This window comes from Streptomyces griseus subsp. griseus (assembly GCF_003610995.1).
GTDB lineage: Bacteria > Actinomycetota > Actinomycetes > Streptomycetales > Streptomycetaceae > Streptomyces.
In genome coordinates this window covers 6472260-6702205 of the sequence record NZ_CP032543.1, presented here as the reverse complement: position 1 = coordinate 6702205, position 229946 = coordinate 6472260, and the positions used below count along the sequence as shown (strand labels likewise).

Below are 229946 nucleotides of genomic sequence, written 5' to 3'. Positions count from 1 at the left end.
TGGAGCAGGCCGCCTGGGACGAGCAGCGGCTGCGGCTCTACGCGGTGGGCCGGGACCATCTGCTGGCGCACGGCTACGAGCAGGTGTCGATGCGGATGTTCCGCCGCGCCGACGCCCCTTTGGAGGCGCAGGACGGCCCCGAGGACTACGCGTGCCAGACCGACGGCATGATCGGGCTCGGCTGCGGGGCCCGTTCCTACACGGCGGCGCTGCACTACTCCTTCGACTACGCCGTCGACATGCGGGAGATCCGCTCCATCATCGACCGCTTCACCACCGCCGAGGACTTCTCCCGGGCCGAGGTCGGCAGACACGTCGACGTGGCCGAGGCCCGCAGGCGCCACCTCCTCCAGTCCCTGCTCCAGACGGCCGGTCTGCCCGTGGCCGACTACCGCGCCCGCTTCGGCACGGACCCGCGCGAGGATTTCCCCGCCGAGCTGGAGCGGTTCGCGGACCGGGGCTGGCTGGACACCCGGGCACCGGAGGGTCTCCTGCGGCTCTCCCCGCTGGGGCTGGCCCACTCGGACGCGCTGGGTCCGGCGCTGTTCTCCCCCGGGGTACGGGCCGCGATGGCCGCGTACGAGCGGAAGTGAGCGGGGCATGGACCTGACCATCCTCTACCGGGGCCCGCTGGCCTCGTGCGACTACGACTGTCCGTACTGCCCGTTCGCCAAACGGCGGGACAGCCGGGCGCAGTTGACCTCCGACCGGGAGGCGCTGGAGCGGTTCACGGCGTGGGCGGCGGCGCAGACCGGTGACCGGCTCTCCGTGCTGTTCACGCCGTGGGGCGAGGGCCTGGTGCGCTCCTGGTACCGGCGCGCGCTGACCGAGCTCTCCCAGTTGCCGCACATCGGCCGGGTCGCCATCCAGACGAACCTCAGCGGCCGCACCGCGTGGCTCGCGGACGCCGATCCGGAGCGGGTCGCGCTCTGGTGCACGTACCACCCGGGGCAGACACCGTACGAGCGGTTCCTCGGCCGCTGCCGGGAGCTGTCCGAGCGCGGGATCCGGTTCAGCGTGGGCGTGGTGGGGTTCGACGAGCACCTCGACGAGGCGCGGCGGCTGCGCGCCGCACTGCCCGCCGAGGTCTACCTCTGGGTGAACGCCGCCGAGGGGCATACGTACACCGACGCGGAGGCCGAGCGGTGGACGGAGCTGGACCCGCTCTTCCCGTACAGCAGGCATCCGCACCGCTCGGCGGGGCTGCCCTGCCGGACGGGCGAATCGGTGATCTCGGTGGACGGTGAGGGCACGGTGCGCCGCTGCCACTTCGTCAAGGCGGAGCTGGGCAACCTCTACGACGGCAGCTACCGCGCGGCGCTGCGCCCCCGGGCCTGTCCGCTCGCCGTGTGCGACTGTCACATCGGCTATGTGCACCTGGAGACACTGCCGCTGTACGACGTGTTCGCGGGCGGCGTCCTGGAGCGGATACCCGCCGGGGCCGGCGCGGGCAAGCCGCCGACCGGGCCCCTCCCCACGGGCCCGCTCCGGCGTGCGCTTCCCCTGCTGGAGCCCTGACCGCTACAGCGGCAGCAGGTCCGGCCGCTTCGCCTCGACATGGTCGCCGGACGATTCGCCGCGAAGCCGCCGGCCGATCCACGGCACCAGGTACTCCCGGGCCCACTGGATGTTGTCGCGCCGCTCGTCGAAGGGGCGGCGCTGGGCCTGCGGCGGCCAGGGCTGGTCCGGGTCTGCGGGCACCTCGTGGCCGAGGACCTGGGCGGCGCGCAGCGCGACACGGGTGTGGCCCTCGGGCGAGAGATGGAGCCGGTCGGCGTCCCAGGCGCGCCGGTCCTGGACCGAGCGCAGCGACCACAGGTCGAGTACGGGGCACTGGTAGCGGTCGGCGATGGCCCTCAGGTGGACGTTGTACGTGGCGATCTTGCCGCGCATATGGCGCAGGACCGGGACGCCCCGGGTGTCGAAGCCGGTGGTGACCATGACGGTGCCGACCGCGTTCGTGAGGTCCGCGACGGCCCGCTCGAAACGCTCGGCGAGGTCGTCGGGGTCGGTGCCGGGCCGGATGATGTCGTTGCCGCCCGCACAGAAGCTGACCAGGTCGGGGGCCAGCTCCTTGGCGCGCGGGATCTGCTCCTCGACGATCTGGTCGAGGAGGCGTCCGCGTACGGCGAGATTGGCGTAACGGAAATTCCCGTGCCGGGTCTCGTCCGGGTTCGTCGCCGCGTCGGTCGCCGGGAGCCGGTCGGCGAGCAGAACCGCGAACCGGTCCGCCCAGCCGACGAAGGTGCCGTCGGGGCCGGGGTCTCCGACGCCTTCGGTGAAACTGTCCCCGATCGCCGCGTACGACCCGATGATGTTCTGCTGCTGGGTTCTCGAATCGTCTGCCACAAGCACATATCCTGCACCGTTCAATGTGACCTACGCGACCGTAATATAGGGTTGACGGGTGGTGAGATAGACCACCCGGTCAGTTTTTGGTAAACCCGGAATAAGCGGAGGGGCGGTGCGCCGCAGCGCACCGCCCCTCGATCACTCCTTGGCGCCCTCGGGTCAGAGGGACACGCCGTGCTGCCGCAGGTAGGCGACCGGGTCGACGTCCGAGCCGTAGCCCGGGCCGGTGCGGACCTCGAAGTGGAGGTGCGGTCCGGTGGAGTTGCCGGTGGAGCCGGAGAGGCCGATCTGCTGGCCGCCGGTGACGGTCTGGCCGGCGGAGACGCTCAGCGAGGACTGGTGGGCGTACTGGGAGTACATGCCGTCCTCGTGCTTGATGACGACCTCGTTGCCGTACGAGCCACTCCAGCCGGCCGAGACGACGGTGCCCGGGCCGATGGCCTTGACGGGGGTGCCGGAGGCGGCCTGGAAGTCAGAGCCGGTGTGGTAGCCGCTGGACCAGCTGGAGCCGGAAGCGCGGTACTGGGTGGTGACGTTGGCGTTGGCCAGCGGGGCGGTCCAGCCGGAGCCGGTGGACTGCGAGGAGCCGGTCCGGGCGGAGGTGCCGGACCGGGCTGCGGCGTCGGACTCGTCGGCCGAGATGGTGTCACCCTTGGGGGCCGGCTCGGCCTTCTTCGGGGCGGCCTTCGGGGCTGCCTTCGGGGCTGCCTTGGGCGCCGGGGCGGCCTTCTCGGCCTGCGAAGGCGCGGCGGAGCCGGGCGCCTTGGCGCCGAGGGTCAGCTTCATGCCCGGGAAGATCAGGCTGGGGTTCCCGCCGACGGTGGAGCGGTTGTCCTGGTAGAGCTTCTGCCAGCCGCCCTTGACCTGGTGCTCTGCCGCGATCTTGGCGAGGTAGTCGCCGGAGACGACGGAGTACGTCTTCGGGGCGGCCTTCTTCGCCGTGGTGGGCGCGGACTGCGGTGCGGCCTGCTGGGCGCTCTGCACGGCGGCGGGCTTGACTGCGGGGGCCGCCTTCTCCGCGGCGTGGGCGCCGGTGGCGCCGATCAGCGGGAGGGCGAGTACGGCGCCGCCGGTGCCCGCGGCGAGGACGCCGCGGTGGATCGGGCCGGACTTGGGACGACGGTGCTTACCCTTTGCGGGCATGGGGAATTTCCTCTCCGGCGCCTGCGAGGTGAGCTGTCGGGTTCGGGCTGGAGATGCCCGGTCGCCGGGTGGCGACTTCACCCCGAGCCGGTCCGGATCGCTCCGGGCCGGCGGCTTACCTGGTTCCCCCGCTCCTGCCACACGTGAGTGGGTGGGTGCGAATTCCGGTCGGCGGCAGGATTAGGCGGTCCGTCCGGATTGACGGTGACCGTAAACGAGTCAGGACGACAGGAACAAGCCGTCGGTTGCACGCCGGAAACATCGATTCCATTTCGCTTCGGATTTCCCGTCACACTCCGTGGATTACGGATCTTGGCTTTCCGTACGGATCCCGGAAAAACGCCCGGGCACCGCAGCCACGGTCCGTCACGGATATGATCCCGCTCACCTGCGAAATCTCATCTCCCCCATTATCGGGGCATGTTCTACGAAATACATCAATACGGACATGGGGTGGGCGCCAAACCTGACGCACCGTCAGCAGTTCGCCGATTTCACCGTGCACCGATGTCGTATCGTCGCAGGAGCGCCCTCGCCGGAGAGCCGCGCCGACGCCAGAGATTCCAGGAGCCACCGTGACGCAGCAGGTGCCGCAGGTCCCGCCGACCGAGACCGCACTGACCGGAGTCCGCAACTTCCGCGACGTGGGCGGGCTCCCCACCACGGACGGGCGGCGCACGGCCTTCGGCAGGCTCTACCGCAGCGGCCACCTGGCGCACGCCACCGCCGAGGACGCGCTCTTCCTCGGCGGGCTCGGGCTGCACACCGTCTTCGACTTCCGCAACTCCGCCGACCACCGACTCGACGGATACGACATCGAGCTGGCCGGTGTCCGCAATGTCAGCATTCCCCTCTCCGACCCGGCCGACGGAGCCGAGTTCTGGCGGCTCGTGCGCGACGGAAACATCGAGCAGCTGCGCTCCATCCTCGCCGACGGCAAGGGCACCGAGCGCATGATCACCATGTACCGGTCGACCATCGTGGACCGCACCGCCGAGCACAGCCGGGTGCTGCACGCCCTGGCCGAGGACAGCGTGCCCGCCCTGATGCACTGCGCGGCGGGCAAGGACCGGGCCGGTCTGTCCATCGCGGTCTCGCTGCTCGCCGTCGGCGTGGAGCGCGAGGCGATCGAGGCGGACTACCTCAAGTCCAACGACCCCCACCGCCGGTACAAGGTGAAGCGCACGGACATGTCCGAGGTAGGGATGTCCGCCGAGGTGATGGAGCTGCTCAACCCGCTCTTCGGGGCGCAGTCCTCCTACCTCGCGGCGGCGTACGCCGCCATCGACGAGACCTGGGGCACGACCGACCGCTATCTGACGGAGGGGCTGGGCCTCTCGCCCCAGACCCGGGAACGGCTGCGCGAACGCCTCCTCGACCAGGGCTGACGGTCTACTTGGCGCCCGCCACCGCGAAGAGCAGGTAGAGGAAGGCCGCGATCACGTGGCCGACCACCAGGTAGGCGAAGAGCCGGATCACCAGACCGCGCGGCATCCGGCGCTCCTGCGTGTCCTTCGCCGCCTTCGGGCGCCTCGGGGTGAGCGGGTCGTAGTGCTCGGAATCGGACATGACGGTCCTCTCTGCCGGCCTCGCGGCCGGTGGGACGAAGGGGTCAGCGCGCGTGGAGTGCGTTGCCGAGACAGAGCTCGGCCGCGGGGCTCTGCAGCAGGGAGTGGACGAAGAGCAGCTCCGCCCCGCCCCGGTCCAGGGCCGCGATGCGGTGCGGGGTGAGCGAGTCGAAGTGGGCGCTGTCGCCCGGGTCCAGATCGTGCACGGTCTCCCCCAGCGCGACCCGCAGCCGCCCGCCCAGGAGGTACAGCCACTCCTCGCCGGGGTGCACGCGGACCAGATCACCCTGGGCGCCGTACGGGACCCGGACCCGCAGCGCCTGCATGGCGCGGCCGGAGCCGCCCGCCCGGCGGTACATCCAGCCGTCGGCCTCGGCGCCCTCGAAGGCGCCGCCCCGGATGACCGCCTCCCGCTCGGGCGGCTTCTCGCCGAGCAGCTCGGAGACCGTCGTACCGTAGACGCGGGCCAGGCCCAGCAGCATCGGCAGCGAGGGCTGTCTGCGGCCGGTCTCCAGCCGGGAGAGGTGGGCCGGGGAGAGTCCGGCCCGCTGGGCGGCGGTCTCCAGGGTGAAGCCGCGGCCTCGGCGCAGGTCGCGCAGTCGGGGTGCGACGCCGGGGAGCTCCTCGGCCGCCCCTTCGTCCGGTGGTTTCATGGTTCCATTGGGCCAGGAACTTTCCTCCCAGGCAAATGGATTGCCTCAGAGGCAATACTCAGCGGTTGGCCATGGCCTGCTTGACCAGGGTCCGGCCGAAGTCCCACATCAGGCCGCCACCGCTGTGCGCGTCGTCCATGACCTCGGTGAAGGCCGCTACGAAGCGCTCCACCTCCGCCTCCCCGATGGTCAGCGGCGGGATCAGCTTGATCACTTCCAGGTGGTCGCCGGAGACCTGGGTGAGGATGCGGTGCTTCCGGAGCAGCGGCACCACGACCATCTGGGCGAAGAGTCCCTTGCGGGCCGCCTGGAGCATGGTCCAGCGGCCGCGGAGCTTCAGCGAGGTGGGGCGGCCGAACTCGATGCCGATCATCAGCCCGCGCCCGCGCACCTCGTGCAGCAGCTCGTAGCGGTCCACCAGGGCGGCGAGCCGCTCCCGCAGCAGATCACCGGTGCGCCGGGCGCCCGCGACGATCTCCTCGTCCTCCATCACCGTGAGCACCGCGAGCCCCGCCGCCATGGCCTGGGCGTTGGAGCCGAAGCTGGCGGAGTGGACGAGGACCCGGTCCATCGAGGAGTAGACCTTGCGGAAGATCCACTCCTTGCCGAGCGTCGCGCCGACCGGCACATAGCCGCCGGAGAGCGCCTTGGCCACACAGACCAGGTCGGGTTCGACACCGTCCTCGTGCTGGTACGCGTAGAAGTCACCGGTCCTGCCGAGCCCCGTCTGCACCTCGTCGGCGATCAGGAGCGCCTTGTGCCGGTGCAGCAGCTCCTGCGCCTCCCGCAGGAAGCCGGGCGGCGCGGCGTGCACGCCTTTGCCCTGGATCGGCTCCACGACCAGGGCAGCCACGTCCCCGCGCTTCAGCTCCCGGCGCAGCGCGTCCAGGTCACCGAGCGCGATCGGGGTGTCGGGCAGCAGCGGGGCGAAGCCGTCCCGGAAGCCGCTCTCTCCGTTGACGGAGAGCGAGCCGGTGGTCAGCCCGTGGAAGGCGTGGTCGCAGTAGAGGACGCGCGGTTTCCCGGTGGCGTACCGGGCGAACTTCAGTGCCGTCTCGACCGCCTCCGTACCGCTGTTCCCGAAGAAGACGCGGTCCAGGTGCGGGCTGTGGCCGAGCAGCTTCTCGGCGAGCAGCCCGGGCAGCGGCTGGCAGTCGAAGCGGGTGAGGTCGGCGAGCTGGGCGTCGAGGACGTCGTGCAGGGCCTGGCGGACGACCGGGTGGTGCCGGCCGATGCCCATCACACCGAACCCGGCCAGCATGTCGAGGTAGTCGTTGCCCTCCGCGTCCCAGAAGTACGCGCCCTCGGCCCGCTCGTAGACCTTGTCGAAGCCGATGGTGTGCAGCATGCGCGGCAGCTGGTGGTTGAGATGGCGCGCGTGCAGCTCGTACCGCTCGGCCCCGCGCTCCGCCAGGAGCCGTCCCAGGTCGAAGCCCTGGGGCCCGCCGTCCGTCATCGCCCGCTCTCCTCCGTGCGTTCCGTGGGTCGGTACGTGCGGTGAGGGGGCCGGTCGCCCGGCCCCCTCACCGTCACGACGTCACCGGTTGCTGCTGATGGTCTCCCGCGCCGCGCGCAGGGACTCCTTCAGCGACCCCATGGTGGCGAGGACGGCCGTGGGTTCGTAGCCGCAGTGCGCCATGCAGTTGGCACAGCGCGGGTCCTTGCCCCGGCCGTACTTCTCCCAGTCGGTCTCCTCGATGAGCTGACGGTACGTCGGTACGTAGCCGTCGCTCATCAGGTAGCAGGGACGCTGCCAGCCGAAGAGCGAGTAGTTGGGGATCGCCCAAGCGGTGCACGGGAAGTCGGCCTTGCCCTCCAGGAAGTCCAGGAAGAGCGGCGAGTGGTTGAGCCGCCAGCGGGCCCGGTTGCCGCCCGCGAAGGCCTTCTTGAAGAGTTCACGGGTCTGGTCGACACCGAGGAAGTGCTCCTGGTCGGGCGCCTTCTCGTACGCGTAGGCGGGCGAGATCATCATCTCGTCGACCTTGAGGTCGTCGTTGAGGTAGTTGAGGACCTCGATGATGGTCTGCGGGGTGTCGGTGTTGAAGAAGGTGGAGTTGGTGGTGACGCGGAAGCCGCGCGCCTTGGCCTCCTTCATCGCGGCGACGGCCTCGTCGAAGACGCCTTCCTTGGCGACCGACTCGTCGTGCCGCTGGCGCAGTCCGTCGATGTGCACGGCGAAGGCGAAGTAGGGCGAGGGGGTGAACTTGTCCAGCTTCTTGCGCATGAGCATCGCGTTGGTGCAGAGGAAGACGTACTTCTTCTTCGCGACGAGCTGGCGCACGATCTCGTCGATCTGCGGATGCATCAGCGGCTCGCCGCCGGCGATGGAGACCATGGGGGCACCGGATTCGAGCACCGCGCCCACGGCCTGCGCGACCGGCATGCGCTGCTTCAGGACACCGGCCGGGTGCTGGATCTTCCCGCACCCCTCGCAGGCGAGGTTGCAGGCGAACAACGGCTCCAGTTCGACGATCAGCGGGAACTTCTCACGCTTGCGGAGCTTCTGTTCGAAGAGATACGTCGCGACCTTGATGGACTGACGGAGCGGCATGGCCATCTGGCTCACCTCCTGGGGAGCAGTAAAGATCGGTGCCATTCGTAAAAAGCGGGAAGGACGGCACGGAGAACACGGAAGGCCGATATTCCACCGCGTACCGTGCCGATACGGACGAGCTCATGCTCTGGAGCGTCCACGACCACCCGGACGGCCGCAACCGGGCGCGGTCCGTGGCACAGGGCGGTACGCAGTGTCGCGGCGGACTCCATGTCCACCGCGATGGCCCCGGTGGCCCGCAGCGCGGCCCGTTCGGGGCCGCGTACGACGTGGTCGGAGCCGGTGAGGGGGCCGGTGTGGACGGTGGAGCCGGGGACCGCCCGGGCCAGGGCGGCGACCAGCAGCCCGGTGCCGGTGCAGGGGGTGGCCCCGTCCGCGTCCCGGGTCTCCTCGGCGACGACCAGGTCCCCGGGGTGCATCCCGGGGGCGAGGCCGGCGCAGAAGCCGGAGGCGATGACGGCGGCATCCGGTACGCCACCCGGGGCGAGGGCCGCCGCCACGGCCGCCTCCGCCGCCCGGGGGCCCATCCCGGTCCGCAGGACCCGCACCGGGCCCCCGGCCCGCTTGCCGCTGCGCAGGGCGAGCTGCTCGATGCCCAGTGCGCAGGCGACCAGCAGCGGGGCGCGGGGCGCCGTGGACTCCGGCGCGCCGGCCATCAGGCCCCCTTGGCGACGCCCGTACGGTCGGCGAACGGGTCGCCGTACACGTAGCGCCCGAGTGCCGTGAGGGGGAAGACCTGCCGGTAGAGGTGGTAGTTGATGGAGAAGTCCCAGGGGAAGCCGGTGCCGGTGAAATACGGCTCGTCCCAGGAGCCGTCGGCCTGCTGGGCCTCGGTCAGCCAGGTGACCCCGCGGGCGACGGCCCGGCTGTCGCGGCGGCCCGCGGCGAGCAGGGCGAGCAGCGCCCAGGCGGTCTGGGAGGCGGTGGACTCACCGTGCCCGATCCACTTCTCCTCCTGATACGAGCGCAGGTCCTCGCCCCAGCCGCCGTCGTCGTTCTGCACGGACTCCAGCCAGGTCACCGCCCGGCGGACCGAGGGGTGTCCGGCGGGCAGTCCGGCGGCGACCAGTGCGGGCACCACCGATCCCGTCCCGTAGACGTAGTTGACGCCCCAGCGGCCGAACCAGGCGCCGCACGCCTCCTGTTCGGCGAGCAGCCATTCGATGCCCCGCCGGGTACGGGGGTGGCTGCCGAGCCCTTCGACGGCGAGCATCTCCACCACATGGCCGGTGACATCGGCCGAGGGCGGGTCGATGACCTCGCCGAAGTCGCAGAAGGGCAGGCGGTTGGGGAAGGGGCTAGTGTTATCTGCGTCGAACGCGCCCCAGGCACCGTTGCGGGACTGCATCCCGAGGTTCCAGCGCACCCCGCGTTCGATGGCGGCTTCCAGCCGGGCGGGGTCGGGGTGGCGCACCCGGCGCAGCGCCAGGACGACTTCGGCGGTGTCGTCGATGTCCGGGTAGTTGTCGTTGTGGAACTCGAACGCCCAGCCGCCTGGGGCCAGTTCGGGTCTACGTACGGACCAGTCGCCGGGCCGGGTGATCTCCTCGGCCAGCATCCAGTCGGCGGCCTTCACCAGCGCCGGGTGGTCGGGTCTGAGTCCGCCGTCGACCAGGGCGATGGTGGCCAGGCAGGTGTCCCAGACTGGCGACTGGCAGGCCTCGACCATCCGGGCGCCGTCCTCGCGGTGGACGGCGAACCGGTCCAGCGAGGCCAGGCCCGCCTTCATCACCGGGTGGTCGAGGTCGTAGCCGAGCAGGTGCAGGGCGATGACGGAGTAGACGGCCGGGGGCTGGATACCGCCCCAGCAGCCGTCGTTCTCCTGGCGTTCGACGATCCACCGGGCGGCCACGTTCATCGCGATCCGGCGCAGCAGGCGGGGGGCGACCTTGTGATAGAGGTGCAGCCCCTTGTCCAGGCGCTGGAAGAGGCCGTCCCAACTGGCCGCCGGGGCCATCTTCCTGGGCGGGTTGGGCTCGGCGGGGTCGGTGTGCAGCTCGTCCAGGGCGAAGGGCGCGGGCCGCACGGGGCGCTTCGCGGAGACGATGGTCAGGGGAACGATGGTCTGGCGGGCCCAGCAGCCGAAGTCGTAGATGTTGAGCGGGACCCACTTGGGGAAGAACATCAGCTCGGGCGGGAGTTCGGGGAGGTCGTCCCACTTCCACCAGCCGAACAGGGCCAGCCAGATCCGGGTGAAGACGCGGGCGGCCGCGATGCCGCCCTGCTCCCTGACCCAGGCGGAGGCGCGCGCCATGTGCGGTTCGTCGGGGCGGTCCCCGGCCAGCCGCAGGGCCACATAGGCCTCGATGGTGGCGGAGAGGTCGCTCGGCCCCTCGTAGAAGGTGTTCCAGGTGCCGTCGCCGAGCTGTTCGCCCCGGATGAAGAGGGCGGCGGCCCGGGTGGTCTCCGGGTCCTGGATCCCGAGGAACTGGCGCAGGAGCAGGTCCTCGGCGTCCATCGTGACGTTGGTGGCCAGGTCGCCCTTCCACCAGCCCTGCTCGTCCTGTCTGCCCAGGAGGTGGGCCACGGAGCGTTCCGCGGCCTGCCGCGCGGCGGCGAGTACGTCGTCCGCGGCGGTGGTCGTGTCGGCCGGATGCCCTGCCGGGGTCGCGGAGAGGTTCGCGGCCCCGGTGGATCCGTCGGTCGTCGCTGTCATGAGCTTCCCCTTACGTGCAGTGGTCTTCTCTGCTGTGCTGGGGTCTCCGTCGGCCGGCGCCCCTGTCAGGGCGCCGGCCGGCGACTGCGAGTCATATGCGGGTGCTGATCACCGCTTCCGCACCACCACGAAGTCCGCGAGCGCGGTGAGCTGCGCCCGTACCTGGTGCGGCATGTCGACACCGTGCAGCGCCTCGATGGCGACCGCGTGCTGACGACGTGCTTCCTGCGCGGTCCACTCGCGGCCGCCCGCCTCCTCGATGAGCGCCGCGCGGGCGGCGAACTCCTCTTCGGAGAAGCTGTCGAAGTCGCTGCTCTTGGCGTCGGCGGCGAGCAGTTCGCCGAGCCGCTCGGAGGCCGGGCCGCCCGCGGCGAGCGCGGCGACGACCGGGAGGGACTTCTTGCGCTGGCGCAGGTCGCTCCAGGTCTGCTTGCCGGTGGACTCGGGGTCGCCCCAGATGCCGAGCAGGTCGTCGACGGCCTGGAAGGCGAGGCCCAGGTGGTAGCCGTACGCCTCCAGGGTGTCGGCGGTGCGGTCGTCCGCGCCGCCGAGCACCGCGCCGATGGAGACGGCGCAGGCCAGCAGGGCACCGGTCTTGTTGCCCTCCATCTCCAGGCACTCCTCGACGGTGACCCGCTCGCGGTGCTCGTAGGAGATGTCCTGGGCCTGTCCGTCGATGAGCTTGCGGGTGGCGGAGGTCAGCCGGCGGGCCGCGCGGCCCGCCTCGACCGTGCCGAGCTCCAGCAGGACGTCGTAGGCGAGGGCGAAGAGCGCGTCGCCCACCAGGATGGCCTGGGCGGGGCCGTGCACCTTCCATACGGTGTCGCGGTGGCGGCGCTGCTCGTCGCCGTCCATGAGGTCGTCGTGCAGCAGCGAGAAGTTGTGCACGAGCTCGACGGCCACGGCGCCGGGGACACCCGCCTCGGCGGGGGCACCCGCCGCTTCGGCCGACAGCAGGGCGAGGGCGGGGCGCACGGCCTTGCCGCCGTCGCCGTCCGAGGGCCGTCCTTCGGCGTCGATCCAGCCGAAGTGGTAGGCCGCGACGGTGTCCATGGGCGGCGCCAGCCGGTCCACGGCAGCCCGCAGCACCGGCGCTGACAGGGCTCGTCCGCGCTCCAGAAGCGCGGTGACGTCCGTGGTCTGGTCCACGGTGTCGGAAGCCGGATTCGCCGGGGTCACTGACTCTCCTCTTGTTCCGGTGGTACTGCTCATGCCGCCTCCTGCAGCGGATGTCCATGGGGACGGCCGAGGTCGTGGAGGGCCGCGTCGGCGGCCTGGGAGCCGCTGCGCACGGCACCCTCCATCGTCGCGGGCCAGCCGGTGGCGGTCCAGGCACCCGAGAGGTGCAGTCCGGGCGCCCGGGTACGGGGGCCGGGGCGCAGGGCGCCGACGCCCGGGCGGGCGCGAAGGTGGCGGTGCGCTCCCGGGTGACGAAGAAGTCCCGGATGCCGGCGCCACGCGCGGCGGGCAGGAGCCGCTCCAGCTCGGGGAGGTAGCGCTCGCGCAGCTCGGCGACGGGGAGGTCGATCTCGTCCTGGGCGGCGGACTGGGAGACCGCCAGATACTGCCCGGGGCCCTTGAGCCCCGAGGAGTGCGTACGGTCGAAGACCCACTGGACCGGGGAGCCGATCGCGGCGAAGAACGGGCGGCGCAGCACCTTGCGGTCGTAGACGACGTGCACGTTGAGGATGGGCGCGTTGTCGATGTCGAGGAGCAGGTCCGGCTCGTCCAGCGCGCCCGCGGGCAGCAGGTCGTGGGTCTCGTGCTGGGGTACGGCGAGGACGACGGTGTCGGCGGTGAGGCGCTCCCCCGCCGTCGTGACGCTCCAGCGGCCGTCCTCGGTGCGGGTCAGGGACCCCACCTTGGCGCGCAGCTCGGTGCGGACGCCCGCCGTGTCGAGGGCCTTGCGGGCGAGGGTGTCGTGCAGTTCGCCGAGCGGGACGGTGGCCCAGCCGATGTCGGCGGCGCCCGGCTCGGAGAGCAGGCCGGTCCTGAAGACCTTGGCGGCCAGGGCCATGGAGGCGTTCGGCGCGGTGGCGTTGAGGGTGGCGACGCCGACGAGGTCCCAGAGGGCCTCGATGGTGCGCTCGGACTGGCCGTGCCGCTTCAGCCAGGTGGCGAAGTCGATACGGTCCAGGGCCGGGTCGGCGGGGTCGAGGCGGCCGAGCGCGAGGGCGGCGCGGCCGACGTTCGCCTTCTCGGCGAGGGAGAGGTGCGGGTAGGCCGCGAGGCCGCCGGCGAGGTGCAGCGGTACGGGCAGGGCGGTGCGGCGCAGCCGTCCCAGGCGCGGTCCGGCGGCGCGGCCGACGTCCAGGACGGGGACGTCCAGCCGGTCCTGGAGGGGGGCGAGGTGGGCGGCCTCGACGCGGTCGAGGAACCAGCGGTAGCCGGTGCAGCAGCGCAGGTAGACGTGCTGGCCGTTGTCGACGGTGAGGTCGCCGCGCTGGAAGGAGAAGGCGAGGCCGCCGAGGCGGGGCCGCCCTTCCAGCAGGGTCACGTCGACCCCGGCGTCGGCGAGGCGGAGGGCGGCAGTGATGCCGGCGAGGCCGCCGCCGACGACGACCGCGACGGGGGGCCGGGTCTCGTCGCTCATACCTGCCCCTCTCGCCGGGCCGTCACCGTTCGCCGGGTCGCCCCGGAGAGAATCGTCGCAGTCGTGGACGCGTCGGGCCACCGGAGGGTTGCCCAGGCCCCGGGCCTGCCGGAACGCATCAGGCCCGCCCCCTGGAGGTCAGCCGGGAGACATGGCGGGCGTCCAGTCCGGAGAGGCCGCGCACCGCGACGTACGCCTTCTCGTGGCCGGGGAGCGAGACGCGGCCGCGCAGCACGGCCTCCGGGTCGCGTTCGATCCGGTCCAGGAGGCGGCGGTAGATCCCGGCCATGGCGGCGACGCAGGCGCCGCTGCGGCGGTCCAGCATCGGCAGCAGGCGGTACCCCTCGGCGAACAGGGCGCGGGCCCGGCGCACCTCGAAGTGGACGAGGCCCGCGAAGTCGGAGCCGGGGGGCGGGGTGGACCGGTGGAAGCCGTCGGAGCAGCCGAACTTGGCCAGGTCCTCGGCGGGGAGGTAGGTGCGCCCGTTGCCGGCGTCCTCGCGGACGTCGCGCAGGATGTTGGTGAGCTGGAGGGCGAGGCCGAGGGTGTCGGCGTACTCCGGGGCCCTCTCGGCGCCGGGCGCGCCCGGTTCCGTGCCGAAGACGCCGAGGCTGAGGCGGCCGATGGCGCCGGCGACGCAGCGGCAGTACGTCTTCAGGTCGTCCCAGGTCTCGTACGTGGCGCCGCGGACGTCCATCAGGACGCCGTCGATCAGCTCGTCGAGGCCTTCCAGCGGCAGCGGGAACCGGCGCGCGGCGTCCGCGAGGGCGACGGCCACCGGGTCGGTGTCGTCGTCCTCGACCTTGCCGTGCCGGATCCGGTCCAGCAGCTCACGGGTGCTCTCCAGGCGGGTCCGCTTGGTCCCCGGGTCCAGCTCGCCGTCGCCGATGTCGTCGACCCGGCGGGAGAAGGCGTACAGCGCCGACATGGCCTGCCGCTTCTCGTACGGCAGCAGCCTGATGCCGTAGGCGAAGTTCCGGGCCTGCTGTCCGGTGACGGCCTCGCAGTAACTGTATGCGGCCTGTACCGGCGGCGACATGGACGTCGTCTGTCCCTCCACGGTCGGGCTCACCCCTCTCTACGCGCTCTTCGCAGGACGACTGCGACTTCGCGCAGCATGCTCGGCTTGGTGGGCTTGGGCGGTCCGGGCAGTACGTCGAACCCCGCGGCCGAGATCGCCGCGAGGGCCGAGCGCCCGCCGCCGACGAATCCGGCGAGGAGGAGCCTGAGTCTGCCGTTGACGCTACCCACGAGGGGGGTGCCTTCATTCAGCAGCTCGCTCGCGCGTTCGGCTTCGTACGCGATCAGGGCTCGGACCGAGGCTCCGGCGGACGGCACGGCCAGGTCGGCCTCGGTGACCCGGAAGCGGTCCAGGTCCTCGGCGGGCAGATAGATCCGGTCGCGGGCCAGGTCCTCGGCCACGTCCTGGAGGTGTTCGACGATCTGGAGCGCGGTGCAGACCGCGTCGGAGTTGCGTACGCGCTCCGGGCTCGTGGTGCCGGTCAGGGCGAGGACCAGGCGGCCGACCGGGTTGGCGGAGAGCTCGCAGTAGGCGGCGAGCTCCGCGTAGGTGGCGTAACGGCGGACCTTCTGGTCCTGCCGGTTGGCCTCGATCAGGCCGAGGAAGGGTTCGGGGGTGAGCGCGCGGCGCCGCACGGTGGGGCGCAGGGCGCGCAGCAGGGGGTGGAGCGGCTCCTGGCCGGTGGTGGCGAAGACCCGGTACAGGTCGGCCTCGAACGCGTCCAGCATGGCGAGCCGGTCGTCGCTCTGCTCCGGCTCCAGGCCCAGGTGGCGGGCGTCGGCGCCGCCGGGGGCGAGGTCGCCGTCGCCGATGTCGTCGACGAGCCGGGCGTAGCCGTAGACCGCCATCAGGTCGTCGCGCCAGGCGCGGGGCAGGAAGAAGGGGGCCACGGGGAAGTTCTCGTCCGCGGCCTTGCCGAGCGTGGCGTCACCGGTGCGCGCCTGCGGGGTGGAGGTCACTGCGGACCGCCCGGGGCGGGGACGGCGGAACCACGCCGGAGCTGGAGATTTTCCGTCATTGCCGTCACATCTCCCGTTCTACACTGCTGACCCAAAACAACCCTTTTCGGACACGCCGCTCGTTCTTCCGAGTGCACTGCGGCACCGCGGGCGGAGCGCCGGGGGCGTATCGCCCCACTTGCCATGAATCAGCACCGCTACAGCCTACGTTGTGCAGCTCACAGGGGTGCGGCGGGGTGGAGCGCCTCCCGGGGGCGGAGGGCGTACCTCCTGTCAACCTTCCTCGTACGCCGGTGGATTGACGTCATCCGCCGGGAGGAGATCACCCCCTGAGGCGTACTGCGGGTGGCCCGCACCGCCTCGGCCACCGCGCCCGCACACCGCCGTGGCCTCCGCCGGAACCGCTCCGGCGGAGGCCACGGGTGGCTGGGAAGCTACTTGCCCGTCTCGCGTTCGTAGGCCTTGAGGACTTCCTCGGTGGGGCCGTCCATCAGGAGTTCGCCCTTCTCCAGCCAGAGCGCCCGGTCGCAGGTGTCCCGGATCGACTTGTTGTTGTGGCTGACCAGGAAGACGGTGCCCGCCTCCTTGCGGAGCTCGCGGATCCGCTCCTCGGAGCGGACCCGGAACTTGCGGTCACCGGTGGCCAGCGCCTCGTCGATCATGAGGACGTCGTGGTTCTTGGCGGCGGCGATGGAGAAGCGCAGGCGTGCCGCCATGCCGGAGGAGTACGTCCGCATCGGCAGGGTGATGAAGTCGCCCTTCTCGTTGATGCCGGAGAAGTCCACGATCTCGCGGTAGCGCTCGCGGACCTCGTCCCGGGTCATCCCCATGGCCAGGCCGCCCAGGACCACGTTGCGCTCGCCGGTGAGGTCGCTCATCAGCGCCGCGTTGACGCCGAGCAGCGAGGGCTGGCCGTCGGTGTAGACATGGCCGGACTCGGTCGGCAGCAGGCCGGCGATGGCCCGCAGCAGCGTCGACTTGCCGGAGCCGTTGGTGCCGATGAGGCCGATGGCCTCGCCGCGGTAGGCGGTGAAGGAGACGCCGCGCACGGCGTGCACTTTCCTGACCCCGCGCGGCTCGCCCTTGCCGCGGCGCAGCATGCGGCTCAGCGCCGCGGTGGCGCTGCCCCGGCCGCCGCCGGTGCCGTTGACCCGGTAGACGATGTGGACATCGTCGGCGATCACCGTGGGGATGCGTCCCTGTGCGTTGTCCTCAGCCACGGCCGTACCGGTCCTCTGCCTTCCAGAAGTACACGAATCCCACGACTCCCAGCAGCAGGGCCCAGGCGAGGCCGACGGCCCAGACGTGGTCCGGCAGGTTCTCGGAGCCGTACCCGTCGATCAGGGCGAAGCGGACCAGGTCCATGTAGATGGCCGCCGGGTTGTACTGGAGCACGTCGGCGATCCACGCGGGCTTGTCCTTGAGCATCACGGGGATGGAGAACATGACGCCCGAGGCGTACATCCAGGTCCGCATGACGAACGGCATCAGCTGCGCGAGGTCGGGGGTCTTGGAGCCGAGCCGCGCCATGACGAGGGCCAGGCCGGTGTTGAAGACGAACTGGAGGAGCAGCGCCGGGACGACCAGCAGCCACGACAGCGACGGATAGCTGCCGAAGATGACGGTGACGGCGACCAGCACGATCATCGAGAACATCAGCTGCTGGAGCTGCTGGAGCGAGAAGGAGATGGGCAGCGAGGCCCGGGGGAAGTGGAGGGCCCGGACCAGTCCGAGGTTGCCGGAGATCGACTTGACGCCCGCCATCACGGAGCTCTGCGTGAAGGTGAAGACGAAGACGCCGGTGACCAGGAACGGCACGAAGACGTCGTCCGGAATGCCCCTCCTGGTCCCCAGGATCAGTCCGAAGATCAGGTAATAGACAGCGGCGTTCAGGAGAGGGGTGACCACCTGCCACAGCTGGCCCAGCTTGGCCTGGCTGTACTGAGCGGTCAGCTTCGCCCGGGAGAAGGCCAGGATGAAGTGGCGCCGTCCCCAGAGCTGTCTCATGTATGCGAACAGCCCCGGCCGGGCGCCGCTCACGGTCAGGCCGTACTTGGCGGCCAGCTGGGCCGCGCCGAGGCCCTCGTCGGCGGACGGCGGGGTCCCGAGGGCTACCCCGCCGTCATGGGTCGTGTCACTCACAAGTTGAAACTCTCGTCTTCACGCGCAGCCAGTCGCGGGCGCGGCTCAGGCGGACAGGTTCCGGAAAGAAAATACGCCTCATGCTCTCAGAGGAAAGCCTCTCAGATGACCGGAGGTCGGCCCAGCCTCGTCAGGCGCCACACCGTACGCCACTTCATCGGGCGCCGGGGTCCGCAGGGTGTCGACCAGCCTTCCCGGAAACCGCCGAACCATGCCTTCAGCGCGGGCGGCGACGGGCGTCTGACCAGCGTCAGCAGCAGCCAGACCCCCACATAGAGGGGGACCAGCGGGGCGGGCAGGTTGCGGCGGGCCAGCCAGACCCGGTTGCGGGCCACCATGCGGTGGTAGACCGCGTGCCGGGAGGGGGCGGTGGTGGGGTGGTTCAGCACCATGTCCGCGCGGTAGTCGATCATCCAGCCCGCGTCCAGCGCCCGCCAGGCCAGGTCCGTCTCCTCGTGGGCGTAGAAGAACTCCTGCGGCAGCCCGCCGACCTCGGCGAGGACCGTCGTCCGTACGGCGTTGGCGCCGCCGAGGAAGGTCGTCACGCGTGAGGAGCGCATCGGGTCGGCCGCCCGGAGCCGGGGCACATGGCGGCGCTGGGTGGCACCCGTGTCCGGGTCGGCGATCCGGAAGGTGACGATGCCGAGCTTCGGGTCGGCCTCGAACGCCTGCCGGCACAGCTCGGCGGTGTCCCGGTTGGGGAGCATCCCGTCGTCGTCGAGGAAGAGCAGGGCGTCCACGTCGGCGCCGGACGGGCCGAACGCCTCGATGCCGACGTTGCGGCCGCCGGGGATGCCCAGGTTCTCGGGCAGCTCCACGGTCCGCACCCCGGCCGGGACGTCCGGGACCGGGGCCCCGTTGCCGACCACCACGACCTCGATCCGGTCGCCGTCCTGCGCGGCGACCGAGTCGAGGAGGGTGCGGAGCTCGTCGGGGCGGTCGCCCATGGTGATGACCACCGCGCCCAGTTTCATGGCAGGGGTCACTTCAGCCTGCTGGACGCCAGGACGGACACCAGGTGCAGCAGGGTCTGCAGCAGCGCGATGCCGGCCAGGACGGCGGTGGCGAGGCGGGTGTAGAAGAGGTCGCCACCGATGGTGTCCAGGATCGCCACCAGGAGGATCAGCAGCGAGGCCTCGATCCCGAGGATCAGCCGGTGGAACTTGAGCGCGCCGGCCGCCCGGCGGGCCAGCGCCATACCGGAGGAGCGCGGCTCGGACGCCGCCTCCTTGACCGGCGGCAGCCCGCCCTGGTGACGGGCCACGCCGACCAGGTCCGTCTCGGCCTTGATCAGGATCGCGCCGAGCGCGGCGAGCGTCCCGAGGAACGCCCAGAGCCAGTCGGTCCGGCCCTCGCCCCAGATGTCGGCGGCGCGCAGGCCGAGGCCGACGAGCACCGCCGCGTCGCACAGGTAGGCGGCGACCCGGTCCAGGTAGACGCCGCTGAGCGAGTACTGCTTCTTCCAGCGGGCCAGCTCGCCGTCCACGCAGTCGAACAGCAGGTAGAGCTGGACCATCACCACGCCGAGCACCGCGCCCCAGATGCCCGGCACCAGCAGCGCCGGGGCGGCCAGGGCGCCGGCCAGCGTCATCACGTACGTGACCTGGTTCGGGGTGACCCGGGTGTTCACCAGGTAGCGGTCCACGCGCAGGGAGACCTCACGCATGTACATGCGGCCGGCCCAGTGCTCGCCGCTGCGCCGGTCCTTCACCCCCGGGGGGTGCACGACCGGGCGGAGTTCAGCTACTGATGGTCGAGGCATAGTCGGCGTACGCGTCCCTGATCTGGTCGGTGGACAGGTTGAGGTGCTCCAGGACCGTGAAGCGTCCCGGACGCGTCTGCGGCGCGTAGTCGACGGCCTTCACGAACTCGTCGACGCTGAACCCGATCTCCTGCGGCAGGACCGGCAGACCGTGGCGGCGCAGTATCGATGCCATCAGGAGGGACTCCTGGCGGGCGCCGCGCAGATGCATGGCGAAGCAGGCGCCGAGGCCGACCTGCTCGCCGTGGCTGGCCGCGCGGTGCGGGTAGAGCAGGTCGAAGGCGTGGTTGATCTCGTGGCAGGCGCCGGAGGCCGGACGGGAGTCGCCCGCGACCGACATCGAGATGCCGGTCAGCACCAGCCCCTCGGCCAGCACCTTGAGGAAGGCGTCGTCGCCGACCCCGCCGGGGTGGCGCAGCACGGCCTCCCCGGCCTGGCGGGCCATCGCGGCCGCGAGGCCGTCGATCTCCTCGCCGTTGACCTCGTGGGCCAGCTCCCAGTCGGCGACGCAGGAGATGTTCGAGATCGCGTCGCCGATGCCCGAGCGGACGTAGCGGGCGGGCGCCTCACGGATCACGTCGAGGTCGATGACCACGGCGATCGGGGTGGGGACCCCGTAGGAGCCGCGCCCGTTGTCGTTGTCCAGGGTGGCGACAGGCGAGCAGAGGCCGTCGTGCGAGAGGTTCGTCGCGACGGCGACCATGGGCAGCCCGACCCGCGCCGCGGCGTACTTCGCCACGTCGATGATCTTGCCGCCGCCGAGGCCCACCACGGCGTCGTACCGGTTGCCCTTGATGCCGTCGGCGAGCTTCACCGCGGAGTCGATCGTGCCGTCGGCGACGGCGTACCAGTCGGCACCCGGGAGGTCCGGGGCGAGCCTCTCCCGCAGGGCGCGCCCGGACCCGTCGCTGATCGCGATGGCCAGCTTGCCCGAGGAGGAGATCCGCTGATCGGCCAGGAGACCCGCCAGATCGTCCATGGCGCCGCGCCGGATGTCGACGACGACCGGGGACGGAATGAGCCGGGTCAGTACTGGCACGCGATCTCACGGCCCTTCTCGAGGTCGGCGTGGTTGTCGATCTCGACCCAGGTCACGGTGCCGATGGGGGCGACGTCGACGGTGAAGCCGCGGTTGACGAGCTCCTGGTAGCCGTCCTCGTAGTAGAGGTCGGGGTCGCGCTCGAAGGTGGTCTTCAGGGCGTCGGCGAGCTCCTCGGCGGCCTCGGCCTCGATGAGGGTGACGCCGATGTACTCACCGGTGGCGGCGGCCGGGTCCATCAGCTTGGTGATGCGCTGGACGCCCTTGCCCTCCTCGGTGATGACCTTCATCTCCTCGTCGGCGAGGCTCTTCTCGGTGTCCAGCGCGAGGATGATCCTCTGGCCCTTGCCGCGGGCGTCCAGCAGGGTCTTCTCGACGGAGACCGGGTGCACGGTGTCGCCGTTGGCGAGGATCACGCCGCGCTTGATGACGTCACGGGCGCACCACAGGGAGTAGGCGTTGTTCCACTCCTCGGCCTTGTCGTTGTCGATGAGCGTGAGCGTGAGGCCGTACGTCGCCTCCAGCTCGGCCTTGCGCGCGTAGACGGCCTCCTTGCGGTAGCCGACGACGATCGCGACCTCGGTGAGTCCGACCTCCGCGAAGTTGGCCAGCGTGAGGTCGAGGACCGTCTTGTCGCCGTCGACAGGGACGAGCGCCTTGGGGAGCGTGTCCGTGTAGGGGCGCAGACGTCGTCCTGCACCGGCTGCCAGTACGAGGCCGATCATGCGAGTTCTCCTTCGTCGTGTACGGCGGGGGCCGAGGAGGACACCCAGAAGCGGATGGACTCCACGAGCACCACCAGAGCCACGGCCACCGCGAGGGCGGTGAGGGCCGTGGTGAAACCTGAGGCGTGGGTGAGTACGGCGGCGAGGACGGCCACCAGCGCGGTACGGCCCTCGTGTCCACCGATCGTGCGCACCAGCCACCGGGGCGGCGCGCCGGTGCCTCCGCGGATGCGGTACACCGTGTCGTAGTGATGGTAGGCGACGGCCGAAACCAGTCCGAAAGCCGCCGGAACGGCGTGCGGTACGTCGCTGCGGGCGGCCAGCACGAGGATCGTGACGTACTCCGCGGCCCGGAAGAACGGCGGCACCAGCCAGTCCAGGGCGCCCTTGAGCGGGCGGGCCACGGCCAGGCCGGAGAGCACCACGTACACCGCCGCGGCCGCGACGGTGAGCCGGCTCCCGTACGGGAGGAAGAGCGCGGCGCCGACCATGACCAGGGTGCCGAGCAGGGCGACGGCCGGGGCGGTGAACGCGCCCCGCGGTCCGGGGGCGACCGCCGCGACGCCCTGGGCGAGGGGGCCGGAGTCGGCGAGGTCCGCCAGGGCCTGGGCGGCGCGGTCGGTGCGCCCGGCCTTGCGGGTCAGCGAGCGCAGGAGGCGGCCGGCGGTGGTGTAGCAGGCGGCCAGGGAGCAGCCGACGAGCAGGGCGTAGAAGACGATGCGGGGAGTGGTGAACGCGGTGAGCACCGCGATCATGGCCCAGCGCTCGCCGATCGGCAGCACGATCATCCGGCGCGCCCAGACCGTCCAGCCGACGCTGTCCAGCTTGTCGGAGAGGGCGGCGGTGGGGCTGGTGTTGGCGACCGCGTCGTGGTTGGCCTCGTTGAACGAGAAGTCCACGACATGGCGGCAGGCCTGGAGGACCATCGCCCCGAGCGCCAGCACCCAGACGTCGTCGCCGCCGCGTACGGCGCCGATGGCGAGGCCCGCGTAGTACGCGTACTCCTTGGCCCGGTCGAAGGTGGCGTCCAGCCAGGCGCCCATCGTCGAGTACCGCAGCGAGTAGCGGGCGAGCTGCCCGTCGGTGCAGTCCAGCACGAAGGAGACCAGGAGCAGGATCCCGGCGGCGATGTAGCCGCCCCGGGTACCGGTGGCCGCGCTGCCCGCCGCGATGAGCGCGGTGATCAGGGACGCGGTGGTGACCTGGTTCGGGGTGAGGTTCCGGCGGGCGCACCAGCGGGCGATGTAGCGGGAGTACGGGCTGATGGCGAAGGTCGTGAAGAAGCCGTCGTGGGCCTTGACCGCGCTGCGCAGCCGTACCGCCTCGTCGTCGATCTCGTCGCGGGCGGTCTCGGCGGTCGCCCGCGCTCCGGCGTCGGTGGGGACGGTGGCGGTGAGCGATCCCAGCTCGGGGCGCTTGACGGCGGTGCCTTCGGCCTCCAGCGCGACGGCGATACGGCCGGGGACGGTGCGGTCCTCGGGTGCCGGGTCGGTGTGCTGGGCGACGACGGGGGCGCCCGCGCCGACGGCGGCGGTGGTGCGGTGCAGCGCGCGCAGCAGGGCCCCGCGGGCCTCGGGCTGGGCGGTGAGCGCACCGGGGACGGCGGCGGCGGCGAAGCGCGGGTCGGTCAGGCCGAGCCGCAGCGCGTGGACGTGGCCCACGAAGCGCGGGTCGACGAGCGCGACCCGGCGGCCGGCCGGGACGGCGGCGAGGAGCGCTGCGGCGTCACCGGCGTCGACGGCGGTGAGCACGTCGAAGCCGAGGGACCGCAGATCGTCCGCGAGCGACGACCCGGGTACCGGCGTACCGGTGAGAATGGCGGTCGACAGACGAACTCACTCCTTGGCACTGACGAGGACGACACACGGCAGCACGGCCACAGGGCGGGCCGGCGGCGTGTCGGCTGAGGCTATCGGATGAACGGAAGGCCGAGTTCACCACCTGTTTGTGCGCCGTTCGGGTGGACCTGCTCGAGCCGGTTCCGTTCGCGATCATCATCATCGATCGGTGCCCCGGCCCACAAACCGCCGGTCGGACCGGGTGGGCCCGACGCTTAGGCTGGCCGTCATGACATGGCTGATCACAGGCGGGGCGGGATACATCGGGGCACACGTGGCGCGGGCCATGGTCGCGGCGGGTGAGCGGGTCGTCGTGGTCGACGACGGCTCCACGGGCGTCGCGGACCGGCTGCCGGAGGCCGTCACGCTGGTGGAGGGCTCGGCCTCGGACCGGGCTCTGCTGGACCGGGTGCTCGCCGGTCACGCGGTGAGCGGTGTGGTGCATCTCGCGGCGAAGAAGCAGGTCGGCGAGTCCGTGGAGAAGCCCCTGCTGTACTACCGGGAGAACATCGCCGGGCTGGGCGTGCTGCTGGAGGCCGTGGTCGCGGCGGGTGTGCGGCGGTTCGTCTTCTCGTCGTCGGCGGCCGTCTACGGCGTACCGGATGTGGAGCTCATCACCGAGGAGACGCCCTGCCTGCCGATCAACCCGTACGGCGAGACCAAGCTCGCCGGGGAGTGGCTGGTGCGGGCGACGGGCAGGGCGCACGGGATCTCCACCGCCTGTCTGCGGTACTTCAACGTGGCGGGGGCGGGCGAGCCCGAGCTGGCGGACAGCGGGATCTTCAACATCGTCCCGATGGTCTTCGACCGGCTGACGCGGGGTGAGGCGCCCCGGATCTTCGGTGACGACTACCCGACGCCCGACGGCACCTGTGTCCGCGACTACATCCATGTCGCGGACCTGGCCGAGGCCCACCTCGCCGCCGCCCGGAAGCTGGCCGAGGCGGAGGGCGGCGATCTGACGCTGAACGTCGGCCGGGGCGAGGGCGTCTCGGTGCGGGAGCTGATCGACATGATCCTCGATGTCACCGGGTACGCGGTGGAGCCGGTGGTGGAGACCCGCCGTCCGGGTGACGCGGCGAGGGCGGTGGCGTCGGACGCGCTGATGGCCGAGGCGCTGGGATGGACGGCCCGCCGGGATGTGCGGTCGATGGTGGAGTCGGCCTGGGAGGGCTGGTGCCTGCGCCACCCGGAGGCCCGTACCTGATCATGTCAGCGCTCTGACCTGCGGAACGTTTCCGCAGGTCAGAGCATATGACAACGGTGTTCAGTGCCGTGTTGCCCGATACCCCCCACCCGTAGTTCACTGGCGTGGTCGGGCGGTTTCGCCGGGCGTTGTCGCACGGAGCTGGAGGCGTTTCGCATGGGGGCTGGCCACGATCACGGGCATACGCACGGCGGGCCTCCTCCGACCGGCACGGCGGCCGCCGCGTACCGGGGCAGGCTCCGGGTCGCCCTGGGCATCACGCTGAGCGTGATGGTCATGGAGATCGTCGGCGGGGTGCTCTCCGACTCGCTTGCCCTGATCGCGGACGCCGCCCATATGGCCACCGACGCCCTGGGGCTCGGGATGGCGCTGCTGGCCATCCACTTCGCCAACCGCCCGGCCGGACCCAACCGGACCTTCGGCTTCGCCCGCGCCGAGATCCTGGCGGCGCTGGCCAACTGTCTGCTGCTGCTCGGTGTCGGCGGTTTCCTGATCTTCGAGGCGGTCGACCGGTTCATCACCCCGGCGGAGACGAAGGGCGGCCTCGCCATCGCGTTCGCCGCGGTCGGCCTGGTGGCCAATATCGTCTCCCTCTCTCTGCTGATGCGTGGTCAGAAGGAGAGCCTGAATGTGCGCGGCGCCTATCTGGAGGTGCTCGCGGACACCCTGGGCTCGGTCGCGGTGATCGTCTCGGCGGCCATCATCATGGGGACCGGCTGGCAGGCCGCCGACCCGATCGCCTCGCTGGTGATCGGCCTGATGATCGTCCCCCGGACCGTGAAGCTGCTGCGGGAGACGCTGAACGTGCTGCTGGAGGCGGCCCCCAAGGGGGTGGACATGGCGGAGGTACGGGCCCACATCACGGCGCTGCCCGGTGTCCTGGGCGTCCACGACCTGCACGCCTGGACGATCACCTCGGGGATGCCGGTGCTCTCCGCGCATGTGGTGGTGCGCCAGGAGATGCTGGACTCGATAGGGCACGAGAAGGTGCTGCACGAGTTGCAGGGCTGCCTCGGTGACCACTTCGACGTGGAGCACTGCACCTTCCAGCTGGAGCCGAGCGGCCATGCGGAGCACGAGGCGCGTCTGTGCCACTGAGCCGGAAGCGGCGGCGGTGCTAGGGTTCGTCCCGCCGAGACGTTCGAGTCCCGCGGTGGACGGCCCCGGTGGACCGGGACCCCTTTCGAGAGGAGCTGAGGTTGATGACGGTCGCGACGACGCCTTCTGGGCGCAGCAATCGTTCCCCCTCATCTCCCGGGTCTCCGGCTAGGTCCACCTCTGTCCGGATCAGGTCGGAGCCCTCGCACCCAAGGGTTCCCCCGTTGACCGACCACACCGACGACGCCTCGCGCACCGAGGCGTTCTTCGCCCTGCACCACCCTCTCCCCCGGCAGAGCCCCGGCTCCGACGCCACCACGCGCCGGCTGCTCGCTCTGGCCGGGCCTCTCCCCGACCGTCCGCGCGTCCTCGACCTGGGCTGCGGCCCGGGCCGGGCCTCGCTGCTGCTCGCCGCCGAGGCGGGCGCCCGGGTGACCGCCGTCGACCTGCATCAGCCGTTCCTGGACGAGCTGGACGAGGCGGCGGAGGCGCGCGGCCTGGGCGACCGTATCCGTACGGTCCGGGCCGACATGGGCGCCCTCACCGGCCCCGATGTCCCGGCGGGCTCCTTCGACCTGGTCCTGGCCGGGGGAGTGTCCTGTCGGCCGGACCGGCTCAGGGAGCGGTGCCGGCACCCGCGCGCCCGGCTTGACCGGCAAGGCACCCCCGAGGGGGCGGCGTACCGCACCGGCTTCGCCACCGCCGTACGGGACTGGCAGCGGCTGCTCGCTCCGGGCGGCGCGCTGATGGTCTCCGAGTACGTCCGGACCACCGGCGCGCCATCGGCCGGGGCGCGCGCCCTCCGGGAGCGCGACGGCTCCCCGCGCACCCTGCCGGAGACCACCGCGGCGGCCGTCGCCGCGGGCTGTACGGTCTGGGCGGTCCTGCTCCACCCCGACAGCGACGGGGACACCCACCACGTCCCGCTCGACGAACGGATGGAGAGCGCCGACCGGGCGGTTCCCGGCATGGAGTGCGCGCCGGCGGCCACCCGCGAGGAGCCGGCCGTACGGCGGAAGCACGGCGCGGAGTACGGCTACGCCGCGTACCTGCTGCGCCCGGCCGATCCCCGCTGGACCACCCGGCCGGAGACGGCGGCGGACCGGGAGGCCGTGTACGCGGTCAACGCCGCTGCCTTCCCGACCCGGGAGGAGGCCGGCCTCGTGGACGCGCTGCGGGCCGATCCCGAGGCCTGGCTGCCGGAGCTCTCGTACGTAGCCGAGGCGCCGGACGGGTCCCCGGCGGCGTACGCGCTGCTGACCCGGTGCCGGGTCGGCGACGCCCCGGCGCTGGCCCTGGCCCCGGTGGCCACCTCGCCCGCGCACCAGGGGCAGGGGGCCGGGCAGGCCGTGGTGCGGGCGGTCCTCGATGGCGCACGGGTGCGTGGGGAGGCGCTCGTGGTGGTGCTCGGGCACCCCGGCTACTACGCGCGCTTCGGCTTCGTACCGGCGTCCCGCTACGGGATCCGGGCCGGTTTCGAGGTGCCGGACGAGGCGATGATGGCGCTGGTGCTGGACGATTCCGCTCCGGTTCCGGTGGGCATGATCCGCTATCCGGCGGCCTTCGGGGTCTGACGACCCGTCCGCCCCGGCGTGCGCGAGGAGCGCGGCGGGGCGGACATGCCCGGACCCGAAGTGCGGACAAGCGGCTTTTGTACGGCAGACTTGACCGGACTCGAGGGGTCCGGCGCACGAGGCCGGGGACCACAGACAAGGATGGGTATGCCGACCACACCAGCCACCGCGACGCACAGCTCGTCGAACGGCACCGCAGAAGCGATCATGCTCGAACTGGTCGACGAGAACGGCACCACCATCGGCACCGCGGAGAAGCTGGCGGCCCACCAGGCCCCCGGGCAGCTGCACCGCGCGTTCTCCGTCTTCCTCTTCGACGAGCAGGGCCGGCTGCTGCTCCAGCGCAGGGCGCTCGGCAAGTACCACTCCCCCGGTGTCTGGTCGAACACCTGCTGCGGCCACCCCTACCCGGGTGAGGCCCCCTTCGCGGCAGCCGCGCGACGTACGTACGAGGAGCTGGGGATCGCGCCCTCGCTGCTCGCCGAGGCGGGCACGGTCCGCTACAACCACCCGGACCCGGCCTCGGGCCTGGTGGAGCAGGAGTTCAACCATCTGTTCGTGGGGATGGCCCAGGAGGCGCTGAAGCCGGACCCGGAGGAGGTCGGCGAGACGGCCTTCGTGACGGCGGCGGAGCTGGCGGAGCGGCATGCGCGGGCGCCGTTCTCGGCGTGGTTCATGACGGTGCTGGACGCGGCGCGTCCGGCGATCCGTGAGCTGACGGGTCCGTCCGCGGGCTGGTGACCCTCGCACGGATCGCGTACGGGGCGGTCAGAGCTGCGTCTTCAACGGCAGCGCCGCCCAGATGATCTTGCCGCCGCTCGCAGTGTGCTCCACGTCGCAGGTCCCGCCCGCCTCGGCGGTGATCTCCTTGACCAGCAGGAGCCCGCGGCCGCCTGTCTGCGCGTAGTCCGTCTCCAGCGCGGTGGGCCGGTAGGGGTGGCTGTCCTCGACGGAGACCCTGACCCAGTCGGCACCGATGGCCACCTCGACCGCCAGTTCCGGCGAGAGCAGCGCCGCGTGCTTGACCGCGTTGGTGACCAGTTCCGAGAGGATCAGCAGCAGGCCCTGGAGGATGTCGTCCTCGATCGGCACGCCCTGGCGGCCGAGGAGGTCGCGTACGGCGTGCCGGGCCTGGGGCACGGACACGTCGACGGCGGGGGCGGTGAAGCGCCACACCCCCTCGTACGACACGGGTTCGGCAGGGGCACTCCCGAGGCTCTCCATCGTCCGGCACCAGCTCTCACTCGCACTGCACTGACCGTCGAGTAAAGAGTGTTGGGAATGGCTTGGTCCGTACCGTGCCACTGATCGGAAATAGCTGTGTATCGGCGCTATTTGACCGAAGGTGCGCGATGGCGCCAGGTGGTGGACTACTTCCGCCCATCTCCCGGGGCCTGGGGCGGACTGTCCGTAGCCGGGCCGGGTTCTTCGAGCCGGTCCGAGACCATGCTGACGATGCGCCGGCCGCCGACCCCGATGGCGATGAGGCCGAGGCCGTCGAAGAGCAGGGCCAGCGAGAAGAAGACGCCGAGAACGTACAGGCTGCTGTGCGGCCAGTCGAACAGCACCAGCAGGCCCAGCAGCAGCCCGAAGGCGCCCTGGAGGAGCGTCCACCCCATCTGCGGCCCCCGGACGACGACGCTGCCGACCAGCCGGAACACCCCGCCCGTCAGGAAGAGCAGCGCGGCGAACATGGTCAGCGCCTCGGCGGTGCCCTCGGGGTGGCGGATCACCACGACACCGGCGGCGAGGTTCAGGGCGGCGACCACGACGCCCAGCCAGAAGTAGTTGGTGCCGCGCGACTGGATCGCCTGTGCCAGAGCGACGATGCCGCCGATCAGCAGCAGCCAGCCGAACAGCAGCATGGAGGTGAGGGTGGCGACGCCGGTGTAGACCAGGCCGACGATGCCCGCGATCACCAGCAGCGTGCCGAGGAGGGCGAGCCAGCTGAAACCGCGGCTGAGCTTTCTGCCTTCGGTGGTAGGTCCGCGCTTTCCGCGCCTGGTGCCGGGGCCGTGGTTGCTGCTCTCGGCGGTGGGTCCGTTCATCGACAGCTCCTTCACGGTGCGTGTCCGCTTCGCGACCCCTTCTTGATCATAGGTTCGAACCCTGCGGATAGCATCCGGCGCATGGACCGTACGGAACCCCAGCTGCTCTGCTCCGTCGACGGCGGGATCGCCACCGTCGTGATCAGCCACCCCGCCAAGCGCAACGCCATGACCGCCGCGATGTGGCGGAGCCTGCCGGAACTGCTGGAGCGGCTGGCCGCCGACCCGGCGGTCCGGGTGCTGGTGCTGACGGGTGCAGGCGACACCTTCTGCGCCGGGGCGGACATCTCCACGCTGCGGGAGAGCGCCGGGGACGCGCAGGCCCTGGCGGTGGCGGCCGAGGAGGCGCTCGCCGCCTTCCCCCGGCCGACGCTCGCCGCCGTGCGCGGTTACTGCGTGGGCGGCGGCAGCCAGCTGGCGGCAGCCTGCGATCTGCGGTTCGCGCGGGAGGGCGCGCTGTTCGGCGTCACCCCGGCCAAGCTCGGCATCGTCTACCCCTCCTCCTCCACCCGGCGGCTGGTCGCGCTGGTCGGCCCGGCCACGGCGAAGCACCTGCTCTTCTCGGGGGAGCTGATCGATACGGAGAGGGCCCTGCGCACCGGCCTGGTGGACGAGGTGCTGCCCGCCGGCGGACTGGACGAGCGGGTGGCGGCGTACGCCGGGGTGCTGGCCTCGCGCTCCCAGCTGACGCAGGCGGCGGCGAAGGAGTTCGCGGCGGGACGGCAGGACCGGGACGTGTACTGGACCGGTCAGGCGCAGGCCAGCGGCGACACCGCGGAGGGGGTCGCCGCCTTCCTGGAGCGGCGCGCGCCGCGCTTCACCTACCCGACGGGCCCTACCGGGTGAGGTGGCGGCTCCTGGCCCGCCACTCCTCGACCAGGGCAGCCGGGGCCTTCTCGGGGGACCCGCAGTCGTAGGGCGGCTGCGGGTCGTACTCCGTGAGCAGCTGAACCGAGCGCGCGGTGTCGTCGCCCGCGATCCGGCCGAGCAGGGTGAGCCCCATGTCGATGCCGGAGGAGACCCCGGCGGCGGTGACGTACTTGCCGTCGAACACCACCCGCTCCCCCGTCGGCTCGGCGCCGAACTCCTTCAGGGCCTCCAGCGCCAGCCAGTGGGAGGTGGCCCGCCGGCCTTCCAGCAGTCCGGCCGCCGCGAGCAGCAGGGAGCCGGTGCAGACGGAGGTCGTCCAGGTGGTGGTGGCGTCGGCCGTGCGCAGCCAGCCGAGCAGCGTCCCGTTCTCCATCTGGTCGCTCTGCCCCGGACCGCCCGGCACGATCACCAGGTCGGGGGCCGGCACCTCGGCGAGGGTCTGGTGGGCGACGAGTTCGAGGCTGCCGGTGTCGTTGGCCACGGGGCCGGTCCGTTCGGCGACGAAGACGACCTCGGCTCCCGGGGCGCGGCTGAGGATCTCGTAGGGTCCCACCGCGTCCAGGGCGGTGAAGCGGTCGAAGAGGGTGATGGCGATCTGCACGGGCTGCCTTTCGGTGGGCGGGTCGGGTCAGGTGGCGGACATCGGCGTACGGAAGCGGCGGCGGTACTCGGCCGGTGCCGTGGCGAGGGCCTTCACGAAGGCGCGGCGCATGGCTTCGGGCGTGCCGTAGCCGCTGGCGCGGGCGATCCGTTCGACGGGTTCGGAGGTGTCCTCCAGGAGCCTGCGGGCGTGCTCCAGGCGTACGCGGTCGACGTACCGCCCCGGTGTCGTACCGGTCTCCGCCCGGAACGCGCGGGCGAAGTGCCGGGGCGAGAGCCGGGCGCGGGCCGCGAGGGCTTCCACGGCGAGGTCCGCGTCCGGGTGCTGGGTGATCCAGTGCTGGACCTCGCGCAGGGGTTCGCGCTGTGCGGTCTGGGCGCTGAGCTGCGCGCTGAACTGGGCCTGGTTGCCGGGGCGGCGCAGGAAGACCACGAGGTGGCGGGCGACGGTCAGCGCCAGGTCCCGGCCGTGGTCCTCCTCCACCAGCGCGAGCGCCAGGTCGATGCCCGCGGTGACGCCCGCCGAGGTGGCCAGCCGCCCGTCCCGTACGAAGATCGGGTCGGGGTCCACCCGGACGTCGGGGAAGTCCCGGGCGAGCTGCTCGCAGAAGGCCCAGTGGGTGGTCACCCGGTGCCCGTCCAGCAGGCCGGCGCGGGCCAGGAGCAGGGCCCCGGTGCAGACGGAGACCAGCCGCTCGGCCCGTGGCGCGTGGGCCCGCAGCCAGTCGGTCAGCTCCGGGTGGGCGGCGCGGCTGCCGTGCCCGCCGGGGACCAGCAGGGTGTGCGGTACGGGTGCCTCCGCCAGGCTGCTGTCGGGCATCAGGGTCAGCCCGCTGGAGGCGCAGACGGGGCCGCCGTCGCATGAGGCGGTCCGCAGGTCGTAGGAGACGCCCGGCGCCCGGGAGGCCCCGGCGAAGACCTCCATCGGGCCGGTCGCGTCGAGACTCTGGACGCCGTCGAAGAGGACGACGAGCACGGTTCGCTGGATCACACCTGCCATCCTGGGCGGCGGGCGGCGGTGGCCGCAACGACGAGTACCCCACCTTCTCTGCCATCGGGCCGTTCTCCGCGCCGGGGCCCTCCCCAGGGTTCCCGCCGTACCGACCAGTCGGTAACGTGCGGGTATGAGTTCTCTTCCGGTCCGCGCGGAACGCCGCTGCCACAACGCCGTCAACCCGCTGCACTCCTGCCTCTTCTTCTCCCCCGACCTGGGCGCCGAGCTGGGCAAGCTCGGCATCGAGGACCCGAGCGCCGCCTACTTCGCCACCCGCGCCGCAGCGTTCGGGGCCGTGGGGGCGGGCACCGTCACCGCGACCTTCTACAACTTCAACCCCGCCCTGGTGGCCGAGCACGTGCCCGCCGTCTGGTCCGTGGCCTCGCCCGAGCAGGTGCTCGGGGCACGGCTGCGGGCGGCGGACGCGACGCTGCGGCGGCTGCTCGGTGAGGAGATCATCGCCTCGGACGAGATGGCGGAGGCGGCCCGGCTCGCGCTGCGCGCCACCGAGGCCTGCACCCCGCACGCCCGCCCGCTCTACGCCGCGCACGCGGAGCTGCCGGTGCCCGACGAGCCGCACCTGGCGTTCTGGCACGCCGCGACCCTGCTGCGCGAACACCGCGGCGACGCGCACCTCGCGGCGCTGCTCGCCGCCGGTCTGGACCCGGTGGAGTCGCTCGTCAGCCACACCGCCACGGGCAAGGGCATGGCGATCCGCTGGCTCCTCTCCTCCCGGGGCTGGCGCCGCACCGACTGGGAGGCGGCCTCCGCCCGGCTGCGGGAGCGCGGGCTGCTGGCGGCGGGCGAGGAGCCGGCGCTGACCGACGCGGGGACGGCGCTGCGCGCGGAGGTGGAGGAGGCGACGGACCGGATGGACCGGGCCCCGTACGAACACCTGGGCGCGGACGGTGTGGAGCGGCTCACCGAGCTGGGGCGCGGCTTCCTGTTCACGGCGGCCGCCGCGGGCGCCTTCCCGGCCGAGGCGACCGGCCAGGGCTGAACCCTGCCGCGCCCGGAGCCCTCGCACACGGTGGCGGGGGCTCCGGGCGTGTTCCCCGAGGTCGCGCGACATCGGCCCCGGCCACCCGGCAGAATGCAGGCCTGGGGAAGCCCAGGGAAGAACGTGCTCATCGCACCGCGAGCACGGCCAGCACAGCCAGTACGAGAAGGCGAGTCGGGAAAACCGTGACGACGTCCATCGAAGGCAGGATCGCCGAGGAGCTCGGCGTACGTGAGCGACAGGTCAGGGCGGCCGTCGAGCTGCTCGACGGCGGGTCCACCGTGCCGTTCATCGCGCGCTACCGCAAGGAGGCGACCGAATCGCTCGACGACGCGCAGCTGCGCACGCTGGAGGAGCGGCTGCGGTATCTGCGGGAGCTGGAGGAGCGGCGCACGTCGATCCTCGACTCCGTCCGCGAACAGGGCAAGCTCGACGCCGCGCTGGAGGCCGCGATCCGGGGCGCCGAGACCAAGGCGCGCCTGGAGGACATCTACCTGCCGTTCAAGCCGAAGCGGCGGACGAAGGCGCAGATCGCCCGGGAGGCGGGGCTCGAACCGCTGGCGGACGGGCTGCTCGCCGACCCGTCGGTCGATCCGCTCGCCGCCGCCGCCGCGTTCGTGGACGGCGACAAGGGCGTGGCGGACGCGGCTGCGGCCCTGGAGGGCGCGCGCTCCATCCTCACCGAGCGGTTCTCCGAGGACGCCGACCTGACCGGTGAGCTGCGCGAGCGCATGTGGACCCGCGGCCGGCTGGCGGCGAAGGTGCGTGAGGGCCAGGAGGAGGCGGGCGCCAAGTTCGCCGACTACTTCGACTTCGCGGAGCCGTTCACCGCGCTGCCCTCGCACCGGGTGCTCGCGATGCTCCGGGGCGAGAAGGAGAACGTCCTCGACCTGGTCCTGGAGCCGGAGGAGCCGGAGGTGGCCGAACGACCGGGCCCCTCGACGTACGAGAACATGATCGCCCGCCGTTTCGAGATCGCCGACCGGGGCCGGCCGGGCGACAAGTGGCTGGCGGACACGGTGCGTTGGGCGTGGCGGACCCGGATCCAGGTGCACCTGGGCATCGATCTGCGGCTGCGGCTGCGCACGGCGGCGGAGGACGAGGCCGTACGGGTCTTCGCCTCCAACCTGCGCGACCTGCTGCTCGCCGCCCCGGCCGGGACGCGGGCCACGCTGGGCCTGGACCCCGGTTTCCGTACGGGGGTGAAGGTCGCGGTCGTCGACGCGACCGGCAAGGTGGTGGCCACCGAGGTGATCCACCCGCATGTGCCCGCCAACAAGTGGGACCAGGCGCTGGCCAAGCTCGCGCACCTGGCGAAGGAGCACGCGGTCGACCTGATCGCGATCGGCAACGGCACGGCGTCCCGTGAGACGGACAAGCTCGCCGGTGAACTGATCGACAAGCACCCGGAGTTGAAGCTCACCAAGGTGATGGTCTCGGAGGCGGGCGCCTCGGTGTACTCCGCCTCGGCCTTCGCCTCGCAGGAACTGCCCGACATGGACGTGTCGTTGCGCGGCGCGGTCTCGATCGCGCGGCGGCTCCAGGACCCGCTGGCCGAGCTGGTGAAGATCGACCCGAAGTCGATCGGCGTCGGCCAGTACCAGCACGACCTGTCCGAGGTGAAGCTGTCGCGTTCGCTGGACGCGGTGGTGGAGGACTGTGTGAACGGTGTCGGCGTGGACGTCAACACCGCCTCGGCGCCGCTCCTTTCGCGGGTCTCGGGGATCAGCTCGGGACTCGCCGAGAACATCGTGACGCACCGCGACACCAACGGCCCCTTCCGCTCCCGCAAGGCGCTCAAGGACGTGGCTCGGCTGGGTCCGAAGGCGTACGAGCAGTGCGCGGGCTTCCTGCGTATCCGGGGCGGCGACGACCCGCTGGACGGCTCCAGCGTGCACCCGGAGGCCTACCCGGTGGTGCGGCGGATGAGTGGAACGGCGGGCGGCGAGGTCGCCTCGCTGATCGGCAACACGGAGGCGCTGCGGTCGCTGCGCGCGGCGGACTTCGTGGACGACATGTTCGGTCTGCCGACCGTGACGGACATCCTGAAGGAGCTGGAGAAGCCGGGGCGCGACCCGCGGCCCGCGTTCCGCACGGCGACCTTCAAGGAGGGCGTCGAAAAGCTCGGCGACCTGGAGCCCGGCATGGTGCTGGAGGGCGTCGTGACGAATGTGGCGGCGTTCGGGGCGTTCGTCGACATCGGCGTCCACCAGGACGGCCTGGTGCATGTGTCGGCGCTGTCGAAGACGTTCGTGAAGGACCCGCGCGATGTCGTGAAGCCCGGGGACATCGTGAAGGTCAAGGTCATGGACGTCGACGTGCCGCGCAAGCGGATCTCGCTGACGCTGCGGCTGGACGACGAGCCGGGCGCGGGCGGCGGGCAGGGCCGTGGTGAGCGGGGCGGCGCCCGTCCGCCGAAGCAGCGACAGGGCCAGGGCGGCGGCCAGGGGTCCGGCGGCGGGCAGGGCCGTCAGGGCGGCGGCCGGGACCGGCGCGGCGGTGGCGGTGGCTCGCGGCAGGGGCAGGGTGCTCCGGCTCCGGCGAACAGCGCGATGGCCGATGCGCTGCGGCGGGCCGGGCTGACCGATCCGCAGCAGGGCGGCCGGGGGCGCTGAGCCCGGAGACGGGTGGGGGCGGGCCGCCACGTGCGGCCCGCCCCCACCCCCGTAACTCCGCTCAGACTTCCTTGATCTGGCCGTCCGCCACTTCGATACGGCGGGTGGTGCGGACCGCCTCCAGCATCCGCCGGTCGTGGGTGACCAGCAGCAGGGTGCCCGTGTAGCTCTCCAGGGCCGCTTCCAGCTGTTCGATGGCGGGCAGGTCCAGGTGGTTCGTCGGCTCGTCGAGTACCAGGAGGTTGACTCCCCGGCCCTGGAGCAGGGCGAGGGCAGCGCGGGTGCGTTCGCCCGGGGAGAGGCTGGTGGCCGGGCGCATCACATGGTCGGCGCGCAGGCCGAACTTGGCCAGCAGTGTGCGGACTTCGGCCGGTTCCGTGTCGGGGACCGCGGCGCAGAACGCCGCCAGCAGCGACTGGGAGCCGAGGAAGAGCCGACGGGCCTGGTCGACCTCGCCGACCACGACGCCCGAACCGAGCGTGGCCTGGCCGGAGTCCAGCGGGAGCCGCTCCAACAGGGCCGCGAGCAGGGTGGACTTGCCCGCGCCGTTGGCGCCGGTGATGGCGACCCGGTCGGCCCAGTCGATCTGGAGCGAGGCGGGCCCGAACGAGAACTCACCGCGCACCACCTGGGCCTCGCGCAGGGTCGCGACGACCGATCCGGAGCGCGGGGCGGTGGCGATCTCCATCCGCAGCTCCCACTCCTTGCGCGGCTCCTCGACGGTGTCGAGGCGTTCGATCATGCGCTGGGTCTGGCGGGCCTTCGCCGCCTGCTTCTCACTGGCCTCGCTGCGGGCGTTGCGGCCGAGCTTGTCGCCGTCGGTGGCCTTGCGGCGGGCGTTCCTGACGCCCTTGTCCATCCAGGAGCGCTGCATATGGCCGCGCGCTTCGAGGGCGGCCTTCTTGTCGGCGTACTCCTCGTACCCCTCGCGGGCGTGCCGGCGGGCGGTCTCGCGCTCCTCCAGATAGGCCGCGTAGCCACCGCCGTAGAGGTTGATCTGCTGCTGGGCCAGGTCGAGTTCGAGCACCTTGGTGACCGTGCGCATCAGGAACTCGCGGTCGTGGCTGATGACGACGGTCCCGGCCCGCAGCCCCGAGACGAAGCGCTCCAGGCGCTCCAGGCCGTCGAGGTCGAGGTCGTTGGTCGGCTCGTCCAGCAGGAAGACGTCGTAGCGGGAGAGGAGGAGGGAGGCGAGTCCGGCGCGCGCCGCCTGGCCTCCGGAGAGGGCCGTCATGGGCAGGTCCAGGCTGACCGTGAGGCCCAGCTCGGCGGCTACCTGCGCGGCCCGCTCCTCCAGGTCCGCGCCGCCGAGGGCGAGCCACCGCTCCAGGGTTTCCGAGTACGCGTCGTCCGCGCCCGGGGCCCCGGAGACCAGGCCCTCCGTCGCCTCGTCCATGGCGCGCTGGGCGTCGGCGACGCCGGTGCGGCGGGCCAGGAACGCGGCCACGGTCTCGCCCTCGCGCCGCTCCGGCTCCTGCGGGAGGTGGCCGACGGTGGCGGTGGGCGGGGAGAGCCGCAGCTCGCCCTCCTCCGGGCGGTCGAGTCCGGCGAGCAGGCGGAGCAGGGACGATTTTCCGGCGCCGTTGACTCCGACGAGACCGATCACGTCTCCGGGGGCGACGACGAGGTCGAGTCCGGCGAAGAGCGTGCGGTCGCCGTGTCCGGCGGCGAGGTCCTTGGCGACGAGGGTGGCAGTCATCAGGGTGCCGATCCTAGTCGCCGGTGACGGGTGCCCTCCGCTGCCCTCTGCCCCCGACGTGGGGTTTCCGTTAGCGTCCGGGCAGCGACAGGTGCGTACGGACGGGACAGGAGTGACCATGACGACGGATGTGGCGGATGTGATCGTGGTGGGCGGCGGGGTCATCGGCCTGACCACCGCCGTGACCCTGGCGGAGCGCGGGCTGCGGGTGCGGGTCTGGTCGCGCGATCCGGCCGGGGTGACGACGTCGGCGGTGGCGGGGGCGCTGTGGTGGCCGTACCGGATCGAACCGGCGGAGCGGGTCGGCGCCTGGTCGCTGGAGACACTCGCGGTGTACGAGGAGCTGGCGGCCGGGGCCGGTGGGAGCGGCGTGCGGGTGGTGGCGGGGGTGCACGGCGGTGAGCGGTTCGCGGCGCTGGGGCCCTGGGCGGCGGAGCTGAAGGGTGCCGTGGAGGTGGCCGAGGGGCTGCAGGTGGTGCTGCCGCTGCTGGACATGCCGGTCCACCTGGCGTGGCTGGAGGGGCGGCTGACGGCGGCGGGGGGTGCGGTGGAGCGGCGGGCGGTGGCCGGGTTCGAGGAGGCGGCGGCGTCCGCCCCGGTGGTGGTGAACTGCACGGGGCTGGGCGCGCGCGAACTGGTGCCGGACGCGGGGGTGCGGGCGGTGCGGGGGCAGCTGGTCGTGGTGGAGAACCCGGGGATCGAGGAGTGGTTCACCGAGGCGGACCAGGCGTCGGCCGCGACGACGTACTTCTTCCCGCAGCCGGCCGGTCTGGTGCTGGGGGGCACCGCCGAGGCGGACGACGAGCGACGGGAGCCCGATGCGGGGACGGCCCGGGAGATCTTGGCACGGTGTGCGCGGGTCCGGCCGGAGATCGCGGGCGCCCGGGTGCTGGGGCACCGGGTGGGACTGCGGCCGGCGCGGGAGGCCGGGGTGCGGATCGAGGCGGAGCCCCTGCCCGGCGGCGGTCTGCTGGTGCACAACTACGGGCACGGGGGTGCGGGCGTGACCGTGGCGTGGGGCTGCGCACGGGCGGCGGCCGCCCTGGTGGGCTGAGCCGCCGCCGTACGTGCGAAGGGGTCCCCGGGACTCAGCCCTGGGGGCCCTTCTCGATCGGGGTGTCCTTGTGGCGCTCGTCCGTGGTGACCGTGGTGCCGGGGCCGATACGGATCTCGAAGTCGCCGTCGTACTTGGCGTGCCCCTCGATCACCGCGGACTCGACCGCCTCCACGCCGAACTCCTCGCGGACGATCTGCGGGTCCCTGCGCAGGTCCCGCATCAGGGCCACGCACATGCCGACCATGACGACGACGAAGGGCGCGGCGACCAGGATGGTGAGGTTCTGGAGCCCCTCCAGCGCGTTCTCCTGGCCGTCCCCGATGAGCAGCATGATCGCGGCCACGGCCCCGGTCACGACACCCCAGAAGATGACGACCCACTTGCTGGGCTCCAGGATGCCCTTCTGCGAGAGCGTGCCCATGACGATCGAGGCGGCGTCGGCGCCGGAGACGAAAAAGATGCCGACGAGGATCATCACCAGGATGCTCGTGACGGTGGCGATCGGGTACTCCTGGAGGACGCCGAAGAGCTGGGCCTCGGGGGTGTCCGCGCCGGTGAGCTTGCCCGCCTCGTCCAGCTTCATGGCCGTGCCGCCGAAGACGGCGAACCAGATCAGGCTGACCGTGCTGGGCACCAGGATGACGCCGCCGACGAACTGGCGGATCGTGCGGCCCCGGCTGATACGGGCGATGAACATGCCGACGAAGGGCGTCCAGGAGATCCACCAGGCCCAGTAGAAGACCGTCCAGCCGCCGAGCCAGTCGGCGACTTCACCGCCGCCGGTGGCCTCGGTGCGGCCGGCGAGCTGTCCGAGGTCACTGATGTAGGCGCCCAGCGAGGTGGGGATCAGGTCGAGGACGAAGATCGTGGGGCCGACGATGAAGACGAACACGACCAGGAGCAGGGCCAGCACCATGTTGATGTTGGAGAGCCACTGGATGCCCTTCTCCACACCGGAGACCGCGGAGGCGACGAAGCCGACCGTCAGCACGGCGATGATGGCGACGAGGAGGCCGGTGCCGGCCTTCTCCAGCCAGTCCAGCTCCTGGATACCGCTGCCGATCTGGAGGGCGCCGAGGCCCAGCGAGGCCGCCGAGCCGAAGAGCGTGGCGAAGATGGCCAGGATGTCGATGACGCGCCCGACGCCTCCGCGCGCGTGGCGCTCGCCGATCAGCGGCTCGAAGACCGCGCTGATCGTCTGCCTCCTGCGCATCCGGTAGGCGCTGTAGGCGATGGCGAGGCCGACCACCGCGTAGATCGCCCAGGGGTGCAGCGTCCAGTGGAAGAGGGTGGTGGCCATCGCCGTCTGCATGGCCTCGGCCGAGTCGGCGGGGTCGGTGCCGGGCGGCGGGGTGCGGAAGTGGGCCAAGGGCTCACTGACGCCCCAGAACATCAGCCCGATGCCCATACCGGCGCTGAACATCATCGCGACCCAGGAGATGGTCCGGAACTCCGGCGGCTCCCCTTCCTGGCCGAGGCAGATCTTCCCGTAGCGGCTGATGGCCAGCCAGAGGGCGAAGATGACGAAGCCCGACGCGGCGAGCATGAAGGCCCAGCCGCCGTTGTGGATGAGCCCCTTGAGCAGCTTGCCGGACGCCGTCTCCAGCGATGAGGTGGCGATCGCGCCCCAGACGACGAAGGCGACGGTGAGGACCGCCGTGACGCCGAACACCACCCGGTCGGTGGTCGGGGCCCGGGTGTTGAGCGGTTCGGGGGGAAGGTCGGCCGTGACCGACAGTTCCTCCCGGCTCCCGGCTGACTGGTCGTCCTGGGACACAAATGGCACCTTTCACCGAGTCCGAAAAACACTCTTCGTAGGCAGTACCACACCTGCCTACGATCCCGAAGAATCAACAAGCCGTAACAGCTTGACCAGATGTGATGGAATATGACGCCCGTTGGTCGAGGAGGAGCGGAATCAGGCTCCTGGCCGACTGCCGCAGGGGCACATATGCGCCAGCTCCGTCCCGGTGGGACCGGACACCGTGCAGGGCGAGCCGCTCCTTCACCCCGGCGTACTGGGCCGCGTCCAGCCGGTAGCCGCACGGCGGGTCGGTGAGGACCTCGCCGGGCCCGGCCGGATCGTTGTCGGCGCCGCCCAGGTGGACGGGGCCGCGGTCGGCGTAGCCGCTCAGACGCGAGAGCGCGGTGGCGGCGCGGATGCGGGCGCGCTGCTCCTGGGTGAAGTCGAAGAGGCCGCCCAGCGCGGTCCGCTGGGAGTGGACCCGGCGCCGGTGGTTGAGGGCCGGGTCGTCCTTCTCCGCCTCGCTCAGGGCGTCGATGCGTGACTCGACGAGGAGGCCGACGGCGTGCTTGAGGCCGGAGGCGTTACGCAGGATGCGTTCCTGGCCGTCACCGGCGGTCTGCTTGATGGGGTCGCCGGTGACGGGGTCGGTCCAGATGCCGTAGTGGCCGCTGCTGTAGCCGGCCTCGGTCGCGGCGGGCCGCACATACCGCTCGGAGAGCGTGCGCGAGAGGCCGTGGACACGGCTGTCGACGTTCAGGTTGCGGGGCCACAGGACGAAGAGGTCCTTGTCGTAATACGGCTGCGTGGCACCGTACTCGTGCAAGTCGTAGATGACATCGGGCCGTTCGTCGCGGACGACGGCCGCGATCGCCCGGCCCTCCGCGGTCTCCAGGGCGATGTGGTCCCGGTTGACGTCGACGCCGTCGGCGTTGCCCCGGGTGTCGGCGGCGCGCCCGTCCGGGTTGGCGGTGGGCACCACCAGCACCGTCGTACGGGAGAGGAAGGCGCGGGTGGCACGGTCCTCGGCGAAGGCCAGGTCGCGCAGGGTGGTCAGACAGGCCTCACGCCCGGCGGGCTCGTCACCGTGCTGACTGCAGATCAGCAGGATCGTGGTGGCGGCGGGGAACTGCTTCCCGATGCGCACGAGTTGGAGGGGGCGGCCCTGCCCGGTCGTCCCGATCCGTTCGACGGCGGCCCGGTCGCTCCCCCGGTCCACCGCCCCCAGGAAGGCCTGCTCCTCCCGCGGCCCGGTCCAGCGCGCCCCGTCGCTCGCCTCGAACCCGGTGCGCGGCGGATGCGGCGCGGCCTCGGCGGGTGCGATGGCGAACGGAACCGCCAGCGCGCCCAAGACCGCCGCCACCACCGCACTCCGGCGCCGGACCGCCGGGCCCCCGCGCCGCGCACCGGACGGCGGGCGGCCGGGATGGGCGACCGGTCCGAGCCAGGGCTGCGGGCTGAGCATGCGGAGCGCGCGGATGGTGCGAGGGGTCATCAGCGGCAGTCTCCCGGGGTACGGACGGAGTACGGGCGGGCGCGGGCGGCGGACACCGAGGTGCCCGCCCGGTCGGTCGGTGCCGCGGACGTTACCTGGGTGAACTCCCGTGCAACAGGGGGCGATCACTGCCGGTCGTGACGAGGGCATGGCGATCATGTGACAGAGATGCCCGGAATCGACCGGCCTGCCCGGCGGGCTGCTTAGCCTCTTTCCTGACCGGTCGGAACCCATCCACCGCCCGGTTCCACGACCGGCCGGCGACACCCTCCGGCCGGTCGACCGTCCCGACGACTTGGAGTATGCGTGCACCGCAGATTCATCGTCCCCAGCGCACTGGCGGCCACCCTCCTGCTGGCGATCCCGGCATCGGCCGCCACCGGCACCGTGGGTGCCCCGGGTATCGGCGACCCTTACTACCCGGTCGCCGGAAACGGCGGCTACGACGTCTCCCACTACGACCTGCGGCTGAAGTACCAGCCGACGACCGACCTGTTGGAGGGCACGGCGACGATCATCGCCACCACCACGCAGGAGCTGACCCGGTTCGACCTCGACTTCGGGCTCGCCGTCTCCGAGGTGCGGGTCAACGGCAGAAAGGCCGGCTTCGCGAAGAGCGGCGAGCAGGAGCTGGAGATCACTCCGGCGGACCGCCTGGCGAAGGACAGGGACATCTCGGTGGTCGTCCGGTACGCGGGCAAGCCCTCCGAGGTGAAGGTCAACGGCTGGACCGCCTGGGCCCGGACCCCGGACGGCGGCGTCGCCGCGCAGGAGCCGGAGTCGGCGGTCTGGTGGTACCCGAGCAACGACCACCCCCTCGACAAGGCCACGTACGACATCTCGGTCTCCGTGCCGGACGGCACGCAGGCGATCAGCAACGGCGTGCTCGTGTCGCAGAGTTCGAAGCTCGGCTGGACGCGCTTCAACTGGCGTTCCGACCGACCGCAGGCCTCGTACCTCTCGACGCTCGCGGTCGGCAAGTTCGACATCACGACGGACAGGACGGCCGACGGCCTGCCGGTGCTGAACGCGTACAGCAAGGACCTCGGCGCCAACGCGGGTGCCGCCCGGGCCAGCATCGAGAGGACCGCCGAGGTCGCGGAGTGGCTGAGCGAGGTCTTCGGCCCGTACCCGTTCAACGCGCTCGGCGGCTATGTGCCCAATGTGACGAGCGGCTTCGCGCTGGAGACCCAGACGCGGCCCTTCTACAGCCCGCGGCAGTTCGCGAACGGGGCCAACGTCTCGGTCGTCGTCCACGAGATCGCGCACCAGTGGTACGGCAACAGCGTCTCGGTCGCCGGCTGGAAGGACATCTGGATCAACGAGGGCTTCGCCCGCTACAGCCAGTGGCTCTGGTCGGAGAAGGAGGGCGAGGGCACCGCGCAGGAGCTGGCGGACTACGTCTACGCCCAGCATCCGGCGAACGACCCGTTCTGGAAGGTGAGGCCGGGCGACCCGGGTCCGGACAAGCAGTTCGACATCGCCGTCTACGACCGGGGCGCGCTGGCGCTCCAGGCGCTGCGCAACGAGGTGGGCGATGACACCTTCTTCGCCCTGCTGAAGGGGTGGCCGACCGAGAAGGCGCACTCCAACGCGACGGTGGGCGACTTCCTGCGGTACGCGGAGCGGGTCTCGGGCAAGCCGCTGGCGACGCTCTTCGACACCTGGCTCTACCAGCCGAAGCGGCCGGCGCTGCCTGCGGCGTCCTCGACGGGGGCCGCCAAGGGCGCGGTGTCGTCCCGTGCGGCGGGGCGGCCGGAGCGGCCCGCGTCGTGGAAGAAGATCGCGGCGACAAACACGGTCCATGACCATGGGGACCACGGGGCCGACGGGGACCATGGGGCCCACGGCGGTCACAGTCACCGCTGATCACTGCGCGCCGGTGGGACCGGGGGTCGTCGGAACGGTGAAGTTCAGCCGTTCCTGCGGCCCCCGGTGGCGTGCGCGGCGCGGGCCGCCCGGGCCATCGGCAGATACCGCAGCCGCTCCGGCAGAGCGGGCACGACCACCCGCAGCACGGCACAGATCCGCCGCAGCCGCTTCTCCTGCGCCGCCGTCCACGGCAGGCCGATCGCCGCGCGGGCGTCCGGCGGCATGAGCCCGATGGTGACGAACCGCCGGCCGCGGGACAGCGGCGGCAGGAGCACCGGCCACAAGGCCCGCAGGACCGTCCGCACCGGCCACGGGCCACAGTCCGGCGGCGGCACGGGCTGGTCCACGTCGACCAGTTCGCGCACCACGGTCGTCGCCTCGATCTCCCCGGCGAGCATCTTCTCCCAGTACGGCCAGAACTCCTCGATGGTCCGGGGCATGTCCCGGTCGTGGATGCCGAGGATCCGGCCGACCTGGAGCCACTCCGCGTACAGGGCACGTTCCTGGGCGGGGCTCATCGGCCGGATGAGATAGCGCGCCGCGTGCCGGTGGACGGGAAAGCCGGTGGCGTGCACCCAGGCGTAGTGGGCGGGCGTCAGCGCGTGGTACGCACGGCCCCGGGTGTCGGTGCCCTGGATCGTCCGGTGCAGCCGCCGCAGCCTGCGCCCCTCCTCGGCGGCCTCCGCTCCCCCGTACACCCAGAGCTGGAGCGACCGCAGGGAGCGTTCGCCGCGCCCCCAGGGGTCGGTACGGAAGACGGAGTGCTCATCGACGCCCGCGCCGACGGCGGGGTGGGCGACCTGGAGGGTGAGGGCGGCGGGCAGCATGAGCAGAGCCCGGATGTCCCCGGACAGGCTCCACAGGACCCCGCCGGGCGGCGGTGGCAGGGGCTCCTCGACGTCCTTCGCGCTGCTCATCCGGTGCTCCCGCACTCCCGGCGGACCTGCGGTGCGCTGCCCGTCCCTTCCCTCCATGGTCCCTCGCGGGCGGGTGGTCGTCAGGGCGGGGCCGGGGCCGTCCCGGTCATGGCTTCACCGTACGGTCCGGCACCGACAGCGGCCGGGGTGGACGGCGGGCCCCCGGTGCCGGAGACTTTCGCAGTAGTGGTGAGACAGCGGCACTGTCCGATACGACGGTTCGACGGCGGGGAGCAGAGATGGCGACGGGGACCGACGAGCCCACGCTCACGGTGGACGAGCTGGCGGCGCGGGCCGGAGTCACCGTACGTACCGTGCGGTTCTACAGCACCCGGGGTCTGCTGCCGCCCCCGGTCATCGGGCCGCGCCGGGTCGGGCACTACGGGGCCGATCACCTCTCCCGGCTCGCGCTGATCGAGGAGCTTCAGCACCAGGGCATGACGCTCGCCGCCATCGAACGGTATCTGGAGCAGCTGCCGCCCGACCTGAGCGCCCATGATCTCGCGATCCACCGCGCGCTGGTCGCTTCCTGGGCGCCGGACACGGCGGAGGACATGACGGGGGCCGAGCTGGAGAAGCGGGCGGGGCGGGCACTGGCCGCGCCGGACGTGGAGCGGCTGGCGGCGATGGGGGTGCTGGTGCGGACCGAGGAGGACGTCCAGGCGTACCGGGTGGATCTCGGGCTGCTGCGGCTCGGGGTGGAGCTGCTGGACGTGCCGATCGCGCACGAGACGATCCTGGCGGCCCGGACCGTCCTGCTGGAGCACACGCGGTCCGCCGCGCAGGAGATGACCCGGCTCTTCCGGGACGAGGTGTGGAATCCCTACCGGGAGCGCGAGGGCGATCCTGAGCACGTGGCCGCGATGAAGTCGCTGTCGGCCCATATGCAACCGATCGTCGTGCAGGCCTTGGTGACGGCCTTTCAGCGCTCGCTCAAGGAGGAGCTGCGGGCCGCGTTCACCACCGAGTGACGGTGAACGCGGCCCGGTGCAGGGTCAGTCGTGGAAGGTCTCGCCCTTCTCCGCCTTCTCCACGAGCAGCGCGGGCGGCAGGAAGCGGTCGCCGTAGCGCTCGGCCAACTCCCGGGCGCGGACGACGAAGCCGGGCAGGCCGCCCTCGTACCCGTTGATGTACTGGAGCACGCCGCCGGTCCACGGCGGGAAGCCGATGCCCATGATGGAGCCGATGTTGGCGTCGGCGACGGAGATGAGGACGTTCTCCTCCAGGCAGCGGACGCTGTCCAGGGCCTCGGAGAAGAGCATCCGCTCCTTCATGTCCTCGAAGGGCACGTCCGCTTCGGACTTGGTGGTGAAGTGCTCGCGCAGGCCCGGCCAGAGGCCCGTGCGCCTGCCCTCCTCGTCGTAGTCGTAGAAGCCCGCTCCCCCGCTGCGGCCGGGGCGGCCGAACTCGTCGACCATGCGGTCGACGACCGCGTCCGAGGGGTGGCCGGGCCAGGTGCCACCGGCCTCCTCCACCGCGCGCTTGGTCTCGTTGCGGATCTTGCGCGGCAGGGTCAGGGTCAGGTCGTCCATCAGGGAGAGCACCTTGGCCGGATAGCCGGACTGGGCGGCCGCCTGTTCGACCGAGGCGGGCTCCACGCCCTCGCCGACCATGGCGACGCCCTCGCTGATGAACTGGCCGATGACGCGCGAGGTGAAGAAGCCGCGCGAGTCGTTGACGACGATCGGCGTCTTCTTGATGCGCCGTACGAGGTCGAAGGCGCGGGCCAGCGCCTCGTCGCCGGTCCGCTCGCCCTTGATGATCTCGACCAGCGGCATCTTGTCGACCGGTGAGAAGAAGTGCAGGCCGATGAAGTCGGCCGGGCGGGAGACGCCTTCGGCCAGGACCGTGATGGGGAGGGTGGAGGTGTTGGAGCAGAGCAGCGCGTCGGGCTCGATGACGTCCTGGATCTCCTGGAACACCTTGTGCTTGAGCCCGGTGTCCTCGAAGACGGCCTCGATCACCGCGTCGCAGCCCGCGAGATCGGCCGCGTCGCCGGTCGGGGTGATGCGGGCCAGCAGTTCGTCGCGCTTCGCCTCCGTCGTACGGCCCCGGGAGAGCGCCTTGGCGAGCAGCTTCTCGCTGTACGCCTTGCCCTTGGCGGCCGCCTCGGTGGAGACGTCCTTGAGGACGACCTCGATCCCGGCCTTGGCGCAGGAGTAGGCGATGCCCGCGCCCATCATCCCGGCGCCGAGCACGGCGACCTTGCGCACGGGGCGCTCGGGGATGTCCTTGGGGCGGTTGGCACCGGAGTTGACGGCCTGGAGGTCGAAGAAGAACGCCTGGATCATGTTCTTGGCGACCTGGCCGGTGACCAGCTCGGTGAAGTACCGGGCCTCGATGGTCAGGGCGGTCTCGAAGTCGACCTGCGAGCCCTCGACGGCCGCCGCCAGGATGTTGCGCGGCGCGGGCATGGGCGCGCCCGCGATCTGCTTCTTCAAGTTGGCCGGGAACGCGGGGAGGTTGGCGGCGAACTTGGGGTGGGAGGGGGTGCCGCCGGGGATGCGGTAGCCCTTGACGTCCCAGGGCTGCTGGGACTCGGGGTTGGCGTCGATGAAGGCGCGGGCCTTCTCGATCATCTCCTCGCGGGTGGCGGCGACTTCGTGGACGAGGCCGTTCTCCAGAGCGCGCCGCGGGGTGTACTGGGTGCCCTGGAGGAGCACCTTGAGCAGCGCGTCGGCGATGCCCATGAGCCGTACGGTACGGGTGAGGCCGCCGCCCGCCGGGAGCAGGCCGAGGGTGACCTCGGGCAGGCCGATACGGGAGCCGGGGGCGTCGAGGGCGACGCGGTGGTGGGAGGCGAGCGCGATCTCGTAACCGCCGCCGAGGGCGGCTCCGTTGATGGCGGCGACGATCGGTTTGCCGAGGGTCTCGATGCGGCGGAGCGAGCGCTTGATCTCGGTGCCGGTGTCGAAGGCGGCCTGGGCGTTCTCGGGGCCGGCCTTGATCATGTCCTTGAGGTCGCCGCCCGCGAAGAAGGTCTTCTTGGCGGAGGTGTAGATGATGCCGCGGATGGAGTCCTTCTCCGCCTCGGCGCGGTCGGCGATGGCCGCGATGGAGTCCTTGAAGGCCTGGTTCATCGTGTTGGCCGACTGGTTCGGATCGTCGAGGACGAGGGTGACGACGCCGGTCTCGTCCTGTTCCCAGCGGATGGTGGTGCTCTCGGTCATGTCGGTGTCTTCTCCGTAAGCAGGGGTGGCCGGGGGCAGGACGGGTCAGATGCGTTCGACGATGGTCGCGACGCCCATGCCGCCGCCGACGCAGAGGGTGACCAGGCCGAACCGCTGGTCGCGGCGCTCCAGTTCGTCGATGACGGTGCCGAGGATCATCGCGCCGGTCGCGCCGAGCGGGTGGCCGAGCGCGATGGCGCCGCCGTTGACGTTGACCTTGTCCAGGCTCAGGCCCATGTCCTTGACGAAGCGCAGGACGACGCCCGCGAAGGCCTCGTTGATCTCGACCAGGTCGATGTCGTCGATGGTGAGCCCGGCCTTGGCGAGCGCCTTGCGGGTGGCGGGGGCGGGGCCGGTGAGCATGATGGTGGGCTCGGAGCCGGAGACGGCCGCGGAGACGATGCGGGCGCGCGGGGTGAGGCCGTAGCGCTCGCCGGCCTCCTTCGAGCCGATGGCGACGAGGGCGGCGCCGTCGACGATGCCGGAGGAGTTGCCCGCGTGGTGGACGTGGTCGATCTTCTCGACCCAGTGGTACTTCTGGAGGGCCACCGCGTCGAAGCCGCCCATGTCACCGATGGCGGCGAAGGAGGGCTTGAGGCCGGCGAGGGAGTCGGCGGTGGTGCCGGGGCGCAGGTGCTCGTCGTGGTCCAGGACCAGCAGGCCGTTGCGGTCCTTGACCGGGACGACGGAGCGGGCGAAGCGGCCGTCCTTCCAGGCCGCTGCCGCGCGCTCCTGGGAGAGGGCGGCGTACTCGTCGACGTCGCGGCGGCTGAACCCCTCGATGGTGGCGATGAGGTCGGCGCCGATGCCCTGCGGGGCGAAGCCGGTCTCGAAGCTGGTCATCGGGTCCATCGCCCAGGCCCCGCCGTCGGAGCCCATCGGCACCCGGGACATCGACTCGACGCCCCCGGCGAGGACGAGGTCCTCCCAGCCCGAACGGACCTTGGCAGCGGCCAGGTTGACGGCTTCCAGGCCCGAGGCACAGAAGCGGTTCTCCTGGACCCCGGCGACGGAGTCGGGGAGCCCGGCGGCGATGGCGGCGATGCGGGCGATGTCGGAGCCCTGGTCGCCGAGCGGGCTGACGACCCGAGGACGATGTCGTCGATGGCGGCCGGGTCGAGGTCCGGGAAGCGGCCCTGGATCTCGTGGATGAGGCCGACGACCAGGTCGATCGGCTTGGTGCCGTGCAGGGCGCCGTTGGCCTTGCCTCGGCCGCGCGGGGTGCGGATCGCGTCGTAGACGAATGCTTCGGTACTCAAGACAGCTGCCTTTCGGGGGTGGTGGCGAGGGGCGGAGAAGTTGTCAGGCGAGCAGCGAGCGGCCGATGATCTCCTTCATGATCTCGGTGGTGCCGCCGTAGATGGTCTGGATACGGCCGTCGGTGAACGCCTTGGCGACCCTGTACTCGCTCATGTAGCCGTAGCCGCCGTGCAGTTGGAGGCAGCGGTCGGCGACGCGCTTCTGCAGTTCGGTGGCCCACCACTTGGCCATGGAGGCGTGGACGGCGTCGAGGGCCCCGTCGGAGTGGTCGACGATGCACCGGTCCAGGAAGGTCCGGGTGACGGCGCACTCGGTGGCCATCTCCGCGATCTCGAACCGGATGTGCTGGAGCTTGGAGAGCGGCCGCCCGAAGGCCTCGCGCTCCTTGACGTACTGCGTGGTGATCTCCAGCAGGTGTTCGGCGGCGGCGATCCCGGCGACCGCGATACCCATGCGCTCCTGGGCCAGGTTGGTCATCAGGTGGATGAAGGCGCCGTCCAGCTCGCCGAGCAGGTTCTCCTTGGGGACGCGGACGTCGTTGAAGAACAACTCGGCGGTGTCCTGCGACTTCTGGCCGATCTTGTCGAGGTTGCGGCCGCGCTCGAACCCTTCGGCCCCGCGCTCCACGACGATCAGCGAGAGCCCCTTGGCACCGCCGTCGGGGGTGGTCTTGGCGACGACGATCACCAGGTCGGCGAGGATGCCGTTGGAGATGAAGGTCTTCGAGCCGTTGAGCAGCCAGTGGTCGCCCTTGTCCTCGGCGGTGGTGCGGATCGCCTGGAGGTCGGAGCCGGCGCCCGGCTCGGTCATGGCGATGGCGGTGATGGTCTCGCCGGAGCAGAAGCCGGGGAGCCAGCGTCGCCTCTGCTCGTCGGTGGCGAGGCCGGTGAGGTAGGGGCCGACGATGTCGTTGTGCAGGCCGACCGCGAGGCCGGGCGCCCCGGCCCGGGTGAACTCCTCGGCGAGGACGGCGCTGTAGCGGAAGTCGCTGGAGCCGCCGCCTCCGTACTCCTCCGGGACGGCGAGGCCGAGCAGCCCGGCGCGTCCGGCGGCGAGCCAGGCGTCGCGCGAGACGATGCCGTCCCGCTCCCACTGCTCGTAGTGCGGGAGCACCTCCTTGGCCAGGAAGGCCCGGACGGTCTCGCGGAACGCGTCGTGCTCCTCGGTGAAGATCTGGCGTTGCACGGGGTCTCCTAGTCGTGAGGGTGGGGCCGGAGCCCCGGTACGTCCCAGTCGGCGGCGACCGCGTCCGTGTCGGCGCCCGGCTGTGCGGGCCCGCTGCGGACGGAGACGGGAGTGGCGGAGAAGCGCGGGGCGGGGGCGGGCTGGGTGATGCCGCTGTGGTCGACGTAGGTGGAGCGGGCGGCGAGGTGCGGGTGGTGGGACGCCTCGCGGAGGGAGAGCACGGGGGCCACGCAGGCGTCGGTGCCGTCGAACACCTCGGTCCACTCCGCCCGCGTACGGGTGAGAAAGCGCTCGGTGACGGCGGCGCGCAGCTCGTCCCAGCGGGCCAGCTCCCACCGGTCGGGGAAGGCGTCCGCCAGGCCGAGGAGCCGATGAACCGGGCGTAGAACTGCCCCTCCAGCGGCCCGACCGCCATGTGACCGCCGTCGGAGGTGGCGTAGGTGCCGTAGAAGGGGCAGCCGCCGTCCAGCAGGTTGGTGCCGCGCCGGTCCTGCCAGCTCCCGGCGGCCAGCATGCCGTGGATCATCGAGGCGAGGTGGGCGGCGCCGTCGACGATCGCCGCGTCCACCACCTGGCCGGAGCCACCGGGTGTACGCGCGTGCTGGAGGGCGGCGAGGACGCCGACGACGAGGTAGAGCGAGCCGCCCGCGTAGTCGCCGACCAGGTTGGCGGGGACCACCGGCGGCTCGTCCGGCTTGCCGATCATGGAGAGAGTGCCGCTCAGGGCGAGGTAGGCGATGTCGTGCCCGGCCCGCTGCGCCAGCGGCCCGTCCTGGCCCCAGCCGGTCATCCGCCCGTAGACCAGCTTCGGGTTGCGGGCGAGGCAGGCGTCGGGCCCGACGCCGAGCCGCTCGGCGACGCCGGGGCGGTACCCCTCGACGAGGATGTCGGCGCGTTCGACCAGGTCCAGGACCCGGTCGGCGCCGCCCTCGGCCTTGAGGTCGACGAGGACGGAGCGCTTGTTGCGGTTGGTGATGTCGTACGCCGGGTCGATGCCGAGCGCCGGGCCGCCGGGCCGGTCGACGCGCACGACATCGGCTCCGAGGTCCGCCAGGAGCATGGCCGCGAACGGCCCGGGGCCGATCCCCGCCAACTCGACGGCACGGACTCCGGTCAGCGGGCCGTGCCCGGTCCTTGCCATCCTTGAGCCCCAGGGGTGTGACACAACCGATGTAACATCAATGATGCTAAGAACACGCCCCGCTCTCCACAACCCCCCGGGCCGAGCAAGCGCTTAGTTCTTCCTCCACGATCCTCTCGCATCCCTCCCGGACGATCCATGTCCGCGCCCCGCCCGGCCGCACACCCGTCGGCCCCCTCCGCTAGCCTGCCTGCCACGTCTTCCCCGTCCCGCCCTCCGGAGGCCCTCGTGAACAGGCAGAACGGGGCAGCACGCCCCCTGGATGTCGTCCTTTTCGGTGCCACCGGCTTCGTCGGGGTGCTCACCGCCGAGTACCTGGCGGCGCACGCCCCCGAAGGGCTGCGCTGGGGACTGGCCGGCCGCAGCCGCACCAAGCTGGCGCACCTGCGCGAACGGCTCACCGCGATCGAGCCGCGCTGCGCCGGGCTGCCGCTGCTGGAGACCGACGCCGACGACGAGGAGGCCCTGCGCGAACTCGCCGCCTCCGCACGGGTGGTGGCCACCACCGTGGGCCCGTACATCCTGTACGGCGAGAAGCTCGTCGCCGCCTGCGCCGAGGCCGGGACGGACTACCTGGACCTCACCGGCGAGGCGGAGTTCATCGACCGGACCTACGTGCGCCACGACGCGCGGGCCCGGGAGACGGGCGCCCGCATCGTGCACGCCTGCGGCTTCGACTCCGTACCCCATGACCTGGGTGCTTACTTCACGGTCAAGCAGCTGCCGGAGGGGGTGCCGCTGGCCGTCGACGGCTTCGTCCGCAGCAACGCCGTCTTCTCCGGCGGTACGTTCGCCTCGGCGCTCACCGCGATGGGCCGCGGCCCGCAGATGCTGCTCGCCGCCCGGGAGCGCCGCCTGTACGAGCCCCGCCAGGTCGGCCGCCGGGTCCGCACCCCCGCGGGCTCCCCGCACTTCAGCGGGGCCACCGGCACCTGGGCGCTGCCGCTGCCGACCGTCGACCCGGCGGTCGTGGGCCGCTCCGCGCGGGCGCTGGAACGGTACGGCCCCGACTTCCGCTACCGCCACTTCGCCTCGGTCAAGACGCTGCCGATGGCCCTCGGCGGTCCGGCGGCCGTAGGCGCCCTGGTAGCCGCCGCGCAGGTGGGGCTCGTGCGCGACTGGCTGATGGGGCGGTACCAGGCGGGGCAGGGACCGGACGCGGAGCGCCGGAGGCGGAGCTGGTTCACCGTCCGCTTCGTCGGGGAGGGCGGCGGGCGGCGGGTCTTCACCGAGGTGTCGGGCGGCGATCCGGGCTACGACGAGACGGCCAAGATCCTCGCCGAGTCGGCCCTCTGCCTGGCGCTGGACAAGCTTCCGGAGACCTCCGGCCAGGTCACCACTGCGGCGGCGATGGGCGATGCCCTGCTGGAGCGCCTGACGGCGGCGGGGCTGCGCTTCCGGGTGGCGGCTGTGCGGTGAAGAGGGGCTGTCAGAAGATCCAGCTGACCAGCGTGTAGAGCATCGCGCCCAGCCAGACGAGGCCGACGACCCCGCCGAGTGCCATACCGAGCGCCATACGGCGCTGGGCGGGGTCGAGGGGCATGGGACGGACGGCCGTACGAGAGGTGTTCATACGTTCAGCCTGCCCAGCAAGATCGCTTTACGCCATCCGTACGGATACTCAGTCGAATCCGACGGCGAGCGGCGGACCTCAGGCGGTCGCTTCCCGCAGGGTCTGCCGGCACAGGGCGTCCGCCCGGCGGGTGCTCTCCGGCTGGCGGAAGCGGCGGGCCAGGCGCAGGGTGTGGGCGCAGGCGTTGTCGAGGCTGATCCGGTGGCCGACGGAGACGAAGACCGGGTTGGTGTTCTCCTGGGTGCGCAGCGCCCGGCCCACCACCTCGTCGCCGTCCACCAGCGGGGAGGAGTCGCCGCGCCGGGGGCCGGGGGCTTCGTACGTGAAGGTGAAGGGGTTCTTGCCGACGCCGATCACGGGCAGCCCGGTGAGCACGCCCAGATGGCTGGCGAGCCCGAAGCGGCGCGGGTGGGCGAGGCCGTACCCGTCGCAGATGACGACGCCGGGGTCGGCGGTCAGCGACTCCAGGGCCTCCAGCACGGCGGGGATCTCGCGGAAGGCCAGCAGCCCGGGGACGTACGGGAAGGTGATCCTGCCGACCGCCGTGGCCTCGTCCACGGTCTCCAGCGTCTCGGCGTCCAGCACGACGGCCGCCGCGACGACGACGTCCTTCTCCTCGTCGTACGCCACGTCGACACCGGTCACCAGGCCGGTGCCGGGCGCCGGGCCCGGCTCGTCCAGCACCACCAGGCCGCGCAGGCGGTCCTGGATCGTCCGGCCCTCGGCTTCGTCTGCGGGGGTCTCATGGGCGGGAGGGGGCTGTTCCGTCATGACCAGCAGCTTAGGCGGTTCCCGGGTGCCCCCGGTCCCGTAGCCTGGCGATCATGTTCGTACTGGAATTGACCTACACGGCCCCGGTCGAGCGCGCGGACGCGCTGATGCGGGAGCACATCGCCTGGCTGGACGAGCAGTACACGGCCGGCGTCTTCATCGCCTCGGGCCGCAAGAACCCCCGGGACGGCGGGGTGATCCTCGCCGTCGGGGACGACCGGGAGCGGATCGAGGCGATCGCCGCGGCCGACCCCTTCGCCGAACACGGCGTCTGCGCCTATCGGATCACCGAATTTCTCGTGACCAGGACGGCACCGGAACTCAGCGCTTACAAGCAGGAGTTGCGCGGCCAGTAGGTTGGACGGGCCACGCTCCCTCCCACCGGGAACGCGCGCCCTCCAGGGTGCGCCGCCGAGAACCGGGCAGGAGGCCAGGGGTGCAGGAGAGCGCGGAGGAGGGCGGGGCGTGGGCGGTGACGCAGCTCACGCCGCCCGCCGGTGCACGGATCGATGAGTTCCGTCGTCTACTCCAATGCCGGGAACCGTTCGCCCAGCCGCGAGAGGGAGCAGGTCTTGTCCAGCGTTATCGAGCAGTCCGTGCAGGCCCGCATGGTCGCGTCCGCCCCGCGGATGGAAACCCTGCCGGCCACACTGAGTTACGACCGCAAGGACCCCTTCGCCGTGCGGATGGCGTTCCCGGCCCCGGCGACCCTGGAGGGGACCGAGGTGTCCTGGGAGTTCTCCCGCGAGCTGCTGACGGCAGGGGTCGACACCCCGGCCGGGGAGGGCGACGTCCGGGTCAGGCCGTTCGGGTACGAGCGGACGGTGCTGGAGTTCCACGCGGCCGAGGGCATCGCCATGGTCCACGTGCGCACGGCTGAGCTGCGCCATTTCCTGGAGCGGGCGCAGGAGCTGGTGCCGGCGGGCGACGAGTACCGCTATCTGGAGCTGGACCGGGATCTGACCGATCTGCTGGGCGGCGCCTGCTGACCGGCGGGCCACCGCTCAGCTGAACGGAACGGCCGCACGGGCTCCCGGCCGAAAACCCGTTGCCGGGCCGTGCGCCCCGGTTCTACCTTGGTGATGTTCCTGTTGTCGTCGGATCGGAGAGGGACGTTGCTGATCTGAGATCCCCGCACCGCGCAGCGCCGCCACGGCTCGTCCGTGGCCTCAGGCGCCCGTGTGCGATCTCAGCTCGTCAGCCGTCCCGCGCTCATTCCCCGACGTACACGGGAGATCCGTATGTCTGCGTCCGACACCCACATCAGCTGTACCTCCCTCTCCTTCTCCTGGCCCGACGGCACCGAGGTCTTCGCCGGATTCGACCTCGCCGCGGGCCCCGGCCGCACCGGGCTCATCGGGCTCAACGGATGCGGCAAATCCACCCTGTTGCGGCTGATCGCCGGTGAACTCGCCCCACTGGAGGGCAGGATCAGGATCCGTGGCGGCCTCGGGTATCTGCCGCAGACGGTGACCCTGGACACCGCGCTCCGGGTCGATCAGGTGCTGGGCATCGCGGACCGGCGGGCGGCGATCGACGCCGTCGCGGCCGGTGACGTACGCGAGGAGCTCTTCACCCTGATCGGCGAGGACTGGGACGTGGAGCAGCGCGCCCGCGCCACCCTTGACGGGCTCGGCCTCGGCCATATCGGCCTGGACCGCACGGTCGGGGAGATGTCCGGCGGCGAGTGCGTGCTGCTGCGCCTCGCCGCCCTGCTGCTGGCCCGCCCCGGGGTGCTGCTGCTGGACGAGCCGACGAACAACCTGGACGCGGTGGCCCGCAAGCGGCTGTACGACGCGGTCGACTCCTGGAGCGGGGCGCTGCTCATGGTGAGCCACGACCGGGAGCTGCTGGAGCGCGTCGACCGGATCGCGGATCTGCGGGACGGCTCGGTCACCTGGTACGGCGGAAACGTCTCGGCGTACGAGGAGGCGCTCGCGGTCGAACAGGAGGCGGCGCAGCGGATGGTGCGGGCCGCCGAGTCGGATGTCCAGCGGCAGAAGCGCGAACTGGCAGAGGCACATATGAAGTTGGCCCGGCGCAGGCGGTACGGGCAGAAGATGTGGGACACCAGGCGGGAGCCCAAGGTGGTGATGGGCCAGCGCAAACGGTCCGCCCAGGAGTCGGCCGGCAAGCACCGCACCCTGCACACCGAGCGACTGGCCCAGGCCCGGGAGCGTCTCGACGAGGCGGAGTCGGCGGTGCGCGAGGACGCGGAGATCCGCATCGAGTTGCCGAGGACGCGGGTGCATCCGGGGAGCGATGTGCTCCTCCTGCGCGACCCGGTGCCGCCCTACGGGCCGCCGCTGGGCGGGGAGTTGACGGTCCGGGGGCCCGAGCGGATCGCGTTGACCGGGCGCAACGGAGCGGGCAAGACGGCGCTGCTGCGGACGATCGCGGGCGAGCTCGCCCCGGTCTCCGGCGAGGTTTCGACGCCGCTGCCGCTGGGCTTCCTCCGGCAGCGGCTGGACACGCTGGACGACGCGCTGTCGGTGGCGGAGAACGTGAAGTGGTCGGCCCCCGGCCTCACCGACAACGAAGTCCGGGCCCGGCTGGCGCGCTTCCTCTTCACGGGGGGCGCCGCCGACCACCCGGCCGGGACGCTGTCGGGCGGGGAGCGGTTCCGGGCGACGCTGGCGATGCTGCTGCTCGCGGACCCGGCGCCCCGGCTGCTGTTGCTGGACGAGCCGACGAACAGCCTCGACCTGGCGAGCGTACGGCGGCTGACCGAGGCCCTCGACGCGTACGAGGGGGCGCTGATCGTGGCGAGCCACGACGTGCCGTTCCTGGAGTCGATCGGGATCACCCGGTGGCTGCGGCTGGACGGGGAGCTGCGGGACACCTCGGCGGAGGAGGTGCGGGCCGGGCGGTGAGCCGTCGCGGAGGATCTCGGGAAAAGGCGACAGAAGCTGTCGGGTATCCCGCCTACCGTCGCCGGTATGGATCACAGCACCGCCACGAACCACCACCAGCCGACCGTGCGCCCCATCGCCATCACCGGGGCGCACGAGAACAATCTGCGCGATGTCTCCCTCACCCTGCCGAAGGGCCGGATCACCGTCTTCACGGGGGTCTCCGGTTCGGGGAAGTCGTCGGTCGTCTTCGACACGATCGCCGTGGAGTCCCAGCGGCAGCTGAACGAGACCTTCACCTCGTTCCTGCGGAACCGGCTGCCCAAGTACGAGCGGCCACGGGCCGAGTCCATGGAGGACCTGTCCGTGGCCGTCGTCATCGACCAGCGGCCGCTCGGCGGCAACGTCCGGTCGACCGTGGGCACGGCGACGGACATCTGGTCGGTGCTCCGGGTGCTGTTCTCCCGGTACGGCGCCCCGAGCGCCGGCGGGGCGAGCGCGTACTCCTTCAACGACCCGGCGGGGATGTGCCCGGAGTGCGACGGGGTGGGGCGGACGGTCCGCCTCGATCTGGACCGGGCGGTGGACTGGTCGAAGTCGCTGAACGAGGGGGCGCTGCTGCTGCCCGGGCTCTCGGTGGGCAGCTGGGAGTGGAGCCTGTACGGCGGGTCGGGGCGGTTCGACAACGATCTGCCGCTCTCCGATTACGGCGAGGAGGAGCGCCGACTCCTGCTGTACGGATCCGGGTTCACCGTCCGCCTCGACCTGCGCACGGGCTCGGCGGACATGCGGTTCGAGGGGGTGGTGACCCGGTTCGAGCGGCTCTACCTCAAGCGCGACACGGCGTCGCTGTCGGACAAGCGGCGTGCGGCGGCCGACCGGTTCACCGTCGAGAGGGTCTGCGGCTCCTGCGGCGGCGCGCGGCTGAACGCGGCGGCGCTCGCCACCCGCGTCGACGGGCTCTCGCCCGCCGACTACGGGCGGATGGAGGTCGCCGATCTCGTCGGCGTACTGGCGCGGATCGACGACCCGGTGGGCGGCCCGATCGCGGCGGCGGCCCGTGAGCGGCTGGAGCGGCTCGTGGGGATCGGGCTGGGATACCTCAGCCTGGACCGGGAGACGACCACGCTCTCGGGCGGCGAGGGGCAGCGGCTCAAGATGGTGCGCCATCTGGGGAGCTCCCTGACCGGGCTGACCTTCGTCTTCGACGAGCCGAGCATCGGGCTGCACCCCAGGGACGTCGGGCGGCTCGGCGATCTGCTGGTACGGCTGCGCGACAAGGGCAACACGGTGCTGGTGGTGGAGCACGACCCGGATGTGATGGCGGTCGCCGACCACATCGTCGACATGGGGCCGCGCGCCGGTTCGGAGGGCGGCCATGTCGTCTTCGAGGGGCCGTTCGACCGGCTGCGTGCGGCGGACACGCTCACCGGCCGCTGTCTGCGTCAACGCACCCCCGTCAAGAGCGAGTTCCGCTCCCCCACCGGGCATCTCCCGGTCCGGGGCGCCGAGCTGCACAACCTCAAGGGGCTGGACGTGTCGTTCCCCACCGGAGTGCTGACCGTGGTGACGGGGGTGGCGGGTTCGGGCAAGTCGACGCTCGTCTCGGAGGTGTTCACGGCGGCCCACCCGCAGGCGGTGGTCATCGACCAGAGCGCGATCACCGCCTCCTCCCGCTCCACCCCGGCCTCGTACATCGGTGCGCTGGACGCCATCCGCAAGGTCTTCGCGCGGGAGAACGGTGTCGACGCGGGGCTGTTCAGCTTCAACTCGACCGGCGCCTGCCCGGGCTGCTCGGGCCGTGGGGTGATCTCCACCGACCTGGCGTTCATGGACCCGGTGACCACGACCTGCCAGGAGTGCGAGGGCCGCCGGTTCCACGACGACGTCCTGAAACACCGGGTCGGCGGCCGGTCCATCGTGGACGTGCTGGAGATGACGGCGGCACAGGCGGTCGGACTCTTCGAGGATCGGGCGCTACTGCGGAAGCTGCGCACCCTGGACGAGGTCGGCCTCACCTATCTGACGCTCGGGCAGCCCCTCAGCACCCTCTCCGGCGGTGAGCGCCAGCGGATCAAGCTCGCCACCCAGCTGCACCGGACCTCCAGCGTCTACGTCCTGGACGAGCCGACGACCGGGCTGCACCTGGCCGACACCGGGGCGCTGGTAGACCTGCTCGACCGGCTGGTCGACGCGGGGAACACGGTGATCTGTGTGGAGCACAACCTGGAGGTGGTGAAGCGGGCGGACCGGGTCGTCGACCTCGGTCCGGACGGCGGGAAGAAGGGCGGCGAGCTGGTCTTCGAGGGGACCCCGCAGGAGCTGCTGGCGGACCCCGTCTCGGTTACCGCCCGGTATCTGCGCCGGGACCTCGGCCTGCCCGAGGAGCCCCGCTGACCTGCGAAGACCCCTGGACGTACGGCGAAGTCCGGCATGAGCTGCACGCATCACGATACGTGACCGGGTGCCCTCGGGGACGGGCTTGGCTTTGCCCTTACCGTCGCCTTAACCTACGGTCACGTAACCTACGAAGCCGTAGGTAATTCTCCCGTCCCCAGGAGCTCCCCGTGACGATCACCTCTCCCCACCTCGGCAGTTCGAAGGCGTGGACCGACGCCCAACTGCTGTACGCGCTCGAAGAGGTGGTGGAGAAGGAGCTCAACCGCCATCTCAAGGTCGCCAAGGACTGGATGCCCCACGAGTACGTCCCCTTCTCCGACGGCCGCAACTTCCCCGGCGTCTTCGAGGACGGCGAGGCATGGGCGGCGGACCAGTCCAAGGTCACCGACATCGGCAAGATCGCGCTCGTGGTGAACCTCCTCACCGAGGACAACCTCCCCAGCTACCACCACGAGATCGCCTCACTCTTCGGCCGCGACGGCGCCTGGGGCACCTGGGTGCACCGCTGGACCGCCGAGGAGGGCCGCCACGGCATCGTGATGCGCGACTACCTGCTCACCTCGCGCGCCGTGGACCCGGACAAGCTGGAGCAGTTCCGCATGGCGCACATGGCGGAGGGCTTCGAGTCGGACAACCGGCACTCGATGCTGCACTCCGTCGCGTACGTCGCCTTCCAGGAGCTGGCCACCCGCGTCTCGCACCGCAACACCGGCCACCAGTCCGGCGACCCGGTCTGCGACCGGATGCTGGCCCGGATCGCGACCGACGAGAACCTGCACATGGTCTTCTACCGCAACCTCCTGGGCGCCGCCTTCGAACTGGCCCCGGACCTGACCATGCAGGCCGTGCGCGATGTCGTCGTCAACTTCCGGATGCCCGGCCACGGCATGCCCGGCTTCGAGCGGGCCGCCGCGCAGATGGCGATCGGCGAGATCTACAACATGCGCATCCACCACGACGATGTGATCCAGCCGGTGCTGCGCTATCTGAAGGTCATGGACATCGACGGGCTCGGCCCGGAGGGCGTGAAGGCGCAGGAGGAACTCGGCCTGTACATGGGCGGGCTGGACAGCGAGGCGTCGAAGTTCGACGAGAAGCTCGCCGCACGCAAGGCGCGGATGGTCGCGCGCGGCCGCGCCTGACCCCCGTCGCCCCTCACTCCACCGCCGTGACCTCCGCGTACGCCACGTCGTGTACGTCGCCGCGGGGGTGCCGGCGCAGCATCCGCCGCTGGGTGCGCCTCGGCCCGGTCCACGCGGTGCGCCGGGCGCAGGCCACCGTCAGTTCGGCGGCGAACAGGCCCTCGGCCGCGTCCCCGCTCCCGGCCGGCCGCGCGACGACCAGCAGGGTGTCCGTGACACCGGTGCCCGCTCCTCAGGCGTCCTCGACGCGCCGTCCGACGGTGCCCGCGGTCCGGGCGGCGAGGGCGGGGCGGTTCAGCCCCGGTTGCGCTCTTCCCGGCGCAGTCGTTCGCGCTCCTTCTCGGAGAGCCCGCCCCAGACGCCGAACCGCTCGTCGTTGGCGAGTGCGTACTCCAGGCAGGCCACGCGCCCCTCGCAGGCTCCGCAGAGCTGCTTGGCCTCGCGCGTCGAACTGCCCGGGGCCGGGAAGAAGAACTCAGGTCCGGCCTGCGCGCACAACGCGGTCTCCTGCCAGTCGAGCGCGTCCTCGGTCACCGTGTTGATCAGCATGGGAGATACGGTGCCCGGCCGCGATAAACGACTGATCAACGATTCATCAATCGCCGGGCGCGGCGGTCGGAGGACGGCCTGGAGCGGTCGGCGTACGGCCTGGATCTGCCCTGATTCCGCCCTGTGTATGCCGTCACTGCCTCGGCTGGGGCTTCATCACCGCGAACACCGCGCCGAAGGGGTCGGTGACGTTGGCCATGGTGCCGACGCCGGGCACCTCCATGGCGGGCAGCGCCTCCGCACCGCCGAGCGTCCTGGCGGCGGCCACCGTGGCCTCCACGTCCTCGACCGCGAAGTACGGCATCCAGTGCGGGCCGCGCGCGGCCTCGGCCGGGACGTCGCCCATGGTCACCAGGCCGCCGAACGACAGCTCAGATCCGGTGCCCGCCGGGTGGACCGTGGTGTAGACGTAGTCGGTGCCCTCCACCTTCAGCGCGTCGGTCTTCCAGCCGAAGACCTCGCCGAAGAACCGGGCCGCCGCCGGGACGTCCGGGGTGTACAGCTCGGCCCACAGGAGCGAGCCCGGCTGCTGGATGACGCCGAGGCCGGGGTTCTGCCGGGGCTGCCAGACGCCGAAATAGGCTCCGGCCGGGTCCAGGAAGCCGCCCATCCGGCCGTGGTCGAGGACGTCCATCGGCTCGAAGGCGGAGCGGCCGCCCGCCCGGGCCACCAGCTCGACGGTGTCGTCGGCGTCGGTCGTCCGGAAATAGAGGGACCAGGCGCTGGCGGACTGCTCCTCGGGGACCGTCATGACCCCGCCGACGGTGTTGCCGTCCAGGGTGAACATCCCGTATCCCCCGACCTCGGGGCCGCCGGGGACCAGCTCCCAGCCGAAGAGGCCGCCGTAGAAGGCGGTGGCCCCGTCGAGGTCGGGCGTGCCGAGATCGACCCAGTTGGGCGATCCGTCGGGGAAGGTGGGGTTGAGCATGACGTGCTCCTTCGGCGGATCCCGTGGCCCCGCACCCGCACACGGTGGCGCGAGGGTTTCTCCCTGTCCCGTCGAGTCTCGCACCGGCCGCCGACCACCGCAGTCCGCGCGGGGCCGACCGGGGCCGTGCCCCCGCCTCCACGCGGGTCAGCGGCGTATGCCCAGGGCCGGGAGGACCGTCTCGGCGACGCGGTAGGCCTCCTCCAGGAGCGGGTTGCCGGAGAGGATGAAGGTGTCGACGCCCAGCTCCTCGTACTCCTTCAGCCGCTCGGTCACCTGGGCCGTCGAGCCGACGACGGCGGTGCCGGGGCCCGGACGGAAGAGGCTCATGCCGGGCCACAGATTGGGGTGGGTCTCCAGCTCGCGGGCGCGGGCCGGCACCCTGCCGCCGTGCTGGCGGAACTGGCGCTGCCAGCCGACGCCGTCCTCCCCCGCCCGGTCCCCGAGCTGCCGGGCGTACGTCGCCTCGCTGGTGACGTCCAGCAGCCGGTCGGCCGCCGCCCATGCCTCGTCCTCGGTGTCGCGGACGATGAGGTGGAGGCGGAGCCCGATGCGCAGGGTGCGTCCGTGGGCGGCGGCCCGGGCGCGGACCTGTTCCAGCTTCTCCTTGAGCAGGTGCGGGGGCTCGCCCCAGGTGAGGAAGACGTCGACGTGCTGGGCGGCCATCTCGATGCCGGGGGCGGAGGAGCCGCCGAACCAGAGCGGGATGTGCGGGTCCTGGACGGGGTTGAGCTCGCGGAACGAGGCACCCGCGTTCTTCAGGTCGTAGAACCGGCCCTGGTGGTCGAAGACCTCGCCCGCGGTGAGCCGTTTGACGAGGGACCAGTATTCGGCGCTCAGCGCGTACCGCTCGTCATGCTCCACATGGAGCCCGTACTCCTGGAGGGACTTGGTGGAGCCGTTGACGACGTTGAAGCGCAGCCGTCCGCCGAAGAGGTTGTCGAAGGTGAGCGCCATCTTCGCCAGCAGGGTCGGCGAGATCAGTCCGGGGTGGACGGCGAGCAGCGGCTTGAAGCGGGTGCTGGTGGCGGCGGACAGCGCGCTGCCCAGCGGCCAGACGTCGTGCAGGTCGGTGGCGAGCAACGCCCCGCTGTAGCCGAGCTGTTCGACCGTTCCGGCGAGCCGGGTGAGGTAGCCGAGGCCGGTGGGGCGGCGACCGGCCGGCTCCCACGGGTAGGCGCCCTCGCGCGGGATGATGTACCAGAGGACTTCGGTGGCCATGGCTGCTCAGACCGCCTTCGCGGCGGCCGGGGCGGTCGCGGAGGTGCGGGCCACGGCCCGGGCCACGGTGACCGGGTGCTCGATGAAGCCGGTGCGGTGGAAGATGCCGGCCGCCTCCTGCTGCTCGGCGAGGAACTCCTCGCTCACCGCCTCGATCCGCCAGGGCAGGGCGGTGAGGGCGGCCTCCCAGTCACCCACCTCGCCGCCGAGGTCGGCGGCGGCGAGGTGGGCGGCCTCGCGGGGGTGGGCGGCGGCCCAGTCGTCGGCGCGGCGCAGGGCACGGGTCAGCGCCTCGACGATCTCGGGCCGCCGCTCGGCGAGTTCCCGGCGGGTGAAGAACACCGACCGGTCGCTGATGACGTCGCCGGTGGGGATCAGGGTGCGTACTCCGCCGGTGCGGCGGGCGGCGGCGAGCTGGGGTCCCTGGGCGACCCAGGCGGCGACGGCCCCGGTGCGCAGGAGCTGCTCGCTCTCGTCGGTGGAGCGTACGGCGGTGATGTCGTCGGCGTAGGAGAGGCCCGCGTCGTCGAGGGCCTTGGCGACGAGGTGGGTCTGCCAGGAGCCGATCGCCAGGTGGACGGTGGCGCCCTTGAGGTCGGCGACGGTACGGACCGGGCTGTCCTCGGGGACGAGCAGGGCGCCGTGCTCGGGGCGCGGGGCGGAGACGGCGGTGTAGACGAGGTCGTGGCCTGCGGACTGGGCGGTGACGGGCGGGGTGGAGCCGGTGCCGCCGAAGTCGATGACGCCCTGGGTGAGGAGTTCGCCGGTGCGGACGCCGTCGCTGTACGGGTGGAAGGCGACGGTCTCGCCGAGGGGTTCCAGCTCCTGCTGGGCGAGGCCGAGCCGGGTCAGGTGGTAGAGGTGGAAGAGGGACGGGTTGCTGGCGTGGACACCGATGGTGATGGTCATTCAGATCACTCCGAAACGGTCGAGTTCGGGGGTTCTCACGGGGTGGGACGCGGCCGGGACGCCTAGGTCGTCGAGGAGGCGGCGGCGCAGGGCGGCGAAGGCGGGATCGCCGGGGTCGCGGGGGCGGGCGATGCTGACCTTCTCGTCGGTGACGAGCCGCCCGTCGCGCAGGACGGCGACCCGGTCGGCGAGACGTACGGCCTCCTCGACGTCATGGGTCACCAGCAGGACGGCGGGCCGGTGCTTGCGGCAAAGCTCGTCCACCAGGTCCTGCATCTTCAGCCGGGTCAGGGCGTCCAGGGCGGCGAACGGTTCGTCCAGCAGCAGGAGTTCGGGCTCCCGTACGAGCGCCCGGGCGAGGGCCACCCGCTGGGCCTCGCCGCCGGAGAGGGTGGCGGGCCAGGCGTCGGCGTGCCGTTCCAGCCCCACCTCGGCGAGCGCCCGCAGCCCGTCGTCGCGCCGGCCGCGCGGCAGGGCGACGGTGACGTTGGCGAGCACCTTCTTGGACGGTACGAGGCGGGGTTCCTGGAAGACGACGGTGCGGGCCTCGGGGACGAGCACCTCTCCCCCGTCGGCGCCGTCGAGAGCCCCGAGGATCCGCAGCAGGGTCGTCTTGCCGCTGCCGCTCGCACCGAGCAGGGCGACGAACTCACCGCGCGCGATGTCCAGTTCGAGGTCGTCGAGGACGGCCCGGGAGCCGAAGACCCGGCGCAGGCCCCGTACCCGTACGGCTGCCTGACGGTGGGCGTTCCCGGTCATCGGCGGGCTCCCTGCGGGGTGCGCCACGGCATCAGGAAGCGCTCCAGGAGCCGTACGAGGACGTCGGCGGTGAGGCCGAGGAGCCCGTAGACGAGGATGCAGACGGCGAGGATGTCGGTACGGGCGTAGCTCTGGGCCTGGGACATCAAGTAGCCGATGCCCGCCGTGGCGTTGATCTCCTCGGCGGCGATCAGGGCGATGACGCTGAGGGTCATCGAGAGCCGCAGTCCGGCGAGGAGCGAGGGCAGCGCGCCGGGCAGGACGACCTCGCGGACGATGGCGGGACGGCTCATGCCGAAGGAGCGCATGGCCTCGACGAGCTTGGGGTCGGTGTTGCGGACGCCGCTGGAGGCGGAGACGTACATGGGGAAGGTGGTGGCGACCGCGATGAGGAGGATCTTCGCCGTCTCGTTGATGCCGAACCAGACCATGAACAGCGGGACCAGGGAGAGGAACGGGATGGTGCGCAGGGTCTGGAGGGAGGAGTCCAGCAGCTCGTCGCCGAGCCGGGTGAACCCGGTGGTGATGCCGAGGGTCAGTCCGGCGCCGAGGCCGATGAGCAGCCCGAGCCCGGAGCGGGTCAGGGAGGTGGTGAGCGCGTCGGGCAGCTGCCCGTTCTCCCACAACTCCGCGACTGCCCTGAGGACTTCTGCGGGAGAGGCGAGGACGTCCGGGGTGAGCAGGCCGGTGGCGGACGCGGCCCACCACAGGCCGAGCAGGACGAACGGGCCCAGGGCGCGGACGGTCAGGGCGTAGGCGCGGCTGCGGGGTTTCCGGAGCTGGGGGCGCGGGGTGACGAGTCCCGGGGGTGGCGGGGAGTCGACGGCCTTCACACGGGTGTCGCTCATGTCAGCTTCTCGACGTCGAGGAGGTGCGCGGCGATGTCCACCTTCTCCTTGGTGACCTGCTGCTCGGCGTAGAAGGCCGCGACGGACTCGAAGCGGGCGATGTCCTCGGGGCCGATCGGGTCCACGGTGCCGGACTCCGCGGTGATCTCGGTCTGGACCTCCTTGGCCTTGCCGGTGACGGCGGTCGGGCCGACGTCGGTGAAGACGTTCAGATAGGCGGCCGGGTCCTTCTTCTCCTTGGCGCTGGCCGTGTGGAGGTAGTCGTAGAGGGCCTTGACGACGGCCGGGTGCTGTTCGGCGAAGCCCGTGCGGACGGCGTTGAGGCTGTAGTTGTCCGAGCCGATGGCCTCTCCGTCGGCGAGGAAGTGGGCCTTGCCGCTGCCGATCTCCGCGACCGCGTAGGTGGCCCAGACCGCCCAGGCGTCGACCTGCCCGGCGTTGAAGACGGCGGCGGTCTGGTCGGGGCGCAGATGGACCCGCTCCACCTTGTCCGCCGGGATCTTCTCCTTGGCCAGCGCCTTGAGCAGCAGGTACTCCCCGGTGCCGCCCTGGTTGACGGCGACCTTCCTCCCCACCAGGTCGGCGACGGATTCGATGCCGGAGCCGTCGCGGACGAGGATGCCCTCGCCCTTCGCGTCGGGGTCGACGGCGGTGAAGAACTTGAAGCCGGGTCGCTGGGAGAGCGAGGTGATGCCGGAGGTGATGGAGCCGGTGGCGATGTCGAGTTGGCCGGCGTTCATCGCCTGGGCGGCCGGGGCGAACGGGCCCGCGCTGCCGGTCCACCTCACCCTGGCACCGACCTTGCCGAGCGCCTTGTCGAGGCTGCCGTCCTTCTTGCCGAGGGCGAGGATGCCGGAGTTGCCGGGGTCGGGGATACGGACGTCGACGGTCTCTCCCGAACTGCCCGCGGGGCGCTGCCGTCGGTGTCGTGGGAGGTGGAGCAGGCGGACAGGACGAGGAGGGCGGCGGCCGCGAGGAGGGCGGTCGGGACGGTGGTACGGAGACGTGGTCGGGTGGAGTTCACGGTGGTCCTCGGGCTCAAGGGGCGGTGGGCAGGGGCGATGCCGGACGGGCGGCGTTCAGGGCGGCGGCGCGGCGCAGCGGTTCGGGGTCGGCCCACGCGGGGACGGGGACGGGCTCGGGCAGGAAGCCGTGGGCACGCAGGGCGCTCTCCTGCTCGGCGAGCAGGCCGAGGCGCTCCGGTGAGAGGTCGGGGTGGAGGGTGAGGTGGGTGCCGGGGCGGTAGGCACCCGCGACCCCTTCGGCCCCGGCCCCGGTCTCGGCACCGAGGATCCGGTCGACCTCCGCCGGGCTCTCCGCCGCCCAGTCGGCGGCCCGGAGCAGCACGGCGAGGAAGCGGTCGACGAGCGCGGGGTGTTCGTCCAGGAGGTCCTGGTGGACGGTGATCGGGCGGGGGTTCCGTTGTTGATCCGGAAGCGGCGGTCCGGCAGGTCGTCGAGTTCCACCGCGACCTCGGCCCCGGACCTGCGGGCCGCTTCGACCGCGAGGGCCCCCTTGACGTACACCGCGTCGACGTCACCCCGGCGCAGGGCGGCCAGTTCGGCGGCCCACTGCCCCGTGCGCCCGTCCGCCGGTACGTCGACCGGGTCGGCGTCCGCCAGGGAGAGACCCGCCGATGCGAGGGCGCCCTCGAAGCCGCGCACCGCCATGGCCCGCCAGAAGTCGATGTCGATGGGGTGCACCGGCAGGGCGATCCGCCGCCCTCGCAGGTCACCGGCGGACCGGATGCCGGACCCGGGGGCGACCAGGACGACCTGGCGCTCCTCGATCCAGGTCAGGCCGATCAGCCGGGTCCGCTCACCGCGCGAACGGGCCCACAGGGCAGGCACGTTGCCGCCTTCCCGGAAGAGCCCGGGCAGGGCGTGGGTGAAGTGGGCCTCCCGGTCCGCGTCCGGTTCGGCGTCCTGGAGGGAGCGGACCGTGATCCCGTCCGGGGCGAACTCGTCGGTGAGCCACTGCCGGTCGGCGGCGATCCCGGTGGCGGTGGGCACGGGACAGCGGGTGAACCAGAGCGTCGCGGGCAGGGCGGGGCCAGACGTCATGGGGGTGTGTCTCCACAGGGGTCGGTGGGGCGCGAGGGATGCGGGGTGCGCGGGGTGGCCCGGAGACCCCTGGCACGCACGGCGGCACACGGGGAACAGGGCGCGGTGCGGCGGGTCCACGGCGGCGCGAGGGGCGGCCGGAAGGTGCGGGAGGGGGTGCCGCGAGGGGTCAGCGACAGGCTGCGCTGGAGACGCGCGCCAGGTCGATGTGGCGGCGCACGGTGAGGGTGAGTGGCACGGGGGCGCCCGGGGCGGAGAGCGCGTGCACGGCGGTACGTCGGGCCATGGCTCGCTGCTCCTTCCCGCTCGTCGGTGGTGGTGGCCGCAGCTTGCCACGGCGATACGAGGCGCGACAACTCTCTTCCCATGATGTGGGATCACGTGTGAACAGAGTGTTTCCCAGCAGGGTGGAGCCCTTGTTCAACTCCCGTAATGTGGCAACCGAACACACCTGTGTGCCCCTTCGACGAGCGGAGAGTGAAGCGACATGGCCGAGGCCGTGACAGCACGCGCACCGGGTGGCGCCCAGGCCGTCCGGCGCGCGCTGGAGGTCCTGCACTGCTTCCACGACAACGGGCCCGACCTCAGCGCCTCCGACCTCGCCCGGCGGCTGGAACTCCCGGTGTCCACGGCGCACCGGCTGGCGCGCACGCTGCTCGGCGCGGGGTTCCTGGAGCAGGATCCGCGTACCGCCCGCTACCGCCTGGGCCCCGCCGTCACCGAGCTGGGCCGGCTCTCCTACCACCAGCGCGGGCTGCACCTGGCCGCGCCGGAGCTGGCGGACCTGGCCGAGCGGACGGGCGCGACGGCGGACCTGGCGCTGCGCAGCGGGCCGCACGCGGTGATCGTGGCGGGCGGTTCGGTGACGCCGAGGACGGGGCTGCGCCGGCCGCTGCACTCGACCGCGCTGGGCAAGGTGCTCCTCGCCTGGGCCCGTCCCGACGAGGGCGGCCCCGGGTCGCTGCCGCCGCTGCTCGCGTTCACCGACCGGACGATCGTCGAACCGGCTGCACTGGAGGCGGAGTTGGTGAAGGTACGGGCCGAGGCCTACGCACTCAACGACGGTGAGTCGGCGCACGGGGTGCGGACCCTGGCCGTGCCGGTCCTGGACGGTGCGGGGTACGCGCGCTTCGCCCTCGCCGTACGGGCGACCCCGTCCCTGATCACCGCCGAGCGCACCGAGTGGCTGCTCACCGAGGCCCGGTCCTGCGCACGGGCCCTGGAGGTGCTGCTGCTCTCCCCAGCGGAACGGCGACCGCCCGCGCGGTAGCGGGGCCGGGGGCTGCCGGTGCGCGGAGGGCTGTCGGTGGGCCGAGGCTGTCGGTGGGCCAGGTGCAGCCGGCGGGCCGAGGGCTGTCGGTGGGCCGTGGGACGATGGCTGCCCATAGCGAAGGGACCGCCACCTGCCGGTCGCGGCGCACGGCGGAGAGAGTGACGATGACCGACACCGGGGCCAGGACCGCCCGCCCGGCGACCACGGGCCGCGCCGCCCGGGAGCTGCTGGCCGGGGCGGAGGCCCTGCTGGGCCGGGCCCGTGCCGTGCGGGAGGACCATGCCCGCGCCGTCGACGCCGTACGGGCCGTCCTCGACCCGCTCCTGGGCTCCCTGGTCGACCGGGAGCTGGCCGCCATCCCGGTGGGCCGGCTGAAGGACGTCACCGAGGGCCGGCTGCGTCTCGTCGCTCTCGAACAGGCCGGGTTCACGAGCGTCGGGCAGGTCCACGGCACCGCCCGCTACGAGCTGCGGCTGATCCCCGGTGTCGGCGCGCACACCGCCGATCAGGCGCTGGCGGCGGCCGGGCAGATCGCCGACGCGGTGCGCGAGACCGTCTCCGTACGGATCGACATGGACGCCCCGGACGAGGCGGTGACCGCGCTGGTCGTCGCCCTGCACCGGCTGGTCGAGGCCGGGCCGGACGCGCGGCGGGCGGTGGAGGCGGCGCAGCGGCTGGCCGAGCGGCTCGGCCCCCTGGTGACCGCCGCCGCACCGGCCGGGAGCCGGCTGCGGATGCTGTTCAGCGGCAAGGGGGCGCGGGGACGGGTGCTGGACGCCGTGACCGGCCTGCGTACGGCGCTCGCGGAGGCGGACGACCAGGGGCTGCCGATGCTCTTCGGGCAGGTCTCGGTCGATCTGCTGCGGGCGCCCGAGTCGGCGCCCGGGGCGTGGGTGGACTTCGAGCTGCGGTCCGCCGAGTTCTACAGCCTGCTCGCCGAGCTGTCCGGCAGCGGACCGGACCGGGACGCCGCCGAGGGGTTCCTGCCCGCCGGGATCGCGGACCGGGTGCGGGCGCTGCGACTCGACGACTCGCGGCTGCGGGTCTCGCTGCGCGGCTACCAGTCGTTCGGGGCACGGTTCGCCCTGGCGCAGAAGCGGGTCGTCATCGGGGACGAGATGGGGCTCGGCAAGACCGTGCAGGCCATCGCCGCCCTCGCCCATCTCGCGGCGCGGGGCGAGAGCCACTTCCTGGTGGTGTGCCCGGCGAGCGTGCTGATCAACTGGAGCCGGGAGCTCCGGGCCCGCTCCACGCTGCGCGCGCTGCCGCTGCACGGGGCGGAGCGGCTGGAGGCGTACGCGGAGTGGGTGGCGGGCGGCGGGGTCGCCCTCACCACGTTCGACGCGCTGCGCACCCTTCCCGGGGAGAGCCTTTCCCTGTCGATGCTGATCGTGGACGAGGCGCACTTCGTGAAGAACCCCGCCACCCGGCGGGCGCAGGCCGTCGCCGTGTGGGCGGAGCGCGCGGAGCACGTCCTGTTCCTCACCGGGACGCCGATGGAGAACCGGGTGGAGGAGTTCCGGAGTCTTGTCCGTCAACTCCGCCCCAATCTCGCCGATGTGGTGTCGTCCACGCATGGCGCCGCCGGTTCGCAGGCCTTCCGGCGGGCTGTGGCCCCCGCCTATCTGCGCCGCAACCAGGTGGACGTGCTCGCCGAACTGCCGGCGCTGGTCCATGTGGACGAGTGGGAGGAGTTCGGCGCCGAGGACCTGGTGGTCTACCGGGAGGCGGTGGCGTCGGGGCAGTTCATGCGGATGCGCCGGGCCGCGTACGCCGTGCCCGCGACCTCCGCCAAGCTGGAGCGGCTGCGCGAACTGGTGGACGAGGCACGGGACAACGGGCTGAAGGTCGTCGTCTTCTCCTACTTCCGCGAGGTGCTGGCCACGGTCGGCGAGGCGTTGGGGCCCGACGCGTTCGGGCCGATCTCCGGGAGCCTGCCCGCCGCCCGCCGGCAGGAGCTGGTCGACGCCTTCTCCGCCGCCGACGGGCACGCGGTGCTGCTCAGCCAGATCCAGGCCGGGGGCACCGGACTCAACATGCAGGCCGCGTCCGTGGTCATCCTGTGCGAGCCGCAGATCAAGCCGACGCTGGAGCACCAGGCCGTCGCCCGGGCCCACCGGATGGGGCAGGTGCGCACGGTCCAGGTGCACCGGCTGCTCGCGGCGGACAGCGTCGACCAGCGGATGGTGGAGCTGCTGGCCCGCAAGGACCGGCTCTTCGACGCGTACGCCCGGCGCAGCGACCTCGCGGAGGCCGCGCCGGACGCCGTCGACGTGTCCGACGGTGAGCTGGCCCGGCGGATCGTGGAGGAGGAGCAGCAGCGGCTGGCCCGCCCGGAGTGACCGGACGCCGGGCCGGGCGCCCGGTCAGTGCTGGTGCTCCGCCGCTCCCCCGCCCTCGCTCTTGTCCGCGGTGGCCTTCTTCCCGGCCCCGCTCGCCACATGGTGCGGTTCGTACCCCGGGATCGTGCCGTCCGGCTTCTTGATCAGCAGCAGCCCGGCCATTCCCATGTCCGAGTGGCTCTGCACATGGCAGTGGTACATCCACGCCCCGGCGCCCACGCGTTCGCCCGCGATGATCTGGAGGCCGAAGGAGTCGGCGGGGCCGCAGATCTTGTTGTCGATGACCCGGCTGGGGTCGTCGGGACCGGTGAGGATGCCGGTCCGGTTGTCCGCCCACCGGTGACCGTGGATGTGGAAGGTGTGGTAGAACTCGCCGTGCGTGATCATCACGAATTCGAGCCGGTCCCCCACCGTGGCCTCGAAGTTGACGCTGTTGTGAGCCGTCTTGTTGTTGATCATCATGTCGTTGAAGACGACCGTGCACGTCTGGTCGGGCAGCAGGTCGCCCTTCCTGCGCACCACGAGCGGACCGTACAGCCCCTTGCGGATGCCGCCGGTTCCGTGGTCCGTACCGACGACGTGGTCGTGGTAGTGCCAGTAGCCCGCACTGCCCGGCTCGTACGTTCCGTCCTTCCGGCGGCCCGGCTTGTGGGTGCGCCAGGTGTACGTACGGCTGCCGCCGGGCTCCACGTGGCTCTTGTTCATCCGGGTGCCGTCGTTGGCGATGTCGTAGTCGACGCCGTGCACATGGAGGCTGGCGTCCACGTCGGTGAGGTTCTCGAAGTCGATGTGCAGCGTGTCGCCCTCGTTCAGCTCGATGAGCGGACCGGGGATCGACGCCTTGCCCTTCTCGAAGCCGTAGCCCAGCTCGCCGTTCGGCAGCTTCTCGGCGTACATCTTGATCCGGCGCACCGCTCCGCCGTCCGGGGCCGTACGCGGCGGGTTCTCGGCGGAGGTTGCCTCCACCGCGCCGAGCGACAACGATGTCACACCGGCGGTCGCCGCAGCCGCGCCGCCGATCAGCATCCGCCGGCTGAAGGTCCTTCGGTCCATGTCGAACTCCCCACTGGGATAAACAAACTGGCGGAGACGGGCGGGTCCCGGAGCAACCGGAACGGGCCACACCGTAGCCGGGGGCCGAGCGTTTATCCACACTCAGGACAAAGTTTGTGCGATTGCTGCCATAGCTATTGGCGGACCGCGAAAAGAGGTCTAGCTTCGGGCGCTGTCGCAGTCAACGCTGTAGTGACCACAGAAGGGTTGGGTGACCCACATGCAAGGCGCACCGCATCACCGGTCCAGATCACGACGCCGACGCGGCCTCGCGGCGACCGTGGCGGCCGGCGCACTGACCGTGTCCTTGCTGGGCGCGGGCGGTCCGGCCAACGCGGACACGTCGCCGGACCGGGATCTGGTCGAGAAGATGGCGACAACGTTGTCCTTGCCGACCCCGCCGGGCGCGAAGAACCAGGTGAAGGTGCTGGTCTTCCACGCGTCGGCGGGCGACGAGGCGCCGTACGCGGACGCCGGGATCGCGGCCATCGAGAAGATCGGGCAGACCGGCCCGGAGGCCGGGCGGTTCACCACCGTGGCCACCGCCAACCCGAACGTCTTCACCAACGGCAAGCGGCTCGGCTCCTTCCACGCGGTCGTCTTCCTGACCGGCGGCGGTGACGTCCTGGACCCGGCGCAGGAGGCGGGCCTGGAGGCGTACATGGAGGCGGGCGGCGGCTTCCTCGGCATCCATGACGCGGCGCGGACCGAGCCGTACTCGGACTGGTTCACCGGCCTCATCGGCGCCCGCCCGGCGGCGAACAGCCCGACCGGCGTCCAGCGGGCCACCGTCGAGATCGGCGACCGGGTCCACCCGGCGACCAAGAGCCTGCCGCTGGAGTGGAAGCGCCCCGACAAGTGGCTGAACTGGACGAAGAACCCGTCCGGTGAGGTCCACACGGTGGCGCGCGTGAGGGAGTTGACGTACAAGCCGGGTGCGAGCGCCAACGGCTGGGACCACCCGGTCTCCTGGTGCCGTGACTACGACGGCGGGCGCTCCTTCTACACGGCGATGGGCGGTACGGCGGACAGCTTCGCCGAGACCGACTTCCGCGACCATCTGCGCGGCGCCCTCGCCTGGACGAACCGCACCTCGCAGGCCGACTGCAAGGCGACGATCACCGCCAACTACACCGCCGAGCGCCTGACCCAGCCCAACCAGCCGGGCCAGAACGACCAGATCGGCGAGCCGCACGGCCTGGTGACCGCCCCGGACGGCAAGGTCTTCTACATCGGGCGCGGCGGCGCCGACAGCAGCGTCCCGGTCGTCACGGACTGGAACAACCCGAACATCGGCAAGGGCAAGGGCGAGATCCACGTCTACGACCCGAAGACGAAGAAGGTCACCCTCGCCGGTGCGCTGGACGTCTTCGGCAACAAGGGCGGCGGCGACGAGCTGGTGAAGGTCGAGGAGGGGCTGCTCGGCATCGAGCTGGACCCCGACTTCGCCTCCAACGGCTGGGTCTATCTGCACTACACCCCGCACGCGAAGATCGACCGCGACAAGCGCATGGCGGTCCGCCAGGTCTCCCGGTTCACCTACGACCAGGCCGCCGGCAGGCTGGACCTGGCCTCGGAGAAGGTGCTGCTCGGCTGGCCGGTGCAGATCAACAGCTGCTGCCACTCGGGCGGCGGCATGGCGTGGGACTCGAAGGGCAACCTGTACATCGCGACCGGGGACAACAACTCCTCCGGATTCACCGGTGGTTACTCCGGCAACAACCCCGAGCCCAATTACAAGGGCATGGCCTTCGCCGACGCCCGGCGCACCTCGGGCAACACCAACAACCTCAACGGCAAGATCCTGCGGATCCACCCCGAGGACGACGGCACCTACACCCTGCCCTCCGGCAACCTCTTCACCGGCAAGGAGCCTGACGAGGGCGGCGGCAAGACCCGGGGCGAGATCTACGTGATGGGCGTGCGCAACCCGGCCCGGATCTCCGTCGACCCCTCGACGGACACGCTGTACGCCGGCTGGGTCGGCCCCGACGCGGGCTCGGCCTCCACCACCTGGGGCCCGGCGAAGTACGACACGTTCGCCGCGATCACCAAGGCGGGCAACCACGGCTGGCCGTTCTGCATGGGCAACAACCAGCCCTACCGGGACCGCAATCTGCCCGACCCGTCGAAGCCGCTGGGCTGGTACGACTGCAACGCCCCGAAGAACGAGTCGCCGCACAACAACGGCCTGGTCAAACTGCCGCCGGTGACCCCGAACAACATCTGGTACTCCCCGCAGGGCGGCGGGGTGGACTACCCGCGCGACGCCAACGGCGTCCCCAGCTACAAGGCCGAGGAGCAGAAGGAACTGCTGCCCTGGCTCAAGGGCGGTGGCCAGGCGACCATGAACGGCCCGGTCTACCGCTACGACGCGCAGAGCGACTCGACGGCGAAGTGGCCGGCGTACTGGGACGGCAAGTGGTTCGTCGGTGACTTCTACGACGACACCCAGCCGCGCCACGCGGTGACCATGGACCCGAAGACGGCCGGCAAGGGCGGACTGCCCACGCACGCGGAGTCGTTGAAGAAGATCATCCCGGTCGGCAACGACGGCATCCGCAATCTGATGGACTGGAAGTTCGCCCCGGACGGTTCGCTGTACGTCCTGGACTACGGGCGCGGCTTCTTCACCTCCGACTCCAAGTCCGCGCTGTGGCGCGTGACCTACAAGGGCGGCGCGGCGACTCCGGCCGTCAAGGACCTGGTTGGAAAGGCGGCAGCGCAGTGAGACACCCCACGTACCTCGCTAGGCGGCGGCATCGGCCGCCGAGCTTCTGGGTGGCCCTGCTGGCCTCCCTGGTCATGGTCCTCGGCCTGACCTCGACGGCCGCGTACGGCAAGGGCGACGACGCCCCCGCGGCGAAGGCCGCCGATCAGGTGCTGACCTGGACGGCGGGCGACCCGATCGACCACTACCTCTCCGCGCCGGAGACGGCGGTGGCCGGCAAGGCGACCATCGTCTTCGAGAACAGCACGGCGACCGGCAACACGACGGGCATGCCGCACACGCTGACGTTCAGCACGTCGGACCCGGAGCACAACAACGACGTCCAGGTGAACATCCTGGCCAACCCGACCGACTCCGAGGGCGGCAAGCACAGCGTCGAGGTCACGCTCACCCCGGGCACGTACCTCTACTCCTGCACGATCCCCGGCCACGGTCAGATGAAGGGCATCCTGACCGTCACCGAGGGCGGCGGCGAGGAGGACACCGAGGCCCCGGCCACCTCGGCGAAGGTCGACGGCGACAAGAACGCCGACGGCGCCTACATCGGCCAGGCCACCGTCACCGTCGAGGCGACCGACGCGGGCTCCGGCGTCGACACCGTGGAGTACGCGCTCGGTGCCGACGGCGAGTGGCAGCCGTACACCGCGCCCGTCGTGGTGAACGAGGTCGGCGACCACACGGTCCGCTACCGGGCCACCGACAAGGCGGGCAACACGGCGGAGGAGAAGTCCGTCGAGTTCGCGGTCGCCGCACCGCCGACGGACGACGAGACCCCGCCGGAGACCTCGGCGACCGTCTCGGGTGAACAGGACGGCGACGGAGCCTACCTGGGCATGGCGACGGTCACCGTGACCGCGTCCGACACCGGGTCCGGCGTCAACACCATCGAGTACGCGCTCGGCGCCGACGGCGAGTGGCAGCCGTACACCGCACCGGTGATGGTCCACGAGGTGGGCGAGCACACCGTCCGCTACCGGGCCACCGACCGGTCGGGGAACGTCGCGGCCGAGAAGACCGTCACGTTCACCGTCATCGAGCCGCCGTCGCAGGACAAGACGGCCCCGGAGACCTCGGTGAAGCTGGAGGGGAGCAAGAACTCCGACGGCGCGTTCATCACCAGCGCCAAGGCCACGATCACCGCGACCGACGACGACTCGGGCGTGGACAAGGTGGAGTACAGCCTGGACGGCGGTCCCTACCTCGCGTACACCACCCCCGTGATCGTCGACCGGGTCGGCCACCACACGGTCGCCCACCGGGCCACGGACAAGGCGGGCAACACCTCCGAGGCGAAGAAGGTGTCGTTCACCGTCGCCCAGGGCGGCGGGGTCCCGGCGCCGAACTGCCCCGAGTTCGACGAGCGGCACACCGTCTTCGTCGGCACGATCGACTCGGGCGTACCGAACCGGATCACCCGCAACCGCTGCACGATCAACGAGCTGATCGAGGACGAGAAGGACTGGTCCTCCAACGCGCTGTTCCTCAAGCACGTGACGGCGGTCCTCGACAAGCTCAAGGGCGACGGCGTCATCGACCAGCGCGAGCGCAAGGCGATCAACCAGGCCGCCAAGCAGTCGGGCATCGGGAAGCCGGGCCAGTCCGAGGGCTACACCAAGCTCTTCGACGGTACGGCGGCCTCGCTCGCCAAGTGGCAGCACGTGGGCGGCGGCAAGTTCGAGCTGAACGAGGAGGAGGGCTCGATCACCAGCTCCACCAAGGTCGACGGGATGGGCATGCTGTGGCTGCCGAACCGGGCCTACGGTGACTTCTCGCTGAAGCTCCAGTGGCGGGACGACGCCCCGGGCTCGGGCAACGCCAACGGCGGGGTCTTCGTCCGCTTCCCGAAGGTGCACGACCACCCGGAGGAGTCCCGTCCGGAGTGGGTCGCCATCAAGTACGGCCATGAGATCCAGGTCTACGACCGGCCGGACGGCGACATGTACAAGACCGGGTCGGTCTACGGATTCGACCGGGTCGGTCTCGGCGGCGCCGGGGTCACGCCCAAGGGCACCTGGAACGACTACGAGATCAAGGTGGTCGACCAGCACTACGAGATCTACCGCAACGGTGTCCTGATCAACGAGTTCGACAACACCCGCGGCCAGCTCTTCGAGCCGCCGCGCGGTGACGACCCGGGCACCGACGGCCGGCGGTTCGCCTCCGGCTACATCGGGCTCCAGGTCCACGGCGCCACGGACGTCATCTCCTACCGCGACGTCCGGATCAAGGAGCTGTAACCCCCGCAGGGAAGGGTCTCAGGAGGCCGTGGCCGCATGCTCAGGCGTGCGGGCGCGGCCTCCCGGGTGCCGGTGGCGCCACACCCAGAAGACAGCGCAGGAGACCAGCGCCCAGGCGGCCAGCACCAGATAGGGGAAGACGAACTGGTGGCCCTGGTAGTAGACGGCGGTGTGCTGGGCGTTGACGGAGGCGCCCGGCGGAAGCCAGCGGCCGATGTGCCCGAGGGCGGACGGCAGCAGCGGCCAGGAGACCGCGCCGCCGGACGACGGGTTGCCGAGCAGCACCATGACGCCCCAGGTCGGGATCATCGCCCAGCGGCCCATCAGGGTGTTGAACATGGTGAAGACCATGCCCGAGGTGAACATCGTGAAGGCCAGGATCAGCCACGACTGGACGAACGGCAGGTTCACCGCCCCGAGCCACCAGTCCACCGCCGCCGCGATGGCGAACCCGCCGAGCAGGGCGTACGCGGCGGTGAACGCGATGCGTTCCGCCGGGTTGAGGCCATGGGCGTGGACGCTCAGCTGGATCGCGCCGAGGAAGCCCATGATGACGGCGGCCAGCGAGATGTAGAACAGGGCGAGCCCGCGCGGGTCGCCCCTCTGGAGCGGCTTGACGTCCCGGACGGTGACCTCTGCGCCGGTCGCGTCGCCCACTTCCAGCCCCGCCTTGCCGAGCAGCTCGGCCACGGACGCCCCCGAGGCCCCGGCCACATCCAGCGCCACCCCGTCGCCGGAGGCGCGGACGATCGCGAAGACCTTCTGCTCGTCCAGGGCCCGCCGGGCGTCGGCCACATCCGGGTAGTCGCGCAGTTCGAGCGAGGCGTCGAGGGCCTTCTCCATCCCGGCGACGAACGCCGCCCCGCGCTCCACCTTTGGCTGGGTGACCAGCGCGGCCGGGATGCGGTGCGGGGTGGGGTTGGCCATCGCGTAGGTGTAGGAGCCGGCGAAGAGGCCGGCCGCCGCCGCCACGATGAGGACGAGGACGGTCGCGGGGAGGAACGGGGAGTTCTTGTACGCCTCCCAGCGCTCGCGGAGGGTGAGCGGGCGGCCGTGCGCGCCATGGCTCCGGCTGCTCCCGCCCTCGCCGCTCCCGCTCACGCCGTCTCGCCGTCGTCGTGCCGGGCGCGGCTGGGCTGGACCCGCTTCGGTTCGCCGGGCATCTTCGGGTACTCCGGCGGGTAGGGCATGTCACCGAGTCCGCGCTCCTTCTCGTCCCGGTCCGCCAGCTCCAGCAGCCCGTCCAGCCGGAACGCCTCCTGGTCCATGTCGGCGTGCACGTCGCCGAGTTCGGCGTACCGCACCGGCAGCGTACGGATGTCGAAGTCGCGGGGTTCGGCGTCGTCGATCTCCTCCCAGCGCAGCGGCGCGGAGACCGGGGCGTGCGGGAAGGGGCGTACGGAGTAGGCGGAGGCGATCGTGCGGTCGCGCGCGGTCTGGTTGAAGTCGACGAAGATCCGCTCGCCGCGCTCCTCCTTCCACCAGGCCGTCGTCACCCGCTCCGGCATCCGCCGCTCCAGCTCGCGCCCGGCGGCGATGGCGGCCCGCCGCACCTCGGTGAAGGTCCAGGCCGGTTCGATGGGCACGAACACGTGCATCCCGCGCCCGCCGGAGGTCTTGGGCCACCCGCGTACGCCGTGGTCCTCCAGGACCGAGCGCAGCTCATGGGCGGCGGCGACCGCGTCCGCGTAGCCGGTGCCGGGCTGCGGGTCCAGGTCGATGCGCAGCTCGTCGGGGTGGTCGGTGTCCCCGGCCCGGACCGGCCAGGGGTGGAAGGTGAGGGTGCCGAGGTTGGCGGCCCAGATCACGGCGGCGAGCTCGGTCGGGCAGAGCTCGTCGGCGGGGCGGCCGCTGGGGAAGGCGATACGGGCGGTGGGGATCCACTCGGGAAGGTTCTTCGGGGCCCTCTTCTGGTAGAAGAAGTCGCCCTCCACCCCGTCGACGAAGCGCTGGAGCGTGGTCGGCCGGTGGTTCAGCGCACGGGTGATCCCGGGCCCCACGGCCAGGAAGTACTCCGCCACATCCCTCTTGGTGTAACCCTTCTCCGGGAAGTACACCTTGTCCGGGTTGGAGAGCCTCACCACTCGTCCGCCCGCGTCCAGCTCCACCGCAGCTCCCATGACGGCCACCGTAGGCCGGTCGCACATATGCCGCACATCGGGAGACATGGGCGGTGAGCCGGTCCAGAATCGGGCCATGGACCTGCCGGTGATGCCGCCCGTGAAGCCGATGCTCGCCAAGTCGGTGGCCAAGATCCCGCCGGGCATGAGCTACGAGGCGAAGTGGGACGGGTTCCGGGCGATCGTCTACCGGGACGGCGACGAGGTGGAGCTCGGCAGCCGCACCGGCAAGTCGCTGACCCGCTACTTCCCCGACCTGGTCGACGCCGTACGGGAGAACCTTCCGCCGCGCTGTGTGATCGACGGGGAGATCGTCATCGCCCACGAGGGACGCCTCGACTTCGACCGGCTCAGCGAGCGCATTCATCCGGCGGACTCCCGGGTGCGGATGCTGGCCGAGCGGACCCCGGCGAGCCTGGTCGCCTTCGACGTCCTCGCGGTCGACGACACCTCGCTGCTCACCACCCCGCAGGTGGACCGGCGGGCGGTGCTGACGGCCGCCCTCTCCGGCGCTTCCGCGCCCGTACTCCTCGCTCCCTCCACCACCGACATCGAACTGGCGCGGGAGTGGTTCGACCGCTACGAGGGCGCGGGGCTCGACGGGATCGTGGCCAAGCCGCCGGATCTGCCCTACCGGCCCGACACCCGGGTGATGTACAAGATCAAGCACGAGCGGACCGCCGACGTCGTGGTGGCGGGGTACCGCGAGCACAAGAGCGGCCCGGTCGTCGGCTCGCTCCTGCTCGGCCTCTACGACACCGGGGGCGTGCTCCAGCACGTCGGGGTCTGCGCGGCCTTCCCCATGAAGCGGCGCGCCGAACTGGCCGAGGAACTCGCCCCGCTGCGCACCGGGTTCGCGGACCATCCGTGGGGGGCGTGGGCGGAGGCGGCGGCGCACGAGGCCTCGCGGCTGCCGGGTACGCAGAACCGCTGGTCCGGGAAGAAGGACCAGTCGTGGGTGCCGCTGCGGCCGGAGCGGGTCTGCGAGGTGGCGTACGACCATATGGAGGGCGACCGGTTCCGCCACACCACCCAGTTCCGGCGATGGCGCCCGGACCGCACGCCTGCCGGTTGCACCTACGCGCAGCTGGAGGAGGTCGTCTCCTACGACCTGGCCGAGGTGCTCGCGGGCGGCTGACCCGGCGCGGCCACTCACCTCGACCGGGCTGCTCGTTCTTCCTCTCGCACATTCCCCCTTCGGTGCGGGCGGGTGAAGCGCGGGAGTCGCTTCATGTGTGGACACGGCGACAGAGGGAATGCGGTGGTTTCGACGGAAACAGAAATCACCGACGGCACGGAAGGAGGTACGGGCGTGTACAGCACTCCTCCCGTACGTCATGCGGACGGTACGTCCGCGGAAATGCCGCGGACCGCAGGTGAGGCGCGCGATGTCGTGACACGGCTGCTGGCCGCGGAGTTCAGCGAGCTGTCGGACGAGATCCTCTCGAACGTGGTCGTGGCGGACGCCCTGCTGGTGACCTCGGAGATCGTGACCAACGCCCTGCGCCACGGCGGGGGCCTCACCGGCTTCTCGGCCCGGATCACCGACGCCGGGCTCCGCCTCGTCGTCGATGACGCCGACCCCCGGCACCCCGTCCGGCAGGACCCGCCCCCGGGATCGGTCGGCGAGGGCGGCTACGGCTGGTCGCTGGTCCACCGGCTCACCAGGCAGCTCTCCGTCACCCCGCACGAGGGCGGCAAGCGCATCGTCGCCGTGGTCTCCCTGGTCTGATACGACCCGGTGACGGCGGCTCAGGGCGAGGGTGACGGGCGGTGCTCGGTGGGCGGCGCCGCCTCGCCGGTGCCCCGGGCGGGCCGCCGGTCCTCCCGGAGGGCGAAGAGTTGGTGGATTCCGGTGATCTGCATGATCCGGTCCAGGAAGGGCGGCGCGTCCTCCACCCGCAGGGTCACGCCCTGGGCCACCGCGTCCCGGTGGATCTGGAGCAGCGCGGAGACGCCCATGGAGTCGCAGAGGCTCAGCTCCGCACAGCCCAGCCGGAGGTCACGCAGATCCGGCCGGACGGCCAGCCAGTCCCCCGCCCGCCCCACCAGCTCGTGGCTGGTGTCGTAGTCCAGGTCGCCGGTGAGGCGCAGCCTGACCCAGCCCCGGCCCTCCTCGGCGGTGACGGTCAGAAGCGGACTGGGCAGCGCGGTCATGCGGAGACTCCGGGTTGCTGGTCGTCGGTGGGCACGGCCTCGTCCAGGTGAAGGCGGGCACGGCCGAGCATGCGGGTGGCCCGCGGGAAATCCTTGAGCTCGGCTTCCAGGGCGTCCAGCGCGGGGTGCAGGGACGCGGCGGGGACCTTGCGGGCCGTCAGCACGGCGGCGGTCCACCGGATGAAGTCGGTGAAGAGATCGTCGCTGTCGGTGTAGAGGGCGACGCCGAGGAACTCCACGATGTGGGCGATGTCCTCGGCCGTGCGCTCGCGCTGCGGGGCGGAGTAGGTGGCCATCGCCGGAAAGTTCCGCTCCAGGTCCGCCAGCACCACCCGGACGAGCCGGGCCCTGGCCCGTACGACGAGGGTGTACTCCTGGTCGGTGAGGTGCGCCAGCCCTTCCTCGACCGGCCGGCCCACCGCCAGGTCCGGGGACGGGATGCCGTCGGCCAGCCGCCGGGCGGCGGCGCGCGCGTCAGGGGCCCAGGCGTCGGCGCCGAGCAGCCGGGCGTAGCGGCCGTCCCGGCCGAACGCGGAGCCGCCCGCCAGCACGGGCACGCCCACGGCCTGGCACGCGGTGATCGCGGTGTGGGCGGTGGGCAGCCGGGTGGCGATGGACGAGGAGAGGGCCACCGCGTCGGCCCCGGTGTTGTGCAGATGGGTCACGAGGTGCGGGGTGGGCACCTGCGCGCCGAGGAAGTCGACCCGCCAGCCCCGCAGGGTGAGGACCTCGGCGAGCAGCCGGGCCGGCAGGGCGTGCCACTCCTGGTCCACGCAGGCGACGGTGATCCGGCCGCCGTAAGGAGCCGGCCGGTGCGCGGGGTGGTGGGCGAGCGCGGCGATCACCCGCTCGGCGATCGCGGTCGCGGCGTGCTCCTGGGCGACGGTCAGCCGGCCGGCCTGCCAGGCGCGGCCGACCCGGGCCTGGACGGGGGCGATCACGTCGAGGAGGACGGACTCGGCGGGTGTCCCGGCGTCCAGGGCCCCCAGCACGATGCCCGCGGCCCGGTACTCGTCCCGGCCGGTCACCGCGGCCCACAGGTCGCTGCGCAGTGCGTCGGTACCAAGAGCGTCGACAGTGGTGGTCATCCGGTGTACCTGCCCCGTGTGTGCCCGTCCACCGCACTCAGATGGGTGGTCCGCGGTGCGGTGATGGCGACCACCGCGAGATCGTCGTGCTCGCCGTCGGCCAGCCACTGCGAGGTGAGCATCCGGATGTGCTCCACCACCGCGTCGCCGGGCATGCCCCCGCACTCGGCCAGGGCCCGTTTCAGCCGTTCGTCGCCGAAGAGTTCACCGCCGACCGGGCCGCCGCGCGCCTCGGTGACCCCGTCGGTGTAGAGCACGCACGTGTCGCCGGGGAGCAGGACGGTCTCGACGGTCCGGGCCGACACGTGGTCCAGGGCCCCCACCAGAGTGCCGTGGGTGGGGATCTCCTCCACCCGGCCGTCGTCGCGCACCACGAGGGGCGCCGGGTGGCCGGCCGAGGTGAGCCGGAGGTGCACCTGGTTCTCCATGCGCAGGACGGACGCCAGGACCAGGGTGGCGAACCGCGTGTTGTCGGCGGTCAGCAGGGCCCCGTTGAGCAGTTGCAGCACCCGCTCGTGGTCGTCGGCCATCGGCATCAGCGCCTGGAGCGTGTTGCGGATCTTGCCGGTGAGGACCGCGGCCTCCAGCCCCTTGCCGCAGACGTCCCCGAGCACCACCAGGGACGGGTCGCGTGGCGTGGGGCCGGGGTGGACGTCGTAGAAGTCGCCACCGACCCGCTCGTGGGAGCTGGAGGGCCGGTAGCCGCCGGCGAACTCCACCCCGTGCACCCGGTGGAGCCGGGGCGGCAGCAGATCGCGCATCAGGGTCCGGGTGATGCCGTGCTGCTCCGCGTACAGGCGGGCCGCGGACAGGGCGGCTCCGGCGCGCGCCGCGAAGAGCCGGGCGAAGGTCTCCTCGGTCTCGCTGAACCCGCTGCGGGTCTCCGCCCGGAGCAGGATCAGCGCCCCGGCCGGGACGCCGTGCCCGGGCAGCGGGGTGACGACGACCGAACCGACCGGCGTACCGAGGCCGTCGGGTACCAGCCACTCCGGCAGCGACGTCGGGTCGATCCACCGGGACGGCACGGGCGGGAAGCCCCTCAGCGCCTCGGCGAGACCCGGTACGTCGGAGGGGTCGGCCGGGATCATGTCCTGGGTGACGCCCTGGCCCTGTACGGCACGGGTCACGGGCAGCCGGCGGCCCGGCGCCGGGGCCACCACGACGGCCGCGTCGGCCAGGAACCCGGCGGCCAGCCGGGCGGTGGCATCCATGCACCGGTCGGGGTTCAGCGAGGAGAGCAGGACGTTGGACGCCTCGGCGAGGAACCTGGTGCGCTCGCGCTCGGCGGTCAGGGCCTCCTCGGCGGCGTGCCGGGCCGTCTGGTCGACCAGCCACCACACCACCTCGCCGTCGGCTCGGCGGGTCGGATGGGCCGCGAAGTGCCGCCCCTCGAAGGCCCCCTCGACGGCGGGCCGCGGCGAGCCGCCCTGGTGGACGGCGTCGTCGGCCAACGCGGCGGTGGCCTCGGCCAGCCAGGAGAGGCCGTCCGGCAGCGGAAGTTCCCGCTCCACGCCGGGGAGCAGGCTCGTCTCCCCCTCCGTGCGTACGGTCGTTCCGGCCCGGTCGACGACGATCACTGCGTACGGCGGCCGGCCCCAGTCGGCCGGATCGAACCGTTCCTTCGTGGCCGTGCCGGTCTGTGCCTTGGGTGAAGCCATGAGCGGGGACCCGCCTGTGGCGAGTCGCACCACCTTCCGGTCGGACGAACTGTTTCCCTCGGGCAAAGATCTCGAAGGGCGCCCGAAATATCAACCCGGGCCCGGGGGCGTCCACCGTGCGGGCCCCCTGTGACACAGAACGGCCACGTCACTCTTTCGAGGTCTTCACATCGCGGGCTCAGACGGCGGACCCCGCGTGGGGTGCGCACGGATCGCCGCCTTCTTCCCTTCCTGAGCGGTTTGCGGCGTCAGTGGAGGGCTCGGGGGGTGGGGTGGGGCGCCGGTCGGGCAGCCTGGATCGGTGGGGTCCGGCTCCGCGGGGCCGGGGTTCGGGTCGGTGGGGGCGGGCGTGGGGGTCGGGCCTGGGTCCGTGGGGCCTGGGTCGGTCGGACCGGGGTCGGTGGGGCTGGGGTCGGTGGGGCTGGGGCCGGGGTCGGTGGGTCCCGGGTCCGTGGGGCCTGGGCCGGTCGGGGTGGGGCTCGGGGAGCCGGGGTCGGAGGGGCTCGGGCTCGGGGTGCCGGGCTTCGTGGGGCCGGGGGTGGGCTTGGGGCCGGGTGGGCGTGTGGGCTGCGGGCCGATGACGATGCCGCCGCCTCCCTGGCCCGGCCCGCCGGGGGTGCCGGAGCCGACCGGCGCCTTGGGCCGGTCGGCCCCGCCGGGACCGGGGCTGGTGGGGAGGACGCCCTGGCCGTCGGCGACCGGGTGGGTGCCCTTGCGGTAGAACTCCAGCCAGGACAGCACCGTACGGAGATAGACGTCGGACCGGTTGTAGCTGAGGACCGCCCGGTCCAGGTCGGCCCGGACGCCCAGGTCACGGCCGCCCGCACAGAGGTAGTGCCCGGCCGCGAGGGCGGCGTCGTAGATGTTGTTCGGGTCCTTGCGGCCGTCGCCGTTGCCGTCCTTGGCCCAGTTCACCCAGGTGGACGGGATGAACTGCATCGGCCCGACGGCGCGGTCGTACGTACGGTCGCCGTCGTACACCCCGTTGTCGGTGTCCCGGATCAGCGCGAAGCCCACGCCGTCGAGGGCAGGTCCCAGGATCGGGGTGAGTGTGGTCCCCCGCGCGTCGACCCGGCCGCCGGCGGCCTGCCCCGACTCCACCTTGCCGATCGCCGCGAGCAGCTGCCACGGCAGCCGGCAGCCGGGGTCGCTGCGGCGTACGGACCCCTCAGCGCTCCGGTACGCGGCGAGCACGGTCGCCGGGATGCCGGCCTCGGACCGGGCGCGGGCGAGCAGCGGAACCGGCGGTGCCGTTCCGGCCTCGGGCGGCTTCAGCGGTGCGGGCGGCTCCGGGCTCTCCAGCGGTGGCAGCTCGGTGTGGTACGAGTCGTCGCCCTCCACCTCGCTCCACACCACGTCATCCGGGCCCGAGGCGGCCCGCCCCTCGTGCGACGCCGCCACGGCCTCCCCGAATCCGGGCGCCTGGGACGCGGTGAGCGCGGCCATCGCGGCGACCGCCGTGACCGTGCCGGTGAACTGGCGGCGTACCGTGCCGTTGAACCTCATAGCTGCTCCCCTCTCCCCGGCTGCCCGGGTCCACGGTTCAGCGGGTGAACGTGTCGATGGCGGCGATCCGCCAGGTGTCCCCGCGGCGGACGGCGTCCACGGCGAACATGGCCGCCGCGTAGGTGGTCTCCTCGTCCTTGCCGGTACGGGTGTTGCTCTGGTCGGCGAAGATCAGCAGCCGGGCGCGGTCGCCGTCCAGGTACTCCACCCCGCTCCCGGTGACGGTGGTGGTGAGGACGAGCTTCTGCCGCGGCCCCTGCTCCCGCACGTCCGCGAGCATGTCCTGGTGCTGCTGCACCGCCCTGCCCGTCAGATGGGTCTTCGCCGCGCGGTCCGAGCGGGCGGGCGAGGCGTAGTCGTACGAGAACACGGCGCCGACCGCCTCGGTGATCCGGCCCTTCACCTCGCTGGTGCGGGCGATGTCGGTGAGCGCGGTGTTCTGCCGTGCGGGCTCGTCCCGCAGGCTCGCCGCCGAGGTGAACGCCCAGGCCGCGAAGGCCCCGAGGAGGACGGTGAGGGCGCAGAGGAGGGCGGGGAGGCGGGGACGGATGCGCCGGCGTGGGGACGCGGCTACGGCGTCGGGCCCGGGTTCGGGTTGTGGGTCGGATTCCGCGACGGCCTCGGGCTCGTGTTCCGGCTCGGATTCCGTTACGCCCCCGGGCTCGTGCAGCGGCTCGGACTCCGTCACTGCCCCGGATTCCCGGTCCGGCTCTCGCGGGCCTGGTGGTTCCGTGGTCCTCTCCGTGGCCTCCTCGTCCGAGGCCGGGGCCACCGCCGCACGTGACGGTGACGTGGCGAGCCTGCGGCGGCGGTTGACCAGGTGGCGGGTCGTCGACATGGGGGAGGTCCTCTCGGGTACGGAGTCGGGGCGGCGTGGGCCGGAGCGGGTACGGGTTCAGCCGGCCGTGGAGCCGACGGGGGCCTGGCCGAGTGCGCTGAGCTTCCACCCCTCCGAGGTCCGGGTGAGGGTGCCGAGCATCCGGCTCTCCTTCACCGCCGGGTCGCCCTTGGGCGCGGTGACGGTGACCCGCAGCGCCACCATCACCCCCGCCCGGCCCGCCCGTTCGTCGAGTTCGGTCACCGCGCCGGAGAGGACCTTCGCCGTGCTGACCGTCTTCGCCGCCACGATCTGCTCGGCGAACGCGTCGCGCCCTTCGACGAGTTGGCGGTGCAGATCGCCGGTGGTGGACTCCTCCCAGCTGTCGAGGCCCTTCTCCAGCGTGCGGTGGTCCAGGGTGTTCATGTTCTGGACCGCCTGCTCCCCCGCCGCCAGGGCGTCGTCCCGCGCCTGCGCGTAGGAGGCCGCGTCGTCGTGGGCGGCTTCGTACCACAGCCGGCCGCCCCAGCCCGCCGCCCCGGCCGCGACGACCGCGAGCGCCGTCGCCGCGATCACCAGGGGGTTCCTCGTCGTCGCCCGTGCCATGTGGTGTCTCTCCCCTGCCTTCATACGGAGCTGATCTCGACGATCCGCCACTGTTCGTCCCGCAGTTCGGCGGTGACGGAGAGCTGGGCGGATGCGGTGGTGGCGGGCCGGCCACGGCGTTCGTAGACCTGATCGAGGAAGACCAGGAGGTGGGCGCCGGTAGCGGTCAGCCGGGTGACTCCGGCCCGTACGACATGGGTGGTGAGCGTCAGCTTCTGGTCGGCGGCCTGCTTCTCGACCTGGCCGAACAGCGCGGCGTACTGCTGGAGGGCCTTGCCCGCGAGGACCTCTTGTGCCGCGTCCTTGGTGAGGGCGGTGGCGTCGGGGCCGTAGGAGAAGATCCTGCCGAGCGCGTTGCTGACGTCGCCGGTGACCCGGGTGGTGGCCTCGGCGTCCGTGAGGGCGAGGTTGCCGGTGGCCGGGGTGTCGCGCAGCTCGCGTCCTTCGGCGAAGAGGAGCCCGCCGGTCGCGAGCAGGACGACGGCCAGGAGGGCGCCGAGGATGCGGGGCCACCAGGGGCGGCCACCGGGCTCGTCGGTGGGGTCCGATTCGGCGTCGTCGATGGGCTCCTCGTCCCCGACCGCCTTGTCCATCAACACTGTTGGCTCGCTCATCCGCCGTCTCCCGCCGCCATCGCCGTGAGCGCCTTGACCTTCCAGCCGTCACCCGTGCGGGCGAGCGTGGCGGTGAAGCGTTTGCGCTGGGTGCCGGGGCTGCCCGTGCGCGGGGTGACCTCGACGTCCACGGTGGCGATCAGCTCCGCCGTGCCGGTCCGGTCGTCCAGGGCGGTGAGCGCCGCCGAGGTCACCTTGCCGTCGGCGGTGTCGCCCGCCGTCGTGAGCGTCCTCGCGTCGGCCGCCGAGGTCCGCTTCAGCTGGTCGTGGAGCGGCCCGGTGGAGGAGTCGCGCCAGGCCCGCAGCCCGGTGGAGACGCTGGTGGCGTCCTTGCCGTCCAGGCTGTTCAGCGTGGCGAGGTGGCGTCTGCCCTCGGCCAGGGCCGTGTCGCGGGCCTTGGCGTAGGCCAGGGTGCGGTCGCCGCGTGCCTGGGCGTACGACCAGGCGCCGAATCCGCAGACGAGGGCGGCGGCCAGCAGAACGGCCCAGCCGCCGAGGTGCCGGGTGCGGAGCGTCATGAGCCACCGCCTCCCAACCCCAGGAGTCCGGCCATGCCGGGGGCGGGAGGACCGGTACGGGGCGTGGTGCCGAGCGCGCCGGGCAGGCGGTCCTTCACGTCGGCGCCGGCACCCTCTTCCAGCAGCATCGATCCGGGCTTGGCGGGCGACGGGACCGGGCCGCCCTTCGGCGCGTTGGCGCTGCCTCGCACGTTGATCCCCGTACCGGGTGAAGAGGCGCACCGCGCAGCGGAGTTGAGGGCGGGCGCGGGCGAGGTGTCGAGTCCGTTGCGGTACCTCGTGGCGCCGTACCCGGCGGTGCAGGGCAGCGGCTCGAAGAAGGTGACCGACATACCGAACCGGGCACCGTCCTCGTCGACCGCGCTCGCTCCGGCCGCGACCACCGCCGGCAGCTTCACCAGCAGCTCCTCCAGGCCTCGTTGGCGGGTGACGGCGACCTCCGATGTGGTGAGCAGGTTGGCGACGACGACACCGAAGGCGGGGTCGAGGTCGCGCAGCAGCCCGCTGATCTGTACGGCGGCGTCGGGCGTGGTGGCGATCAGCCGCCGCAGGTCGCCGTCGGAGCCCTTGAGTTCGGCCGCCAGTTCCTTGGCTCCGGAGGCGAACCCCTTGAGTGCCGCGCCCTGTTCGGCCTGGGTCCGCAGGACGGTCTCGCCGTCGGCCATCAGCCGGGTGGTCGCCGGAAGGGCCCGGTCGGCCGCGGTGATGAACTCGCTTCCGCTGTCCAGCAGCACCTGGAGGTCGTCACCGCGCCCTTCGAAGGCGGTGCCGAACTCCTCGACGACCGTGCGCAGATGCTCCAGGTCGACGGAGCTCGCGAAGTCGTTGACGCTGGTGAGGACTTCGGTGGGCGGCGCCGGGAGTGTGGTGTCGGCCGCGTCGATCACCGAACCGTTGCCCAGATAGGGGCCGTCGGAGCGGGTCGGGCGCAGGTCGACGTACTGCTCGCCGACGGCCGAGAGGTTGGCGACGACGGCTTTCAGGCTGTCCGGGATGGGCGGGGCGTCCTTCTCGATCCGCAGCTCGGCCTCCACCCCGTCGTCGGTCAGCCGGATGGGGCCGACCCGGCCCACCGAGACGCCCCGGTAGCTGACGTTGGAGTGGGTGTAGAGGCCTCCCGTCTGCGGGAGCTGGACCATGACCGTGTAGTAGCTGCGCAGTCCGACGTAGTGGCCGAGGCCGGCGTACCGCACGCCGAGGTAGCCCAGGACGAGCGCGGCGATGACGAGGAAGGCGATGTTCTTGAGCCGGATGGCGGGAGTGATCACGGGGTGCCGCCCTTCTCCGCTGCCTCGGGACCCGGCGTACCGGAGACGGCCGGCAGGGGGAGCGGGAGCGCGTTGCGGGCCGCCGCCGCGCCCTCCGCGCCGGGCTCGCGCGGCGGCGGGGGCACGGTCGGGTCGTCCGGGGTGAGCGCCGGGATGATCCGGGTGCCGGGCGCGGCCGTGACGTCCAGGTAGACGTTCAGGTAGTCGCCCTTCACCCCGCGCAGCACCTCGTCCGTGAAGGGGTAGGTCAGCGAGGCCTGGAGCGCGTCGGGGAGGTCCTTGCCGGAGTCGGCGAGCGCCTTCAGGGTCGGGGCGAGCGCCTTCAGGTCGGCGATCATGTCGGCCTTGCTCCTGTTGATCGTGTCGACGGCCACCGTGGAGAGCGTGTCGAGGGTGCGCAGCATGGTCAGCAGCGAGCCGCGCTGTTTCTCCAGGACCTTCAGTCCGGGGCTGAGCCCGGTGAGGACCGTTCCGACGTCCTGTCTGCGGGTGGCGAGCGTTGCGGCGAGCCGGTTGACGCCGTCGAGGGCCCGGGTGATGTCGCCCTTGTTGCTGTCCAGGTTGGTGACGAGGGTGTCGACCCGGTTCAGCATGGAGCGGATCTGCGGCTCCTGGCCGGTGAGCGCCTTGTTCAGCTCGGTGGTGATGGTCTTGAGCTGGTTGATCCCTCCTCCGTTGAGGAGCAGGGAGAGGGCGCCGAAGACCTCTTCGACCTCGGGGTTACGGTTCGTCCGGGTGAGCGGGATGCGGCCGGTCTCCGCCAGGGAGCCGCGAGCGGTGCCTTCGGCGGGCGGGGTGAGCTGGATGAACTTCTCGCCGAGGAGGCTGGACTGTTCGAGGCGGGCGAGGGCGTTGGCGGGGAGGTCGATGTCCCCGTTGACCCGCATGGTGACCCGGGCGCTCCAGCCGTCGGCGGCGAGGTCGATCCTGGTGACGCGCCCGACGGACACGTCGTTGACCTTGACAGACGACTGCGGGGCCAGGCTGAGGACGTCGCCGAACTCTGCGGTGATCTCGTACGGGCTGTCGCCGAGGTCCGCGCCGCCGGGCAGCGGTATCTGTTCGATGCCCGTGAAGACCGGGCCGTCGGCGCGGACGGCGACCAGGGCGATCAGCGCTCCGGTGGCCAGCAGGGCGACGGCGCCGACGGCCAGCCGGGCGCCGGTGCGGGCGCGGGCGCCGTTGGCCTGCGGGGGCTCGGCCGGCGCGTCCGGGGAGCCGCTCGTGGTGTGCGGGGAACCGCTCATCGGTCCGCTCCCTTCTGCTCGCCCGGCTTCCGCTTCACCGGCTGCTTCTCCGGCGTGCCGAAGACCGTCCCGACCTCCGGCAGCGGCAGGACGGGCAGCGCCTTCCGGCGGTTCGCGTCGACGGGTGCGAGGCCGGGCGGCGGGCCGGCGGCCGCGTCCGGGTCGACGAGGGGGCCGCCCATGGACAGTTCGTTGAGGTTGGCCCGGCCGTTGAGGGTCCGGTTGGCGGGGTCGTACGCGTTCAGGACGTTGCCCGCCGCCAGCGGCAGTGTGTCCATCGCCTCGGCCAGCGAGGCACGTTGGTCGACCAGGGCCTGGGTGATGGGGACCAGGGCGTCGACGTTCTTCTTCAGCGCGCCCCGGTTCTTGGCGATGAACGTCTTCACCTGGCCGAGTGCGGTGCCCAGCTCCTTGAGTGCCGCACTGAGGTTCTTCTTGTCGTCCGCGAGGAACGAGGTGACCGAGTTGAGCTGCTGCTCGGCGGTGCGGACCTCGCTGTCGTTCTCCTTCAGCATGGTGGTGAAGGACTGGAGGTAGGCCAGGGTGTCGAAGAGGTCGCCGCTGCTCCTGTCCAGCGTCTTGGCGGCCTTGCCGAACTGTTCGACGGAGTCGCCGATGGCCTTGCCGTTGCCGTCCAGATTCTTCGCCCCGGTCTCCAGGAGCCGGGCCAGCGCCCCGTCGGCGTTGGCCCCGTTCGGGCCGAGCGCCGTGGTGATCTCGGTGATGGAGGCGTACAGCTGGTCGACCTCCACGGGGGTGGCGTTGCGGGCGGCGGGCAGTTCGGCGCCGTCCGTGAGGAGCGGTCCGCCGTCGTAGGCCGGGGCGAGCTGGATGTACCGGTCGGCGACGAGGCTGGGGGCGACGACGACCGCGTGGGCGTCCTCGGGCACCTTGATGTCCTCGTCCAGGCGGAGGACGACCTTGACCTCCTTGCCCTCGGGGGTGACGGACTCGACCGTGCCGACCCGGACGCCGAGGATGCGCAGGTCGGACCCGGCGTAGACGCCCGTCGCCTGTTCGAAGTAGGCGGTGACGGTGGTCCTGGAGTCCTCCTGGAGGGCGCTCACCCCGGTGGTGGCGGCCACGGCGACGACCGCGAGTCCGGCGCCGATGCCGATGATGCGTGTACGTCTCATGTCAGCGGCCGCCTTGCTTCGGTGGCATGCATCCGGCCGCCGGGGGTGTGCCGGCGGGGAGGTAGTTCCGGGGGACGACTCCGCAGGCGTACGTGTCGAACCACCGCCCGTTGCCCAGGGTGTTGCCGACGAGCCGGCTGTACGAGCCGGTCATGGCGAGCACCTTGTCCAGGCTCTTGCGGTTCTTCGCGAGGACGGCGGTGACCCGGCCGAGGGAGGCCAGGGTCGGCCCGAGCTGCTTGTCGTTCTCCTCGACGAGTCCGGTGAGCTGGACGCCGAGGCTGCGGGTGCCGGTGAGCAGCAGGTGGATGGCGTCGCGGCGGGCCTGGACCTCGCCGAGCAGCAGGTTCCCGTCCTCCAGGAGGGTTTCGAAGCTGCTGTTCTTGCCGGCGAGGGTCTTCGTGAGGCGTTTGCTGCTCCTGAGCAGGGTTGCCAGCTGGGCGTCGCGCTGGGAGACCGTACGCGAGAGGGCCGAGAGCCCTTCCGCCGCGCTGCGGACATGAGGCGGGGAGTCCTTGAAGGTGGCGGAGATCGTCTCGAAGCTCTTGGCGAGCTGGTCGGTGTCGATCTCCTCGATGGTCTCGCCGAGCCCGTTGAACGCCTGGGTGACGTCGTACGGGGAGGTCGTGCGGCTCGCGGTGATGCGGGAGCCGGGGTCCTGCGGGGCGTTGCCGAGCGGGTCGACGGCGAGGTACTTCTCGCCGAGGAGGGTCTTGACGGCGATGCCCACGGTGGAGGCGTTGCCGATCCAGGCGTCCTCGACCTTGAAGTCGACCTTGACGCGGGGCCCGTCGAGGGAGACCCCGGTGACCTTGCCGACCTTCACTCCGGCGATCCGCACCTCGTCGCCCTCGGAGAGCCCGGCCGATTCGGTGAAGTCGGCGCTGTACGTCGTACCGCCGCCGGCGAAGGGCAGGGAGTCGGCGCGCCAGGCGGCGAGGGCCAGGAGCGTGAGGACGAGGAGTCCGACGAGGGCGACGGCGACCGGGTCGCGTTCCCGGACGGGGGTGAGGGTCATGCCAGGCACCTCGGCTGGGTGATGGCGATGCCGGTGGGGGGCGTGGAGCCGTCGTCGGTGGCCACCCCGCCGACCTTGGCCTCGCAGAGGTAGAGGTTGAGCCAGGAGCCGTAGGAGGTGAGGCGGCTGATCGCCTCCATCTTGGCCGGGGTCCTGTCGAGGAAGTTCTCGATCTGGGGTGTCCCCTTGTCCAACTGGTTACTGAGGCGGCCCAGTTGACGGATGTCGTCCTTGAGGGGCTTCCGGCCGTCCTGGAAGAGGTCGGCGGTGACCGTGGTCAGGGCGCCCATCGCGGTGACGGCCTCGCCGAGCGGCTTGCGGTCGCCGGAGAAGCCGGAGACGAGCTTCTCCAGGGTGACGACGAGGTCGTCGAAGCCGGCCTCCCGGTCGTTGACGGTCTTGAGGACCGTGTTGAGGTTCTTGATCACCTCGCCGATCACCCGGTCCTTGGCGGCGACGGTGGTGGTGAGCGAGCCGACGTGGCGCAGGATGGAGTCGACGGTGCCGCCCTCGCCCTGGAGCACCTGGACGATGGAGCCGGCGAGCTGGTTGACGTCCGGCGGGGACAGCCCCTCGAACAGGGGCTGGAAACCGTTGAAGAGCTGGGTGAGGTCGAGGGCCGGGGTGGTCCGGGAGAGCGGGATGGTGGCCCCGGCCGCGAAGGTCCGGCCGACCGGTCCGGCGCCCCGGTCCAGGTCGACATAGCGCTGGCCGACCATGTTGAGGTACTTGATGGCCGCCGTCACCGAGGCGGGGAGCGTACGCCCTCTGCGTACGCCGAAGGTGACCTCGGCGACCCTGCGGTCGGCGACCCGGACGGACTCGACCTGACCGACCTTCACCCCCGCGATGCGGACACTGTCGCCGGGGATGAGCCCGGTGGCGTCGGTGAACCGCGCCTTGTACGTCGTGGTGTCGCCGACGCCCGTGTTGGCGATGGAGAGCCCGAGGACGGTGGTGGCGAGGACGGTCACCACGACGAAGACGAGGGACTTGGTGAGCGGTCCCGTGAGGGAGCGGCGTTTCACTTGAGCTTCACCTCCGCACCGCGGAAGGCCGGACCGATGAGCACGCTGCTCCAGTCGGGCAGGGTCTGCGGCTGGACTTTCAGTGAGGGGGCCACCAGCTCGTTGACGAGCTGGGACTCCTGGGGCGAGTTGGGCAGGCCGAGGGCGGTGTCCTTGGAGGCGGGCGGCGGTGCGGTGACGTCGGCCGCGCGGCGCGTGTCGGCGGTGGGGGCCCCGCCCTTGCCGACGTACGGCACCGAGTAGCAGCGTGGGCCGCCGGTGGCGTTGTAGACCGGGGTGTCCTTGCCGGGGACGTACTTCCCTTGCGAGGGAACGGACTTGACCGTCACGTGCAGTCCCGGCCGGTCCGTTCCCTTGCCGAGCGCCTTGTCCATGGCGGGCACGAAGCCGGCGACCGTGCGCAGCGTGCAGGGGAACGAGTCGGCGTACTTGGCGAGGAGTTCGAGCGTGGGGCGGCCGGAGGTGGAGAGCCGGATGAGGTTCTCCTTGTTCTCCCGCAGGAAGGAGGTGACATCGCGCGCGGAGGCGGTGGTGGTGCCGTACAACGCGGCGAGCCGGGCCTCCTGTTCGGCGATGGTCCCGCTCGTGGTGGTGGCGTCGGTGAGGGCGTCGAGGATGTCCGGGGCCGTGTCCGCGTAGAGCGTGCTGACCTTGACGAGCTGCTTGATGTCCTCGTTGAGCGTGGGGAGTTGGGGGTTGAACTTCTTCAGGTGGGCGTCCAGCGTGGTCAGCGTCTCGCCGAGCTTCTCGCCACGCCCTTCGAGGGCCTGGGAGACGGCGCTCAGGGTGGCGGAGAGCTTCTCCGGCTGCACGGCGGTCAGCAGCGGCAGGACGTTGTCCAGCACCTCTTCGAGTTCGATGGCGTTGCTGGAGCGGTCCTGCGGGATCACCGCCCCGGCGCTCAGGGTGCGGGTGGACGGGGTGCGGGGCGGGACCAGGGCGACGAACCGCTGGCCGAAGAGGGTGGTGGGCAGCATCTGCGCGGTGACGTCGGCGGGGATGCGGTCCAGCTTGTCCGGGTCGATGGCCAGGGTGAGGCGGGCGCCCTCCCCGTCGGTGGCGATGGACCTGACCTGCCCGATGACGACGCCGCGCAGCTTCACATCGGCGTTGTCGTGCATCTCGTTGCCGACCGGGCCGGTCCGTACGGTGACGGTGGCGTCGTCGGTGAACTCCTTCTGGTAGACGGCGACCGAGACCCACACCAGGATGGCGGGGACCAGCAGGAAGGCGACTCCGGCGGCTCTGCGCCGGACGGTCCTGGCTCCACGTGGGCTCATCAGCCGGCCACCTTCACCGTCGTCGTGGCGCCCCAGATGGCGAGCGAGAGGAAGAAGTCGGTGACGCTGATGAGCACGATCGCGTTGCGCACCGACCGGCCCACGGCCACCCCCACTCCGGCGGGTCCGCCGGTGGCGTGGAAGCCGTAGTAGCAGTGGGCGAGGATCACCAGCACGCTGAAGATCAGCACCTTGAGCACCGACAGCAGCACGTCGTCCGGGGAGAGGAAGAGATTGAAGTAGTGGTCGTAGGTGCCCGCCGACTGCCCGTTGAAGAGGATGGTGATGTAGCGGGAGGCGAGGTACGAGGAGAGCAGCCCGATCGCGTACAGCGGGATGATCGCGACCACCCCGGCGATGATCCGGGTCGTGACGAGGTACGGCATCGACCGCACGCCCATCGCTTCGAGCGCGTCGACCTCCTCGTTGATCCGCATCGCGCCGAGCTGGGCGGTGAAGCCCGCGCCGACGGTGGCGGAGAGGGCGAGCCCGGCGACCAGGGGCGCGATCTCGCGGGTGTTGAAGTAGGCGGAGATGAACCCGGTGAACGCGGAGGTCCCGATCTGGTCGAGGGCCGCGTACCCCTGGAGGCCGACGACCGTGCCGGTGAAGAGGGTCATCGCGACCATGACGCCGATGGTGCCGCCGATGACACCGAGTCCGCCGCTGCCGAAGGCCACCTCGGCGAGCAGCCGCTGCACCTCCTTGAGGTAGCGGCGCAGGGTGCGCGGGATCCAGACCAGGGCCTTGACGTAGAAGGTGAGTTGGTCGCCGGAGCGGTCCAGCCAGCTGAGCATCGCCATCCGCCTCAGCCGCCCTTCGCGGGGACGATCTGGAGGTAGATCGCCGTGATGACCATGTTCACGAAGAACAGCAGCATGAAGGTGATGACGACGGACTGGTTGACCGCGTCACCGACCCCCTTGGGGCCGCCGCGCGGGTTCAAGCCCCGGTGGGCGGCGACGATGCCCGCGAGGAAGCCGAAGATGAGGGCCTTGAACTCGCTGACGTACAGGTCGGGCAGTTGGGCGAGGGCGGAGAAGCTGGCGAGATAGGCGCCCGGGGTGCCGTCCTGCATGATCACGTTGAAGAAGTAGCCGCCGAGCGTGCCGACCACCGAGATCAGGCCGTTGAGCAGGACGGCGACGAGCATGGTGGCCAGGACGCGGGGGACGACGAGGCGCTGGATGGGCGAGACGCCCATGACCTCCATCGCGTCGAGTTCCTCGCGGATCTTGCGGGAGCCGAGGTCGGCGCAGATCGCGGAGCCGGCGGCGCCGGAGATGAGCAGCGCCACGATGATGGGGCTGGCCTGCTGGATGACCGCGAGGACGCTGGCGCCGCCGGTGAAGGACTGCGCGCCGAGCTGCTGGGTGAGCGAGCCGACCTGGAGGGCGATGACCGCGCCGAACGGGATGGAGACGAGGGCGGCGGGCAGGATCGTGACGCTCGCGACGAACCAGAACTGCTCGATGAACTCGCGTAACTGGAAGGGTCTGCGGAAGATGGCACGCCCCACGGCGATGCCGAGCGCGAAGAGCTTCCCGGTCTCCCGGAGCGGGGCGAGCAGTCGGCTGGGGCGCCGCTGTTCGGGGGCCTCGGAGAGGACCGGTGGGGGCTTCTCGGGCGGCTCGGGCGGCCGCACCGGCAGCGGGACGGTCACGCTCTCGCACCCCCCGCGGCCGGGGCGTAGCTGTTGAGGATGGCCGTACGGGCGGCCTCCGGCAGCTGGCCCATCATCGCCATGACCCGCTCACGGCGGCGCAGCGCCCCTTGGCGTACGGGCATCCCGGGCGAGGGTTCCAGCTGCGGGACGACGGTCCGGGGGGCGGCGATCGTGGCTGTGGTGCCGAGAGAGTCGCTACGTTGCTGCTCGGCGGCGAGCGTGGCGGCGTCCTTCTCCTCGGACATCCCGATGGGGCCCTCACGGCGTCCGGCGAGGAACTGGGCGACGACCGGGGTGTCGCTGGTGAGGAGCACCTCGCGCGGCCCGAAGGTGACGAGGTTGCGGCAGAACAGCATCCCCATGTTGTCCGGGACGGTCGCCGCGATGTCGAGGTTGTGGGTGACGATCAGCATCGTCGCGTCGATCTGCGCGTTGAGGTCGATGAGGAGCTGCGAGAGGTACGCGGTGCGGACCGGGTCGAGTCCGGAGTCGGGTTCGTCGCAGAGGATGATCTGCGGGTCCAGGACGAGGGCGCGGGCGAGGCCGGCGCGTTTGCGCATGCCGCCGGATATCTCGCCCGGGAGCTTCCCCTCGGCGCCGAGCAGCCCGACGATGTCGATCCGCTCCATCACGATGCGGCGGATCTCGGATTCCTTCTTGCGGGTGTGCTCGCGCAAGGGGAAGGCGATGTTGTCGAAGAGGGACATGGAGCCGAAGAGGGCCCCGTCCTGGAACATGAGGCCGAACAGCTTCCGCGTCTCCATGATGTCGCGCTCGGAGCTGTTCACCATGTCGACGCCGTTGATGAGGACGCGTCCCTGTTCGGGCTTGAGCAGTCCGATGATCGATTTCAGGAACACGGTCTTCCCGGTGCCGGAAGGGCCGAGCATGACACTCACTTCACCGGCGGGCAGCGTGAGGCTGACGTCCTGCCAGATGTTCTGCTTGCCGAAGGACTTGGTCAGGCCCTCGACGACTACTTCGATTCCCATCGGCCCTCCTTCGAAGTGGTGGTGACCCAAGTCATCTGTCGGCGCTCCGGCTGTCGGAAGGAGAAGTAGGTGAGAGGAGGTGTTCGCGTGTGCCGGCCGTCCGGGGCCGGACGCGGTCACCGCTCGGGCTTCGGCACCTTCGGCGGGCAGTCCGGCCCGTCCGGGTTGGTCGCCACGCAGAGCGGGGCCTGCGTCATCTTGGTGTAGTTGTCGGCCTTCTTGCCGACGCTGGAGATGGCGGAGGTGAAGAGTGGGTCGAGGTCCTCGCCGACCCCGCACCCCTTGAACGGCGGGATATGCGCGTAGCCGGTCAGACTTCCGCCGTACGCCACGAGATAGCCGGCCGGTGGGTAGCTCTGGCCGTATCCCTTCAGGACCTGCTCGAAGGGCCGTTCGGTGCGGCAGTCCGGGCCCACGTCCAGCGGAACGCCGTTCACCTTGACGTCGTACAGGCGCATGGAGAGCTGGGCGGTGACCGTGGACTCCTCGGGGTAGGTCGGGGTGTTGGTGACCGTGTGGGTCTGGACGAGGGCCGGCGGTCCCACCTGTTCCAGCACCATCGTGGCGGTGGTCGGCATGAACCCGTAGCTGAGGAAGGTGGCCTTCGTCGGCGGGAGCTGCCGTTTGCCCTCGTAGGCGAACTCCACCTCGGAGGTGACGTCGACGGTCGAGGCGCAGGAGTCGTTGATGTAGCGCTTGTTGAGGACCACCTTCATGAACGCGGGCCCCAGCGCTGCCGCTCCGTCCAGCTTCACGGCGTTGGCGTATCCGGCGGCGTACGTCTCCGCGGTGGTCATCACCCACTCGGGCGGGATCTCGATCGGGCAGCTTCCGGGGTCCTCGTCGTCGAGGGCTTCGAGCCGCGCCTCGGTGAGGTCCTCGATCTTGCGGTGGGCGTCCGGGTCGAGTCCGGGGGCCGGGCGGGACGGCTCCCCCGGCTTCTCGGCCGGGTCCTCTCCGGGTGCCGGACCGTCCGGGCCGGGTGCGGGGACCGTCGGGCCGGCGCTGTCGCGGACGGTGATGCGGGCGAGCGGGCGCTGCTCGTCGTCGGCGGGCTCGCAGGCGACGGTGAGCTGCGGGGGCGAGGTCGCGGTGCCGTCCTGGGTGAAGGAGGCGAAGGTGAGGCTCAGCGCGGCCGGTGCGATGGTGGCGCGGCCGGGGGTGCCGAACGCGACGGTGGGTACGTCGCCGGTGGCGGCGAGCACCACGCCGTCCTCGCCCTCGCCTTCCGGCGGCAGGGTGACCGCCGGGGCTTCGAGCTGCTGCCACGAGGCGTCGGCGGTGTGTGCGCCGACGGTGTTGCGTACGGTCAGCTCGGCGACGGCCGACAGGGTGGCCGCCTCCAGCGCCGTGAACTGCGTGAGCGCCGACCGTTCCAGCGCCACCTCGACGGAGACGTCACCGGGGCGGATCTCCTCCCCCGTCCGGGCCGAGACGGGCAGCACCGCCTTGACCGCGACGTCCGCCTTCTCCGTGCCGGAGGGGAACTGGCACGTATAGGGGAGGGTGACCTCGGACGTCTGATCGGCCGCCACCGATTCGGCGCTCGGGATGAGCGCGGTGGCGACGACGAGTGCCCCGCCCACGGCCAGGTGGAGCGGTCGCCTCACCGCGGCGCGTGCATCGACGGTCATATGGATGGTGTCCTTCCGGCGCGCTCGGGCCCATCGGTTCGATGGCTGCGAAATGGGTCCACTTCTCGGCAACGGCCTTTCGGGCGGGCTCGGAATGATCCTCCTACCGACCGGTACGCTACGCACACCATCGGGCGCCTGGGAAGAGCCGGGAATTCCGCCGTTTCAGAGGATCGAGTTCTTTAGCAGCCGATGACAATTCCGCCCCTGCGGAGTTGTCGGCTGGTGAGTGAAAAGGAGCACAGGTGCCCGGCCGCCGAGGGCGCACGGCCGGGCACCACGCTCAGGTCCTGAGCATCGGGGGCGGTGGAGATCAGCCGCTGATGACCGGGGACTTGCCGGAGGCCGAGTTCACGATGGTGTAGAGGCCCTGGAAGCTGGCGGTGGTGCCGACGATGCCGCAGCCGCCGCCGACCTTGTTGGCGATGGTCAGCGTGAGCCCGCCGCCCGCCGTGTTCAGCGTGCCGTTGCTCCCGCCACTGCTCGGGTTGTTGTACTTGGCCGCCACCTTGCCGGTGACGTCGAAGGTGCACGGGCCCAGCACGCTGCTCCCGCTCACCTTCGCCTTGATGGCTCTGATCTCACCGGTCACCTGGCCGGTGGAGTTGGTGCCCGCGCCCGCCGCGTAGTCCAGGCCCCAGATCTGCCACGGAGGCGTGGTGGTCACGGTCCACGTGGAGCTGAACGGTCCGGTGCAGGGCGAGTTGAACGAGATCGCCGAGATGGACGCGAGCTGCGCCGGGGAGCCGGCCACCGGGGACGTGGGGGCCGAGCCCGACGCCGCCGAGGTCGTGCACTGGATCTTGTTGCCGTTGTTGTCGGTCAGGACGGTCACCCCGGCGCTGCCGGTGAAGGCGCCGGTCGGCGTGATGGTCCAGCTGGTCGGCGCGGCGACGGCCGACGGAACGGCCAGGGCGACGGATGCCACGGCGGCACCGATCGCGGTCAGTACACCGGATCGCTTGATCATGGAATTACTCCCTTTTCTTGTCCCGTTGGGGATACGAGTGGACGTGCTCCCGGGAATTCCGGGCGGCACGCTTCGAACTGGACCGGAGAAGGCACGGAAATCTTTCCGGTGCGCCTTCCGTCAGGAGCGGTCGGGCGGCTGTCGCACCACCTCCTTTGTCGGGTTCCGCACTGCCCTCGGTATAAGGGAGGGCGTCGGCCGCTACCGCTTGGCGGAGTGCCAGAATTCCGACAGCTTCCGGCCCTCGTCCGGCGCCAGGCCGGCCGGGTCGTAGGGGCTGCCGAAGTAGGTCGAGGTGTCGTTGAGCTTCACGCTGTTCTTCCCGGCGGCCGACGGCAGCCCGGTCTTGAGGTTCACCGCCCAGTCCAGGAGCCCGGCTCCGCAGCCGCTCGCGCCCGGAACGGCGAACGTGGCATCGCCCTGGTCGGCGCCGGCGAAGGTGTAGCGGCCCATCTCGCCCTCGTCGTCGCGGGTTCCGTCGGCCGCGAACCGCTGGAGCGAGAGGCTCGGCGCGTTCAGGTTCTGCGGCTTGAGCAGCACGGGGTTGGCGGTGGTGCCGATGTAGCACTTGTCGCCGAGGAACGGGTTCCTGAGGTGGATACGGACCGGGATGGTGAGGATGGGCTCACCGGCGGAGAAGGCCGCCACCATGTTGAAGTCCCGTGGAGCGCCGGCGGGTTCGATGGTGGCCGTGATCCGGTTGAGGCTGTTGTCCGTCAGCTGGCGGCAGATCGCGGAGACGAAGGGGACGGCGCTGGGGCACATCAGCCCGAGCAGCCCGCCGGGTACCTCGGCCTGATCGGCGGTGAGCGCCCCCTCCGGCGGCGCCACGAGGGTGGCGGTGCCGTTGCTGTGCTGGATGACACCGAGCTGGAGATCGCTGTTGCCGGTGGGGACCTTGCTCTTGCCGAGAGTGATGGAGCCGGTGACCGAACTCGACGAGATACAGGTGGCGATATTCGTGATGCCGTCCGCCGCGAGCATGGCGGGCGCGTCCACCGGACAGCGGTCGAACGGCGCCCAGTCGCCGTTGAGTTCGGCCGCCGCCGAGGCCGATCCGGTGGAGAGCACGGCGCTGAACGCGGTGAATGCCGCGAGCAGCCCTATGCGGGTGCGGTTGGAAACGGATCTCATGTCGTCCCCTCTTTCGGCCGCCGGGTTGCGGCCTCGTACGCGAAGTTGACCGGTTCTCCGGCGCGCCCGCACCACGACGCATTCGTCGGTGGTGACAGAGCCGCGGGGTGGACCCGGGGGAGGAAGAACTGAGCGTCAAATTTCGGGCAGATTTCATGTCCGAATTGAACGAAGCGTGATGTTACTCGCGGGAAACACAGCGACACAATCCGTCCGCCCAAGAATTTTTGTGCGGCCCTGTTTTTGATCCGTAAATGAGTAACCGGGGGTCACGCCCTTATCAAGGAATGCGCAACGGAGGCGCCGGAATACGGTCCGGCCGCCGGGGCCCGGCCTCCCGCGCCCACCAGGAACGGCCCTCGGCCGAAGCGGCAGCCCCCCCCCCCCCCCCCCCCCCCTGACGACCCATGTCAGGGCGCATGTCACGGCCCCTGCCGCAGCCGTTCTCACGGGACTCGTCACGGGACTTGTCACCGCCGGAGCATGCGGCCGAAATTCATTGTCCGAAAGCGCGCAGTACCGCCCGACCTGCGCGGAAGTCCCACCGCGCGGACACGATGCGTGCCCCCTGCACCCCGATCTTGTCCAAGTGGTGTGCAGTGCCTGTCCCTTGGTCTATCTTCGTCGCGGACTTGGTACGCACCTGTCGGTTCGTGGGAGCGCTTTCCCCCACCGTCTCACCCCACCACCGGGCGCCGAGAGCAGAGGGGACATGGCATGGCACACCTCATACAGCCGTTGGACACCGATGACCCCCTGGGGCCACTCCCCCAGGAATTCGCCGCGATCATGCGGCCCGAACTCCCCAGTCTCATCAAGGAAATCGGTGTGGAGGTGACCCGCGCCTATCCGGAATACGCCCGGCTGCTGGAGGGCCCCAACGGCCAGGCGATCCGGGTGGGCGTGGAGCAGAGCCTCGCCTCGTTCGTCGACCTGGTGGCCGAGCCCACCTCCCCCACCACGCTGCGGGACGACATGTGCCGGCGCTTCGGACGGTTCGAGGCCTACGAGGGCCGGACGATGGACACGCTCCAGGGCGCCTACCGGCTCGGCGCCCGGGTGGCGCTGCGGCGGGCCAAGAAGGTGGGGCAGAGCTACCACCTCTCCCCCACCCTGATGCTCAGCTTCGCCGACGCCCTCTTCGCCTACGTCGACGAGCTGGAGTCGCTCTCCCGCGAGGGCTTCCTGGAGGTCCAGTCGCAGTCCGGCGAGCAGAGCGAGGCGCTGCGCCGCCGCCTGCTCCACCTCATCCTCGCCGGGCGCCCCGCACCGCGCAGCGCCATCGCCGACCTGTGCGAGCAGACCGGCTGGATGCTGCCCGACGAGGTGACCCTGGTCGCCCTCCGCGCCCCGGCCGCGCTGGACCGGCTCAGCGCCGACCGGGACCTCCTCCTCGATCTCAGCGACCCGCAGCCGCACCTGCTCATCCCCGGCCCCTTGACCGACCCGCGAAGATCCATGCTGGAGCAGGCCCTGCCCGCCGGCCACGCGGCGATCGGGCTGACCGTGCCGACCGCCCTGGCCTGCGACTCGATCCGCTGGGCCCGCCGGGTGCTGGAGCTCGTCGACTCCGGCGTGATCGACGACGCCCCGCTGATCCGCTGCGAGGACCACCTCATCACCCTGTGGCTGCTCTCCGACCCCGCTCTGCTGGACCAGCTCGCCCACCGGGAGCTGGCCGCCGTGGCGGGGATCAGCACCACCCGCCGGGAGCGGCTGGTCGAGACGCTCCGGATCTGGCTGGACACCCGGGGCACGGCGGCCCAGATGGGCGAACTCCTCGATGTGCACCCGCAGACCGTGCGCTACCGCATGCGGAGCCTGGAGACCATCTTCGGTGATCAACTCGTCGACCCGGAAAGCCGTTTCGCGACGGAGGCCGTGCTGCGCGCGTTACGGCTGCGCACCCGCTCGGCCGGCACATCCCCCTGATCCGGATCAGGTCCGGCGCGAAAGGTCAACTTACCCGCGCGTAAGGCGAAATAGACGGTCAGTCCCAAACGGTTGCGACACGGAGACGTATCCGACGAGAAACGCGGAACCGCGTCCCGTAGACAGGGAGGAGCCTGCCGCTCATCCGGCGGCAGCACTCACACGTACCGCCTCCTGGCCAACCATCCGAGAGGGAACACCCCATGACCGCCTCGCACCTCCTCGTCCCCGTGCCGATCCCGGACCGGGTCGCCGCGCTGATCGGCTCGTGCATCCCGCCGCACATCCTGGAGACGGAGTTCGAGGCCGACTGCGCGGCCCGTGAGGTCCGCCGGTTCCGGGGCCCTCACCTGGGCATCGAGGACCAGGCCGACCGCGAGCAGGCCCTCGCCGAACTGGCCCGCGCCAACAAGGTCCTGGCCGCCCACCATCCCCGGCTGACGGTGGGCCCGGGGTCGTTCGCGTGACCCGGCGGCACCCGGGGCGAGCGCGCTCGTCGGCGCTCGGGGACGAGCCCGGGCGCAGGGCCCCCGATCTCGGTACCACCCCCGCGCTCCCTTACGGCTGAAAGGCGTTCTGGTGGGCTCGCGGCCCCGCCCCTAGCATCGGTGCCGTCGGGGTGCACGGGGGACGATGGAGGAGAGTATGGCCGGCGGACCGGAGAGGCCGGGGCGCCTGGAGAGGCTGCTCAACTGGATCGCGCAGAACTTCGAGTTGCTCCTGGCGGTGCTCGGCGCGGTCACCGTCGGCGTCATGGACCTGTTCGGTGACGCCCTGGGGGACGACGCGACGGCGGCGGCCACCGTTCTCGTGCTCGGCGCCATCGCGGCCGGCTCGCTCCGCCAGCGGGCCCGCGCCGATCACCTCGCCCACGCGGTCGAGGGCATCCAGCGGGCCTTCGAGGGCATGGAGATGGTCCGCACCCTCACGGGGAGCGAGATCGGCGCCGAGCTGCGCACGGCGCGGGAGCGCGGCGGCTCCTGGGAGTTCAAGGGCGGTACCGGCACCTACCTGCGGGCCGTGACACTGCCCGAATGCGTGGACCGGGCCCGCCGCAACCGCTCGAATTTCACGTTCTCGATCGAGGTCGTCGACCCGGCCGACGCCCGCGCCTGCGCCGCCTACGCGAGTTTCCGCCGCTTGTACGCGCGGCAACAGAATTCCTCCGCCCCGGAGACGTGGACCCCGGAGCGGACGAGCAACGAGTCGTACGCGACCGTCCTGGCGGCGGGCTGGCACCTCCAGCGCTTCCCCGGCATGACCGTGCACCTCTACCTGTCCTCGACGGCGCCGACGCTGCGCTTCGACGTCTCGCCATCCCGCCTGATCATCACCCAGGACGATCCCGCGCAACCCGGACTCCTGGTCACCGAGAACCATCCGCTGTACCGCTACTACGGCGTCGAGCTCCGGCAGAGCCGCAGCCAGGCCCGCGAGATCGAACTGAGCCAGGCCCGGGCCCTCGACAACGATCCGACCGCCGACCAGGCACGGGCCTTCTTCGAGAGCGTCGGCCTGGCGCTGCCCACGAGCTACTCCGACGGAGCGGTGCGGGAGATCGTGGACAAGGCCCTGCGCGCGGAGAATCCGTACCCGATCTGACTCGTCGCCGGCCACCGGCCGCACCGATCCGAGAGGCCAGGACGCGCCACGCCATGGAAGCCCCCCACGGTCCGGACATCGACTACGACGCTCTGCGGAGGCTGCTCGCCCCGGACCCCGGCCCAGGCCCATCGCCCGGCGCCGGGCCGTCACCGGCGGACCGTACCACCGCGGGCGACCTCGCCGTCTCCGTCCTGCGGGCGGTCGCCGAAGGACGCCGGAGCCTGTCCGCGGTCCGCCACCCCCTCGGCTTCCTGTGCCTGCCGGTCCTGAGGGACGGGGCCAGAGGGGTGTGCGTACATCTCTTCGGCGCCGGAAGCGAAGGGGGCGAGGGCGATGCGCCGCTCGTCCACGCCCACAGCTGGTCGCTCGTCAGCCTCGTCCTGTTCGGCCATGTGACGAACCACTCCGTGCGGGTCGTCGACGATCCCGTGGCGCCGACCCACCGCGTGTACGAGGTGCGCAGCGGCCCGGACGGCACGGACGAGGTGCGCGGTACCGCACGGTTCGTCCGCGGAGTACCGGACGGTTTCGGACACAGCACGGCCGGTGACGTCTATGTCGTCAGGCCCGGTGAGTTCCATGCGACGGTGGTGGCCGGCGGGCGTCCGGCGGCCACACTCGTGCTCGGCGAGACACAGCCCGGGAGCAAGGACATGTCCCTTGGACTCCTGTCCGGAGAAGACCACCGTTCGGTACGGGAGATCTGCGGCCGGGAGGAGACCGCCGTGGCGGTGCGGGCCGCTCTGAGGAGGATCGATGAAGCGGACGGCTGACGGGCACAGCGGGTACGCGGCCGAGCTGGCGGTCGCCTTGGCCGCGGCCGAGGAGGCGGGGAGGATGCTGCGCGACCGTTTCGGCGACGTGTGGCGGATCGGCGTCAAGGGCGAGGACGGCGACGTCGTCACCGAACTCGATCTGGCGGCGGAGCGGATCGTGCTCGACCGTCTCCGCGAGGGGTTCCCCGAGGACCGCGTCTGGTCGGAGGAGGCGGGGATCCTCGCGGGCACGGCGGACCGGACCTGGCTCGTCGACCCGCTCGACGGGAGCAACAACGTCGCTGTCGGGCTGCCCGTGTACGCGGTGGGGATCGGGCTGTGCGTGGAGGGTGCGCCCGTCCTCGGCGTGGTCCACGAGCCGCATACCGACGTGACCTGGCACGCGGTGCGGGGCGGCGGGGCGCACCGGCGTGGCGGAGGGCCCGACGGGGGTGCCGAGCGGCCGGCTCCGGCGGCCGGGGCGGTGACCGTCGCCGGGGCGCTCCTTCCCGACACCCCGGTGCCCGCCTCCGCACCGCGCCTCGTCGTGGCGTGGACGCAGGGGCACTCGGTGCGCAAGGACGACCCGGTCGCCTCGGCGCTGAGGATCGCGCTGGAACGGCGTACGCGGCGCGTCCTCGCTCTGTGGGCACCGCTGATCGGGTGGTCGATGCTGGCGCGCGGGACGATCGACGGCTTCGTGGGGTACTGCGCGGAAGCCGTGGACTTCCCGCCCGGCGCGCTGCTCGCGCGGGAGGCGGGGTGCGAGTTCCGTACGTTGGAGGGCGGCCCGTTCCGGATCGGCTTCACCGGCCCCGACACGACGCGCTGCTTCGTGGCGGGGCGCCCCGACGTCATCGACCGGCTGGTGGCGCTCACGCGGGAGGCGACGGGAGCCTCGTTGGTGTGAGGCCCTGGTGCCGCCGTGATCAGCTGGTCAGGGCGAGGGCGCCGGTTGCCGCCGCCGTGCCGGTGACCGCCAGGACGAGCCCGGTGCCCATGAAGCGGGCCAGGGGAATCCCGACCCCGGCGGTGCGGCAGCGTTCGAACCACAGCAGGGTGGCCAGTGAGGCCCAGGGAGTCACCAGGGCACCGACGTTGGTACCGATGAGGAGGGCGAGCAGCTGGTCCCGGTTGCCCTCCGGCACCGCGGACTCGCCCGCGAGGTAGACCGGCAGGTTGTTGAGCACGTTGGAGAGCCCGGCGCCGACCGCGGCGGAGCGGAAGAGGCCGGCCGCGTGCTCGCCCGCCCCCATCGCGTGCGTCAGCAGGCTGTGCAGGCCGTGGACGTTGACGGTCTCCACGACGAGGAACATGCCGGGCACCATGACCAGCAGACGCCAGGGTACGAGCGAGAGCCGCAGTTCGCCCGGTCGGCGGAGTGCGAAGGCGACGACCACGACGAGCGCGGCGGCGAGGGAGTTCACCCACAGCGGTACGGGAGCCACCAGGATGGCGACGAGGAAGCCCACGCAGGCCAGGGCACAGACGCGGAAGAGGACCGGATCCGACGGGCGTAACGCGGCGGTGGGCACGTAGCGGTCGGCACCGCGCCGTCCTCTCCTCCAGTACATCGCCCACAGGCACACCGCCGTCGCGGCGATGGCCGCCACCTGCGGTGCCCACATACGGGCCGCGAAGCCGCCGGCGGAGAGGCCGACGCGGTCGGCCGCGAGGAGGTTGGTCAGGTTGGAGACGGGCAGCAGCAGGCTGGCGGTGTTGGCAAGCCACACGGTCGTCATCGCGAGCGGCAGGGGCGCGATGCCCACGCGGGCGGCCATCGCCAGCATGACGGGGGTGAGCAGGACCGCCGTCGTGTCGAGGTTGAGAACGAGCGTGGTCGCCGAGGCGAGGAGCACACAGAGGCCGAACAGGCGTACGTAGCTGCCCCTGCCGATGCGCGAGATCCCCCGGCCAGCACGTCGAAGACCTGCGCGCGGCCCATGAGTTCGGCCATGACGATGACGGTGGCGAGGAAGACGAGCAGGGGTGCCGTCCGGCGGGCCACGTCGCCGGCCGCTTGAGCGGGCAGTGCGCCGGTCGCCAGCAGGATCAGGCCACACGCAAGCAGCGAACAGGCCAGCAGGTCCAGGGGGTGCAAGCGTCTGCGCGAGGATTCGAGTGTCGGCACCGCGCAAGGTTCGCACACCGGTACGGGTGTGAAGCAAGATTGCCCACGAGGCGCGCGGGGTGTGGCGGGCGGAAGGAGCCGGAACCGGCCGACGGGCTCAGCTTCGGCTCGCACATCCGCGCGAGAGGTGATCCCCGCAGTGCGCAGTCTCCCGCACCGTCCCGCCACTTCGCGTCAACTCCGCGCCATGGACGGGAATTTGGCCGGTTGTCCAGCGGCAGGGTCTCATCCGGGGTTCCTAGGATGGGCGGATGATGACGGGCAGCACGGGCACGCCGCAGCGGCAGGGCACTTTCTTCATCAGCTACTCCCCGGCCGACGAGGCATGGGCCTCCTGGATCGCCTGGACGCTGGAGGAGGCCGGCTTCCGCACGGTGATCCAGGCCTGGGACTTCGTCGCGGGCAGCAACTTCATCGACTACATGGACCGTGGCGTCAGCGAGTCCGTCGCGGTCATCGCCGTCCTCTCACGGCACTACCAGGGCTCGCGGTACGGGCGGATGGAGTGGCAGGCGGCGTTGCGGTCCGAGCCGGACCAGCCCGACCGCAGACTGCTGACCGTGCGCGTGGACGAGGCGCCCATCGAGGGGCTGCTCGCGACGATCACCTACGTCGATCTCGTCGGCGTGCCCGACGCGCGCACCGCACGCGGGCTGCTCCTCACCAGGGTGGAGCAGGCCCTGGACGGCCACGCGCGCCCCGTCGACAGCCCCTCGTATCCGGGCGGGGGGCGCACCGTGTCCGCCGCCGTGCCCGCGCAGTCCTGGCGGCAACCGCTGACCGGGGGCGCCGAAAGGGGCGGACGCCGGCGGCCGGACGCGGCCCCGCACTACCCTCCGGCGGTGCCGGGCGGCACGCACCAGGAAGCCGTGAACATCCTGCACCTCGCGGGACCCGAGTTCGGGCGCGGCCGTGAACCCGAGGAACTGCTCCGCGACGTCCAGAGCGGGCTGATCGAGCTACGGGACGGCGGCGCCCCCTCACCGGACCTGGTCCTCGTCTCCGGCGACGTGACCGCATCGGGCTCGCCCCGCAACTGCATGCAGGCGCGCGACTTCCTGACCGGGCTGCGCGCGCAACTCCGGCTCGCCCCGCACCGCGTACTCGTCGTGCCGGGCAACCAGGACGTCAGCGACGCCGCCTGCCAGGCGTACTTCCACAGCTGCGAGGCCGACGAGATCCGTCCGCAGCCGCCCTACTGGCAGAAGTGGCGGCACTTCGGGCGGCTGTTCGACGAGCTGTACCAGGGACTCGACACGGTCTTCGGCTCGGACCAGCCGTGGACGCTCTTCCCCGTACCGGAACTGCGCACGGTCGTCGCCGGCTTCAACTCCTCGATCGCCCGGACACACCGCTTGGAGGACCGGTACGGAATGGTCGGGCGGGCGCAGGCCGCGTGGTTCGCGGAGGCGCTCCGCCAGTACGAGGAGGAGGGCTGGCTCCGGGTCGGGCTCGTCCGGCACCCGCTCCTCCCTCCCTCCCACGGCGGCAGGGGCCCCGGTCCGGGCGGCGCCACCGGGGAGGTGACCGGACCGCTCCGCGACACCGATGTCTTCCAACGGCTCCTCGCGCCCCGCCTCCACCTCCTTCTGCACGGCCCCGCCGGGGACGGCAGGGACCAGAACGCCACGCCGGTCCACGCCGAACTGCCCTCCGCCACCGGCGCCCTGCCCCTTCTCGGGGCCGCGGGACCAGGGCGGTTCAGCCTCCTGCGGATCGACGGGCAAGGGGTCGAGCGGTGGACGCCCCACGAGGAGGGCTCCACCGCCGAGCCGGTCGTCCACCCGGTCGAGTGGCGCTCCGCGCCCCGCTTCACCGACGACACCGGTGACGAGGAGATCCCCGCGCACGGATCGGCGCACTCCGACAACCGCACCGTCAACGACCCGGGCGCCCAGCTCGCCGAACGGGTCAAGGACGTCCTGCGCGCCCGGCGCCCGGACGTGCGCCTGCGTGACGTGCGCCCCGTCGAGCCCGAGGACCTGCCCCAGATCGCCGCCGCCTGGGACGAGGACGGCGTCGTGCGGCTGCTGCGCCTCGCGGTGCAGCCCGGCACCCCCACCGACGATGATCTCGACCGCCTGCTCGCCCTGGCCCACGCCGACGACTCGGGCACCGATGCCGAGCTGGTGTACGCGGGAGAGCGGCCCGGGGCCGGGCTGCGCGAGCGCGCGGCGCGCCGGGGCGTACGGGTGCGCAGCTTCCTGGAGCTGCAAGGCCTCATCGACCTGCGGGGCTACGTCGCCGCGCAGACGGCGGAGCTCTCCGCCGCCGGGCCCTACGCCCCCGAGCTGTACCTCCCCAGCGCTACCGCGACGAGGTGCACCCGGGCGACGAGGAGGGCGAGGATCTCGTCGAGGAGATGCTCCGCCTCCTGGAGACCGACCAGGGGCGCGTGCTCCTCCTCCTCGGCAGCTTCGGCCACGGCAAGACCTTCGCACTGCGAGAGCTGGCCCGTCGCATCCCCGAACGCCTTCCGCACCTGGCCCCGCTGCTCATCCCCCTCCGCTCGCTGGACCGCTCGCACAGCCTCGAAGGTCTCGTCGCCGCCCATCTCGCCAACCGCGGCGTCGACGTCATCGACCTGCGCGCCCTGCGCTACATGCTGCGCCAGGGCCGCGTCGTCCTCCTCTTCGACGGCTTCGACGAACTGGTCAACCGGGTCAGCTACGAACGCGCGGCCGAGCACCTGCACACCCTCCTCAAGGCCGCGGTCGACCACGCCAAGATCGTCGTCAGCGGCCGTACCCAGCACTTCCGCTCCCGTGACCAGGTCCTGACCCCGCTCGGCGAGCAGGTCGGGCTCCTCCCGCAGCGACGGCTCCTCTCCGTCGAGGGCTTCGCGCCCCACCAGATCCGGCGCTACCTCACCAACCACTACGGCGACGACGCCGCGGCCGCGCGCCGGTACGAGCTTCTCCTCGGCATCCCCCGACTGCTCGACCTGTGCGGCAACCCCCGGCTGCTCAGCTTCGTGGCCGCGCTCGACGAGCAGCAGATCCGGGCCGTCGCACGCTCGGAGGGGACGCTCAGCGCGGCCCGGCTGTACGAGGACATCTTCAGCACCTGGCTCCGCTTCGAGGAACGGCGCGGGCAGGGTGGCCCCGGCGCCGCGCCGGGGCTGGAGCTGGACCAGCTGTGGCGGTCCGTCACCGCGCTGGCCCTGCGCCTGTGGGAGAGCGGGCGCAGCAGTCTCCGCCTCGACGAGCTGACCCAGATCGTCACCGAGACGTTCGGGCAACGCGGCGACGGGACGTTCTTCGCACAGGAGGCACAGGCGGTCGGCGCGGGCACCCTCCTCGTCCGGGTCGACGACGGCATCTTCCACTTCATCCACGAGTCGGTCATCGAGTGGCTGGTGGCGAGAGAGACCGCGCGGCGTCTCGGCCAGGGCGACGACACGCTCCTCACGAAGTGGGAACTCTCCCCGCTCGCCGTGGAGTTCTTCTGCGACCTCGCGGAGTCGGAGCGGATCAAGGACTGGGTGCGGCGCACCCTGGAAAGCCCCGGGCAGAGCACGGGAGAGGGGACCGGAGGGACCGCCGGCACCGGGCGAGCGGGCACGGCCCCGGACTCCGCCGCGGCCTCCACCGAAGCCGCCCGTACCAACGCCTACCGCATCAACCGCCGGCTCCGGGTGCCGGCCGACATCGACCTGCGCGGCGTGCACTTCCCCGGCGAGGACCTCTCCGGCCGCGATCTGTCCAGGCTCGACCTCACCGGAGCCAACCTCACGGACGCCCAGCTCACCGGGGCCAACCTCTCCGGCGCCACCCTGCGGGGCGCCCGCCTCGCCGGGGCCCGGCTCGACGGCACCGACCTGAGCGGGGCCGACCTCCGCCACGCCGACCTGCGCCGCTCACGGCTCATCGGCTCGGACCTGCGCGGAGCGCGGCTCACCGGGAGCCGCTGGCGGCGCGCCGTCCTCATCCGCACCGAACTCGACGACGAGGCGGCCCGGTCACAGGAGCTGGCCACCGCGACCATCGCCCCGGGGGTGCCTCTGGAGACGGTGCTGCGCCCCGCCTCCGTCAGCGTCCCCTACGGCTTCAGCCGGCAGCAGGGGCGGCTGCCCGAGCCCGTCGCGTACAGCCCGGACGGGGAACTCCTCGCGGCGGGCAGCCAGGACGGCAGCGTCCTGATCTGCGCACCCGAGAACGGCGAGGCGCTGCGCGTCCTGCACGGCCACACCGACCGGGTCTACGCCGTCCGGTTCCGGGACTCCGTCCTCGCGACGGGCAGCGCGGACGGCACCGTACGCCTGTGGGACCCGGTGTCGGGCCGCTGCCGTGCCACGCTCCTCGTCCACCCGGACGGCGTCTGGCCGATCACGCTGAACCCGGCGGGAACCGTGCTCGCCACGGGTGACGGCGACGGCGTCGTGCGGCTGTGGGACACCGCGACCGGCGAACGGCTGCACACGTTCCCCGGGCACACCGTCCTCGTCTACACGACCGTCTTCAGCCCCGACGGGCGCACCCTCGCCACCGGCGACAGGAGCGGCACCGTGCGGCTGTGGGACACGGTGACGGGAGAGCTCCTCGCCAGCCTTCCGGAACACGACGGCTCCGTGTTCCGCGTCCGGTTCAGTCCGGACGGCAGCCTCCTCGCCACCGCCGACGAAGGTGTCGGCGACCGCGGGACCGTACGGATCTGGCGCGCCGGTGACCAGCGGCTCCTGCATGAGCTGCGGGGCCACTCGGGCCGCGTCTACACCCTCGACTTCCATCCCGGGGGCGACCTCCTCGCGAGCGGCGACACGGACGGCGGGGTCCGGCTCTGGAACCCGCGCACCGGGCTGCCGGGGCCGCCCCTCGAACAGGGCTCGGGCGGGGTCTACCAGACCGTCTTCGCCACCGACGGCCGCCTCCTGGCGGCCTGCCACTCGACCGGTGCCGTCCGCCTGTGGCAGCTCTCGGAGAACCACGGGGGGTACGAGGCCGTATCCGAGCGCCTTCAGCCGACCCCGCACCAGGGCTCGGCCTGGTCGTGCCGGTTCCGGCCCGAGGACACCCAGCTCGTGACAGCCGGGGACGACGGCGTGGTGCAGATCTGGGACGCGGCGACGGGCCAGGGCAAGCCGATCCTGCGCGGGCACGGCCGACGGGTCAACGCGGTCTCCTTCGACGCGTCGGGCAGCCGCCTCGCGAGTGCGGGAAGCGACGGGATCGTACGCCTGTGGGACGTGCGCACGGGGCGCCGTCTGCACGAACTCGTCGGCCGGGGCGACCGGTTGACCTCGGCCGTGTTCAGTCCCGTGGGCACCGTCCTGGCCACGGCGGGCAGCACGGGGCACGTCTACCTGTGGGATGCCGAGGGCGGCACGTTTCTGCGCGAGCTGGACGTCGAGACCGACCGCACCTGGGCCGAGGCGTTCAGTGCGGACGGCGAGCAGATCGCCACGGCCAACGACGACGACTCGGTCAGCCTGTGGCGGCGCGCGACCGGCTCGCACGACCTCCATCTCGACGGCCACGAGGGCCGGGTGCGGTCCGTCGCCTTCGCCGAGGACGGTGCCTCCGTCGCGACAGGCTGCGACGACGGCCGGGTGCGTATCTGGCACACCCACGACGGCGCACTCGCCCAGACCCTGCGCGGCCATGGCGACCGTGTCTACGCCGTGGCCTTCGGCCCCGGCCTCTCCTGGCTCGCGAGCGCCTCGTGGGACGGCACGGCGGTGATCTGGCGCGACGGTGTCGCCCGGCACGTGCTGCGCCATCGCACGGGCAAGCTCTGGACGGCGGCCGCGCACCCCTCACTTCCGCTGCTCGCGACGGCCGGCGACGACCGGGTCATCCGGCTCTGGGACCCGGAGACGGGGGCGGAGGCGGGTCTCCTGCCGGGGCACAGCGGGCGGATCTACTCGCTCTCCTTCAGCCCGGACGGGCTCCACCTCGCGAGCGCGGGTGACGACGGGACGGTCCGGCTGTGGCGGGTGGGCGCGGACCCGGGCCCGGCCGGTGCGGAGGCCGTGACACCGAAGGCCACACTCGTCGGCGTGCCCGGAGGCTGGGCGGCCTTCACACCGGACGGGGGTTACAAGGCCGAGGGCGAGGTGGCGGGTGAGTTCTGGCATGTGGTGGGCATGACGAGGTTCACCGCGGGGGAACTCGACCGGCACCTGCCGGGGGCACGGAGGCTGGCCCAGGGTGAGGAGCTGTGACGCCGGGGCCCGGCCGGGTCGGAGACGGGTGCCGACGAGCGCCCGGCACGCCGCGATGGTCGGGGGCGGGCGGAACCAGCTCAGGAGGCTGAGGACGGCATCACCGCGGAAGGGTGTGCGGCGGCCCTGCCACGTGGCCGGAATTCGGCAGGCGGGCTCTCCGTGCGGCATCCTGCGCGGGGGCGGAGTCACCGTCGCCCCTTCCGTCCCCACCCCGGAGAACCCATGACCGCCGCCACCGGCCCCCGCCGCCCCGCCCTCCTGCTCGTCACCGACCTCGCCTACGAGGCGCGCGGGCGGCGCTACTGCGACGAGGACATCTTCCTGGCGTCCCGGCTGCGCGAGGCGTTCGACGTCGCGCTCTGCCACCCCCGGGACGCGGCCGCGCTGCTGGGCCGCTTCGACCTCGCCCTCGTACGCAACAGCGGGCCCGTCCTGCACTACCAGGAGGCGTACGACGCGTTCCGGGCACGGGCGCTGGAACTGGGCGTGCCCGTGTACAACCCGTTGGACGGGCGCGGGGACATGGCGGGCAAGGAGTATCTGGTGGAGCTGAGCCGGGGCGGGTTTCCGGTGATACCGACGGTGGACCGGGTGGCGGATCTGGGGCTGCTGCCCGAGGCGGGGGCGTACGCGGTGAAGCCGAAGCTGGGGGCGGACTCGGTGGGGCTGCGGTTCGTCGGCCCGGCGGAGGTCGCGGGCGAGCTGGAGCGGGAGGGCGAGGGGGTGCTGCTCGTGCAGCCCCGGGTGGACTTCCGCTACGAGGTGTCCTTCTACTTCGTCGACCACGACTTCCAGTACGCGCTGTACGCGCCGGACCCGGAGCGGCGGTGGGTGCTGGAGCCGTACGCGGCCGACGCGGCGGACCTGGCGTTCGCCCGGCGCTTCGTCGAATGGAACGCGCTCGACCACGGCATCCAGCGGGTCGACGCCTGCCGCACGGAGGAGGGCGGCCTGCTCCTGGTGGAGTTGGAGGACCTCAACCCCTACCTCTCGCTGGACCGGGTGGACGAGGAGGCCCGGGAGGCGTTCGTCGCGCGGTTGAAGGCTTCGATCGCCCCACTGATCGGCTGACGCCCGTCCGGACTGCCCCCGCATGCGGGCGGCGGGGGCCGGTGTGAGGGTGCAGAGGTGACCACTGCCAGCGAGCAAGCCCCCGCCGCGCAGAGTGCCGCCGCGCCGCCGCCCGTCCTCGACCGGCGGCGGCGCAACATCGTCTTCGCCACGATCGTGCTCGGCATGCTGCTGGCGGCGCTGGACCAGACGATCGTGGGCACGGCCCTGCCGACGATCGTCTCGGACCTGGGCGGCGCCGCGCACATGTCGTGGGTGGTCACCGCGTATCTGCTCGCCGAGACGGTCGCCACCGTGCTGGTCGGCAAGTTCGGTGACCTGTTCGGGCGGAAGCTGGTCTTCCAGGTCTCGGCGATCATCTTCATCACCGGCTCGTTCCTCTGCGGCCTCGCCTCCGACATGCTGCTGCTGATCATCTGGCGCGGGATGCAGGGCATCGGCGCCGGCGGCCTCATGGTCACGTCGATGGCGCTGATCGCCGATGTGATCCCGCTGCGCGAGCGGGGCAAGTACCAGGGCGCGATCGGGGCGGTCTTCGGTATCTCGACGGTGATCGGGCCGCTGCTCGGCGGGCTCTTCACCGACCATCTGACCTGGCGCTGGGCGTTCTACGTCAATGTGCCGATCGCGATCGTCGTGGTGATCGCCGCCGCCCGGAACATCCCGTCCGTGAGGGCGGCGGGGCGGCCGGTCATCGACTACGCCGGTATCGCGTTCGTCGCGGTCGGCGCGAGCGCGCTGATCCTCGCGACGAGCTGGGGCGGGAACGAGTACGCCTGGGGTTCGCCCATGATCATCGGGCTGTTCGTCGGCGGGATCATCGCCCTGACGCTGTTCTGCCTGATCGAGACGCGGGCGAAGGAACCGATGCTGCCGATGCGGCTGTTCCGGAACCCGGTCTTCACCGTCTGCTCCGTCCTCAGCTTCATCGTGGGCTTCGCGATGCTCGGGTCGATGATCTTCCTGCCGACCTACCTCCAGTACGTCGACGGGGACTCGGCGACCCTCTCGGGCGTCCGGACCCTGCCCCTGGTCGCCGCCCTGCTGGTCGCCTCGATCTTCAGCGGCACCGTGGTCAGCAAGACCGGCCGCTACCGCCTCTTCCCCATCGCCGGAACGCTGATCATGGCGGCCGGGCTGTTCCTGCTCTCCCGGATGGGGCCCGACAGCGGGGTGTGGGTGGAGTCGCTCTACATGGTGGTCCTGGGGCTCGGGATCGGACTCGCCATGCAGGTGCTGACGATCGCCGTGCAGAACACGGTCGACTACGCGGACCTGGGCACGGCGACCTCGGGCGTGACGTTCTTCCGCACGCTCGGCAGCGCCTTCGGCACGGCCGTGTTCGGGACGATCTACGCCAACGCGCTCAAGCCCAACCTCACCGACGGGGTGGCCCAGGCGGTGGCGGCGGGCGGCGACCCGGCGTCCTTGGCCCGGGCATCGGAGAGCCCGCAGGCCCTGCACGCGCTGCCCGCGGCCCAGGTGGAGCCGCTGGCACAGGCATACGCGCAGACGCTGCACACCGTGTTCCTCTGGACCGTTCCGGTGGCGCTCATCGGCTTCGTCGTCGCGCTGTTCCTCAAGGAGGTGAAGCTGCGGGACTCGGCCCGGCTCGCCTCGACGGACATGGGGGACGGCTTCGCCCAGCCCGGCAGCGGCGACTCGGAGAAGCTCCTGGAGATCGCGGTGGCCTCGATCCTGCACGGCGCCGGTCCGGAGACGGCCCGGCGCATCACGGCCGGGTCCGACACCCGGCTGGACATGGCGGGGGCCTGGGCGGTGATGCAGGTGGACCTCTTCACCCGGCTGGTCGGCCACGCGGGGCTGCGGCTGATCGCGACCCGGCACCGGCTGCCCCCGGAGGTGCTGGTCCCCGTCTTCGACCGGATGATCGAGGAAGGCTACCTCACCGGGGACGGCCGGATCTTCTCCCATACGGCGGCGGGCCGGCGCGAGGCGAACGTGATCTCCGACGCCTGGGGCCGCTGGCTCAACGAACGCCTCGCCGAGGACGGAGCCCGGCCCGACGACGCCCAGCTCCGCATCGCCGTGGACATGATCGCGAAACGGCTGCTGGCGGAGGACCTGGCCCAGGAGCTGTCCCCGGCACCCCACCCGGGCGGCTCCACGCGGGTCGGGGCGCCGGCCTGAACCGCCGGGTCAGACGTGGTCCCAGGAGCGGGGGCGGGTCTGCGCCTCCCACTCCGTACGGAGCAGGCCTAGGAGCGCGGTGTCGTGGCGCCGGCCCCGGTGCAGGCAGGAGGAACGGCGTACGCCCTCCTGCGTGAAGCCGGCCTTCTTCAAGGTGGCGAGGGAGGCCGCGTTGTCGGTGTGGGTGACGGCTTCCACGCGGTGCAGGGGCAGTTCGCCGAAGGCCAGGTCGGTCAGGGCGGCCAGCGCGTCGGCGCCGTGGCCCTTGCCCCGGTGCTCGGGGGCGAGCAGCAGGTAGGCCTCGGCCGTGCCGTCGACGAAGTCCTCGTCGGTGAGGGCTGTGTGGCCGATGGGGGTGTCGTCCGGGAGCAGGATGAGGAAGTCGTCGCGGGTGCGGTCCTCGATGTACGAGACGAGCCGTTCACGGAGGTCGTGGAGAGGGCCCGGCCAGAGCCCGATCTCCTGGGCGGCGACCGGGTCGGCGCGCCAGCGCTGGATCAGCTCGGCGTCGTCCGGCTCCACGGGGGTGAAGGCCAGGTGCTCGCCGCGCCAGATTCGTTCCCGTGCGGCGTACGGCGCTGCCTCTTCGTCCTCGTCCATGCGCGGATCGTACAGACGCTCCCGCCCTGGCCGGAAAGGGATTTCGGGCCCGGGCCCGGCGCGCGCAACGGGGCTGAGTCCCGGTCCCGGTCTCAGTCGACGAAGACCGCCGTCGCGTAGACCCAGGCGCCCTCGTGGCGGGCGAAGCGGCTCTGCTCGTGGAGGGAGTCGGGGCGCCCGTCGTCGGTGTAGTGGGCGCGGAAGGTGACGGTCCCCGTGGAGTGGAACGCGCTGCCCTCGGTGGTGTCCAGGATCTCCAGCCCCGTCCAGCGCATCGCGGGGTCGAAGTCGACGCCCGGCGGCCGGGTCGCCGGGTGCCAGGTGCGCAGCAGGTACGCCGCGTCCTGGACGGCGAAGGCCGCGTACCGGGAGCGCATCAGGGCCTCGCAGGTCGGAGCGGCCGCGCTGCCGGAGTGGCAGCGGCCGCAGCACTCCCCGTACGTCGCGGTCAGGCCGCAGGGGCAGGGCGAGGCGGGGGTGATGCGCGGGGCGGCGGGCTGCCGGGGGCGGGAGGTGCGTCGTGACATGGGTCCATTGTCACCCGGGCCCCGCCGCGAACCGGCGGCGGTACTCCGTGGGCGTCAGCCCCGTACGGCGGCGCAGTTGCGTCCGCAGGTTGGTCGCCGTGCCCAGGCCGCTCGTGCGGGCGATCACGTCCAGGCGGTCCTCGCCGCGTTCCATCAGGCGGCAGGCCAGGGTGGTCCGCTGCTCGGTCAGCCAGGCCAGCGGGGTGGTGCCGAGCTGGGCCCGGAAGCGGCGGTGGAGGGTGGCGGGGCTCACGGCCGAGCGGGCGGCGAGCGCGGAGACGTCCAGGCCCTCGGTCAGGTGCTCGGCGGCCCAGTCCAGGAGCGGGGCGAGCGAGGCGTCGGCGACCTCGGGCAGCGGGTGATCGATGAACTGGCGCTGGCCGCCGTCCCGGTGCGCCGGGTGGACCAGCCTCCGGCTGACGGCCGCCGCGATCTCGGCCCCGTGGTCGGCGCGGATGAGGTGGAGGCCGGTGTCCAGGGCGGCGGCGCTGCCCGCCGCGGTGATCACCTGCCCTTCGTCGACGAAGAGGACGTCGGGCCGGAGGTCGACCCGCGGGTACCGGGCGGTGAAGGCCGACGCCCAGCGCCAGTGCGTGGTGGCGCGCCTGCCGTCCAGGACTCCCGCGGCGGCGAGCGTGAACGTGCCCGTGCAGAAGCTGACCAGCCGGGCACCGCGCTCGGCGGCCCGCCGGATCGCGGCCAGGACCTCCGGGGCGGGGTCCTCCAGCGGGTCGGGCCGGTTGGGGACGATGACGGTGTCGGCACGGTCCACGGCGTCGAGTCCACAGACGCCGGAGAGCTGGAAGAAGCCCGCGTGCATCCGGACCGTGGGCGTGGGCGAGCAGAGCGTGAAGTCGTACCAGCCGACCGGCAGCTCGGGGCGGCGCAGGCCGAAGAGTTCGGTCGCCACACCCATCTCGAAGGGGTTGGAGCCGGCCGAGACGATCATGACGACCCGGTGCGAGGATTCTTTCGCCATATGCGATTCGTAGCACTCACAGGCGCGGCGGTCCACCGCCGACCATGGGTGCATGACCACGGAGACGGCACGACCCGGTACCGAACCGATCCTGCTCCGCGATGCGCTGGGCTCCTTCGACGCGCTGTGGAGCCCGCGCATCATGACCCGCGTCAACGACTACGACGTACGCGTCGCCAGAGCCCTCGGCGAGCACGTCTGGCATGTACACGAGAACACGGACGAGTTCTTCCTGGTGGTGGAGGGCACGCTGGAGATCGACCTGCGCGAGGGGGACGGGCAGGAGGAGCGGACCGTGACGCTCCCCCCGGGCGCGGTCTTCGTCGTGCCGCGCTCCACCTGGCACCGCCCGCACTCGGCGGACGGCGCCTCGCTGCTGCTCTTCGAACCTTCCGGTACGTCGACGGTGGGCGACGCCCACGATCCCGTACCGGACCACGTGGACGCGACGACGGGCCACGCGCTCACCCGGGAGGAGGGGCGGCCGGATCAGGGCTTGCGCGCGACGCCCGCGTAGCCCGGGATCGGCTCGTCGCCCGCTACGTCGATGACCTCGCCGAGCTCCGGACGCCAGTCGGCGGAGAGCGAGACACCCGGCTCCACCAGCTCCAGGCCGTCGAAGAAGGCGGCGAGCTCGGCCCGCGAGCGGGGACGCAGGGTCATCCCGCGCTCCCTGTACATGGCGCGTGCCTGCGCGGCACCTTCCGGGTCGAAGTCGCCGGTGGTGTGTGAGAGCACCAGATAACTGCCGGACGGGAGCTGCTCCACCAGCTTGTCGACCAGGTCGGCCGCGCCGTCCTCGTCGTCGATGAAGTGCAGCAGGGCCAGCAGCGAGAGCGCGATCGGCTGGTCGAAGTCCAGGACCTTTCCGGCCGAGGCGAGGATCGTCTCCGGCTTGCGGGCGTCGGCCTGGATGTACTCGGTGGCGCCCTCGGGGGTGGAGCGCAGCAGGGCCGCCGCGTGGGCGAGGACGATCGGGTCGTTGTCGCAGTAGACGATCCGCGCGTCGGGGGCGGCCCGCTGGGCGATCTGGTGGAGGTTCGGCTCGGTGGGTATGCCGGTGCCGATGTCCAGGAACTGGCGTACGCCCTTCTCGGCGAGCCAGCGGGTGGCCCGGTGCATGAACGCCCGGTTGACCCGGGCCATGTCCCGGCCCCGGGCGTCCAGCTCGAGCAGCTGCCGCGCCATCTGTTCGTCGACCGGGTAGTTGTCCTTGCCGCCGAGGAACCAGTCGTACATCCGGGCGGGATGCGGCCTGCTCGTGTCGATCTCGATGGCTCGGGGGTCTGGCCCGGTCATGGCGCACTCCGTGGATCGGGGTCGGACAGGATATGTGGTGGTGCGTCAGGTGAGGAGGAAATCCGCCTGACCCGACTTGGCGCCCTGGATGAACGCGGCGATCTCGCCGTTGGAGTAGATGAGCGCGGGGCCGTCCGGATCGGCGGACTGGCGCACCGCAACCCGGCCGTCCGCGAGCTTCATGGCCTCGATGCAGTTGCCCCCGTTGCCACCGCTCCAGGGCTTGTACCAGCCTTCGGAGCCCAGGTCGGCGGCCGGCATGCCGTTGTATATATGGTTCATCACAGCTCCTTGCGGAAGTCCCGGAGGATTTCCTTCGTGCGTTGTGCAGTTGCGGCCTGAGCCGCCATGCGGTCCATGACTTCGAGGTACGAGGCCACCTCGGGGCGGGCGTCGAAATAGACCGCACCGGTGAGGTACTCGCTGAAGACCATGTCCGGGAGTTCGGGTACGGCGAAGCGGAAGAGGACGAACGGCCCGTAGGTGCCCGGGTGGTGGCCGCTCGCGAACTCCGCCATCTGCAGGGTGACATGGGGCAGCTCGGTGGATTCGAGCAGCTTGTCGATCTGGGCGCGCATCACCTGTGGGCTGCCCACCGGCCGCCGCAGGACGGTCTCGTCCATGATCACCCACAGCCGGGGCGCGTCGTCCTTGACGAGCAGGGACTGGCGCTCCATCCGCAGGGCGACGTGGCGTTCGATGTCCTCGGGCCGGGTCTGGCCGACGGCCCCGGTACGCATCACGGAGCGCGCGTAGTCCTCGGTCTGGAGCAGCCCGGGGACGAAGTGCGGCTCGTACATACGCAGCAGGCCGGCGGCGCCCTCCAGACTGACGTACATGCTGAACCAGTCGGGCAGGACGTCATGGAACCGCTGCCACCAGCCGGGCTTGTTGGCCTCCTCGGCCAGTTCGACGAAGGCCTCGGCCTCGTCGTCGGCGACGCCGTAGGCCTTCAGCAGCAGCTGGACATAGGGGATCTTGAGGCCGACCTCGGCCGTCTCCATCCTGCGTATCGTCGCGGGAGCGACCCTGAGCACCTTCGCCGCCTGGTCACGGGTCAGGCCGACGCGCTCCCGCAGATCCTGCAGGCGCTTGCCGAGCACGACCTGGCCCACGGTCGGGGCGGACCGCGGTTCGCTCACTTCAGACCTCCCCATGCGCTGTTTTGCGAGCAGTGTGCCACGCGTGCGCCCCCGACGACACAGCCACTCTGAAAATTTCAGAGTGCCCCTTGCCAAGTGTCCTCGACAGGGGGAGAGTTGGCTGTCGAACCAGTTCGCTCAGTCATGACCGCTCCTCTCACGCCGGGGAACGACGCGTGACGCAGCCCCCACTGTGAGGAATCGGTCGTGGCACCTGGCAGTGCGCTCATCCCCCGGCTCATGGACCTCAGCCCCGGGACGGAAGCGCTCCGTTACTGCTTCGCGCTGCCCGCGCACCCCGAGTCGGTGGCCGGTGCCCGGCAGCTGACCCGGGCCCGGCTGGAGAGCTGGAAGCTGGGCGCCGATGTGTACGACGCGGCCGTTCTCATCGTGTCCGAGCTGGTCACCAACGCGGTCGTGCACACCGCCAGCACCCGCGTGGTGTGCGAGCTGCGGTGCCTCGGCAGACGTCTGCGGATAGCCGTCCAGGACCAGGGTCACCAGCCCGGCGGCCCGCGGCTGCGCCGCTGTTCCGACGACGAGCACGGGCGCGGCCTGCTGCTGGTCGACACGATGAGCAGCTCCTGGGGCTCCCATGACGCGGGCGACCACTCCGGCCGCATCGTGTGGGCGGAGCTGCAGCACGGCGTGGAGCAGCCATGCTGAGGAACGCGCTGTCCCGGCTGCGCGGTGCGCCGCGCCCGAGGACGGACGAGGAGGCCCGGGGCGTCCGGGTGCAGTTGTCGCTGCCGCCCTCGATGTCGGCCAGCCTGGGGTGCGACGCGGTCGGTGTGCCCGCGCGGCACGGCTTCCGGCTGATGTCCACCTCCCGCGCACCGGCTGTGTGTTCGCCGACGCGGACCGCTGGTGGTGGATCGTGCCGGCCGGCTCCGACCTGGATCTGGACTGGCCCGAGCAGGTGATGTACGCCAGGGGCGCCGACGTCCCCGCCGTGCGCCCCCGTCTGATCCACTCGCCGGACGGCCTCACCCCGTACACCCCGCCCATCCCGCTCTTCTTGATGGTCTGCCAGGTGGCGGGAGTTGCGCCGACCTGGGCCAGGAGCGTCGTCCCCGCCCCCTGAGCAGGGCCCCTGCCTCTAGGGTTTGTCGAGGTAGGAGAGTTGCGGGTGGGCCTCGACGTATCCGTCCACCAACTGCCGCGCCACCGCGACGGAGTCGACCAGCGGGTGCAGCGCGAACGCCCGTACGGCCGCCGCCCGCGACCCGCTGCCCGCCGCCTCCAGCACCGCGCGCTCCACGGCCTTCACCGCGGTGACGAGACCGACGGCGTGGTACGGGAGCGGCGAAACGGCCACCGGGTGCGCTCCGTTGGCGTCGACCAGGCACGGCACCTCCACCACCGCGTCCGCGTCCAGCGCCGAAAGGGCCGTGCCGTTGCGGACGTTGAGGATCAGCGAGGTGCGTTCGTTGCGGGCGACGGCCCGCATCAGCGCGAGGGCGACCTGTTCGTAGCCGCCGGACTCCAGGTCGCTCTCCTCGCGCTCCCCCGCCCCGGCGACGTCCCGGTTCTCCGCCATGTACGTGGCCTCGCGCTCGGCGCGGGTGCGGTCCCAGGTGGCCAGGGCCGGGGTGCCGGGCTCCCGCATCCGGGCGTAGAACCCCTCCTGCTGGTCGCGGAGGAAGGCGCCCCGGGTCTGCTCGGCCTCCTGGTAGGAGCGGACGGCCTCACGGTTGAAGTAGTAGTAGTGCAGATACTCGTTGGGGATCGCCCCCAGCGACCGGAGCAGCTCCGCCCCGAAGAGCCGACCCTCCTCGAAGGAGTCCAGCAGCGCCGGATCCGCGAGCAGCCGGGGCAGTTCGTCCCGCCCGTCGACGTACAGGCCCCGCACCCAGCCGAGGTGGTTGAGCCCGGCGTAGTCGATCCAGGCCCGGCCGGGGTCGGCGCCCAGGACCCGGGCGATGCGGCGGCCGAGCCCGACCGGTGAGTCGCAGATGCCGATGACCCGGTCGCCGAGGTGGCGGGACATCGCCTCGGTGACCAGTCCGGCGGGGTTGGTGAAGTTGATGGTCCAGGCCTGGGGGGCGAGCCGGGCGATACGCCGGGCCAGGTCGACGGCGACGGGGACGGTGCGCAGTCCGTACGCGATGCCTCCGGCACCGACCGTCTCCTGGCCGAGCACACCCAGGTCCAGGGCGACCCGCTCGTCGGCGGCCCGCCCGGCCAGTCCGCCGACCCGGATCGCGGAGAAGACGAAGTCGGCACCGCGCAGCGCCTCGTCCAACTCGGTGGTGGCGACGACGGCGGGCGCGTCCGCGATGCCGCGGGCCTGTTCCTCCAGGACGCGGGCGACGGCGGTGAGCCGGTGGGCGTCGGTGTCGTACAGGGTGACCCGGGAGACGCGGCCCTCGGCATGATCGCCGAGCAGGGCCCCGTACACGAGAGGCACCCGGAATCCGCCACCGCCAAGAATTGTCAGCTTCACGCTGGTCGATGGTACGGGGGTGCGCCCCGCGTACGTCGGCGGCGGCACCGGACCCCGCGTACGGGTCAGGTGCCGCCGCCGGAGCGGGTCAGTAGCCGCTCCACCAGCGGGAGACCGCCTGCCAGAGCCGGGCGGGCGCGGCCGGGCGGCGCCGGCCCGGGATCACGGCCGCACCGGGCGCCGGCTCACCGGCCGCCGGCGCGTCCGCAGGGGCCGGGCGGGGCTGCGGGGCCGCGCCCGGGGCGTGGGCGGGTTGCGTCCCCGCGAGGGAGTGCACCGGCTCGGGGACCGGGCGGGCCGGTGAGGAGATCTCCCAGTCGCCGCTCGGGCGGGCGGCGCGGGCCATCACCGAGAGCGGGTCGGAGTCCAGCTTCTGCTGCGGGCTCGGCGCGAACTTCACCGGCAGCTCCACCAGATGGCGGGACATGATGTTGCCCACCCAGCGCAGCTCGCTCTCCTCGACGCCCAGCTCCAGGTCGGGCAGGCGCATCAGGAGCGCGTCGACGCCCACGTCCGCGATCGCTCGGCCGATGTCCTGGCCGGGGCACTCGTGCGGGCCGCCGCTGAACGCGAGGTGGGCGCGGTTGCCCTCCATGTTGGCGGTGAGGTCGGGGCGGACCGCGGGGTCGGTGTTGGCCGGGGCGATGCCGACGAGCAGGGCGTCGCCCGCCTTGATCCGCTGGCCGCCCAGCTCGGTGTCGCCGACCGCCCACCGGCCGAAGACGGCGGTGAAGGGCGGCTCGTCCCAGAGGGTCTGCTCCACCGCCTCGGGCACGGTCATATGGCCGCCGCTGAGCCGGGCGCGGAAGCGCGGGTCGGTGAGGACCATGCGCAGCACGTTGGCGATGAGGTTGGCGGTGGACTCGTACGCCGCGATCAGGATGAGGCGCAGGTGCTCCACGACCTCGATGTCGGTCATCGTGGCGGGATGTTCGACGAGCCAGGAGGCGAAGTCGGGGGCCGGTTCGGCGCGGCGGCGCTCCACCAGCCGGGTCAGCACCCCGACGATGTAGGCGTTGCTGGCCACGGCGGTCTCGGTGCCGCGGGTCATGTCGCGGGCCGCCTGGACGAGCCGCTCGTCGTACTCCTCGGGCATGCCGAAGATCGCGCACATCACCATCATCGGCAGATGGTCCGCGAACTGGCTGACCAGGTCGGCGCTGCCCTTCTCGGAGAACTCGTTGACCAGGCGGTTACTGAAGCGGTTGATGTGGCGGCGCACGCCCCGGGTGTCGATGCGCTCCATGCTGTCGGTGACCGCGCCGCGCTGCCGCTCGTGCTTGGCGCCGTCGGCGAAGACGCAGACGGGCTGCCAGGTGAAGATCGGGGCGAGCGGGTGGTCCGGGGCGACGCTGCCGTCCTGGAGGGCCCGCCAGCGCCGGGAGTCCCGGGAGAACTGCGACGGGGTCCGGGTCAGGTGGAGGTTCTCGCTGTGGCCGAGGACCAGCCAGGCGGGTACGTCGCCGTGGAGCAGGACCGGGGCGACCGTGCCGTGTTCGGCGCGGAGCTTGGCGTAGAGGCCGGCGGGGTCGTTCTCCGCCTCGGGGCCGTAGAACCGGCGCAGGCCACCGGGGCCGATGCCGAGGTTGTGGGCCGGGCACTGGGGCGGCGGGGCGGCGCCGGGCTCGTGGTGGAAGGGGGTTGTCACTGTGGCTCCAGGGATCAGGACGGCCAAGGGGCGAGCGCAGGTGGGCAGGGCGTACGAGGGTGGCGCGCGCCGGGGGAACGGCGCGCGCCCCAGGCGCCGGGACGGCCGGGAACCGTCCCGGGGCCGACGGGACGTCGGGCTGCGGGAGCGGCCGGAACCGCTGCCACGGGACGGGGCGGGGCGAGCGGCCGGAACCGCTCCCACGGCCCGTCAGGCGAGCGGGACGGCCAGGCTGTGCAGATAGCGCATAAGGGTCATCAGCACATCCCGGCTGGAGGCCCGCAGCCGGGCGTCGCAGTCGATCATCGGGACCTCGTCCGGCAGGTCGAGGGCTCTGCGCAGGGCCTCGACCGGGTGGTGCGGTGCGTCGGGGAAGGTGTTGACGGCCACCACGAACGGCACGCCGCGCTCCTCCAGGCGGCCGATGACGTCGAAGCTGACCTCCAGCCGCCGGGTGTCGATGAGGACGACGGCGCCGAGGGCCCCTTCGAAGAGGCCGTTCCACAGGAACCAGAAGCGTTCCTGGCCGGGGGTGCCGAACAGGTAGAGGATCAGCTCCTCGCTGAGGCTGATCCGGCCGAAGTCCATGGCGACCGTGGTGGCGGTCTTCGTCTCCACCCCGGCGTTGTCGTCCACGCCGACGCCGGCCTGGGTCATGGTCTCTTCGGTCGTCAGAGGCCGGATCTCGCTGACGGAGCCGACCATGGTCGTCTTGCCGACCCCGAACCCGCCCACGATCACGACCTTCACCGCGGCGGTGGCCGTGGTCGGGAGGACGTCCTCGCTGCGGGGTCCGGTGATCGTGTCAGAGCTTCTGAAGTCCATGCATCACCGCTTCGAGAAGGGACCTGTCGGGGAGTGTGGCGCGGACGACCGGCGCACGCGACTCGATGAGTTCGGTCGCGAGGAGATCGCTCAGGAGCGAGGTGACCACGCTGAACGGCAGGCTGAGGTAGGCGGAGATCTCGGCGACCGATAAGGGCGCCTGACAGAGCCGCAGGATCGCGGCCTGCTCCGGCTGGAACGTCGGCGAGGGCTCGGCCTGCGCGACGACCATCGTGACCAGGTCGAGTGCGGCCCGCTCACTGTCGTCGAGATCACCGGTGATCACGTACAGCCGTTCCGGATCGCTGAGCGCCGGATCGGTCGTGCGGCGTTCTCGTCGGGGTCCGCTCATCCGGACTGCCCGCCGTGGCGGGGCGGGCTGGTCAGGTGGGCACCGATCCGCACGACCATGTCCCGCATCCTGGCGCCGACCAGACCGGCGTCCACGGTCTCGCCCGCGAGCACGGCCAGATAGGCGCCGGTCCCGGCCGCCATCAGGTAGAAGAAGCCGCCGGTGACCTCGATGACGACGAGCTTCATCAGACCGTCGCTGTGCGGGATCTCGGTGGCCACGGCGGCGGCCAGGCTCTGCAGCCCGGCGCAGGCCGCCGCCAGCCGGTCGGCGACATCCGGGTCGCCGCCGTGCATGGCGATGCGCAGCCCGTCCGAGGAGAGCACCACGATCTGGTGGATGCTCGGCACGTCGTCGGCCAGCTCCTTGAGCATCCAGTCCATGTTTCCCCGCTGCTGGATCACTTCAGGTCTCCCTTGTCCCACGCGTCATCGGAGTCTTCGCCGTGCTTCGGTTCCTGCGGTACGCCGTTGACGGCCTTGGTGAATGCCTCCAGCCAGAGGCCGGGCGGCTTCTCGCCACCGGAACCACCGGGTCCGCCGGATCCGCCGTCCGGGTGCCCGCCCCGGCTGGGCAGCCCCCCGTTGACGGGGGCGGGTGCGGGCGGGGGCTGCTGCGGCAGGTTGTGCGAGCCGAGCGGGGCGCGGCCCCGGCTGCGGCGCTGCGGCAGTCCGTTCTCGGTCCACTCGGTGACCACCGGGACGTCGTCCTCCACGGCCGGTGCGGGCGCGACCGGTCGGGCGGCTGCCGGGGCGCCGGCGGGAGCCGGTGCGACCGCGGAGGGCACCGGGCCGGTGGCGGCGGGCTTGGGCTTGCGCTTTCCGGGCGGCGGCACCACGTGCTGGAGCTGCGACATGTCCAGCGAGCTGGTGGGCCGCGAGGTGGCGCCGATGCCGTGGGCGATGCCCGGGGCGGGTCCGGTGGTGATCATGTCGCGCGGCACGATGAGGACCGCGCGGACGCCGCCGTACGCCGACTGGCGCAGCGACACCTGGAGCTGGTACATCCGGGAGAGGCGTCCGACGACGGCCATGCCGAGCCGCGGGGACTCCCCGAGGTCGTTCATGTTGATGCCGGCCTGGGCCTGGGCGAGCATGTTCTCGGCCCGGGCGCGGGCCTCCTCGCTGAGGCTGACGCCGCCGTCCTCGATCTCGATGGCGATACCGGTCTGCACCTCGACCGCGGTGACGTGCACCCGGGTCTGCGGAGGTGAGTAGCGGGTCGCGTTGTCGAGGAGTTCGGCGCAGGCGTGGATGAGCGGCTCCACCGAGGTGCCGACGATGGCGACCTTGGCGATCGAGTGCAGATCGACGCGCTGGTACTCCAGGATGCGGGACATCGCACCGCGCAACACGCTGAACAGCGGTACGGGTTTGGGCCACTGGCGGCTGGGCCTGGCCCCGCCGAGAACGGCGATGGAGTCGGCGAGCCGGCCGATCAGCGCGGTGCCGTGGTCGATGCGCAGCAGGTCGTCGAAGACCTCGGGGTTACGCCCGTAGTGGTCCTCCATCTCCCGCAGCTCACTGGCCTGTCGGTGCACGATCGCCTGGACGCGGCGGGCGACGCTGACGAAGGCGCGCTGGGCGGAGTCACGCCGGGCCTCCTCGTTGTCGATGACTTCGAGGACCTGGTAGATCTGCTCGCGCAGCGCCTTGGGCAGATGCCGGTTGGCCACGTCCGCGTCGACGATGTCGCGCATGACCTCCTCGGGCGAATTGCCCACCCGCAGCCGCCGGATGGCGGCGGGCATGACCTCCTTGGTCAGCCGCACGGTCTCGGAGTCATGGCTGAGGATGCGGTGTTCCAGGTAGGCGACGCGCTGTTCGTACTCCGCGCGCTGGGCGGCCATGGCGTGGCTGCGGCGGTGCAGCGCCACGGTGAGCACGGCGACCACGAGCGTGGTGATCGCGCCGCACACGGCGACTGGTATCCGCGCGGCCGGGACCACCAGGGCCGCCCCGGCGGCGGTGGCGCCGGCCAGCAGGACCACGGGCGGCAGGACTACGCGGACGACGGGGACTTCTCTGTCGGTCGGCGGTGATTCAACACGGACCATCTAAAACCCTCTGGCGGTTGATTCCGGGATGTATACGCACGTGAGCGGAGACTCATGAACAAGTGCTCGAATTCGCATCAACTCGACTTCACTGCGCGTGAGCTTAGCCAGATCAGAACAGGGGATCGGCATATTCACCCAACCCCCTGCGGGAGCCCGTGAAGAGGAATACACTCGCCAGTTTTCGCACGCACCGCTGTGGAGCGTGTGCATGGAGTGACGGAGGCCGAAAATCGACCACGTACCCACTCCCCCGTACCGACCAGCGGGACAACGGGGAGCCCGTACGAGGTGATAACCGGTCAATACATCCTCCCCGGAACCGACTTCGTACCGCATAACAGGACAGAGGCACAGGCGATCGAACCGGATCGAAAGGAGCAGATTCCTGAACACGCGGAGGGTGAACCGGAAAATCGCCGCGCTGACGCGTATACAGCCACGGTCCTCCCGCACCCGCCGAGCACTCCGCGCGTACGGTGCCGCAGCGGGGATCATGGCGGTCGACACCGCCGCGCGACGGCGTCGGCGGGCACCCGGAGTGACGAGAGGGAGCGGGCGGAACCATGACGGCGACAGGTGACTACACGATCGCTTCGCTGGATACGGGGCTCCGCGCCATGCGGCTCTTCCTCACCCATGACACCCTCACCGTCACCGAGGCCGCCGAGCGCCTCGGTGTCGGACGGTCCACCGCACACCGGGTGCTGACCACCCTGGAGAGCCGGGGGTTCGCGATCCGGGACACCTCGGGGCGCGGCTACGCGGCGGGCCCGGAGCTGGTGCGGCTCGGCCGGCCGGCCGGTTTCGGCCGCGCGGCCCGCGACCGGCTGGGGCCGGTGCTGGCGGACGCGGCCCGGCGGACCGGTGAGACGGTGTGGAGTGCGGCGCTCATCGGGGACCAGGTCATCGTCACCGACGGCCGTGAGTCGCCCCATCCGGTGCGCGTGGCACTGGAGTTGGGGCGCACCGGTCCGGCCCACGCGGGGTCGGGCGGGCTGCTGCTGCTCTCCCGGATGACGGCGGATCAGGTGTGCGCGCTGTACCCGTGCGAGGAGCTGGAGCCGGTCACTTCGGCGACGCTCACCTCGCGGACGGCTCTGCTGCACGAGCTGGTGCTGGTCCGTGAGGCCGGCCACGCGGTCAGCCGGGGCGCGTCCGTCCCGGGCATGACCACGGTCGCCGTCTCCCTGGCCGGGTCCAGCTGGCGGGACCGGCTCGCCCTGGTGGCCGCGGCCCCGGCGGACCGTTCGGACGATGTGACGCTGGCCGAACGGGCGGAGCGTCTAAGGGAGTCGGCGGCGCTGCTGGCACCGGCGCCTCCGGACTGACCCCGTACGAGCGGGTCGCTCAGCGCCGTGCGGCTGGGCGTGTCCGTGCAGCTTGCTCAGCGGCGCGCTCCGCCGATCCGCCCCTCCAGCTGCACCAGCAACTCGCTGAGCCGGGAGCCCAGTTCATCCCGGCTCCGCTCGTCGAGACCCGAGAGCACCACGCGCTCGTAAGCGAGTTGCTCGGGGAGCAGCCGGTCCACCAGCGTACGGCCCTCGCCGGTGAGGCGGACGTGGGCCACCCGGCGGTCGCGTTCGTCGCCGCGCCGGTCCACCAGGCCGCGTTCCTGGAGGGCCCGCAGCCGCTTGGTGACGGCGGCGCCGGAGGAGAAGGTCTCCCGGGCGAGCTCGCCCGGGGTGAGTTCCCGGTCGGTACGGCGTACGGCGCCGAGGAGGTCGAACTCGGCGCGGGTCAGTCCGGCTGAGCGCAGCGGGGCGTCCTCCGCCTGCTGGAGCAGGGCGGCGCAGCGGTTGATCCGGCCGATGATCTCCATCGGTCCGGTGTCGAGATCAGGGTTGACGGTCTGCCACTGCCGCACCACCGAGGCCACGATGTCGTCGGTCACTCCGCTCCGTTCTCCAGGGCCAGGGCCGCTGCGTCGCGCCGCGTCTCCGGGGCACGGACCGCCGGGCCCAGCCGTTGTGCTGTCGCGGCGAGCGTACGGTGTCCGGCCTGCTCAGCCGCGAGAAGCTCCTGCTCGGGCAGGGCGCGTTGCCACCACTCCCCCGCCGCGGTGTCGGCGGCTTCGCGGAGTTCGACGAGGCTCGCGGTCAGCGCGCGGCGCGCCCGCGCCCGCTCGGCGTGGGGGCGCCCAAGGGCCCGTTCCGCTTCCGTACGGGCCTGCGCCGTGGCTTCGAGGGCCCGGTCGACGCGGCCCGCCGCCCGCCGGTTGGTGACGAGCGTGGCCGCGAGGAATCCGGCGAGCGCCCCGAGGACGGTGTCCAGGACCCGGTCCCCGATCAGCTCCCCGGGCGGGTGGGTGGAGCCGAACTCCAGGACCAGGAGGGCCATGGGGGTGACGGCGACGGAGCCGAGCCAGTAGTTCCGGGTGATCAGGGCCTCGGCGGCGAAGCTGAGGAAGAGGCAGCACAGGACGAGGGCGAGCGGGCCGGTGCGGGAGAGCGGCAGGACGGCGGCGAAGACCAGGACACCCAGGAGGTTGCCGAGGGTGCGCTGGAGGGTCCGGTTCCAGGTCAGGGTGACGTTGGCCTGGTAGAGGGAGGCGGCGGTGACGATCGCCCAGTAGGGGCGGCCGACGCCGAGGGCGGCGCAGAGATATCCGGCGAGCGCGCAGCCGATCAGCGTGCGGGCGGCGACGGGGAGCAGGTGCGAGCCGGGGCCGAGGCTTCGGAGGAGGGCGCGGCGGGCGGCGCGGCGGCCACCGGAAGCACGGCGGGCGGCGCGCTCGGCGTCGATGCCGTACAGCTCGTCGGCCGTGCCGGGTGCGGGTGGCGGTTCGGGGACGGGTCCCCGCGCGCGGGTCAGGGCGGCCCAGGCGCGCAGCCGTTCCGGGTCCGGCAGCGCAGTGGTCAGGGCCGTCTCGGCGTGCACCACCAGCCGTGCCAGGGAGCGGCGTACGGGGGTGGGCCGGCCGGAGGCGAGGAGGCACTGCCAGGCGGCGTGCACGGCCGCGGCCGCTGCGTGCCGGGTGCGGGGGCCGGGTGCGGCAGCGCAGTCGGCGGCCGCTTCGAGGGCGCGGGCGACGGCCCGGCGCTCGGGCCCCTCACGGCGGATCAGGGCGGGCCCCGTACAGACGATCCAGGCGACCGCGCCCGCCGCCAGGGTCAGGGCCAGGTGGGCCGGGACCTGGCCGAGGCGCTGCGGGGCGAAGAGGGCGGCGGAGCTGACGAAGGTGAGGATCACGTGGCCGGGCGGGCCGATCCTGGTCGCGTCGCACCCCGCCTTCTGGACGGCGGCGAGGAGGGCGCCGACCGCGATGAGTACGGCGGTGGAGTGCGTGAGCGAGGCGGTGACCAGCGCGGCGGCGAGCCCGGCGGTCATGGAGAGCACGACGCCCGCCACGGTCCTGGCTCGCCGGGCGTACGGCAGGCCGTGGCCGTACAGCGCGCAGAAGGAACCGGCCATCGTGTAGATGACGAGGTCGAGGCGGCCGATGGCCAGGAGCGTCAGATGCGGTACGGCGGAGGCGACGACCACGCTCAGGGCGGGCTTGAACCAGGTCTCCGAGGGGCGGCCGAGCCGGAGCGGGGCGGCGAGCGGAAGGCTGCGGACGGGGGACTGCCGGGGCCGGGTGGATGTATCACTCACCCATATACGTTAACAGGTATTACACCCGTAAAATACATGGACCTCGGCACAGCCCGGCGCCGGGTGAGTCCGTGGCCGCGGGCACGTCAGCCGAGGCCGCGGGCGTCCTGCTGAGCGCGGTGTCCACCGTCAGAGCCGTGGCCACGGCGAGGCTGAGCAGCGGCCCGGGCAGCCGCTGGTGGATCTGGAGCACATGGTTGCCGGCCGTCGTGAACATGGTCTTCGGTCGTGAACATGGTCTTCGCGAGGCCTTCCCAGGTCTTGGTGATCCGGGCGATCTCGGTGCCGTGCCGGTCGACGACGGCGAAGTTCCGGGCGCGCCAGTTCTCCGGCTCGGTCGCGCCGACCTGCACACCCCCGGCCGCCATCGCGACAGTGGTCCTGCCGATCCCGGCTGGTCGAAGAGCGGGCCGCCGGAGACGGCCGGCTGCTGCTGGGCGGGGATCGCCGCGGCGGCGACCGGGGCCTGCTGCCCGCCGGACGGGTGCGCGTGCTCGGTCCACCGGCTGCCGTCCCAGTAGCGCAGCGGCCGGGGCGCGCCATGAGGATCCGGGAACCAGCCCGCGGCTGTGTTCGACTGCGTGGTCGCTGGGGCACACTATCCCCCGGAATCGGTGACCCATATTCTTTGAATCTTCATACAGCTACTACGATGACGGGCCATGACCAGGGTGAGCGCTCGGACCGACCGGCAGCGGTGCCGCTCACGCGTGCCCGCCTCGCCGCTCTGGCTGCTCGCCCTGCTGTCGCTGCTCTTCTGCTGCTCGGTCGCCCCCTCGGCCGCGGCCACCGTGCCGGTGACCGCCGAGGCTCCGGGCCCGGCCCCCGTACGGACGCTGACACCGGTGGCCGGTCTGGCCGCAGAGCCGGTGGTCATGGCCGTCCCCGCCGAACGGGGGCTCGGGACCTCGTGCCACGGCGGGTCGACCCACTCGGCGGCCGTCGTGCTGCCGGTGCCGTCCGCCCCCGTGGCGCTCCCCTCCTCCGTGGCCGTCGTGCCCGTCGCCCCGCTGACCGGGTCGGCCGCGATCCGGGGGCCCTCCCATGACGGTGTCCACTCCGTCGATCAGCTGCGTCTCCAGGTTCAACGGATCTAGAGCCGGGTCCGCTCCCCCGTCGCCGTGCCTCGCGCCGGAACCGGGAGCGGCTGCCCGCATGCCCTGTTTCCCTCTGCTCTCCTGCACGACCGTCTGCCCTCCCCGCATCCGCTGAACGACGAGGACCTTCCATGGCTTCCGCCAAGAACCAGAACTCCCCCGCCAACGCCCGCCGCGCCAAGCTGGAGGAGGCCCGCCGCAAGGAGCGCGCCCGTGAGCGCCGGGGCCGCCTCATCACCATCGGGGCGTCGGTCGCCGTGGTCGTCGCGCTGGTCGCCGGAGGCGGCTATCTCGTGTACCAGGCGAACGAGAAGGACGAGAAGGAGGAGCAGGCCAAGAACTCCCCCGTCTCCGGTGAGCGCACGTGGAAGGACCTGACCCAGAACCACGTGGAGAAGAAGGTCGACTACCCGATGAACCCGCCCGTCGGCGGTGACCACAGCCAGGTCTGGATGAACTGCAACGCGGACGTCTACACCGAGGAGATACCGAAGGAGAACGCCGTGCACTCGCTGGAGCACGGCGCGGTCTGGGTCACCTACAGCGAGAAGGCCTCGGACGCGGACGTCAAGGCGCTCACGGAGAAGGTGAAGGCCACCCCGTACTCCCTGATGAGCCCGGTCAAGGACCAGAAGGACCCGCTGATGCTCAGTGCGTGGGGCAAGCAGGTCACGGTGGACAGCGCCTCCGACTCCCGGGTCGGCCAGTTCTTCAGCAAGTACGTCCAGGGCCCGCAGACGCCTGAGCCGGGCGCCGCCTGCACCGGTGGGCTCGACAAGTGACCTCCGCGAGGAGCCCGTTCTCCGCCACCCGCCGGATGGTGCTCGCGGGCGCCGCCGTGCTGCTGCTCGCGGTGGGGCTGGTGGCGCTGATGGTCGTACGGCCGTCGGCGGCGTCCCCGTCCGCGAAGGCGGCGCTCTCCGCTCCGGCAGAGGGGTCGGCGGACGCGGGGTTCGCCCGGGACATGGCGATCCACCATCAGCAGGCGGTGGAGATGTCGTTCATCGTGCGTGACCGCACCGATGACGAGGACGTACGGCGGCTGGCGTACGACATCATCAACACCCAGGCCAACCAGCGCGGGATGATGCTCGGCTGGCTGGACCAGTGGGGCCTGCCCAAGAGTTCGGCGAAGCCCCCGATGGCGTGGATGGGTCACACCGTCAAGCCGACCGGTGACGGTTCGCTGATGCCGGGCATGGCCACCGACGCCGAGCTGGCGGCCCTGAAGGCGGCCGACGGCAAGGCGGCCGAGGTGCTGTTCCTGCGGCTGATGACCGTGCACCACCGCGCCGGTGTGGACATGGCGCGGGCGGGCGCGGAGGCGGCCGGGACGGACGTCATCCGGAATCTGGCGGAGGGTATGGTCCGCGGCCAGCAGTCCGAGATCGGGCTGATGGCGGACCTGCTGAAGGCCCGGGGCGCGAAGCCCTGAGGCACCGGGCGGCCCCTCCCGGAGTTCGCGGAGGGGGCCGCCCGGTTCCGTGCTGCCCGGCGTGCCCGCCATCGCATAGGCTCGGCGACGATATGAAGAGCATCCTCACTCCGCTGGGGCCCAAGGCCGACAAGGACACCGTGCGACGGCACAATCTGAGCCTGGTACTGCGAGCCGTGCGGGACGAGGGCGAGAGCGGTGAGGCGACCCGCGCCGGAGTGGCCGCGCGGGTCGGGCTGACCCGGGCCGCGGTCTCCTCGCTCGTGGAGCAGCTGATGGACAGCGGCTTCCTCACCGAGTCGGGCAAGACGTTCAGCGGGCAGGCCGGGCGCCCCGGCACCGCGCTCAAGGTGGCTCGCACCGGCCCGGCCGGGCTCGGTGTGGAGATCAACATCGATTACGTCTCGGTCTGCGTCGTCGACCTCGCGGGCACCGGCCGGGTCCGGCAGACCGAACACCTCGACAACCGGGGCGCGCCCGCCGACGAGGTCCTCGCCCGGGCGGCCGCGATCGCCGCGCGGACCCTCGACTCGGCGCGCGAGCAGGAGCTGCGCCCGGTGGGCGTCGCGCTGGCGCTGCCCGGTCTGGTCTCCGGCGGAGCGGTGCGGCAGGCCCCCAACCTCGGCTGGAACGAGGTCCCGGCGCAGGATCTGTTCGGCGACGCGCTCACCGCACTGCGTCCCGGGCATGCGGTGCTGCCGGTCGCCTCGGAGAACGAGGCCAATCTCGCGGCCCTGGCCGAGCTGTGGTTCGGCGGCCTCGGTGACGTGCGCAGCTTCCTGTATCTGACCGGTGAGATCGGGGTCGGCGGCGCGCTGGTGCTCAACGGTGAACTGCTGCGGGGGGCGCATGGGTTCGCCGGGGAGATCGGGCATGTGGTGGTGGACCCGGACGGGCCGGAGTGCCGGTGCGGTTCGCGGGGCTGCCTGGAGCAGTACGCCGGTCAGCGCGCGCTCCTGCGGGCGGCCGGGGTCGACGGGCCCGGGGCCGGCGGCGGCTCCGGCGTGCTGGAGCTGGAGCGGCGCGCGCGGGCCGGGGACGAGCGGGCGGTGGCGGCGGTCGCCGAGGCGGGGCGGATGCTGGGCCGGGTGGTGTCGGGGGCGGTGAACCTGGTCGACCCGGACGCGGTGGTGCTCGGCGGGATCTACCGGGGGCTGATGCCGTGGCTGGCGCCCCCGGCCGACGAGGAGCTGACCGGCCGGGTGGTGTCGGGGCTCTGGTCCCCGGGCAGCGGCCGGCTCCGCGCGTCGTCGGTGGCGGGGGACGCGGCGCGGGGAGCGGCGGCGCTGGTGGTGCAGGACGTACTGGACGACCCGGTGGCGTACGCGGGGGCGGCGGGGGTCTGAGGCGAGGGCCCCGGGGAGCCTGGCGCGGGCCGGCCGAGGGGCGCCCGGGCCCAGGAGGGCCGCCGGGCGCCCGGGTGGCTTCGAGGCGGTCGGGCCCCACGGATCAACCGCTGGGCCCGGCGAGCCTCAAGCCCGACGGGCCCAGAAGGGCCGCCGGGCGCCCCCGTACCGTCAGCGCACCGCGAGCAGGTGGTCCATGGCCAGCTGGTCCAGTGCCTCGAAGGCCATGCCGCGCTCGGCGGCGGCGTCCACGTCGAACTCCTCGTACGCCGTGCGGTCGGCGAGCAGCCCCGCGAGGCCGTCCGTCACCGTCGGGCGCGCCAGCTCGTCCAGACGGGAGGCCCGGAGCGCCTCCCGCACCGCGGGGTCGGCACGGAAGGCCGCCGCGCGCTCCTTGAGGATCAGGTAGTTGCGCATGCAGCCGGCGGCCGAGGCCCAGACGCCGTCGTAGTCCTCGGTGCGCGGGGGCTTGAAGTCGAAGTGGCGCGGGCCCTCGTAGCCGCTCTCCAGCAGGTCGACGAGCCAGAACGCCTGGCGCAGATCGCCCGCGCCGAAGCGGAGGTCCTGGTCGTACTTGATGCCGGACTGACCGTTCAGGTCGATGTGGAAGAGCTTGTCGGCCCACATGGCCTGGGCGATGCCGTGCGGGAAGTTGAGCCCGGCCATCTGCTCGTGCCCGGTCTCGGGGTTGACGCCGACCAGCTCGGGGCGCTCCAGGCGCTCGATGAAGGCGAGGGCGTGGCCGATGGTGGGCAGCAGGATGTCGCCGCGCGGCTCGTTCGGCTTGGGCTCGATGGCGAAGCGGAGGTCGTACCCCTGCTCGGTGACGTACTCGCCCAGCAGGTCGAAGGCCTCCTTCATCCGGTGCAGGGCGACGCGTACGTCCTTGGCCCCGCCGGACTCCGCCCCCTCGCGGCCGCCCCAGGCGACGAAGGTGGTGGCGCCGAGTTCGACGGCGAGGTCGATGTTGCGCAGGGTCTTGCGGAGTGCGTAACGGCGTACGTCGCGGTCGTTGGCGGTGAACCCGCCGTCCTTGAAGACCGGGTGGGTGAAGAGGTTCGTCGTCACCATGGGCACGACCATGCCGCTCGCGTCGACCGCCTGCCGGAACCGCTTGACGATCGCCTCGCGCTCGGTGTCGCCGGAGCCGAAGGGGATCAGGTCGTCGTCGTGGAAGGTCACGCCCCAGGCGCCCAGCTCGGCGAGCCGCTGGACGGACTCGACGGGGTCGATGGCCGCGCGGGTGGCGTCGCCGAAGGGGTCCCGGCCCTGCCAGCCCACGGTCCACAGGCCGAAGCTGAACTTGTCCTCGGGGGTGGGGGTGAAGCGTTCCGTCATCGTCGTCCGACCGCCTTCGCCTGCCGTCGGGGGCCGGGCCGGAGACCCGGCACCCCTATTTGTTCAGTGTCATGACTAATCATGCACACGGTCTCCGTCCGGCGTAACCCCCTGGTCGGTGGCGAGTCCGACGGAGGCCTGTTCCCCAGGCCGCGGATCACGTAATTTGTTCGCGGTACAGCCGAATGAGCCCCACCCGCCGGACCGCACCAGCCCCAGCCGCCACCCGAAAGAGGCCGCCCATGTCGTCACGTACCGTCGTCATCGGCGTGGACAGCTCCACCCAGTCCACCAAGGCCGCCGTGATCGACGCCGTGACCGGCGAACAGCTCGCGGTGGGCCGCGCCCCGCACGTCGTGAACGGGGAGAGCGGCGCCCGGGAGAGCGACCCGGAGGTCTGGTGGCAGGCGCTGGGCGACGCGGTGGCCGCCGGGCTGAAGGAGTCCGGCCTGCCGGCACGCTCGGTGACCGGGATCGCGGTGGCCGGACAGCAGCACGGGCTCGTGGTGCTGGACCGCTCGGGCCGCCCGCTGCGGCCGGCCCTGCTCTGGAACGACACCCGTTCCGCCCCGCAGGCCGCCGCCCTCACCGCGAAGCTCGGCGGACCGGACGCGTGGACCGCGCGCACCGGTTCCGTGCCGGTCGCCGCGATCACCGCCTCCAAGTGGCAGTGGCTGCGCGAGAACGACCCGGACGCGGCGAAGGCCGCCGTGGGCGTACGGCTGCCGCACGACTTCCTCACCGAGCGCCTCGCGGGCGTGGCGGCGACCGACCCCGGGGACGCCTCCGGCACCGGCTGGTACGCCACCGCGACCGGCGGCTACGACCCCGAGCTGCTGGACCTCCTCGGCCTGGACCCGGCGCTCCTCCCCGAGGTCGCGCCCACCGGCGCCACCCGGGTCGGCTCGCTGACCGACGCGGCGGCCGGGGCGCTGGGGCTGCCCACCGGGATCGCGGTGGCGGCCGGGACCGGCGACAACATGAGCGCGGCCGTGGGCCTCGGTCTCGGCGGCGCCGGGCTGCTGGACCACCCGGTCCTCTCCCTCGGCACCTCCGGCGTCGTCTTCGCGGCCTCCCGCACCCGCTCCACCGCCCCGGAACTCTCCGGATTCGCCGCCGCCGACGGCACGTACCTCCCCCTGGCCTGCACCCTCAACTGCACGCTCGCCGTGGACAAGGTGGCTTCCCTGCTCGGCCTGCACCGCGAGGACACGGTCCCCGGCGGCGAAGCCGTGCTCCTCCCCTACCTCGACGGCGAACGCACCCCCGACCTGCCCACCGCATCCGGGCTCCTCACCGGCCTGCGCCACGACACCACCCCGCAGCAACTCCTCGGCGCCGCCTACGAAGGCGCGGCCGTGACCGTGCTGCGCGCCCTGGACACGTTGCTACGGGCCTGCGGCCTGGACCCCGACGCCCCCGAGGTCGCCGCCCGCCCGCTGCGGCTGATCGGCGGCGGGGCGCAGGGGCGGAGCTGGGTGGAGACGGTGCGCCGGCTCTCGGGCCGCCCGGTCGTCATCCCGGCGGGCGGCGAACTGGTGGCCCTGGGCGCGGCCGCGCTCGCCGCGTCGGCGGCGGGCGGCGGGGATCCGGTGGCGCTGGCGACCTCCTGGGGCGCGGGTGATACGGGCAGTCAACTCGACCCCCAGGAGCGGGACATGGAGACCTGGCAGCGGGTCACCTCGGTGCTGGACCGGGCCTCGGAGCCGCTGCTCGGCGGCTGACGGATGAGCCTGGGGCGGTCGCCGACGACCCCGGTTGGGAATGCGAACTGATTTTCCATAGGATCCGGCGATGATCACAAGAAATCGGCTGACGACCGGGGTGTGCATAGCGCTGGCCACCCTGGCCGCCGGGCTCGGCTCCGTGCTCCCCGCAGCCGCCGACGAACCACCGGCCGCACCCGCCCCCAAGGTCGAGTTGGTCCTCGACGTGAGCGGCTCCATGCGCACCCGCGACATCGACGGCCAGTCCCGGATGACCGCCGCCAAGCAGGCGTTCAACGACGTCCTGGACGCGGTGCCCGAGGGGGTCCACCTCGGCATCCGCACCCTGGGCGCCGACTATCCGGGGGACGACCGCAAGGTCGGCTGCAAGGACACCGAGCAGCTCTACCCGGTCGGCCCGCTGGACCGTACCGAGGCCAAGACCGCCGTCGCCACCCTCGCCCCCACCGGCTGGACCCCGATCGGCCCCGCGCTGCTCGGTGCGGCCGACGACCTCGAAGGCGGTGAGGCCACCCGCCGGATCGTCCTCATCACCGACGGCGAGGACACCTGCGGACCTCTCGACCCGTGCGAGGTGGCCCGCGAGATCGCCGCGCGCGGCACCCACCTGGTCATCGACACCCTCGGCCTGGTGCCCAACGCCAAGATCCGCCAGCAGCTCACCTGCATCGCGGAGGCCACCGGAGGCACGTACACCGCCGTCCAGCACAAGGACGACCTCTCGCGCCGGGTGAAGCAGCTGGTGGACCGGGCCGCCGAGCCGGTCGTCACCCCCGTCGCCACCGAGGGGGCCGACAGCTGCTCCGCCGCGCCCAAGCTGGAGCCGGGCCTCTACACCGACCGCCAGGAGATCGGCGAGCACCGCTGGTACCGGGTCGATGTGCTGCCCGGTCAGGAGCTGCGCGCCTCGGTGAGCGTGGCGGCGGACCGTGCCGTCGACAACGACTACGGCATCCTGCTGCGCGCGGTGACGGAGGCCGGACGCGAGATCGTCCGGGGCTCGGAGTCCGGCACCGGACGTACGGATGTGATCTCTTCCGGCCTGCGCTACCCGAAGGCCGAGACCGAGGACGGCGACGACGGCAGCGGCAAGCCCGCCGCCGAGGCGGTCTGCCTCCAGCTCTCCCACGCCTTCTCCGCGCCCGCCTCGGTGAAGCGGACGCCCGGCCTGCCGGTGGAGCTGACCGTGGACCTGGTGGACGGACCGGACCAGGCGTCCGACGTGGCGGCCTTCGGCCTCGGCCGCGGCTGGTGGCTGCTCGGCGTCCTCGTCCTCACCGGACTGGTCGCGGGCCTGCTGACCGGCTGGATCACGCGCTGGCGCATCGCCGTATGGAGGACCAACTGATGGTGACGACGACATCCCGCCGCACCCGCGGCGCGCGCGCGTTCGCCGGGGCGCTGCTCGCCGGGCTGACCCTGTTCACCTCGGCCGGCGCGGCCGTGGCCGACGACCCGTCGGCGAGCGCGAGCCCGGCCGACGAGGGCGCGGACCCCACCGAGGCCGGCACCACCTTCCGCACGGCGACCGCGCTCCGGCAGGGGCAGAGCGGCACCGCGCAGGCGTCGGCGGGCGACTACCTGTACTGGGTGTTCCCCGCCGACATCGGCCAGCGCGCCACCGTCCGGGCGACGGTGAAGTTCCCCGGGGGCGAGGCGAAGCGGTCGGGCTCGGCCTGGCAGATCGACGTGTACGACGGGCTGCGCCGCCGCCAGGCGTGCCAGTACGGGCACCAGACCAGGAAGGCGGCGGCCGACGCGTCGTCGGTGGAGCTCTCCTGTGTGCTGCGCACCGTACGGTCCTGGTCCGAGCCGTGGGCGAACGACCCGCTGCCCGGCAGCTACTACGTGCGGCTGACCGTGGTGAACCTCCCGGCCGACGACCTGGGGCTGCCGTTCGAGGCCGAGGTGCGGGCCGACTCGGTGGACCAGGGCGGCGCGCACCACGTGGGCGGCTCCCTCGCCGAGCCGCTGGTGCCGGGGATCTCGGCGACCGCTGCGTCAGCCGCGCCCAGGGCGTCGGCCGGTGAGCCGGAGGACGGCTGGGCCTCGGGCTGGTGGACGACCCGCTGGCTGTGGACGGTCGGCGGCGGAGTGCTCGCCGCGCTCGCGGCCGTGTTCGGCTACTCGCTGACGCGGGGCCGGGGCCGCCCGGCGCACGTGCCGCACGGAGTCTGAGGGACATACGCCCGGGTGGCGGCCTCCCCGCCCCTCGAAGATCCTGAACGGGACCGCTTCGAGACGGGGAGGCACGACCGGTGTGGCAGTTCTTCGCGGACAACCCGTGGGTGACCGTGTTCGCGGTGATCACACTCGGCGCGCTGCTCGGCATGGTGCGCTTCGGCCCGGTACGGCTGGGGGCGGCAGGTGTCCTCTTCGTCGGCCTCTTCGTGGGGGCGCTGGACGAGGACATCGCCGCCGCCGTACCCGCCGGGGTCTCGGCGCTGGGTCTGGCCCTGTACGTCTACACGGTCGGCCTGGAGTCGGGCCCCGCGTTCTTCCGTGAACTGCGCGGCCAGCTGGCGGTGATGGCGGGGGCGGTCGTGGCGCTCGCCGTCACCGCCGGGGTGGTCGGCCTCGTCGGACACAGCTGGTTCGGCATCAGCGGCCCGTTCCTGGCGGGCGGGTACGCGGGCATCGGCACGACGACCCCGGGCCTGGCCGCCGCCCAGGACGCCTCGGCCGACCCGACGCAGCCCGCTGTCGGGTACGCCATCGGCTACCCGCTCGCCGTGGTGATCACGATCATGTTCGTCTCGGCGATCGCGGCCCGCCGCCACTGGGCCGCACGCCGGGACCCCGACTCGGGCCTCCCCGCCACGCTCATCACCCGTACGGTCCAGGTGTCCCGGGAGACCCGCTGGTCCGACATCCCCTCGGTGGCGGCGCACCGGGTGCTGGCCAGTGAGTACCGCCCCGCCGGAGCCACCACCCGGGTCGCCCGGGAGCTGGACCGCCTCTCCCCCGGCGACCAGGTCGTCCTGGTGGGCGGCGAGGACGACGTACGGACGGCGACGCAGGCGCTCGGAGCACTCGCCCCGCGCCACCTGCTGGACGACCGCAGCGCGGTGGACTACCGGCGGGTCCTGCTCACCAACCCGGACCTGGCCGGTCACACGGTCGCGGAGCTGGGCCTGGGCGAGAAGTACGGGGCCGTGGTCAGCCGGGTCCGGCGCGGCGACTTCGACATGCTCGCCCACGACGACCTGCTGCTCCAACTCGACGACCGGGTACGGGTGGTGATGCCGCGCGAACGGACGGGCGAGGTCACCGCGTACCTGGGCGACACGGAGGCGAAGGTCAGCGAGGTGAGCGCGGTCAGCCTGGGGCTCGGCCTGGCTCTGGGCTTCCTGATCGGCATCCCCTCCCTCACCCTCGGCTCCACCACCCTGGCCCTGGGCACGGGCGCCGGTCCGCTGGTGATGGGCATGGTCCTGGGCTGGCGCCGCCGCACGGGGCCCCTCGTCTGGACCCTGCCGACCCGCGCCAACCTCACCCTGCGCCAGATCGGCCTGCTGCTCTTCCTCGCCGTGGTGGGGCTCACGTCGGGCTACTCGTTCCGCGAGAACGCCTTCTCGCTCTTCGGCCTGAAGCTGGTGGCCGTACTGGCGATCGGCGCGGTGGTGAGCTACTCGCTCATGGTGCTGATCGCCAAGGGCCTGGGCCAGAGCCGGGAGCGCACGATGGGGCTGCTCTCGGGCTATGTGGGCAACCCGGCGATCGTGGCGTACGCCAACAGCCGGGCGAGCGACAGCCGGATCAACAACGGCTACTCGACGCTGTTCGCGCTGGCCATCCTGGTCAAGATCGTGTGTGTCCAGCTGATCGTGGGGCTGTGAGCGGGCCGGTGATCACCGCGTAGGAGGCTCAGCTCTGTGCGGTGTCGTCGCCCGTCTGTCCGGCGCCCTCGGCCGTGCCCGCCTTCTCGCGCATCTTGCGCACCAGCTCCGCCTTGCGGTCGGCCGCGCTCTGACGGTCGAGGTTGCGGTGCGGGCCGTTGTTCTGCCGTTCGGCGCGGGACTGCCGCTTGCGCTGGCCGCCGCCCTGGCCGATGGGGTTGTTGATGTTCTTGCTCACGGTCATGGGCTCTCCCGGTGGGTGACGTGCGGTGATCCACGGATGCGACGCCGGGGGCGTCAGCAGGGGCCCATCACGCTCTCACTCGTCCATCGGCGCCTGGAGGAACACGGGGAGGACGTTACCTGGTCCACGAGGAGTGCTCGGACCGCCCTCGTCGCAACCGTACGGTCAGCTGCTGCTCCGGCATCGCGCCTGCCCGTCCTCGGCGCAGAGCGGCGGGAGCGGCCACGACGGACGTGACCGCTCCCGGAAGGTCTCGGCCCTGCTCGCTCAGTGGCGCTCGGGCAGGTCGCGTTCGGCGGGCAGCGGGGCGTGGTCAGGGGCGCCGGAGGGCGCCGTGGAGCGAGCGGTCGGGGCGGGTGCCGGCTTCCTGCCGCAGAAGGCGGCCTCCAGGGTGCCGCCCAGTGCGGTGTTCGCGGCGCCGCGGTTGGAGGTATTGGCCAGCGCCGCCAGGCTGCGGCGGCCGTCGCGGGTGGCGAAGGCGTAGGTGTAGAAGCCCTGGACGGTGCCGGTGTGCCCGTACACCCGGGTGCCGCAGGACAGGTCGTAGCGGCGCAGACCGAGGCCGTAGAACCGGGTGCCGGTGGCGTCCGTGGGCGTGACCGTGGTCATCGCCTCCAGCATCGCCGGGGCGAGCAGCCGGCCGCGCATCAGGGCGCTGGTGAAGGTGTTGAGGTCGGCGGTGCTGGAGATGACGGCGCCCGCGGACTGCGCCCAGGACACGGTCTGCTCGGTGGAGTCGACGAGCGGGGCCCCGGCCTCGTCGGGGTGCAGATAGCCACGGACGTGGGTGCCCTCGATGCGCGTGTCGGGGTGGACGTACGCGGTGGCGCGCAGCCCCAGCGGCTTGATGATGCGACGCTGGTAGGCGTCGGCCACCGGGCGCCCCGTCAGCTTCTCGATGAGCATGCCGACGACGACGAAATTGGCGTTCGAGTAGGCGTAGGCGGCACCGGGCTCGGTGGTCCGGGGCTCGGCGAGGGAGAGGTCGAGCAGTTCCTGGTAGCTGAACACCCGGTCGCGTACCGCTTCGAAGCCCGGCACGGTCTGTTCGAACATGGCGTCGGTGTAGTCGGCCAGGCCGCTGCGGTGGGTGAGGAGATGGCGGACCGTGATCCGGTCGTCGGGCAGGAGCCCTTCGAGATAGGTGTTGACCGGCGCGTCCAGTTTCAGCCGGCCCTCCTGGACCAACTGGAGCAGCACGACGCTGGAGAACGTCTTGCTGACGCTGCCGATCCGGAACCGCGCCCGGGTGTCCATGGCCGCGCCCGACGCCCGGTCACGGACGCCGACGGCCTTCCCCCTGACCCCGTCCGGGCCGGAGTAGCGGGCCATCGCACCCGGTGCCCCGTTGGCCATCGCCGACTCCAGTGCGGCCACGATGCCGGCCATGTCGGGTGCGGGTGTCCGGGTACCGACGGTGGCGGGGGCCGCGGAGGCGCTGGTGGTGGGCGTGAGAGCGCCGGCGAGAGCGGCGATCAGCGCCGCACTCACGGTCAGACGTCTGTGTGGCGGCAAGGGCATGGTCATCCTCGGTTCTTCTTCGCGGAGAGGGCAGGGTTCCAGGGGCACCGGCAGGTCACCACCAGTCGACGCCGTTCTTGGTGGCGCAGCGGACGACGCCGTTGGTGGCGAGCGAACCGCAGACCCGGAACTGGTAGTCGGGGTCCGTGCTGGTGCGCTTGAAGGGAGTCGTCAGGCTCTGGCCGTGGCTCTGGACGGTGAACGGTCCGCACTGGAGCCAGGGGCGGACGGGCCATTCGGGCCTGCCTCCGTCGTCCCACCCGGCGGCCCGCCAGTCCATCCAGACCTTGTCGCCCGGACGGGTGGGGCCGCTGATCTTCCCGAAGCTGATCTGCTGACCCCCGTACACCCCCTTCTCCAGGGTGATGACGACGCCTCCGCCGAGGTCCAGGAGCCGAGGCTTGTCGGTGTCGCCGGAGGCGTTGTCCGGGTGGTCGCGGAAGCCCCGGGCGCCGCCCGTACAGTCCGGAGCGGCGGCCTGCGCCGGGGCGGTGGGCCCCGTGAGGGCCAGGCCGGCCGCGAGGGCGCATACGGCGGTGAGAGAGGTGAGCACCGAGCGCGGTGTACTCATGTCGCAGATGTCCTTTCGGTGATCGGGGGGCGCGGCGTGAGCCGCGCGGGACCCGCACGTACGTCAACGAGCCCTTGCCGCCGGAGTCTCTCCGTACCTGTGCGGTCTCCCCGTGGGTCAGGACGGCCCCGTGGTCCGCCCCGGAGCAGATCGTGGCGGGAGCGCGCTGTGCCGGGCCATGGGGAGAAGTGCGTATGGACAGCGGGAGGCTACGGTGAGGAGGCACACACACGGGGACATCGGGGGACGTCGTCATGGCGGATCGGTACGCACGCATGCTGGACCTGGCGGTCGAGGTGATGAGCACCGAAGCCCCTGACTCCGTCTGGCCGTTGCTCACCGGGGAACTGCTCACGGCACTCGACGGGGAGCTGATCGTGGTCAAGGAGGTGCCCTGGACACGAGAGCGGGGCAGCGTGGTGATCCGGACCCCCAGAACTCTGCCGCCGGCCGATACCGACGCCGACTCGGTGCAGGCTCACATCCGTTCGGGGTATCCCTTCATCGACCGGTACGGCGTCAGCGCCGACTGGACGCCGCAGAGCGCCGCACGGGTGGTGGGGGCGCGGACCTGGCGGAACAGTCCGACCGCCGACGCCCTCCACCAGGCGTTCGGGACACGGCACGTGTTCGGCCTGCCGCTGCCGCAAAGGGGCGCGCACGTCAGCGGGTTCCTGGTGCACCGCTCCGGCGGCGACTTCTCCCGGCACGACGAGCGCTACGCCGTACGCGTCCAGCCACTGCTCAAGGCCGCGATGGCCCACCGGTCCCTCTTGACGGCGCTGTGCGCGTCCTCCGGCAGCGACGGCAGACGGCAGGCCAACCACGCGCTGGCGGCCCCGCTGACACCACGCGAGACGAATGTGCTGCACCTGCTGGCCACGGGACTGACCGCCGAGGGGATCGGACGCAGGCTGGGCATCTCGCCGCGCACCGTCCACAAGCACCTGAACGCGCTGTACCGAAAGCTCGGGGCCGCGGACCGGCTCAGCGCGGTGCTGCGTGCCCAGGACGCGGGCCTGCTCCCCGGGCCGGCCGAACCGTCCGGCGCGGACGCCGACGGATCGGCATGACGGGACTGTCGCACCCGGCGGAAAATCTGCCCCCATCTCCTGTTCGAATCCCGGTGGCGAGTACGACTACTCTCGACAACTCGCGTACTCCACAAGGCTGCTGACGGATTTCAGCCACGCCGGTCCGACGCCCTGGCGGAGTGCCGCCCTCATCACGTTCGATGAGGTTCGAACGTTGCGCGCCACTGTGGCGCGCCCCAGGGAGCGGAGTCCTTTCGATGTCCACGCAGACCGGCCCGGCAGTCGGCACCTCCTCTCGCGGCCATGAGTTCGTACCGGGCCCCAAGGGGCTGCCGCTGCTCGGGAACCTGCCGCAGTTCGGGAAGAACCCCCTCGCCTTCTTCGAACTCCTGCGGGGGCACGGGGACATGGTGCGCTGGCGGTTCGGGCGCAGTCGGTGCGTGTTCATCTCCGACCCGGAGTGCATAGGCGAGCTGCTCACCGAGACGGAGCGCACCTTCGACCAGCCGAAGCTCGGCGTCGCCTTCCGGGCGGTGATGGGCAACGGGATCATCGTGGCGCGCGGCCGGGACTGGCGGCGCAAACGGTCGCTGGTGCAGCCCTCGGTGCGGCCCAAGCAGGTCAGGTCGTACGCCGCCACCATGGCGTCCTCCGCGGTGGAGCTGGCCGACGCGTGGGCGGACGGTGAACGCGTCGACGTCAAGCGGGAGATGGCGGCCCTGACGCAGAAGATCGCGGTGCGCACCATCTTCGGCGTGGACACCCCGGCGGACTCGGAGGCGATGGGCCGGGCGATGGATGTGGCCCAGCTGGAGATCGGCAAGGAGTTCGCCGGGATCGGGGCGCTGCTGCCCGACTGGGTGCCGACGCCCGGGCGGGCGCGGATCAGGAAGGCCGCCGCCGTGATCGACTCCGAGGTGGGCCGCGTGGTGGCCCGGCACCGCGACGGTGGGACCGAACGCCCGGATCTGCTCAGCCGGTTGCTCACCGCGGTCGACGAGAGCGGTGAGCGGCTCAGCGACGAGGAGATCCGCGACGAGACGGTCACCCTGTACATCGGGGGCCACGAGACGACGAGTTCGACCCTGGTGTGGGCGTGGTATCTGCTCTCCCGCAACCCGCGGGTGCGGGCCGCGCTCTCCGAGGAACTGGACCGGGTGCTCGGCGACCGGGAGCCGGGCTTCGACGACTACGCCCGACTCCCCTACGCCCAGGCCGTGGTGAAGGAGACCTTGCGGCTGTATCCCACGATCTGGCTGATCACGGGGGTGGCGAAGGAAGGGGCGCGGATCGGCGGTCTGCCGGTAGCGGAGGGGACCCGGGTGTGGTCCAGCCAGTGGTCCACGCACCGGGACGCGCGGTGGTTCCCCGAGCCGGAGGAGTTCCGCCCGGAGCGGTGGGACGCCACGAGCGGGGACGAGATCGCCGAGTACGCGTGGTTCCCGTTCGGCGGCGGGCCCCGGGTCTGCCTGGGGACCCGGTTCGCGATGGTCGAGTCGGTGCTCATCCTGGCCGTACTGGCCCGGCGCTTCGAGCTGGACGTCGAGCCGGGCGTCGTCGACCCCGTACCGAGCCTGACCCTTCAGCCGGACCGGGATGTGCTGGCGACGGTGCGCGCGCGGTAGCCGGGAGGAGAGGGGACGCCGCCCCGCGCGCGGGGCGGCGTCCGGCCCGTCACCCCTTGGCCAGCCACTTCTTCCAGACGTCCGGGTGGCGGTCGATCCAGCGCTTCGCCGCCTCCTCGGGCGAGAGCCGCTGCCGGGCGATCAGCTCGGAGACCTCGTTCTGGTCCTTCTCCGACCACCGGAACTTCTTCAGGAACGAGGCCGCGTCCCCGCCGCGCTCCACGAAGTCGGCGTTGAGGAACTTCTGCAACGGGGTCGTCGGGTAGGCGCAGTCGATGTCCTTGGGGTCCTTGGCCGCGCACTCGTCGGTGTACTCCGGGAGCTTCACCTCGACCATCGGCACCTCGTTGAACAGCCACTGCGGCTGGTACCAGTAGCTCAGGAAGGGCTTCTTCTCCTTGGCGAACTGCTGGATCTGGGTGATCTGGGCCGCCTCGGAGCCGGCGAAGACGACCTTGTAGTCCAGGTCCAGGTTCTTCACCAGGGCCACGTCGTTGGTGACATAGGAGGGCGAGCCGTCCATGAGCTGGCCCTTGCCGCCGCTCTCGGCGGTCCTCAGCTCGTCGGCGTACTTGTTGAGGTTCTTCCAGTCGGTGACGTCGGGGTGCTGGTCGGCCCAGTATTTCGGGACGTACCAGCCGATGTGGCCGGTGACCCCGAGGTCGCCGCCGCGGACGATGGTCTTCTTCTCGTCGACGTACAGCTTCTCCTGGTCCGGGTGGCCCCAGTCCTCCAGGATCGCGTCGACGCGGCCCTGGCTGAGGGCGTCCCAGGCGGGGACCTCGTCGGTCTGCACGAGGTCGACGCGGTAGCCGAGCTCGTCCTTGAGGAGCTGCTCGGCCACGGCGACGTTCGCCTGGGCGCCGACCCAGGACTGGACGGAGAGCGTGACCGTCCTGACCCCGGCGGGGGCCGCGAACGGGGATGCCTGCTCGGTCATGTCGGCAGCGCCGCAGCCCGCCGTGGTGAGCAGGGCGGTGGCCGAGGCGAGCGCCACGAGCAGGCGGGTTCGGGAGCGGTTCATCTCAGCTCTCCTGTCGCTGGCGGCGGGTGGTGGGCTGGGTGACCCGGTCGAGCATCAGGCCGAGGCAGACGATCGCGGCTCCGGCGACCAGCCCGGTGGCCAGGTCGCCCTGGGCGAGGCCGAAGACGACGTCGTAACCGAGTGCGCCCGATCCGACGAGTCCGCCGATGATGACGACGGCGAGGACCAGCACGACCGCCTGGTTGACCGCGAGCAGCAGGGAGGGCCGGGCCAGCGGGATCTGGACCTGGCGCAGCTGCTGGCCCGGGGTGGCGCCGAGCGAGCGGGCGCACTCCATCGCGGCCGGGTCGACGCCCCGCAGCCCCTGGGTGGTGATGCGGACGACGGCGGGCAGCGCGTAGACGAGCGCCGCGGCCGCTGCGGGGGCACGGCCGACGCCGAAGAGGGCGACGACGGGGATCAGGTAGACGAACTGCGGCATGGTCTGGAAGACGTCCAGGACCGGTCGCAGCAGCCGCTCCAGGCGTTCGCTGCGCGCCGCGCCGATCGCGATGCCGAAGCCCAGGACCAGGGTGACCGCCACGGCGGCGAGGACCTGGCTGAGGGTGTCCATCGACGGCTCCCAGACGCCCAGGACGCCGATCGCGGCCATGGCGAGGACGGCGGTGGCGGCGGTGCGCCAGGTGCCGATGGTCCAGGCGAGGGCGGCGACGACGAGCAGCACCGACCACCAGGGCAGCCCAGTGAGTCCGCTGCGCAGCGGGTTCAGGACGCCGCTGGTGAAGTGGGAGGCCAGGTCGGCGGTGCCGCCGACGACCGGCACGCCGGTGTAGAGGTGGTCGACCATCCAGTCCTTGGCGGTGTTCACCGGTCCGGCGATCGCCACGGTCGTGTCGTCGGGCCAGACCCGGCCGTCGGTGAGCCGCCCGACGAAGGCGACGGCGGCCGTGACCACGGCGGCCAGGGTCCAGCCGCGCCAACCCCTCAGCAGGGCCGGGCCGGTGGGCTCGGTGCCGAGGCGGCGGCCCGCGGCCTCGGTCGTACGGTCCAGGACGACGGCCAGCAGCACGATCGGGATACCGGCGGCGAGGGCGGCGCCCACGTCGACGGAGGAGAGCGCCTGGTAGACCCGGTCACCGAGGCCGCCCGCGCCGATCACCGAGGCGATGACGGCCATGGAGAGCGCCATCATGATGGTCTGGTTGAGGCCGAGGAGCAGCTCCTTGCGGGCCAGCGGCAGCCGGGCCGTGAGCAGCCGCTGCCGTCCGGTCGCGCCGAGCGAGGCGACGGCCTCCATGACTCCGCCGTCCGCACCGCGCAGGCCGAGCGCGGTGAGCCGCGCCATCGGCGGAGCCGCGTAGACGACGGTGGCGAGAACGGCCCCGGGCACGCCGATGCCGAAGATCAGCACCACGGGGAGCAGATACGCGAAGGCGGGCAGCACCTGCATGGTGTCCAGCACCGGGCGCAGCACGCGGAACGTGCGGTCGGAGAGCCCGGCGGCGAGGCCGAGGAGCAGTCCGAGGACGACGGAGGCGAGGACGGCCACGACCATCAGCGCGAGCGTCTGCATGGTCGGCACCCACATGCCGAGCAGCCCGCAGACCAGGAACGACACGGCGGCGGTGAGCGCGAGCCGGATGCCCGCGACCCGCCAGGCGACGGCGGCGGCGAACACGGTGACTCCGGCCCAGCCGAGGGCCAGGAGCACCAGGTAGACACCGCGTACGGAGAGCACGACGGCGTTGCTGATGTGGCCGAAGAAGTACAGGAAGAGCGGGTGGCTGTCCCGGTTGGAGACGATCCAGTCGGTGACGTCGCCGAGCGGTGCCGAGAGGTCGGCGGTGAGCGCGTCCGGCCAGATGCCGCCGCCCCAGCGGCTCTGGACGAGGGGGACGAGGATCACGGCGGCGAGCGCGAGGAGCAGCAGCTTCCCGGCGGCCGGGCGTTCGCGGAGGGCGGCCAGCGGTCCCCGGCGCGCGCCCGCTCGCGCGGGGCGGGCCGGGGTGGCCTGGGCGGTGGCCATCAGAGGGTCACCTCGCGGGGGCCGTCCGGAGCGCCGGGGGTGGTCGCCCTGCCGGGGCCCGCCGTCCCGGCCACGACGTCCAGCAGGCGTGCCTGGTCGACGACGCCGACGAGCCGGCCGCCGTCCATCACCCGGGCGGCGGGATCGCCGGAGCGGGAGACCGCCTCGATCGCCTCGTACACGGTGGCGTCGGGGCGCACGGCCGGGCCGCTCTCGCTCTCCCCGGCGAGCGCGGGGCGCATCGCGGTGGCGACGGTGAGGACCTGCTCGCGCGGCACGTCGCGGACGAACTCGCGCACGTAGTCGTCGGCGGGCGAGCCCACGATCTCCTCGGGCGTGCCGAGCTGGACGATGCCGCCGTCGCGCATGAGCGCGATCCGGGTGCCCAGGCGCAGCGCCTCGCTGAGGTCATGGGTGATGAAGACCATGGTGCGGCCCTCCTCGCGGTGCAGCCGGACCACCTCGTCCTGCATCTCCCGGCGGATCAGCGGGTCCAGCGCGCTGAACGGCTCGTCGAAGAGGAGGACGGAGGGGTCGACGGCGAGTGCGCGGGCCAGGCCGACGCGCTGCTGCTGGCCACCGGAGAGCTGGGAGGGGCGGCGGTCCTCCAGACCGGCCAGGCCGACCTTCTCCACCAACTCGGCTGCCCTGGCGCGGCGTTCGGCCTTGCTGAGGCCCTGGATCTCCAGGCCGTAGGCGACGTTGTCCAGCACCGTGCGGTGCGGCAGCAGTCCGAAGTGCTGGAAGACCATCGCGGCGCGGTGGCGGCGCAGTTCGCGGAGCCGGGAGCGGTCCATGGCGAGGACGTCCTCGCCGTCGATGGCGAGGGTGCCGCTGGTGGGCTCGATCAGCCGGGTCAGACAGCGTACGAGGGTCGACTTGCCGGAGCCCGACAGGCCCATGACGACGAAGACCTCACCCTTGCGGACGTCGAAGGAGACATCGCGTACGGCAGCGGTGCAGCCGGTGGCCTCGCGCAGTTCGGCGGGCGGGAGGGAGGCGTGCTCGCTGCCGGGGATGCGGTCGGCCCTGGGGCCGAAGACCTTCCAGAGGTTGCGTACGGAGAACACGGCGTTCTCGTCGGCTGCCTCGACTGCGGCCTCGGTGGCCTTGGTTGCGGTCATCGGACATCACCTCCGGTGCTGGTACCGGTGACCGGGACGGCGTCACGCGCCTGGTCGCCCAGGAGTTCGGCGCACTTCTCGCCGACCATGAGGACTCCGATCATCGGGTTGACTGCGGGCATGGTCGGGAAGACGGACGCGTCGGCGATCCGGATGGACTCAAGGCCGCGGATGCGCAACTGCGGGTCGACGACGGCCTCCTGGTCGTCGGCGGCGCCCATCTTGCAGGTGCCCGCCGGGTGGTAGACGGTGTGGGCGACCTTGCGCGCGTACTCGCTGATCTCCTCGTCCGAGGTGACCTCAGGGCCGGGGCAGACCTCGCGCTTCAGCCAGTGGGCCAGCGGTTCGGTGGCCGCGATCTTCCGGGCGAGCTTGATGCCGTCGACCAGGGTGCGGCCGTCGTGGTCGTCCTCGTCGGTGAAGTAGCGGAAGTCCAGGGCCGGCTTGGCCTCGGGGTCGGCGCTCGTGAGGTAGAGACGGCCCCGGCTGCGCGGCTTGGGGATGTTCGGCGTCATCGAGACCCCGTGCTCGGGCTTCTCGTAGCCGAGCCGCTCCGGGTTGTCGGTGAACGGGATCTGGTAGAAGTGGAACATCAGGTCCGGGCCCCGGGATCCGGGGTCGCGGCGGACGAAGAGTCCCGCGTCGGAGTCCATCGCGGAGTTCTCCGGGATGGGCCCGTCGGTCTCCCAGACGATGACGGACTCGGGGTGGTCCAGCAGGTTCTCGCCGACGCCCGGAAGGTCGTGGCGCACCTCGATGCCCAGCGCCTCCAGGTCCTCGCGCGGACCGATCCCGGAGTGCAGCAGCAGGCGCGGGGTGTCCACGGCGCCCGCGCAGACGATGACCTCGCGGGCGGCGCGCAGCAGGATCTCCTCGCCGTCCTTCGTGCGGACGTGGACGCCGGTGGCGCGGGTGCCGTCGAACTCCAGCCGGTACGCCCAGGTCTCCAGCAGGATCGTGAGGTTGGGGCGGTCACCGGCCTCGATGTGCGGGTGGAGGTAGGCGACCGAGGCGGAGGAGCGCTTGTTGTTCTCGGGGTGGTAGGCGAGGTCGAAGAAGCCGGCGCCCTCGTGGAAGGGCGCGCTGTTGAAGCTGTCCACGCGCGGGACCCCGGCGGCCGCCTGGGCGGCGTCGACGAAGTCGCGGGCGATGGCGTTGCGGTCCTTCTCGTCGACCGGGACGATGTTGTTGCGCAGCCTGGCGAAGTACGGGTCCATCGCGGTGGCGCCCCAGCCCTCGGCGCCCGCCTCGGCCCACTCGTCCCAGTCGCCGGGCAGCGGCTTGAAGCTGATGAGCGTGTTGTGCGAGGAGCAGCCGCCGAGGACCCGGGCCCGGCTGTGCCGGATGTGGGAGTTGCCGCGCGGCTGCTCGGTGGTGGGGTAGTCGTAGTCGAGGTCGCCGCCGAGGAGGCCGAGCCAGCGGCGCAGGGTGAGGACGTCGTCGCGGTCGATGTCGGTGGGACCGCCCTCGATGACCGTGACGGTGGTGTCCGGGTCCTCGGTGAGCCGGGAGGCGATGACCGATCCGGCGGTGCCGCCGCCGACGATCACGTAGTCGGCCATGGGGCCGTCGGGGTCGGGGACCGCGGTGCTGCGGGGGGTGGGAGGCATCGGTCACTGCTCCTTCTGCAAGGTTCGTGCGTGTGCGTGGTGCTGCGAACAGCCGGACGGGGCCCCGGGGTCCGGTCGTTCCGGGGCCCCCGCAGGTGTCAGCCGGCGAACCAGCGCTGGGGGCGCGGGTTGAGGTTCTGGTAGATGTGCTTGGACTCGCGGTATTCGGCGAGTCCCGTCGGGCCCAGCTCGCGCCCCGTACCGGACTTGCCGAAGCCGCCCCACTCGGCCTGCGGGAGGTAGGGGTGGTAGTCGTTGATCCAGACGGTGCCGTGGCGCAGCCGTCCGGCGACCCGGCGGGCCCGGCCCGCGTCCGTGGTCCAGACGGCGCCGGCGAGGCCGTAGTCGGTGTCGTTGGCCAGGGTGATGGCTTCTTCCTCGGTACGGAAGGTCTCGACGGTGAGGATCGGGCCGAAGGTCTCCTCGCGGACCACCTTCATCTCCCGGTGGCAGCCGTCGAGGACGGTCGGCCGGTAGAAGTAGCCGCCTTCGGGGCGTACGTCGCCGGGCTCGGGGCGTTCGCCGCCGGCCCGGACGATGGCACCCTCCTCGCGGGCGGAGGCGACGTACGCCTCGACCTTGGCGAGCTGCTGGGCGGAGACGAGCGGGCCGCACTCCACGCCGTCGAGGGTGCCCCGGCCGAGGCGGATGGCGTCGGCGCGGCGGGCCAGCTCGGTGACGAAGCGCTCGCTGACGGTGTCCTGGATGATCAGACGGGCGCCGGCGGAGCAGACCTGGCCGCTGTGGAAGAAGGCGGCGTTCAGGGCCTGGTCGACGGCCGTGTCGAAGCCCTCCTCGGTGGCGCAGGCGTCGGCGAAGACCACGTTGGGGTTCTTCCCGCCGAGCTCCAGGGCGACCTTCTTCACCGTCGGCGCGGCTGCCTGGGCCACCTTCGTACCGCTGGCGAGGCCGCCGGTGAAGGAGACCAGGTCGACGTCGGGGTGCTCGGAGAGCCGGGCGCCCACCGGGTCACCCGCGCCCGTGACGAGGTTGGCGGCGCCGTCGGGCAGCCCGGCCTCGGCGAGGAGCTTGATCAGGTGGACGGTGGAGAGCGGGGTGACCTCGCTGGGCTTGAGCACGAAGGTGTTGCCGGCGGCGAGGGCCGGGGCGATCTTCCAACTGGCCTGGAGGAGAGGGTAGTTCCAGGGGGCGATCAGGGCGCAGACGCCGACGGGCTCGTGCACGACGATGCTGTGGACGTCGGGGTCGCCCGCGTCGACGACCCGGCCGCCGCTCTCGTTCATCACGAGGTCGGCGAAGTAGCGGAAGGCGTTGGTCACGTCGTCGACGTCGACCCGGCCCTCTTCGAGGGTCTTGCCGGTGTCGCGGCTCTCGGTGATCGCGATCTCCTCGCGGTCCCGCTGGAGCAGCTCGGCGACCCGGCGCAGCAGCCCGGCCCGCTCGGCGACGGGCTTGTGCGGCCAGGGGCCGTCGTCGAAGGCGCGCCGCGCCGCCGCGATCGCCGCATCGGTGTCCTCGATGCCGCCCTCGGCGACGACGGCCAGGACGGTGGCGTCGGCGGGGTCGAGGATCTCGCGCGTCGCGCCTGATCCGGCGGCCCGCCAGGTGCCGTCGATGTGGATGGTGCTGAGCGCCGACATGTCGTTTTTAGCCTTCCGTACCCGAAATGCCCTCGCCGGTTCGGCCGAGGGCGTCCTGCGCGGTGGACCGGGGTACGGCCACACCAGCGGTCGGAGCCCCTCCCCGGTTCGGCGGAATGTATGCCAAGAATTTCACTCTGCGTGATGCAGCTCACTGGTGAGGCGTGCTCGGGAGGTGCGCCGGGTCGCTTTCCGGCGGAAGTGGCGGGACCGGTTCGCAGGAACGCCCGGCCCCCCTCACGGACGAGCCCTGCGGGCACCGCCGCCCGGAGCACCCTGCCCAGAGCCGCGCCGGGATCGGCGGCGTACACGTCGCTGAACCACGCCATGCCGGCCCCGGCCCCGGCCGACCCGGCGGGGTGCCCGTCGCCCCGCTCCCGGTACCGGTCCGGCACCGCGCCCACGGGCAGGACGGTCACCTCCATGGGGCGACCGCGTGCGGCGTCGGCCAGGAGCGCGGCCGTGGTGGAGCGGTGCGGGCCAGGGCGAGGAAGCCCGCCCGGGACGGCATACGGGGCGGCGCGGCTGCCGGGCCTCAGCCCAGCAGCACCGGGAAGGCGGCCATGTCGTTCTGCGTCATCACCGGCAGCTTGGTGATCTCCGCGTCCGGGATCGCGAGCCGCAGTCCGGGGAAGCGGGCGAAGAGCGCGGGGAGGGCCACGGCCGCCTCGACGCGGGAGAGGGCGGCGCCGGGGCAGATGTGCGGGCCGTGGCCGAAGGTCATGTGGCGGTTGCGGGTGGCACGGGTGACGTCGAAGGCGTCGGCGTCGGCACCGTGCTGTTCGATGTCGCGGCCGATGGTGCGGTAGGAGATGACGACCCCCTCGCCCTCCTTGATCACGGTATCGCCGATGGTGATGTCCTCGGTGGCGAACCGCATCAGGAGGTGGGTGATGGGGGTGTCCCAGCGCAGGGTCTCCTCGATCACCGCGTCCCAGCCGACCTCGCCGGCCAGCACCGCCGCCAGCTGGTCCGGGTGCGAGAGCAGCGCGCGTACGGCGTTGAGGATGAGCCCGATCGTCGTCTCGTGCCCGGCGGCGACCATCGCCTTCAGGTTGCCCACCACCTCCTCCTCGGTGAGCGGCTCGCCACCCTCCTCGGCGAGGATCAGCGCGCTGGTGAGGTCGTCCGTCGGGTGCGCGGTCTTCTCGCGTACGAGATCGGTGTAGAAGATGTCCAACTCGGCCAGCAGCGCGAGGCGTTCGTCCTGCGGGGTGAGCATGGAGAAGAACGCCTTGTACTGCCGGGTCAGCATCGCGTGCTGGGACTCGTCGACGCCCATCAGCATGCCGACCACCTTCATCGGCAGCGGCTGGGCGAAGACCGCCTTCAGGTCGACGACGCCGTCCTCACCGCGCGCCGCGTCGAGGTTGTCCAGCAGCTCCTCGGTGAACTTCTCGATGGCCGGGCGGATCGCTTCGAGCCGCCGGGGGGTGAGCGCCTGGGAGGTCTTGGTGCGCAGCCGCCGGTGCTCGGCCCCGTCCACGGTGAACATGGAGCGCCCGGCGTCGATCATGCCGATCAGCGGCCAGTCACGTGTCACCACTCCGCTCCGCCAGAGCCCCCAGGTGTCGATGTCCTTCACCAGCCGGGGATCGACGAGGAGTTGGCGGGCCTCCGCGTGCCGGGTGACCGTCCAGGCGGGGACGCCGAGCAGTTCGATCCGGGCGAGCACACCGGCGTCGCGCAACCGCACGGTCTCCCCGTCGAGGTCCTGGACCATGGGGTCGATGGTGATGACCCCGGCGCCCCGGTCGGCCTGGGCGGCTGCGGCGTGCGGGCAGTTCACAACGCGTCTCCTGTCGTGCGTACGGGGGTGAAGCGGACGGGGAGCGCGGTCATCCCGCGCAGGAAGGCGGAGGGCCTGCGCACCAAATCCTCGGCTGGGACGGCCAGTTCGAGGTCAGGGAGCCGGTCCAGGAGGACCTCGATGCCGGTACGGGCGATGATCTCGGCGATCTCCTGCGCGGGGAAGGGGCAGCGGTACTCGCCGTGGCTGAACGCCATGTGGGCGTTGTTGCCGCCCCGCCCGGAGCGGACGACCAGGTCCGTGACCTGCTGCCGGATGTGGGGGTCGCCGTTGGCGGCGCCGAGGCCCAGGAGCAGCATGTCGCCACGGACGATGTTCTGTCCGCCGAGCCGGGCGTCCTGCGAGGCCCACCGCCCGGCCAGGATCTGGGTCGGGGCGTCCTCCCAGAGCACCTCGTTCATGGCCTCGGCGACGCTGTGCCGGCCGCCGGAGAGCGCGTCGGCGAACTGGTCCTCGGTGAGCATCAGCCGGGTCGAGTTGCTGATCCAGTCGGCGGTGGGCAGGTGCCCGGCGGCCGTGACGGCCATGAGGTCGAGGGCGTACTCCTCGTCGGTGAACTGCTCGGGGTGGGCGAGCATCCGCGAGGTCACGTCGTCCCCGGGGTTCGCCCGCTTGGCCGCGACGAGCCGGTGCATGTGCTCGCCGAAGCGCAGGTGGGCCTTCTGCGCGCCGGGCCCGCCGTCGGCCAGGTCCTTGAGCACCTGGGCGATGCCGGCACCCTCCTCGTCGGGGAAGCCTACGAGCCGGGCGAGGACGAGGACGGGTAGCGGGTCGGCGAATTCGGCGACGAGGTCGGCGGTGCCACGGCTGCACACGGCATCGATGAGCCGGTCGGCCAACTGCTCGCAGTGCTGCCGGATCTCGAAGGGGTCGGCCGCTTCGAGGGCGGGCACGACCATCTCGGCGTGGCGGCGGTGCTCGGCCCCCGCGGTGAAGTAGATGGACGGCATGGGCGTGCCCACCATGGGCAGCAGCGGCCAGTCGGCGGGGATGTTCTCCCACTGGTTCCACAGGGAGACGTCCCGGGGGTACAACTCCCCGTCGCTGGTGACCTGGTGGAGTTCCCGGTAGCCGATCACGAGCCAGGCGGGGAAGCCGCCGGGCAGTTCGACCGGGACGACGGGGCCGTGGTCGCGCCGCATGGAGCGGTAGAGCGCCTGGGGTTCGGTGTGGAAGCCGGGCCCGCTGAGCGGAACGGCTCCCGTGCCGTGGCCCAGGGGACAGCCACCGCCTCCACCGGCCGGGGGCACGGGCGTGGCGGACGAGGGCTTCGTCATCGTACGGACTCCAGTGGCGACGGCTTCGCGCGTTGCGACCATACGATCAACGCGGCACCACTATAAGGAGGTTCGGTGAACCGAAGGGGCTGAACCGCACCCTTTTCTGCTCGCTCCTGGCCGCCTCGACCCACTGCGGCGACCGTTCTCATATGACATCTGCGCTGGTTTGATCACAAGATCGACACGGACTCGCCGCCTCCGCTTCAGTGACCGTAGCCGGAGCCGTCTCCGGACGCGCGACCGCCTCCGCTTCAGCGCCCGCCGCCCGACGGCTCGGTGAACGCCACCCGGACCTGCCACCGGCCCGTCCGCAGCGTCAGACCGTCCGTGAGGTCCTTCGCCCGTTGCCCACCGGTCATCCAGAGATTGACGGCCGACCCCAGCAGGACCGGATCGAGGAGGGGCCGCCGCTCGCCCCAGGAGCGTTCCGTGCGGGCCTCCAGCCGGCGCCCGCCGCGCAGCCGGACCAGGCAGCGGGTCTCGTCCAGCCGCGCCACCAGGACGTTGAGGTTCTCGTACCGCACCGCCGCGTCGGCCGCCCAGTCCAGGGCCGCCACCTCCGCGTCCGCGACCGTCCGGGCCAGCACTTCGGCCGCGTGCGGCCAGTGGGGATGGTTCTCCTCGGTCGTGACGGCGTAGAAGCCGAGGGCCTCGGTGTGGTGCCCGGCCACCAGGGGCCGGCGCTGGAGGCCGACGACTCCTCCGGCCTCATGGACACCGGTCACGTCGTACGCCGTCGCGGCCGTACGGCGGACGGGCTCGGGGTCCGGTACGGGCAGCGGCTGCGGGGGTGCGTCCGGCACCCCGACCCCTCGTCCCGCGAGGAACGCGTACATCCGGGCCCGGGTCACCTCTCCGGAGGTGTCGACCGAGGCGAGCTGGCGGTCCACGACGGGCCGCAGCCCCGCCGGGTCGTGGAGGCGGGCCGCCGCCAGCAACTGCGCGTACACATCACCGTCGGGATCCAGCCGCGGCGCGCCCCGTCCGAACGCGGCGGCGGGCGAGGCCGGGTCCAGCTCGTCGAGACCGGTGGCGGCGAGCAGGGTGACGCGGTCGGCGGCGGCCGAGTAGAAGGTCGTACTGCCGTGGTCGCCGACCACCCAGTCACTGGCCACGACGGCAGCGCGCCACCCCTCCTCCGGCGGGATGATCATGAGTCCCGCGTCCATCGCTGCACCCAACCGCTCCAGGACGCCGGGGCGGGTGTGCCGGGCCCACACGTTGGGGTGGAAGACGGCCGCCACGGCGAACTCGTCCGCCGGGAGCGAGGTCACCAGCCGCAGGGGCAGCTCCGGATGGCGGCCGAGGAGCGAGTGGCCGCTCCAGGTGGAGTGGATGACCACCAGCCGGCGCCCGTCGACCGCGCCGAGCCGCGAGCGGTAGCGGTCCCGGCGGGACATGCTCACGATGATCCGCTGGAAGCACCAGTCGCCGACGGCCAGGGCGTACGGGACGGCCTCGGGACAGGTCTCGGCGAGCCGGTCGATCTGTGCCTGGTGCGAGACGCCGATCGCCTCCGGGACGACCTTCCCCCGCCACATCAGCTCCCGCCGGGACAGCCCTGCGGGGGACAGCGCGTCGCCCGTCGACTCGGTCACCAGCCGGTTGTACCCGGCGCCGTGCGGCAGCACCATCAGCGGGGCGTCGAGCCGGCGCATCGTCGGGTGCACCGAGCAGCTGACCGCCAGGTCGAAGCGGCGCCGGGTGGCCTCCTTCCAGCTCAGCACCTGGACGCCGAGCCCGGCGAGATAGGAGTCGAGCCCGTCCGCGAACGCCGATCCGGGGTTGACGGTGAAGAACTTGTCGATCCCGTCCTCGGGCCGCAGCAGGTGCATGACGTCCACCAGCCGGGTGGCCGAGGTGAGCGTCCGCGCCACCCCGAGCACGGCCGCCTTCGGTGCGTTCCAGGTGTTCCACCGTTCGTGGCCGGGCCGGGCGCCACGGCGGAACCGGGCGTACGGACGGCTGAGCGGCGACGGCACCGAGGACAACGCGTGGCTCCGGGGAGAGGCGAGGGACAGACCGAAGGGCAGGCAGAGGATCAGACCGGGGGTACGGCCGGCGGCCTCAGCCCCATGCTCCGCCGCAGCGTGCCGAGCTTCTCCTCGCAGGCTTCCATCAGGGGCCGGTCGTCGGCCTGGGTCTTGCCGACCCCGCCTACCCCGACCACCATCACCACACCCGGCCCCGGATCGGCTGCCAGGGCCAGGGCGGCATCCCGCAGACCGGCCAGCTCCCGTGTCCGGTTGACGAACACCCGCGTGGGCGGTGGCCCCTGACACGGCGGGGCGGCGGGCGCAGCGGGCGGCAGCTGGATGCCCTCGATGTGCTGCGCCATCAACAGGGGCCCGACCACGACGGCGTCCCCCGACACCGTGTTGTGCGTACTCCCGCCACCGCCCGTACCGAGGCTGCTCAACCCGTCTCCTTCCGCCGGTGCGGCCACCTGGCCCAGGTGAACGCGCCGGTTCCCTTCCCGGCTTCCGTCTTCCGGAACCCGCCCCGGCCCCGCACTGTAGCCGCGCTCTACGATCGGGGGCGTGTGCGCAGACGTCATAGTTGCCGAGGACGACGAGAAGCAGGCCGAGCTCGTACGCCGCTATCTGGAACGGGAAGGACACACCGTACGGATCGTGGGCGACGGGCTCGCCGCACTCGACGCCGTCCGGTACAAGGAACCCGACCTGCTCGTTCTCGATGTGATGATGCCTCGGGCGGACGGGCTGGACGTGGTGCGCGTGCTGCGGGCCGAGGCCCGGGAGCTGCCCGTGCTGATGCTGACCGCCCGCACCACCGAGGACGATCTGCTGCTCGGACTCGACCTCGGCGCGGACGACTACATGACCAAGCCGTACAGCCCCCGCGAGCTGATGGCCCGCGTCCGCACGCTGCTGCGCCGCACCCGGCGGCCGGCCGGGGTGGTGGAGGACCACGTCCTGCGGGTGGGCGGCCTGGTGGTCGATCCGGAGCGCCACGAGGTGACGGTGGACGGCGCGCCGGTGGAGTGCACGCGGGGCGAGTTCCGGATCCTGGCCGCGCTGGCGGCCGGTCCCGACCGGGTGTTCAGCCGTCAGCGGCTGCTGGAGGAGCTGCACGGCTTCGACCGCTACATCAGCGACCGGACGGTCGACGTGCACGTCATGAACCTCCGCAAGAAGATCGAACCCGCTCCCCGCCGGCCGGTGCGCCTGCTCACCGTCTTCGGCGTCGGCTACAAACTGACCGACCCGGCGAAGGCACGGCGTGCGTAGGAACCGGCCCGCCGCCCGGGTGCCGTTGCGGCGGAGTCTGCTGGGGCGGCTGCTGGGCGTGTCGGCGCTGGTCGCCGCGTGTTCGGTGGCGGCCACCGCCTGGCTCGCCGTGCAGACCACCTCGGGGGCGATCAAGCAGGAGCAGGGCCAGAACCTCACCGCCGACGCCCGGATCTACGACACCCTGCTCGGCTACGCCGCCCGCAACCCGACCTGGGACGGCGTGGACGCGACCGTACGGGAACTGGCCGAGCAGTCCGGCCGCCGCGTCGCGCTGACCACGCAGAGCAGGCAGCCGCTCGCCGACTCCGCCACCACCGAGACCCCGCCGGCACTTCCGCCGGAGGCCTCCGCGGTGGTCGACCCGTTGTCCGTCGACACCGTGCTCGCCGCCCGGAGCACCGAGGGGCAGGGCACGGCGGCCGACCGCATCGACCCGCGGGCGGTCGGGCCGTTCCTGCTCCCCGCGGGGGAACGGGCGGCGCTGCGGCGGACCGCCGACCGGAACGCGGAGTGCCTGAACCGGGTGGGGATCGCCGCGGACGTGGTCGTCGGGCCGAGCGGCCGGCCCCGCGTCCAGATGGTGGGCAACGACCCCGAACGGGCGCTGGCTGCCCGTTGCGACCCCTCGGACCTGGACGCGCCCACCCGCACCGAGAAGAAGGCGCTCAGCGCGCTCAACGATCTCGCCGACGCCTGTCTGGAGCGCCAGGACCGCGCCGGTGTGCGGCTGAACCGGGACCTCTCGTGGGGCGATGGCTACCCCGCCGTGGCGGAGCCGCTGCCCGTTCCCCGGCCGAGCGACGCGCCCCGGACGGCCCCCGCCCCGGAGGTGGCGCCGCCCCGGGAGCTGAACGGGGCGGACGACCGGGCCATCGCCTCGTGCGTGGGAACGGCGCGCAGCGAACAGCTCAGTTCGTACGTGGCCTCCCCCGCGCTCCTGTTCATCGGTGACGAGGGTGGCGCGACGGTGCCCGGCTTCGACCTCTCCCCCGCCAACACCGCGAAGATCGCCGGTGCGGCGGCCCTCGTCCTGGCGCTGACCGTGGGCGCCTCGGTCCTCGCGGGCGCGCGGCTGGTCCGCCCGCTGCACGCGCTGACGGGGGCCGCGCAGCGGATGCGGGACGGGGAGGAGCACGCCTCCGTCCCGGTCCCGGGGGACGACGAGATCGGCCGGCTGGCCGCCGCGTTCAACGACATGTCGGCGCACCGGGCACGGCTGGAGGAGCAGCGCAAGGCGATGGTCAGCGATGTGGCCCATGAGCTGCGGACCCCGCTGAGCAACATCCGGGGCTGGCTGGAGGCGGCCCAGGACGGTCTGGCCGACCCGGATCCGGCGTTCGTCTCCTCGCTGCTGGAGGAGGCGGTGCAGCTCCAGCACATCATCGACGACCTCCAGGACCTGGCCGACGCCGACGCCGGGGTGCTGCGACTGCACCCCGGACCGGTCCGGATCGGGGAGCTGTTGAGCCAGGTCGCCGCCGCCCATCAGGCCCGCGCGGAGACGGCGGGGGTGACGCTGACGGTGGCGGCGGGGACGGGGGCGGACCTGGTGCTGCGCGCGGACCCGGTCAGGCTGCGGCAGGCGGTGGGGAACCTGGTCTCCAACGCGGTACGGCACACTCCGGCGGGCGGGAGGGTGACGCTGCGCGCGTACGGGGGCGGGGGCGCGGGTGGGGAGTCGGGTGAGACCGGTTCTGTTGCCGGCTCCAACTCGGGCTCCGACTCTCCTTCCGGTTCCGGTTCCGGGGAGGTGGTGGTCGAGGTGGCGGACACCGGGGTCGGGATTCCGGCCGGGGACCTCCCGTACGTCTTCGACCGCTTCTGGCGTGCGGAGAAGTCCCGCAGCCGCCGTACGGGAGGCAGCGGCCTCGGGCTCGCCATCGTCCGGAAACTGGCCGAGGCCCACGGCGGGACGGCGAGCGCGACCAGTACGGAGGGCGAAGGCTCGGCCTTCACGCTCCGGCTGCCTACGGCGGACCCGGTGCCCTGACCGGTTCCCCGACGGAGGCGCTGACGGGTGCGCCGATGGATGCACTGGCGGGTGGGTTGATAGGTGCTCTGGCGGGTGCGTTGATGGGCGCTCTGATGGGATGACCACAGCGCCCTGACAGCTTCCTCATAACTTCCGGTCAGCCTGGCTCCCTGCCCCGTACCCGGTGCACTTCGGCACCCGGACCCGTCGCGGGGCGACGTACGAATGGAGCCATCCATATGACCGCATTGACCGCCCGTCTCTCCCTGCGCACCGCCGTGCTCGCCGCCGTCGCGGCCGGCACGGTGCTGCTCCCGGCCGGCGCCGCCTTCGCCGACGCGACGCCGAGGCCGTCGGCGCCCGCCGAGAGCGCCCCGGAGGTGGCGCCGGAGCGGGAGCGGGCCGCCGAGGCCGCGCCGAAGGATGACCGGGACCGTCCCGCCACCGCGCCCCGTGGCGGCGTCGCGGCGGGCGACCGCCCGGCACCCACCGCACCCCGCGAGGCCACTCCCGCCCCGGCGACCGCACCGCGCGGTGGCGTGGCGGCCGGTGAGCGCCCGGCCAGCGCCGAGGGCACCAGCACCACCGCCCTCGCCGGTTCGGTGGCCGGAGCAGCGCTGCTGGCGGGCGCGGGCACCCTCGTGCTCCGCCGCCGCAACGGCTGACCTCTCACCACCCCTCACCACTGAGACCGATCGTGGCGCCGTCCCGCACCGGGGCGGCGCCACGCCCGGTGGTCACTCCTGGAGCCCTCATGCACGTCCGCACCACCTCCCACCGCTCCCGGCCGGCCGCCCTGCTGGCCGCCCTGGTGGCCTGCGCGGCCCTGACGGCCTGCGCGGGACCGGAACCGTCATCGGCCGCGTCCCCGGCGGCCGCGTCCGCTCCGGCCTCCTCGGCACCGGCCCCCACCGCGACGGACGGGCCGCCCGCCGCCACGGACGCCCCCGCCCCCACCGAGGTCGCCGTCCCGTCCCTCAAGATCCGCAGCTCCCTGATGCGACTCGGGCTCAACGCGGACGGCACGGTCGAGGTCCCGCCCGCCGAGCAGGGCATGAAGGCCGGCTGGTACACCGGCGGAGCCGTGCCCGGCCGCCCAGGTGCGGCCGTCCTGATCGGCCACAACGACACCCGCTTCGGCCGGGCCGTCTTCCACGATCTCAAGGACATCCACAAGGGCGCCGCGGTGCTCGTCCGTGACGGCGACGGAAAGTCGCTGCGCTTCACCGTGACGGGCAAGGAGACGGTCAGCAAGAAGGCGTTCCCCACCGAGCGGGTCTACGGTGCCACCAAGGGCAGCACGTTGCGGCTGGTCACCTGCGACGGCGCGTTCGACGCGGAGGGGCACCCGGTGGACAACCTGATCGTCTACGCCGAGCTGGGCTGACCGGAGCCGCGCGGTGCCGAGTCGGTCCCTGTCCGAACCTTGATGGCATTCGCCAGGACAGACTCACGGCATCCGATGTCTACCGGTGGGTAACTCCCGCTGCTTTGATGGGTGCCGCCCGGTACGCCCCCACTCATTCAGCAGGAGACCTCGTGCCGCACTCCACGTTCCGCCGTCTTTCCGGCGTGGCCCTCTCCGCCGCGCTCGCCGCCGTCCCGCTGGCCATGAACGCGCCCCAGGCGGCTGCGGCCACCGCCGCCGAGACCCCGTCGCTGCGGGTGCTCTCGTACAACACGTTCCTCTTCAGCAAGACCCTGTACCCCAACTGGGGCCAGGACCACCGGGCGGCGGAGATCCCGAAGACCTCGTTCTTCCGGGGCAACGACGTGGTCGTGATCCAGGAGGCGTTCGACAACGGGGCCTCCGACGCGCTGCTGCGGAACTCCGCCGCCCAGTACCCCTACCAGACGCCCGTCGTCGGCCGGAGCAAGAGCGGCTGGGACGCCACCAGCGGCTCCTACTCGGCGACGACTCCGGAGGACGGCGGCGTCACGATCCTGAGCAAGTGGCCGGTCATCCGCAAGGAGCAGTACATCTTCAAGGACGCCTGTGGCGGCGACTGGTGGTCCAACAAGGGCTTCGCCTATACGGTGCTGAACGTCAACGGCGCCCGCGTCCATGTCGTGGGCACCCACGCCCAGTCGACCGACCCCGGCTGTTCGGCGGGAGAGGCCGCGCAGATGCGCAGCCGCCAGTTCAAGGCGATGGACGCCTTCCTCGACGCCAAGAAGATCCCGGCCTCCGAGCAGGTCGTCGTGGCAGGCGACTTCAACGTGGACGGGCACTCCGCCGAGTACGCCTCCTTCCTCGAGGACGCGGACCTGGCCCCGGCCGACACCAGGACGGGCCACACCTACTCCTTCGACACCCGCGACAACTCGATAGCCGCCGAGCGCTACCCGAACGACCCGCGCGAGGACCTGGACCACATCCTCCACCGCGTCGGCCATGTGAAGCCGTCGGGCTGGAAGAACGATGTGATCAAGGAGCAGAGCGCCCCCTGGACGGTCTCCAGCTGGGGCAAGAAGTACACGTACACGAACCTCTCCGACCACTACCCGGTGATCGGCTCGGCCGGCTGACCGCACGGGTGGGACAATCGGGGCCCTCCCCGCCCCACCCGTGAAGGACCCGCTCCATGAGCACCGTCGCCCAGCCGTCGTTCCAGCTCCTCCCCGGAAGCCCCGGCTCCCCGGTACTGCTGCACGTACCGCACGGGTCGCGAAGGATTCCCAAGGAGGTACGCGGCGGAATCCTCCTGGACGGCGGGGCTCTGGAGCGGGAACTCGACCACATCACCGACTCCCACACCGCCGAACTGGCGGCCCGGGCCACCGAGGCCTGCCCCACCCGGCCCTGGCGCTTCGTCAACGCCCTCTCCCGCCTGGTCGTCGACCCCGAACGCTTCCCGGACGACCGCGAGGAGATGCGGGCCGTGGGCATGGGCGCGGTCTACACGCACACCACCCACCGCGAACGTCTGCGGACCCGGGACATCGACCAACACCCGCTGCTGACCCGGTACTTCCACCCCTATGCCCAAGCCATGACGGAGGCGGTCGACGCCCGGATCGCCGCCACGGGCCGTGCGGTGATCGTCGACGTCCACTCGTACCCGAGCGAGCCCCTCCCGTACGAACTCCACGGCACCGGCCCCCGCCCGCCGATCTGCCTGGGCACCGACCCGTTCCACACTCCGCCGGAGCTGCGCTCGCTGGCGGAGGAGGCGTTCGCGGGGTTCGGGGGGACGGGGGTCGACAGCCCGTTCGCCGGTACGTACGTCCCGCTGAAGCACTACGGCTCGGACCGCCGGGTCACCGCCCTGATGATCGAGATCCGTCGCGACACGTACATGACCGAGCCGGGCGGCCCGGCGGGGCCGGGGCTGGACGCGCTGGCCGGGGCGCTGGCGGAGCTGGTGGCCGGGTGCTGACGCGGCGCACCACCCTCGCCCGGGACGGCTACCCGATCTCCACCACCGCGCCCACTCCGGCGGCCCGGACGGATCGTCATCGGGATCGTCCTCGCACCAGGAGCGGCGCCCGCACCCCCTCGGGACGAGGACGATGACCGTCCGGGCGGCCGGCCGAGCGGTGGGCCAGGACAGGGAGACGACTCCGGCGAGGTGTTCGATGGCGGCCGGGACATCCCAGTCCTGCTGCCGGAGCGTGGCGAGGGTGGTCGCGGGGACGACCACAGGTCCGGGGGCCCGCTCTCCAGCGCCCGGGCGAGCAGAGCCCACGCGGCGTCCCGACGGCCCCGGTCCGGACGGGTACGGACCACCACGATCGGCCAGGCTTCTTCTCGTGGGCGGGCCCCACCCCACACCGGGGTGCGGCCCGCCCACGAGTCGTCAGCCTGCCCTCAGAAGAACACCCCGCACCGCAGCAGCACGTTCGCGTACGGCCGTGCCTCCCCCGTCCGTACCACCAGGCGGGCGGCCGATGTGCGCGCCTTGAGCTCGTCGTGCGGGATCAGCTCCAGCCGGGGGAAGCGGCCGTCCAGGAGCGCCGTGGCCTCCGGGTTGGCGTCGCGGACCTCCAGGGCCGCCGTCGCACCCTCCACCGCCAGCTCGTCGAGAAGGCCCTCCAGCACCTCGGCGAACGACGGGGTCCCGGCGCGGAAGGCGAGGTCGACCACGCGGGGGCCGGGTGGGATCGGCATGCCCGCGTCGCAGATCAACACGGTGTCCCCATGGCCGAGTTCGGCGATGGCTCCGGCCAGGTGGCGGTTGAGGATGCCGGACTTCTTCACAGCGCGTCGACCTCCGCCGGAGTCGGGAAGGACGCCTGGGCACCCCGCGACGTGACCGCCGCCGCCCCCACCCGTACCGCGAAGGCCGCTGCCTCGCGCAGGTCGTCGCCCCGGCCCAGGCGCCAGGCCAGGGCAGCGGTGAACGCGTCCCCGGCCCCCGTCGTGTCGACGGCCTCCACCTTCGGGCTGACCAGGTGGTCCAGGGAGTCCGTCCGGCCGTCGGCCACCAGCGCCCCCGCCGCGCCCAGGGTGATCACGACCGAGCGCGGGCCGAGCGCGAGGAGGGCCGGGGCCCAGTCGTGCGGGGTCCGGCCCGCAGCCGCGCCCAGCATGAACCGCGCCTCGTGCTCGTTGACCACGAGCGGGTCGCAGGCGGCCAGGACCTCGTCGGGCAGGGGGGCGGGCGGGGACGGGTTGAGGACGAGGCGCGCCCCGGGGGCCAGGCCGCGCGCTGTCTCCGCGACCGTCTCCAGGGGAATTTCCAGCTGTACGGAGACCACCCGCGCGTCCGCGAGCAGCGGGGCCGCCGCAGCCACGTCCTCGGGGGTGAGGCGGCCGTTGGCGCCCGGGGACACCACGATGCTGTTGTCGCCCGAGGGGTCCACGGTGATCAGCGCGACACCGGTCGGGGCCCCGCCGACCAGGACGCCGCCGGTCTCCACGCCCGCCGCGCGCTGGCTCTCCAGCAGCAGACGGCCGTGGTCGTCGTCGCCGACCCGGGCGAGCAGCGCCGTACGGGCTCCCAACCGGGCTGCCGCGACTGCCTGGTTGGCTCCCTTGCCGCCCGGGTGGACGGCCAGGTCGGAGCCGAGGACCGTCTCGCCGGGGGCGGGGCGGCGTTCGACGCCGATCACCAGGTCGGCGTTGGCCGAGCCGACCACCAGGAGGTCGTAACGGTCGTCGCCGGAGGCGTTGTCGTGCATATCTCTGCTTCCTGCTTTCGTCGCTCGGGGGCCGGGAGCCGGGGTCAGGAGAAGTCGGCGACGTTCTCGCGGGTGACCACCTTGACCGGCACCTTCACCGTCTTCTCGACCGTGTCGCCCTTCGCCGCCTTCACGGCGTTCTGCACCGCGATCCGGCCCAGCTCGCTGGGCTGCTGGGCCACCGACGCGTACAGCGTCCCGGCCTCCACGGCCTTCAGGCCGTCCGGGGTGCCGTCGAAGCCGACGACCGACACGGACTTGCCGGCCTTGCTGCCGAGCGCCTTGACCGCGCCGAGCGCCATCTCGTCGTTCTCGGCGAAGACGCCGGTGATGCCCGGGTGTGACTGGATCAGGTTGGTCATGACGTCCAGGCCCTTGGTGCGGTCGAAGTCCGCGGGCTGCTTGGCGACCACCTTGATGTCCGGGTATGCCTTGAGCCCTTCGGCGAAGCCCGCTCCGCGCTCGCGACTGGCGGAGGTGCCCGCCGTGCCCTGGAGGATGACGATGCTGCCCTTGCCTCCCAGTTCGTCGGCCAGCGCGTCGGCGGCGAGCTTGCCGCCCGCCACGTTGTCGGAGGCGACGAGGGTGGCGGTGTCGGCCTTGTTCACGCCGCGGTCGGCGGCGATCACGGGGATGTCGGCCTTGTTGGCGCTGCGGACACCCGGGCCGACGGCGTCGGAGTCCACCGGGTTGACGATGATGGACGAGACTCCCGAACTGGTGAAGTTCTGGAGCTGGTTGGCCTGCTGCGAGGCGTCGTTCTGGGCGTCGGTGACGGTGAGGTCGATGCCCGCCTTCCTGGCCTCGGCCTGTGCGCCGTCCTTCATCTGCACGAAGAAGGGGTTGTTGAGCGTCGAGAGGGACATGCCGACCTTCGTCGTGCCGCCGGACGAACCGGAGTTGAAGTAGGACACCCCGCCGACGACGACGGCCACGGAGAGGGCCGCACCGGCGAACTTGAGCGCGCCCCTGCGCCCGGAACCCGGTGCGCCGGGGGCTGTTCCGGCCGAGGAGGCCGCGCCCGAACCGGCCTTGCGGCGCAGCGTGTCGAGGAGGACGGCGAGGGCGATGACGACGCCGATGACGACCTGCTGCCAGAACGCGGAGACCGAGAGGAGGTTGAGGCCGTTGCGGAGTACGGCGAGGATGAGCGCGCCGATCAGGGTGCCGGACGCCTTGCCCACCCCGCCGGCCAGGCTGGCGCCGCCGATGACGACGGCGGCGATGGCGTCGAGTTCGTACCCCTGGGCGGCCTGCGGCTGGGCGGAGACGAGGCGCGAGGCCAGGACGATGCCCGCGACGGCGGCGAAGAGGCCGGAGAGCGCGTAGATGACGATCTTCTGGCGCTTGACCCGGAGACCGGAGAGCCGGGCCGCCTCCTCGTTGCCGCCGATGGCGTACATGGAGCGGCCGATGAAGGTGCGCCCGAGGATGAGGGCGGTGATCAGGCCCATCGCGATCATCACGAGGACCGGGACGGGGAGCCAGCCGCCGAGGGTGTCGCCGAGCCGGGAGACGGAGTCGGGGAACGCGATCGGGCTGCCCTGCGAGATGACGAGCGAGAGGCCGCGGGCGATCGAGAGCATGGCCAGCGTAGCGATGAACGGCGGGAGTTTGCCGTACGAGACGAGGGCGCCGTTCACGAAGCCGCAGGCGATACCCGTGACGATCGCGAGCACGACCGCGAGGGCGACCGGGACCCCGGCGGACGTCGCCGACCAGGCCAGGACCGTGGCGGACAGGGCCGCCACCGAGCCGACGGAGAGGTCGATGCCCGCCGAGACGATGACGAAGGTGACGCCGAACGCGAGGATGGCGGTGACGGCCGCCTGCACGCCGACGTTCAGCAGGTTCTGCGTGGTCAGGAAGTCGCCGGAGAGCAGCGACATCGCCACCACCAGGACGACCAGGGCGCTGAGCGCGCCGTTGTCGAGCAGGACGCGGCGTATCACGGAAGTGCCACCTGCGCCCGTGTCACTCTTGAGTGTCTCAGTGGCCACGGGGGCCCTCCTCTTCGTTCTTCGGTGCGGGGTGTTCGTGGGTGCCGGCGGTGGAGACCGCGAGGGCCATGACGGCGTCTTGGGTGGCCTCGTCGGCGTGGAGTTCGCCGGCGATCCGGCCCTGGGCCATGACCAGCACCCGGTCGCTCATGCCGAGGACCTCGGGCAGGTCGCTGGAGATCATCAGGACGGCGTGGCCGGATGCGGTGAGCTCGTTGACGAGCTGGTAGATCTCGACCTTGGCGCCGACGTCGATGCCCCGGGTGGGCTCGTCGAGGATGAGCACCCGGGTGTCGGCCAGCAGCCACTTGCCGATGACGACCTTCTGCTGGTTGCCGCCGGAGAGGGTGCGGACGTGCTGGCCGAGGCCGGACATGCGGACGCCGAGCTGCTTCGCGATGCGGGCCGCCGCCGTACGCTGGCCTTTCAGGTCCACCAGCCCGGAGCGGGTCGCGGAACGCAGGGTGACCAGGCCGAGGTTCTCCTGTACGGAGGCGTCGAGAACCAGCCCCTGCCCCTTGCGGTCCTCCGGTACGAGGCCTATCCCGGCGCCCATCGCGGCGGGCACGTCGTGCCGGGCGAGGCGCTCTCCGCGTACGTCGACGGTGCCCGCGTCGTACGGGTCGGCGCCGAAGACCGCGCGCGCCACCTCCGTACGGCCTGCGCCGACGAGTCCCGCGAGGCCGACGACCTCACCGGCGTGCACGTCGAAGCTGATGTCGCGGAAGACACCGTCCCGGGTGAGCCCCCGGACGGACAGCAACACCTCGCCCGTGTCAGGGCGTTCGCGCGGATACTGCTGGTCGATGCTGCGGCCGACCATGAGCTGGACGAGCTCGTCCTCGGGTGTGGAGGCGGGCACCTGGTCGATGCTGCGGCCATCGCGCAGAACGGTGACGCGGTCACCGAGCGCGGCGATCTCCTCCAAGTGGTGGGTGATGAAGACGATCCCGACGCCGTCCGCACGCAACTGCCGGACGATCGCGAAGAGTTTGTCGACCTCCTCCGAAGTCAGCACGGCGGTCGGCTCGTCCATGATGAGCACGCGCGCCTCCAGGCTGAGAGCCTTGGCGATCTCGACCATCTGGAGCCGGGCGATGCCCAGTTCACGGACCTTGGCGTCCGGGCGCACGTCGACGCCGACCCGGCGCAGCAGCTTCTCCGCGTCCGCCCGCATGCGCCGGTGGTCGATGAGACCGAGGCGGCGCGGCTGGCGGCCGAGGAAGATGTTCTCGGCCACCGTCAGGTCGGGGACCAGGTTGAACTCCTGGTAGATGGTGGCGATGCCGAGCCCTTCGGCGTCCTGCGCGTTGTTGATGCGCACCTCGCGGCCCTCGGCGAGGATTCGGCCACGGTCGGGGCGGTAGGCGCCGGAGAGCATCTTGATGAGGGTGCTCTTTCCGGCGCCGTTCTCGCCGAGCAGGACATGGACCTCGCCTCTGCGCAGGTCGAAGTCGACGTTGTCGAGCGCCACCACGCCGGGGAAGGTCTTGCGCAGACCTTCGATACGCAGCAATTCATCGGCGTGGTGCACCAGTTGCTTCTCCGGTGCGGTCACCGGTCGCTCCTCTGGTCGGTCGCGTCCTGTCCGCACGAGCGGCGTACGACGAGACGGGCGGGCAGGGTGACGGACTGCGGGGTCCGTCCTTCGATCAGGTCGGCCAGCGCGCGTACGGCGGCGCGGGCCAGGTCCGCGGTCGGCTGGGCGATGGCGGTGATCGGCGGATCCGTGTGGACGAACCACGGGATGTCGTCGAAGGCCGCGAGCGCGATGTCGCCGGGAACTCGCAGCCCCCGGGCCCGGATCGCGTCCAGCGCGCCGAGCGCCATCAGGTTGTCGGCGGCGAAGACGACCTCGGGCGGCTCGGGCAGCGCGAGGAACCCCTCGGTGGCCCGCCGTCCGCTGGCGGCCTGGAAGTCGCCCTGTCCGATGTAGGCGTCGGGCAGGGCGAGCCCGAGCTCCCCCATCGCGTCCCGGAAGGCCTCGACACGCTCGTTGCCGGTGGTGGTGGCCGCGGGCCCGGCGATGATCGCGAGCCTGCGGTGGCCGAGCCCGTGCAGATGCGCGACCAGGTCTTTGACCGCGCCCGTACCGTCGGCCCGGACGACGGGCACGTCGATGCCGGGGATCCAGCGGTCCACGAAGACCATCGGCGTACCGCCCAGGGCGACCTCCCGCATCAGCGGGGAGCCGCCGTCGGCGGGTGAGACGAGCAGCCCGTCGATCCTGCGGTCGATGAGCGTGCGGATGTGGTGGTCCTGGAGCTCGGGCCGCTCGTCGGCGTTGCCGATGATGACGCTGTAGCCGAGCGCGCGGGCCTCCTCCTCGACGAAGCGGGCCAGCTCGGTGAAGTACGGATTGAGTACGTCACTGATGACCAGGCCGAGGGTGCGGGTCTGCGCGGTGCGCAGCGAGCGGGCCACGGCGTTGGGCCGGTAGCCGAGGCCGTCGACGGCGGCGAGAACGCGGGCACGCGCCTCCGCACTGACGGACGGATGGCTGTTCAGCACCCGCGAGACCGTCGCGACGGACACACCCGCCGCGGCCGCGACATCCTTGATGCTCGCCATGTCCGGACCACCTCCTTGTGGGTTCCGTACACCTCGAAACCAGGGGCGGACCGCTCGCACGACGCCATGGAATCGATTACAGGGACGATTGGAATCGATTACACGGCTGAAAACAAGACCCCCCTCCGCGTCCGAGACCGGATCGTGACGGGAGCGGCGGGACGGGGCTGGGCTGCGTGCCGGGCTGATCATGCCGCCCGGCGCGTGCCGCGACCGCTGAAGTGAGTACGAAGCCGTGCCGGATCGGGTCATGCGCCTCATGCCCGGACGGCGGGCCCCTGGCGAGGATCAGACCATGGATCCCCGCGCGTACGACGCCCCCTACCGGTCGGCACGCACCCCTCCTCCGCCCAGGCGCCCCGGTGTGGTGGCGCTCTCCGCGGTGCTCTGGCTGCTCACGTCGCTGTCCGCCTCCTGGCTGTGCGCCTTGGTCGGGGTGACAGTGCTGTGGGGAGCGGCGGCGGGTGCACCGGTCGGAAGCTTCCTGCTCAGCTGCTCCACGGTCCTGTGCGGTGGCGCGGGCATGCTCGTCGCGGTCTGCCGGGCACCGACGGTGCGCCGTATGTCCGGTGACGTGCGCAGCCTTCTGCTGGGAGCCCTGGCCTGCCCGGTACCCCTGGTCCTGGCGTCGGCCACGTGGTTCTCCGCCGGCTGACCGGTTCCGCAGCGCCCGCACACCGTCGGATCACGCCACCGGCTCGGCCCGGCAAAGCAGAAGACCCCACGCGAAGTGGGGTCTTGCTGGTGTCCGAGGGGGGACTTGAACCCCCACGCCCGATAAAGGGCACTAGCACCTCAAGCTAGCGCGTCTGCCATTCCGCCACCCGGACAAGGTGTCTGTCGTTCGCGGCGTGTTCCCCGCGGCGACATGGAAAACAATACCAGGGGTTCGACGCGCCTTTCACCTGCATATCCGGTGGTCAGGGCTACCTTCGCGTCCATGAGTGATCGTGGCTACCGCCGGCCCCGTCCGCTGTCTCCCCTGCGCGAGCATCTGCGCGACACCTTCTGGTTCGCCCCGACCATGGGGTTCGTCTGTGTGTTCGCGCTGTGGCTGGTCGCTTCCGAGGTCGACGATGAGATCGTCCGGTTTCTCCAGCGGGAGGAGGCCTACGACGAGCTCGGCAGCCTGATCTCCTTCGTCCAGGACGCGAAGACGATCGTCACCACGATCAGCTCGGCGATGATGACCTTCATCGGTGTGGTGTTCAGCATCTCGCTGGTCGCGGTACAGATGGCCAGCGGGCAGCTGACACCCCGGGTGGTGCGGATCTTCGTCCGGAGCCGGATCAGCAAGCTCACGATGACGGTGTTCCTCGCGACGTTCCTGTTCTCGCTGCTGGTCCTGACCTCGTACGAGAGCGAGGCCGACCCGCGCCGGGTGGTCTCGGTCCCGCTGCTGCAGAGCCTGCTCACGCTGGTTCTCGTCGGGCTGAGCCTGCTGCTGTTCGTCGTCTATGTCAGTGCGACGCTGCGGCTCATGCAGGTCGGGCCGGTCGTCGACAGGATCGCGCGCGATTCGTTCCGGGTGCTCGGGCGGATGCCCCGGGGTCCGGGCGGGGCCGAGGGGCTGGGGCCGGAGACCGGGCGGGTGGTGTACCAGGGGCGGGCCGGGGTGTTGCGGGACGTGAACACGGCGCGGCTCGTCCGGGCCGCTCGGCGGCAGGACGTGGTGCTGCGGCTGATCCCCCGGATCGGGGACTTCGTGGTGCCGGGCACGCCGGTGGTCGCCGTCCACGGTGGAGACGCGCCGTCGCGTCGGCTGCGGTACGCCGTGTCCGTCGGGGTGGAGCGCACCCTGCACCAGGATCTGTCCTTCGGCTTGCGTCAGCTGGTCGACATCGCGCTGCGGGCCCTGTCGACCTCCGTGAACGATCCGACCACCGCCGTCCAGTGCCTGGACCGGATCGTGCAGTTCCTCGCGGCCGTGGTGGACCTGCCGCTGGGGACCGTGCACCACCGGGACCGGTCGGGGCGGGTGCGGCTGGTGCAGGAGGGGCCGGCCTGGGACGACCTGGTGGATCTCGCCTTCGAGGAGATCCGCTGGTGCGTGGCCGGGAGCCCGCAGGTGTCGCGGCGGCTGCTGGCGGGGCTGGATGATCTGCTGCTGCTTGCGCCGGAGGAGCGGAAGCAGCCGTTGGTACGGCACCGCGAGTTGCTCGTCCAGACCGTGGAGCGGACCGTTCCGGTGGCCGCCGACCGGGAGTTCGCGCTGCTTCCGGACAGGCAGGGCATCGGGTAGCGCGCGGGCGGCAGTAGGGCCGGCCCGCCGGAATGGCTCCGGCGGGCCGGCCCCGTGTCCGGCGCGTGTCAGTCGCCGCAGCGGCCCGCCTTCAGGGAGTGCAGGTGCTCACTGGACTTCCGGGCGAAGGCGAGCGAGTCCACCGGGTTGTCGTGCTCGGCCTGCCAGTGGTGGTAGGTGCGGCCGTGGTGGGTGCGGCTGGTCACCTTCGAGAGGAACGTCTTGTAGTCGATGTCCCCGTCGCCCACGTCCGACATGCGGTAGCCGTCGCGCGTCGTGTCGTCGCGGACGCCGTCCTTGACGTGGAAGAGCGGGTAGCGGTCGGGGTGCTTGAGGACGTACTTCAGCGGGTCCAGCGGGGCCTTCGTGCCGTCCACGCGCTTCGAGAAGCGGAACTGGGCGCAGTACGCCCAGTAGATGTCCAGCTCCAGGTAGACCAGGTCCGGGTCGGTCTCGGCGAGCAGGACGTCGTAGAGGCGCACGTTCGGCTTGTCCGTCGCGAAGGAGAACTCCTCGGCGTGGTTGTGCTGGTAGAACTTCATCCCGCGCTTACGGGCGGCGGCCCCGTACTTGTTGAAGTCGTCGGCCGCCCGCTTCCAGCCGTCCACCGTGGAGCCGTAGCGGAACGGGCCGGAGGCCGTGCCGATGTGCTTGAGGCCGAGGGCCTGGGCGTCGTCCAGGACCTTCTCCAGGTTCTGGGCGAAGGTGTAGGCGCCGGGGTTGTTGTCGTCGTAGTAGCCGACGTGGCTGCCGATCGGGTTGAGGCCGTGGTCCTTGGCCAGCCGCTTGAGCTGGGCGAGGGTGATGGGGCCCGCCGAGCCCTGGGTGTAGCCCGCGAACTCGATCTCGTCGTAGCCGTACTTCTCCAGCTCGCTGAAGACGGGGCCGAAGCCGAGCGTGGAGACCTGGTCGCGGAGGCTGTAGAGCTGGATGCCCAGGCGGCCGGGGGGCAGGACGGGCTTGCCCTTTCCGTGGCCATGACCATGGCCGTGGCCGGGGCCGTGACCGTGGCCCTTGCCGGGTCCCTGCGCGTGGTCCCGGCCGGCGGCCTGGGCGCTCGCCGTGCCGATGATCGTGGCGGCGGTCGCCCCGGCGGCGACACCGAGGATGTTGCGGCGGCTCAGTCTGCGGGCGAGTTCGGTGTCCTTGGAGATGCGGCTCATGTTCGCGTGACTCCCTTGGGTGACATGGGTGACGTGGGGTGAGCAGTGCGGTGCCGGGGCGTTGTCAGTGCAGTCCGGCAAGCTGGAGGAGCAGGGACTTCACCTCGGTGGCCCTGACCCGGTCGGTGAACGCGTGGGGGGTGGAGCAGAGGATGAGCGGACCTTCGTCGTCGCTCTCGGGGAGGCGGCCGTGGCTGCCGCGAATAGGTGAGGGGTCCAGGGGGACGACCGCCATGCGGTAGCGCATCCCGAGCTTCTTGCGGGCGACCGCCGAGACGGCCTTGAGCCGTACGTAGGGGTCCTCGGGGTCCATGAAGAGCTCGACGGGGTCGTAGCCGGGCTTGCGGTGGATCTCGACGAGCTGCGCGAAGTCGGGGGCGCGGGCGTCGTCCAGCCAGTAGTAGTACGTGAACCAGGCGTCCTTCTCCGCCACGGCCACCAGCTCTCCGGAGCGGGGGTGGTCCAGGTGGTGCGCCTTCTTGCCCTCGTCGTCCAGCAGCTGGTCGATGCCGGGCAGCTCCGCGAGCACCTCCCGGACCACTTCCAGGTCCTCGGGGCGGCGTACGTAGATGTGGGCGAGCTGGTGGTCCGCGACGGCGAAGGCGCGCGAGGCCATCGTGTCCAGGTACTCCATGCCGTCCTGCGTGTGCACCTCCAGCAGGCCCGCCCGGCGCAGCGCCCGGTTGATGTCGACGGGGCGGCTGACGCGGGTGATGCCGTACTCGGAGAGCGCGACGACGGTACGGCCTTCGGCGCGGGCGTCGTCCAGCAGCGGGGCGATCGCCCGGTCGAGGTCGGCTGCGGCCCGGTGGGAGCGGGGGTCGTCGGGGCCGTAGCGCTGGAGGTCGTAGTCGAGGTGGGGCAGGTAGCAGAGCGCGAGGTCGGGGGTGCGGGTGGTGATGATGTGGCGGGTGGCGTCGATGATCCACTGGGAGGAGACCAGGTCGGCGCCGGGGCCCCAGAAGTGGAAGAGGGGGAACGTGCCGAGTTTCTCGGTCAGTTCGTCGTGCAGGGCGGGCGGCCGGGTGTAGCAGTCGGGTTCCTTGCGGCCGTCGGCGTAGTAGACGGGGCGCGGGGTGACGGTCCAGTCGGTGTCGGCGCCCATCGCGTACCACCAGCAGATGTTGGCGACGGTGTAGCCGGGGTGGGCTCGGCGGGCCGCGTCCCAGAGCTTGTCGCCCTCGACGAGGCCGTTGTGCTGGCGCCAGAGCAGGACGTCGCCGAGCTCGCGGAAGTACCAGCCGTTGGCCACGATGCCGTGCTCGGAGGGCATGGTGCCGGTGAGGAAGGTGGACTGGGCGGCGCAGGTGACGGCGGGCAGGACGGTGGAGAGGGGGGCCCGCGCGCCCTGCTTCCCGAGCGCCGTGAGGTTCGGCATATGGGCCAGGAGCTGCGGGGTGAGGCCGACGACGTCGAGGACGAGGAGGGGGGTGGGGCGGCGCCCTGTTCCGTCGGTCATGGCAGCTCCTTGAGGCCGAGGTCGACCAGGAGGTCGCGGGCGAGGGTGAGTTCGGCGGCGATGCCGTCGGCGAGTTGTGTACGGGTGCGGGGCCGCAGTTCGGCGGGCAGCGCCTGCCAGGTGTACGTCTCCACCTCCAGGTGCCGGGTCAGCGGCACCGCTCCCCCGACGAGCCGGGCGAGCGTGGCGCGGAGCACGGGCAGCGTGGAGGTGAGCGGGGGCGCGGGCGGCGCGTGCAGGGGTACGTGGAAGTGGGCGCGCCATGGGGTGGAGTCCGGGAGCGCCCGGCCGGTGACGGCCTCGTCCAGGTCGTCGGTGCCGCGCAGCCCGGCGGCCGTGCGTGTACGGGTCTGGTGGAGGAAGCGGGGTTCGGCGAAGGCGGCGAGCGCGGTGCGGACCTCGGGCAGGTGGGGGTGTTCGGCGTGCAGGGCGGCGGAGAGCTGGGACTTGACCACCGGGATGCCCGCTGCGGCCAGGGCGTCGAGTGCGGTGTCCGGCTCCTCGAAGGAGGTCGCCAGGTGGCAGGTGTCGACGCAGATGCCGATGCGTTCGTGGCCGACGTCGGTGAGCGGGGCGATGGTGTCGGCGGTGGTCTCCACGGTGCAGCCCGGCTCCGGTTCGAGGCCGATCCGGATCGACTTGCCGGTGAGTTCGGCGAGGGCGTCCAGGCGCTGGGCGAGCGTGGTGAGGGCGGCGCGCGCGGTGCGGGCGGCCCCGGGGTCCGTGTCATAGGGGGTGCGCCAGGCCAGCGGGAGCGTGGAGATGGTGCCCTCGGTGACGTCGTCGGGGAGGAGGGCGGCCAGCAGCCGGGCCAGGTCGGTGGTGTGGGCGAGCCGCTCGGGTTCGGTCCAGTCCGGGCGGTAGACCCGGTACTTGACCTCGTCGGCGCCGAACCCCTCGTACGGGAAACCGTTGAGGGTGACCACTTCGAGCCCCCGGCTGTCGAGTTCGGCGCGGAGCGCGCGGAGTTCGGCGGGGTCGTTGATCAGGGTGCGGGCGGCCTCCCTGGCCAGCCAGAGGCCGATGCCGAGCCGGTCCCTGCCCAGGCGCCGGCGGACCGGCTCGCAGTGGTCGCGGAGCTGGGCGCGGACGCCGTCCAGGGTTTCGGCGGGGTGGACGTTGGTGCAGTACGAGAGGTGGACGACGGTTCCGTCCGGGTGGCGGAAGCGCATGGCCTCACTCCCCGCCGCGCAGGATGGAGTTGCCCTCGTGGAGGGAGTCGGGGGCGGGGACGTCCAGCTGGAGCCGGCCGCTCTGGCCGTAGAAGGCCACGGGGTTGCGCCACAGGACCTGGTCGACGTCGTCCTCGGTGAACCCGGCCTTCAGCATCGCGTCGGCGACCTTGCGGGTCTTGAGCGGGTCGCTCTTGCCCCAGTCGGCGGCGGAGTTGACGAGGATCTTCTCGGTGCCGTGGTTCTTGAGGATGGTGACCATGCGGTCCTCGTCCATCTTGGTGTCCGGGTAGATGGAGAAACCGGCCCAGCAGCCGCTGTCGGTGGCGGCCTTTACGGTGGTCTCGTTGAGGTGGTCGAGGAGGACGTGCTCCAGGGGGAGGTGCGATTCGCGGATGACGTCGATGGTGCGGTGGAGACCGGCGAGCTTGTCGCGGTGCGGGGTGTGGACGAGGGCGGGCAGCCCGTGGTCGGCGGCGAGCTGGAGCTGGGCGGCCAGCGCGTGGTCCTCGGCCGGGGTCATGGAGTCGTAGCCGATCTCGCCGACGGCGACGACGGAGTCCTTGACGAGGTAGCGCGGCAGCGCGTCCAGGACGGGGGTGCAGCGGGGGTCGTTCGCCTCCTTGGGGTTGAGGGCGAGCGTGCAGTGATGCGCGATGCCGTACTGGGAGGCGCGGAAGGGCTCCCAGCCGAGGAGGGCGTCGAAGTAGTCGAAGAAGCTGGCGGGCGAGGTGCGGGGCTGGCCGAGCCAGAAGGAGGGTTCGACGAGGGCGCGGACGCCCGCGTCGTACATCGCCTGATAGTCGTCCGTGGTCCTGGACGTCATATGGATGTGGGGGTCGAAGATGCGCATCAGGACTCCTCCGTGGGGGCGGCAGGGGTGGTGCGGGCAAGACCGAGGGCGGTGTCAAGGTCGGCCGGGACGTCACGGCCGGCGGCGGTCCGCTCGGCGGCGAAGTCGCTCAGCATGCGCGCGAGTTCGTCGTCCCCTCGGGCCCTCTCGCCGAGCCGGGCGACGGTATCCAGCGGCACCCCGGTGAAGAGGCACTTCAGTACGGCGTGACGCCAGGCGTGCGGATCGAGGTGGGCGGCGGCGTACGGGCCGACGGCGGCGGCCACCAGCCGGGTGTCGTTGGTGCGCAGAGCGTCCTCGACGAGCGGGAGGGCCGTTGCGCCGAGGTCGAGGCGGTCCAGGGTGAGGAGGACGGCGCGGCGTTCGGCGGCGGTGCCCTGTTCGTAGAGCCGGGTGACGGAGGGCAGCGGGGCACGCGCCTCGATGAGCAGGAGGGAGCGTACGGAGTCGGCGTGGGCCGTTCCGCAGTGGCGGCCGGCGGCGGCGTAGCGGAGCTCCCAGGGAGGAGAGGCGTACGGGGAGGTCGCGGCGTCGCCGGTGCCTTCGGCGCGGGCGGTCTCGGCACCCGCGCTCCCGGCTCGTGCGGGCTCGCGGGGCGCTGCGGCGTGTGCTGCCTCGGCCAGGGCCTCGGCGAGCCAGGTGCGGGCGGCCGCGTCGAGTTCGGCGTCGAGTTCCTTGCGGGACTTCAGCACGGTGCTCCCCCTTTCTTCTTCGCGGGGGCCTGCTGCATGGCGTCGCGCAGGAAACCGATGGAGGTGCGGGCGAGTTCGGGGCCCGCGTGGGAGTGGCGGGGCAGTTCGACGACGGTGAGGCCCTGGTAGTCGGCGGCGGCGAGGGCGGCGAGCACGGGCGGGAAGTCGATCTCCCCGTCGCCGAACGGGAGGTGCTCGTGGACGCCGCGCCGCATGTCCTCGATCTGGACGTGCCGGAGCCAGGGGGCGGAGTCCTGGACGCACTGCACGGGGGACGCCTCCTCCAGGCACTGGCAGTGGCCGATGTCGAGGGTGAGGCCGAGGGGGGCCGGGTCGCCGAGAAGGGCGCGGAGGTGGTGGAAGTCGGCGAGGGTGGCGAGGAGGTGACCGGGCTCGGGTTCGACGGCGATGGGGATGCCCGAGCGGTCGGCGGCGTCGAGTACCGGGGTGATCGCCTCGGTCAGGCGCTTCCAGGCGGTGTCCGTGGAGGTGGCCGGTGGGGTGATGCCGCTGAAGCAGTGGACGGCGTGCGCGCCGAGTTCGGCGGCCACGTCCACGGCACGGACGAGCAGCGCGGTGCGGGCGGCGCGGGCCTCGGGGTCCGGGTCGAGGAGGGAGGGGCCGTGCTTGCGGCGCGGGTCCAGGACATAGCGGGCGCCGGTCTCGACGGTGACCCGGAGCCCGAGGGAGGTGAGCCTGCGCCGGACCTCGCGGGTGCGTTCGGCGAGGCCGGGGGCTAGGGGGTCCAGGTGCATATGGTCGAGGGTCAGGCCGACGCCGTCGTACCCGAGGTCCGCGAGGAGGCCGAGGGCGTCGTCGAGGCGGAGGTCGGTGAGCCCGTTGGTGCCGTAGCCGAGGTGGAGGGTCATGTGGGGCTCACCTTCCGGGAGAGGGCGCGGGCCAGGGGGACGAGCGCCATGACGGCGAGACCGGAGCGGGGTGCACCGGCCCGGGTGGCCAGCGCGGCCTGGAGCGGGATCATGGCCCGGATCCCGCCGCCGACCGCCCGCTGGGTGAGGGACGGGGACGGGTTGAGGGCGGCGTGCAGGAGGGGTGGTCCGGCGGTACGGAGGTAGGCGCCGGTGAACGCGGTGAGCAGGAGGGAGGTGAGGGTGGAGGCGGTGAGGCCGGTCGTGGCCAGGCGCGCCGGGGGAAGCCCGGTCGTGCCCGGTACCGGCACGACGGCCTGGCCCTGGTGTGCCGGGGGAAGGGCCCCGAGGCCGCCCGCGCCAGGCTCCGGTTGCCCCGGTACCCCCGGCACTGCGGTCCCGCCCGTGCGCCGCCCCCGGTCCACCGCGAGCACCGCCGCGCCCAGAGCCGTCGTCGTGGCCAGGACCGCCAGCGGTACGGCGGTGGACCCGCCCTGCGCCTCGTGGCGGGACACGGCGGTGACGCCGTACGTGTGCGCCCCGAGCACCAGGGCTGCGGGGAGTGCGGCGGCCAGGGCGCCGAGCGCCGGACGGTGCGGTGCGGCAACGTTGTCGGGGATGGCGGTGAGCCGTACGGTCCCGCCACGCGCCGGACGCGCGGTGCGTGCTCCGGGCCTCGGGCCCCTGCCGGCGGGCGCCCCCGCCGTGGCCGTGGCTGACGCCCCCAGCAGCAGGTCCAGGGAGCGGGCCACCGCCATCGCCGCCGGGCCCGCCTTCGTGTGCTTGAGGTGGAGGTCGTAGGCCCAGACCGTGGCGGCCAGGCCCGTGGCAACCGTCAGCGCCGGGCGACCGGCCCGGGCCGCGAGGGCCAGGCCCGCCGCCGTGAGGAGACCGGCCGCGCCCAGGGCGGCCTGCGGGCTGATGCGGCCCGAAGGGATCGGCCGGTGCGGGCGGTCCACGGCGTCCTCCTCCCGGTCCGCCCAGTCGTTGAGCGCCATCCCCGCCTCGTACAGGCAGAGCGAGGCGCCGACCGCGAGTGCGGTGCCCCGGCCGGGGCTGCGGCCCACCGCCGCCGCCCCGGCCAGTGCGTCACCCGGCACGGAGAACAGTGCGGAGACCCGGAACAGCTCGGTCCAGGCACGCACGGTGTCCCCTCTCCCGCTACCGGGGGACGGTGGGTGCCTGTCCGGTGCGGGCGCAGTCCCACCCGCACCGGACAGGCCGTCTTCGGGGGCGGTGGCCGGTGCCCCGCCCCGTACGGCGTGGCCGTTCAGCCCCGCCGGTGCCGCCCGCAGCCCGGCGGGGAGCGCCCCGAGCGCCGACAGCAGCCGCAGTCGCCACCTCACGCCTTGCCCCGCAGCCGCTCGGCGAAGGCCAGCAAGGTGGCGTACTGCTCGGCGAGTGCGGCCGAGGTGCCGCCGTCCGGGTCCTTGAAGTAGAAGCCCAGCTCCGGCCGGGGCCCGCTCAGTCCCAGTTCGTGCGAGCGGGCCAGCAGCCGGGCGAGGTCCAGGACGAGCGGGGCGGCGAGGGCCGAGTCGCAGCCCTGCCAGATGGTCTGGAGGATCATGCGGGAGCCGAGGAAACCGTCGAAGGCGATGTGGTCCCAGGCCGTCTTCCAGTCCCCCATCGCGGGCACGTCGTCGATGTGGACCTCGCCCTCGGGGGCGGTGCCGAACGTGTCGGCCAGGACTCGTTCCTTGCCCGCGTTCTTGGCGGCGGCCGCCGCCGGGTCGGCCAGCGCCGCCCCGTCCCCGCCGCCCAGCAGGTTCGACCCGGACCAGGCCCGTACGGGCAGGGCGCGCTGGAGGAACATCGGGGCGAGCACGGAACGGAGCAGCGTCTGGCCGGTCTTGCCGTCGCGTCCGGCGTGGGGAAGCCCGCAGGAGTCGACGGTGTCGGCCAGGGCGGGGGTGCGCAGGCCGGTCGAGGGGGTGAAGTTGGCGTAGGAGCAGCCGGCCCGGAGGGCGGCCGCGGCGTAGAGCGAGCTGGCGGGGAGCCGGGGGTCGTCGGGACCGGGGGCGGGCTCCGTGGAGGAGACGTTGATGACGACCGTACGGGCCAGGTCGTGGCGGTGGGCGAAGTCGGTGAGGTCGGCGGCGAACGCGGCGATGAGTTCCTGGTCGGTGCGGGTCTCCCCGGGGAGCGGTCCGCCGGGGCGTATCTCGGCGTCGGCCGCGTCGAGTTCGGCGCGGACGGCGGTGGGGAGGCGGTGCGGGAGCACACCGCCCTCGGCGAGCGCCTCGGCCCGTTTGGCGAGCGGGCAGTCCAGGGTGTCGTGGCCGCCGAAGACCAGCGAGGTCAGGGGCGGCAGGCCGCTGTCGGCGAAGGGGGGCGTCTCGGTGACCATGCCGGTCGGCGGGTGGAGGCCCGCGGCGATGGCGGCGCACCCCGCGGTGGCGGTGGTGGCGACGGAGCCGCGCGCTCCGATGAACCAGACGCCGGTACGGGGGCCTGGGGCGCCCGTGCGGTCTGGACTCTCCGTACGGCGTTCACGATCGGCATGTGCGGTCACGGGCTGCCTCCCTGGGGGATGAAGAGGTGGAGGACGGCGGGCGGGGAAGGGGTCGGTGCCTGCCCCGTCCGCCGTCGGCAGAGGTGGCCGCCCTACTTCGAGGGCAGCTCCTTCAGTTGGATGTTGCGGAAGGAAACGTGGTCGTCGGGCCCGTGGTTCTGGAGTCCGATGTAGCCGTTCTTCAGGCTGCGGGCCGGGTCGGTGTTGGTGAAGTCGTTGATCTTCGCTCCGTTGAGGAAGATCTGCAGACGCTCGCCCTGGACCTTGATCTCGTAGCTGTTCCACTGGCCCGGCGGCCGCAGGACGCGGTCACGGGCCTTGATGTTGGCCGACTTGAACCCGTAGACGGCGCCGGTGGTGCGGTCGGCGGCATCGGTGGCGTCGATCTGGATCTCGTAGCCGTTGTTCACGGCCGACCAGGGGTCGTCGGACTCCGGGAAGCCCACGAAGACACCGGAGTTGTCGTCACCGGCCATCTTCCAGTCCAGCTTGAGCGAGTACGCCTTCAGCTCCTTGGCCTGGTAGGTGAGCAGGCCCATGCCGCCCTCGGAGTGCAGGGCGCCGTCGCTGATGGAGAACTTGCCGGGGCCGGCCTGCTTCCACCCGTCCAGCGTCTTGCCGTTGAAGAGGGGCCGGTAGTCCTTGTTCGGCTTGCAGTCGGCCTTGACCTGGCCGGTGGCGTAGCGCAGGCCGCCGGAGAGGTGCTGGCGGAAGGCCGTCTCCGCGTAGGACTCCTTGGTGTGGCCGAGGCCGGTGTAGAAGGAGCGGCCGCCCTGGTAGGTCTGGCACCAGGAGATCGGGTGGTCCCCCTTCATGTTGCCGCCGGTGTAGGTGGTCTCGTCCAGGGTGGCCAGCACCTTGGCCTTGTCCCGGGGGTTGGAGCGGTAGTTGTACCACTCGTCGGTGCGCTCCCACTCCTCGTCCAGGTGCGCGGTGGCCGGATGGTCGTGGTCCTCCACGCGGACGGTGGCCGGCTGGATCTGCGGGTGCGAGTCGAAGTAGGCGCCGACCAGGCCGCCGTAGAACTCCCAGTCGTACTCGGTGTCGGCGGCCGCGTGGATGCCGACGTAACCGCCGCCGGTGGCCACGTAGTTCTCGAACGCCTTCTGCTGGTCGGCGTTGAGGACGTCACCGGTGGTGGAGAGGAAGGCGACGGCGTCGTAGCGGGCGAGGTTGCTGGTGGTGAACTGGGCGGCGGACTCGGTGGAGTCGACCGTGATGTTGGTGTCCTTGCCGATCTCCTTCAGTGCGGCGATGCCGGCCGGGATGGAGTCGTGGCGGAATCCGGCGGTCTTGGAGAAGACCAGGACGCGCTTGGCGGTCTTGTCGACCGGGGTGTTCGACAGCTCGAAGTCGTCGATGTCGAACAGCGCGCCGTCGCCGCCCTTGAAGACGAGGAAGAGGTCGGTCTTCTTCTTGGGGGCTCCGCGCAGCGGGATGTCGATGTCCTGGAAGGTGTCCCAGCTGCCGGTCACCGGGACCGGTCCGGAGCCGAGGATCTTGCCGGTGGGCGATCCGGCGCGCACTTCGAGGAAGCCGCCCGAACCGGCGGACGAGATACGGGCGGTGAGCTTGGTGGTGCCACCGAGGACGTAGGTCTTGAAGGAGATCCAGTCGTCGTTGTGGATGTCACCGACGGTCTTACCGCCGTGCGCGCTGGACTTGCTCGGCGTGGTGACGCCGAAGGAGTCGTCGAAGTGCTCGGCCTGCCGGTGCTTGGGCTGGAGGCGCGCCTGGTCCCTGCCGGTCAGCTTGGCCTGGCCGCCACCGCCGTTGTCGGTGTAGGAGGCCGAGATCCCGCCGTAGATGTTGGCGTTGGGGTCGTGACCGCCTTCCATGGCGGTCTTGATGGTGCCTTCGCAGCCGTGCTCGGTGGTGATGTCATGGCCGTGGCTGTCGTGGCCCAGGGTGAACTTGACCTCGACCTTGGTGCAGTCGATGGTGCCGTCCTCCGGGTCGCTGACGTTCACCTTGAACGGCACGGAGTCACCGAACTCGAAGAGCTGCCCGTCCTCGGGGAGCACCAGCTCCACGGTCGGGGCGGTGTTGCCGACGGTGATGTGGACGCTGGCGGAGCCGGTGCGCCCGGTCGGGTCCTCGGCGGTGAGGGTCGCGACGTAGGTGCCGTTCTTCTTGTACGTGTACGTCGGGTTGGCGGCCGTGGAGGTTCCGCCGTCGCCGAAGTCCCAGGCGTACGTCAACGGGTCGCCGTCGCCGTCGGCGGTGCCGGCGGAGGAGAACTTCACCTTCAGCGGTGCGGTGCCGGAGGTCTTGTTCGCCGAGGCCTCGGCGATGGGTGAGCGGCCTCCGGTGGCGTTCTCGATGCGGTAGAGCGCGGAGTTCTCGTCGCCGCCGAACCAGGCGAGGCCGTAGTCCAGGACGTAGAGCGCCCCGTCCGGGCCGAAGGCCATGTCCATGATCTGCGTACCGGACCACGGCACGTCGTTGATGGACTGGACGGTGCCGTCCGCGTCCTGTTCGATGCGCTTGATCCACCGGCGGCCGAACTCACCGGCGAAGAAGTCGCCGTCGTAGGCCTCGGGGAACTTGACCGGGGAGTCGAGGTCCTCGTCGTAGCGGTAGACCGGTCCGCCCATCGGGGACTCGGAGCCGGAGCCGAACTCGGGCACCGAGCCGCCGTCGTACGGGATCCACGCGGCCTCGGCCGGGGGCAGGTCGACGAGGCCGGTGTTGTTCGGCGACTCGTTCCTGGGCTTGGCGCAGTCGAAGGCGGCGCCGGAGGCCTTGGTGGCGAAGTCGTAGTCGATGTACGGCTCGTTGTCGCCGACGCAGTACGGCCAGCCGAAGTTGCCGGCCTTGGTCACCCGGGCGAACTCCACCTGGCCGGAGGGGCCGCGCTTGGGGTCGGCCGCACCGGCGTCGGGGCCGTAGTCTCCGACGTACGCGATGCCGGTGGCCTTGTCGACGGAGAAGCGGAACGGGTTGCGGAAGCCCATCGCGTAGATCTCGGGGCGGGTCTTGTCCGTGCCGGGCTCGAAGAGGTTTCCCTCGGGGATGGTGTACGAGCCGTCCTCGGCGACCTTGATGCGCAGGAGCTTGCCGCGGAGGTCGTTGGTGTTGCCGGAGGTCCGCTGGGCGTCGAACGCCGGGTTGCGGTCGGGGCGCTCGTCGATCGGTGTGTAGCCGTCGGAGGCGAAGGGGTTGGTGTCGTCGCCGGTGGAGAGGTAGAGGTTCCCGTCCTTGTCGAAGTCGATGTCACCGCCGACGTGGCAGCAGATACCGCGCGAGGTGGGAACGTCCAGGACCTTCTTCTCACTGGCGGTGTCGAGGGTGCCGTCCTCGTTGAGCACGAAGCGGGAGAGCCGGTTGACACCGTCGAACTTGGCGAAGTCGGCGGCGGACCCGGTCTCGGGGGCGTCGCCCGCCGGGGTGTCCATGGGGGGTGCGTAGAAGAGGTAGATGGCCCGGTTCTCGGCGAAGTCGGGGTCGACGCCGATGCCCTGGAGGCCTTCCTCGTCGTGCGTGTACACGGGGAGCGTGCCGGAGATCCTGGTGTTGCCGGCGCTGTCGGTGATGCGGAGCTCGCCGCCGCGCGCGGTGTGCAGGACGCTGCGGTCGGGGAGGACGGCGAGCGACATGGGCTCACCGGTCTCCTCCGCCCCCTTGGCCAGGGTGACCTGCTGGAAGTCCTCGGCGGCTGGCGCCTCGTGTTCGGGGTGGCCGGGGTGGGCGGTGGCACCGGGGGCGGAGCCGAGGGTGAGGGTCGCCGCGGCGAGCAGGCCGCCGGTGAAGAGGGCGAGCGATTTGCGGACGCGGGGCCGGGCCAGGAGCCGCTTTCTGGTTCTGTGCACGTGGGTCCTCCGGAGAGTGCCGGTTGTACGGGCGGGTGGTGCTGCCGTGCCGCGCGGGGACTGCCGCGCGTGCGTCACCAGGGACGGGGGTGACCCCGGTGACGCGAGTCATGTCGTGTACACGTGGTGGACGGTAGACCTGTTCGTCCGGGACGGAAAGCCCTTGTGCAACAGGTAAGTCGAACTTCTGCTTCCGCCAGGACAAAGGAGAATCCGGGCAGGGCGAGGCAGCCCCGGGGGCTGGGGGCCCAGGTACGGACCATGCCCCCGGGGCTTGACGGGCGGTGCTACTCGCCGCCGCCGAAGGCCGCGTCGAAGGAGGCCGACGGCGGGTCGAAGTCGAACCGCTTGAGGCTGGCAAGCGCTTCCGGGGCGCCGGCCAGCCGGTCCATGCCCGCGTCCTCCCACTCCACCGAGATCGGGCCCTCGTAGCCGATGGACCGGAGCATCCGGAACACGTCCTCCCAGGGCACGTCACCGTGGCCGGCGGAGACGAAGTCCCAGCCGCGCCGGGGGTCGCCCCACGGCAGGTGCGAGCCGAGGCGGCCGTTGCGGCCGTCGAGGCGCTTGCGGGCCTCCTTGCAGTCCACGTGGTAGATCCGGTCCCGGAAGTCGTAGAGGAAGCCGACCGGGTCGAGGTCCTGCCAGACGAAGTGGCTCGGGTCGAAGTTCAGCCCGAACGCGGGCCGGTTGTCGACCGCTTCGAGGGCGCGCTTGGTGGTCCAGTAGTCGTACGCGATCTCGCTCGGGTGCACCTCGTGGGCGAAGCGCACCCCCTCCGCGTCGAAGACGTCCAGGACCGGGTTCCAGCGCTCCGCGAAGTCCTCGTAACCGCGTTCGATCATGTGCGGCGGGACCGGCGGGAACATGGCGACCAGGTGCCAGATCGAGGAGCCGGTGAACCCGATGACCGTGTCCACCCCGAAGGCGGCGGCGGCCCGCGCGGTGTCCGCGATCTCGGCGGCGGCCCGCTGCCGTACGCCTTCGGCCTCGCCGTCGCCCCAGATGCGGGCGGGCAGGATGCCCTGGTGGCGTTCGTCGATCGGGTGGTCGCAGACGGCCTGGCCGACGAGGTGGTTGGAGATGGCGAAGCACTTCAGCCCGTACCTGTCCAGCAGTTGGTGCCTGCTGTCCAGGTAGCCGGGGTCGGCGAGCGCCTTGTCGACCTCGAAGTGATCTCCCCAGCAGGCGAGTTCGAGTCCGTCGTAGCCGAAGTCACGGGCGTGCTTGCAGACCTCCTCCAGCGGGAGGTCGGCCCATTGGCCGGTGAACAGGGTGAAGGGGCGGGGCATGGGCGGGCTACCTCCTAGGACGAGGACGGGACCGGGGTGTGCACGGAGTTCTTGGCGGCGCTCTCCTCGACTGCGGCGAGCACCCGCTGGACCTGGAGGCCGTCCGCGAACGAGGGCCGGGGCGGGGTGCCTTCGGCGATCGTGCGGACCACGTCACGGGCCTGGTGGACGAAGGTGTGCTCGTACCCGAGGGCGTGGCCCGGCGGCCACCAGGCCTCCAGGTAGGGGTGTTCGGGTTCGGTGACCAGGATGCGGCGGAAGCCGGCGGTGGCGGCGGGCTCGGTGTGGTCGTGGAAGGACAGCTCGTTGAGCCGTTCCAGGTCGAAGGCGAGCGAGCCCAGCTCGCCGTTGATCTCCAGCCGCAGCGCGTTCTTGCGGCCGGCGGCCATCCGGGTCGCCTCGAAGGAGGCCAGCGCCCCGGAGGCGAGCCGGCCGGTGAAGATGGCCGCGTCGTCCACCGTCACCTCGCCCCGCTCCACCGCGTCGGCGCCGCCGGAGAGCCCGGCCGACGCACCGGAGAGCAGGGGCCGCTCCCGTACGAAGGTCTCACTCACGGCCGACACCCCGGTCAGCAGCTCCCCCGCGAGATATTGCGCGAGGTCGACGATGTGCGCCCCCAGGTCGCCCAGCGCACCCGACCCGGCGTGCTCGCGCTTGAGGCGCCAGGTGAGCGGGGAGGCCGGGTCGACCAGCCAGTCCTGGAGGTAGCTGGCGCGTACGTGGCGCAGGGTGCCGAGGCGGCCGTCCGCGATGAGCTGCCGGGCGAAGGTGATGGCGGGCACCTTGCGGTAGTTGAAGCCCACGATCGCCACCTGGCCGCGGGCCTGCGCAGCCTCGGCGGCGCGGACCATCGCCTCCGCCTCGGCGACGGTGTTGGCGAGCGGCTTCTCGCACAGCACGTGTTTGCCCGCCTCCAGGGCGGCGATGGCGATCTCCGCATGGCTGTCGCCCGGGGTGCAGATGTCGATCAGCTGCACATCGTCCCGGGCGATCAGCGCCCGCCAGTCGGTCTCCGCGGCCGCCCAGCCGTGCCGGGCGGCGGCGGCGTCGACCGCCGCGCGGTCGCGTCCGCAGATCGCGGCGAGAGAGGGCCGCACCGGCAGGTCGAAGACGTGTCCGGCGGTGCGCCACCCCTGGGAGTGGGCGGCGCCCATGAACGCGTATCCGACCATGCCGACCCCGAGCGTTGCTCGCGCCTGCGTCGGCGGTGCTGCGGTCTGCGCTTCCGTCTCTTGACTACGGGCCATGCGGACTTCCTCCTCATCGGTGTGCGGTAACGGGCCGGGGGATGCGCTCGCCGCACCCCCCGCGGACCCGCTCAGTTGAAGCCCGTCGGCAGGTACTGGTCGATGTTGTCCTTGGTGACCACGGCCGAGTACAGGGTCAGGGAGGTCGGGATCTCCATCTCGGAGAGACCGCTGACGCCCTTGCTCTGGCCCAGCGCCCGGGCCAGGTCGATGGCGGAAGCGGCCATCGTCGGCGGGTAGAGGACGGTCGCCTTGAGCACCGAGTTGTCGGCCTTGATGGCGTCCATCGCGGACTTGGCGCCGGCGCCGCCGACCATGATGAACTCGTCACGGCCGGCCTGCTGGATGGCGCGGAGCGCCCCCACGCCCTGGTCGTCGTCGTGGTTCCACAGGGCGTCGAACTGCTTCTGCGCCTGGAGGAGCTGGGCCATCTTCGCCTGGCCGGACTCGACGGTGAAGTCGGCGGCCTGACGGGCCACCAGCTTGATGTTGGAGTAGTTCTTGAGCGCGTCGGCGAAGCCCTGGCTGCGCTGCTTGGTCAGCTCCAGGTTGTCGATGCCGGCGAGCTCCACGACCTTGGCGTTCGCCTTGTCCTTGAGCTGTTCACCGATGTAGTGACCGGCGTTGAGACCCATGCCGTAGTTGTCGCCGCCGACCCAGCAGCGGTACGCCTGCGGGGAGGCGAAGATCCGGTCCAGGTTGACGACCGGGATGCCCGCCTTCATCGCCTCCAGACCGACCTGGGTCAGCGCCTTGCCGTCGGCGGGGAGGATGACGAGGACGTCGACCTTCTTGTTGATGAGGGTCTTGACCTGCCCGATCTGGGCAGCGGTGTCGTTGGAGCCCTCGGTGATCTCCAGCGTCACCTCGCTGTACTTCTCCGCCCGCGACTTGGCGTTCACGTTGATGGCGTTGAGCCAGCCGTGGTCGGCCTGCGGTCCGGCGAACCCGATGGTGACGGGCTTGCCGGGCTTGTCGTCGGCTGCGGGCTGGCTGTTGCCCGCGGGCTCGGCGTTCTTCGGCTCGTTGCTGGTGCAGGCGGTGAGGAGGGCGCCCGAGGAGATGGCTGCGGCTCCGAACAACAGCCCTCTGCGGCTGGTTTCTGGCATGGTGGTTGGACCCTTCATCCGGTGGGTGACGTGCGAAATACGGCTCAGGACGGGGAAGTGCGGCTCAGGTTCGGCGGGTTGCTCAGGTCTCGCCGCCGCGCAGGGTGCGGCGCTGGACGAGGACGGCGGCGACGATGATGGCGCCCTTGGCGATCTGCTGGACGTCGCTCTGGAGATTGTTGAGCGCGAAGATGTTGGTGATCGTGGTGAAGATCAGGACGCCGAGGACGGAGCCGACGATGGTGCCGCGGCCGCCGCTGAGCAGGGTGCCGCCGATGATCGCGGCAGCGATGGCGTCGAGTTCGTAGAGATTGCCGTTGGTGTTCTGGCCGGAGCCGGAGAGCACGATCAGCATGAAGGCGGCGATGCCGCAGCACATTCCGGAGAGCAGGTAGAGGTAGAGGCGCTGGCGGCGGACGTCGATCCCGGCGAGCCGGGCCGCCTCCGCGTTGCCGCCGACCGCGACCGTGCGGCGGCCGAAGGTGGTGCGGTTGAGGATCAGCCAGCCGATGACCGTGACCGCGGCGAACATCATGACCAGCGGCGGGATCCCGAGGAAGTAGGAGTCCGGCAGGCCGAGGCTGAGGACCGAGTCGACGGTGACGATCTGCGTCTTGCCGTCGGTGATCATGAGGGCGAGACCGCGCGCCGAGGCGAGCATGGCCAGCGTCGCGATGAACGGGACCATCCCGCCGTACGCGATGAGGACGCCGTTCACCAGTCCGGCGGCGAGCCCGACGACCACGGCGGTGAAGGCGATGCCCGCGAAACCGTACTCCTGGGTGGCGAGCGTCGTCGCCCAGACCGAGGCGAGGGCGACCATCGCCCCGACGGAGAGGTCGATGCCGCCGCTGGTGATGACGAAGGTCATGCCGACGGTGACGACCCCGATGACGGAGGCCTGGGTGAGGATCAGCTGGAGGTTCCCGGTGTCCAGGAACGCGCCCGGTTCGGTGATGCCGCCGACCAGGACGAGGGCGGCGAGGACACCGAGCAGGGACAGGATCCGGACGTCGAGCCGCAGTCCGAGGCCGGGCTTCTGACCGCCGGTCTTCACCGGGGGCGGGCCGGCGGGGCCGGTGAGGGCCCCCTTGTCCGGCCCGTTGTGCTGCGCCGACGGGGCGGGCTGTGTCATGGCGTCGGGCTCCCTTCCATCACGAGGTCGAGTACGCGGTGCTCGTCCAGCTCCTGGGCGGGGGCCGTGTGGACGACCTGTCCCTCCCGGAGCACCAGCACCCGGTCGGCGAGGCCCAGGACTTCGGGCACTTCGCTGGAGACGAGCAGGACGGCGAGGCCTTCGTCGGCCAGCCGGCGGATCACGGCGTAGAGCTCGGCGCGGGCACCGACGTCGACGCCACGGGTGGGTTCGTCCAGCAGCAGGACCCGGCAGCCGCGCAGCAGCCAGCGGGCGAGGACGGCCTTCTGCTGATTGCCGCCGGAGAGGGTGCGGATCGGTGTGTCCGGGTTGTCCGGCCGCAGGGAGAGTTCACGCGTGGCCTGCTGCGCGGACCGCCGCTCGCCGCCCCGGTCGATCCAGCCCACCCGGGCGAACCGGGAGAGCGAGGAGACGGAGACGTTGCGGGTCACGGACTCGGTCATCAGCAGGGCCTGGGCCTTGCGCTCCTCGGGGGCGAGACCGATCCCGGCGGCTACGGCGGCGCGGACGCTGCCGGGCCTGAGCTGCTTGCCACCGACGGAGACGGTTCCGGTGCTCGCCTTGCGGGCGCCGTAGATCGTCTCCAGGATCTCCGAGCGGCCGGAGCCGACGAGACCGGCGAGGCCGACGATCTCGCCGGGCCGCAGTTCGAGGTCGACGGGCGCGAACTCGCCCGCGCGGGAGAGGCCTTGGACCTTCAGGACGGGTTCGGTGGTGTTCGCCACCGCCTCGTCCGGGCGCGGCGGGAAGACGTACTCGACATCGCGGCCGGTCATCATGGCAACGATGTCGCGTGTGGGGGTGTCGGCGGCGGGGAGCCCGACCGCGACCGCCCGGCCGTCCTTCAGCACGGTGACCCGGTCGCCGATGCGGCGGATCTCCTCCAGCCGGTGCGAGATGTAGACGACGGCGACCCCGTCGGCGGTGAGGCTGTCGACGATCCGGAAGAGGTTGTCGACCTCGTCGGGGTCGAGAGCGGCGGAGGGCTCGTCCATCACGATGAGCCGTACGTCGTGGGAGAGCGCCCGCGCCATGGAGACGATCTGCTGCTGGGCGGCGGAGAGGGAGCCGACCGGCCGGGCGGGGTCGATCTCCGGGTGGCCGAGCCGGGACAGGAGCGCTTTCGCGGCCGAACGGCCCTCTCCAGTACGGACGATGAAGCCCGCGCTGGTGGGTTCATGGCCGAGGAAGACGTTCTCGGCGACCGACAGCCCTTCCACCAGGTCGAGTTCCTGGTAGATCGTGGCGATGCCCAGGCGCATGGCGGCGATCGGGGACTTGAGCCGGACCGCCTCGCCGCGCCAGGTGATCTCGCCGTCGTCGGGCTGGTGGGCCCCGGCGAGCACCTTGATGAGGGTGGACTTGCCTGCGCCGTTCTGGCCGAGGAGGCAGTGGACCTCGCCGGCCTGGACCTCCAGGTCGACGCCGTCCAGGGCGCGTACGCCGGGGAAGGACTTGGTGATGCCGGACATGGTGAGCAGGGGTGGTTCTGGTGCCATGACGAATCCCCTCGGCGAATGGGGTCTCCGCTGCCCGGCGGGGTGCCGGGCGTTCGGGAGGGCCGGTGAGCGGGCGGGGCGCAGGGCTGGAGGTGCCGTGGAGCCGGCGGCACCGCGAGCGGCTGCTGACGGGGGTACCTGACGAGTACCTGACCAAAGCGGTGGTGCGTACGGAACGTGGATAGGTGGTGCGTACGGAACGGGAAGGGGCGGTGCGTACGGATCGGTGGTGCGCACGGGGCGCGGATCGGTGGTGCGTACGGTGTCGGCCTCGGCGCGGGCGCCGCTCACCGGCCCCGTGGTCAGGCCGGTGAGAAGAGGTGGTCGCTGATGAGGCGGGCCGCGCCGATCACTCCGGCGGTGGGACCCAACTCGCCCAGCACGATGGGGAGGTTGCCGGTGGCCAGGGGCAGGGACTGCCGGTAGACCTGGGTGCGGACACTGGCGAGGAGGTTGTGACCGAGGCCGGTGACCCCGCCGCCGATCACCACCAGACCGGGATTGAAGAAGCTGACGAGACCGGCGATGACCTGCCCGACCCGGTTGCCGCCTTCGCGGATCAGGTCGAGTGCGGCCGCGTCCCCGGCCGCCGCGGCGGCGGCCACATCGGCGGCGGTGAGGCGTCCGGCCGCCTCCAGCCGGACCGCGAGCTCGGGCGAGCGGCCCTCACGGGCGGCGTCCTCCGCGTCACGGGCCAGGGCGGCCCCGCTGAAGTGGGCTTCCAGGCAGCCCTTGTTGCCGCAGGCGCAGGCCCGGCCGTCCGGTTCCACCTGGATGTGCCCGATGTCCCCGGCGCTGCCCGTCGTCCCCCGGTAGACCTCACCGCCGACGACGATCCCGCAGCCGATACCCGTGCCGATCTTGACGCAGAGGAAGTCGCCCACGGAGCGGGCGACGCCCGCGTGCTGCTCCCCCATCGCCATGAGGTTCACATCGTTGTCGACCATGACGGGGCAGCCCAGGTCCTGGCTGAGCGCCTCGCGGACCGGGAAACCGTCCCAGCCGGGCATGATCGGCGGCGCGACCGGCACGCCTTCGGGGAAGCGGACGGGGCCGGGGACCCCGATGCCCGCGCCGTCGAAGCCCTCGGCGAGGCCGGAGGCCCGGAGCTTGGCCGCCATCGCCAGGACCTGCTCGAAGACCGCGACCGGGCCCTCGCGCACGTCCATCGGCTGGTTGAGATGGCCGAGGACCTCCAACTCCGCGTTGGTGACGGCCACATCGATGGAGGTGGCGCCGATGTCGACCCCGAGGAAGCGCAGTTCGGGGGCGAGCCGGATGTTGTGCGAGCGGCGCCCGCCACGGGATGCGGCGAGTCCGTCGGCCACCACCAGGCCGGTCTCCAGCAGCCGGTCCACCTCGACGGCGAGCTTGGAGCGCGAGAGATCGACCTGATCACCCAGCTGGGCACGGGAGTTGGGACCCCCGTCGCGCAGCAGCCGGAGCAGTCGTGCCTGATGCGCGTTCGCGGGTCGTGCCGTCATACGTCTCACGCGTCCCTCCCCGCCACATCCGGCCAGTCCGTCGGGCTTTCGAGGGGAACGTAGCAGCGCTTTCCCGCAGTGGGAAGAAGTTGCGCAGGAATCGGCCCCAACTTTCTCCACACTCAGGACAAAGCCCGGGCGGGGTGACTCCGGACGCGCTCAGGGGCAGCGGATGACCTGTCCGGCGTACGAGAGGTTCCCGCCGAAACCGAAGAGCAGCACCGGCGCTCCGGAGGCGACCTCACCGCGCTCCACGAGCTTGGAGAGCGCCATCGGGATGGAGGCGGCGGAGGTGTTGCCGGAGTCGACCACGTCCCGGGCGATGACCGCGTTGACCGCGCCGATCTTCCGCGCGACCGGTTCGATGATCCGCAGGTTGGCCTGGTGCAGGACGACGGCGCCGAGGTCCTCGGGGGCGACACCCGCCTTCTCGCAGACCTTGCGGGCGATCGGGGGCAGCTGGGTGGTGGCCCAGCGGTAGACGGACTGGCCCTCCTGGGCGAAGCGCGGCGGCGTGCCCTCGATCCGTACGGCGTTGCCCATCTCCGGCACCGATCCCCACAGCACCGGACCGATCCCGGGGCCGCCCGGGGCGTCGGGGGCGGACGGGTCGGCGGTGACCACGGCGGCGCCCGCGCCGTCGCCGAGCAGGACGCAGGTGGTGCGGTCGGTCCAGTCCGCGATGTCGGCCATCTTGTCGGCGCCGATGACCAGCGCGCGGGTCGCCGCACCGGCCCGGATCGTGTGGTCGGCGACGGCCAGGGCATGGGTGAAGCCCGAGCAGACCACGTTGATGTCCATCACCGCGGGTGACCCCATGGAGAGCCGCGCCGCGACCCGGGCCGACATGCTCGGGGAGCGGTCGATGGCCGTGGAGGTGGCCACCAGGACCAGATCGATGTCGGAAGGCTGGAGACCGGCGGCGGCCAGCGCCTTGGCTCCGGCGTGCGCGGCCAGCTCGTCGACCGGCTCGTCGGGGCCGCCCACGTGCCGGGTCTTGATGCCGACCCGGCTCGTGATCCACTCGTCGCTCGTGTCGACCAGGGCCGCCAGATCGTCGTTGGTGAGCACCTTGGCGGGCTGATAGTGGCCGAGCGCCACGACACGTGAGCCGGTCATACGGGTTCCCATCGTTACGTAGGGCAGGAAACATCCAGTCTTGGTGGCTACCGTCCGGTACGGGGGCACGTGATCCCACAGGAAACCGGCCCACACGTTGGAGCATTGACAACAGCCTCACCTGCGTGCTCCCCCGACCGTCCGTTCGGGGGGGGGCGCGGACGCGGCTCAGACGCCGTACCTCGTGTGCAGGACAATGGCAGGGCCAGGCTCCGGTCCGACCCACGGCCGGAGCTCCGCACACCGACAGAATCGGGTTCAGCCTCATGGGACGGGTCACCGAGCGCCGCCGCACCCTCCGTATCCGGGACGGGGCCGTCTCCTCCCGCGCCGACACGCTCGTCGCGGAGGAGCCCCTGGAGATCCGGCTGAACGGAAAGCCGCTGGCCATCACGATGCGCACACCGGGTGACGACTTCGCGCTCGCCGCCGGGTTCCTGGTGAGCGAGGGCGTGATCGCCGAGGGGGACGAGGTGCAGTCCATCGTCTACTGCGCCGGCGCGACCGCCGACGGCGTGAACACGTACAACGTGGTGGACGTGAAGCTCGCGCCCGGTGTCGTGGTCCCCGACATCACGCTGGAGCGGAACGTCTACACCACGTCCTCGTGCGGCCTGTGCGGGAAGGCCAGCCTGGACGCCGTCCGCACCACGACCCGCCACCCGGTCGGCGACACTCCCCCGGTCCGGGTCACGCCCGAGCTGCTCTCCGCCCTCCCGGACCGGCTGCGGGCCGCACAGAAGGTGTTCGACCGGACCGGCGGGCTGCACGCGGCGGCCCTGTTCTCCGAGGAGGGCGAGCTGCTGGACGTGCGGGAGGACGTGGGGCGGCACAACGCGGTGGACAAGCTGGTGGGGCGGGCGCTGACGGACGGGCGGCTGCCGTTGTCGCGGGCGGTGCTGCTGGTCTCGGGGCGGGCCTCGTTCGAGCTGGCGCAGAAGGCGGTGATGGCCGGGATCCCGGTGCTCGCGGCGGTCTCCGCGCCGTCCTCGCTGGCGGTGGACCTGGCGGCGGAGACCGGGCTGACCCTGGTGGGGTTCCTGCGGGGGCCTTCGATGAACGTGTACGCCGGTGAGCACCGGATCGCGCTGGCGGCGGGGGCCCGGCAGGGGTGAGGCTTCCGCGGCTCAGGTCACCGTGGCGGGCGCCCGTGACGCGGAGTCCTCCCGGTCCCGCACCGCCTCCGGGTCCCGCGAGCGACGTTTGGCGATGACCGCGCAGACCATCAGCTGCATCTGGTGGAAGAGCATCAGCGGCAGCACGGCGAGGCTCGCGTGCGCCCCGAACAGCACGCTCGCCATCGGCAGCCCCGCCGCCAGGCTCTTCTTCGACCCGGCGAACTGGATGGCGATCCGGTCCTCCCGGTCGAAGCCGAGCCGCCGCGCCCCGTACCAGGTCAGTGCGAGCATCACGGCCAGCAGGACCGCCTCGGCCCCGAGCAGGGCGCCGAGCCGGGCGGGGGTGACCTGGCTCCAGACTCCGGCGACCATGCCCTCGCCGAACGCGGTGTAGACGACCAGCAGGATCGATCCACGGTCCACCAGCCCCAGCACCTTCTTGTGCCGGGTCAGGAATCCGCCGACCCAGCGGCGCAGGAACTGCCCGGCGAGGAACGGCACGAGCAGCTGGACCACGATCTTCAGCAGCGAGTCCGCCGAGAACCCGCCGCCGGTGGAGCCGAGCAGCAGCGCGGCGAGCAGCGGCGTCAGGAAGATCCCGGTGAGGCTGGAGAAGGACCCGGCGCAGATCGCGGCGGGCACGTTCCCCCGGGCCATCGAGGTGAAGGCGATCGAGGACTGGATCGTCGACGGTACGAGGCAGAGGAAGAGGAAGCCCGCCTGGAGCTCGGGCGTCAGCACGTACGGCACCAGTCCCCCGCTCGCCAGCCCGAGGAGCGGGAAGACGAGGAACGTGCAGGCCAGGACGGTGAGGTGGAGCCGCCAGTGCTTCAGCCCGTCGAGTACCTCCGTGGTGGAGAGCCGGGCACCGTAGAGGAAGAAGAGCAGGGCGACCGCCCCGGTGGAGGCCCCGCCCGCCACATCGGCGGCCGTGCCGCGCGCGGGCAGCAGCGCGGCGAGGGCGACCGTGCCGACCAGCGCCAGGATGTACGCGTCGACCGGCAGCCAGGACGGCAGGGCGAGGGTGCGGCGGCGACTGCTCATGGGCTCCACGTGATTCTTCGGCTCGCTGGGGTGCCCCACCATCCTGCCCGCCGCCGGGCGATCGGGAATCCCTCATACCGCTCTGACTGTCATCACATAACGCGATAGGAGCGTCTAGCGTGGTGTCCGTGGACACCTCCTACGACCCCGCCCAGCTCCGTACCTTCCTCGCCGTCGCCCAGACCCTGAGCTTCACCCAGGCCGCCCGCCGCCTCGGGATCAGGCAGTCCACGGTCAGCCAGCACGTCCGGCGGCTGGAGGAGGCCACCGGGCGGCAGCTGTTCGCCCGGGACACCCACCGGGTCGACCTGACCGAGGCCGGCGAGGCGATGCTCGGCTTCGCCCGGACGATCCTCGCGGCGCACGAGCGGGCGGCGGCGTTCTTCACGGGCACCCGGCTGCGCGGGCGGCTCCGCTTCGGCGCCTCGGAGGACTTCGTGCTGACCCGGCTGCCGGAGATCCTGGAGTCGTTCCGCCGCGACCATCCGGAGGTCGAACTGGAACTCACCGTGGAGCTGTCCGGGACGCTGCACCGCCGGCTGGAGGCGGGCCGGCTGGATCTGGTGCTGGCGAAGCGGAGGACCGGCGACACGCACGGCGAGCTGGTGTGGCAGGACGCGCTGGACTGGATCGGCGCGCCCCGGCTGCGGATCGACCCGGAACGCCCGGTGCCGCTCATCGTCTTCCCGCCGCCGGGCATCACCCGGGCCCGCGCGCTGGAGGTGCTGGAGGAGCACGGGCGGTCCTGGCGGATCGCCTGTACGAGTACGAGCCTGAGCGCCCTGGTCGCGGCGGCGCGGGCGGGGCTCGGCGTGATGGTGCACTCGCGGGGGCTGATCCCGCCGGGGCTCGTACCGGTTCCGGCCAGGGCGGGGCTGCCGGAGCCGGGCGGCGTCGACTTCGTGCTGCTGCACGGGGACCGCAGGGGCGCGGCGCTGGAGGCGGCGGACGCGCTGGCGGGGGCGATCCTGGCGGGCGGGGACCGGCTGCACCGGGGTGGCGGCGACTGACCCGCCGGCGCTCTCCGGCACCCAGCGGCACCCTCCGGCACAGAGAGTTCGATAGCGGAACAGAGCACCGCACACCCGCGCGAATCCGGAATGATCACCACGGTCGGATTCGGTGGAGATTTGGCCGCGAGCCGCTTACGCCTCCGTCAGAAGTGCGCCCGAGCCTTGCCCATCTGGCCGGATTTCGACGGTTGACCTCTGCGAATGCCACGTTTTACCCGGGGTTCGGACCCTCCCGCCCGGCCCCCGGTTGGGGTAGCGTCGCGGCGCTGTGCGGAGCGCCCCGAGGAGCAGGCCATTGCGTGAAATCACTGTCCCACCCCTGGCCGCGGCGCCCCAGGTCGGCGGTTTGGCCGATGCGGTCTTCGCCTACGCGGAGGACGATCCCCAGCGGGTCGCGTTCGGCCGCAAGGACGCGGGCGGGCAGTGGCGGGATGTGACGTCCGAGGCGTTCCGCGACGAGGTGCTGGCGCTGGCCAAAGGGCTGATCGCGCACGGTGTCCGGTTCGGCGACCGGGTCGCCCTCATGTCCCGTACCCGGTACGAGTGGACGCTCTTCGACTTCGCGATCTGGTCGGTGGGCGCGCAGTCGGTGCCCGTCTACCCGACCTCGTCGGCCGAGCAGGTCCACTGGATGCTGCACGACGCCGAGGTGGTGGCGGTGATGGTGGAACACGAGGACCACGCGATGACCGTCGGTTCGGTGATCGACCGGCTGCCGCACCTCAAGCGGCTGTGGCAGCTGGACGCCGGTGCGGTGGACGAGCTGTTCGCCGCGGGCGGGATGGTCGACGACGAGGTGGTGCACCGGCACCGGCGCGCCGTGACGCCCGAGTCCGTGGCGACGGTGATCTACACCTCGGGCACGACGGGCCGCCCCAAGGGGTGCGTGATCACCCACGCGAGCTTCATGTTCGAGGCCGACACGATGGTCGCCCGCTGGGAGCCGGTGTTCCACTCCCGGCCCGGCGACGAGGCGGCCACCCTGCTCTTCCTCCCGCTGGCGCACGTCTTCGGCCGGATGGTGGAGATCGCGGCGGTACGGGGCCGGGTCAAGCTCGGCCACCAGCCGCAGCTCTCGGCACAGGCCCTGATGCCGGACCTGGTGGCGTTCCGGCCCACCTTCATCCTGGCGGTGCCGTACATCTTCGAGAAGGTCTTCAACGGCGCCCGGCGCAAGGCCGAGGCGGAGGGCCGGTCCGGGCCCTTCGACAAGGCGGTCGACATCGCGGTGAAGTACGCGGAGGCGCTGGAGCGGAAGGCGTTCGGCCTCGGTCCCGGACCGTCGGCCGGGCTGCGGATGCAGCACCAGTTCTTCGACAAGGTCGTCTACAAGAAGGTCCGCGACGCGATGGGCGGCCGGGTGCGGCACGCGATGTCGGGCGGCTCGGGCATGAACCGCCGGCTCGGCCTGTTCTTCGCGGGCGCCGGGGTGAGCGTCTTCGAGGGGTACGGGCTGACCGAGACCACCGCGGCGGCCACCGCCAACCCGCCCGAGCGCACCCGGTACGGCACGGTCGGTCTGCCCATCCCCGGTACGTCGGTGCACATCGCGGAGGACGGCGAGGTGTGGGTGCACGGCCCCAACGTCTTCTCCGGCTATCTGGGCAACCCCGCGGCCACCCGGGCCACGATGGAGGACGGCTGGCTGGCCACCGGGGACATCGGTTCGCTGGACGCGGACGGCTATCTCACGATCACCGGGCGGAAGAAGGAGATCCTGGTGACGTCCGGCGGCAAGAGCGTGTCGCCGTCCGGCCTGGAGGAGCGGGTGCGGGCCCACCCCCTGGTCGCCCAGTGCATCGCCGTCGGCAACGACCGCCCGTACATCGCGGCGCTGGTCACCGTCGACCAGGAGGCCGTGGAGCACTGGCTCACCATGCAGGGCCGCACGGCGCTGGGCCCCGCCGAGATGGTGCGCGATCCGGACCTGGAGATGGAGGTCCGCCGGGCGGTGGTGGCCGCCAACACGGCGGTGTCGCAGGCCGAGTCGATCCGTACGTTCCGGATTCTGGCCCACCCGTTCACCGAGGAGCACGGGCTGCTCACCCCCTCGCTGAAGCTGAAGCGCAAGGCGATCGAGACGGCCTACGAGGCAGAGGTGGACGCGCTCTACCACTGACCGGCCCACGCGAGCTCTGGATCATGGAGCGGGAATGCCCGGGAGCGCCCGTTCGTTCTCCTCGGGAGTACCAACCGACAACGTAAGGATCGACCGCTCGTGAGCCAGGTCCCCTCCATCACCCTCAACAACGGCCTCGGAATGCCGCAGCTCGGTTTCGGTGTCTGGCAGGTGCCGGACGACGAGGCCGCGAAGGCGGTCGCGAAGGCCATCGAGTCCGGGTACCGGTCCATCGACACCGCCGCGATCTACGAGAACGAGGTGGGCACCGGCAAGGCCATCGCCGCCTCCGGGGTCGCCCGTGACGAGCTCTTCGTCACCACGAAGCTGTGGAACAGCGAGCAGGGCCATGACAGCACGCTGCGCGCCTTCGACGCCTCGCTGGACAAGCTCGGCCTGGACTACGTCGACCTGTATCTGATCCACTGGCCGGTCCCGGCCAAGGACGCGTACACCGACACGTACAGGGCGTTGGAGAAGATCCACGCCGACGGCCGCGCCAAGGCGATCGGTGTGTCGAACTTCCACCCCGAGCACCTGAAGCGGCTGCTGGACGAGACCTCCGTGGTCCCCGTCCTCAACCAGATCGAGCTGCACCCCCAGCTCCAGCAGACCGAGGCGCGCGCCTTCCACGCGGAGCACGGCATCGCCACCGAGGCCTGGTCGCCGCTGGGCCAGGGCAAGGGCCTCCTGGAGGTGCCGACGGTCGTCGCCATCGCCCAGAAGCACGGCCGCACCCCCGCCCAGGCCGTCCTGCGCTGGCACCTGCAGACCGGCAACATCGTGATCCCGAAGTCCGTGACCCCGGCGCGGATCGAGGAGAACATCGACGTGTTCGGTTTCGAGCTGGACGCCGACGACCTCGCCGCCTTCGCGGCACTGGACGAGGGCAAGCGGCTCGGCCCGGACCCGGCGGAGTTCAACCTCGGCGCCTGAGCGTCAGGTACGTCCGGCGCCCCCACCGTCCCCTCGGCGGGGGCGCCTTCGGCCATCGACTCCCCGGGGGAGAACGCGAGATGAGCAGCGATCCGGCGCCCGTCGTCGAGGCGGGCACGTACCGTCTGCGCAATATCGGCAGCGGCCTGGTGCTGGAGGTGTACGGCGCCGCCAAGGGCAGCGGTGCCCGTGTGCAGCAGGGCAAGGACGACGGGTCGGCGGCCCAGCGGTGGCGGCTGTCCCCGGTGCACGAGGGCGCGGCCCTCCATCACCTGGTCAACGCGCACAGCGGGAAGCGGCTGGACGTCGCGAACGCCGGCACGGAGAACGGCGTCCGTATCCAGCAGTGGAAGGCCAACAACTTCGGCGCCCAGGAGTGGCTGATCGAGCAGCACCTGGAGGCGCCGGGCACGGTGACGCTGGTGAGCTTCATCAGCGGGCTCGTCATGGAGGTCGCCGACCGTTCCACCGAGGAGGGCGGGACGGTCCAGCAGTGGGAGGACACCGACTCCCCTTTCCAGTGGTGGGAGTTGGAGCCGGTGGCGTCGTCCTGACGGTGGCTCCCCCGGCCTGGAGGTCTCAGTCGCGGCGGCCGAGGTGGACCGTGCGGGCGGTGAGCAGGTAGACGTCGGGCCGGTGGTGGACCGCCGCCGGGTCCTCGGGGTCCAGCAGCCGTTCCAGTACGGCGCGGTCATCGGCGTCCAGGAGTTCGCCGAAGACCTCGTACTCCCGGGTCAGCTTGGTGACCACATGCTCGCGGGCGGGCGCGGAGAGCGGGGCCGGCAGGTCCAGCAGGAAGCTGCGTGTGCTCTGCGGGGTCAGGCCGACCGCCGCGATCAGGGCGCTCCAGTCCTCGGCCTCCCGCTTGGCGTCCGGCAGTTCGGTCCGCATCCGGTCGAACCGGGCGGCGAGGGCCGCGTCCATCCGGGCCTCCAGACCAGGCCGCCCGATGCCGAGATCCCGGGGCAGCCGCCGGGTGGGGAGCCCGCCTTCGAGGAGCGCCACGGTTCCTCCGGGGCGCAGGAGTTCGGCGAATTCGGCGAGGGCGGCGCGCTGATCACCCATGTGGTGCAGGGAGTTACCGGCCCAGATGAGGTCGGCCTCGCCCAACCGGTGAGCTTCCTGAGGGAGTTCGGCTTCCAGGGTCTGTACGCGGTCGCTCAGCCCGAGCCGCCGGGCGCGGGCCTCCGTCCGCTCCAGCAGGGCGGGCGTGGGGTCCACGGCGACGACCTCGGCCTCCGGGAACACCTCGGCCAGCAGACACGTGACGACACCGGGGCCGCTGCCGATGTCCAGCACCCGCCGGACCGTCGGCGCGGTCGGCAGGGCGGCGATCCACCGGGCGGCCTCTTCGTAGGTGCCGCTGTTGAGTTCCGCCTCCTGCTCCAGCATCGGGCCCATGACGTCCCAGTCGAACTCCGTACCCGCGCCCGCGGCGCCTGATCCATGGCTGTGGGCGTGCGCGTCGTGGGTATGCGCTCCAGGGGCGTGCGCGTCGTGGTGGCCGTGTGCGGCGTGGCTGCTCATGGCACCACCCTCACCGGAGGCCGGAGAACGGGCAAGTTCTGTTGCCGCTCCGGCAAGTTTCCGCGACAGCCCGCCCCGCTGAACCGGAGCAGACGCCTCCGCCCCTCCCCGGCCGGACGTACAGCCCGGAAACATTGCCTGAACCGAAGAGTGACCGACATATTGCCCGGGCGGGCCAGGGGCCATAACTTGCCTTTATGGAGCTGGAGTTGCGCCATCTGAGAACCGTCCGTGCCATCGCCGACACCGGAAGCCTTACCAAGGCCGCCGCCACGCTGGGCCTTGCCCAGCCCGCTCTCAGTGCCCAGCTGCGGCGGATCGAGAAGGCCCTGGGCGGCACGCTCTTCGAGCGGGATCACACGGGCGCCCGTGCCACTCCGCTCGGTGAGCTGGTGCTGGAGCGGGCCCGGGTGGTGCTGCCCGCGGTGAGCGAACTCCAGGCGGAGGCCGTGCGCTTCGCCAACGCCACCGGGCCGCTGGAGCGGTTCCGGCTCGGTGGTACGCACGGCCCGCTGCTCGGCGGTCTGGTCGACCGGATCGCCACGGCGCACCCGGCCGCGCCGGTCTCCACGTACACCGCGTGGTCGGTGGACGAGATCGCCGCCCTGACGATCGACGGGCGCCTCGACTTCGCGCTGATCGGCACGTGCGGCGAGAGCCCGCCCCCACTGGCCGAACGGCTGGTCTGGGAGGTGGTGGGGGTGGACCCGGTCTTCGTGATGCTGCCGGAGGGCCATCCGCTGGCCGGGGAACGGGAGCTGGACCTCGCCGCGCTGGCGGACCAGTGCTGGGCCGATGTTCCGGGGGACGGCTGTTTCGCCGACTGTTTCGCCACGGCCTGCGCGCGGGCCGGTTTCACCCCGGTGTCGGTGTACGAGACGGACACCTCGTCCGTCGTCCATCTGGTGCAGGTCGGACGGGCGATCGGGCTCTGCCGGGCGACGTTCCCGCCGGTGCCCGGAGTGGTGACCCGGCCGCTCGCCGGTGCGCCGCTCAGCTGGCGGCACCTGCTGGGCTGGCACCCGCACTCCCCCGCCGCGGACGCCGCGGCGGTGACGGTGGCCGGGCAGACCCGGGCGGCGTACGCGGAGGCCGTGTCCCGCAGCCCCGTCTACGCGCAGTGGCTCGCCGGGAATCCGCGGTTCGGGCTGGTCAGCTGAGCGCCCCGGCCCGGTGAGCGGGCCCTCCTCTCCGGGCCGGGCCGGCCGCCGCCGTACCCCTGACTCCGGCTACTCCGCGCCGTGGGCCGGTGTGGCGGCCGCGATCCGGGCGGCCAGCTCCACGTCCTTCTCCGTGACCTTGCCGCCCGCGTCGTGCGTGTGCACGGACAGGGCCACGGTGTTGTACCCGAGCGTCAGATCGGAGTGGTGGTTCAGCCCGTCCTGGATCTGCGCGATGTGGACGGTGAGCGCGGCGGCGGCGAAGTGCGACGGCAGCCGGTAGGTCCGGGTGATCCGGTCCTCTTCCAGCGCCCAGCCGGGGAGCGACTCCAGGCGGTGTTCGGTCTCGGTCTTCGACAGCGGTTCGGCGGACATGCAACGGCTCCCGTGGGTCTCGGATGTCGGCGTGCGACCGGACAGGTGACGTTACGGTCTTCCCGTGACGACTGTCTCCCCCGACACGGGCGTGGGGCCGCTGCTGCGCGGCTGGCGGGAGCGGCGGCGGATGAGCCAGCTGGATCTGGCGCTGCGCGCGGACTCCTCGGCCCGCCACATCTCCTTCATCGAGACGGGCCGCTCGCGGCCCAGCGAGGACATGGTCCTGCGCCTGGCCGAGCAGCTGGACATCCCCGTCCGGGAGCGCAACGCCCTGCTGGTGGTCGCCGGTTACGCGCCCCGCTACCCGCAGACCCCCCTCGACGCCCCCGCGATGGCGGCGGTGCGCGAGGGGCTGGACCGGCTGCTGGCGGGGTACGAGCCCTATCCCGCGCTCGTCGTCGACGGCACGTACACCGTGGTGGCCGCCAACCGGGGCATCGCCCTGCTCATGGAGGGGGTCTCCGAGGAGCTGCTGACGCCGCCGCTCAACGCCGTGCGGATCACCCTCCACCCGGCGGGTCTCGCGCCGCGCATCCTGAACCTGCCGGAGTGGCGGGCGGACCTGCTGGCGCAGATGGAGCGCCAGATCGCGCTCGTACGGTCGCCGGAGCTGCGCGCACTGTACGAGGAGGTGGCCGCCTACCCCGTGGCGGGCCGGGATGACGGTGACCGGGGCGGGGCGCGTAGGCCGTCGTTCGCGCTGCCCCTGGTGGTCGAACACGGGGGCCGTGTGCTGTCGTTCACCGCCTCGATCGCCACGTTCAACACCCCGATGGACGTGACGGTGGCGGAGCTGGCCATCGAGACGTTCCTGCCCGCGGACCGGGAGACCGCGGCCCATCTGCGCGACCGCCTGCGGTGACCGTCGCCGTCCCCCTGCCCCGGAGCCCGGGGCAGGGGGACGGACGTCTCCTCGCGTTCGGGGTCAGACGCGGGCCCCGTTGTCGAGGTGGTCGCGCCGGGGTGCGCGGGCGCGTTTGGAGGACCGGCCCGGTACGGGCGGTGGTGCGCTGGTGGTGCGTTCCAGGACGAGCGCGCCCGGTACGGCGGTGAAGACCGAGGACCAGGTGCCCACGACGATGCCGATGAGCAGGGCGAGCGCGAAGTCGGTCAGCGAGTCGCCGCCCAGCACCGCGAGGGCGACCAGGATGAACAGGGCGCCCATCCCGGTGTTCACCGTACGGGGGACGGTCTGGAGCACCGCCCGGCGTGCGATGGTGGCCAGCGGTGCCTTCCGGTTCCCGGCCCACAGTTCCCGTACCCGGTCGAAGACCACCACCGAGTCGTTGACCGAGTAGCCGATGACGGTGAGCAGGGCCGCCAGGAAGATGCCGTCCACGGGCCGCCCCAGCCAGGCGAAGGCGCCCACGACGATGATCACATCGTGCACCAGCGCGACCACCGACCCCACGGCGAACGTCCAGCGGAACCGGACCGCCAGATAGGCGAGCTGCACGAGCACGGCGACGGCCAGGGCGATCAGCGCGTTGCGCCGCAGTTCGTCGCCGAGGCTCGGGCCGATCAGCTCGTCCCGTACCTTCGTGGTCTCACCGCCCTCGGTGGCCAGGGCGGTCCGCAGGGCGTGCTCCCCGTCGTTGTCCAGCTTTCCGGTGCGTACGGAGATGTCGCCGTCGCCCGCCGTGGTGATCTCGGCGTCACCGAACCCGGCCTCGGCGAGCGTGGAGCGGGCGGTTTCGACGTCGACCGGCCGGCTGGTCGAATACTCCACCAGCCTCCCCCCGGTGAACTCGACGCCCAGGTCGACCCCGCGCACCACGATCCCGGCGACCGCGACGGCGACCAGAACCGTGGAGATGACGAGCCACTGGACCGGCTTCCGGAAGAGCTCCGGGTCCTTGCGGGTCAGCCAGGTCCGCACGCTGCCGGGGCGCGCGATGCCGTTGACGCCCCGGTAGTCGCTGACGAAGCGGGAGCCCGCCGCGATCTCGGTGAGCGCGCGGGCGATGACCAGCGCGGAGAACATCGAGGCGATGACGCCGATACCGAGGGTGACACCGAAGCCCTTGACCGGGCCCGAGCCGAGGAAGAACAGCAGCCCGGCCGCGAGGAGCGTGGTGATGTTCGAGTCCGCGACCGCGCTGAACGCCTTCTGGAACCCGGTGGTCAGCGCCGAGCGGAGGGACAGGGCCGGCCGGTCCTGACACTCCTCCCTGGCCCGTTCGAAGACCAGGACGTTGGCATCGACCGCCATCCCGATGGCCAGGACGAACCCGGCGAGGCCGGGGAGCGTGAGGGTGACGCCGAGGCCGACGAGTGCGGCGTACGAGATCACTCCGTACGCGGCGAGGGCGACGGCGGCCAGCGCGCCGAAGAGGCGGTACACGATGGTGATGAAGAGCGCGGTGGCGGCGGCGCCGATCAGAGCCGCCTGGGCGCTGGCGTCGATGGCGGCGGCCCCGAGCGTCGGGCCGACGGTGCGCTGTTCGACGATCTCGACGGGTACGGGCAGGGCGCCGCCCTTGATGAGCAGGGCCAGGTCGCGGGCCTCCTTCGCGCTGAAGGAGCCGGTGATCTGCGTACCGCCGGAGGGCAGTCCGGCCTGGCAGCCGACCGAGGGGTCGACCTGGGGCGAGGAGATGACCTTCTCGTCCAGGACGATCGCGACGCGCCGCCGTTCGTCCCCGGCGGGATGGCAGGCGGCCTCACCGGTGAGCTTCGTCCAGTCCTTCCCGGCGTCCTTGTGGAAGTCCAGCTTCACCGTCCAGCCGGCTGCCTGCTGGGCCTCGAAGGAGGCGGTGGCGTCCTTGACGCCCGCACCGGAGAGCCGGGCGGGGCCGAGGTCGAGTTGTGTCCCCTGTTCGTCGGGAAGGACGAGCCGCTCGCCCTCCTTCCCGGCCCCGGAGTCCGGCTGGGACTCGGGGTCGGTGCCGGGAGGCATGGCGCCCTGGACGGCGTGGAAGCTGAGCTGGGCGGTACGGCCGATGACGGCGGCGGCCTGGCGGGGGTCCTGGACGTCGGGCAGTTCGACGATGATGCGGTCCTCGCCGGAGCGGGTGAGGACGGGTTCGGCGACCCCGAGGGAGTCGATGCGCTGACGCAGGACCTCCAGGGTGCGGTCGGTGGTCTCCCGGTTGGCCTCGACCGTGGCGGAGTCCTTGGCCTGGAGCACCATACGGGTGCCGCCCTGGAGGTCGAGGCCGAGTCTGGGTGACATGGTCAGCGTGATGAAGACGGAGACGAGCAGCACGGCGGCAGCCAGGACCGCTCGCACCGTGGTGGCGCGAGTCATGGAAATCCTCCGGTGGGGCGTCGGCCGCCCTCACCTCAGCGAGGACGCGACGCCGGATCGGCAGAGCAGGACCGGTGACCGGTCGGGTGACCGGCGCTCGTGCCCGGAGGACCACGGACACCGGGCAGGGCGCCCCGGCGGCCGGAGGGCGTGGCGAAGGATGGCTCGGGGGCCCGCTCGGCCCGGCCGCACGGCACGACCAGGCGGAGTGGCCGGGTAAGCAGCGAGTCGTACGACGGCGGGGGCGCATGGCCGCTGAGGTGCCCCCGGCCGATGCCGGCCCGGGGGGTCGGGGCCATCGAATCGGCAGCCGACGACCGCTCGTGGAAGCTCTGGGCGTGCGGCGGGGCGGGGCTGGCGTGGGGGTGGCCGGCGCCGGGCCGCTGGTCGCGGGCGTTGCGGCCACCGGTTCCGGGGCCGGCGGGGCTGGGGGCCGGGCGGGTGCGCCGCAGCTCCTGGTGGGGGCCGCCGCCGGGGTGGGCGGTACGGTCGGTCTTCGGGGTGGGCGCCGGGGCCTTCGGCGGGTACGCGGCGGCGGCCGCGAGGCTGTCGAGAGCGACGGGGAGCGTGGCGCCTGCGGCGGAGGCACCGCCAACCAGGGTGAGAACGGCGAGCACCAGCGCGGCCAGCACGGTACGGGTGCGGTGCGCCGGGGCGGTCGGCGTGATCGGTGCTCGGTGCGGCGGAGCGGGCGGCGTGCTCGCGGAGCCAGATGCTGAACGGGGCGGCGCGCTTCGGGAGTCAGGCGCCGGGCCGGTCGGCACGGTCGGTGTCCGGTGCGGCAGGCCCGTCGGCACGCTATGGAGGCCACGCGCTGAACGAGTCGGCACTCGCCGGGAGGCCCCCGCCGGGCCGGTCGGCACGCTCGGCGCCCCGTGCGGCTCGCTCGCTGTCCCGTGCGGCGGGCCGGACGTCATGCTCGGGAAGCCACCCACCGAACAGGGCGGCTCCCCCGCTGCCCCACACCCCGTGCCGGCCCGAACGCCCCGGAAGTCAGATACCGAAGGCGTCGGCTCGCTCCTGGAGGCCCCCGCCGGGCCGGTCTGCCACGGGCGGGGCGCGGTTTCCCGGGGCGCTCCCGGGTGCGGGGTCACCGCGGTCGGCCGGGCAGGGCGGCGGTGGGCGTCACTCCGTGGCGGAGCACCGAGCTGAGGATCTGTCCGGCACCACGGACCACCGTGGTCGACGGGTCCTCGGCCAGCCGCACACGCGTGCCGAGGCAGCGGGCGAGGCGGTCGGTGACGTCGGGGCGCAGCGCCCCGCCGCCCGCGAGCACCGGGCCCTTGCGCAGGGCGCCCCGGATCGCGCCGTGCCGGTCCTGCCGCCACATCGACTTCACCATGTCGAGGACCGTGGCCACGAGGGTGCCGGGCAGCGTCGCCGGGTCCAGGTCACTGAGCCCGCTCTCGGCCTGCCGGGCGTCGGCGATCCGGCCGCCGACGAGGAGCGTGACCTCGGTCAGTTCGGCGCCCATGTCCACGACGAGCAGCGGGCCGGCGTCGCGCGGTCCGGCGTACGCGGCGGCGGCCCGGGCGCTGCTGAGGACGAGGACGCGCGTGGGCCCCAGACCGGCGAGCAGCTCCCGCGCGGCATTGCGGTGGACGGCCCCGGCGAGGACGGGGTGGCTGAGGACGATGACGCTGTCCGTGCGGTCGGGGCCCAGGGCCACGTCGGCGATGCGGCCGAGCAGCCGTCCGCAGGACTCGGGGTCGACAATGCGCCCGCGCCGGACGGACCGCCCGGCCTCCCCCTCCGGGCCGCCGAAGGGGCCGCCGCTGCCGGGAAAGGCGTCGGTGATCAGGCCGTGTCCGGGCACCCAGGCCCGGGTGTGGGAGCTGCCGAGGTCCAGGGCGAGCCCCCGGGCGGCCACGGTCCTGCCGCCGAGCCGGCGGTGTCCGTGGCGCACCCGGAGCGCCCCGGGCTCACGCCCGGTTCCGAGCCCCTCGGCCCCGCTTCCGTCACGAAGCGGTCCAGGACCTTCGCCGGAGGGGCGGGGTCCTTCGCCGAGCGGCCCGCGCCCGTCGCCGGACCGTACGGTCCCGCGCATGGCCGAAGGGTCATGGTGCGTCGGGCCCGGGAGCCCGCCGCCGGGCCGACCTGACGGGGGGACGGCACGACCGCGTCGCTGTCCGTCGTACGGAGAACGCATCGCCCCTCACCCCCGGCCGGCCAACCACAGCCGCCCACGCACCCATCGGCCCGCTGATAGCGAGGCATGACCAAGCCATCACTATGCAATACCGGGTGAGGGAAAGCCACTTCTCTCCCGATTCGAAGGCGTCCTGAACCGCCTCAGACCTCTACGGTCTCGGCGACCACCACGGCGCCCACAGTCTCGGCCGGCCCGTTCACCGTCTTGCCGCCCCCGGCGACCTGGGCCGGACTCTCCACCGCCTCCGCGACGCTCACCCTCTCGGTCGGCCCGTTCACCGTCTTGCCATCCCCGGCGACCTCCGTCTCCTCCGCGACCGCCAGAGCCGCTACCACCACCGGCTTCTCCGTCTTCAAGGCATCCCACGCCTCCGCGTCATCCCCGGCGACCCCGGCCACTCCGGCCACTCCGGCCACTCCGGCCACTCCGGCCACTCCGGCCACTCCGGCCACAGGAGTCTCCCCCGTCACTCCAGCCCCCGGATCCTCCCCGCCCTCCCCCACCAAGAAGTCCGCGATCAGCTCCGCGAACTCCTCCGGCGTCGCTATCCGGATCCCCAGCCCTCCGCCTTGGTCCGCTTCGACCCGGCCTTCTCCCCCGCGACCAGCAGGCTCGTGCGCGCCGAGACGCTGGAGGAGGACTTCCCGCCCGCCCTCTCGATCAGCTCGTTCATCTGGTTGCGCGACAGCTCCTCCAGCGCCCCGGTCATGGCCCCCGTGACCACCACCTTCATCCCCGCCAGCGGCAGCTCGGCGCCGCTCCCGGCCCCCTCCTCCTCCGCGCCGGGCTCCGGCGGCGGAGTGGCCCCCGGCTCCGTCATCGTCACCCCGGCCCGGACGAGCTTCTCGATCAGCGGGGCCAGCTCGGCCAGCTCCTCGACGACCGCCGTGGCCTTCTCCTTGCCGATGCCGTCGACCCGCTGCAGCGACTCGGCGTCGGCGGCGACGATGTGGTCCATGGTCGCGAAGTACCGCGCGATCCTGCGGGACATGGAGCGCCCCGTCCCGCGTACGCCCAAGGCGCAGAAGACCCGGGACAGCGGGCGCGTGCGGGCGGTCTCGATGGCGGCGAGGAGATTGTCGGTGGAGGTCTCACCCATCCGGTCCAGGGCGAGCAGCTGCTCCCGCTCCAGGGTGAACAGGTCGGCGAAGTCCGTGACGAGGCCCGCGTCGACGAGCTGGACGACCCGGGTGGCCCCGAGGCCCTCGATGTCCAGCTGGTCGCGGCCGGCGGCGTACGACACGGAGGCGACCAGACGGCAGTTGCGGCCCCGGGTGCAGCGCCAGCGCTGCTCGCTCCTGTCGATCTCGGAACCGCACTGCGGGCAGCTCGCCGGGAACTCGATCGGCGTCTCCTCGCCCGTACGCAGATGGGCGACGGGCGCCTCGATGCGCGGGATGATGTCGCCCGCCTTGTAGACCATGACCTGGTCGCCCAGACGCAGATCGCGGCGGGTGATGTCGGCCGGGTTGTGCAGCGTGGCGTAGCCGACGGTGGATCCGTCGATCTCCACCGGCTCCAGGACGGCGCGCGGCGCGATGATGCCGGTGCGTCCCACGTTCCACTCGACGGCGAGCAGGCGGGTGATCTTCTCCACGGCGGGGAGCTTGTAGGCGATGGCCCAGCGTGGCGCCCGGGTGCCGGACCCCGCCTCGTGCCGGTCGGCCGCGAGGTCCGCCTTGATCACGATGCCGTCGATGCCGAACGGCAGCGCGGCACGCAGGGCGCCTATCTCCTCCACCCGCGCCTGCACCTCCGCGACGGTGGTCACCCGGAGCGGTGCCACGTCCGTGGTCGCGGCCGTGTGCACGCCGAGCCCGGCGACGTAGGCGAGAAGTTCGCTGTGGGGCAGCTCGGTGAGGGTCGCGGCGAGCTCCCCCGAGTCGGCGAGCGGGAGGGCGCCGTAGGCGAAGAAGGTCGTCTCCACCCGGTACGCCCGGTCCTTGGCGCGCAGGGTGCCCGCCGCCCCGTTGCGCGGGTTGGCGAAGGGGGCCCCTCCGTGCTGCGTGCGGATCGCGTTGCCCTGCTCGAACTGCTCGTTCGTCATGAGGATCTCGCCGCGCACCTCGATGGTCACCGGTGCGTCCAGCCGCTCGGGCAGTCCGACGACCGCCGGGGCCGCGTGCGAGACATCTTCGCCCGCCGTGCCGTCTCCCCGGGTGATCAGCCGCTCCAGGCGGCCCTCCCGGTAGCGAGCGGCGACGGCCAGGCCGTCCAGCTTCGGCTCCACGCTCCAGGCCGCGACCGGTCTGCCGATCCGCCGCTCCAGCGAGGCGGTCCACGTCACGAACTGCTCGGCCGCGAACACGTTGTCCAGCGAGAGCATCGGCACCGTGTGCGGAACGTCGCCGACGGCGGCCCCGCCCGCGACCTTTCCGGTCGGTGATGACTCGAGTATCTCGTCGGGGTGGTCCGCCTCGTACGCGGCGATTCCCCGCGCCAGCCGGTCGTACGCGTCGTCGTCGAGGGTGCTCTCGCCCGTGGCGTAGTACGCGGCGGCGGCCTGGGAGGCCTCTTCGACCGCGGCGGCGTAGGCGGCGGCATCGGCGAGCACAGCGGCTGAGTTCGTCATGGTGACCATCCTGCCGTCCACCACTGACAACGCCCCTGCCACCGCTTCCCCGCCCTGGAGCGGAACGACAGACTCCGAGGGCGTGAAGGGAGAGCGCTCTCCCGCTTACATGACCCTCAAGTACCTTCAAGGGCCCGCCCGTTGCAGTGCTTGCGCGCTCTCTTGACATGTACAGGCGACACTCTTACGTTCCAACGAGAGAGCGCTCTCTGCCTCACGATCAAGGAACCTCCCCCCACTTCCGAACAGGAGTGCCGTGCTCTTCCGTAACCGAAACAGCAGCGAACACCGCCGTCGGCGATCCCCCCGCAGCTGGCGCCGCAGAGTCGCCGGGCTCGCCGCCGCCGCCCTCGCCATCTCCCTCGTCCAGGCCAATGTCGGCAACGCCGCGGCCGACCGGGCCGCCGCCGAGGTCGCTCCCAAGGCCGCCGCCGACGTGGTGCGGGTGGCCGAGTTCCTGGCCGAGTGCCCCTACACCCACCGCGCCCCCGACGACCCGATCGTCTTCCCGGGGCTGCCGGGCGCCTCCCACATGCACAGCTTCTTCGGCAACGACACCACCAACGGGAACTCGAACCTGGAGTCCCTGGAGAGAGGCCGCACGACCTGCTCGCCCGACACCGACCTCTCCTCGTACTGGGTGCCCACCCTCTACGACGGCGACCGGGAGGTGGAGCCCACCGGGACCACCTTCTACTACCTGGGCGAGGGGGTCCGCGACGACGTCATCCGGCAGATCCGGCCCTTCCCCAAGGGCCTGCGCATCGTCGCGGGCAACGCCCTCGCCACCGGACCCGCGGACAACACCATCGCGCGCTGGTCCTGCCTGCACGCCGGCCACGTCGACCCCTCGCAGAACTTCGTGAACTGTCCGGCCGGCACGATGCTGGAGTCCTACCTGGACTTCCCGCAGTGCTGGAACGGTACGGATCTCGACTCCCCCGACCACAAGAGCCACATGGCCTACCCGGTGGCCGGCGCGTGCCCGTCGACCCACCCGGTGCCGGTCCCCAAGCTCCGTCAGGTGCTGCGCTACCCGGTCAACGGCGACCCGGCCCGCTTCCGGCTGGCGTCGGGCCCCGGCTACACGATGCACGGCGACTTCTTCAACGTGTGGCCGGAACAGGAGCTGGCGCAGCGCGTGCGCGACTGCATCAACGCCATCGTCAAGTGCGGCTTCGACGGCACTCCCTGATCCGTCGTCACCCCGCCCCCACCGGTGTCCGCCCCGGGGCCCAGTCCCCGGGGCGGCGCCCTCCGCCCGGTCCAGGACACCCCATGAACCGTTCCACCCCCTCCAGGCCCCTCGCCGCGCTGAGCCTGCTGGCCGTGCTGGGGCTGACCGCGACGGCCGGCTGCTCCGCCGCGACCGAGCCACCGCCGGAGCCCGCGCCCCGCTCAACCGCCCCCGCGTCGGCCACCCCCGCCCCCACCGACGCCGCCTGGCTCCAGTTGATGACCCCGATGAACGAGAAGGCGGTGGCCCTGCTCACCCTCGCCGCCGACCGGGCCACCGCACCCCGGCTGCGGGCCTTCGCCACCCGGCTGCTCGACGGCCAGGAAGCCGAACTCGGCCGCCTGCGGACCCTGCTGGCCCGGATGGGGCTCCCCGACACCGATGTACACGCGGGCCACGATATGCCCGGCATGGTGACCGAGCGGGACCTCGAAGCGGCGGAGGCGGCCGAAGGAGCCGCGTTCGACCGGCTCTTCCTGACGCAGATCCGCGACCATCTGCGCCACTCCGCACAGGTGTCGCGGTCCGAGCTCACCGCGGGCGCCCGGGCCGACGCCAAGCGGCTGGCCGCCGCCCTGGTCACCGCGCGCGAGGCCGCGCTGACCGAGCTGGAAGGGCTTCCGGAGGCTGCGCGGGCCCTCGGCTGACCGGCGCCCTGGGCTGCGGGTATAAAGGGCTGCATGACAGCCGAAGTGGAGCCGCCCGTACGCCCGACCTTGGAGGACGTGGCGGCCGTGGCCGGTGTCTCACGGGCCACCGTGTCGCGGGTGATCAACGGAGCCACCACGGTGGACCCCGCCCTGCGCACCGTGGTCGAGGAGGCGGTGGCGACCACCGGGTACGTGCCCAACCGGGCGGCGCGCTCCCTGGTGACCCGGCGTACCGACTCCGTGGCGCTGGTCATCTCGGAGCGTGAACGGCGGCCGGTCTCCGAGCCGTTCGCCGGGCGGATGTTCTCCGACCCCTACTTCGGCCGGGTCGTCAGCGGGCTCCTCGAAGTGCTGCGTCCGGCGGGCATCCAGATGGTGCTGATGCTGGCGGACGACGAGCCGTCCCGCACCCAGCTGCTCTCCTATCTGCGCCACGGCCATGTCGACGGCGTCGTCCTGGTCACCTCGCACGCGGACGACCCGCTGCCCGGCCTGCTCCAGGAGACCCGGCTGCCGGCCGTGCTCGCGGGCCGCCCGCCGCAGCCCTCGTCGCTCGCCTATGTGGAGGTCGACCAGCAGGCCGGGGCGCGGCTCGCGGCCGACCACCTGGCCGCCCTGGGGCGGCGCCGTATCGGGACCATCTCCGGTCCCCAGGACCGGCCTGCGGGACAGGTCCGGCTGGCCGGTTTCCTGGAGGCGCTGGCCGCGCACGGCATCGAGGACGTGGCCTGCGCCGAGGGTGACTTCACCCACCTGGGCGGGGCGGCGGCGATGCGTCGGCTGCTGGCGGAACAGCCCGGTCTGGACGGGGTGTTCATCGCCTCGGACCTGATGGCGCTGGGCGCGCTCCCGGTGCTCCAGCGGGCCGGGCGCGATGTGCCCGCCGATGTGGCCGTGGTCGGTTTCGACGACAGCAGCGCGGCCGCCGCCTGCGATCCGCCGCTGACCACCGTGCGGCAGCCGGTGGAGGAGATGGCGGCGGAGATGGCCCGGCTGCTGCTGAAGCAGATCGGAGGTCCTGGCGGCCCCTCGCCCTCCGTGGTCTTCCCGCCGACGCTCGTACGACGGCAGTCGGCCTGAGCAGAGAGCCGCCCGGTGCTCCTAAGACGGCAGTCGGCCTCAGCCGAGACTGCCCAGCGCTCGTACGACGGCAGTCCGCTGAGCGGAGACCGCCCGACGCTCGCACGACGGGCAGTCCGCCTGAGCCGAGCCCGCTGAGCCAGGGGACGCGGCGAGCCGAAGGGACGCGCGCTCAGCCCCGTGTCTCCGGGAGCGGGATCTCGCGGAGCACCGGCGGGTTCCGCGCGTCCGGGCCCGGGACCCCGGCCCTCCCCTGACCTCCTCCGGCCCCCTCCCCCTCCTCCGGGAACGGCTCGTCCGCCTGGGCGGCCCCCGTGAACCCCTCCGCCCGCACCGGCACCTGGGGCCCGGAGAACTCCAGCAGCCAGCGGGTCAGCACCCGGTGCACCGCCTCCGCGCCCACCAGCCCGCCGCCCGGCGGGGCCGGCGCGCCTTCGGCACACTCCGCCGCCACGATGTCCAGCGGGTCCGTCATCCCGCGCGGCCAGAGCAGGAACGGCCGGGACTGCTCGCCGCCCAGCCCTCCGTGCGAGCCGATCTGCTCCTCGAAGGCGTGCACGGTGGCGGTCTCGGGGTCGTACATGGAGTTGACCATGATGTCGGCGACATGGGGGAAGGTGTCGGTGCGCCGTACGGCGGCGGCCGCGCCGGTGTCGAAGACCGCCAGCGGCCCCTCGCCGTCGGCCAGTTCGGCGACGGGGACCTCGGTCCCGCCCGGCCCCATCACGAGGGAGCCGTGTTCCTCGCTGCGTACGAGGAGGAAGCCGACCCCCGGATGGTTGGCGAGCGTGGAGAGCAGCGCCGGGTTGCGGCGGTCGATCTGCTCGCGCGACGCGCGCCCCTCGATGTCGGGGAAGGAGATCAGACCGAGATTGCCGGAGGCCAGCACGACCGGTTCGGAGCGCTTGGCCGCCTGCTCCGCCTCCGGTTCCACCTCCACGGGCGGGCGGTGCAGGGCGATCCGGACCGCGTCCCGTGCCTCGGAGGCGCTGTGCGTGCCACGCGCCCGGCGCGGCACGGGGAGCCCGCACCCCGCCCGTACCAGGTCCTTGAGCGTCAGCCCGTACCTCCCGGCGAACGTCTCGCCGGGGCTCTGGCCGTGGTCGGAGAGGAGCACGATCCGGTAGGTACGCGGGGTGTGGTCGGCGATCTTGGCGATCAGCGCGAGCGAGCGGTCGAGGCGCTGGAGGACCTTCTCGGCGTCGCGGCTGTGCGGTCCGGAGTGGTGGGCGACCTCGTCGTAGGCGACCAGGTCGGCGTAGACGGCGGTGCGTCCGGCGAACATGTCGCCGATGACGGCGGAGACGACGACATCGCGCTCGAGGACGGTGGCGAAGGCCCGGATGAAGGGGTAGAGGCCGCCGCGCTTGACCCGGGGGGTGACGTGGTGGAGGCGGGCGCGGGTCGACTGGCCGATCTCGCGGCCGACCTCGGCGGCGAACGAGAGGGCGGTGCGGACGGCGTTGGCCGGGTCGGAGAAGTAGGCGAAGTAGCCGGAGCGGGAGCGGCGGCCCTTGCCGCGCCGGGCGGCCATGGAGAGGACCAGGGCGAGCTGCCCGGCGCCGCCGCTGAAGAGGTTGCCGCGGCTGGCGCCGTCGATGGTGAGCAGGCCGCTGTCCCGGGTGCGGGCGACGGCCCGGCGCTGCATCTCCAGGGCGCTGGCGGGGCGGCTGGAGACCATGACGGTGCCGGTCTCCTTCTCGTACCAGCGGAAGGCGGGGACGTCGTGGTTGGAGCCGTGCAGGATGCCGAGCTGGCTGGCGCCGGTCTGGCTGGACCAGTCGGTGCGCCAGGGGGTGAGGCGGTGTCCGGAGGAGTCGGCGAGCCAGCCCGCGACGGTCGGCATGAGCCCGCCGGCCGCCGCCTTCACCAGGACGTCGTGGCCGACGCCGTCCAGCTGGAGGAAGACCGTACCGGGCGGTCCGTCGCGCTCGGGTCCCACAATGTCCGGGGAGCCACGTCGGCGGCGCCGGTCGGCGAGGCGGGAGAGCCGTCGGCGGTAGGCCTCGTCGTCGCGGACGGCGAGTGCGGTGGAGGTGGCGGAGGCGACGGCGGACATCACGGCGGCGACGACGACCGCGGTCTCCGGGGCGGCGTCCCCGCGCCCGTCCGGGATGAGGCGCAGCGCGATCAGCAGCAGCGAGCCGTTGAGGAAGAAGACCAGCGCACCGAGGACGAGCGCGGGCACGATGAGCAGGGCCCGGACGAGGACGGGCCACACCAGCGCGGAGAGCAGGCCGAACGCGCCCGCGCCCCAGGCCGCCGTGAAGGCGGTACGGGTGATGGTGTCGCCGTCGTCGGACTGGAGCTGGAAGTCGGGCAGGATCCCGGCGAGCGCGAGCATGGTGAGGGTGGAGACCGCCCAGACCGCGACGACCCGCATCAGCGCGCCGCCCGCCGTACGCCACCACGCCGTACGCACCCCCGGCGTACGCCGTCTCCGCTCGTCCACCCCGGTCCACCTCACGCCTTCTCCGCTGCGGACCCGTACGTCAGGAGCCCGCTCCCCAGCTTTTCACAGCGTCGGCCCCGGTCAGGGGCCGTCGTGGTGGAGGCCCGGGGGCGCATAGGCTCGTACCGGCAGCGCTCGCGTACGGATGCGGGCGGGCCGCTCCGGGGCATGGGGTCGCGGAGGCCGAGCGAGGAGGCGGGACGTGCCGGTGGAGGTCACCTGGTGGGGTCATGCCACCTGCACGATCGAGGACTCCGGGGTACGCGTGTTGACCGACCCCCTCTTCGTACGGCGCTTCGCGCATCTGCGCCGCCGCCGGGGCGAGGTGCCGCCGCCGCAGGCCGCGCTCGCCGACGTGGTGCTGGTCTCGCACCTGCACTCCGACCATCTGCATCTGCCCTCGCTCGCCCGGCTGGCCCCCGGCACCCGGCTGATCGTGCCGAGCGGCGCGGTCGCGGCCGTTCCGGGGCTGCGGCTGCTGCTCCGGAGGCGGCGGCTGGTCGTCACCGAGATGCGGGCGGACGACGAGGTACGGGTCGGTGAGGTGCGGGTGCGGGCGGTTCCGGCGCTCCACGACGGGCGACGGCTGCCGGTCGGGCCGCGCAAGGTGCCCGCGCTCGGTTACGTGGTCGAGGGCGAGGCCCGGACGTACTTCGCCGGGGACACCGGGCTCTACGACGGGATGGCCGATGCCGTGGGCAAGGTCGATGTGGCGCTGCTGCCGGTGGGCGGCTGGGGCCCGTACCTCGGGCAGGGCCATCTGGACCCGTCCCGGGCCGCCGAGGCGCTGAAGCTGCTGGAGCCGCGTTCGGCGGTGCCGGTGCACTTCGGGACGTACTGGCCGATCGGTCTGGACGGGGTGCGGCCGCACGAGTTCCACGGGCCGGGCGACGAGTTCGTCCGGCAGGCGGGCATCCGGGCGCCCGACGTGGCGGTGCACCTGCTGTCCCACGGCGAGCGGGTCCGGCCGGAGGACGGCCGGTGATCCCGGAGCTCGACTCGGTGGTGGGGGCGCTGCCCACCGAGTCGACGCAGCAGGCCGTGGGCTATCCGACGCTGTTCCTCCTGGTGGCGCTGGGGTCGCTGGTGCCGGTGATCCCGACGGGGGCGCTGGTCAGTTCGGCGGCGGTGGTGGCGCTCCACCAGTCGTCACCGTTCTCCCTGTTCTTCGTCTTCCTGGTGGCCTCGGGGGCGGCGTTCCTGGGCGATGTCTGTCTGTACTGGCTGGGGCAGCGGGGGGTGCGCTCGAACCACGGTTCCAAGTGGCTGGAGGCGCTCACCCGTCGGGCCGCGCCGGAGCGGCTCGCACAGGCGCAGGAGAAGCTGGCCGAGCACGGCGGGGCGGTGCTGATCCTGTCCCGGCTGGTGCCGGCCGGGCGGATCCCGGTGATGCTGGCCTGTCTGCTGGGGAAGATGCCGCTGAAGACGTTCGCCCGGGGCGATGTGCCGGCGTGTCTGGCGTGGGCGGCGACGTACCAGCTGATCGGGATCCTGGGCGGTTCGCTCTTCCCGGAGCCGTGGCAGGGCGTGGTGGCGGCGGTGGCGCTGACTCTGGTGATCAGCGGGGCGCCCGCGGTGTGGCGCCGGCTGCGCGCGCGGTTCGGCCATGGGACGGGCGACACGGCGGGCTGAGGGGCGCGTCCGTGCCCCTGCGGTCGGGCTTACCGCAGTTCGCCGAAGGCTGCCGCGAAGGTGCTCAGCGCCCGCTCCACATGCGGCAGCGCCAGCGGCTCCGCCGCCGTCAGGGACTCCCGCTGCTCCTCGGCCGTGGCCCCCAGCAGGGGTCCGGTCCCCAGGCGTACGCGCAGGGCACCCAGCTCGTCCCCGAAGCGGTGGCCGCCCGGGGTCGGGGCGCCGAGCCGGTCGGTGAGGTACTCCTCCAGCTCCATGGAGTCCGTGACGCCGAGCTCCGCCAGCCGGGGGCGGAGCGGGCCGAGGTCCGCGTAGAGGTGGCGGCCCGCCTGCGGGGGCGGGCCAGGGCGCCGGAGGTGAGGACGGCGCGGTGGGCGGCGGCGGCCACCTGGGCCTGGAGCCCGGCGGCCTGCCGGATCCGCACCCGTACGGCCTCCGGTTCGCCGAGTGCGTGGGCGGCGGCGGGCGCGAGGGGACCGGCGACCAGGGCACCCAGCGCGGTGAGGACGTCCAGTGTCCGGGCCCGGCGTACGGCTCCCCGGGCGGTCTCCGGGAAGCGGGCGACGGCGACCGGCCAGGCGGCGGGGGTGAGCGCGCCGGAGAGGTCGCTGATCACGGTGACGTCGTCGGGGCACATCTCGGCGGGGCTGAGCAGGACGGTGTCGCGGGGCCGGTGCACGGTGTCGCGCCAGGTCTCGTCGCTGATGATGTGCAGGCCCTCGCCGACCGCCGCCTCGCAGGCCTCCCGCACCAGCTCGGGCGGGGCGACGGTGGCGGTGGGGTCGTCGGCGACGGAGAGCACCAGCAGTTTCGGCCGCCCGCCCTCGGCCCGTACCCGGCGCACGGTCTCCAGCAGGGCGTACGGATCGGGTACGCCCCCGCACTCGGCGGGCGTCGGCACCTGGTAGGCGGGCCGGCCGAGCAGCCGGGCCTGCGGCATCCAGGTGGCCGGGCAGGGGCGGGGCATGAGGACATCGCCGCCGTGCGCGGCGATCAGGGCGAGGAGGAGGGGCTGGTCACCGGGGCGGCGACGATGTTCTCCGGCCCGCCGTGCAGCCCGCGCCGGGCCCAGTGGGCGCAGGCCGCCTCGCGCAGGGTGCGGCCGCCGCCGGGCGGCTGGGGGCGGGTGCGGTCGGCCGCGGCGGCCAGCACGGCGGCCAGCTCGGGGAGGACCGGGAGGCCGGGGTCGGGGGCGGGCGGCCCGTAGCGGACGGGCCCGTGGTCCTCGTGCATTCCGGCCTCCTCCGCTGCCACCGCCGCTTCCACGGCTCCCGGACGCTCTCCGGAGCCCGTTGTGCTCCGGGGCGCTCCCGGGAGCCGTGGTGTGCTCCGGGGCGCTCCTGGGCCCTTTATACGGAGGTTCGGACCGGGCCGCCCGCTCAATTGCGCACCCGGGCGAGCCCGGGCCGTCGCGCCGGTGGTCGGCGACGCGTGGTGAGGCTCTCAGCGCGCCTGCCGGTTCATCGGCCCGATGCCGGGTATCCGCTGAGCCATGTCGCCCATGTCGTCACAGAACACCTCGTCCTCCTCCCCTGCCGTGGGACGGGTGCGGAACTGGTTGCAAGGACGGGACCTCTCCGTCTTCCACAGCGTCGCCGACCGGCACTGGCCGGGCGCCGACCCCCTGCTGCCCCAGCTGAGCCGGAGCGCCAACCACGGGCTGCTCTGGTTCGGGACGGCGATCGGCATCGCGGCCCTCGGCTCCAGCGCGCGCTCCCGCCGGGCCGCGCTGCGCGGGGTGGCGTCGCTGGCCGTGGCCTCGGCGGCGATCAACACCGTCGGCAAGGGCGCGGTCCGGCGGCAGCGGCCGATACTCGATCAGGTGCCGGTCATGCGGCAGCTGAAGCGGCAGCCGGTCACCACCTCCTTCCCCTCCGGCCACGCGGCCTCCGCCGCGGCCTTCGCCACCGGCGTGGCGCTGGAGTCGAAGGGCTGGGGCGCGGTCGTCGCCCCCGTGGCGGTGGCGGTGGCCGCCTCCCGTGTCTACACGGGGGTCCACTATCCGAGCGATGTGCTGGCCGGGGCGGCCCTCGGCGTGGGGGCCGCGTTCGCCCTGCGCGGGGTCGTCCCCACCCGGGGCCAGCTCCCGGCGCCGGGCCGCCCACCCGGTGAGGCGCCCGCGCTGCCCGGCGGCAAAGGGCTCGTGGTGGTGGTGAACGAGGCCTCCGGCACGGCCACGGCGACCGCGTCGATGGTGCGCGAGGCGCTGCCGCTGGCCGAGGTGGTCGAGTGCGCGCCCGCCGAGCTGTCCACCGCCATGGAGAAGGCGGCGGGCCGGGGCCAGGCCCTCGGCGTCTGCGGGGGTGACGGCACGGTCAATCTGGCGGCCTCGGTGGCGGCGACGCACGGGATGCCGCTGGCGGTCTTCCCCGGCGGGACGCTGAACCACTTCGCCTACGACCTGGGCATCGAGACGGTCCAGGAGGCGGCGGCCGCGCTCACGGCGGGCGATGCCATACAGGTCGACCTGGGCAGGTTCCGCCCCGGCCCGAAGGGACCCGACGGGGCGGACGGCTACTTCCTCAACGCCTTCAGCCTGGGTGTCTATCCGGAGCTCGTACGGACCCGGGAGCACTGGTCGCCCCGGATCGGCGGCTGGCCGGCCGGGGTGCTCGCCGCCTTCCACGTACTGCGCGGCCGGCGCCCCCTGGAGGCCGAGCTCCAGGGCCGCAGGCGCCCGTTGTGGCTGCTCTTCGTCGGCAACGGCCTCTTCCAGCGGGTCGGCCCGGCGCCCGGCCGGCGCCACAACCTGGCGGACGGGCTGCTGGACGTGAGGGTGGTGCACGGTGGCCGGGGCCCGGCGTTCCGCCTGCTGGCAGCGGCGGTGGCCGGCCCGCTGACCCGCTCCCCCGCCCACGCCGCGGTGCGGCGGCGCCGGGTGCGGCTCGCCGGACTGGCTCCGGGGACTCCGTACGCGTACGACGGTGAAGTGGCCCACTCCGGCACCGAGTTGCTGATCGACAAGCTGCCGGAGGCGCTGACTGTCTACTGCCCGATGCACGTCTGACCACCACCCCGCTGTCCGCATACCAAGACAGTCATCTCACCATCCGGCATAGCGGCGTACGGTGGCCGGAGCGTGCAACCGCCGTTCCGAGGAAGGACGCCGCCATGCCGAAAGAGACCGCTGTCTACACCCACGGCCACCACGAGTCGGTGCTGCGCTCGCACCGCTGGCGGACCGCCGCCAACTCGGCGGGCTATCTGCTCGGCGAACTCGGGCCCGGCCTGGCCGTGCTGGACGTCGGTTGCGGACCCGGCACCATCACCGCCGACCTGGCGGCGCTGGTCGCGCCGGGCCGGGTGACGGCGGTCGACACCGGGACCGGCATCCTGGAACAGGCGGCGGCGGTGGCCTCCGAACGCGGCCTGGAGAACGTCGGGTTCGCGGTCGCCGATGTGCACGCACTGGACTTCCCCGACGACTCCTTCGACGTCGTCCACGCCCACCAGGTGCTCCAGCATGTGGGCGACCCGGTGCAGGCGCTGCGGGAGATGCGGCGCGTCTGCCGGCCCGGAGGGGTGGTCGCGGCGCGCGACAGCGACTACGCGGCGATGGCCTGGTATCCGGAGACGCCCGGACTGACGGAGTGGCAGGAGGTGTACCGGCGGGTGGCCCGCGCCAACGGGGGTGAGCCGGACGCCGGGCGGATGCTGCTCTCCTGGGCGCGGGAGGCCGGGTTCACCGACATCACCCCGACCGCCGCCGCCTGGTGTTTCGCCACCCCGGAGACCCGCGCGTGGTGGAGCGGGCTGTGGGCGGACCGTACGACGGACTCGGTCTACGCCGAACTGGCGGTACGGGGCGGCCAGGCGAGCACCGAGCAGCTGGCGGCCATCGCGGACACCTGGCGCGGCTGGGGCGAGGAGGGCGACGGCTGGTTCATGGTCCCGCACGGCGAGGTGCTCTGCCGGGGGTGAGCGGGGGCCGGACGGGTCCCCCGGTACGGCCGCCCCTCGCACCGCGCGCCGGTCCCGGCTCCGGCGGCCGGATTCCCGTGGACCGGATCGGGGCCGGATCGGACCCGAATCGATCACACGCGCGGCGGACGCCAACTACCCTCGTACGCATGGAGATCCTCGGAACCACGCTGCGTATCTGCGTCGACGACCTGGAGGCCGCGGTCGCCTTCTACCAGGGGCTGACGGGTACCCCGGCCCAGCGCTTCGAGCGCGGCGGGGTGTCGGTCGCCGCGATCGGCTGCTTCCTGCTGATGAGCGGGCCCGAGTCGGAGCTGGAGGTGCTGCGCAAGGTGAGCGCGACCATCGCCGTGAAGGATGTCGACGAGGCGAACGCGGCGCTGACGCGGGCGGGTGCGCGGATCGTGGCGGGGCCGGTGCCGACCCCGGCGGGCCGCAACCTGATCGCGCTGCACCCGGACGGCTCGGTCTTCGAGTACGTCGACCGGAACGTGGCGGTCTGACGCACCTGGCCCCGGCACGGCATGTCAGGCCGGTGGTGCGAGCGCTCCGACGACGAGGCCGGCGAGCAGGGCGCCCGCGGTGCCGTCCGGGTCGAGGTCCGGGTCGTAGATCGTGACGTTGAGCCCGACGCAGCGCGGGGAGGAGACCAACGTCCGCAGCAGCGGCGCGAGTTCGTCGGGCATCAGGCCGCCGTCGTCGGGGCTGTCCACGGCGGGCATGACGCTCGGGTCGAGGACGTCGGCGTCCAGGTGGACCCAGTAGCCGTCGAGGTCGGGGGTCTCCAGGCTCTCCACGGTGGCGCGTGCCAGCTCGGCGGCGCCCCACTCACGGATCCGGCCGACGGTCGCGTGGGGGATCTTCAGCGCGGCCAGCTCGGCCTGGTCCTCGTCCTCGTCCCGCAGGCCGAAGAGGCGGACGTCCTCGTCCCTGAGGTAGGGGCGGAGCCCTTCGAGGTCGCTGAGGTCCGCCTGACCGCGCCCGGTGGCGATGGCCAGCTCCTCCCCGCCGGCGGCCCCGACATGGTCGGCGTTGCCCACGTGCCGGAAGTCGGCGGACCCGTCGACGGCGGCGAGCCCGTACCGGCCGAGGCGCCGCAGGGCGAGCGCGGCGCCGAGCTGTATGGAGCAGTCGCCGCCGAGGACCAGGGCGAACTCCCCCGCCCGTACGTGTCCTTCGATGCGGTCGGCGAGGGTGCGGGTGTAGCGGGCGATGGCGGCGGCGTTGAAGACCCCGTCACCCTTCTGCCAGTCCCCGCGGTCGTAGCGGGGCGGCACCACCACTCCGCCTTCCAGCGCACCGATCCGCTGGACGATCCGTTGCTCGCGCAGCGCGCCCGCCAGCTTGTAGCAGCCCGGGACGGTGCCGGGGGCGGGCGGCCGGAGGCCCAGGTTGGAGGGGGCGTCGAGAACCACGATGGTACGCATGCGGTCCATCCTGGCCGCCGCTTCCCACGCCCTCAAGGGGTTTCAGCGGCTCCCGGAGGGGCGTTACGGGGCTTCGGCGGCCGGTGCCGTGATCGCCCAGCGTTCGTGGTCGCGCCAGGCGCCGTCGATGTGGAGGAAGTCCGGTGAGAACCCCTCCAGCCGGAATCCGGCCCGCCGGACCAGGGCGATGGAGGCCGGGTTGCCGGGCTGGATGTTGGCCTCCAGGCGGTGCAGGCCGAGCGGCCCGAAGGCCAGGTCCATGACGAGGCCGAGCGCCTCGCCCATCAGGCCGCGTCCGGCCGCGTGGGCGAAGGCGCCGTAGCCGAGGGCGCCGCAGCGGAAGCCGCCGAGGACGATGTTGTTGATGTTGATGAAACCGGCGATGGCCCCACCCTGACCGTCCTCGCCGCCCTCGCCGCGCTCGCAGACCAGGAAGCCCTCGCGGGCCGGGTCCCGGGCGAGGGTCTCGGCGTACGCGGCGTAGGTGTCGGTCCGCTCCGGCGGGAAGAGCCAGGGGCGGTGGAGGGTGCGGCTCTCCCGCGCGCGGGCCGTGAACTCCACCGCGTCGGCCTCGGTGAAGCGCCGCAGGCCGGTGCGCGGGCCTGCGGCGAGATACGGCGACGGGGATGTCCTGGGAGCGTTCGGATCGGGCATCGTCCCAGCTTACGGCGGGTGTGGACGACCGGCGGGCGGGGTCCCGCCGGGCGCCGGCATCACTTGCCCCTGCGGCGGAACAGGTAGCCGCCGCAGACCAGCCCGATCAGGAACATCGCGAGCAGGGCGAGCCAGAGCGGCATGGTCACTTCGGGGATCAGCACCCGGATGGTGACCTTCTGGGTGTTCACGCAGACGAACACGATGACCAGTACGACCAGCACCGCGACGGCGATGCGCCCCGGGGTCCACAGCCCGGTGCCGCGCCTGCCGTCGCTCGTGACGTCCTTGGGGCTCATGGGTCCGGTCCTTCCGCTCGCCACTCGCGTCCGGCCCGTCCGTCGTGCCACGCGGCCGCCCCCCGGGGTCCCCAGCATGGCTCGCTGCCGGGCCCGGGGGGCGGTGGTGTTGGACCGTTCGGGTGAAGGGAGCGGTCTCAGCCGGCCGGGACGACCGGGAGTTCCAGTACGCCGGTGTCCTCGGGGGCGCTGACCACGGTGACGGGCTTGATTCCCCGGTTGCCGAAGTACGCGGTGTCGCTGGCGGCGATCACGAACTCCAGACGGTGTCCCTTCTCGTACCGGTGGACGATGCCGGGCAGCTCCACCGTGAAGGGGCGGGTGACGTCGGGGACCCGGACCGGTGAGACGAGGCGGTTCACCAGCTTCCTGGTGCCGTCGGGGGCGACGTCGTACACCTTGGCGAAGAGGACGAGCTTGTCGGAGGCGTCCCCGCTGTTCTGGACCCGCTCCGCCATCGGCGAGAGGACCTTCAGCGTGGCCTTCGGGACGCCGACCACATCGACGGGTGCGGTGAGCGGGGCGCTGCGCCAGCCGAGATAGGTGCCCTTGGTGTCGTACGGTTTCGGGTCGGGCAGTCCGATCAGCGGGGCGATGGAGCTCTCCGAATGGCTGCTCGGCACCAACCAGTTGCTGTACTGGCGGCTGCCACGGACCACCTTGGAGCGGTTGTCGACGAGCTTGCCGTCACCCGAGAGGTACATCTTCTGCGACAGGGCGGGCAGTTCGGCCGCCGTGCCGTAACCGCTCTGCCAGGAGCGGTAGTAGGCGAACTCCGGCCCGGTGTCGGTCTCCGTCCTCTCTCGGAGGTACCGGTCGAACCAGGCGAGCACCCGCTGCCCCACGTAGCTGGTCTCCAGATTGCCTTCGCTCAGGTCGAGTTCGCCCGGGGCCTGGCCGCCGCTGTGGCCCCAGGACTGCCAGATCATCTTGGCCGTGGTGCCCTGCGCCTTGAGGGTGTTGTAGGTGGCGGTGGCCTCGTTGAGGTTGAAGAGGCTGTCGGCCTGGCCCTGGACGATCAGGGTGGGGGCCTTGACGCGGTCGAGGTAGGAGACGGGCGAGACGCTGCGCGCGTAGGCGAGCATCGCGTCCGCCTTGTCGGACGGGTAGCGGCCGGTGTTGAGGAGGCTGATGGTCTCGCAGGCCTGGGTGGCGAAGTGCAGGCAGTCCAGCCGGTTGAAACGGGAGGGGTCCAGGCTCGGGTTGAGGAGCGGCTGTCCCTCGCCGATCAGATAGAACCCGTTGGTCCACTGCCACTTGAAGACGCCAGGGGTGTCGGAGGTGACGCCGGTGCGCGCCCCGGTGTTGTTGGGGGCGAGCGCGTAGGCGAGGTCGTTCCAGGTGATGAGGGGGACGAGGGCGTCGACGCGGGGGTCGGTGGAGGCGGTGGCGAGCTGGATGGCGCCGCCGTAGGAGCCGCCGATCATGCCGACGCGCGGGTCGCCCCGGCCGTCCTGGACGACGTAGTCCGCTCGGGTGCCGTCGTCGGCCGCGCGGGTGCCGCCGAGGAAGTCGAGGAGCCCGCTCGCCGCCTTTCCGTCGATGGCGGGATCGTCCAGGGTGATCAGGCATCCGGACTTGCCGAAACCGAGGCCGGAGTAGACGAGGCCGACATAGCCCCGGGCGGCGACGGCCTTGCCGATGGCGTCGGTGGACCCGTCGGACTTGCTGCCGCCGAAGCCGTTGGTGGCGAGAACGGCGGGGGCGGGGCTCTCCGCGTCGACGCCCGCGGGGCGGTAGAGGTCGGCGTCGACCACACACGAGCGGCCGCCCGCCTGGACGGTGAACTTGAGCGGGGTGACGGTGTACGGGGCGGCGTCGGCGTGGGCCGGGCCGGAGAGGACGAGGGGGCGGCAAGGGCAGCCGCCGCGACCGCGACGAGCGGGTTGCGCAAGCTGGAAACAGCACCTGACACGAAGACCTCCACACCGAGGACACCTTACCGACCGGTAAGTATTGGGCCGCGCTCATGCTGTGACACGTGTCATAGCCGTGTCAACGCTCAGGACAGCGGTTGTTGACGGACCTTCACATAAGGATGCCCGGGGAGAGACCTGACGTGCCCCCCCGGGGGGGTGTCCGGCGGATCCTGACCGGATACGCCGCGAGGGACACCCCCTAGAGGAGCGCGGGGACCTCGGCGGTCAGCGTGCAACGGCCGCCGTCCGCAGGGGCGTCGAGCACCGCGGGCACCCCCAGCGGGACCGTCAGCGCGGTCGGACCATGACCGAACCCCAGCTCCTCGATCACGGGTATCGCGAGCGGCCCGAACCGGTCGGCCAGCACGGCGCGGATCCTCTCGTACGGCCCGCACTCCTGCCAGGAGCCGCAGACGACCCCGGAGATCCCCTCCAGGGCGCCGGCGCGCAGCAGCCGGGTGAGGATGCCGTCGAGGCGGTAGGGCTCCTCCCCGGTGTCCTCGATGACGAGCAGTCCGCCCCGGGCGCCGGTCCGGGCGTGCGGGGTGCCGGTGGCGGCGGCGAGCAGGCTGACGCAGCCCCCGTACAGAATCCCGCGGGCCCGCCCCGGGACGAGGGGGGCGGCCGTGTCCAGGCCGAGGGTCAGGACCG

General features: G+C 72.1%; 189 protein-coding genes, 1 tRNA gene, 13 pseudogenes and 1 riboswitch (2 of these 204 cut by a window edge). Of the genes and pseudogenes, 71 read left to right on the top strand and 132 right to left on the bottom strand.

The features are described 5' to 3' along the window. Positions 1 to 593, top strand: the final stretch of a protein-coding gene (locus D6270_RS30040) for an STM4012 family radical SAM protein (RefSeq protein WP_109162560.1). Its footprint begins 784 nt before the window's first position; the window shows 593 of its 1377 coding nt (coding positions 785-1377); its start codon lies beyond the left edge, outside the window; the stop codon is at positions 591 to 593. Positions 594 to 600: 7 nt separating this feature from the next. After that, the gene (locus D6270_RS30035; RefSeq protein ID WP_109162561.1) at positions 601 to 1518 is read left to right on the top strand and encodes an STM4011 family radical SAM protein; all 918 of its coding nucleotides are present in this window, start codon (positions 601 to 603) and stop codon (positions 1516 to 1518) included. Positions 1519 to 1521: 3 nt separating this feature from the next. Here the strand turns inward: D6270_RS30035 and D6270_RS30030 are convergent, their stop codons facing one another. Then, the gene (locus tag D6270_RS30030; protein WP_109162562.1) at positions 1522 to 2349 is read right to left on the bottom strand and encodes an SGNH/GDSL hydrolase family protein; all 828 of its coding nucleotides are present in this window, start codon (positions 2347 to 2349) and stop codon (positions 1522 to 1524) included. Positions 2350 to 2511: 162 nt separating this feature from the next. Continuing rightward, positions 2512 to 3495 carry a M23 family metallopeptidase gene (locus D6270_RS30025; RefSeq protein ID WP_109162563.1) on the bottom strand — a complete coding sequence of 328 codons (984 nt, stop codon included), beginning with the start codon at positions 3493 to 3495 and terminating at the stop codon, positions 2512 to 2514. 3 nt (positions 3496 to 3498) lie between these two features. Continuing rightward, positions 3499 to 3659: riboswitch (cyclic di-AMP (ydaO/yuaA leader) on the bottom strand. A 411-nt stretch (positions 3660 to 4070) separates the two neighbouring features. Here D6270_RS30025 and D6270_RS30020 point away from each other — a divergent pair. Further along, complete coding sequence (locus tag D6270_RS30020) at positions 4071 to 4883, top strand: tyrosine-protein phosphatase (protein WP_109162564.1); 813 nt, start codon at positions 4071 to 4073, stop codon at positions 4881 to 4883. A 4-nt stretch (positions 4884 to 4887) separates the two neighbouring features. Here the strand turns inward: D6270_RS30020 and D6270_RS33460 are convergent, their stop codons facing one another. The 17 genes and pseudogenes from D6270_RS33460 to D6270_RS29940 all read right to left on the bottom strand — a co-directional run bounded on the left by D6270_RS33460 (position 4888) and on the right by D6270_RS29940 (position 22918). Beyond that, entirely contained in the window at positions 4888 to 5064 is a 177-nt protein-coding gene (locus D6270_RS33460) for a DUF6126 family protein (RefSeq protein ID WP_202418525.1), read from the bottom strand. A 43-nt stretch (positions 5065 to 5107) separates the two neighbouring features. Continuing rightward, a complete protein-coding gene (locus D6270_RS30015) occupies positions 5108 to 5716 on the bottom strand; it encodes a helix-turn-helix domain-containing protein (protein ID WP_109162565.1) in 609 nt (202 codons plus the stop codon). Positions 5717 to 5774: 58 nt separating this feature from the next. After that, positions 5775 to 7172, bottom strand: a complete 1398-nt coding sequence (locus D6270_RS30010; protein WP_109162566.1) for an aspartate aminotransferase family protein — start codon at positions 7170 to 7172, stop codon at positions 5775 to 5777. An 81-nt stretch (positions 7173 to 7253) separates the two neighbouring features. Further along, positions 7254 to 8273, bottom strand: coding sequence for an adenosyl-hopene transferase HpnH (hpnH, locus tag D6270_RS30005; protein ID WP_109162567.1), 1020 nt, complete (start codon positions 8271 to 8273; stop codon positions 7254 to 7256). Positions 8274 to 8278: 5 nt separating this feature from the next. Next, complete coding sequence (locus D6270_RS30000; RefSeq protein WP_109162568.1) at positions 8279 to 8926, bottom strand: phosphorylase family protein; 648 nt, start codon at positions 8924 to 8926, stop codon at positions 8279 to 8281. Continuing rightward, positions 8926 to 10926: a squalene--hopene cyclase gene (shc, locus tag D6270_RS29995; protein WP_109162569.1), complete on the bottom strand. Its 2001-nt coding sequence runs from the start codon at positions 10924 to 10926 to the stop codon at positions 8926 to 8928. Before shc ends, D6270_RS30000 begins: the two co-directional genes overlap by 1 nt. A 108-nt stretch (positions 10927 to 11034) precedes the next feature. Next, positions 11035 to 12138, bottom strand: coding sequence for a polyprenyl synthetase family protein (locus D6270_RS29990; protein ID WP_109162570.1), 1104 nt, complete (start codon positions 12136 to 12138; stop codon positions 11035 to 11037). After that, positions 12135 to 13519, bottom strand: a pseudogene (gene hpnE / locus D6270_RS29985) (hydroxysqualene dehydroxylase HpnE). Before hpnE ends, D6270_RS29990 begins: the two are co-directional and overlap by 4 nt. A 118-nt stretch (positions 13520 to 13637) precedes the next feature. Continuing rightward, positions 13638 to 14558 (bottom strand): presqualene diphosphate synthase HpnD, encoded by a 921-nt coding sequence (gene hpnD, locus D6270_RS29980; RefSeq protein WP_204117037.1) that lies wholly within the window; start codon positions 14556 to 14558, stop codon positions 13638 to 13640. 29 nt (positions 14559 to 14587) lie between these two features. Then, positions 14588 to 15499, bottom strand: coding sequence for a squalene synthase HpnC (gene hpnC, locus D6270_RS29975; RefSeq protein ID WP_109162572.1), 912 nt, complete (start codon positions 15497 to 15499; stop codon positions 14588 to 14590). Between the two features lie 434 nt (positions 15500 to 15933). Further along, positions 15934 to 16719: an ABC transporter ATP-binding protein gene (locus D6270_RS29970; protein ID WP_093689642.1), complete on the bottom strand. Its 786-nt coding sequence runs from the start codon at positions 16717 to 16719 to the stop codon at positions 15934 to 15936. Continuing rightward, complete coding sequence (locus D6270_RS29965; protein ID WP_109162573.1) at positions 16712 to 17641, bottom strand: ABC transporter permease; 930 nt, start codon at positions 17639 to 17641, stop codon at positions 16712 to 16714. The genes D6270_RS29970 and D6270_RS29965 overlap by 8 nt, the downstream gene beginning before the upstream one ends. A gap of 101 nt (positions 17642 to 17742) precedes the next feature. After that, complete coding sequence (locus D6270_RS29960; RefSeq protein ID WP_202418523.1) at positions 17743 to 18615, bottom strand: glycosyltransferase family 2 protein; 873 nt, start codon at positions 18613 to 18615, stop codon at positions 17743 to 17745. Positions 18616 to 18623: 8 nt separating this feature from the next. Beyond that, positions 18624 to 19403 (bottom strand): CDP-alcohol phosphatidyltransferase family protein, encoded by a 780-nt coding sequence (locus D6270_RS29955; protein ID WP_109162575.1) that lies wholly within the window; start codon positions 19401 to 19403, stop codon positions 18624 to 18626. Further along, positions 19381 to 20442 carry an iron-containing alcohol dehydrogenase family protein gene (locus tag D6270_RS29950; RefSeq protein WP_109162576.1) on the bottom strand — a complete coding sequence of 354 codons (1062 nt, stop codon included), beginning with the start codon at positions 20440 to 20442 and terminating at the stop codon, positions 19381 to 19383. The genes D6270_RS29955 and D6270_RS29950 overlap by 23 nt, the downstream gene beginning before the upstream one ends. Continuing rightward, a complete protein-coding gene (locus D6270_RS29945; protein WP_109162577.1) occupies positions 20430 to 21167 on the bottom strand; it encodes a phosphocholine cytidylyltransferase family protein in 738 nt (245 codons plus the stop codon). Before D6270_RS29945 ends, D6270_RS29950 begins: the two co-directional genes overlap by 13 nt. Next, the gene (locus D6270_RS29940) at positions 21164 to 22918 is read right to left on the bottom strand and encodes a DUF5941 domain-containing protein (protein WP_109162578.1); all 1755 of its coding nucleotides are present in this window, start codon (positions 22916 to 22918) and stop codon (positions 21164 to 21166) included. The genes D6270_RS29945 and D6270_RS29940 overlap by 4 nt, the downstream gene beginning before the upstream one ends. A gap of 316 nt (positions 22919 to 23234) precedes the next feature. On the opposite strand from D6270_RS29940, the gene galE reads away from it, so the two are divergent. The 4 genes from galE (at position 23235) to idi (ending at position 27625) form a co-directional block, all read left to right on the top strand. Continuing rightward, entirely contained in the window at positions 23235 to 24212 is a 978-nt protein-coding gene (gene galE / locus D6270_RS29935) for a UDP-glucose 4-epimerase GalE (RefSeq protein ID WP_109162579.1), read from the top strand. Between the two features lie 156 nt (positions 24213 to 24368). Next, positions 24369 to 25310 (top strand): cation diffusion facilitator family transporter, encoded by a 942-nt coding sequence (locus D6270_RS29930; RefSeq protein ID WP_109162580.1) that lies wholly within the window; start codon positions 24369 to 24371, stop codon positions 25308 to 25310. Positions 25311 to 25534: 224 nt separating this feature from the next. Beyond that, complete coding sequence (locus tag D6270_RS29925; RefSeq protein WP_109162581.1) at positions 25535 to 26884, top strand: bifunctional class I SAM-dependent methyltransferase/N-acetyltransferase; 1350 nt, start codon at positions 25535 to 25537, stop codon at positions 26882 to 26884. A gap of 147 nt (positions 26885 to 27031) precedes the next feature. After that, on the top strand, positions 27032 to 27625 hold the full coding sequence (idi, locus tag D6270_RS29920) for an isopentenyl-diphosphate Delta-isomerase (protein WP_026241701.1): 594 nt from the start codon (positions 27032 to 27034) through the stop codon (positions 27623 to 27625). Between the two features lie 27 nt (positions 27626 to 27652). Here idi and D6270_RS29915 read toward each other — a convergent pair whose 3' ends face one another. Both D6270_RS29915 and D6270_RS29910 read right to left on the bottom strand, forming a co-directional pair. Next, positions 27653 to 28108, bottom strand: coding sequence for an ATP-binding protein (locus D6270_RS29915; protein WP_109162582.1), 456 nt, complete (start codon positions 28106 to 28108; stop codon positions 27653 to 27655). A gap of 146 nt (positions 28109 to 28254) precedes the next feature. Next, entirely contained in the window at positions 28255 to 28932 is a 678-nt protein-coding gene (locus D6270_RS29910; RefSeq protein WP_109167216.1) for an HdeD family acid-resistance protein, read from the bottom strand. Positions 28933 to 29013: 81 nt separating this feature from the next. Here D6270_RS29910 and D6270_RS29905 point away from each other — a divergent pair, with 81 nt between their 5' ends. Then, positions 29014 to 29778 carry an enoyl-CoA hydratase/isomerase family protein gene (locus D6270_RS29905; protein ID WP_109162583.1) on the top strand — a complete coding sequence of 255 codons (765 nt, stop codon included), beginning with the start codon at positions 29014 to 29016 and terminating at the stop codon, positions 29776 to 29778. Here the strand turns inward: D6270_RS29905 and D6270_RS29900 are convergent. Next, on the bottom strand, positions 29768 to 30403 hold the full coding sequence (locus D6270_RS29900) for a DJ-1/PfpI family protein (RefSeq protein ID WP_109162584.1): 636 nt from the start codon (positions 30401 to 30403) through the stop codon (positions 29768 to 29770). The two genes, D6270_RS29905 and D6270_RS29900, sit on opposite strands and share 11 nt — an antisense overlap. Before the next feature lie 27 nt (positions 30404 to 30430). After that, entirely contained in the window at positions 30431 to 31393 is a 963-nt protein-coding gene (locus D6270_RS29895; RefSeq protein ID WP_413251959.1) for a GlxA family transcriptional regulator, read from the bottom strand. A gap of 133 nt (positions 31394 to 31526) precedes the next feature. Between D6270_RS29895 and D6270_RS29890 the strand changes: the two genes are divergently transcribed. Continuing rightward, positions 31527 to 32396 carry an SCO6745 family protein gene (locus tag D6270_RS29890; protein WP_109162586.1) on the top strand — a complete coding sequence of 290 codons (870 nt, stop codon included), beginning with the start codon at positions 31527 to 31529 and terminating at the stop codon, positions 32394 to 32396. Between the two features lie 185 nt (positions 32397 to 32581). Then, complete coding sequence (locus D6270_RS29885) at positions 32582 to 35011, top strand: Tex family protein (protein WP_109162587.1); 2430 nt, start codon at positions 32582 to 32584, stop codon at positions 35009 to 35011. A 61-nt stretch (positions 35012 to 35072) separates the two neighbouring features. On the opposite strand, the gene D6270_RS29880 is transcribed toward D6270_RS29885, so the two are convergent. Then, positions 35073 to 36710, bottom strand: coding sequence for an ABC-F family ATP-binding cassette domain-containing protein (locus tag D6270_RS29880; protein ID WP_109162588.1), 1638 nt, complete (start codon positions 36708 to 36710; stop codon positions 35073 to 35075). Positions 36711 to 36828: 118 nt separating this feature from the next. Here D6270_RS29880 and D6270_RS29875 point away from each other — a divergent pair, with 118 nt between their 5' ends. Next, positions 36829 to 37764, top strand: coding sequence for an FAD-dependent oxidoreductase (locus D6270_RS29875; protein WP_109162589.1), 936 nt, complete (start codon positions 36829 to 36831; stop codon positions 37762 to 37764). A gap of 34 nt (positions 37765 to 37798) precedes the next feature. Here D6270_RS29875 and D6270_RS29870 read toward each other — a convergent pair whose 3' ends face one another. Together D6270_RS29870 and D6270_RS29865 are read right to left on the bottom strand one after the other, a co-directional pair. Further along, the gene (locus D6270_RS29870) at positions 37799 to 39544 is read right to left on the bottom strand and encodes a BCCT family transporter (RefSeq protein ID WP_109162590.1); all 1746 of its coding nucleotides are present in this window, start codon (positions 39542 to 39544) and stop codon (positions 37799 to 37801) included. A 73-nt stretch (positions 39545 to 39617) separates the two neighbouring features. Then, positions 39618 to 41006: a M14 family metallopeptidase gene (locus D6270_RS29865; RefSeq protein WP_109162591.1), complete on the bottom strand. Its 1389-nt coding sequence runs from the start codon at positions 41004 to 41006 to the stop codon at positions 39618 to 39620. A gap of 306 nt (positions 41007 to 41312) precedes the next feature. Between D6270_RS29865 and D6270_RS29860 the strand changes: the two genes are divergently transcribed. Continuing rightward, positions 41313 to 42875, top strand: coding sequence for a M1 family metallopeptidase (locus tag D6270_RS29860; RefSeq protein WP_109162592.1), 1563 nt, complete (start codon positions 41313 to 41315; stop codon positions 42873 to 42875). Positions 42876 to 42919: 44 nt separating this feature from the next. On the opposite strand, the gene D6270_RS29855 is transcribed toward D6270_RS29860, so the two are convergent. Further along, a complete protein-coding gene (locus tag D6270_RS29855; RefSeq protein ID WP_109162593.1) occupies positions 42920 to 43795 on the bottom strand; it encodes an oxygenase MpaB family protein in 876 nt (291 codons plus the stop codon). A 239-nt stretch (positions 43796 to 44034) separates the two neighbouring features. Here D6270_RS29855 and D6270_RS29850 point away from each other — a divergent pair, with 239 nt between their 5' ends. After that, entirely contained in the window at positions 44035 to 44766 is a 732-nt protein-coding gene (locus D6270_RS29850; protein WP_109162594.1) for a MerR family transcriptional regulator, read from the top strand. A gap of 24 nt (positions 44767 to 44790) precedes the next feature. Here D6270_RS29850 and D6270_RS29845 read toward each other — a convergent pair whose 3' ends face one another. From D6270_RS29845 to D6270_RS29830, 4 genes and pseudogenes are all read right to left on the bottom strand, one after another. Further along, positions 44791 to 46965 carry a 3-hydroxyacyl-CoA dehydrogenase NAD-binding domain-containing protein gene (locus tag D6270_RS29845; RefSeq protein ID WP_109162595.1) on the bottom strand — a complete coding sequence of 725 codons (2175 nt, stop codon included), beginning with the start codon at positions 46963 to 46965 and terminating at the stop codon, positions 44791 to 44793. A gap of 45 nt (positions 46966 to 47010) precedes the next feature. Further along, positions 47011 to 48224 (bottom strand): annotated as a pseudogene (locus D6270_RS29840) (acetyl-CoA C-acetyltransferase). Between the two features lie 43 nt (positions 48225 to 48267). Then, the gene (locus D6270_RS29835; RefSeq protein WP_109162597.1) at positions 48268 to 49410 is read right to left on the bottom strand and encodes an acyl-CoA dehydrogenase family protein; all 1143 of its coding nucleotides are present in this window, start codon (positions 49408 to 49410) and stop codon (positions 48268 to 48270) included. Between the two features lie 8 nt (positions 49411 to 49418). Beyond that, positions 49419 to 50551 (bottom strand): annotated as a pseudogene (locus tag D6270_RS29830) (CaiB/BaiF CoA transferase family protein). Positions 50552 to 50779: 228 nt separating this feature from the next. Here D6270_RS29830 and D6270_RS29825 point away from each other — a divergent pair. Further along, a complete protein-coding gene (locus D6270_RS29825; protein ID WP_109162599.1) occupies positions 50780 to 51970 on the top strand; it encodes a saccharopine dehydrogenase family protein in 1191 nt (396 codons plus the stop codon). A gap of 10 nt (positions 51971 to 51980) precedes the next feature. Here the strand turns inward: D6270_RS29825 and mmpA are convergent, their stop codons facing one another. Continuing rightward, a complete protein-coding gene (mmpA, locus tag D6270_RS33455; RefSeq protein ID WP_202418522.1) occupies positions 51981 to 52124 on the bottom strand; it encodes a morphogenic membrane protein MmpA in 144 nt (47 codons plus the stop codon). A gap of 78 nt (positions 52125 to 52202) precedes the next feature. Next, positions 52203 to 52895, bottom strand: a complete 693-nt coding sequence (locus D6270_RS29820; RefSeq protein ID WP_109162600.1) for an endonuclease V — start codon at positions 52893 to 52895, stop codon at positions 52203 to 52205. Positions 52896 to 52948: 53 nt separating this feature from the next. Here D6270_RS29820 and D6270_RS29815 point away from each other — a divergent pair, with 53 nt between their 5' ends. From D6270_RS29815 to D6270_RS29795, 5 genes are all read left to right on the top strand, one after another. Then, positions 52949 to 53251 carry a YciI family protein gene (locus D6270_RS29815; RefSeq protein WP_109162601.1) on the top strand — a complete coding sequence of 101 codons (303 nt, stop codon included), beginning with the start codon at positions 52949 to 52951 and terminating at the stop codon, positions 53249 to 53251. 216 nt (positions 53252 to 53467) lie between these two features. Then, a complete protein-coding gene (locus D6270_RS29810) occupies positions 53468 to 53884 on the top strand; it encodes a spore wall synthesis regulator SsgD (RefSeq protein WP_109167217.1) in 417 nt (138 codons plus the stop codon). A gap of 252 nt (positions 53885 to 54136) precedes the next feature. Beyond that, a complete protein-coding gene (locus D6270_RS29805) occupies positions 54137 to 55768 on the top strand; it encodes an ABC-F family ATP-binding cassette domain-containing protein (RefSeq protein WP_109162602.1) in 1632 nt (543 codons plus the stop codon). A 66-nt stretch (positions 55769 to 55834) separates the two neighbouring features. Beyond that, positions 55835 to 58144, top strand: coding sequence for an ATP-binding cassette domain-containing protein (locus tag D6270_RS29800; RefSeq protein ID WP_109162603.1), 2310 nt, complete (start codon positions 55835 to 55837; stop codon positions 58142 to 58144). A 170-nt stretch (positions 58145 to 58314) separates the two neighbouring features. Beyond that, positions 58315 to 59289 (top strand): acyl-ACP desaturase, encoded by a 975-nt coding sequence (locus tag D6270_RS29795; RefSeq protein ID WP_109162604.1) that lies wholly within the window; start codon positions 58315 to 58317, stop codon positions 59287 to 59289. A gap of 294 nt (positions 59290 to 59583) precedes the next feature. Here the strand turns inward: D6270_RS29795 and D6270_RS29790 are convergent, their stop codons facing one another. The 9 genes and pseudogenes from D6270_RS29790 to D6270_RS33860 all read right to left on the bottom strand — a co-directional run bounded on the left by D6270_RS29790 (position 59584) and on the right by D6270_RS33860 (position 66852). Further along, the gene (locus D6270_RS29790; RefSeq protein ID WP_109162605.1) at positions 59584 to 59838 is read right to left on the bottom strand and encodes a WhiB family transcriptional regulator; all 255 of its coding nucleotides are present in this window, start codon (positions 59836 to 59838) and stop codon (positions 59584 to 59586) included. 133 nt (positions 59839 to 59971) lie between these two features. Further along, positions 59972 to 60766: a VOC family protein gene (locus D6270_RS29785; protein WP_109162606.1), complete on the bottom strand. Its 795-nt coding sequence runs from the start codon at positions 60764 to 60766 to the stop codon at positions 59972 to 59974. A 147-nt stretch (positions 60767 to 60913) separates the two neighbouring features. Beyond that, a complete protein-coding gene (locus tag D6270_RS29780) occupies positions 60914 to 61987 on the bottom strand; it encodes an LLM class flavin-dependent oxidoreductase (protein ID WP_109162607.1) in 1074 nt (357 codons plus the stop codon). Between the two features lie 6 nt (positions 61988 to 61993). Next, positions 61994 to 62896 (bottom strand): ABC transporter substrate-binding protein, encoded by a 903-nt coding sequence (locus tag D6270_RS29775; protein ID WP_109162608.1) that lies wholly within the window; start codon positions 62894 to 62896, stop codon positions 61994 to 61996. Further along, complete coding sequence (locus D6270_RS29770; RefSeq protein ID WP_109162609.1) at positions 62897 to 63655, bottom strand: ABC transporter ATP-binding protein; 759 nt, start codon at positions 63653 to 63655, stop codon at positions 62897 to 62899. Continuing rightward, complete coding sequence (locus D6270_RS29765) at positions 63652 to 64503, bottom strand: ABC transporter permease (RefSeq protein WP_109162610.1); 852 nt, start codon at positions 64501 to 64503, stop codon at positions 63652 to 63654. The genes D6270_RS29770 and D6270_RS29765 overlap by 4 nt, the downstream gene beginning before the upstream one ends. Then, positions 64500 to 65527, bottom strand: a pseudogene (locus D6270_RS29760) (NrtA/SsuA/CpmA family ABC transporter substrate-binding protein). The gene D6270_RS29765 and the pseudogene D6270_RS29760 overlap by 4 nt, the downstream one beginning before the upstream one ends. A 14-nt stretch (positions 65528 to 65541) precedes the next feature. Then, positions 65542 to 66566, bottom strand: a pseudogene (locus tag D6270_RS29755) (ABC transporter substrate-binding protein). 169 nt (positions 66567 to 66735) lie between these two features. Then, a complete protein-coding gene (locus tag D6270_RS33860) occupies positions 66736 to 66852 on the bottom strand; it encodes a putative leader peptide (RefSeq protein WP_318780031.1) in 117 nt (38 codons plus the stop codon). Between the two features lie 201 nt (positions 66853 to 67053). Here D6270_RS33860 and D6270_RS29750 point away from each other — a divergent pair, with 201 nt between their 5' ends. Both D6270_RS29750 and D6270_RS29745 read left to right on the top strand, forming a co-directional pair. Further along, on the top strand, positions 67054 to 67836 hold the full coding sequence (locus tag D6270_RS29750) for an IclR family transcriptional regulator (RefSeq protein ID WP_109162613.1): 783 nt from the start codon (positions 67054 to 67056) through the stop codon (positions 67834 to 67836). 167 nt (positions 67837 to 68003) lie between these two features. Next, entirely contained in the window at positions 68004 to 70181 is a 2178-nt protein-coding gene (locus D6270_RS29745) for a DEAD/DEAH box helicase (RefSeq protein WP_109162614.1), read from the top strand. Positions 70182 to 70205: 24 nt separating this feature from the next. On the opposite strand, the gene D6270_RS29740 is transcribed toward D6270_RS29745, so the two are convergent. Continuing rightward, positions 70206 to 71234: a multicopper oxidase domain-containing protein gene (locus D6270_RS29740; RefSeq protein WP_109162615.1), complete on the bottom strand. Its 1029-nt coding sequence runs from the start codon at positions 71232 to 71234 to the stop codon at positions 70206 to 70208. A 220-nt stretch (positions 71235 to 71454) separates the two neighbouring features. On the opposite strand from D6270_RS29740, the gene D6270_RS29735 reads away from it, so the two are divergent. Together D6270_RS29735 and D6270_RS29730 are read left to right on the top strand one after the other, a co-directional pair. After that, positions 71455 to 73965 carry a ThuA domain-containing protein gene (locus D6270_RS29735; RefSeq protein ID WP_225977092.1) on the top strand — a complete coding sequence of 837 codons (2511 nt, stop codon included), beginning with the start codon at positions 71455 to 71457 and terminating at the stop codon, positions 73963 to 73965. Beyond that, the gene (locus D6270_RS29730; RefSeq protein WP_151414736.1) at positions 73962 to 76202 is read left to right on the top strand and encodes an OmpL47-type beta-barrel domain-containing protein; all 2241 of its coding nucleotides are present in this window, start codon (positions 73962 to 73964) and stop codon (positions 76200 to 76202) included. Before D6270_RS29735 ends, D6270_RS29730 begins: the two co-directional genes overlap by 4 nt. A gap of 18 nt (positions 76203 to 76220) precedes the next feature. On the opposite strand, the gene D6270_RS29725 is transcribed toward D6270_RS29730, so the two are convergent. Further along, positions 76221 to 77303, bottom strand: a complete 1083-nt coding sequence (locus tag D6270_RS29725) for an ABC-2 transporter permease (protein ID WP_109162617.1) — start codon at positions 77301 to 77303, stop codon at positions 76221 to 76223. Further along, a complete protein-coding gene (ligD, locus tag D6270_RS29720) occupies positions 77300 to 78322 on the bottom strand; it encodes a non-homologous end-joining DNA ligase (protein WP_225976984.1) in 1023 nt (340 codons plus the stop codon). The genes D6270_RS29725 and ligD overlap by 4 nt, the downstream gene beginning before the upstream one ends. 76 nt (positions 78323 to 78398) lie before the next feature. Here ligD and D6270_RS29715 point away from each other — a divergent pair, with 76 nt between their 5' ends. After that, positions 78399 to 79460, top strand: a complete 1062-nt coding sequence (locus D6270_RS29715) for an ATP-dependent DNA ligase (protein ID WP_109167218.1) — start codon at positions 78399 to 78401, stop codon at positions 79458 to 79460. A 174-nt stretch (positions 79461 to 79634) separates the two neighbouring features. Beyond that, a complete protein-coding gene (locus D6270_RS29710) occupies positions 79635 to 80054 on the top strand; it encodes an ATP-binding protein (protein ID WP_109162619.1) in 420 nt (139 codons plus the stop codon). A gap of 20 nt (positions 80055 to 80074) precedes the next feature. On the opposite strand, the gene D6270_RS29705 is transcribed toward D6270_RS29710, so the two are convergent. The 20 genes from D6270_RS29705 to D6270_RS29610 form a co-directional block, all read right to left on the bottom strand. After that, positions 80075 to 80479 carry an STAS domain-containing protein gene (locus tag D6270_RS29705; RefSeq protein ID WP_109162620.1) on the bottom strand — a complete coding sequence of 135 codons (405 nt, stop codon included), beginning with the start codon at positions 80477 to 80479 and terminating at the stop codon, positions 80075 to 80077. Beyond that, the gene (locus D6270_RS29700; RefSeq protein ID WP_109162621.1) at positions 80476 to 81567 is read right to left on the bottom strand and encodes a cobalamin B12-binding domain-containing protein; all 1092 of its coding nucleotides are present in this window, start codon (positions 81565 to 81567) and stop codon (positions 80476 to 80478) included. The genes D6270_RS29705 and D6270_RS29700 overlap by 4 nt, the downstream gene beginning before the upstream one ends. Beyond that, positions 81564 to 83225, bottom strand: a complete 1662-nt coding sequence (locus D6270_RS29695) for a PP2C family protein-serine/threonine phosphatase (RefSeq protein WP_109162622.1) — start codon at positions 83223 to 83225, stop codon at positions 81564 to 81566. Before D6270_RS29695 ends, D6270_RS29700 begins: the two co-directional genes overlap by 4 nt. Before the next feature lie 165 nt (positions 83226 to 83390). Next, positions 83391 to 84731: a lytic transglycosylase domain-containing protein gene (locus tag D6270_RS29690; RefSeq protein ID WP_151414735.1), complete on the bottom strand. Its 1341-nt coding sequence runs from the start codon at positions 84729 to 84731 to the stop codon at positions 83391 to 83393. A 37-nt stretch (positions 84732 to 84768) separates the two neighbouring features. Continuing rightward, on the bottom strand, positions 84769 to 85569 hold the full coding sequence (locus tag D6270_RS29685) for a hypothetical protein (protein ID WP_109162624.1): 801 nt from the start codon (positions 85567 to 85569) through the stop codon (positions 84769 to 84771). Between the two features lie 57 nt (positions 85570 to 85626). Further along, positions 85627 to 86154 (bottom strand): Rv1363c family protein, encoded by a 528-nt coding sequence (locus D6270_RS29680; protein ID WP_109162625.1) that lies wholly within the window; start codon positions 86152 to 86154, stop codon positions 85627 to 85629. A gap of 20 nt (positions 86155 to 86174) precedes the next feature. Next, positions 86175 to 86768 carry a hypothetical protein gene (locus D6270_RS29675; RefSeq protein WP_204117038.1) on the bottom strand — a complete coding sequence of 198 codons (594 nt, stop codon included), beginning with the start codon at positions 86766 to 86768 and terminating at the stop codon, positions 86175 to 86177. Continuing rightward, positions 86765 to 87286 carry a hypothetical protein gene (locus D6270_RS29670; RefSeq protein ID WP_109162627.1) on the bottom strand — a complete coding sequence of 174 codons (522 nt, stop codon included), beginning with the start codon at positions 87284 to 87286 and terminating at the stop codon, positions 86765 to 86767. Before D6270_RS29670 ends, D6270_RS29675 begins: the two co-directional genes overlap by 4 nt. Then, entirely contained in the window at positions 87283 to 88554 is a 1272-nt protein-coding gene (locus D6270_RS29665) for an MCE family protein (protein ID WP_109162628.1), read from the bottom strand. Before D6270_RS29665 ends, D6270_RS29670 begins: the two co-directional genes overlap by 4 nt. Beyond that, positions 88551 to 89801, bottom strand: coding sequence for an MCE family protein (locus D6270_RS29660; protein WP_225976983.1), 1251 nt, complete (start codon positions 89799 to 89801; stop codon positions 88551 to 88553). The genes D6270_RS29665 and D6270_RS29660 overlap by 4 nt, the downstream gene beginning before the upstream one ends. Further along, a complete protein-coding gene (locus D6270_RS29655) occupies positions 89798 to 90937 on the bottom strand; it encodes an MCE family protein (protein WP_109162629.1) in 1140 nt (379 codons plus the stop codon). The genes D6270_RS29660 and D6270_RS29655 overlap by 4 nt, the downstream gene beginning before the upstream one ends. A gap of 1 nt (position 90938) precedes the next feature. Beyond that, the gene (locus D6270_RS29650; protein WP_109162630.1) at positions 90939 to 91955 is read right to left on the bottom strand and encodes an MCE family protein; all 1017 of its coding nucleotides are present in this window, start codon (positions 91953 to 91955) and stop codon (positions 90939 to 90941) included. Continuing rightward, entirely contained in the window at positions 91952 to 92983 is a 1032-nt protein-coding gene (locus tag D6270_RS29645) for an MCE family protein (RefSeq protein WP_109162631.1), read from the bottom strand. The genes D6270_RS29650 and D6270_RS29645 overlap by 4 nt, the downstream gene beginning before the upstream one ends. Further along, entirely contained in the window at positions 92980 to 94263 is a 1284-nt protein-coding gene (locus D6270_RS29640; RefSeq protein ID WP_109162632.1) for an MCE family protein, read from the bottom strand. The genes D6270_RS29645 and D6270_RS29640 overlap by 4 nt, the downstream gene beginning before the upstream one ends. After that, on the bottom strand, positions 94263 to 95066 hold the full coding sequence (locus D6270_RS29635) for an MlaE family ABC transporter permease (protein ID WP_109162633.1): 804 nt from the start codon (positions 95064 to 95066) through the stop codon (positions 94263 to 94265). Before D6270_RS29635 ends, D6270_RS29640 begins: the two co-directional genes overlap by 1 nt. Before the next feature lie 5 nt (positions 95067 to 95071). Further along, a complete protein-coding gene (locus D6270_RS29630) occupies positions 95072 to 95926 on the bottom strand; it encodes an MlaE family ABC transporter permease (RefSeq protein ID WP_109162634.1) in 855 nt (284 codons plus the stop codon). After that, positions 95923 to 96921: an ABC transporter ATP-binding protein gene (locus D6270_RS29625; protein WP_109162635.1), complete on the bottom strand. Its 999-nt coding sequence runs from the start codon at positions 96919 to 96921 to the stop codon at positions 95923 to 95925. Before D6270_RS29625 ends, D6270_RS29630 begins: the two co-directional genes overlap by 4 nt. Positions 96922 to 97037: 116 nt before the next feature. Beyond that, positions 97038 to 98555 carry a DUF6801 domain-containing protein gene (locus D6270_RS29620; RefSeq protein WP_109162636.1) on the bottom strand — a complete coding sequence of 506 codons (1518 nt, stop codon included), beginning with the start codon at positions 98553 to 98555 and terminating at the stop codon, positions 97038 to 97040. A gap of 313 nt (positions 98556 to 98868) precedes the next feature. Continuing rightward, entirely contained in the window at positions 98869 to 99525 is a 657-nt protein-coding gene (locus D6270_RS29615; protein ID WP_109162637.1) for a hypothetical protein, read from the bottom strand. Positions 99526 to 99726: 201 nt separating this feature from the next. Beyond that, a complete protein-coding gene (locus D6270_RS29610; RefSeq protein ID WP_109162638.1) occupies positions 99727 to 100659 on the bottom strand; it encodes a hypothetical protein in 933 nt (310 codons plus the stop codon). Positions 100660 to 101376: 717 nt separating this feature from the next. On the opposite strand from D6270_RS29610, the gene D6270_RS29605 reads away from it, so the two are divergent. The 5 genes from D6270_RS29605 to D6270_RS29585 all read left to right on the top strand — a co-directional run bounded on the left by D6270_RS29605 (position 101377) and on the right by D6270_RS29585 (position 105861). Continuing rightward, positions 101377 to 102591, top strand: a complete 1215-nt coding sequence (locus tag D6270_RS29605; protein WP_109162639.1) for a PucR-like N-terminal domain-containing protein — start codon at positions 101377 to 101379, stop codon at positions 102589 to 102591. A gap of 203 nt (positions 102592 to 102794) precedes the next feature. Beyond that, positions 102795 to 103058, top strand: coding sequence for a hypothetical protein (locus tag D6270_RS29600; protein ID WP_109162640.1), 264 nt, complete (start codon positions 102795 to 102797; stop codon positions 103056 to 103058). Between the two features lie 178 nt (positions 103059 to 103236). Then, complete coding sequence (locus tag D6270_RS29595; RefSeq protein ID WP_109162641.1) at positions 103237 to 104193, top strand: hypothetical protein; 957 nt, start codon at positions 103237 to 103239, stop codon at positions 104191 to 104193. Between the two features lie 53 nt (positions 104194 to 104246). Continuing rightward, complete coding sequence (locus D6270_RS29590) at positions 104247 to 104969, top strand: hypothetical protein (RefSeq protein WP_109162642.1); 723 nt, start codon at positions 104247 to 104249, stop codon at positions 104967 to 104969. Further along, positions 104953 to 105861 (top strand): inositol monophosphatase family protein, encoded by a 909-nt coding sequence (locus D6270_RS29585; RefSeq protein ID WP_109162643.1) that lies wholly within the window; start codon positions 104953 to 104955, stop codon positions 105859 to 105861. Before D6270_RS29590 ends, D6270_RS29585 begins: the two co-directional genes overlap by 17 nt. A 19-nt stretch (positions 105862 to 105880) precedes the next feature. On the opposite strand, the pseudogene D6270_RS29580 reads toward D6270_RS29585, so the two are convergent. Continuing rightward, a pseudogene (locus D6270_RS29580) lies at positions 105881 to 107043 on the bottom strand (SLC13 family permease). 290 nt (positions 107044 to 107333) lie between these two features. Between D6270_RS29580 and D6270_RS34085 the strand changes: the two are divergent. The 4 genes and pseudogenes from D6270_RS34085 to D6270_RS29565 all read left to right on the top strand — a co-directional run. Continuing rightward, positions 107334 to 109253 (top strand): annotated as a pseudogene (locus tag D6270_RS34085) (TIR domain-containing protein); the annotation flags it as partial. Between the two features lie 149 nt (positions 109254 to 109402). Then, a complete protein-coding gene (locus tag D6270_RS29575; protein ID WP_225976982.1) occupies positions 109403 to 113245 on the top strand; it encodes a WD40 domain-containing protein in 3843 nt (1280 codons plus the stop codon). Between the two features lie 225 nt (positions 113246 to 113470). Beyond that, a complete protein-coding gene (locus D6270_RS29570) occupies positions 113471 to 114319 on the top strand; it encodes an ATP-grasp domain-containing protein (protein ID WP_109162645.1) in 849 nt (282 codons plus the stop codon). A 57-nt stretch (positions 114320 to 114376) separates the two neighbouring features. Then, positions 114377 to 116470: an MDR family MFS transporter gene (locus D6270_RS29565; RefSeq protein WP_109162646.1), complete on the top strand. Its 2094-nt coding sequence runs from the start codon at positions 114377 to 114379 to the stop codon at positions 116468 to 116470. A gap of 9 nt (positions 116471 to 116479) precedes the next feature. Here the strand turns inward: D6270_RS29565 and D6270_RS29560 are convergent, their stop codons facing one another. The 3 genes from D6270_RS29560 to D6270_RS29550 all read right to left on the bottom strand — a co-directional run bounded on the left by D6270_RS29560 (position 116480) and on the right by D6270_RS29550 (position 118576). After that, positions 116480 to 117070: a GNAT family N-acetyltransferase gene (locus D6270_RS29560; protein WP_109162647.1), complete on the bottom strand. Its 591-nt coding sequence runs from the start codon at positions 117068 to 117070 to the stop codon at positions 116480 to 116482. Between the two features lie 92 nt (positions 117071 to 117162). Continuing rightward, the gene (locus tag D6270_RS29555) at positions 117163 to 117597 is read right to left on the bottom strand and encodes a YchJ family protein (protein ID WP_109162648.1); all 435 of its coding nucleotides are present in this window, start codon (positions 117595 to 117597) and stop codon (positions 117163 to 117165) included. 10 nt (positions 117598 to 117607) lie between these two features. Continuing rightward, positions 117608 to 118576, bottom strand: coding sequence for a GlxA family transcriptional regulator (locus D6270_RS29550; RefSeq protein WP_109162649.1), 969 nt, complete (start codon positions 118574 to 118576; stop codon positions 117608 to 117610). A 52-nt stretch (positions 118577 to 118628) separates the two neighbouring features. Here D6270_RS29550 and D6270_RS29545 point away from each other — a divergent pair, with 52 nt between their 5' ends. Further along, positions 118629 to 119093, top strand: coding sequence for a cupin domain-containing protein (locus D6270_RS29545; RefSeq protein WP_109162650.1), 465 nt, complete (start codon positions 118629 to 118631; stop codon positions 119091 to 119093). On the opposite strand, the gene D6270_RS29540 is transcribed toward D6270_RS29545, so the two are convergent. From D6270_RS29540 to D6270_RS29530, 3 genes are read right to left on the bottom strand one after another with little or no spacing between them, the layout of a single operon-like run. Further along, positions 119066 to 119875, bottom strand: coding sequence for an SAM-dependent methyltransferase (locus D6270_RS29540; RefSeq protein ID WP_109162651.1), 810 nt, complete (start codon positions 119873 to 119875; stop codon positions 119066 to 119068). The two genes, D6270_RS29545 and D6270_RS29540, sit on opposite strands and share 28 nt — an antisense overlap. 45 nt (positions 119876 to 119920) lie before the next feature. Then, positions 119921 to 120157, bottom strand: a complete 237-nt coding sequence (locus D6270_RS29535; RefSeq protein ID WP_018513352.1) for a DUF397 domain-containing protein — start codon at positions 120155 to 120157, stop codon at positions 119921 to 119923. Beyond that, positions 120157 to 121017, bottom strand: a complete 861-nt coding sequence (locus tag D6270_RS29530; protein ID WP_109162652.1) for a Sco1979 family transcriptional regulator — start codon at positions 121015 to 121017, stop codon at positions 120157 to 120159. Before D6270_RS29530 ends, D6270_RS29535 begins: the two co-directional genes overlap by 1 nt. Before the next feature lie 207 nt (positions 121018 to 121224). Between D6270_RS29530 and D6270_RS29525 the strand changes: the two genes are divergently transcribed. Both D6270_RS29525 and D6270_RS29520 read left to right on the top strand, forming a co-directional pair. Beyond that, the gene (locus tag D6270_RS29525; protein WP_109162653.1) at positions 121225 to 121683 is read left to right on the top strand and encodes an ATP-binding protein; all 459 of its coding nucleotides are present in this window, start codon (positions 121225 to 121227) and stop codon (positions 121681 to 121683) included. Then, positions 121677 to 122101, top strand: a pseudogene (locus tag D6270_RS29520) (hypothetical protein). The gene D6270_RS29525 and the pseudogene D6270_RS29520 overlap by 7 nt, the downstream one beginning before the upstream one ends. 15 nt (positions 122102 to 122116) lie before the next feature. Here the strand turns inward: D6270_RS29520 and D6270_RS29515 are convergent. From D6270_RS29515 to D6270_RS29490, 6 genes are all read right to left on the bottom strand, one after another. Then, positions 122117 to 123463 carry a 6-phospho-beta-glucosidase gene (locus D6270_RS29515; RefSeq protein WP_109162655.1) on the bottom strand — a complete coding sequence of 449 codons (1347 nt, stop codon included), beginning with the start codon at positions 123461 to 123463 and terminating at the stop codon, positions 122117 to 122119. A gap of 88 nt (positions 123464 to 123551) precedes the next feature. Next, a complete protein-coding gene (locus D6270_RS29510; RefSeq protein ID WP_109162656.1) occupies positions 123552 to 125111 on the bottom strand; it encodes a cytochrome P450 in 1560 nt (519 codons plus the stop codon). Between the two features lie 210 nt (positions 125112 to 125321). Next, on the bottom strand, positions 125322 to 125936 hold the full coding sequence (locus D6270_RS29505; RefSeq protein ID WP_003964952.1) for a GTP-binding protein: 615 nt from the start codon (positions 125934 to 125936) through the stop codon (positions 125322 to 125324). Next, positions 125917 to 126288 (bottom strand): DUF742 domain-containing protein, encoded by a 372-nt coding sequence (locus tag D6270_RS29500; RefSeq protein WP_109162657.1) that lies wholly within the window; start codon positions 126286 to 126288, stop codon positions 125917 to 125919. The genes D6270_RS29505 and D6270_RS29500 overlap by 20 nt, the downstream gene beginning before the upstream one ends. Beyond that, on the bottom strand, positions 126285 to 126692 hold the full coding sequence (locus D6270_RS29495) for a roadblock/LC7 domain-containing protein (RefSeq protein WP_109162658.1): 408 nt from the start codon (positions 126690 to 126692) through the stop codon (positions 126285 to 126287). The genes D6270_RS29500 and D6270_RS29495 overlap by 4 nt, the downstream gene beginning before the upstream one ends. Then, positions 126689 to 128344, bottom strand: coding sequence for a sensor histidine kinase (locus tag D6270_RS29490; protein WP_109162659.1), 1656 nt, complete (start codon positions 128342 to 128344; stop codon positions 126689 to 126691). Before D6270_RS29490 ends, D6270_RS29495 begins: the two co-directional genes overlap by 4 nt. A gap of 566 nt (positions 128345 to 128910) precedes the next feature. Here D6270_RS29490 and D6270_RS29485 point away from each other — a divergent pair. Then, positions 128911 to 129675, top strand: a complete 765-nt coding sequence (locus D6270_RS29485; protein WP_109162660.1) for an IclR family transcriptional regulator — start codon at positions 128911 to 128913, stop codon at positions 129673 to 129675. A 56-nt stretch (positions 129676 to 129731) separates the two neighbouring features. Here D6270_RS29485 and D6270_RS29480 read toward each other — a convergent pair whose 3' ends face one another. From D6270_RS29480 to D6270_RS29470, 3 genes and pseudogenes are all read right to left on the bottom strand, one after another. After that, a complete protein-coding gene (locus D6270_RS29480) occupies positions 129732 to 130238 on the bottom strand; it encodes a MarR family winged helix-turn-helix transcriptional regulator (RefSeq protein ID WP_109162661.1) in 507 nt (168 codons plus the stop codon). Then, complete coding sequence (locus D6270_RS29475; protein ID WP_109162662.1) at positions 130235 to 131941, bottom strand: FUSC family protein; 1707 nt, start codon at positions 131939 to 131941, stop codon at positions 130235 to 130237. The genes D6270_RS29480 and D6270_RS29475 overlap by 4 nt, the downstream gene beginning before the upstream one ends. An 86-nt stretch (positions 131942 to 132027) precedes the next feature. Then, a pseudogene (locus D6270_RS29470) lies at positions 132028 to 132527 on the bottom strand (DUF2510 domain-containing protein); the annotation flags it as partial. 76 nt (positions 132528 to 132603) lie between these two features. On the opposite strand from D6270_RS29470, the gene D6270_RS29465 reads away from it, so the two are divergent. The 4 genes from D6270_RS29465 to D6270_RS29450 all read left to right on the top strand — a co-directional run bounded on the left by D6270_RS29465 (position 132604) and on the right by D6270_RS29450 (position 135819). Next, a complete protein-coding gene (locus D6270_RS29465) occupies positions 132604 to 133038 on the top strand; it encodes a hypothetical protein (protein WP_109162663.1) in 435 nt (144 codons plus the stop codon). 131 nt (positions 133039 to 133169) lie between these two features. Continuing rightward, positions 133170 to 133820, top strand: a complete 651-nt coding sequence (locus tag D6270_RS29460) for a thioredoxin-like domain-containing protein (protein WP_109162664.1) — start codon at positions 133170 to 133172, stop codon at positions 133818 to 133820. A 35-nt stretch (positions 133821 to 133855) separates the two neighbouring features. Then, entirely contained in the window at positions 133856 to 134473 is a 618-nt protein-coding gene (locus D6270_RS29455) for a DUF305 domain-containing protein (RefSeq protein WP_109167221.1), read from the top strand. 92 nt (positions 134474 to 134565) lie between these two features. Next, a complete protein-coding gene (locus tag D6270_RS29450) occupies positions 134566 to 135819 on the top strand; it encodes an ROK family protein (RefSeq protein ID WP_109162665.1) in 1254 nt (417 codons plus the stop codon). 171 nt (positions 135820 to 135990) lie between these two features. Here the strand turns inward: D6270_RS29450 and xylA are convergent, their stop codons facing one another. Beyond that, entirely contained in the window at positions 135991 to 137157 is a 1167-nt protein-coding gene (gene xylA, locus D6270_RS29445; RefSeq protein ID WP_109162666.1) for a xylose isomerase, read from the bottom strand. 242 nt (positions 137158 to 137399) lie between these two features. Here xylA and xylB point away from each other — a divergent pair, with 242 nt between their 5' ends. The 4 genes from xylB to D6270_RS29425 all read left to right on the top strand — a co-directional run bounded on the left by xylB (position 137400) and on the right by D6270_RS29425 (position 142723). Further along, entirely contained in the window at positions 137400 to 138881 is a 1482-nt protein-coding gene (xylB, locus tag D6270_RS29440) for a xylulokinase (protein ID WP_109162667.1), read from the top strand. 70 nt (positions 138882 to 138951) lie between these two features. Next, positions 138952 to 140232 carry a VWA domain-containing protein gene (locus D6270_RS29435; RefSeq protein WP_109162668.1) on the top strand — a complete coding sequence of 427 codons (1281 nt, stop codon included), beginning with the start codon at positions 138952 to 138954 and terminating at the stop codon, positions 140230 to 140232. Beyond that, positions 140232 to 141062: a hypothetical protein gene (locus D6270_RS29430; protein ID WP_109162669.1), complete on the top strand. Its 831-nt coding sequence runs from the start codon at positions 140232 to 140234 to the stop codon at positions 141060 to 141062. Before D6270_RS29435 ends, D6270_RS29430 begins: the two co-directional genes overlap by 1 nt. Before the next feature lie 80 nt (positions 141063 to 141142). Then, positions 141143 to 142723 (top strand): aspartate:alanine exchanger family transporter, encoded by a 1581-nt coding sequence (locus D6270_RS29425; RefSeq protein ID WP_109162670.1) that lies wholly within the window; start codon positions 141143 to 141145, stop codon positions 142721 to 142723. 28 nt (positions 142724 to 142751) lie between these two features. Here the strand turns inward: D6270_RS29425 and D6270_RS29420 are convergent, their stop codons facing one another. From D6270_RS29420 to D6270_RS29410, 3 genes are all read right to left on the bottom strand, one after another. Further along, entirely contained in the window at positions 142752 to 142967 is a 216-nt protein-coding gene (locus tag D6270_RS29420) for a DUF6243 family protein (RefSeq protein WP_109162671.1), read from the bottom strand. Between the two features lie 267 nt (positions 142968 to 143234). After that, a complete protein-coding gene (locus D6270_RS29415; protein WP_109167222.1) occupies positions 143235 to 144488 on the bottom strand; it encodes a serine hydrolase domain-containing protein in 1254 nt (417 codons plus the stop codon). A gap of 55 nt (positions 144489 to 144543) precedes the next feature. Next, entirely contained in the window at positions 144544 to 145059 is a 516-nt protein-coding gene (locus D6270_RS29410; protein WP_109162672.1) for a hypothetical protein, read from the bottom strand. A gap of 254 nt (positions 145060 to 145313) precedes the next feature. Here D6270_RS29410 and D6270_RS29405 point away from each other — a divergent pair, with 254 nt between their 5' ends. Both D6270_RS29405 and D6270_RS29400 read left to right on the top strand, forming a co-directional pair. Beyond that, positions 145314 to 146132: a helix-turn-helix transcriptional regulator gene (locus D6270_RS29405; RefSeq protein WP_109162673.1), complete on the top strand. Its 819-nt coding sequence runs from the start codon at positions 145314 to 145316 to the stop codon at positions 146130 to 146132. 218 nt (positions 146133 to 146350) lie between these two features. Continuing rightward, entirely contained in the window at positions 146351 to 147718 is a 1368-nt protein-coding gene (locus D6270_RS29400; RefSeq protein ID WP_109162674.1) for a cytochrome P450, read from the top strand. Positions 147719 to 147767: 49 nt separating this feature from the next. Here the strand turns inward: D6270_RS29400 and D6270_RS29395 are convergent, their stop codons facing one another. From D6270_RS29395 to D6270_RS29355, 9 genes are all read right to left on the bottom strand, one after another. Then, complete coding sequence (locus D6270_RS29395) at positions 147768 to 148742, bottom strand: ABC transporter substrate-binding protein (RefSeq protein WP_109162675.1); 975 nt, start codon at positions 148740 to 148742, stop codon at positions 147768 to 147770. Between the two features lies 1 nt (position 148743). Further along, positions 148744 to 150729, bottom strand: a complete 1986-nt coding sequence (locus D6270_RS29390) for an ABC transporter permease (protein WP_109162676.1) — start codon at positions 150727 to 150729, stop codon at positions 148744 to 148746. Next, positions 150729 to 151853, bottom strand: coding sequence for a quaternary amine ABC transporter ATP-binding protein (locus tag D6270_RS29385; RefSeq protein WP_109162677.1), 1125 nt, complete (start codon positions 151851 to 151853; stop codon positions 150729 to 150731). The genes D6270_RS29390 and D6270_RS29385 overlap by 1 nt, the downstream gene beginning before the upstream one ends. Further along, the gene (locus tag D6270_RS29380) at positions 151850 to 153463 is read right to left on the bottom strand and encodes a GMC family oxidoreductase (protein ID WP_109162678.1); all 1614 of its coding nucleotides are present in this window, start codon (positions 153461 to 153463) and stop codon (positions 151850 to 151852) included. The genes D6270_RS29385 and D6270_RS29380 overlap by 4 nt, the downstream gene beginning before the upstream one ends. Positions 153464 to 153561: 98 nt before the next feature. Further along, entirely contained in the window at positions 153562 to 155064 is a 1503-nt protein-coding gene (locus D6270_RS29375) for an aldehyde dehydrogenase family protein (protein WP_109162679.1), read from the bottom strand. Between the two features lie 535 nt (positions 155065 to 155599). Then, on the bottom strand, positions 155600 to 156853 hold the full coding sequence (locus tag D6270_RS29370; protein WP_109162680.1) for a cytochrome P450 family protein: 1254 nt from the start codon (positions 156851 to 156853) through the stop codon (positions 155600 to 155602). Continuing rightward, entirely contained in the window at positions 156850 to 158151 is a 1302-nt protein-coding gene (locus D6270_RS29365) for a cytochrome P450 (protein ID WP_109162681.1), read from the bottom strand. Before D6270_RS29365 ends, D6270_RS29370 begins: the two co-directional genes overlap by 4 nt. Before the next feature lie 254 nt (positions 158152 to 158405). Continuing rightward, the gene (locus D6270_RS29360) at positions 158406 to 160145 is read right to left on the bottom strand and encodes a hypothetical protein (protein ID WP_109162682.1); all 1740 of its coding nucleotides are present in this window, start codon (positions 160143 to 160145) and stop codon (positions 158406 to 158408) included. A 50-nt stretch (positions 160146 to 160195) separates the two neighbouring features. Next, on the bottom strand, positions 160196 to 160573 hold the full coding sequence (locus D6270_RS29355; RefSeq protein ID WP_225976981.1) for a hypothetical protein: 378 nt from the start codon (positions 160571 to 160573) through the stop codon (positions 160196 to 160198). 121 nt (positions 160574 to 160694) lie between these two features. Here D6270_RS29355 and D6270_RS29350 point away from each other — a divergent pair, with 121 nt between their 5' ends. The 6 genes from D6270_RS29350 to D6270_RS29325 all read left to right on the top strand — a co-directional run bounded on the left by D6270_RS29350 (position 160695) and on the right by D6270_RS29325 (position 166760). Continuing rightward, positions 160695 to 161405 (top strand): response regulator transcription factor, encoded by a 711-nt coding sequence (locus D6270_RS29350; RefSeq protein ID WP_204117039.1) that lies wholly within the window; start codon positions 160695 to 160697, stop codon positions 161403 to 161405. After that, a complete protein-coding gene (locus tag D6270_RS29345) occupies positions 161398 to 163398 on the top strand; it encodes a sensor histidine kinase (protein ID WP_109162683.1) in 2001 nt (666 codons plus the stop codon). Before D6270_RS29350 ends, D6270_RS29345 begins: the two co-directional genes overlap by 8 nt. Positions 163399 to 163619: 221 nt before the next feature. After that, positions 163620 to 164045: a hypothetical protein gene (locus D6270_RS29340; RefSeq protein WP_204117040.1), complete on the top strand. Its 426-nt coding sequence runs from the start codon at positions 163620 to 163622 to the stop codon at positions 164043 to 164045. Between the two features lie 89 nt (positions 164046 to 164134). Continuing rightward, positions 164135 to 164767, top strand: a complete 633-nt coding sequence (locus D6270_RS29335) for a class F sortase (RefSeq protein ID WP_109162684.1) — start codon at positions 164135 to 164137, stop codon at positions 164765 to 164767. Between the two features lie 152 nt (positions 164768 to 164919). Beyond that, positions 164920 to 165909 carry a sphingomyelin phosphodiesterase gene (sph, locus tag D6270_RS29330; protein WP_109162685.1) on the top strand — a complete coding sequence of 330 codons (990 nt, stop codon included), beginning with the start codon at positions 164920 to 164922 and terminating at the stop codon, positions 165907 to 165909. A 56-nt stretch (positions 165910 to 165965) separates the two neighbouring features. Continuing rightward, positions 165966 to 166760, top strand: a complete 795-nt coding sequence (locus D6270_RS29325; protein WP_109162686.1) for an N-formylglutamate amidohydrolase — start codon at positions 165966 to 165968, stop codon at positions 166758 to 166760. 141 nt (positions 166761 to 166901) lie between these two features. On the opposite strand, the pseudogene D6270_RS29320 reads toward D6270_RS29325, so the two are convergent. The 6 genes and pseudogenes from D6270_RS29320 to D6270_RS29295 all read right to left on the bottom strand — a co-directional run. Beyond that, positions 166902 to 167116: pseudogene (locus tag D6270_RS29320) on the bottom strand (AAA family ATPase); the annotation flags it as partial. A gap of 75 nt (positions 167117 to 167191) precedes the next feature. Next, entirely contained in the window at positions 167192 to 167581 is a 390-nt protein-coding gene (gene rbsD, locus D6270_RS29315; RefSeq protein ID WP_109162687.1) for a D-ribose pyranase, read from the bottom strand. Further along, positions 167578 to 168504: a ribokinase gene (locus D6270_RS29310; RefSeq protein WP_109162688.1), complete on the bottom strand. Its 927-nt coding sequence runs from the start codon at positions 168502 to 168504 to the stop codon at positions 167578 to 167580. The genes rbsD and D6270_RS29310 overlap by 4 nt, the downstream gene beginning before the upstream one ends. Before the next feature lie 44 nt (positions 168505 to 168548). Beyond that, positions 168549 to 170504, bottom strand: a complete 1956-nt coding sequence (locus tag D6270_RS29305; RefSeq protein WP_109162689.1) for an ABC transporter permease/substrate-binding protein — start codon at positions 170502 to 170504, stop codon at positions 168549 to 168551. Then, entirely contained in the window at positions 170494 to 172062 is a 1569-nt protein-coding gene (locus tag D6270_RS29300) for a sugar ABC transporter ATP-binding protein (protein ID WP_109162690.1), read from the bottom strand. The genes D6270_RS29305 and D6270_RS29300 overlap by 11 nt, the downstream gene beginning before the upstream one ends. After that, entirely contained in the window at positions 172059 to 173075 is a 1017-nt protein-coding gene (locus tag D6270_RS29295) for a LacI family DNA-binding transcriptional regulator (RefSeq protein WP_109162691.1), read from the bottom strand. Before D6270_RS29295 ends, D6270_RS29300 begins: the two co-directional genes overlap by 4 nt. Positions 173076 to 173370: 295 nt before the next feature. On the opposite strand from D6270_RS29295, the gene D6270_RS29290 reads away from it, so the two are divergent. Next, the gene (locus tag D6270_RS29290) at positions 173371 to 173730 is read left to right on the top strand and encodes a hypothetical protein (RefSeq protein ID WP_109162692.1); all 360 of its coding nucleotides are present in this window, start codon (positions 173371 to 173373) and stop codon (positions 173728 to 173730) included. Between the two features lie 87 nt (positions 173731 to 173817). Here the strand turns inward: D6270_RS29290 and D6270_RS29285 are convergent. Continuing rightward, a tRNA-Leu gene (locus D6270_RS29285) sits at positions 173818 to 173905 on the bottom strand. Between the two features lie 110 nt (positions 173906 to 174015). On the opposite strand from D6270_RS29285, the gene D6270_RS29280 reads away from it, so the two are divergent. Continuing rightward, positions 174016 to 175317 (top strand): DUF2254 domain-containing protein, encoded by a 1302-nt coding sequence (locus D6270_RS29280; protein WP_109162693.1) that lies wholly within the window; start codon positions 174016 to 174018, stop codon positions 175315 to 175317. A gap of 68 nt (positions 175318 to 175385) precedes the next feature. Here the strand turns inward: D6270_RS29280 and D6270_RS29275 are convergent, their stop codons facing one another. From D6270_RS29275 to D6270_RS29200, 16 genes are all read right to left on the bottom strand, one after another. Next, a complete protein-coding gene (locus D6270_RS29275) occupies positions 175386 to 176480 on the bottom strand; it encodes a sugar phosphate isomerase/epimerase family protein (protein ID WP_109162694.1) in 1095 nt (364 codons plus the stop codon). A gap of 64 nt (positions 176481 to 176544) precedes the next feature. Continuing rightward, positions 176545 to 177939 (bottom strand): alkaline phosphatase family protein, encoded by a 1395-nt coding sequence (locus D6270_RS29270; protein ID WP_109162695.1) that lies wholly within the window; start codon positions 177937 to 177939, stop codon positions 176545 to 176547. Beyond that, entirely contained in the window at positions 177936 to 179111 is a 1176-nt protein-coding gene (eboE, locus tag D6270_RS29265; protein WP_109162696.1) for a metabolite traffic protein EboE, read from the bottom strand. The genes D6270_RS29270 and eboE overlap by 4 nt, the downstream gene beginning before the upstream one ends. 4 nt (positions 179112 to 179115) lie before the next feature. Beyond that, positions 179116 to 179964, bottom strand: coding sequence for a TatD family hydrolase (locus D6270_RS29260; protein ID WP_109162697.1), 849 nt, complete (start codon positions 179962 to 179964; stop codon positions 179116 to 179118). Next, entirely contained in the window at positions 179964 to 180656 is a 693-nt protein-coding gene (locus D6270_RS29255) for an EboA domain-containing protein (protein WP_109162698.1), read from the bottom strand. The genes D6270_RS29260 and D6270_RS29255 overlap by 1 nt, the downstream gene beginning before the upstream one ends. After that, positions 180650 to 181525 carry a sugar phosphate isomerase/epimerase family protein gene (locus tag D6270_RS29250; protein WP_109162699.1) on the bottom strand — a complete coding sequence of 292 codons (876 nt, stop codon included), beginning with the start codon at positions 181523 to 181525 and terminating at the stop codon, positions 180650 to 180652. The genes D6270_RS29255 and D6270_RS29250 overlap by 7 nt, the downstream gene beginning before the upstream one ends. After that, entirely contained in the window at positions 181522 to 182871 is a 1350-nt protein-coding gene (locus D6270_RS29245; RefSeq protein WP_391041009.1) for an SCO3242 family prenyltransferase, read from the bottom strand. Before D6270_RS29245 ends, D6270_RS29250 begins: the two co-directional genes overlap by 4 nt. Next, positions 182868 to 184037, bottom strand: coding sequence for an inositol-3-phosphate synthase (locus D6270_RS29240; RefSeq protein ID WP_204117041.1), 1170 nt, complete (start codon positions 184035 to 184037; stop codon positions 182868 to 182870). Before D6270_RS29240 ends, D6270_RS29245 begins: the two co-directional genes overlap by 4 nt. Before the next feature lie 92 nt (positions 184038 to 184129). Further along, positions 184130 to 187849 (bottom strand): ThuA domain-containing protein, encoded by a 3720-nt coding sequence (locus D6270_RS29235; RefSeq protein WP_109162700.1) that lies wholly within the window; start codon positions 187847 to 187849, stop codon positions 184130 to 184132. A gap of 287 nt (positions 187850 to 188136) precedes the next feature. Then, positions 188137 to 189141, bottom strand: a complete 1005-nt coding sequence (locus tag D6270_RS29230; RefSeq protein ID WP_109162701.1) for a sugar phosphate isomerase/epimerase family protein — start codon at positions 189139 to 189141, stop codon at positions 188137 to 188139. Positions 189142 to 189155: 14 nt separating this feature from the next. Further along, positions 189156 to 190388 (bottom strand): Gfo/Idh/MocA family protein, encoded by a 1233-nt coding sequence (locus tag D6270_RS29225; protein ID WP_109162702.1) that lies wholly within the window; start codon positions 190386 to 190388, stop codon positions 189156 to 189158. A gap of 71 nt (positions 190389 to 190459) precedes the next feature. Continuing rightward, positions 190460 to 191497: a substrate-binding domain-containing protein gene (locus D6270_RS29220; protein ID WP_109162703.1), complete on the bottom strand. Its 1038-nt coding sequence runs from the start codon at positions 191495 to 191497 to the stop codon at positions 190460 to 190462. 82 nt (positions 191498 to 191579) lie between these two features. After that, positions 191580 to 192632, bottom strand: a complete 1053-nt coding sequence (locus D6270_RS29215) for an ABC transporter permease (RefSeq protein WP_109162704.1) — start codon at positions 192630 to 192632, stop codon at positions 191580 to 191582. Beyond that, positions 192629 to 194152 carry a sugar ABC transporter ATP-binding protein gene (locus D6270_RS29210; RefSeq protein WP_109162705.1) on the bottom strand — a complete coding sequence of 508 codons (1524 nt, stop codon included), beginning with the start codon at positions 194150 to 194152 and terminating at the stop codon, positions 192629 to 192631. The genes D6270_RS29215 and D6270_RS29210 overlap by 4 nt, the downstream gene beginning before the upstream one ends. Positions 194153 to 194454: 302 nt before the next feature. After that, a complete protein-coding gene (locus tag D6270_RS29205; RefSeq protein WP_109162706.1) occupies positions 194455 to 195636 on the bottom strand; it encodes an ROK family transcriptional regulator in 1182 nt (393 codons plus the stop codon). A 159-nt stretch (positions 195637 to 195795) separates the two neighbouring features. Next, complete coding sequence (locus D6270_RS29200; RefSeq protein ID WP_109162707.1) at positions 195796 to 196755, bottom strand: beta-ketoacyl-ACP synthase III; 960 nt, start codon at positions 196753 to 196755, stop codon at positions 195796 to 195798. 266 nt (positions 196756 to 197021) lie between these two features. Here D6270_RS29200 and fdhD point away from each other — a divergent pair, with 266 nt between their 5' ends. Then, positions 197022 to 197870, top strand: a complete 849-nt coding sequence (gene fdhD, locus D6270_RS29195) for a formate dehydrogenase accessory sulfurtransferase FdhD (protein ID WP_109162708.1) — start codon at positions 197022 to 197024, stop codon at positions 197868 to 197870. A 12-nt stretch (positions 197871 to 197882) separates the two neighbouring features. Here the strand turns inward: fdhD and D6270_RS29190 are convergent, their stop codons facing one another. Continuing rightward, complete coding sequence (locus D6270_RS29190) at positions 197883 to 198917, bottom strand: bile acid:sodium symporter family protein (RefSeq protein ID WP_109167227.1); 1035 nt, start codon at positions 198915 to 198917, stop codon at positions 197883 to 197885. Between the two features lie 128 nt (positions 198918 to 199045). On the opposite strand from D6270_RS29190, the gene D6270_RS29185 reads away from it, so the two are divergent. From D6270_RS29185 to D6270_RS29170, 4 genes are all read left to right on the top strand, one after another. Next, the gene (locus D6270_RS29185; RefSeq protein WP_109167228.1) at positions 199046 to 199927 is read left to right on the top strand and encodes a LysR substrate-binding domain-containing protein; all 882 of its coding nucleotides are present in this window, start codon (positions 199046 to 199048) and stop codon (positions 199925 to 199927) included. Positions 199928 to 200249: 322 nt separating this feature from the next. Continuing rightward, positions 200250 to 202049 carry an AMP-dependent synthetase/ligase gene (locus D6270_RS29180; RefSeq protein ID WP_109167229.1) on the top strand — a complete coding sequence of 600 codons (1800 nt, stop codon included), beginning with the start codon at positions 200250 to 200252 and terminating at the stop codon, positions 202047 to 202049. A 99-nt stretch (positions 202050 to 202148) separates the two neighbouring features. Then, positions 202149 to 202985 carry an aldo/keto reductase gene (locus D6270_RS29175; RefSeq protein WP_109162709.1) on the top strand — a complete coding sequence of 279 codons (837 nt, stop codon included), beginning with the start codon at positions 202149 to 202151 and terminating at the stop codon, positions 202983 to 202985. A gap of 80 nt (positions 202986 to 203065) precedes the next feature. Continuing rightward, entirely contained in the window at positions 203066 to 203539 is a 474-nt protein-coding gene (locus D6270_RS29170) for an RICIN domain-containing protein (protein WP_109162710.1), read from the top strand. A 25-nt stretch (positions 203540 to 203564) separates the two neighbouring features. On the opposite strand, the gene D6270_RS29165 is transcribed toward D6270_RS29170, so the two are convergent. Beyond that, positions 203565 to 204512 carry a class I SAM-dependent methyltransferase gene (locus D6270_RS29165; RefSeq protein WP_109162711.1) on the bottom strand — a complete coding sequence of 316 codons (948 nt, stop codon included), beginning with the start codon at positions 204510 to 204512 and terminating at the stop codon, positions 203565 to 203567. Positions 204513 to 204709: 197 nt separating this feature from the next. Here D6270_RS29165 and D6270_RS29160 point away from each other — a divergent pair, with 197 nt between their 5' ends. Next, on the top strand, positions 204710 to 205672 hold the full coding sequence (locus D6270_RS29160) for a LysR family transcriptional regulator (RefSeq protein WP_109162712.1): 963 nt from the start codon (positions 204710 to 204712) through the stop codon (positions 205670 to 205672). A gap of 69 nt (positions 205673 to 205741) precedes the next feature. On the opposite strand, the gene D6270_RS29155 is transcribed toward D6270_RS29160, so the two are convergent. Continuing rightward, positions 205742 to 206047 carry a 4a-hydroxytetrahydrobiopterin dehydratase gene (locus D6270_RS29155; RefSeq protein ID WP_109162713.1) on the bottom strand — a complete coding sequence of 102 codons (306 nt, stop codon included), beginning with the start codon at positions 206045 to 206047 and terminating at the stop codon, positions 205742 to 205744. 64 nt (positions 206048 to 206111) lie between these two features. Here D6270_RS29155 and D6270_RS29150 point away from each other — a divergent pair, with 64 nt between their 5' ends. Beyond that, positions 206112 to 206912 carry a helix-turn-helix domain-containing protein gene (locus D6270_RS29150; protein ID WP_109162714.1) on the top strand — a complete coding sequence of 267 codons (801 nt, stop codon included), beginning with the start codon at positions 206112 to 206114 and terminating at the stop codon, positions 206910 to 206912. Positions 206913 to 206975: 63 nt separating this feature from the next. On the opposite strand, the gene secD is transcribed toward D6270_RS29150, so the two are convergent. The 5 genes and pseudogenes from secD to ligA all read right to left on the bottom strand — a co-directional run. Continuing rightward, a complete protein-coding gene (gene secD / locus D6270_RS29145; RefSeq protein WP_109162715.1) occupies positions 206976 to 209300 on the bottom strand; it encodes a protein translocase subunit SecD in 2325 nt (774 codons plus the stop codon). Positions 209301 to 209335: 35 nt separating this feature from the next. Then, positions 209336 to 209932: a hypothetical protein gene (locus D6270_RS33725; protein ID WP_109162716.1), complete on the bottom strand. Its 597-nt coding sequence runs from the start codon at positions 209930 to 209932 to the stop codon at positions 209336 to 209338. A gap of 458 nt (positions 209933 to 210390) precedes the next feature. After that, entirely contained in the window at positions 210391 to 211116 is a 726-nt protein-coding gene (locus D6270_RS29135) for a rod shape-determining protein (protein ID WP_109167230.1), read from the bottom strand. Between the two features lie 476 nt (positions 211117 to 211592). Beyond that, complete coding sequence (locus tag D6270_RS33440; RefSeq protein WP_225977101.1) at positions 211593 to 211904, bottom strand: hypothetical protein; 312 nt, start codon at positions 211902 to 211904, stop codon at positions 211593 to 211595. Positions 211905 to 211955: 51 nt separating this feature from the next. Then, a pseudogene (gene ligA / locus D6270_RS29125) lies at positions 211956 to 214033 on the bottom strand (NAD-dependent DNA ligase LigA); the annotation flags it as partial. Between the two features lie 247 nt (positions 214034 to 214280). Here ligA and D6270_RS29120 point away from each other — a divergent pair. From D6270_RS29120 to D6270_RS29110, 3 genes are all read left to right on the top strand, one after another. Next, a complete protein-coding gene (locus D6270_RS29120) occupies positions 214281 to 215219 on the top strand; it encodes a DUF1996 domain-containing protein (RefSeq protein ID WP_109162717.1) in 939 nt (312 codons plus the stop codon). Positions 215220 to 215302: 83 nt separating this feature from the next. Beyond that, positions 215303 to 215908: a DUF305 domain-containing protein gene (locus D6270_RS29115; RefSeq protein WP_109162718.1), complete on the top strand. Its 606-nt coding sequence runs from the start codon at positions 215303 to 215305 to the stop codon at positions 215906 to 215908. Positions 215909 to 215941: 33 nt separating this feature from the next. Continuing rightward, positions 215942 to 216991: a LacI family DNA-binding transcriptional regulator gene (locus D6270_RS29110; protein ID WP_109162719.1), complete on the top strand. Its 1050-nt coding sequence runs from the start codon at positions 215942 to 215944 to the stop codon at positions 216989 to 216991. Between the two features lie 172 nt (positions 216992 to 217163). On the opposite strand, the gene D6270_RS29105 is transcribed toward D6270_RS29110, so the two are convergent. Further along, entirely contained in the window at positions 217164 to 219374 is a 2211-nt protein-coding gene (locus tag D6270_RS29105; RefSeq protein ID WP_109167231.1) for a phage holin family protein, read from the bottom strand. Between the two features lie 277 nt (positions 219375 to 219651). Here D6270_RS29105 and D6270_RS29100 point away from each other — a divergent pair, with 277 nt between their 5' ends. Together D6270_RS29100 and D6270_RS29095 are read left to right on the top strand one after the other, a co-directional pair. After that, positions 219652 to 220428: an MBL fold metallo-hydrolase gene (locus D6270_RS29100; RefSeq protein WP_225977090.1), complete on the top strand. Its 777-nt coding sequence runs from the start codon at positions 219652 to 219654 to the stop codon at positions 220426 to 220428. Then, a complete protein-coding gene (locus D6270_RS29095; RefSeq protein ID WP_109162721.1) occupies positions 220425 to 221075 on the top strand; it encodes a DedA family protein in 651 nt (216 codons plus the stop codon). Before D6270_RS29100 ends, D6270_RS29095 begins: the two co-directional genes overlap by 4 nt. Positions 221076 to 221104: 29 nt before the next feature. Here D6270_RS29095 and D6270_RS29090 read toward each other — a convergent pair. After that, a pseudogene (locus D6270_RS29090) lies at positions 221105 to 222308 on the bottom strand (aminotransferase class I/II-fold pyridoxal phosphate-dependent enzyme). A gap of 268 nt (positions 222309 to 222576) precedes the next feature. On the opposite strand from D6270_RS29090, the gene D6270_RS29085 reads away from it, so the two are divergent. The 3 genes from D6270_RS29085 to D6270_RS29075 all read left to right on the top strand — a co-directional run bounded on the left by D6270_RS29085 (position 222577) and on the right by D6270_RS29075 (position 225499). Next, entirely contained in the window at positions 222577 to 224082 is a 1506-nt protein-coding gene (locus tag D6270_RS29085; RefSeq protein ID WP_109162723.1) for a bifunctional phosphatase PAP2/diacylglycerol kinase family protein, read from the top strand. A gap of 104 nt (positions 224083 to 224186) precedes the next feature. Continuing rightward, positions 224187 to 224996, top strand: coding sequence for a class I SAM-dependent methyltransferase (locus D6270_RS29080; RefSeq protein WP_109162724.1), 810 nt, complete (start codon positions 224187 to 224189; stop codon positions 224994 to 224996). A gap of 149 nt (positions 224997 to 225145) precedes the next feature. Continuing rightward, positions 225146 to 225499 carry a VOC family protein gene (locus D6270_RS29075; protein ID WP_109162725.1) on the top strand — a complete coding sequence of 118 codons (354 nt, stop codon included), beginning with the start codon at positions 225146 to 225148 and terminating at the stop codon, positions 225497 to 225499. Between the two features lie 24 nt (positions 225500 to 225523). On the opposite strand, the gene D6270_RS29070 is transcribed toward D6270_RS29075, so the two are convergent. From D6270_RS29070 to D6270_RS29050, 5 genes and pseudogenes are all read right to left on the bottom strand, one after another. After that, positions 225524 to 226423: an arginase family protein gene (locus tag D6270_RS29070; RefSeq protein WP_109167232.1), complete on the bottom strand. Its 900-nt coding sequence runs from the start codon at positions 226421 to 226423 to the stop codon at positions 225524 to 225526. 63 nt (positions 226424 to 226486) lie between these two features. Continuing rightward, positions 226487 to 227077, bottom strand: coding sequence for a GNAT family N-acetyltransferase (locus D6270_RS29065; protein ID WP_109162726.1), 591 nt, complete (start codon positions 227075 to 227077; stop codon positions 226487 to 226489). Positions 227078 to 227136: 59 nt separating this feature from the next. Next, positions 227137 to 227376, bottom strand: coding sequence for a LapA family protein (locus D6270_RS29060; RefSeq protein WP_109162727.1), 240 nt, complete (start codon positions 227374 to 227376; stop codon positions 227137 to 227139). 137 nt (positions 227377 to 227513) lie between these two features. Further along, positions 227514 to 229270: pseudogene (locus D6270_RS29055) on the bottom strand (CocE/NonD family hydrolase). Between the two features lie 224 nt (positions 229271 to 229494). Beyond that, positions 229495 to 229946, bottom strand: the final stretch of a protein-coding gene (locus D6270_RS29050; RefSeq protein ID WP_109162729.1) for a S66 peptidase family protein. It continues 505 nt past the right edge of the window; only the last 452 of its 957 coding nucleotides appear in the window; its start codon lies off the right edge, out of view — the gene reads right to left on this strand; it ends in the stop codon at positions 229495 to 229497.

Coding starts and splice junctions, on each gene's coding strand:
- D6270_RS30035 (WP_109162561.1), top strand. CDS start 601: ATGGACCTGACCATCCTCTACCGGGGCCCGCTGGCCTCGTGCGACTAC.
- D6270_RS30025 (WP_109162563.1), bottom strand. CDS start 3,495: ATGCCCGCAAAGGGTAAGCACCGTCGTCCCAAGTCCGGCCCGATCCAC.
- D6270_RS33460 (WP_202418525.1), bottom strand. CDS start 5,064: ATGTCCGATTCCGAGCACTACGACCCGCTCACCCCGAGGCGCCCGAAG.
- D6270_RS30015 (WP_109162565.1), bottom strand. CDS start 5,716: ATGAAACCACCGGACGAAGGGGCGGCCGAGGAGCTCCCCGGCGTCGCA.
- D6270_RS30010 (WP_109162566.1), bottom strand. CDS start 7,172: ATGACGGACGGCGGGCCCCAGGGCTTCGACCTGGGACGGCTCCTGGCG.
- hpnH (WP_109162567.1), bottom strand. CDS start 8,273: ATGGCCATGCCGCTCCGTCAGTCCATCAAGGTCGCGACGTATCTCTTC.
- D6270_RS30000 (WP_109162568.1), bottom strand. CDS start 8,926: ATGGCCGGCGCGCCGGAGTCCACGGCGCCCCGCGCCCCGCTGCTGGTC.
- shc (WP_109162569.1), bottom strand. CDS start 10,926: ATGACAGCGACGACCGACGGATCCACCGGGGCCGCGAACCTCTCCGCG.
- D6270_RS29990 (WP_109162570.1), bottom strand. CDS start 12,138: ATGAGCAGTACCACCGGAACAAGAGGAGAGTCAGTGACCCCGGCGAAT.
- hpnD (WP_204117037.1), bottom strand. CDS start 14,558: ATGTCGCCGCCGGTACAGGCCGCATACAGTTACTGCGAGGCCGTCACC.
- D6270_RS29960 (WP_202418523.1), bottom strand. CDS start 18,615: ATGAAACTGGGCGCGGTGGTCATCACCATGGGCGACCGCCCCGACGAG.
- D6270_RS29955 (WP_109162575.1), bottom strand. CDS start 19,403: ATGCCTCGACCATCAGTAGCTGAACTCCGCCCGGTCGTGCACCCCCCG.
- D6270_RS29945 (WP_109162577.1), bottom strand. CDS start 21,167: ATGATCGGCCTCGTACTGGCAGCCGGTGCAGGACGACGTCTGCGCCCC.
- galE (WP_109162579.1), top strand. CDS start 23,235: ATGACATGGCTGATCACAGGCGGGGCGGGATACATCGGGGCACACGTG.
- D6270_RS29930 (WP_109162580.1), top strand. CDS start 24,369: ATGGGGGCTGGCCACGATCACGGGCATACGCACGGCGGGCCTCCTCCG.
- idi (WP_026241701.1), top strand. CDS start 27,032: ATGCCGACCACACCAGCCACCGCGACGCACAGCTCGTCGAACGGCACC.
- D6270_RS29915 (WP_109162582.1), bottom strand. CDS start 28,108: ATGGAGAGCCTCGGGAGTGCCCCTGCCGAACCCGTGTCGTACGAGGGG.
- D6270_RS29910 (WP_109167216.1), bottom strand. CDS start 28,932: ATGAACGGACCCACCGCCGAGAGCAGCAACCACGGCCCCGGCACCAGG.
- D6270_RS29905 (WP_109162583.1), top strand. CDS start 29,014: ATGGACCGTACGGAACCCCAGCTGCTCTGCTCCGTCGACGGCGGGATC.
- D6270_RS29890 (WP_109162586.1), top strand. CDS start 31,527: ATGAGTTCTCTTCCGGTCCGCGCGGAACGCCGCTGCCACAACGCCGTC.
- D6270_RS29880 (WP_109162588.1), bottom strand. CDS start 36,710: ATGACTGCCACCCTCGTCGCCAAGGACCTCGCCGCCGGACACGGCGAC.
- D6270_RS29875 (WP_109162589.1), top strand. CDS start 36,829: ATGACGACGGATGTGGCGGATGTGATCGTGGTGGGCGGCGGGGTCATC.
- D6270_RS29865 (WP_109162591.1), bottom strand. CDS start 41,006: ATGACCCCTCGCACCATCCGCGCGCTCCGCATGCTCAGCCCGCAGCCC.
- D6270_RS29855 (WP_109162593.1), bottom strand. CDS start 43,795: ATGAGCAGCGCGAAGGACGTCGAGGAGCCCCTGCCACCGCCGCCCGGC.
- D6270_RS29850 (WP_109162594.1), top strand. CDS start 44,035: ATGGCGACGGGGACCGACGAGCCCACGCTCACGGTGGACGAGCTGGCG.
- D6270_RS29845 (WP_109162595.1), bottom strand. CDS start 46,965: ATGACCGAGAGCACCACCATCCGCTGGGAACAGGACGAGACCGGCGTC.
- mmpA (WP_202418522.1), bottom strand. CDS start 52,124: ATGAACACCTCTCGTACGGCCGTCCGTCCCATGCCCCTCGACCCCGCC.
- D6270_RS29820 (WP_109162600.1), bottom strand. CDS start 52,895: ATGACGGAACAGCCCCCTCCCGCCCATGAGACCCCCGCAGACGAAGCC.
- D6270_RS29815 (WP_109162601.1), top strand. CDS start 52,949: ATGTTCGTACTGGAATTGACCTACACGGCCCCGGTCGAGCGCGCGGAC.
- D6270_RS29805 (WP_109162602.1), top strand. CDS start 54,137: ATGTCTGCGTCCGACACCCACATCAGCTGTACCTCCCTCTCCTTCTCC.
- D6270_RS29800 (WP_109162603.1), top strand. CDS start 55,835: ATGGATCACAGCACCGCCACGAACCACCACCAGCCGACCGTGCGCCCC.
- D6270_RS29790 (WP_109162605.1), bottom strand. CDS start 59,838: ATGCTGATCAACACGGTGACCGAGGACGCGCTCGACTGGCAGGAGACC.
- D6270_RS29785 (WP_109162606.1), bottom strand. CDS start 60,766: ATGCTCAACCCCACCTTCCCCGACGGATCGCCCAACTGGGTCGATCTC.
- D6270_RS29780 (WP_109162607.1), bottom strand. CDS start 61,987: ATGGCCACCGAAGTCCTCTGGTACATCATCCCGCGCGAGGGCGCCTAC.
- D6270_RS29775 (WP_109162608.1), bottom strand. CDS start 62,896: ATGACCATCACCATCGGTGTCCACGCCAGCAACCCGTCCCTCTTCCAC.
- D6270_RS29770 (WP_109162609.1), bottom strand. CDS start 63,655: ATGACCGGGAACGCCCACCGTCAGGCAGCCGTACGGGTACGGGGCCTG.
- D6270_RS29765 (WP_109162610.1), bottom strand. CDS start 64,503: ATGAGCGACACCCGTGTGAAGGCCGTCGACTCCCCGCCACCCCCGGGA.
- D6270_RS33860 (WP_318780031.1), bottom strand. CDS start 66,852: ATGGCCCGACGTACCGCCGTGCACGCGCTCTCCGCCCCGGGCGCCCCC.
- D6270_RS29750 (WP_109162613.1), top strand. CDS start 67,054: ATGGCCGAGGCCGTGACAGCACGCGCACCGGGTGGCGCCCAGGCCGTC.
- D6270_RS29745 (WP_109162614.1), top strand. CDS start 68,004: ATGACCGACACCGGGGCCAGGACCGCCCGCCCGGCGACCACGGGCCGC.
- D6270_RS29740 (WP_109162615.1), bottom strand. CDS start 71,234: ATGGACCGAAGGACCTTCAGCCGGCGGATGCTGATCGGCGGCGCGGCT.
- D6270_RS29735 (WP_225977092.1), top strand. CDS start 71,455: ATGCAAGGCGCACCGCATCACCGGTCCAGATCACGACGCCGACGCGGC.
- ligD (WP_225976984.1), bottom strand. CDS start 78,322: ATGGGAGCTGCGGTGGAGCTGGACGCGGGCGGACGAGTGGTGAGGCTC.
- D6270_RS29715 (WP_109167218.1), top strand. CDS start 78,399: ATGGACCTGCCGGTGATGCCGCCCGTGAAGCCGATGCTCGCCAAGTCG.
- D6270_RS29705 (WP_109162620.1), bottom strand. CDS start 80,479: ATGACCGCGCTGCCCAGTCCGCTTCTGACCGTCACCGCCGAGGAGGGC.
- D6270_RS29700 (WP_109162621.1), bottom strand. CDS start 81,567: ATGACCACCACTGTCGACGCTCTTGGTACCGACGCACTGCGCAGCGAC.
- D6270_RS29695 (WP_109162622.1), bottom strand. CDS start 83,225: ATGGCTTCACCCAAGGCACAGACCGGCACGGCCACGAAGGAACGGTTC.
- D6270_RS29690 (WP_151414735.1), bottom strand. CDS start 84,731: ATGAGGTTCAACGGCACGGTACGCCGCCAGTTCACCGGCACGGTCACG.
- D6270_RS29685 (WP_109162624.1), bottom strand. CDS start 85,569: ATGTCGACGACCCGCCACCTGGTCAACCGCCGCCGCAGGCTCGCCACG.
- D6270_RS29680 (WP_109162625.1), bottom strand. CDS start 86,154: ATGGCACGGGCGACGACGAGGAACCCCCTGGTGATCGCGGCGACGGCG.
- D6270_RS29675 (WP_204117038.1), bottom strand. CDS start 86,768: ATGAGCGAGCCAACAGTGTTGATGGACAAGGCGGTCGGGGACGAGGAG.
- D6270_RS29670 (WP_109162627.1), bottom strand. CDS start 87,286: ATGACGCTCCGCACCCGGCACCTCGGCGGCTGGGCCGTTCTGCTGGCC.
- D6270_RS29660 (WP_225976983.1), bottom strand. CDS start 89,801: ATGAGCGGTTCCCCGCACACCACGAGCGGCTCCCCGGACGCGCCGGCC.
- D6270_RS29655 (WP_109162629.1), bottom strand. CDS start 90,937: ATGAGACGTACACGCATCATCGGCATCGGCGCCGGACTCGCGGTCGTC.
- D6270_RS29650 (WP_109162630.1), bottom strand. CDS start 91,955: ATGACCCTCACCCCCGTCCGGGAACGCGACCCGGTCGCCGTCGCCCTC.
- D6270_RS29640 (WP_109162632.1), bottom strand. CDS start 94,263: ATGAGCCCACGTGGAGCCAGGACCGTCCGGCGCAGAGCCGCCGGAGTC.
- D6270_RS29635 (WP_109162633.1), bottom strand. CDS start 95,066: ATGGCGATGCTCAGCTGGCTGGACCGCTCCGGCGACCAACTCACCTTC.
- D6270_RS29625 (WP_109162635.1), bottom strand. CDS start 96,921: ATGGGAATCGAAGTAGTCGTCGAGGGCCTGACCAAGTCCTTCGGCAAG.
- D6270_RS29620 (WP_109162636.1), bottom strand. CDS start 98,555: ATGACCGTCGATGCACGCGCCGCGGTGAGGCGACCGCTCCACCTGGCC.
- D6270_RS29615 (WP_109162637.1), bottom strand. CDS start 99,525: ATGATCAAGCGATCCGGTGTACTGACCGCGATCGGTGCCGCCGTGGCA.
- D6270_RS29610 (WP_109162638.1), bottom strand. CDS start 100,659: ATGAGATCCGTTTCCAACCGCACCCGCATAGGGCTGCTCGCGGCATTC.
- D6270_RS29605 (WP_109162639.1), top strand. CDS start 101,377: ATGGCACACCTCATACAGCCGTTGGACACCGATGACCCCCTGGGGCCA.
- D6270_RS29600 (WP_109162640.1), top strand. CDS start 102,795: ATGACCGCCTCGCACCTCCTCGTCCCCGTGCCGATCCCGGACCGGGTC.
- D6270_RS29595 (WP_109162641.1), top strand. CDS start 103,237: ATGGCCGGCGGACCGGAGAGGCCGGGGCGCCTGGAGAGGCTGCTCAAC.
- D6270_RS29590 (WP_109162642.1), top strand. CDS start 104,247: ATGGAAGCCCCCCACGGTCCGGACATCGACTACGACGCTCTGCGGAGG.
- D6270_RS29585 (WP_109162643.1), top strand. CDS start 104,953: ATGAAGCGGACGGCTGACGGGCACAGCGGGTACGCGGCCGAGCTGGCG.
- D6270_RS29570 (WP_109162645.1), top strand. CDS start 113,471: ATGACCGCCGCCACCGGCCCCCGCCGCCCCGCCCTCCTGCTCGTCACC.
- D6270_RS29560 (WP_109162647.1), bottom strand. CDS start 117,070: ATGGACGAGGACGAAGAGGCAGCGCCGTACGCCGCACGGGAACGAATC.
- D6270_RS29555 (WP_109162648.1), bottom strand. CDS start 117,597: ATGTCACGACGCACCTCCCGCCCCCGGCAGCCCGCCGCCCCGCGCATC.
- D6270_RS29550 (WP_109162649.1), bottom strand. CDS start 118,576: ATGGCGAAAGAATCCTCGCACCGGGTCGTCATGATCGTCTCGGCCGGC.
- D6270_RS29545 (WP_109162650.1), top strand. CDS start 118,629: ATGACCACGGAGACGGCACGACCCGGTACCGAACCGATCCTGCTCCGC.
- D6270_RS29540 (WP_109162651.1), bottom strand. CDS start 119,875: ATGACCGGGCCAGACCCCCGAGCCATCGAGATCGACACGAGCAGGCCG.
- D6270_RS29535 (WP_018513352.1), bottom strand. CDS start 120,157: ATGAACCATATATACAACGGCATGCCGGCCGCCGACCTGGGCTCCGAA.
- D6270_RS29505 (WP_003964952.1), bottom strand. CDS start 125,936: ATGGACTTCAGAAGCTCTGACACGATCACCGGACCCCGCAGCGAGGAC.
- D6270_RS29500 (WP_109162657.1), bottom strand. CDS start 126,288: ATGAGCGGACCCCGACGAGAACGCCGCACGACCGATCCGGCGCTCAGC.
- D6270_RS29490 (WP_109162659.1), bottom strand. CDS start 128,344: ATGGTCCGTGTTGAATCACCGCCGACCGACAGAGAAGTCCCCGTCGTC.
- D6270_RS29485 (WP_109162660.1), top strand. CDS start 128,911: ATGACGGCGACAGGTGACTACACGATCGCTTCGCTGGATACGGGGCTC.
- D6270_RS29465 (WP_109162663.1), top strand. CDS start 132,604: ATGACCAGGGTGAGCGCTCGGACCGACCGGCAGCGGTGCCGCTCACGC.
- D6270_RS29460 (WP_109162664.1), top strand. CDS start 133,170: ATGGCTTCCGCCAAGAACCAGAACTCCCCCGCCAACGCCCGCCGCGCC.
- D6270_RS29455 (WP_109167221.1), top strand. CDS start 133,856: ATGGTGCTCGCGGGCGCCGCCGTGCTGCTGCTCGCGGTGGGGCTGGTG.
- D6270_RS29450 (WP_109162665.1), top strand. CDS start 134,566: ATGAAGAGCATCCTCACTCCGCTGGGGCCCAAGGCCGACAAGGACACC.
- xylA (WP_109162666.1), bottom strand. CDS start 137,157: ATGACGGAACGCTTCACCCCCACCCCCGAGGACAAGTTCAGCTTCGGC.
- xylB (WP_109162667.1), top strand. CDS start 137,400: ATGTCGTCACGTACCGTCGTCATCGGCGTGGACAGCTCCACCCAGTCC.
- D6270_RS29435 (WP_109162668.1), top strand. CDS start 138,952: ATGATCACAAGAAATCGGCTGACGACCGGGGTGTGCATAGCGCTGGCC.
- D6270_RS29430 (WP_109162669.1), top strand. CDS start 140,232: ATGGTGACGACGACATCCCGCCGCACCCGCGGCGCGCGCGCGTTCGCC.
- D6270_RS29420 (WP_109162671.1), bottom strand. CDS start 142,967: ATGACCGTGAGCAAGAACATCAACAACCCCATCGGCCAGGGCGGCGGC.
- D6270_RS29415 (WP_109167222.1), bottom strand. CDS start 144,488: ATGCCCTTGCCGCCACACAGACGTCTGACCGTGAGTGCGGCGCTGATC.
- D6270_RS29410 (WP_109162672.1), bottom strand. CDS start 145,059: ATGAGTACACCGCGCTCGGTGCTCACCTCTCTCACCGCCGTATGCGCC.
- D6270_RS29405 (WP_109162673.1), top strand. CDS start 145,314: ATGGCGGATCGGTACGCACGCATGCTGGACCTGGCGGTCGAGGTGATG.
- D6270_RS29400 (WP_109162674.1), top strand. CDS start 146,351: ATGTCCACGCAGACCGGCCCGGCAGTCGGCACCTCCTCTCGCGGCCAT.
- D6270_RS29395 (WP_109162675.1), bottom strand. CDS start 148,742: ATGAACCGCTCCCGAACCCGCCTGCTCGTGGCGCTCGCCTCGGCCACC.
- D6270_RS29390 (WP_109162676.1), bottom strand. CDS start 150,729: ATGGCCACCGCCCAGGCCACCCCGGCCCGCCCCGCGCGAGCGGGCGCG.
- D6270_RS29385 (WP_109162677.1), bottom strand. CDS start 151,853: ATGACCGCAACCAAGGCCACCGAGGCCGCAGTCGAGGCAGCCGACGAG.
- D6270_RS29380 (WP_109162678.1), bottom strand. CDS start 153,463: ATGCCTCCCACCCCCCGCAGCACCGCGGTCCCCGACCCCGACGGCCCC.
- D6270_RS29375 (WP_109162679.1), bottom strand. CDS start 155,064: ATGTCGGCGCTCAGCACCATCCACATCGACGGCACCTGGCGGGCCGCC.
- D6270_RS29365 (WP_109162681.1), bottom strand. CDS start 158,151: ATGACGAAGCCCTCGTCCGCCACGCCCGTGCCCCCGGCCGGTGGAGGC.
- D6270_RS29340 (WP_204117040.1), top strand. CDS start 163,620: ATGACCGCATTGACCGCCCGTCTCTCCCTGCGCACCGCCGTGCTCGCC.
- D6270_RS29335 (WP_109162684.1), top strand. CDS start 164,135: ATGCACGTCCGCACCACCTCCCACCGCTCCCGGCCGGCCGCCCTGCTG.
- D6270_RS29325 (WP_109162686.1), top strand. CDS start 165,966: ATGAGCACCGTCGCCCAGCCGTCGTTCCAGCTCCTCCCCGGAAGCCCC.
- D6270_RS29310 (WP_109162688.1), bottom strand. CDS start 168,504: ATGCACGACAACGCCTCCGGCGACGACCGTTACGACCTCCTGGTGGTC.
- D6270_RS29295 (WP_109162691.1), bottom strand. CDS start 173,075: ATGGCGAGCATCAAGGATGTCGCGGCCGCGGCGGGTGTGTCCGTCGCG.
- D6270_RS29290 (WP_109162692.1), top strand. CDS start 173,371: ATGGATCCCCGCGCGTACGACGCCCCCTACCGGTCGGCACGCACCCCT.
- D6270_RS29280 (WP_109162693.1), top strand. CDS start 174,016: ATGAGTGATCGTGGCTACCGCCGGCCCCGTCCGCTGTCTCCCCTGCGC.
- D6270_RS29275 (WP_109162694.1), bottom strand. CDS start 176,480: ATGAGCCGCATCTCCAAGGACACCGAACTCGCCCGCAGACTGAGCCGC.
- D6270_RS29270 (WP_109162695.1), bottom strand. CDS start 177,939: ATGACCGACGGAACAGGGCGCCGCCCCACCCCCCTCCTCGTCCTCGAC.
- eboE (WP_109162696.1), bottom strand. CDS start 179,111: ATGCGCTTCCGCCACCCGGACGGAACCGTCGTCCACCTCTCGTACTGC.
- D6270_RS29260 (WP_109162697.1), bottom strand. CDS start 179,964: ATGCGCATCTTCGACCCCCACATCCATATGACGTCCAGGACCACGGAC.
- D6270_RS29250 (WP_109162699.1), bottom strand. CDS start 181,525: ATGACCCTCCACCTCGGCTACGGCACCAACGGGCTCACCGACCTCCGC.
- D6270_RS29230 (WP_109162701.1), bottom strand. CDS start 189,141: ATGCCCCGCCCCTTCACCCTGTTCACCGGCCAATGGGCCGACCTCCCG.
- D6270_RS29225 (WP_109162702.1), bottom strand. CDS start 190,388: ATGGCCCGTAGTCAAGAGACGGAAGCGCAGACCGCAGCACCGCCGACG.
- D6270_RS29220 (WP_109162703.1), bottom strand. CDS start 191,497: ATGCCAGAAACCAGCCGCAGAGGGCTGTTGTTCGGAGCCGCAGCCATC.
- D6270_RS29215 (WP_109162704.1), bottom strand. CDS start 192,632: ATGACACAGCCCGCCCCGTCGGCGCAGCACAACGGGCCGGACAAGGGG.
- D6270_RS29210 (WP_109162705.1), bottom strand. CDS start 194,152: ATGGCACCAGAACCACCCCTGCTCACCATGTCCGGCATCACCAAGTCC.
- D6270_RS29205 (WP_109162706.1), bottom strand. CDS start 195,636: ATGACGGCACGACCCGCGAACGCGCATCAGGCACGACTGCTCCGGCTG.
- D6270_RS29200 (WP_109162707.1), bottom strand. CDS start 196,755: ATGACCGGCTCACGTGTCGTGGCGCTCGGCCACTATCAGCCCGCCAAG.
- fdhD (WP_109162708.1), top strand. CDS start 197,022: ATGGGACGGGTCACCGAGCGCCGCCGCACCCTCCGTATCCGGGACGGG.
- D6270_RS29190 (WP_109167227.1), bottom strand. CDS start 198,917: ATGAGCAGTCGCCGCCGCACCCTCGCCCTGCCGTCCTGGCTGCCGGTC.
- D6270_RS29170 (WP_109162710.1), top strand. CDS start 203,066: ATGAGCAGCGATCCGGCGCCCGTCGTCGAGGCGGGCACGTACCGTCTG.
- D6270_RS29165 (WP_109162711.1), bottom strand. CDS start 204,512: ATGAGCAGCCACGCCGCACACGGCCACCACGACGCGCACGCCCCTGGA.
- D6270_RS29160 (WP_109162712.1), top strand. CDS start 204,710: ATGGAGCTGGAGTTGCGCCATCTGAGAACCGTCCGTGCCATCGCCGAC.
- D6270_RS29155 (WP_109162713.1), bottom strand. CDS start 206,047: ATGTCCGCCGAACCGCTGTCGAAGACCGAGACCGAACACCGCCTGGAG.
- secD (WP_109162715.1), bottom strand. CDS start 209,300: ATGACTCGCGCCACCACGGTGCGAGCGGTCCTGGCTGCCGCCGTGCTG.
- D6270_RS29115 (WP_109162718.1), top strand. CDS start 215,303: ATGAACCGTTCCACCCCCTCCAGGCCCCTCGCCGCGCTGAGCCTGCTG.
- D6270_RS29110 (WP_109162719.1), top strand. CDS start 215,942: ATGACAGCCGAAGTGGAGCCGCCCGTACGCCCGACCTTGGAGGACGTG.
- D6270_RS29105 (WP_109167231.1), bottom strand. CDS start 219,374: ATGCGGGTCGTCGCGGTCTGGGCGGTCTCCACCCTCACCATGCTCGCG.
- D6270_RS29085 (WP_109162723.1), top strand. CDS start 222,577: ATGTCGTCACAGAACACCTCGTCCTCCTCCCCTGCCGTGGGACGGGTG.
- D6270_RS29080 (WP_109162724.1), top strand. CDS start 224,187: ATGCCGAAAGAGACCGCTGTCTACACCCACGGCCACCACGAGTCGGTG.
- D6270_RS29075 (WP_109162725.1), top strand. CDS start 225,146: ATGGAGATCCTCGGAACCACGCTGCGTATCTGCGTCGACGACCTGGAG.
- D6270_RS29070 (WP_109167232.1), bottom strand. CDS start 226,423: ATGCGTACCATCGTGGTTCTCGACGCCCCCTCCAACCTGGGCCTCCGG.
- D6270_RS29065 (WP_109162726.1), bottom strand. CDS start 227,077: ATGCCCGATCCGAACGCTCCCAGGACATCCCCGTCGCCGTATCTCGCC.
- D6270_RS29060 (WP_109162727.1), bottom strand. CDS start 227,376: ATGAGCCCCAAGGACGTCACGAGCGACGGCAGGCGCGGCACCGGGCTG.